180 protein-coding genes, 1 tRNA gene and 5 pseudogenes (2 of these 186 cut by a window edge) are annotated in these 230,686 nt (G+C 70.4%); 66 read left to right on the forward strand and 120 right to left on the reverse strand.

Going from position 1 to position 230,686, the window contains the following annotated elements; translation table 11 throughout:
• Window positions 1-387, forward strand: the 3' portion of a protein-coding gene (locus tag PCC79_RS08120; protein ID WP_342373515.1) for a metal-dependent transcriptional regulator. 276 nt of this gene lie to the left of the window's left edge; the window shows 387 of its 663 coding nt (coding positions 277-663); its start codon lies off the left edge, out of view; its stop codon occupies window positions 385-387.
• A 116-nt stretch (window positions 388-503) separates the two neighbouring features.
• On the opposite strand, the gene PCC79_RS08125 is transcribed toward PCC79_RS08120, so the two are convergent.
• On the reverse strand, window positions 504-1,736 hold the full coding sequence (locus PCC79_RS08125; protein ID WP_342373516.1) for a hypothetical protein: 1,233 nt from the start codon (window positions 1,734-1,736) through the stop codon (window positions 504-506).
• A 261-nt stretch (window positions 1,737-1,997) separates the two neighbouring features.
• Here PCC79_RS08125 and PCC79_RS08130 point away from each other — a divergent pair, with 261 nt between their 5' ends.
• From PCC79_RS08130 to metK (PCC79_RS08140), 3 genes are all read left to right on the forward strand, one after another.
• Window positions 1,998-2,345, forward strand: a complete 348-nt coding sequence (locus PCC79_RS08130) for a hypothetical protein (protein ID WP_342373517.1) — start codon at window positions 1,998-2,000, stop codon at window positions 2,343-2,345.
• 110 nt (window positions 2,346-2,455) lie between these two features.
• On the forward strand, window positions 2,456-3,100 hold the full coding sequence (locus PCC79_RS08135) for a dihydrofolate reductase family protein (RefSeq protein WP_342373518.1): 645 nt from the start codon (window positions 2,456-2,458) through the stop codon (window positions 3,098-3,100).
• A gap of 206 nt (window positions 3,101-3,306) precedes the next feature.
• Window positions 3,307-4,497: a methionine adenosyltransferase gene (metK, locus tag PCC79_RS08140; RefSeq protein WP_342373519.1), complete on the forward strand. Its 1,191-nt coding sequence runs from the start codon at window positions 3,307-3,309 to the stop codon at window positions 4,495-4,497.
• Window positions 4,498-4,509: 12 nt separating this feature from the next.
• Here metK (PCC79_RS08140) and PCC79_RS08145 read toward each other — a convergent pair whose 3' ends face one another.
• Together PCC79_RS08145 and PCC79_RS08150 are read right to left on the reverse strand one after the other, a co-directional pair.
• Window positions 4,510-7,083 carry a hypothetical protein gene (locus tag PCC79_RS08145; protein ID WP_342373520.1) on the reverse strand — a complete coding sequence of 858 codons (2,574 nt, stop codon included), beginning with the start codon at window positions 7,081-7,083 and terminating at the stop codon, window positions 4,510-4,512.
• Window positions 7,084-7,097: 14 nt separating this feature from the next.
• On the reverse strand, window positions 7,098-9,785 hold the full coding sequence (locus PCC79_RS08150; RefSeq protein WP_342373521.1) for an MMPL family transporter: 2,688 nt from the start codon (window positions 9,783-9,785) through the stop codon (window positions 7,098-7,100).
• 174 nt (window positions 9,786-9,959) lie between these two features.
• Between PCC79_RS08150 and ahcY the strand changes: the two genes are divergently transcribed.
• The 11 genes from ahcY to PCC79_RS08205 all read left to right on the forward strand — a co-directional run bounded on the left by ahcY (window position 9,960) and on the right by PCC79_RS08205 (window position 47,070).
• A complete protein-coding gene (ahcY, locus tag PCC79_RS08155; protein ID WP_342373608.1) occupies window positions 9,960-11,378 on the forward strand; it encodes an adenosylhomocysteinase in 1,419 nt (472 codons plus the stop codon).
• Window positions 11,379-11,509: 131 nt separating this feature from the next.
• Window positions 11,510-20,380 (forward strand): amino acid adenylation domain-containing protein, encoded by an 8,871-nt coding sequence (locus tag PCC79_RS08160; RefSeq protein ID WP_342373522.1) that lies wholly within the window; start codon window positions 11,510-11,512, stop codon window positions 20,378-20,380.
• On the forward strand, window positions 20,377-22,161 hold the full coding sequence (locus PCC79_RS08165) for a fatty acyl-AMP ligase (protein ID WP_342373523.1): 1,785 nt from the start codon (window positions 20,377-20,379) through the stop codon (window positions 22,159-22,161). Before PCC79_RS08160 ends, PCC79_RS08165 begins: the two co-directional genes overlap by 4 nt.
• Window positions 22,158-28,805 (forward strand): SDR family NAD(P)-dependent oxidoreductase, encoded by a 6,648-nt coding sequence (locus PCC79_RS08170; RefSeq protein ID WP_342373524.1) that lies wholly within the window; start codon window positions 22,158-22,160, stop codon window positions 28,803-28,805. Before PCC79_RS08165 ends, PCC79_RS08170 begins: the two co-directional genes overlap by 4 nt.
• Window positions 28,802-33,391, forward strand: a complete 4,590-nt coding sequence (locus PCC79_RS08175) for a type I polyketide synthase (protein ID WP_342373525.1) — start codon at window positions 28,802-28,804, stop codon at window positions 33,389-33,391. The genes PCC79_RS08170 and PCC79_RS08175 overlap by 4 nt, the downstream gene beginning before the upstream one ends.
• On the forward strand, window positions 33,388-36,741 hold the full coding sequence (locus PCC79_RS08180) for an amino acid adenylation domain-containing protein (RefSeq protein ID WP_342373526.1): 3,354 nt from the start codon (window positions 33,388-33,390) through the stop codon (window positions 36,739-36,741). Before PCC79_RS08175 ends, PCC79_RS08180 begins: the two co-directional genes overlap by 4 nt.
• 8 nt (window positions 36,742-36,749) lie before the next feature.
• A complete protein-coding gene (locus PCC79_RS08185; RefSeq protein ID WP_342373527.1) occupies window positions 36,750-42,125 on the forward strand; it encodes an SDR family NAD(P)-dependent oxidoreductase in 5,376 nt (1,791 codons plus the stop codon).
• Entirely contained in the window at window positions 42,118-43,746 is a 1,629-nt protein-coding gene (locus PCC79_RS08190; RefSeq protein WP_342373528.1) for a cyclic peptide export ABC transporter, read from the forward strand. The genes PCC79_RS08185 and PCC79_RS08190 overlap by 8 nt, the downstream gene beginning before the upstream one ends.
• Window positions 43,730-44,491, forward strand: a complete 762-nt coding sequence (locus tag PCC79_RS08195) for a thioesterase II family protein (protein WP_342373529.1) — start codon at window positions 43,730-43,732, stop codon at window positions 44,489-44,491. Before PCC79_RS08190 ends, PCC79_RS08195 begins: the two co-directional genes overlap by 17 nt.
• Window positions 44,491-45,108, forward strand: coding sequence for a 4'-phosphopantetheinyl transferase family protein (locus PCC79_RS08200; RefSeq protein WP_342373530.1), 618 nt, complete (start codon window positions 44,491-44,493; stop codon window positions 45,106-45,108). The genes PCC79_RS08195 and PCC79_RS08200 overlap by 1 nt, the downstream gene beginning before the upstream one ends.
• A gap of 153 nt (window positions 45,109-45,261) precedes the next feature.
• Window positions 45,262-47,070, forward strand: a complete 1,809-nt coding sequence (locus tag PCC79_RS08205) for an AfsR/SARP family transcriptional regulator (RefSeq protein ID WP_342373531.1) — start codon at window positions 45,262-45,264, stop codon at window positions 47,068-47,070.
• A gap of 99 nt (window positions 47,071-47,169) precedes the next feature.
• On the opposite strand, the gene PCC79_RS08210 is transcribed toward PCC79_RS08205, so the two are convergent.
• From PCC79_RS08210 to PCC79_RS08220, 3 genes are all read right to left on the reverse strand, one after another.
• Window positions 47,170-47,826 carry a YceI family protein gene (locus PCC79_RS08210; RefSeq protein ID WP_342373532.1) on the reverse strand — a complete coding sequence of 219 codons (657 nt, stop codon included), beginning with the start codon at window positions 47,824-47,826 and terminating at the stop codon, window positions 47,170-47,172.
• Window positions 47,827-48,088: 262 nt separating this feature from the next.
• On the reverse strand, window positions 48,089-48,394 hold the full coding sequence (locus PCC79_RS08215; protein WP_342373533.1) for a hypothetical protein: 306 nt from the start codon (window positions 48,392-48,394) through the stop codon (window positions 48,089-48,091).
• Between the two features lie 15 nt (window positions 48,395-48,409).
• The gene (locus tag PCC79_RS08220) at window positions 48,410-48,979 is read right to left on the reverse strand and encodes an NAD(P)H-dependent oxidoreductase (RefSeq protein WP_342373534.1); all 570 of its coding nucleotides are present in this window, start codon (window positions 48,977-48,979) and stop codon (window positions 48,410-48,412) included.
• A 210-nt stretch (window positions 48,980-49,189) separates the two neighbouring features.
• Here PCC79_RS08220 and PCC79_RS08225 point away from each other — a divergent pair, with 210 nt between their 5' ends.
• Window positions 49,190-49,651, forward strand: a complete 462-nt coding sequence (locus PCC79_RS08225) for a MarR family winged helix-turn-helix transcriptional regulator (RefSeq protein WP_342373535.1) — start codon at window positions 49,190-49,192, stop codon at window positions 49,649-49,651.
• A 181-nt stretch (window positions 49,652-49,832) separates the two neighbouring features.
• On the opposite strand, the gene PCC79_RS08230 is transcribed toward PCC79_RS08225, so the two are convergent.
• Window positions 49,833-51,356 carry a carboxyl transferase domain-containing protein gene (locus PCC79_RS08230; RefSeq protein ID WP_342373536.1) on the reverse strand — a complete coding sequence of 508 codons (1,524 nt, stop codon included), beginning with the start codon at window positions 51,354-51,356 and terminating at the stop codon, window positions 49,833-49,835.
• 27 nt (window positions 51,357-51,383) lie between these two features.
• On the opposite strand from PCC79_RS08230, the gene PCC79_RS08235 reads away from it, so the two are divergent.
• The 5 genes from PCC79_RS08235 to PCC79_RS08255 are packed head-to-tail and all read left to right on the forward strand — an operon-like array spanning window position 51,384 to window position 55,872.
• Entirely contained in the window at window positions 51,384-53,792 is a 2,409-nt protein-coding gene (locus tag PCC79_RS08235; protein ID WP_342373537.1) for a hypothetical protein, read from the forward strand.
• Window positions 53,793-53,794: 2 nt separating this feature from the next.
• Entirely contained in the window at window positions 53,795-54,526 is a 732-nt protein-coding gene (locus tag PCC79_RS08240; protein WP_342373538.1) for a hypothetical protein, read from the forward strand.
• Window positions 54,527-54,571: 45 nt separating this feature from the next.
• Window positions 54,572-54,991 (forward strand): hypothetical protein, encoded by a 420-nt coding sequence (locus tag PCC79_RS08245; RefSeq protein ID WP_342373539.1) that lies wholly within the window; start codon window positions 54,572-54,574, stop codon window positions 54,989-54,991.
• Window positions 54,978-55,658 (forward strand): hypothetical protein, encoded by a 681-nt coding sequence (locus tag PCC79_RS08250; protein WP_342373540.1) that lies wholly within the window; start codon window positions 54,978-54,980, stop codon window positions 55,656-55,658. The genes PCC79_RS08245 and PCC79_RS08250 overlap by 14 nt, the downstream gene beginning before the upstream one ends.
• Before the next feature lie 28 nt (window positions 55,659-55,686).
• Complete coding sequence (locus tag PCC79_RS08255) at window positions 55,687-55,872, forward strand: hypothetical protein (protein WP_342373541.1); 186 nt, start codon at window positions 55,687-55,689, stop codon at window positions 55,870-55,872.
• Here PCC79_RS08255 and PCC79_RS08260 read toward each other — a convergent pair.
• From PCC79_RS08260 to PCC79_RS08280, 5 genes are all read right to left on the reverse strand, one after another.
• Window positions 55,869-57,017: an AAA family ATPase gene (locus PCC79_RS08260; RefSeq protein ID WP_342373542.1), complete on the reverse strand. Its 1,149-nt coding sequence runs from the start codon at window positions 57,015-57,017 to the stop codon at window positions 55,869-55,871. The two genes, PCC79_RS08255 and PCC79_RS08260, sit on opposite strands and share 4 nt — an antisense overlap.
• A 3-nt stretch (window positions 57,018-57,020) precedes the next feature.
• The gene (locus PCC79_RS08265; protein ID WP_342373543.1) at window positions 57,021-59,078 is read right to left on the reverse strand and encodes a Mu transposase C-terminal domain-containing protein; all 2,058 of its coding nucleotides are present in this window, start codon (window positions 59,076-59,078) and stop codon (window positions 57,021-57,023) included.
• Window positions 59,075-59,857, reverse strand: a complete 783-nt coding sequence (locus PCC79_RS08270; protein ID WP_342373544.1) for a TnsA-like heteromeric transposase endonuclease subunit — start codon at window positions 59,855-59,857, stop codon at window positions 59,075-59,077. Before PCC79_RS08270 ends, PCC79_RS08265 begins: the two co-directional genes overlap by 4 nt.
• 252 nt (window positions 59,858-60,109) lie before the next feature.
• Entirely contained in the window at window positions 60,110-61,858 is a 1,749-nt protein-coding gene (locus PCC79_RS08275) for an oleate hydratase (RefSeq protein ID WP_342373545.1), read from the reverse strand.
• Between the two features lie 24 nt (window positions 61,859-61,882).
• Window positions 61,883-62,512, reverse strand: coding sequence for a TetR/AcrR family transcriptional regulator (locus PCC79_RS08280; protein WP_342373546.1), 630 nt, complete (start codon window positions 62,510-62,512; stop codon window positions 61,883-61,885).
• Between the two features lie 77 nt (window positions 62,513-62,589).
• Here PCC79_RS08280 and PCC79_RS08285 point away from each other — a divergent pair, with 77 nt between their 5' ends.
• The 4 genes from PCC79_RS08285 to PCC79_RS08300 are packed head-to-tail and all read left to right on the forward strand — an operon-like array spanning window position 62,590 to window position 66,205.
• A complete protein-coding gene (locus PCC79_RS08285; RefSeq protein ID WP_342373547.1) occupies window positions 62,590-62,742 on the forward strand; it encodes a hypothetical protein in 153 nt (50 codons plus the stop codon).
• A 50-nt stretch (window positions 62,743-62,792) separates the two neighbouring features.
• The gene (locus PCC79_RS08290) at window positions 62,793-63,506 is read left to right on the forward strand and encodes a hypothetical protein (protein WP_342373548.1); all 714 of its coding nucleotides are present in this window, start codon (window positions 62,793-62,795) and stop codon (window positions 63,504-63,506) included.
• Window positions 63,507-65,720 carry a YhgE/Pip domain-containing protein gene (locus tag PCC79_RS08295; RefSeq protein WP_342373549.1) on the forward strand — a complete coding sequence of 738 codons (2,214 nt, stop codon included), beginning with the start codon at window positions 63,507-63,509 and terminating at the stop codon, window positions 65,718-65,720.
• 35 nt (window positions 65,721-65,755) lie between these two features.
• The gene (locus PCC79_RS08300) at window positions 65,756-66,205 is read left to right on the forward strand and encodes a deaminase (protein WP_342373550.1); all 450 of its coding nucleotides are present in this window, start codon (window positions 65,756-65,758) and stop codon (window positions 66,203-66,205) included.
• Window positions 66,206-66,215: 10 nt separating this feature from the next.
• On the opposite strand, the gene PCC79_RS08305 is transcribed toward PCC79_RS08300, so the two are convergent.
• The 3 genes from PCC79_RS08305 to PCC79_RS08315 form a co-directional block, all read right to left on the reverse strand.
• A complete protein-coding gene (locus PCC79_RS08305; RefSeq protein ID WP_342373551.1) occupies window positions 66,216-67,136 on the reverse strand; it encodes a hypothetical protein in 921 nt (306 codons plus the stop codon).
• 92 nt (window positions 67,137-67,228) lie between these two features.
• Window positions 67,229-69,232, reverse strand: coding sequence for a VWA domain-containing protein (locus PCC79_RS08310; protein ID WP_342373552.1), 2,004 nt, complete (start codon window positions 69,230-69,232; stop codon window positions 67,229-67,231).
• Between the two features lie 90 nt (window positions 69,233-69,322).
• Window positions 69,323-70,708, reverse strand: a complete 1,386-nt coding sequence (locus tag PCC79_RS08315; RefSeq protein ID WP_342373553.1) for a magnesium chelatase — start codon at window positions 70,706-70,708, stop codon at window positions 69,323-69,325.
• A gap of 137 nt (window positions 70,709-70,845) precedes the next feature.
• Between PCC79_RS08315 and PCC79_RS08320 the strand changes: the two genes are divergently transcribed.
• The 5 genes from PCC79_RS08320 to PCC79_RS08340 all read left to right on the forward strand — a co-directional run bounded on the left by PCC79_RS08320 (window position 70,846) and on the right by PCC79_RS08340 (window position 74,245).
• Window positions 70,846-71,622: an SDR family oxidoreductase gene (locus PCC79_RS08320; RefSeq protein WP_342373554.1), complete on the forward strand. Its 777-nt coding sequence runs from the start codon at window positions 70,846-70,848 to the stop codon at window positions 71,620-71,622.
• A 20-nt stretch (window positions 71,623-71,642) separates the two neighbouring features.
• Window positions 71,643-72,299, forward strand: a complete 657-nt coding sequence (locus PCC79_RS08325) for a histidine phosphatase family protein (RefSeq protein WP_342373555.1) — start codon at window positions 71,643-71,645, stop codon at window positions 72,297-72,299.
• A 4-nt stretch (window positions 72,300-72,303) separates the two neighbouring features.
• Complete coding sequence (locus PCC79_RS08330; protein WP_232547953.1) at window positions 72,304-73,020, forward strand: SCO1664 family protein; 717 nt, start codon at window positions 72,304-72,306, stop codon at window positions 73,018-73,020.
• Window positions 73,021-73,526: 506 nt separating this feature from the next.
• Window positions 73,527-74,006: a DUF2975 domain-containing protein gene (locus tag PCC79_RS08335; protein WP_342373556.1), complete on the forward strand. Its 480-nt coding sequence runs from the start codon at window positions 73,527-73,529 to the stop codon at window positions 74,004-74,006.
• Complete coding sequence (locus PCC79_RS08340) at window positions 74,006-74,245, forward strand: helix-turn-helix domain-containing protein (RefSeq protein ID WP_232547951.1); 240 nt, start codon at window positions 74,006-74,008, stop codon at window positions 74,243-74,245. The genes PCC79_RS08335 and PCC79_RS08340 overlap by 1 nt, the downstream gene beginning before the upstream one ends.
• Window positions 74,246-74,396: 151 nt before the next feature.
• On the opposite strand, the gene lpdA is transcribed toward PCC79_RS08340, so the two are convergent.
• Window positions 74,397-75,797: a dihydrolipoyl dehydrogenase gene (gene lpdA / locus PCC79_RS08345; protein ID WP_342373557.1), complete on the reverse strand. Its 1,401-nt coding sequence runs from the start codon at window positions 75,795-75,797 to the stop codon at window positions 74,397-74,399.
• A 55-nt stretch (window positions 75,798-75,852) separates the two neighbouring features.
• Here lpdA and PCC79_RS08350 point away from each other — a divergent pair, with 55 nt between their 5' ends.
• Window positions 75,853-77,376 (forward strand): UDP-N-acetylglucosamine 1-carboxyvinyltransferase, encoded by a 1,524-nt coding sequence (locus PCC79_RS08350; RefSeq protein WP_342373558.1) that lies wholly within the window; start codon window positions 75,853-75,855, stop codon window positions 77,374-77,376.
• A 37-nt stretch (window positions 77,377-77,413) separates the two neighbouring features.
• Here the strand turns inward: PCC79_RS08350 and pdxY are convergent, their stop codons facing one another.
• Window positions 77,414-78,268 (reverse strand): pyridoxal kinase PdxY, encoded by an 855-nt coding sequence (gene pdxY / locus PCC79_RS08355; protein ID WP_342373559.1) that lies wholly within the window; start codon window positions 78,266-78,268, stop codon window positions 77,414-77,416.
• Window positions 78,269-78,361: 93 nt separating this feature from the next.
• Here pdxY and PCC79_RS08360 point away from each other — a divergent pair, with 93 nt between their 5' ends.
• The 3 genes from PCC79_RS08360 to PCC79_RS08370 are packed head-to-tail and all read left to right on the forward strand — an operon-like array spanning window position 78,362 to window position 80,886.
• Window positions 78,362-79,156, forward strand: coding sequence for a glycerophosphodiester phosphodiesterase family protein (locus tag PCC79_RS08360; protein ID WP_342373560.1), 795 nt, complete (start codon window positions 78,362-78,364; stop codon window positions 79,154-79,156).
• Window positions 79,153-80,493, forward strand: coding sequence for an MFS transporter (locus PCC79_RS08365; RefSeq protein ID WP_342373561.1), 1,341 nt, complete (start codon window positions 79,153-79,155; stop codon window positions 80,491-80,493). Before PCC79_RS08360 ends, PCC79_RS08365 begins: the two co-directional genes overlap by 4 nt.
• A gap of 60 nt (window positions 80,494-80,553) precedes the next feature.
• On the forward strand, window positions 80,554-80,886 hold the full coding sequence (locus PCC79_RS08370) for an RNA polymerase-binding protein RbpA (protein WP_232547946.1): 333 nt from the start codon (window positions 80,554-80,556) through the stop codon (window positions 80,884-80,886).
• 37 nt (window positions 80,887-80,923) lie between these two features.
• Here PCC79_RS08370 and PCC79_RS08375 read toward each other — a convergent pair whose 3' ends face one another.
• The 3 genes and pseudogenes from PCC79_RS08375 to lnt all read right to left on the reverse strand — a co-directional run bounded on the left by PCC79_RS08375 (window position 80,924) and on the right by lnt (window position 84,028).
• Complete coding sequence (locus PCC79_RS08375) at window positions 80,924-81,472, reverse strand: FxsA family protein (RefSeq protein WP_232547945.1); 549 nt, start codon at window positions 81,470-81,472, stop codon at window positions 80,924-80,926.
• 107 nt (window positions 81,473-81,579) lie between these two features.
• Window positions 81,580-82,374, reverse strand: a pseudogene (locus tag PCC79_RS08380) (polyprenol monophosphomannose synthase); the annotation flags it as partial.
• A 13-nt stretch (window positions 82,375-82,387) separates the two neighbouring features.
• Window positions 82,388-84,028: an apolipoprotein N-acyltransferase gene (lnt, locus tag PCC79_RS08385; RefSeq protein WP_232547944.1), complete on the reverse strand. Its 1,641-nt coding sequence runs from the start codon at window positions 84,026-84,028 to the stop codon at window positions 82,388-82,390.
• 68 nt (window positions 84,029-84,096) lie between these two features.
• On the opposite strand from lnt, the gene PCC79_RS08390 reads away from it, so the two are divergent.
• Window positions 84,097-85,440, forward strand: coding sequence for a dipeptidase (locus PCC79_RS08390; protein ID WP_342373562.1), 1,344 nt, complete (start codon window positions 84,097-84,099; stop codon window positions 85,438-85,440).
• Window positions 85,441-85,448: 8 nt separating this feature from the next.
• Here PCC79_RS08390 and PCC79_RS08395 read toward each other — a convergent pair whose 3' ends face one another.
• On the reverse strand, window positions 85,449-85,886 hold the full coding sequence (locus PCC79_RS08395) for an Lrp/AsnC family transcriptional regulator (RefSeq protein ID WP_342373563.1): 438 nt from the start codon (window positions 85,884-85,886) through the stop codon (window positions 85,449-85,451).
• A gap of 60 nt (window positions 85,887-85,946) precedes the next feature.
• Here PCC79_RS08395 and PCC79_RS08400 point away from each other — a divergent pair, with 60 nt between their 5' ends.
• Entirely contained in the window at window positions 85,947-86,843 is an 897-nt protein-coding gene (locus PCC79_RS08400; protein WP_232547941.1) for a 5'-3' exonuclease, read from the forward strand.
• A gap of 5 nt (window positions 86,844-86,848) precedes the next feature.
• Here PCC79_RS08400 and metW read toward each other — a convergent pair whose 3' ends face one another.
• From metW to thpR, 4 genes are read right to left on the reverse strand one after another with little or no spacing between them, the layout of a single operon-like run.
• Window positions 86,849-87,505: a methionine biosynthesis protein MetW gene (gene metW, locus PCC79_RS08405; protein WP_232547940.1), complete on the reverse strand. Its 657-nt coding sequence runs from the start codon at window positions 87,503-87,505 to the stop codon at window positions 86,849-86,851.
• Complete coding sequence (gene metX, locus PCC79_RS08410; RefSeq protein ID WP_232548282.1) at window positions 87,502-88,632, reverse strand: homoserine O-acetyltransferase MetX; 1,131 nt, start codon at window positions 88,630-88,632, stop codon at window positions 87,502-87,504. The genes metW and metX overlap by 4 nt, the downstream gene beginning before the upstream one ends.
• Before the next feature lie 29 nt (window positions 88,633-88,661).
• Entirely contained in the window at window positions 88,662-89,945 is a 1,284-nt protein-coding gene (locus tag PCC79_RS08415; protein WP_232547939.1) for an O-acetylhomoserine aminocarboxypropyltransferase/cysteine synthase family protein, read from the reverse strand.
• Window positions 89,942-90,550: an RNA 2',3'-cyclic phosphodiesterase gene (thpR, locus tag PCC79_RS08420; protein ID WP_232547938.1), complete on the reverse strand. Its 609-nt coding sequence runs from the start codon at window positions 90,548-90,550 to the stop codon at window positions 89,942-89,944. Before thpR ends, PCC79_RS08415 begins: the two co-directional genes overlap by 4 nt.
• Before the next feature lie 59 nt (window positions 90,551-90,609).
• Here thpR and PCC79_RS08425 point away from each other — a divergent pair, with 59 nt between their 5' ends.
• Window positions 90,610-91,077 carry a GatB/YqeY domain-containing protein gene (locus PCC79_RS08425; RefSeq protein WP_232547937.1) on the forward strand — a complete coding sequence of 156 codons (468 nt, stop codon included), beginning with the start codon at window positions 90,610-90,612 and terminating at the stop codon, window positions 91,075-91,077.
• Window positions 91,078-91,199: 122 nt separating this feature from the next.
• Here the strand turns inward: PCC79_RS08425 and PCC79_RS08430 are convergent, their stop codons facing one another.
• The 7 genes and pseudogenes from PCC79_RS08430 to PCC79_RS08460 all read right to left on the reverse strand — a co-directional run bounded on the left by PCC79_RS08430 (window position 91,200) and on the right by PCC79_RS08460 (window position 95,670).
• Window positions 91,200-91,343, reverse strand: a complete 144-nt coding sequence (locus PCC79_RS08430; protein ID WP_232547936.1) for a hypothetical protein — start codon at window positions 91,341-91,343, stop codon at window positions 91,200-91,202.
• Between the two features lie 253 nt (window positions 91,344-91,596).
• Complete coding sequence (locus tag PCC79_RS08435) at window positions 91,597-92,745, reverse strand: cytochrome P450 (protein ID WP_342373564.1); 1,149 nt, start codon at window positions 92,743-92,745, stop codon at window positions 91,597-91,599.
• Window positions 92,742-93,026 (reverse strand): DUF2249 domain-containing protein, encoded by a 285-nt coding sequence (locus PCC79_RS08440; RefSeq protein WP_232547934.1) that lies wholly within the window; start codon window positions 93,024-93,026, stop codon window positions 92,742-92,744. The genes PCC79_RS08435 and PCC79_RS08440 overlap by 4 nt, the downstream gene beginning before the upstream one ends.
• Before the next feature lie 319 nt (window positions 93,027-93,345).
• Entirely contained in the window at window positions 93,346-94,119 is a 774-nt protein-coding gene (locus PCC79_RS08445; protein ID WP_232547933.1) for a hypothetical protein, read from the reverse strand.
• Between the two features lie 421 nt (window positions 94,120-94,540).
• A pseudogene (locus tag PCC79_RS08450) lies at window positions 94,541-95,226 on the reverse strand (ISL3 family transposase).
• The gene (locus PCC79_RS08455) at window positions 95,187-95,435 is read right to left on the reverse strand and encodes a hypothetical protein (protein ID WP_232547931.1); all 249 of its coding nucleotides are present in this window, start codon (window positions 95,433-95,435) and stop codon (window positions 95,187-95,189) included. Before PCC79_RS08455 ends, PCC79_RS08450 begins: the two are co-directional and overlap by 40 nt.
• Window positions 95,436-95,478: 43 nt before the next feature.
• Complete coding sequence (locus PCC79_RS08460) at window positions 95,479-95,670, reverse strand: hypothetical protein (protein ID WP_232547930.1); 192 nt, start codon at window positions 95,668-95,670, stop codon at window positions 95,479-95,481.
• 526 nt (window positions 95,671-96,196) lie between these two features.
• On the opposite strand from PCC79_RS08460, the gene PCC79_RS08465 reads away from it, so the two are divergent.
• Window positions 96,197-97,504, forward strand: coding sequence for an ISL3 family transposase (locus PCC79_RS08465; RefSeq protein WP_342371612.1), 1,308 nt, complete (start codon window positions 96,197-96,199; stop codon window positions 97,502-97,504).
• 182 nt (window positions 97,505-97,686) lie between these two features.
• On the opposite strand, the gene PCC79_RS08470 is transcribed toward PCC79_RS08465, so the two are convergent.
• The gene (locus tag PCC79_RS08470; protein WP_342373061.1) at window positions 97,687-98,952 is read right to left on the reverse strand and encodes an ISL3 family transposase; all 1,266 of its coding nucleotides are present in this window, start codon (window positions 98,950-98,952) and stop codon (window positions 97,687-97,689) included.
• Window positions 98,953-99,155: 203 nt separating this feature from the next.
• Between PCC79_RS08470 and PCC79_RS08475 the strand changes: the two are divergent.
• A pseudogene (locus PCC79_RS08475) lies at window positions 99,156-100,427 on the forward strand (ISL3 family transposase); the annotation flags it as partial.
• A 321-nt stretch (window positions 100,428-100,748) separates the two neighbouring features.
• Here the strand turns inward: PCC79_RS08475 and PCC79_RS08480 are convergent.
• The 8 genes from PCC79_RS08480 to PCC79_RS08515 all read right to left on the reverse strand — a co-directional run bounded on the left by PCC79_RS08480 (window position 100,749) and on the right by PCC79_RS08515 (window position 108,067).
• On the reverse strand, window positions 100,749-101,747 hold the full coding sequence (locus PCC79_RS08480) for an HNH endonuclease (protein ID WP_232550191.1): 999 nt from the start codon (window positions 101,745-101,747) through the stop codon (window positions 100,749-100,751).
• Window positions 101,748-101,788: 41 nt separating this feature from the next.
• Window positions 101,789-102,502 (reverse strand): hypothetical protein, encoded by a 714-nt coding sequence (locus tag PCC79_RS08485; RefSeq protein ID WP_232550190.1) that lies wholly within the window; start codon window positions 102,500-102,502, stop codon window positions 101,789-101,791.
• A 61-nt stretch (window positions 102,503-102,563) separates the two neighbouring features.
• Complete coding sequence (locus PCC79_RS08490) at window positions 102,564-103,628, reverse strand: hypothetical protein (RefSeq protein WP_232550189.1); 1,065 nt, start codon at window positions 103,626-103,628, stop codon at window positions 102,564-102,566.
• A complete protein-coding gene (locus tag PCC79_RS08495) occupies window positions 103,618-104,685 on the reverse strand; it encodes a hypothetical protein (protein WP_232550188.1) in 1,068 nt (355 codons plus the stop codon). The genes PCC79_RS08490 and PCC79_RS08495 overlap by 11 nt, the downstream gene beginning before the upstream one ends.
• Complete coding sequence (locus PCC79_RS08500; protein ID WP_342373565.1) at window positions 104,685-105,650, reverse strand: DNA adenine methylase; 966 nt, start codon at window positions 105,648-105,650, stop codon at window positions 104,685-104,687. The genes PCC79_RS08495 and PCC79_RS08500 overlap by 1 nt, the downstream gene beginning before the upstream one ends.
• Window positions 105,602-107,104, reverse strand: coding sequence for a hypothetical protein (locus tag PCC79_RS08505; RefSeq protein WP_342373566.1), 1,503 nt, complete (start codon window positions 107,102-107,104; stop codon window positions 105,602-105,604). Before PCC79_RS08505 ends, PCC79_RS08500 begins: the two co-directional genes overlap by 49 nt.
• 68 nt (window positions 107,105-107,172) lie before the next feature.
• A complete protein-coding gene (locus tag PCC79_RS08510) occupies window positions 107,173-107,685 on the reverse strand; it encodes a helix-turn-helix domain-containing protein (RefSeq protein WP_342373567.1) in 513 nt (170 codons plus the stop codon).
• Window positions 107,686-107,713: 28 nt separating this feature from the next.
• Window positions 107,714-108,067, reverse strand: coding sequence for a sulfate permease (locus tag PCC79_RS08515; protein WP_232550184.1), 354 nt, complete (start codon window positions 108,065-108,067; stop codon window positions 107,714-107,716).
• A gap of 233 nt (window positions 108,068-108,300) precedes the next feature.
• On the opposite strand from PCC79_RS08515, the gene PCC79_RS08520 reads away from it, so the two are divergent.
• A complete protein-coding gene (locus PCC79_RS08520) occupies window positions 108,301-108,978 on the forward strand; it encodes a DUF4062 domain-containing protein (RefSeq protein ID WP_342373568.1) in 678 nt (225 codons plus the stop codon).
• Here PCC79_RS08520 and PCC79_RS08525 read toward each other — a convergent pair.
• A protein-coding gene (locus tag PCC79_RS08525; RefSeq protein WP_342372059.1) for an IS3 family transposase occupies window positions 108,936-110,086 on the reverse strand; the annotation gives its coding sequence in 2 pieces (ribosomal slippage) (window positions 108,936-109,816 and window positions 109,816-110,086; 1,152 coding nt in all). The two genes, PCC79_RS08520 and PCC79_RS08525, sit on opposite strands and share 43 nt — an antisense overlap.
• Before the next feature lie 95 nt (window positions 110,087-110,181).
• Between PCC79_RS08525 and PCC79_RS08530 the strand changes: the two genes are divergently transcribed.
• Window positions 110,182-110,697: a hypothetical protein gene (locus PCC79_RS08530; RefSeq protein ID WP_342373569.1), complete on the forward strand. Its 516-nt coding sequence runs from the start codon at window positions 110,182-110,184 to the stop codon at window positions 110,695-110,697.
• 78 nt (window positions 110,698-110,775) lie between these two features.
• Here PCC79_RS08530 and PCC79_RS08535 read toward each other — a convergent pair whose 3' ends face one another.
• The gene (locus PCC79_RS08535; protein ID WP_232550182.1) at window positions 110,776-111,792 is read right to left on the reverse strand and encodes a C-terminal helicase domain-containing protein; all 1,017 of its coding nucleotides are present in this window, start codon (window positions 111,790-111,792) and stop codon (window positions 110,776-110,778) included.
• A gap of 165 nt (window positions 111,793-111,957) precedes the next feature.
• Here PCC79_RS08535 and PCC79_RS08540 point away from each other — a divergent pair, with 165 nt between their 5' ends.
• Both PCC79_RS08540 and PCC79_RS08545 read left to right on the forward strand, forming a co-directional pair.
• Window positions 111,958-112,563, forward strand: coding sequence for a TetR/AcrR family transcriptional regulator (locus tag PCC79_RS08540; protein WP_342373570.1), 606 nt, complete (start codon window positions 111,958-111,960; stop codon window positions 112,561-112,563).
• Entirely contained in the window at window positions 112,560-113,813 is a 1,254-nt protein-coding gene (locus PCC79_RS08545; protein WP_342373571.1) for an alpha/beta hydrolase, read from the forward strand. Before PCC79_RS08540 ends, PCC79_RS08545 begins: the two co-directional genes overlap by 4 nt.
• An 18-nt stretch (window positions 113,814-113,831) precedes the next feature.
• On the opposite strand, the gene PCC79_RS08550 is transcribed toward PCC79_RS08545, so the two are convergent.
• From PCC79_RS08550 to PCC79_RS08565, 4 genes are all read right to left on the reverse strand, one after another.
• On the reverse strand, window positions 113,832-114,704 hold the full coding sequence (locus tag PCC79_RS08550; RefSeq protein ID WP_232550179.1) for a serine hydrolase domain-containing protein: 873 nt from the start codon (window positions 114,702-114,704) through the stop codon (window positions 113,832-113,834).
• 10 nt (window positions 114,705-114,714) lie between these two features.
• Window positions 114,715-118,176, reverse strand: coding sequence for a MobF family relaxase (mobF, locus tag PCC79_RS08555; RefSeq protein ID WP_342373572.1), 3,462 nt, complete (start codon window positions 118,174-118,176; stop codon window positions 114,715-114,717).
• A gap of 136 nt (window positions 118,177-118,312) precedes the next feature.
• Complete coding sequence (locus PCC79_RS08560; protein ID WP_232550177.1) at window positions 118,313-119,017, reverse strand: response regulator; 705 nt, start codon at window positions 119,015-119,017, stop codon at window positions 118,313-118,315.
• A complete protein-coding gene (locus PCC79_RS08565; RefSeq protein ID WP_232550176.1) occupies window positions 119,014-119,874 on the reverse strand; it encodes a sensor histidine kinase in 861 nt (286 codons plus the stop codon). The genes PCC79_RS08560 and PCC79_RS08565 overlap by 4 nt, the downstream gene beginning before the upstream one ends.
• Window positions 119,875-119,993: 119 nt before the next feature.
• On the opposite strand from PCC79_RS08565, the gene PCC79_RS08570 reads away from it, so the two are divergent.
• From PCC79_RS08570 to PCC79_RS08585, 4 genes are all read left to right on the forward strand, one after another.
• Window positions 119,994-120,701 (forward strand): ATP-binding cassette domain-containing protein, encoded by a 708-nt coding sequence (locus PCC79_RS08570; RefSeq protein ID WP_342373573.1) that lies wholly within the window; start codon window positions 119,994-119,996, stop codon window positions 120,699-120,701.
• Window positions 120,698-121,426, forward strand: a complete 729-nt coding sequence (locus PCC79_RS08575; protein WP_232550174.1) for an ABC transporter permease — start codon at window positions 120,698-120,700, stop codon at window positions 121,424-121,426. Before PCC79_RS08570 ends, PCC79_RS08575 begins: the two co-directional genes overlap by 4 nt.
• A complete protein-coding gene (locus tag PCC79_RS08580; protein ID WP_232550173.1) occupies window positions 121,423-122,181 on the forward strand; it encodes a hypothetical protein in 759 nt (252 codons plus the stop codon). Before PCC79_RS08575 ends, PCC79_RS08580 begins: the two co-directional genes overlap by 4 nt.
• A gap of 194 nt (window positions 122,182-122,375) precedes the next feature.
• On the forward strand, window positions 122,376-123,239 hold the full coding sequence (locus tag PCC79_RS08585; RefSeq protein ID WP_232550172.1) for a hypothetical protein: 864 nt from the start codon (window positions 122,376-122,378) through the stop codon (window positions 123,237-123,239).
• Between the two features lie 329 nt (window positions 123,240-123,568).
• On the opposite strand, the gene PCC79_RS08590 is transcribed toward PCC79_RS08585, so the two are convergent.
• On the reverse strand, window positions 123,569-125,137 hold the full coding sequence (locus PCC79_RS08590; RefSeq protein ID WP_232550171.1) for a recombinase family protein: 1,569 nt from the start codon (window positions 125,135-125,137) through the stop codon (window positions 123,569-123,571).
• Between the two features lie 36 nt (window positions 125,138-125,173).
• Here PCC79_RS08590 and PCC79_RS08595 point away from each other — a divergent pair, with 36 nt between their 5' ends.
• The 3 genes from PCC79_RS08595 to PCC79_RS08605 are packed head-to-tail and all read left to right on the forward strand — an operon-like array spanning window position 125,174 to window position 129,277.
• A complete protein-coding gene (locus PCC79_RS08595) occupies window positions 125,174-128,353 on the forward strand; it encodes a toprim domain-containing protein (protein ID WP_342373574.1) in 3,180 nt (1,059 codons plus the stop codon).
• Entirely contained in the window at window positions 128,302-128,655 is a 354-nt protein-coding gene (locus PCC79_RS08600; RefSeq protein ID WP_342373575.1) for a hypothetical protein, read from the forward strand. Before PCC79_RS08595 ends, PCC79_RS08600 begins: the two co-directional genes overlap by 52 nt.
• A gap of 25 nt (window positions 128,656-128,680) precedes the next feature.
• Window positions 128,681-129,277, forward strand: a complete 597-nt coding sequence (locus PCC79_RS08605) for a hypothetical protein (protein ID WP_342373576.1) — start codon at window positions 128,681-128,683, stop codon at window positions 129,275-129,277.
• A gap of 50 nt (window positions 129,278-129,327) precedes the next feature.
• Here PCC79_RS08605 and PCC79_RS17400 read toward each other — a convergent pair.
• The 4 genes and pseudogenes from PCC79_RS17400 to PCC79_RS08635 form a co-directional block, all read right to left on the reverse strand.
• Window positions 129,328-130,546: pseudogene (locus PCC79_RS17400) on the reverse strand (IS3 family transposase).
• A 71-nt stretch (window positions 130,547-130,617) separates the two neighbouring features.
• Window positions 130,618-131,283: a GAP family protein gene (locus PCC79_RS08625; RefSeq protein ID WP_232550278.1), complete on the reverse strand. Its 666-nt coding sequence runs from the start codon at window positions 131,281-131,283 to the stop codon at window positions 130,618-130,620.
• On the reverse strand, window positions 131,280-131,873 hold the full coding sequence (locus tag PCC79_RS08630; RefSeq protein ID WP_232550279.1) for a TetR/AcrR family transcriptional regulator: 594 nt from the start codon (window positions 131,871-131,873) through the stop codon (window positions 131,280-131,282). The genes PCC79_RS08625 and PCC79_RS08630 overlap by 4 nt, the downstream gene beginning before the upstream one ends.
• A 25-nt stretch (window positions 131,874-131,898) precedes the next feature.
• Entirely contained in the window at window positions 131,899-133,401 is a 1,503-nt protein-coding gene (locus PCC79_RS08635; protein WP_232550280.1) for an MFS transporter, read from the reverse strand.
• 232 nt (window positions 133,402-133,633) lie between these two features.
• Between PCC79_RS08635 and PCC79_RS08640 the strand changes: the two genes are divergently transcribed.
• The 3 genes from PCC79_RS08640 (at window position 133,634) to PCC79_RS08650 (ending at window position 136,779) form a co-directional block, all read left to right on the forward strand.
• Window positions 133,634-134,569, forward strand: coding sequence for a hypothetical protein (locus tag PCC79_RS08640; RefSeq protein ID WP_342373577.1), 936 nt, complete (start codon window positions 133,634-133,636; stop codon window positions 134,567-134,569).
• A gap of 406 nt (window positions 134,570-134,975) precedes the next feature.
• Window positions 134,976-135,674 carry a hypothetical protein gene (locus PCC79_RS08645; RefSeq protein WP_232550204.1) on the forward strand — a complete coding sequence of 233 codons (699 nt, stop codon included), beginning with the start codon at window positions 134,976-134,978 and terminating at the stop codon, window positions 135,672-135,674.
• Entirely contained in the window at window positions 135,667-136,779 is a 1,113-nt protein-coding gene (locus PCC79_RS08650) for an XRE family transcriptional regulator (RefSeq protein ID WP_232550203.1), read from the forward strand. The genes PCC79_RS08645 and PCC79_RS08650 overlap by 8 nt, the downstream gene beginning before the upstream one ends.
• A 94-nt stretch (window positions 136,780-136,873) precedes the next feature.
• On the opposite strand, the gene PCC79_RS08655 is transcribed toward PCC79_RS08650, so the two are convergent.
• The 7 genes from PCC79_RS08655 to cmtR all read right to left on the reverse strand — a co-directional run bounded on the left by PCC79_RS08655 (window position 136,874) and on the right by cmtR (window position 145,475).
• Complete coding sequence (locus tag PCC79_RS08655; RefSeq protein ID WP_232550202.1) at window positions 136,874-137,704, reverse strand: hypothetical protein; 831 nt, start codon at window positions 137,702-137,704, stop codon at window positions 136,874-136,876.
• A 71-nt stretch (window positions 137,705-137,775) separates the two neighbouring features.
• Entirely contained in the window at window positions 137,776-139,017 is a 1,242-nt protein-coding gene (locus tag PCC79_RS08660) for a Shedu immune nuclease family protein (RefSeq protein ID WP_232550201.1), read from the reverse strand.
• Between the two features lie 84 nt (window positions 139,018-139,101).
• Window positions 139,102-141,615 (reverse strand): DEAD/DEAH box helicase, encoded by a 2,514-nt coding sequence (locus tag PCC79_RS08665; protein ID WP_232550200.1) that lies wholly within the window; start codon window positions 141,613-141,615, stop codon window positions 139,102-139,104.
• Window positions 141,615-143,621 (reverse strand): site-specific DNA-methyltransferase, encoded by a 2,007-nt coding sequence (locus tag PCC79_RS08670; protein WP_232550199.1) that lies wholly within the window; start codon window positions 143,619-143,621, stop codon window positions 141,615-141,617. Before PCC79_RS08670 ends, PCC79_RS08665 begins: the two co-directional genes overlap by 1 nt.
• A 53-nt stretch (window positions 143,622-143,674) precedes the next feature.
• Window positions 143,675-144,283, reverse strand: coding sequence for a recombinase family protein (locus tag PCC79_RS08675; protein WP_232550198.1), 609 nt, complete (start codon window positions 144,281-144,283; stop codon window positions 143,675-143,677).
• A 233-nt stretch (window positions 144,284-144,516) separates the two neighbouring features.
• Window positions 144,517-145,119: a cadmium resistance transporter gene (locus PCC79_RS08680; protein WP_232550197.1), complete on the reverse strand. Its 603-nt coding sequence runs from the start codon at window positions 145,117-145,119 to the stop codon at window positions 144,517-144,519.
• On the reverse strand, window positions 145,116-145,475 hold the full coding sequence (gene cmtR, locus PCC79_RS08685; RefSeq protein WP_038992393.1) for a Cd(II)/Pb(II)-sensing metalloregulatory transcriptional regulator CmtR: 360 nt from the start codon (window positions 145,473-145,475) through the stop codon (window positions 145,116-145,118). The genes PCC79_RS08680 and cmtR overlap by 4 nt, the downstream gene beginning before the upstream one ends.
• Before the next feature lie 192 nt (window positions 145,476-145,667).
• Between cmtR and PCC79_RS08690 the strand changes: the two genes are divergently transcribed.
• The 3 genes from PCC79_RS08690 (at window position 145,668) to PCC79_RS08700 (ending at window position 149,200) form a co-directional block, all read left to right on the forward strand.
• Window positions 145,668-146,240 (forward strand): recombinase family protein, encoded by a 573-nt coding sequence (locus PCC79_RS08690; RefSeq protein WP_232550196.1) that lies wholly within the window; start codon window positions 145,668-145,670, stop codon window positions 146,238-146,240.
• Between the two features lie 375 nt (window positions 146,241-146,615).
• The gene (locus tag PCC79_RS08695) at window positions 146,616-147,248 is read left to right on the forward strand and encodes a hypothetical protein (protein WP_232550195.1); all 633 of its coding nucleotides are present in this window, start codon (window positions 146,616-146,618) and stop codon (window positions 147,246-147,248) included.
• Window positions 147,249-147,382: 134 nt separating this feature from the next.
• Window positions 147,383-149,200: a hypothetical protein gene (locus PCC79_RS08700; protein ID WP_232550194.1), complete on the forward strand. Its 1,818-nt coding sequence runs from the start codon at window positions 147,383-147,385 to the stop codon at window positions 149,198-149,200.
• Window positions 149,201-149,397: 197 nt separating this feature from the next.
• On the opposite strand, the gene PCC79_RS08705 is transcribed toward PCC79_RS08700, so the two are convergent.
• Both PCC79_RS08705 and PCC79_RS08710 read right to left on the reverse strand, forming a co-directional pair.
• The gene (locus tag PCC79_RS08705; RefSeq protein WP_342371600.1) at window positions 149,398-150,930 is read right to left on the reverse strand and encodes a type IV secretory system conjugative DNA transfer family protein; all 1,533 of its coding nucleotides are present in this window, start codon (window positions 150,928-150,930) and stop codon (window positions 149,398-149,400) included.
• Window positions 150,931-151,507: 577 nt separating this feature from the next.
• A tRNA-Pro gene (locus PCC79_RS08710) sits at window positions 151,508-151,581 on the reverse strand.
• A 202-nt stretch (window positions 151,582-151,783) separates the two neighbouring features.
• On the opposite strand from PCC79_RS08710, the gene PCC79_RS08715 reads away from it, so the two are divergent.
• Window positions 151,784-152,302 carry a hypothetical protein gene (locus PCC79_RS08715; RefSeq protein ID WP_232547900.1) on the forward strand — a complete coding sequence of 173 codons (519 nt, stop codon included), beginning with the start codon at window positions 151,784-151,786 and terminating at the stop codon, window positions 152,300-152,302.
• A 68-nt stretch (window positions 152,303-152,370) separates the two neighbouring features.
• Here the strand turns inward: PCC79_RS08715 and PCC79_RS08720 are convergent, their stop codons facing one another.
• The 6 genes from PCC79_RS08720 to PCC79_RS08745 form a co-directional block, all read right to left on the reverse strand.
• Entirely contained in the window at window positions 152,371-153,423 is a 1,053-nt protein-coding gene (locus PCC79_RS08720; protein WP_232547899.1) for an alanine racemase, read from the reverse strand.
• On the reverse strand, window positions 153,420-154,739 hold the full coding sequence (gene der / locus PCC79_RS08725; protein WP_232547898.1) for a ribosome biogenesis GTPase Der: 1,320 nt from the start codon (window positions 154,737-154,739) through the stop codon (window positions 153,420-153,422). Before der ends, PCC79_RS08720 begins: the two co-directional genes overlap by 4 nt.
• Window positions 154,736-155,407 (reverse strand): (d)CMP kinase, encoded by a 672-nt coding sequence (gene cmk, locus PCC79_RS08730; protein ID WP_342371601.1) that lies wholly within the window; start codon window positions 155,405-155,407, stop codon window positions 154,736-154,738. The genes der and cmk overlap by 4 nt, the downstream gene beginning before the upstream one ends.
• Before the next feature lie 70 nt (window positions 155,408-155,477).
• Window positions 155,478-156,542 (reverse strand): prephenate dehydrogenase, encoded by a 1,065-nt coding sequence (locus tag PCC79_RS08735; RefSeq protein ID WP_232547896.1) that lies wholly within the window; start codon window positions 156,540-156,542, stop codon window positions 155,478-155,480.
• Window positions 156,539-156,724 carry a ubiquitin-like protein Pup gene (locus PCC79_RS08740; RefSeq protein ID WP_232547895.1) on the reverse strand — a complete coding sequence of 62 codons (186 nt, stop codon included), beginning with the start codon at window positions 156,722-156,724 and terminating at the stop codon, window positions 156,539-156,541. Before PCC79_RS08740 ends, PCC79_RS08735 begins: the two co-directional genes overlap by 4 nt.
• The gene (locus tag PCC79_RS08745) at window positions 156,721-158,139 is read right to left on the reverse strand and encodes a proteasome accessory factor PafA2 family protein (RefSeq protein ID WP_342371602.1); all 1,419 of its coding nucleotides are present in this window, start codon (window positions 158,137-158,139) and stop codon (window positions 156,721-156,723) included. Before PCC79_RS08745 ends, PCC79_RS08740 begins: the two co-directional genes overlap by 4 nt.
• 427 nt (window positions 158,140-158,566) lie before the next feature.
• Between PCC79_RS08745 and PCC79_RS08750 the strand changes: the two genes are divergently transcribed.
• Window positions 158,567-158,932, forward strand: coding sequence for a DUF3054 domain-containing protein (locus PCC79_RS08750; protein WP_342371603.1), 366 nt, complete (start codon window positions 158,567-158,569; stop codon window positions 158,930-158,932).
• Window positions 158,933-159,039: 107 nt separating this feature from the next.
• Here the strand turns inward: PCC79_RS08750 and PCC79_RS08755 are convergent, their stop codons facing one another.
• From PCC79_RS08755 to metH, 6 genes and pseudogenes are all read right to left on the reverse strand, one after another.
• Window positions 159,040-160,005 (reverse strand): L-lactate dehydrogenase, encoded by a 966-nt coding sequence (locus PCC79_RS08755; protein ID WP_342371604.1) that lies wholly within the window; start codon window positions 160,003-160,005, stop codon window positions 159,040-159,042.
• 39 nt (window positions 160,006-160,044) lie between these two features.
• Complete coding sequence (gene arc / locus PCC79_RS08760) at window positions 160,045-161,625, reverse strand: proteasome ATPase (protein WP_342371605.1); 1,581 nt, start codon at window positions 161,623-161,625, stop codon at window positions 160,045-160,047.
• Window positions 161,626-161,634: 9 nt separating this feature from the next.
• Window positions 161,635-162,546, reverse strand: a pseudogene (locus PCC79_RS08765) (tRNA (adenine-N1)-methyltransferase); the annotation flags it as partial.
• A 23-nt stretch (window positions 162,547-162,569) separates the two neighbouring features.
• Window positions 162,570-164,057 (reverse strand): ABC transporter substrate-binding protein, encoded by a 1,488-nt coding sequence (locus PCC79_RS08770; RefSeq protein ID WP_342371607.1) that lies wholly within the window; start codon window positions 164,055-164,057, stop codon window positions 162,570-162,572.
• Window positions 164,050-164,730: an HAD family phosphatase gene (locus PCC79_RS08775; protein ID WP_342371608.1), complete on the reverse strand. Its 681-nt coding sequence runs from the start codon at window positions 164,728-164,730 to the stop codon at window positions 164,050-164,052. The genes PCC79_RS08770 and PCC79_RS08775 overlap by 8 nt, the downstream gene beginning before the upstream one ends.
• A complete protein-coding gene (gene metH, locus PCC79_RS08780) occupies window positions 164,720-168,271 on the reverse strand; it encodes a methionine synthase (protein ID WP_342371609.1) in 3,552 nt (1,183 codons plus the stop codon). Before metH ends, PCC79_RS08775 begins: the two co-directional genes overlap by 11 nt.
• Before the next feature lie 56 nt (window positions 168,272-168,327).
• Here metH and PCC79_RS08785 point away from each other — a divergent pair, with 56 nt between their 5' ends.
• On the forward strand, window positions 168,328-169,113 hold the full coding sequence (locus tag PCC79_RS08785; RefSeq protein WP_342371610.1) for a PAC2 family protein: 786 nt from the start codon (window positions 168,328-168,330) through the stop codon (window positions 169,111-169,113).
• Between the two features lie 72 nt (window positions 169,114-169,185).
• On the opposite strand, the gene PCC79_RS08790 is transcribed toward PCC79_RS08785, so the two are convergent.
• From PCC79_RS08790 to PCC79_RS08800, 3 genes are all read right to left on the reverse strand, one after another.
• Window positions 169,186-169,719, reverse strand: a complete 534-nt coding sequence (locus PCC79_RS08790) for a DUF1707 domain-containing protein (protein WP_342371611.1) — start codon at window positions 169,717-169,719, stop codon at window positions 169,186-169,188.
• Between the two features lie 135 nt (window positions 169,720-169,854).
• Window positions 169,855-171,162, reverse strand: a complete 1,308-nt coding sequence (locus PCC79_RS08795) for an ISL3 family transposase (protein WP_342371612.1) — start codon at window positions 171,160-171,162, stop codon at window positions 169,855-169,857.
• Between the two features lie 336 nt (window positions 171,163-171,498).
• Window positions 171,499-175,656 (reverse strand): hypothetical protein, encoded by a 4,158-nt coding sequence (locus PCC79_RS08800; RefSeq protein WP_342371613.1) that lies wholly within the window; start codon window positions 175,654-175,656, stop codon window positions 171,499-171,501.
• A 109-nt stretch (window positions 175,657-175,765) separates the two neighbouring features.
• Between PCC79_RS08800 and PCC79_RS08805 the strand changes: the two genes are divergently transcribed.
• Entirely contained in the window at window positions 175,766-175,909 is a 144-nt protein-coding gene (locus tag PCC79_RS08805; protein ID WP_342371614.1) for a hypothetical protein, read from the forward strand.
• 52 nt (window positions 175,910-175,961) lie between these two features.
• On the opposite strand, the gene PCC79_RS08810 is transcribed toward PCC79_RS08805, so the two are convergent.
• The 6 genes from PCC79_RS08810 to PCC79_RS08835 all read right to left on the reverse strand — a co-directional run bounded on the left by PCC79_RS08810 (window position 175,962) and on the right by PCC79_RS08835 (window position 182,653).
• On the reverse strand, window positions 175,962-176,774 hold the full coding sequence (locus tag PCC79_RS08810; protein WP_342371615.1) for a lysophospholipid acyltransferase family protein: 813 nt from the start codon (window positions 176,772-176,774) through the stop codon (window positions 175,962-175,964).
• Window positions 176,759-177,430 (reverse strand): ribulose-phosphate 3-epimerase, encoded by a 672-nt coding sequence (rpe, locus tag PCC79_RS08815; RefSeq protein WP_342371616.1) that lies wholly within the window; start codon window positions 177,428-177,430, stop codon window positions 176,759-176,761. Before rpe ends, PCC79_RS08810 begins: the two co-directional genes overlap by 16 nt.
• 26 nt (window positions 177,431-177,456) lie before the next feature.
• Window positions 177,457-178,905, reverse strand: coding sequence for an alanine/glycine:cation symporter family protein (locus PCC79_RS08820; protein ID WP_232547882.1), 1,449 nt, complete (start codon window positions 178,903-178,905; stop codon window positions 177,457-177,459).
• A gap of 622 nt (window positions 178,906-179,527) precedes the next feature.
• Complete coding sequence (locus tag PCC79_RS08825) at window positions 179,528-180,868, reverse strand: RsmB/NOP family class I SAM-dependent RNA methyltransferase (protein WP_342371617.1); 1,341 nt, start codon at window positions 180,866-180,868, stop codon at window positions 179,528-179,530.
• Complete coding sequence (gene fmt / locus PCC79_RS08830; RefSeq protein ID WP_232547880.1) at window positions 180,868-181,821, reverse strand: methionyl-tRNA formyltransferase; 954 nt, start codon at window positions 181,819-181,821, stop codon at window positions 180,868-180,870. The genes PCC79_RS08825 and fmt overlap by 1 nt, the downstream gene beginning before the upstream one ends.
• A 10-nt stretch (window positions 181,822-181,831) precedes the next feature.
• On the reverse strand, window positions 181,832-182,653 hold the full coding sequence (locus tag PCC79_RS08835; protein WP_232547879.1) for an HAD-IIA family hydrolase: 822 nt from the start codon (window positions 182,651-182,653) through the stop codon (window positions 181,832-181,834).
• A 70-nt stretch (window positions 182,654-182,723) separates the two neighbouring features.
• Between PCC79_RS08835 and PCC79_RS08840 the strand changes: the two genes are divergently transcribed.
• Together PCC79_RS08840 and PCC79_RS08845 are read left to right on the forward strand one after the other, a co-directional pair.
• Window positions 182,724-183,104 carry a PTS glucitol/sorbitol transporter subunit IIA gene (locus PCC79_RS08840; RefSeq protein WP_232547878.1) on the forward strand — a complete coding sequence of 127 codons (381 nt, stop codon included), beginning with the start codon at window positions 182,724-182,726 and terminating at the stop codon, window positions 183,102-183,104.
• Window positions 183,097-184,422, forward strand: coding sequence for a sn-glycerol-1-phosphate dehydrogenase (locus tag PCC79_RS08845; RefSeq protein WP_232547877.1), 1,326 nt, complete (start codon window positions 183,097-183,099; stop codon window positions 184,420-184,422). Before PCC79_RS08840 ends, PCC79_RS08845 begins: the two co-directional genes overlap by 8 nt.
• A gap of 29 nt (window positions 184,423-184,451) precedes the next feature.
• On the opposite strand, the gene PCC79_RS08850 is transcribed toward PCC79_RS08845, so the two are convergent.
• The 15 genes from PCC79_RS08850 to PCC79_RS08920 form a co-directional block, all read right to left on the reverse strand.
• Window positions 184,452-186,419, reverse strand: a complete 1,968-nt coding sequence (locus PCC79_RS08850; protein ID WP_342371618.1) for a primosomal protein N' — start codon at window positions 186,417-186,419, stop codon at window positions 184,452-184,454.
• A 60-nt stretch (window positions 186,420-186,479) separates the two neighbouring features.
• Window positions 186,480-187,670, reverse strand: coding sequence for a methionine adenosyltransferase (gene metK / locus PCC79_RS08855; protein WP_232547875.1), 1,191 nt, complete (start codon window positions 187,668-187,670; stop codon window positions 186,480-186,482).
• Window positions 187,667-188,893, reverse strand: coding sequence for a bifunctional phosphopantothenoylcysteine decarboxylase/phosphopantothenate--cysteine ligase CoaBC (gene coaBC / locus PCC79_RS08860; protein ID WP_232547874.1), 1,227 nt, complete (start codon window positions 188,891-188,893; stop codon window positions 187,667-187,669). Before coaBC ends, metK (PCC79_RS08855) begins: the two co-directional genes overlap by 4 nt.
• Window positions 188,894-188,915: 22 nt before the next feature.
• Entirely contained in the window at window positions 188,916-189,254 is a 339-nt protein-coding gene (gene rpoZ / locus PCC79_RS08865; RefSeq protein ID WP_269779066.1) for a DNA-directed RNA polymerase subunit omega, read from the reverse strand.
• Window positions 189,255-189,291: 37 nt separating this feature from the next.
• Entirely contained in the window at window positions 189,292-189,849 is a 558-nt protein-coding gene (gene gmk, locus PCC79_RS08870) for a guanylate kinase (RefSeq protein WP_425325671.1), read from the reverse strand.
• The gene (mihF, locus tag PCC79_RS08875; RefSeq protein ID WP_342371620.1) at window positions 189,840-190,166 is read right to left on the reverse strand and encodes an integration host factor, actinobacterial type; all 327 of its coding nucleotides are present in this window, start codon (window positions 190,164-190,166) and stop codon (window positions 189,840-189,842) included. Before mihF ends, gmk begins: the two co-directional genes overlap by 10 nt.
• A 61-nt stretch (window positions 190,167-190,227) precedes the next feature.
• A complete protein-coding gene (gene pyrF / locus PCC79_RS08880) occupies window positions 190,228-191,034 on the reverse strand; it encodes an orotidine-5'-phosphate decarboxylase (protein ID WP_342371621.1) in 807 nt (268 codons plus the stop codon).
• 5 nt (window positions 191,035-191,039) lie between these two features.
• The gene (locus tag PCC79_RS08885) at window positions 191,040-192,698 is read right to left on the reverse strand and encodes a quinone-dependent dihydroorotate dehydrogenase (RefSeq protein WP_342371622.1); all 1,659 of its coding nucleotides are present in this window, start codon (window positions 192,696-192,698) and stop codon (window positions 191,040-191,042) included.
• A 76-nt stretch (window positions 192,699-192,774) separates the two neighbouring features.
• Window positions 192,775-193,560 carry a type I 3-dehydroquinate dehydratase gene (gene aroD / locus PCC79_RS08890; RefSeq protein WP_232547869.1) on the reverse strand — a complete coding sequence of 262 codons (786 nt, stop codon included), beginning with the start codon at window positions 193,558-193,560 and terminating at the stop codon, window positions 192,775-192,777.
• 2 nt (window positions 193,561-193,562) lie between these two features.
• Window positions 193,563-196,946 carry a carbamoyl-phosphate synthase large subunit gene (gene carB, locus PCC79_RS08895; protein ID WP_232547868.1) on the reverse strand — a complete coding sequence of 1,128 codons (3,384 nt, stop codon included), beginning with the start codon at window positions 196,944-196,946 and terminating at the stop codon, window positions 193,563-193,565.
• Between the two features lies 1 nt (window position 196,947).
• A complete protein-coding gene (gene carA, locus PCC79_RS08900) occupies window positions 196,948-198,102 on the reverse strand; it encodes a glutamine-hydrolyzing carbamoyl-phosphate synthase small subunit (RefSeq protein WP_342371623.1) in 1,155 nt (384 codons plus the stop codon).
• Between the two features lie 23 nt (window positions 198,103-198,125).
• A complete protein-coding gene (nusB, locus tag PCC79_RS08905; RefSeq protein WP_342371624.1) occupies window positions 198,126-198,659 on the reverse strand; it encodes a transcription antitermination factor NusB in 534 nt (177 codons plus the stop codon).
• The gene (efp, locus tag PCC79_RS08910) at window positions 198,656-199,225 is read right to left on the reverse strand and encodes an elongation factor P (RefSeq protein WP_232547865.1); all 570 of its coding nucleotides are present in this window, start codon (window positions 199,223-199,225) and stop codon (window positions 198,656-198,658) included. Before efp ends, nusB begins: the two co-directional genes overlap by 4 nt.
• 128 nt (window positions 199,226-199,353) lie before the next feature.
• Window positions 199,354-199,872 (reverse strand): phosphoribosyltransferase, encoded by a 519-nt coding sequence (locus PCC79_RS08915; protein ID WP_232547864.1) that lies wholly within the window; start codon window positions 199,870-199,872, stop codon window positions 199,354-199,356.
• Window positions 199,873-199,881: 9 nt separating this feature from the next.
• Window positions 199,882-200,955 carry a zinc-binding metallopeptidase family protein gene (locus tag PCC79_RS08920; protein WP_342371625.1) on the reverse strand — a complete coding sequence of 358 codons (1,074 nt, stop codon included), beginning with the start codon at window positions 200,953-200,955 and terminating at the stop codon, window positions 199,882-199,884.
• A gap of 595 nt (window positions 200,956-201,550) precedes the next feature.
• On the opposite strand from PCC79_RS08920, the gene PCC79_RS08930 reads away from it, so the two are divergent.
• Window positions 201,551-202,216: a hypothetical protein gene (locus PCC79_RS08930; RefSeq protein WP_342371626.1), complete on the forward strand. Its 666-nt coding sequence runs from the start codon at window positions 201,551-201,553 to the stop codon at window positions 202,214-202,216.
• Window positions 202,217-202,480: 264 nt separating this feature from the next.
• Here PCC79_RS08930 and PCC79_RS08935 read toward each other — a convergent pair whose 3' ends face one another.
• The 11 genes from PCC79_RS08935 to PCC79_RS08985 all read right to left on the reverse strand — a co-directional run bounded on the left by PCC79_RS08935 (window position 202,481) and on the right by PCC79_RS08985 (window position 212,734).
• Window positions 202,481-202,777 (reverse strand): addiction module antidote protein, encoded by a 297-nt coding sequence (locus PCC79_RS08935; protein WP_232547861.1) that lies wholly within the window; start codon window positions 202,775-202,777, stop codon window positions 202,481-202,483.
• Entirely contained in the window at window positions 202,774-203,085 is a 312-nt protein-coding gene (locus PCC79_RS08940) for a type II toxin-antitoxin system RelE/ParE family toxin (protein ID WP_342371627.1), read from the reverse strand. The genes PCC79_RS08935 and PCC79_RS08940 overlap by 4 nt, the downstream gene beginning before the upstream one ends.
• A gap of 242 nt (window positions 203,086-203,327) precedes the next feature.
• Complete coding sequence (locus PCC79_RS08945; RefSeq protein ID WP_342371628.1) at window positions 203,328-204,005, reverse strand: FMN-binding negative transcriptional regulator; 678 nt, start codon at window positions 204,003-204,005, stop codon at window positions 203,328-203,330.
• Window positions 204,005-205,081 carry a 3-dehydroquinate synthase gene (gene aroB / locus PCC79_RS08950; protein ID WP_232547858.1) on the reverse strand — a complete coding sequence of 359 codons (1,077 nt, stop codon included), beginning with the start codon at window positions 205,079-205,081 and terminating at the stop codon, window positions 204,005-204,007. Before aroB ends, PCC79_RS08945 begins: the two co-directional genes overlap by 1 nt.
• A complete protein-coding gene (locus PCC79_RS08955; RefSeq protein ID WP_232547857.1) occupies window positions 205,078-205,587 on the reverse strand; it encodes a shikimate kinase in 510 nt (169 codons plus the stop codon). The genes aroB and PCC79_RS08955 overlap by 4 nt, the downstream gene beginning before the upstream one ends.
• Window positions 205,584-206,771: a chorismate synthase gene (aroC, locus tag PCC79_RS08960; RefSeq protein ID WP_342371629.1), complete on the reverse strand. Its 1,188-nt coding sequence runs from the start codon at window positions 206,769-206,771 to the stop codon at window positions 205,584-205,586. Before aroC ends, PCC79_RS08955 begins: the two co-directional genes overlap by 4 nt.
• Before the next feature lie 22 nt (window positions 206,772-206,793).
• Window positions 206,794-207,954 carry an endolytic transglycosylase MltG gene (gene mltG, locus PCC79_RS08965; protein ID WP_342371630.1) on the reverse strand — a complete coding sequence of 387 codons (1,161 nt, stop codon included), beginning with the start codon at window positions 207,952-207,954 and terminating at the stop codon, window positions 206,794-206,796.
• Window positions 207,951-208,460: a Holliday junction resolvase RuvX gene (gene ruvX / locus PCC79_RS08970; RefSeq protein ID WP_232547854.1), complete on the reverse strand. Its 510-nt coding sequence runs from the start codon at window positions 208,458-208,460 to the stop codon at window positions 207,951-207,953. Before ruvX ends, mltG begins: the two co-directional genes overlap by 4 nt.
• Window positions 208,457-211,132, reverse strand: a complete 2,676-nt coding sequence (gene alaS / locus PCC79_RS08975) for an alanine--tRNA ligase (RefSeq protein ID WP_342371631.1) — start codon at window positions 211,130-211,132, stop codon at window positions 208,457-208,459. Before alaS ends, ruvX begins: the two co-directional genes overlap by 4 nt.
• On the reverse strand, window positions 211,129-211,281 hold the full coding sequence (locus tag PCC79_RS08980) for a hypothetical protein (protein WP_232547852.1): 153 nt from the start codon (window positions 211,279-211,281) through the stop codon (window positions 211,129-211,131). The genes alaS and PCC79_RS08980 overlap by 4 nt, the downstream gene beginning before the upstream one ends.
• Before the next feature lie 25 nt (window positions 211,282-211,306).
• Entirely contained in the window at window positions 211,307-212,734 is a 1,428-nt protein-coding gene (locus PCC79_RS08985) for a replication-associated recombination protein A (protein WP_425325629.1), read from the reverse strand.
• On the opposite strand from PCC79_RS08985, the gene PCC79_RS08990 reads away from it, so the two are divergent.
• Window positions 212,733-213,311: a PepSY domain-containing protein gene (locus PCC79_RS08990; RefSeq protein WP_342371632.1), complete on the forward strand. Its 579-nt coding sequence runs from the start codon at window positions 212,733-212,735 to the stop codon at window positions 213,309-213,311. The genes PCC79_RS08985 and PCC79_RS08990 overlap by 2 nt on opposite strands.
• Before the next feature lie 43 nt (window positions 213,312-213,354).
• On the opposite strand, the gene PCC79_RS08995 is transcribed toward PCC79_RS08990, so the two are convergent.
• Entirely contained in the window at window positions 213,355-214,389 is a 1,035-nt protein-coding gene (locus tag PCC79_RS08995) for an alcohol dehydrogenase catalytic domain-containing protein (protein WP_342371633.1), read from the reverse strand.
• A gap of 123 nt (window positions 214,390-214,512) precedes the next feature.
• On the opposite strand from PCC79_RS08995, the gene PCC79_RS09000 reads away from it, so the two are divergent.
• Window positions 214,513-215,364, forward strand: a complete 852-nt coding sequence (locus PCC79_RS09000; protein ID WP_232547849.1) for a PadR family transcriptional regulator — start codon at window positions 214,513-214,515, stop codon at window positions 215,362-215,364.
• Window positions 215,365-215,569: 205 nt separating this feature from the next.
• On the opposite strand, the gene aspS is transcribed toward PCC79_RS09000, so the two are convergent.
• The 6 genes from aspS to PCC79_RS09030 all read right to left on the reverse strand — a co-directional run bounded on the left by aspS (window position 215,570) and on the right by PCC79_RS09030 (window position 222,171).
• On the reverse strand, window positions 215,570-217,372 hold the full coding sequence (gene aspS, locus PCC79_RS09005) for an aspartate--tRNA ligase (protein ID WP_342371634.1): 1,803 nt from the start codon (window positions 217,370-217,372) through the stop codon (window positions 215,570-215,572).
• A 229-nt stretch (window positions 217,373-217,601) separates the two neighbouring features.
• A complete protein-coding gene (locus tag PCC79_RS09010) occupies window positions 217,602-218,111 on the reverse strand; it encodes a universal stress protein (protein ID WP_342371635.1) in 510 nt (169 codons plus the stop codon).
• A 3-nt stretch (window positions 218,112-218,114) separates the two neighbouring features.
• Window positions 218,115-219,494, reverse strand: coding sequence for an MFS transporter (locus PCC79_RS09015; protein ID WP_232547846.1), 1,380 nt, complete (start codon window positions 219,492-219,494; stop codon window positions 218,115-218,117).
• Window positions 219,491-219,958, reverse strand: coding sequence for an SRPBCC domain-containing protein (locus PCC79_RS09020; protein ID WP_342371636.1), 468 nt, complete (start codon window positions 219,956-219,958; stop codon window positions 219,491-219,493). The genes PCC79_RS09015 and PCC79_RS09020 overlap by 4 nt, the downstream gene beginning before the upstream one ends.
• Before the next feature lie 207 nt (window positions 219,959-220,165).
• Window positions 220,166-221,485, reverse strand: coding sequence for a histidine--tRNA ligase (gene hisS / locus PCC79_RS09025; RefSeq protein ID WP_342373610.1), 1,320 nt, complete (start codon window positions 221,483-221,485; stop codon window positions 220,166-220,168).
• A gap of 8 nt (window positions 221,486-221,493) precedes the next feature.
• Window positions 221,494-222,171 (reverse strand): MBL fold metallo-hydrolase, encoded by a 678-nt coding sequence (locus PCC79_RS09030; protein WP_342371637.1) that lies wholly within the window; start codon window positions 222,169-222,171, stop codon window positions 221,494-221,496.
• A gap of 65 nt (window positions 222,172-222,236) precedes the next feature.
• Here PCC79_RS09030 and PCC79_RS09035 point away from each other — a divergent pair, with 65 nt between their 5' ends.
• Entirely contained in the window at window positions 222,237-223,481 is a 1,245-nt protein-coding gene (locus PCC79_RS09035) for a DUF349 domain-containing protein (RefSeq protein WP_342371638.1), read from the forward strand.
• A 976-nt stretch (window positions 223,482-224,457) separates the two neighbouring features.
• On the opposite strand, the gene PCC79_RS09040 is transcribed toward PCC79_RS09035, so the two are convergent.
• From PCC79_RS09040 to secD, 5 genes are all read right to left on the reverse strand, one after another.
• The gene (locus PCC79_RS09040; RefSeq protein ID WP_425325672.1) at window positions 224,458-226,740 is read right to left on the reverse strand and encodes a RelA/SpoT family protein; all 2,283 of its coding nucleotides are present in this window, start codon (window positions 226,738-226,740) and stop codon (window positions 224,458-224,460) included.
• A gap of 87 nt (window positions 226,741-226,827) precedes the next feature.
• Entirely contained in the window at window positions 226,828-227,904 is a 1,077-nt protein-coding gene (locus tag PCC79_RS09045) for a potassium channel family protein (protein ID WP_232547841.1), read from the reverse strand.
• A gap of 3 nt (window positions 227,905-227,907) precedes the next feature.
• Entirely contained in the window at window positions 227,908-228,462 is a 555-nt protein-coding gene (locus tag PCC79_RS09050; RefSeq protein WP_232547840.1) for an adenine phosphoribosyltransferase, read from the reverse strand.
• The gene (gene secF / locus PCC79_RS09055; protein WP_232547839.1) at window positions 228,459-229,655 is read right to left on the reverse strand and encodes a protein translocase subunit SecF; all 1,197 of its coding nucleotides are present in this window, start codon (window positions 229,653-229,655) and stop codon (window positions 228,459-228,461) included. Before secF ends, PCC79_RS09050 begins: the two co-directional genes overlap by 4 nt.
• On the reverse strand, window positions 229,655-230,686 hold the 3' portion of the coding sequence (gene secD / locus PCC79_RS09060; RefSeq protein WP_232547838.1) for a protein translocase subunit SecD. The gene runs 654 nt beyond the window's last position; 1,032 of the gene's 1,686 nt are visible here — the last part of the coding sequence; its start codon lies beyond the right edge, outside the window; its stop codon occupies window positions 229,655-229,657. The genes secF and secD overlap by 1 nt, the downstream gene beginning before the upstream one ends.

Genomic DNA, 230,686 nt, shown 5'->3' on the forward strand with positions numbered 1-230,686 from the left:
CTGGGCTACACCTGGGATGAGGTCCACGACGACGCCGAACGCCTCGAACACGCGGCGTCCGAGCGGTTCCTGGGCCGCATCGACGTCCTGCTCGGGCACCCGGACGCCGACCCGCACGGCGACCCGATCCCGACCGCCGAGGGCCACTGGCAGCCGCCCGCCGGCGTCGTGCCGCTGGCCGACGCCGAGCCGGGCGCCCATCTCGTCGCGCGCGTGTCGGACGCCGACCCCGCGGCTCTGGCGCGCCTGGAGGCGCTCGGCCTGCGTCCCGGGGCGCCGGTGACGGTGCGCGACGGGGCGCCGCGCTACACGAACGCCGTTGGCGTCCCGCTCGAGCTGGGCGAAGCCGAGGAGCGCGGCGTTCGCGTCCGGCCGGCCCGCGACTGAGGGGGCTCACCGGGCGTCGAGCAGAAACTGCACAGTCGATGCGTTGCCGGCCCCCCGCGACTAGGGGGAATGCCGCGGGCGACGCAATCGAGAGTGCGGAAAACGCCGAACAGCCGTCATGACGCCTGCAGATCCTTCAGCACCGCCGGATCCTGGGCGTCCAGCCAGTCGCAGAGCCACCGATGGCTGACCAGCTGCACGTCCGGTGTCCGGCCGAACTCGGTGATCAGCGCCAGCAGGTTCTGCTGGTAGGCGCCCCCGATCCACGGGCTCATGTGGTTGCCCAGGATCAGCGGCGCCCGGTTGCCCTCCCGGCACAGGCGCAGCGCGTTGCGCAGGGCGGCGAGGTGCTCGTCCTTCCACGCCTGCCGCTGGGACGCCGACCCGCCGTTGGTCTTCCCGCCGGCCTGGGCGGCGAGGAAGTTGTAGTCCATCGGGATGATGCGGCTCTTGCGGAACGGGATCTGGAACATCGACATGTCGTACAGCCCGTAGCTGTCCTTGGCCGGCCAGGCCTGGCTGGAGCGCACTCCGGAGGAGTCGTAGCGCCAGCCCCGTTCGGCGATCGCGGGCAGGAGGGTCTTGCGGCCGGCGAGCAGCGGCGTCCGGCCGCCGACGCATTCCCGGGCGTGGTCGAAGGGCAGCGGGTCGATGTCGGTCCAGCCGGTGATGGTGCGCCAGGTGGTGACGAGTTTGTCGACCTGGCTGAGTTCCTGCTCCCAGTCGGCGGTGCTCCACGACGGCACCCCGTTCGGGTCGGGGAAGTGCCCGAAGAAATGCGTGCCGACCTCGTTTCCGTAGGCCCACGCCGTGGCGATGTCGATGATGGTGCGGCGCACTGTGGGGTCGGACATGTACGGGATGTAGGAGTCGCCCGCCGGACGCCGCGGCGGCTTGTACTGCGTCCGTTTCGACTTGGGCAGGAAATAGAGCGCCGAGAGGAACATCGTCTGCGTGCCGCCGACGTCGTGCGCCGCCTGCACGTAGTCGAGGATCGCGTCCTCGTTGCCGGAGGCGCCGTCCCAGCTGAACACCACGAACTGGGGCGGCGGCTCGCCGGGTTCGAGCACCGTGATCGGGCGCTGGAACGGCTGCGGGTCGGGCGAGGGGGCCTGGGAGCCGTCCCCGATCGGGGCGCCGAGCCGCACCTGCGGCGTCCCGGTGGGGGAGGGGGACGCCGTCGGCGTCGGCTCGGGGGTGGCCGAGCCCGGCGCGGGGGCGGGGCTGCCCGGCAGCGGGCCCGCGGTCGGCGGGGCGGGGCGGGCGACGGCGCAGCTGCTGAGGCCGAGCCCCGCCGCGAGGGCGAGGAAGGCGCGTCGGTCGAAGGGGTTGGGGTGGTCCGCGGTCATGGCGGGTTCCGTTCGACGGGGGTGTCGGTCCGTTCAGGGTAGTCCGGGCGCGGGTCGCGGGGGCGAGGCGCGCGGTGGCCGTACCGATCCCCGGCCGATGGCGCCGGCGTCCGGGGCGGGATCGGCGATGGGATGACGCGGCGCGGCCGGGCGGCCGGCAGGAAAACCCGGGGCAATTCCTGAATGCCGCCACGCGGAGAGAAGCGTCCCGACATACTTTTCTCATAAGCAACGGTGCTGATTATTCGAAGGTTTCTACACATGACCAACCCCGCTGACCTGGCGACCATCGTCGGGCGCGTCGATCTCCTCCTCGGGCGCGCTGTCGCCCTCACCGCGAGCCGCTGGGACATCCCCGCCGAGCTGATCGGGCGCGCCATGCAGTTGTCGCTGGCCGCCTCCGACGATCTGCCTCCGGCCGAGCGCGTCCACCTGAGCGCCGACGAGCTGCGCATGGGCAGCGCCGCCGACTACCTCGAGGCGGCCTTGGAGGCCCTCGACGAGATCCCCGCCGACGAGCGCGCCCACCACTTTGACCTGGGCGAGCTGCGCACCGCCGTGCTGGACGCGCGCTGCGCCCTGGAAGTGATCGAGCGCCAGACCGTCTAGGGACGCTGCGGGCTCCGGCCCGACACGCACGCAGCCGTGCCCGCCGACCCCTTGACGGTGGGGCAGCACGGTGCTGGGATGTGCGGATCACAAGGCTGGATGGAGGCATCATGGCCGTCCGCGTCGATCTGAACATCTCCCTGGACGGGTTCGCCACCACGACCGACCAGACCCCCGAGAACCCGTTCGGGGAGGACTGGGGGCGCCTCACCGGCGCGTACGCGGCGACGCGCACGTTCCGCGAGCGCGTCCTGCAGGACACCAGCGGCGGCGGCACCACCGGCGTCGACGACGACTACGCGCGCGCCTACTTCGCCGAGTTGGGCGCCGAGATCATGGGTGCGGGCATGTTCGGGCTGCACGATCACCCCGATGACCCGGACTGGCGGGGCTGGTGGGGCGACGAGCCGCCGTTCCACGTCCCGGTGTTCGTGCTCACCCGCACCGCGCCGCGCCCCTCGATCGCGATGGCCGGCGGGACGACGTTCCACTTCCTGGCGGCGTCGCCGGCCGAGGCGCTGGAGCGGGCGACGGACGCCGCCGGCGGCAAGGACGTCCGCATCGGCGGCGGCCCGACCGTGGTCCGCGACTTCCTCAAGGCCGGCCTGGTGGATCAGCTGCACGTGGCGATCGCGCCGATCCTGCTGGGCCGCGGCATCCGGCTGTGGGACGACCTGCGGGGTTGGGAGTCCGGCTACGACGTGGAGGTCGCCGGCGCGGAGAGCGGGACGACGCACGTCACCTTCCGCCGCTGACCAGGTGGGCTGACCGCGGGCGGCGCTGCCGTGGCGTCCCACCGGACCCGCCTGACCGGCTGCGGGCCGGCCTTCTCTTCCGGGTCTCGATCCCTCGGTGCCGGGGTCCTCGCCCGGAGGGACGCTATACGTCCGTCGCAGCCCGGTGATAGGGCGAGGGGCAACGCTCGGGGAGTACACCCACCACTGTGAGGAAGGGATCCCCCATGAGTCGATTGTTCACGTCCGAATCGGTGACCGAAGGCCACCCCGACAAGGTCGCCGACGCCGTCAGCGATGCGGTGCTCGACGCCCTGCTCGCCCAGGACGTCAACAGCCGCGTCGCGGTGGAGACACTGGTCACGACCGGATCGGTGACGGTTGCCGGTGAGGTCACGACATCGGCGTACGCCGATATCTCCGGTATCGCGCGGGAGCGGATCACCTCGATCGGTTACGACCATGCGGGGGCCTCGTTCGACGGCAAGTCCTGTGGTGTGTTGGTGAGTCTGGGCAATCAGAGTCCCGACATCGCTCAGGGCGTGGATCTGGCCGAGGAGGTCCGTGATGGTATGGCCTCGGACGTGTTGGATCGGCAGGGCGCCGGCGATCAGGGGTTGATGTTCGGCTATGCCTGCACCGACACTGCGACGCTGATGCCGCTGCCGATCGATATCGCGCACCGGCTGTCGGAGCGCCTGGCGGAGGTGCGCAGGAACGGGGAGCTGGGGTGGGTGCTGCCCGATGGGAAGACCCAGGTGACCGTGGAGTACGACGGCGATGTGCCGGTGCGGGTCGACACGGTGGTGGTCTCCACCCAGCACACCGAGCAGGCGTGGGCCGACGGGGTGGTGAAGGATGCCATCGCGAGGCTGGTGATCGATCCGGTGCTGGCGCGGTACGACATCGCCTCGGCCGGGCACAAGACGTTCGTCAACCCGACGGGGAAGTTCGTGATCGGGGGGCCGATGGGGGACGCGGGGGTGACGGGCCGCAAGATCATCGTGGACACCTACGGCGGGATGGCGCGCCACGGCGGTGGGGCGTTCTCGGGCAAGGATCCGTCGAAGGTGGATCGGTCGGCGGCGTACGCGATGCGGTGGGTGGCCAAGAACGTGGTGGCGGCCGGGCTGGCGGATCGGTGCGAGGTGCAGGTGGCATATGCGATCGGGCGGGCGCATCCGGTGGGGTTCTACACCGAGTGCTTCGGCACCGAGAAGGTGCCGCTGGGTCAGATCAACGATGCGGTGTTGGCGGTGTTCGATCTGCGGCCGGCCGCGATCATCCGCGATCTGGACCTGCTGCGTCCGATCTACTCCCAGATCACCAACTACGGCCACTTCGGCCGCGAGCTGCCCGTGATGACGTGGGAGCGGACGGACCGGGCGCAGGCCCTGGCCCGGGCCGTCCGCGGCTGACGCGACTCTCGCTCACATGGCCCGCGCCATCAGGGCGCGGGCCGTTGTCGCGCGGCGGCGATGCAGCCAGGCGGCCACCAGCAGCAGACCGACCAGTGCCCAGGTCGCCAGCGCGATCACCGATCCGGTCACAGACTGCCCGGTCGCCCACGCCGAGGCCGCGTCCAGGGCGGGCGACGCCGGGGAGGCCGGGAGCAAGGGCTCGACGAGCCCAGCCACGGTCCGGGTCAGCAGGGGCAGCGTGGGAATCAGCCACATCGCCCCCGACAGCACGCGACCCCACGGTCCCAGCCACATGACCAGCGCGAGGTTGACGACCGCGAAGGTGAACCCGGCGGCCGCCATCAGGCCCATCAACCCGACGACGCGCACTGCGTGAAGCCCGAGCACGGCGCCTCCGACGCCCCCGAGCAGGACGCCCAGGGTCACCCCCACCGCCGCAACGGGCGCGAGCGTCGCACCCAGGATCCGGGCCGAACCGACATTGGAGCGCACCAGCGCGGAGCCCTGGGGGGCGCGGGCCGCTGCCAGAGTGCCGACCCACAGCGCGGCGATCATCACCAGCGCGGCCAGGCCCGTCCCCTCGGAGCCGCCGGCGTTCTCGATCTCGATGGGTGAAGCGGCGACCTCGCTGAGGGTGCTGCGTTCCTGCTCGGAGTAGTTCGGAACGCCGGCGACCGCCTCGTCGAGCCCGCCCGCGAGATCCCGGGTGCCCTCACCGAGCTCGGCCGACCCGCTGCCGGCCTGCTCGAGCCCCTCGGTCAACTGCTTGGCGCCGTCGCCCGCCTGGCGGACCCCGTCGGTGTACTGCGTGATCCCCACCGTGTACTGCTGGACGCCCCGGGCCATGTCGGCTCCGCCGCGGGCCGCGTCCGCGACTCCCTCGGCCAGAGTCGGTGCGGCGCTCGACAGTGCGCCGGTCCCCTCGGCGACCGCGTGGGTGCCGGACGCGAGTCGGCCGAGCCCGTCGGCGAGCTGGTGCGAGCCGTCGGCGAGGGAGCCCGCTCCGTCTCGCAATTGCTCGCCGCCCCGCTTCAGCGAAGCCGAGCCCGAGACGAGCATCGGCCCGGAGTCCAGGAGCTGCTCCCCTCCCGCGATCAGCTGGTCGAGCTGGTCGCCCTGGGACGTGTCGGCGCCGGGGATCTGGCCGCGCATGTCCTGCCACGTCTTCTTGGCCGACGCGGTCGCCTCGGCGAGTTTCCGGACGCCGTCGCTCACGCCGGTCAGGCCAGGCCGGACGGCCGCGTTGGTCTTCGTCACGGTGGCCGCTGCCTCGGCGACGGCGGCGGTCGGAGCCTTGGACAGCGCCTCGCCGCTCGCCTGTCCGCCGGCGCGGACGCCTTGGGCATAGGCCTCGCAGGCGCCCGCTGTGTCGCGCAGCGAGGCGGGACAGGACAGGGTCTTGTCGCCCTTGGCGAGTTGCGTGGCCGTGGCCTGGGCGGTCTTGACCTGCTGCACCGTCGCCGCCGCGGCACTGGCGAGCGCATCGCCGCCGTCCAGCGCCGACGAAGCGCCCTTGAGCGCCGGCCCCGCCTTGTCAGCGAGACTTCCCGCCCCGTCGGCCGTCTCGCCGACCAACGTGTCCACGCCGCCCACGAGAGGCGCCAGCGACTCCTGCCCGGCCGACGCGACCCGGAGGGCCGCATTCGCGTTGGTCACGTACGACTTCGTGCCCTGCACATACTGCTGGACGCCGGCGTCCAGCTTGGTGGTTCCGTCGGCCAGATCCCCCGCGCCCTGGCTGAGGCCGTTCGTTCCCTGGGCGAGCGCCCCACCGGCGCCCGCTGCGGCCTGTGCCGCCGCGGCGAGCTCGCCCGCGCCCGATGCCAGGGCCTGGGTGCTCCCGGGCAGGTCGCGCACCGCCGCGTCGAGCTCACCCAGCCCGGTCGCGAGCTGCTCGCTGCCGGTGCGGAGCTGGTCGCCCCCGCCGTTGAGCTGGTCGTTGTTGCCGACCAGTTGACCGAGCCCCTCATCGAGCTGCGACGCGCCCGAGCCCGCCTCGTCGAGCCCGGAGGTGAGTTCCTGCTGCCCGTCGGCGATCTGCCGGGCGCCGTCCGCGGCCTTGCCGAGTTCTCCGTGCATGGTGCTGAAGCCGAGGTAGATGTTGTCCAGGTAGACGGTCGCCAGCTCCTGGTTGAGCGCGGTGACCGAGGCGTCGGCCAGGGACTGCCCCAGGCTCGACTCCGATAGGGCGCTTCGAGGCGACGTCGTGACCGACACGGTGGCCCGCCGCGCCTCTCCCGGCTCTCCCGTGGTGGAAGTGGCCGCGGCGGAGAAGTTGGTCGGGACGGTCACCACCGCGGCGAAGCGGCCCGAATCGAGTCCGGTCGCGGCGGTCTTCTCGTCGGCGAGGACCCAAGCGAAGTTCTCCTGCCGGTCGTTCGAGGTCAGTTCCGCGGCCAGTTGCCGGCCCAACGGCACCGGTCTCCCATCGATGGTCACCATCTCGTCGAGGTTGACGATCGCCGCCTCGACGCGTTGGGCACGGGAGGAGAACCCGCCCTGCACGGCGAGGATGGCCCCGGCCACCAGGAGAGGGGTCAGGATGAATGCCGCCAGCCGCTGCCAGCGGGGCCGTGTCTTCATGTCGCGTCTCTTTCTCAGGTGGGGGTGGCAGCCAGAGACCGCGGGCGATCGGCGTCCTCGGGGCGTGCCTCGGTCAGGTTGACGGTCAGTGGGGTGCGGGCCGGTGCCAGCAGGTCGGCGGAATCGTGGTCGCCGGACAGGACGACGGTCCGGTCGCCGCCGGCCATGACGGCCTCCAGTCGGTCGCGGGCGGGTCCGTGCAGGGCGTCCGCGTCCAGCACGAACACGATCTCCCCCAGGGAGTCCTCGAGCGCGGCCCAGGTGTCCGGGGAGCCGCCGTCGACGAACGTCGAGCGTGCCCGCAGCGTCCTGGTCTCAGGGGGGAGGACCAGGCCCAGAACCCTGACGCGGCCGGCGTCGGCGCGCAGGCGTCCGGACAGTGCCAGCAGCAGGGCGGTGCGCCGCAGTTCAGGACCGGTGAGCAGGACGGTGGCGCCCCAGGGTGCATGGAGTTCGGCCACGTCGAGCAGCGTGGTCCGACCCCGTCTGAGCTTCAGCCCCTGGACATGGACGGCGCCCGGAGCCTCCGACGCCGGCCAGTCGCGCGTGGCCAACTGGTGCGCCAGCGCCTCGCCCTCGATGTCGAGGGACGGCAGCACCCGGTCCAGCCACGACGGCAGCCACCACGCGCGCCGCCCGAGCAACTTCATCACCGCCGGGCCGAGCACCATGCGGACCACGAAGGCGTCGACGGCGACGCCGACCGCCAGGCTGAACGCGATGGGCTTGATCATCCCCGAGCCGACCGGCACGAAGGAGGCGAAGACCGCGAACATGATGACCGCCGCCGCCACGACGACACCCGACGTGGCGCTGAACCCGTCCTCGAGCCAGTGCTCGGAGTTGCCTCGGCTGTACTCCTCGCGCATCCGGGAGGTGAGGAAGACCTCGTAGTCCATCGCCAACCCGAACAGGATCCCCATCAGCAAGATCGGAAGGAAGCTGATGACGGGCAGCGGCTCGGCGAGGTTGATGATCTCCTTGCCGTGCCCCTGGTTGAAGACCAGCGTGGTCGCACCGAAGGCCGCCCCGACGCTGAGGAGGTAGCCGAGCACCGCCTTCACCGGCACCCAGATCGACCGGAACACCAAGGTGAGCAGGACGAGCGAGAGCCCGACGACGAAGAGGCCGAACGGTAGAAGGGCGGCCGCCAGTCGCTCGGACACGTCGATCGAGACGGCCGTGAAGCCTGTCACGGCCGTGTCCACTCCCAGGTCCCGCTTCCACTCCGGGGCGCGATCACGCAGGCGGTGGACGAGATCGGCCGTGCCGGGGTCGTCCGGCCCGGTGGTGGGCACCAGTTGGATGACGGCCGTGTCGGCGTTCTTGTTGGGGGTGGCCAGCACGATGCTGCGGACGCCCGGCATGGCCTCGATGTCGGCTTCGAGTTCGTCGATGATGGCCATCGGGTCGTCGGTCTCCAGCACGGGGGCCGTCACGATCAGGGGCCCGTTGGCTCCCGGGCCGTAGTACTCGGTGATCAGGTCGTACGTGACGCGGTCGGGAGCCCCCGGCACGGACCGGCCGGCGTTCGGGAGCGCGAGTTCCAAGTCCTTCGCGGGGAGCGTCAGCGCCCCGAGCAGGCCGACCACGATCAGGACGACCAGCAGCGGATACCGCGTGACGCCACGAATCCAGCCGCGCGCCACCCGGTGCGGCGGGCGGGCCCGTCTGCTGCCGGCCCGCGGACGCAGCCGCTCGCCCAGGAAGCCCAGCATGGCGGGCAGGAACGTCAGCGCGAGCGCGATCTCCAGGCCGACGGCGGCCGCGGCGAAGGCACCCATTGAGGTCAGGAACGGGATGCCGGCGATGCTCAGCCCGAGCAGCGCCACGATCACCGTCAGACCCGCGAAGACGACCGCGGATCCTGCGGTGGCCGTCGCGACGGCGGCGGACTCCTCCACGTCCATCCCGTCGCGCAGTTGAGCGCGGTGGCGCGACACGCTGAAGAGGGTGTAGTCGATGCCCACGGCCAGCGCCAGCATCAGGGCGAGGATCAAGGTGGTGGAGTTGATCGGCATGATGGCGGTCGAGGCCAGGATGAGCAGTGCCGCCATGGCGGCGCCGCACACACCGGACATGACGGGGATCGCGGCCGCCCGCACTGAGCCCAGCGCCAGGAACAGCACGATCGCCGCGACGATCACGCCGATGCCCTCGACGATGGAGACCTCCGGAAGGTCCTCGGAGTAGACCTCGCCACCCATCCGGACGACGCTGCCCGGCAGTTCGGCCTCGAGGTCCTCACCGGCGGCGTCCAACTGCGCGGCGGCGGCGTCGGTGAAGCTGTATACGCCGCCGGCGATCCGCACCTGGGCGTAGGCGGCGCGGCCGTCGTCGGCGATCATGCCGGTGACGTACTCACCGAAGGGGGAGTCGGTGCCGGTGACCCAGTCGAACGTGGCGATGTCGGCCAACGAATCCTCGAGGGCCCCCTTGACACGCGGGTCGTCCACCCGCGTTCCGGGCGGGGCCACGACGACCATCAGGGCGGCGGTGTCGGCCGTGGCGGGGAAGGTCATCCTGAGTTGGTCCAGGGCCTCCTGCGAACTCGCGCCTGGGACCCGGAACTCGTTGTCGAAGGACCTTCCGCCACCGAGCCCCAGCACCGCAAGGGCGGCGAAGATCACGAGCCACAGTCCGACGATCCGCTTTCGAGCGCGGTAACACGCCCGAGCCATCAGGTAGATGGTGGTCGACACCGGGCCTCCTCGTGCTGGGGGGACGCTCGCGCGGGTGCGTCGGGCGCTGCTCCCATGGATGGGTTCCACCACGAAAACACGGCCGACTTCGGTGAGGCTTTCGCCCGTCTATACCCCGGCTTTATCGGGTCCCGGAGGCGTTCCCGCGCCGTTAGCGTCGCCTTCGTGAAGACAATTGATTACCGGGTGGCAGACCTGAACCTCGCCGATTTTGGGCGCAAGGAGATCACGCTGGCCGAGCATGAGATGCCGGGGTTGATGGCGATGCGGGAGCGGTACCGCGACTCTCAGCCGTTGGCCGGTGCGCGGATCGCGGGTTCGTTGCACATGACGGTGCAGACGGCGGTGTTGATCGAGACGTTGGTCGAACTCGGGGCCCAGGTGCGGTGGGCGTCGTGCAACATCTTCTCCACCCAGGATCACGCGGCTGCGGCGATGGTGGTGGGCCGCGACGGAACACCTGAGGAGCCGCGGGGTGTGCCGGTGTTCGCGTGGAAGGGTGAGACGTTGCCGGAGTACTGGTGGTGCACCGAGCAGATCTTGTCGTGGCCCGATGGGGGGCAGCCGAACATGATCCTCGACGATGGCGGGGATGCCACCTTGTACGTCCACAAGGGGGTGGAGTTCACCAAGGCCGGCGAGGTGCCGCAGCCCTCGGCGTCGGATTCGGGGGAGTACAAGGTGATCCTCGAAACGCTACGTGTCTCGGGTCTGGACTTCGTGGCGTTGGCCAACAGCGTGCGCGGCGTCACCGAGGAGACCACCACCGGGGTCCACCGGTTGTATGAGATGGCGCGGGAGCAGGCGTTGTTGTTCCCGGCGATCAACGTCAACGACTCGGTGACCAAGAGCAAGTTCGACAACAAGTACGGGGTGCGGCATTCCCTGATCGATGGCATCAACCGGGGCACCGACGTGCTGATCGGCGGCAAGGTGGCCGTGGTGTGCGGGTACGGCGATGTGGGGAAGGGCAGCGCGGAGTCGCTGGCCGGGCAGGGCGCGCGTGTCATCGTGACCGAGATCGATCCGATCTGCGCGCTGCAGGCCGCCATGGACGGCTACCAGGTCGCCCGCCTGGACGACGTGATCGGGATCGCCGACATCGTGATCACCGCGACGGGCTGTCGGGACGTGGTGAGCGCGGCGCAGATGGCGGCGATGAAGCACAACGCGATCGTGGGCAACATCGGCCACTTCGACAACGAGATCGACATGGCCGGGCTGGAGGCGTGGCCGGGTGTGGAGCGCCGGACGGTCAAGCCGCAGGTGGATCAGTGGGTGTTCACCGATGGGCATGCGGTGATCGTGTTGAGCGAGGGCCGGTTGTTGAACCTGGGCAACGCGACGGGTCATCCCAGCTTCGTGATGAGCAACAGCTTCACCAACCAGGTGCTGGCCCAGATCGAGTTGTACACCAAGCCGCAGGACTACCCCACCGGGGTGTACACGCTGCCCAAGCACCTGGATGAGGAGGTCGCCCGGCTCCACCTGGACGCGCTGGGCGCCCACCTCACCGAGCTGACCGACACCCAGGCCAGCTACCTCGGCGTCGGCGTCGAGGGCCCCTTCAAACCCGAGACCTATCGCTACTAGGCGAACGGCCTGACCAACCGGGCATTGCGTGCTGAGCGACCAAATATAGGCCGCCGATAGTCACCCCGACCAGGGTGAGTGATGCACACCCAGAAGCAGTGCGGACCGACCCACCCCGAAGGAAGAACGCGATGACGGATACGCTCCCCGCCGACCTGGCGGGACTGGACGCCGACGAGCGCCGCGCGCTCCTGGCCCGCACGTTGCGCGCGCGGCGAGGCTCCGTCCCCCGCACCGGCGAACTGTCGTCGTCGCAGGAACGGCTCTGGTTCCTCGACCAGCTGACGCCCGGGAACACGTCGTACAACATCCCCAGCGCCGCCCGCGTGCGCGGCCCGATCGACCTGACCGTCTGGCAGCGCGCCCTTGATCTGGTGGTCGGGCGCCACGATGCCCTGCGCACCGTGTTCGCCTCAGGAGCGCACGGTCCGCGGCAGAGCGTCGACCCCGCCGCACGGATGATGATCCAGGTCATCGACTGCAGCCACATCGACCCGGACGCCAACCCCGAAGCCGTCGGCGTGCTCGCGCAGGCCGAGTTCGCCCAGCCGTTCGATCTGGCGACGGGCCCGCTCATGCGCTTCGTTCTGCTGCGCTTCGCGCCCCAGGACCACCTCCTGCTGTTCACGGTCCACCACATCGTCGCGGACCTGTGGTCCAGCGCGCTGTTCCTCGGCGAGCTGTTCGAGGCCGCCAGGGCGTACACAGCCGGTGTCCGACCCGACCTCGCTCCCGTCCCGGTCCAGTTCATCGACTACGTGCGATGGCTGCGTGCGCGCGAGGCGAACGACGACGGATCGGGGTTGGATCACTGGGTCGCCACGATGGACGGGGCGCCACCGGTGCTCGACCTGCCCACCGACCACCCGCGTCCCCGCATGCTCGGGTTCGGCGGGGGATCGCATCCCATCGAACTGTCCCGGCCGGTCATGGACGCCGTGCGGGCCCTCTCCGGCCGCGTGGGGGTCACGCCGTTCCAGGCGTTGCTCGCCGCCTATGCCGTCTGGCTCGGGCGGGTGGGCCGGACCGACGACGTGGTGCTCGGCGTTCCGGTCGCCAACCGGCTCCATCCCGAGTCCGCGGGCCTGGTGGGCTACCTGGCCAACATGGTGCCGATCCGGGTCGGCATGGCGACCGGGGCGTCCTTCCGGGACGTCCTGGTCACCGCCCGCTCCGCGGTGCTGAACGCGCTCGCGCATCAGGAGGTGCCCTTCGAGCGACTCGTCGAGCGGCTCAGCCCCGAACGGGACGCCTCCCGCTCCCCGCTGGTCCAGGTGTCGTTCGTATTCGAGGACATCGCCATGCCCACGCTGGATCTCCCGGGCGTCGAGGTGACCCCGGTCAGGTTCCCGAGTTCGGCGGCCCGGTTCGACCTTGAACTGCAGCTGTACGACGGCCCCGAGGTCACGGGCACGTTCGAGTTCAACGCGGAGCTCTTCGAGTCGGCCACCATCGCGGGCTGGGCCGCGTCGTTCGAGACGCTCGTGGCCGAGCTGGCCGCCCACCCCGACCACCCCCTCGCCTCCGTGCAGTGGCTGGCGCCGGCCGAGGCGCAGCGTCAGCTCACGGCCTGGAACCCCACCCCCGTTCTCGACGGCCTCGAGGTGGGGCTGCCCACGCTCGTCCGCCGAACCGCGGCGGAGCATCCGGAACGCACGGCCGTGACCGACGCGACGACCCGCCTCACCTACGAGGAACTCGTCGACCGCACCGACCGCTACGTGCGCGGCCTGGCCGCCGCTGGCGTCGCGTCGGGGGACCTCGTCGGGGTGTGCCTCGACCGGACGGCCGCCCTGGTGCCGCTGCTGCTGGCGGTGCTCGAACTGGGGGCGGCCTACGTCCCGCTCGACCCGGAGTTCCCCCCGACGCGGCTGGCGTACATGGTCGAGGACTCTCACCTCCGCGTGGTGATCGTCGACGAGACCACGCGGCGCCTGGACTGGGCCGATGGCGTCCGGCTGGTCGGCATCGACGGGATCGATGTGCCCGGAGATCGGATGGGGACGGTCCCGGTCGATCCGGACAGCGCCGCCTACGTGATCTACACCTCCGGCTCGACGGGCAACCCCAAGGGCGTCGTGGTGCTGCACCGCGGCGTGACGAACTTCCTGCGCTCCATGGTTCAGCGCCCGGGATTGCAGGCCGACGACAACCTGCTCGCGGTGACCACCCTCTCGTTCGACATCTCGGTGCTGGAACTGTTCGCGCCACTGTTGTGCGGCGCCAACGTCGTCCTCGCGGGCGCCCATGACGCCGGGGATCCCCGCGTCCTCGCCGAGACCATGGAGCGCGAGCGCATCACCGTGATGCAGGCGACGCCGTCGACGTGGCGGCTGCTGCTCGAGTCGGGCTGGCGGCGTGAAGGCCTGAAGGCGCTCACCGGCGGCGAGGCGTTGCCGGCGGACCTCGCGGCGGACCTCCTGCGGGCCGGTGCCGAGCTGTGGAACATGTACGGGCCCACCGAGACCACGGTCTGGTCCTCGGTGTGGCGCGTCACACCCGGCCCCATCGCGCTCGGCGACCCGGTGGCGAACACCGATCTCTACGTGCTCGACGATGCTCTGCTGCCCGTGCCGCAGGGGGTGGCCGGCGAGCTGTGGATCGGTGGCCAGGGTCTGGCTGCCGGCTATCTCGATCGGCCCGAGTTGACCGCGGAACGGTTCCGTCCGTCGCCGCACCCGGGCAACGGCGAGCGGATCTACCGAACCGGCGACCTCGTCCGGCGCCGTCACGACGGAGCCCTGGAGTTCCTCGGGCGCATTGATCACCAGGTGAAGCTGCGCGGGCACCGGATCGAGCTGGGCGAGATCGAGGCCAGGCTCGCCGAGGTCGACGGCGTGGGAGCGGCCGTGTCCGTCGTCCGCGAGGACTCCCCGGGACAACAGCAGCTGGTCGCCTACGTCGTGCCCGAGCCGGACGCCCACGAGAGGGGCGTCGTCGAGGGGTGGGCGGAGATCTGGAGTGCGGCCTACACCGGCGACGACGTCACGTCCGAGGACGACTTCTCCGGCTGGACGAGCAGCTACACCGGTGAGCCGCTGCCCGCCGAACAGCTGGCGGCGTGGGCGGACGCCTCCGCCGCGCTCGTGCTGGACGGGCGTCCCGGCTCCGTCCTGGAGATCGGCGTCGGCACCGGCCTCATCCTGGGTCGCGTGGCGCCCCGGGTGGATCGGTACTGGGGGATCGACGTCTCCGCACGCGTGCTGGAGCAGCTCGGACGCCGCGTCACCGGCCTCGGGCTCGATGCGGACGTGCGCCTGTTCGAGTGCCCCGCCGACGGCCTCGCCGACCTCCCCGAGGGCACCTTCGACGCCGTGGTGATCAACTCGGTGGCGCAGTACTTCCCGTCCGGCGACTACCTGGCCCGCGTCGTGGCGGCCGCGTACGACCGCGTCGCCCCGGGAGGCTCCCTCGTGCTCGGCGACCTCCGAAGCCTGCCGCTTCAGCGCGCCTTCCGCCTCGACGTCGAACGCCTCCGCCTCGGCCACAACGCCACGCCGGCCGAGCTGCGGGCGGCACTGGAGAGCGGCGTGGAGAACGACCGGGAGCTGACGGTCGCGCCGTTGTTCATCCAGGAGATCGCCGACTCGCTTCCCGACGTGCGTGACCTGCGCATCACCCCGCGCCGCGGCCTGGACGAGCACGAGATGAACGCCTTCCGCTTCGACGCCGTCCTGCGCCGCGGCGACGGGCCCCCTGCCGCAGCGTCGACGGCCAGAGCGCTTCAGCTGACCTGGCACCGGGGCGCCGAGGCGGAGTTCGCCGCGATGATGCGCGACCCCGACGTGCCGGCCCTGGAGCTCCTGGATGTCCCGAACCGCCGCACCGCTGTGGCCGCGGCCGCCGTGGTGCTTCTCGACGGCGAGCAGCTGGTCTCGGCCGGTGACGGAGAGCACCCCGACGAACTGGTGGCCCGACTGTCGGCCCCCGGCTGGAATGTCTTCGCCGAGTGGTCGGCCCCGGGCCCGCTGGGCGAATTCTCCGTCGTCGCGCAGCGTCGCGGCGCGGAGGTCGACCGTGAGCCCCGGCGCCAACCTGCCGATGCGCCTCGGTTCCGCGACGGCCGCCGCTCCGATCAGGCGCTGGTGGCCACGGTGCGGGCGTCCCTGGCGGAGACACTGCCCGACTACATGGTCCCCAACGCCTTCATGGTCCTGTCGGAGCTGCCGCTGACCCCCAACGGCAAGGTCGACCGACGGGCGCTGCCCGCCGTCGTTCTTCGCGGCCGGGCGCAGGATCACGTGGCCCCGCGCTCGGAGGAGGAACGGCGCCTCGTCGCCCTCTTCTCCGAGGTGCTGAACGCCGAGAGCGTGGGCGTGCTGGACAGCTTCTTCGACCTCGGCGGACATTCGCTTCTCGCCACCCGCCTGGTCGCCAGGATCCGGGATGCGTTCGGCGTCGACCTGCCCGTGCGCGCCGTGTTCGAAGCGCCCACCCCCTCGGGGCTGGCGCGCCGGCTCGCCCGCTCGAGCGAGGGCGGCGGGGCGCGCCCCGTCCCGGTACCGCGGGACGGAGATCTGCCGCTCTCGTTCGCCCAGCAGCGGCTGTGGTTCCTGCACGAACTGGCCGGCCCGTCGGCGACGTACAACATGGTCGCCGCCCTGCGCTACCGCGGAGCCATCTCGGTCGACGCCCTGTTCGCGGCGCTCGGGGACGTCATCGCCCGCCACGAGGTGCTCCGGACCGTCTATCCCGTCCAGGACGGCACGCCCCGGCAGCGCATCCTGCCGGCGGCCGAGGCCGCCCCCGCCGTGCGGGTCGTGGACCAGCCCGAGGCCGACCTCGACGCCGCCGTCACGGCGCTGGCGCGCGAGACGATCGACGTGACCGGCGAGCCCCCGCTGCGGGCGACGGTCCTGCGGATCGGGGAGCGCGATCACGTGCTGGTCCTGGTCGTCCACCACATCGCCTGCGACGGCTGGTCCCTGGCCCCGCTGCAGCGCGACCTCGAGACGGCGTACGAGGCCCGGGTCACCGGGCTCGGCCCCTGGACCGGCGATCCGCTGCCGGTGCAGTACGCCGACTTCAGCGCCTGGCAGCGCGCCCAGGTGGGCGACCGCGATGACGCAGAGTCGCTCGCCGCCCGCGAGATCCGGCACTGGCGCGCCCGCCTGGCAGACCTCCCCGAACGGCTCGAGCTCCCCACCGACCGGCCGCACCCCACCCAGGCGTCCGGCGAGGGCGGCAAGCTCGGGTTCGCGTGGGGCGCGGCGGATCTGCCGGGATTCGACGAGGCGGTCCGTGCGCTGGAGACGACCCCGGCCATCGCCGGGATGACGGGGCTCGGCCTCGCGCTGGACGGCCTGGGAGCCGGCTCCGACATCCCCCTCGGCTTCGCCGTGGCGGGGCGCGACGACGAGCGGCTCGACACCCTGGTGGGCTGCTTCGTCAACACGCTGGTACTCCGACTCGACACCGACCAACCGACGCTGCGACGGGTGTTCGGGATGGCCCGCGCACGCATGGTCGAGGCGCTGGACCACCAGGACCTCCCGTTCGAGATGCTCGTGGACGCCGTCAGCCCGGAGCGGACGCTGAGCCACCACCCTGTCGTGCAGGTGCTGGTCGCCTGGCAGAACTACGAGGACGCCGCCTCACGCATCTCCGACGTCCAGCAGGAGGTGCTGGACGTCGACACCGGATCCTCGCGGATGGACCTGGTGTTCACCATCACCGAGCGGCGCGAAGGCGGTCGCCTGAGCGCCCTGGCCGGCGAGGTCGAGTACAACACCGATGTCTTCGACGCCGCGACGGTGCGGAAGATCGTGGAGACGTGGCGCCGTGTGCTGGTGGCCGCGCTGGCAGCGCCGGACGCCGCACCCTCCGAGCTGCCGCTGATCGACGAGGCGACGCGCGAACGCGTCCTGCACGGGTTCAACCGGGCCTCGGACGGCCGTCCTGGGCTGGTCACCGACCTGTGGGCCGCCACGGTCGCACGGCACGGCTCCCGACCCGCCTTGGAAGGGGCGGACGGGGTGCTCACCTACCGTGAGGCGGACCAGGCCGGCAACCGACTGGCGCGCGTGCTGGCCGCCCACGGCATCGGCTCGGGCGACGCCGTGGCGCTGCTGATGCACCGTTCGGTCGATCTCGTCGTGGCCGAGTTCGCCGTGCTCAAGCTGGGCGCCGCCTTCGTCCCGATGGACGCCGAGGTCCCGGCCGAGCGGCTCGCGGGGATGATCGAGGACGTCGAGGCGTCCCTGACGTTGGCGCACGCCGACCTGGTCGATCGGCTGCCGGCAGCGGGCCCCGTCCTGATCCTGGACGCGCCCCAGACCCGTGGTGAGCTCGAGGCCGCCTCGGACGAGGCGATCACCGACGCCGAGCGTCGGCGCCCCGCCACGGCCGAAGACGCCGCCTACGTGCTCTTCACGTCGGGATCGACGGGGCGGCCCAAGGGCGTCGAGGTCCCGCACCGGGGCCTGGTCAGCCTGGCTCACCACCAGGTGGAGCGGTTCGGCGTGCGGCCGGACTCGCGCGTCCTGCAACTCGCCTCACCGGCGTTCGACAACTCCTGGGCGGAGATCGGAGCGGCGATGGCGGCCGGCGCGACGCTGGTGGTGCCGCCGTCCGACCGGCCCCTCTACGACCTGGACATGGGGGCGTTCCTCGCCGACCGAACCATCACCGAGATCCACCTGTCGCCCAGCATGCTCCGTGCGCTCGGAACACCGCACCTGCCGGCCCTGGAGCGGATCATCGTCGGGGGCGAGGCACTCACCCCCGATGTCGTCGATCGCTGGGGCCGCCACGGACGTCTGTTCAACACCTACGGGCCCACGGAAGCGACGATCACGGCCACGGTGGCGGGCCCGATCGAGGCTCCCGAGGATCACAACAACATCGGTGTCCCTGTGCCGGGGAACACCGCCTATGTCCTCGATCGCCTCGGACGGCCGGTCCCGCCCGGCATCCGCGGGGAGCTGCACCTCGGCGGGGTGGGTCTCGCCCTGGGCTACGTCGGACGCCCCGACCTCACCGAGGCGGCGTTCGTCCCGAACCCCTTCGGCGCAGGGACGCTGTATCGGACCGGTGACCTGGTCTCCTGGACCGACGCGGGGGAGCTGCTCTTCCACGGGCGAGTCGACGACCAGGTGCAGATCAACGGTCAGCGCGTCGAACCGGCCGAGGTCCAGGCCGCGGTCGCCCGATGCCCGGGGATCTCCGGCGCCGCGGTGGCCGTCCTGGACGCGCCGTCCGGGGGTCAGGCTCTGGTCGCCTACGTCGTACCTGCCGGTGGCGACGTCGACGTCGACGACCTGCAGGCCAGGGTTCTTGACGATCTGGCCGTTCGCCTGCCCCGCTACATGCTGCCCGCTGCGGTCGTGGCGCTGCCCGCGATCCCGCTGACCGGCAGCGGCAAGCTCGACCGGCGCGCGCTGCCGAGCCCCGAGGCCTGGACGGGAGGGCGAGGACGCGCCGCCCGCGGAGAGCCGGAGGAGCGCGTCGCGGCCCTGTTCGCCGAAATCCTGGGGCGCGAGAGCGTCCCGGCGGACCGCTCGTTCTTCGAACTCGGCGGCGACAGTCTTGCGGTGGTACGGCTCGTGGCCGCGGCGCAGCGTGACGGCCTGGGCCTCTCCGCCCGGGACGTGCTGCTCGACCAGACCGTCGAGGCGCTCGCCGCGCGGGCGTCCGGGCACGCCGCTCTGGTCATCCCGCGGCGGCCCGCCGCCGCCGACGCGCCCCTGACCCTCGCCCAGGAGAACGGCCTCCACGAGCCCTACCCGCTGGAGGATCCGCAGCACAACATCGTGACGGGCACCCGGCTCACGGGACCGCTCGATCGTGAGCGGCTGCGGACCGCCTTCGATCGCGTGGTCGCGCGTCACGAGGCGCTGCGGACACGGTTCGTCCGGTCGCACGCCGGGGAACTGCGTCAGGTGATCGACCCGGCCGCGGGCTGGCCCTGGCACACGACCGACCTGAGGGCCGCGACCGCGTCGCAGCGGGACGCCGCCGCCGAGGAACTGCTGTGCGCGGAGCTCGCGCGCCCCTTCGACCTGGCGGGGGAGTGGCCGATCCGCGCTCATCTCCTGCGCTTCGGCGACGCCGAGCACGGCCTGGTGATGAACCTGCACCACAGCGTCGTCGATCCGTGGGCGATGGAGCGACTGCAGCGCGAGGTGGAAGAGGTGTACGCGGCGCTCGGGGGGGGCCGTGAGCCGCGCCTGGCCGAGCTGGGCATCCAGTACGCCGACCTGGCGGTCTGGCAGCGCTCCGAAGAACGCTCCCGGGCCGTCGCCGCGAACGAGGCGCACTGGCGCGCGGTCCTCGACGCCCACGACGCGTTGGAGTTCCCCGCACCGGGGGCCGGCGACGGCTCGCCTCGAAGGGTTCACCTCGACGACGGCCTCGTGTCGGCCGCGCGCGCCTTCGCCGCCCGCGAGGGTGGGACCCTCTTCACCACGCTGCTGACCGCCTACGGGATGGCGGTGGCCGGCGTGGCCGAGCGCGACGACCTGATCGTCACCCACCCGGTCGCGGGCCGCGAGCACGCGCAGACGCACCCGCTGGTCGGGTTCTTCGTGCACCTGGTCGGCGTGGGGATGCGGGCGCTGACGACGGCCAGGCCAGTCGCGCTGCACGCCCACGTGGCGGAGGGCGAGCGGCTGGCGCAGGTGCACCAGGAGGCGTCGCTGCGGGCCATCGCCGCCGAAGGTGGGCGGCTCGACTCCCTGCGCGTGGTCTTCAACCTGATCCGCTACGCCGAGCCCGGCCTCGCCCTGGCGGGCGTGGAGGCGACTCCGGTGGCCGCCCCGAACGCGGGGGACCTGCTCATCCCGCACCTGGTCGGGGAGATCACCCCCGAGCAGTTCGACCTCTACCTCATGCTGCACGAGGACGGAGAGGGCGGGGTCGCCGCGCTCTGGATGCGCGACCCCGCCAGCATCGACGACGCCACCCTCGACCGTCTCGTGGACGGCTTCGAGGGTGCCCTGACCCGACTCGTCGGCGCGCCCGCCGAGTCACCCACCCCCCTCGCCCAGGAGATCCGACCGTGAACCACCCTGAGTCGAACCCCGTCCACACGTTCCTCGACAGCGCGCGAGAGCAGTTCCTGACCGATCCGCGGCGGGCGACCTACCGTGCGCTGGGTCCCGACGACCCCGCCGCGCCGCTCGGGATCGGCGTCCAGCACCTTCCCGACGGCGACCTGGACACCCGCGCCAGGGCGCTGGCGGTCCGGCTGCGGACGCGGGCCCGGGTCGGCGATCGGGCCCTCATCCTGTGCGAGCCCGGGCTGGGCTACATCACCGCGTTCTTCGCGTGCCTCTACGCCGGGGTCGTCGCCGTTCCCGCCTACCCACCGGTCGGGGCGACCGCGCACCGCCTGGGGCGGATCGAGGCGGTCAGCCGCGACTGCGCCGCCTCCGTGATGATCGTCGACGACGCCACCGACGCGGAGATGGCCGCCCACGCCGACTCCGGTGCCGCGGCGCTGCCCCGATTCAGCGTCGCGGCGATCGACACCGCCGACGCATCGTCCTGGCGACGCCCCCCGATCGTCGGCGCCGACCTCGCCTTCCTGCAGTACTCCTCGGGGTCCACCGGAACCCCGAAGGGTGTCATGGTCACGCACCGGAACCTGCTGGCCCAGACCGCCGTGGTCAACGACCGCTTCCTCAACGGCGTCGACGAGGCGTGGGAGACCTTCACCTGGCTGCCGCCGTACCACGACATGGGCCTGATCGGCTCCCTGCTGACGTTCGCCGTCAGCCGCTCCTCGGCCACCCTGATGACGCCGATGGCCTTCCTGAAGCGTCCTCTGCGCTGGCTGGAAGCGGTGACCGCGATCCGGGCCCGACTCACCGGTGCGCCCAACTTCGCCCTCGACCTCTGCGTCCGGAAGGCGACTCCCGAGGCGATCGCCCGGCTGGACCTCAGCTCGCTCGACGTGTTGTTCTCCGGTGCCGAGCCAGTCCGGGCCGACACCCTGGAGCGCTTCGCCGAGACGTTCGGCCCCGCCGGCTTCGACCCCGCGGCGCTGCTGCCGTGCTACGGGCTGGCCGAGGGCACCCTGGCCGTGACGGCCAAGCCGCGCCCCGGCCCGTCCCGGACGCTGACGGCGTCCCGCGCCGGGCTGCTCGCGGGCGAATCGCGTGCCCCGGAGTGCGCAGAGGACGAGCGACGGCTCGTGTCGTGCGGGCGCGCGATGGAGGGGCATACGGTGCGCATCGTCGACCCCGCCGAGGGCGCGGAGCTGGCGCCCGGGCTGGTGGGGGAGATTCAGGTGGCCGGCCCGTCGGTCACCGACGGCTACTTCGGGCAGCCGGAACTGACGGCCGAGACCTTCCTCCCAGACGCCGACGGCACCGTGTGGCTGCGCACGGGCGACCTGGGCTACCTGGACGCCGGCGAGCTCGTCGTGGTGGGGCGGCGCAAGGATCTGCTGATCGTGAACGGCCGCAACCACCACCCCCACGACCTGGAGGACGCGATCGTCGCGTCGCACCCCGGGGTGCGCCCAGGGGGCGTCGCCGCCTTCGCGCTCGAGGAGAGCGAGGACGTGGGCCTGGTCGTGGAGGTCGAGGGCCGTATCACCGACGAGGACGCCTCCGCGATCGATCGCGGCATCCGCGAGGTGCTGGGTGGCGAACACGGCGTCGCCCCCGCCGAGCTCGTCCTGGTGCGGCCGGGCACGGTGCCCAAGACGTCCAGCGGCAAGGTTCAGCGGAGCGCCTGCCGTGCGGCGCTGTCGCAGGGTCTGCTCGACGGGCGGATCCGCTGGCGCTTCGGCGGACGCTCGCCCCGCCCCGAACTCGCCGGGGCGGTGCGGTCATGAAGCCCGTCACCTCCGTCGCGCTGACGACGCTGCTGCAGGAGATGGTCGCCGCCCGGACGCCGCTGCCGTGCGCCGAGGTCGCCACCGACGCGCCCCTGACGTCGTTCGGGCTCGGATCGGTCGACCTGGTCGGCATGGTTGGCGAGCTGGAGTCGACGCTCGGCCGCCCCGTCGACGCGAACGTCGTGTGGCGCCACCCGACGATCGCGGCCCTCGCGGAGCATCTGGCGGGCGACGTCGCGGCTCCGGAGGCGCCGAGGCGAGTCGCCGAGGCGACGGTCGACCCGGTCGGCCCGGCGACCCGCGTGCCCGTCGCTCTGGTCGGCATCGGCTGCCGCCTCCCGGGCGGGGTGAGCGATGCGGCCGGCCTGTGGCGCGCATTGACCGAGGGCACTGACGCCGTGGGCTCCGTGCCTCCCTCACGGTGGGACGGGGCGGCGCTGCGCGGGGATCCTCGGCTCTCCGGAGCCCTGCTGACCGACCAGGGGGGCTTCGTGGCGGACGCCGACCGGTTCGACCACGCGTTCTTCGGCATCTCGGGGCGGGAGGCCGCGCGCATGGACCCGCAGCAGCGGCTCCTGGTCGAAGTCGCCTGGCACGCCCTGCAGGACGCCGGCGTCCGGGTCGCCTCCCTGGCCGGCACGTCGAGCGCCGTCGTCATGGGCCTGTCCAACGCCGACTTCCCGCGCAGCGCGCCGCGGCAGGACGCGGACGCCCACACCGCCACCGGGTCGGCGGGCGCCGTGGCGGCCAATCGGCTGTCGTACCTGTGGGACCTGCACGGGCCCAGCCTCACACTCGACACCGCCTGTTCGTCGTCGCTCGTCGCGATCCATCAGGCCGCCGAGCTGGTTGCGAGCGGGGCTGTGCCGGTCGCGCTCGCAGGCGGGGTCAACCTCCTGCTGGAACCCGATGTCAACGCCGCCTTCACGAAGATGGACGTGCTCTCCCCGGGGGGTCGCTGCCGGCCCTTCGCCGCGGACGCCGACGGCATCGTCCGCTCCGAGGGCGCGGTGGTCGTCGTGCTCAAGCCGCTGCCGGCGGCGCTGGCCGAGGGCGATCGGATCTACTGCGTCGTACGGGGCGGGGCCGTCAACTCCGACGGCCGCACGAACGGCCTGACGGCCCCCAACCCCGACGCGCAGGAGGAGGTGCTGCGCGCCGCCTACCGCCATGCCGGCGTCGACCCGCGCACCGTCGGCTACGTGGAGGCACACGGCACCGGCACGCTGCTCGGCGACCCCATCGAGGCGTCCGCGCTCGGTGCCGTGCTCGGCTCCGCGCACCAGCCCGTCGCGATCGGATCCGCCAAGTCCAACTTCGGACACACCGAGGCCTGCGCCGGCGCCGTCGGGGTCGCCAAGGCGGCCCTCATGCTGCACCACCGCCGCTTCGTGCCGACCGTGCACCTGCGCCGGCCCAACCCGCGCATCGACTTCGCGGCGCTCGGGCTGCGCCTGGCCGATACGGCGGCCTGGGACGCCGCGTCGCCCCGCGTGGCCGGGGTCAGCGGGTTCGGCTTCGGCGGGACGAACGCGCACCTGGTGCTGGAGGAGGCTCCGACGCCCGAGCGCGCCGTGCCGACCGCGCCGGGGCCCGTCGCCCTGCTGGTCTCCGGCCGGGACGAAGCCGGCCTGTCCGCCGCCGCGTCCGGACTCGCCGAAGCGGTCGCCGCGGCCGGCCCGGACGACCTGGCGGCCTTCGCGGCCGCGACCGGCACCCGCCGGGACCGCCACGAGCACTGGGCCGCCGTGTGCGGGGACACCGCGGACGAACTCGCGGCCACCCTGCGTGCCGTCGCCGACGGCACCGCGACCCCTCGGGCGGCCCGCGGGGCCGAAGGGGCGGCGCGGCGCGGTGACCCGATCATGGTGTTCGCCGGCCAAGGCTCGGCGTACTGGCCCGTTCCCGGCGACGTCCTCGCCGCGGAGCCGATGGCTGCCCTGCTCGGGCGCGCACAATCCCACCTGGAGCAACTATGGGACGGTGACGGCGCTGCCCCCTCCCTCCCCGACCTCTTGAGCGCCCCCGCCGACGATCACCGGCTCAGCGATCCCGCGATCGGTCAGGTGGCCTTCGCCGCCTACCAGATGGGCCTGTTCGAACTGTGGCGCGCCTGGGGGCTCCGACCGGCGGCGGTCGTGGGCCACAGTCTGGGAGAGGTGGCGGCAGCGTACGCGGCCGGGGCGCTGGATCTCGGCCAGGCGGTCGAGGTGGCGCTGCGGCGCGGCCGCGCGATCGCTCCCGAGTTGGGCAGGGGCGCGATGTGCGTGGTCGGGCTGACGCCCGAGGCCACCGCCGCGGCGCTGAGCGTCACCGGCGAGGAGGAGCTGTGGTTCGCGGGGGCCAACGGCCCCACGACGTCCATCGTGAGCGGGACGCCGGCGGCGGTCGCGCGGCTGGTGACCCGGCTCGAGGACGAGGGGGAGTTCGTCCGTCGCATCATCGCGGACGCCTCCTACGGCTCCCACTGCCCGCTGATGGCCGCGGCCGCCGGACGGCTCGCCGCCTCCCTCGCCGGCCTGCGGCCGCACCCCACCACGCTGCCCCTCCGGTCGACCGTCACCGCGGAGACCGTCGAGGGCGAGGCGCTGGACGCCGCCTACTGGGCCCGCAATCTCGCCTCGCCCGTCGCTTTCGACCGCGCCGTGGAGGCGCTCCTCGACGACGGTGCGGACTGCTTCCTCGAGGTCGCGGCGCGCCCCGGCCTGGGCCTCGCGATCCGTGAACGGCTCGAGGCGTCCGGGCGGACCGGCACCAGCCACTCCACGCTGCCGAAGGAGCCCCCGGGCCTGGCCGGCGTGCTGCTCACCGCCGGCGAACTGCACGCGTCCGGCGTCCGGCTGGACTGGGCAGCGGTCCACGGCGGTTCCCGCCGCCACCGCGACCTGCCCCTGCAGCGGTTCGCCGACACCCGCCACCCCCTGCACGGGGCGGGGACGGGGGCCGCGCCGGTCACGGGCCATCCGCTCCTGCGCGGCGGCATCACCCCGGCCGACCGCCCGCACCAGCGGCTGTGGTCCGCCCGGCTGGACGCCGCGGCGTCGTCCTGGCTCCTGGACCACCGGGTCGGTGGCGCCGCCGTGGTGCCCGGGGCACTGTGGCTCGAGACTCTGGCCGGCGCCGCCCGACGGCTCCTCGGTGACATGGCCGTCCTCGAGCGGGTCCGACTGCTGCGGCCCGTGCCCGTGGAGGCCGGCGCCGACGACGGAGACACCGTCCAGGTGTGCGTGAGCCGCACCGGCGGCGAGCTGGAGCTGACGCTGCACGCCCGGATCGGTGAGGAGTGGGTGTGCGCCGTCAGCGCGTCGGCGCGCACCGCCGCCCTGGACGCCGACTCCGACGCCCTGCTGAGCGGCCGGTCACGGTGCCGCGAGGATGTCGCCGTCCCCGCCCTGTACACGAGGCTCGCGGACGCGGGCCTCGAGTACAGCGAGGCGTTCCGCGGGCTGAAGGAGGCCTGGAGCGGTGCCGGGGAGGCGGTCGTCCGGCTGCGGGCCGTGCCCGAGCTGGTCGCCGATCCCGCTTCCTACCTGCTCCACCCCGTCGTCCTGGACGCCGCCCTGCAATCCGTCGCCGTGGCCCTGTCGAGCGCCGATCGTGGGCCGCTGGTCCCGGCGGCGTTCGGCCACGTCCGCCTCACCGGCGGCCCGGCCGCGTGGGCTCGGGCGGTGATCGAGGACGACGCCTGCGACGGGGTCACCGCTCGCCTCGAACTGTTCGACGAGGACGGCCGGACCACGGGTATCCTCGCCGGAGCGAGGTTCGTGTCACCCTCGGGGGCTGCGGCCGGCCTGGAGGGCAGCGTGCTGCGGCTCGCGTGGGAGCCGCCCGCCGAGCTGCCGCACCGCACGGGACTGCACGGCGTCTGGCTGCACGTCCACGCGGGCGCCCCGGACGCCGAGGCTCTCGCGGAGGTGCTCGCCGCGGCCGGGGCGACCGTGAGATCGCACGACACGCGCTCCGGCACCGATCTGGCCGACTCGCTCTCCTGCCGCCCCGCCGGGATCCTGCACACCGTCGGCCTGGGAGCCGCTCCCGGTGTGGCACCGGCGACCGACGCGGTGGTCGCCAGCCTCCTCGGGCTGGCCCAGGGGGTCGCCCGCGCCGGGTGCGAGCCGCAGCGGACCGTGGTGTGCACCCGCGGCGTCCACGGCCCGGGGAGCGCCGAGACCTCCGTCGCGGGAGGAGCGGCCTGGGGGTTCACCCGCGTGGCCTCGCTCGAGGTGCCGGCCCTGCGCCCCGTGCTGCTGGACCTCGGGGACGCCGGGCCACGTGCGGGAGCCGACCTGCTCGTCCGCGTCGCGGGCGCCGACACGGGCCGGCACGCGGAGTGGCTCGCGACCGCCGATGGCCCGCGCGTGGCACGCCTGCTTCCCCTCGAGGTCGGCGACCCGCTGCCGTGGCCCGGCGGCGAGCACGCCTCGGCGATGGGGAACCGCACGATCCTGGCCGAGCATCCGGGCATCCTCGACTCGCTGTGCCAGGTCGCGGGCGCCCGGATGGCCCCCGCGCCCGATGAGGTCGAGATCGAGGTGGCCGCCGCCGGGCTCAACTTCAACGACGTCCTCAAGGCCCTCGACACCTGCCCCGGCGTCGCGCCAGGGGTGAGCCCCCTGGGTGCGGAGTGCTCCGGCACCGTGACGCGGGTGGGCGCCGCCGTCACCCACGTGCGCCCCGGGGACACCGTCATGGCCGTCGCCCGCAGCGCAATGAGCGCGTTCGTGACCGCGCCCGGCAGCCACGTCGCCCCGCTGCCCGGCGCCGTGGACGTCGTCGCGGCAGGCGGCGTCCCCATCGTCTTCCTCACCGCCGTCTACGGCCTGGAACACCTGGCGCGGATCCGGCCCGGCGAGACCGTGCTGATCCACTCCGCGACCGGAGGTGTGGGAGCCGCGGCGCTCCAGGTGGCGGCCAGGCGCGGTGCCCGCGTCCTCGTCACCGCCGGGTCGCCCGAGAAGCGAGCCGAGTTGGAGGCGCAGGGGCTGGGGCCGGTGATGGACAGCCGATCGCTGGACTTCGTCGATCAGGTCCGCGAGCACACGGGCGGCCGGGGCGTCGACGTCGTGGTGAACTTCCTCACCGGCCCCGCGCTGCTGGGCGGGCTCTCGCTCCTCGCACCGGGCGGCCGCTTCATCGAGATCGGCAAGCAGGACATCTACGCCGATACTTCGATCGGGCTGGGGCGGTTGCGCGGCAACCGGTCGTTCCTCGGCCTCGACCTGGAACAGGTCATCTCCGACGATCCCGAGCTCCTGAGCGAGCTCCTCACCGACGTGGTGGACGGCCTGGCCGCGGGGGACTTCACCCCGCCGAGGACGGAGGTGTACGGCTTCTCCGCCGCCCAGGAGGCGTTCGGGCGAATGGCCCGCGCCGAGCATCGCGGCAAGATCGTCCTCGTTCCCGACGCCGCCGCTGAGCCCGTGCTGCGACATGGCCCGAGCGGACGCCGCGGCGCGCGCCTGATCACCGGCGGCCTGGGCGCGCTGGGGCTGCGGACGGCGGCGATGCTCGTCCAGGCCGGCGCCCGCCACCTGGTGCTCGCCGGGCGCAGCGCCCCCGGGGGCGCCGCCGCGGCCGCCATCGACGGCTGGCGCGAGGACGGCGTCCGGGTCGACGTGGAGCGCCTCGACGTCTCCGATTCCGACGCGGTGAGCGCCTGGCTCGCGACCCTCGACGCGCCGCTCGTGGGCGTCTATCACGCCGCAGGCGTCCTCGACGACGGCGCGGTCGCCGGCCTGGACGCGGAGCGGTGCGATCGCGTTCTGGCGCCCAAGGTCGCGGGGGCCTGGCACCTGCACGAGGCGACCAGGGGGATGCCCGTGGGGGAGTTCGTCCTGTTCTCCTCGGCGGCGGGGCTGCTGGGCTCACCCGGTCAGGCCAACTACGCGGCCGCGAACACCGCGCTCGACGCGCTGGCCCACCACCGGGCCGCGCTCGGGCTGCCGTGCCTCAGCGTGCAGTGGGGGCCGTGGCTCGAGGCGGGCCTGGCCGCGGGCCCGGACGGGGGCGCGTCAGCGCTGTCGGCGATGGGCGTGCGGGGTATCCGCCCCGAGCAGGGCGTCGCCATGCTGGGAAGGCTGGGCGACTCCGGCCTGACCCAGGCCTGCGTCCTGCCGGTCGACCCGGCGGCGCTGGCCGCCGGCGCCGACACCGGGATGCTTCCGCCGCTGCTGGCCACCCTGGCCGGCCCGGCCGCGCGTCCCGTCGCCGCAACGGGGTTGCGTGAGGAATGGGAGGCGCTTCCGATCGGCCGGCCGCGCCGACGCGCCGTCCAGCGCCACCTGTGCGAGCAGATCGGCCTGGTGCTCCGCCGGGATCCGGACAGCGTCGTCACGTCGCGGCCGCTGTCGGGGATGGGCTTCGACTCGCTGATGTCGCTGGAGCTGCGGCGACGTCTGGAACGGACCTCCGGCGTCGAGCTTCCCGCCACCCTGGTGTGGCGACACCCCACGGTGGACGCCCTCACCCCGGTCTTCGCCGAGCTGGTCGGCGTTCCCCTGACCGTCCCCGACGCCGACGCGCACGCGCAGCCGGCGCCTCCCACCGCCGACGTGGTCGTCGAGGACGACCTGGACCTCATGACGAACGAGGAGCTCGAGGCGCTCCTTCGCAGCACGATTGAAGAGGAGTCATCCCGATGACCGCAGATCAGCAGACCCGGACGCCGGCGCCCAGCGACACCCTCAAGCAGGCCTACCGCACGATCCGGTCTCTCCAAGCGCAGGTGGCCGAACTGCGGCGCCCCGCCGCGGCCGAGCCGATCGCGGTGGTCGGCATGGGATGCCGGTTCCCGGGCGCGGAAGGCACCGACGCCTACTGGCAGCGGCTCCGCGACGGTGTCGATGCCGTCTCCGAAATCCCCAGGCGGCGCTTCGACGTCGCGCCGTACTACGACCCCGAGCGCGGAGCGCCGGGCAAGACCCGCACCCGTTGGGGCGGGTTCCTGGATGATCTCGACTCCTTCGACCACGCCTTCTTCGGGATCTCCCGCCGCGAGGCGGAGGCGATGGATCCCCAGCAGCGGATCGCCCTGGAAACCGCCTGGCTGGCGTTGGAGGACGCCCAACTCCCCGCTGACGTGCTGGCCGGTTCCCGTGCCGGCGTCTACGTGGGCGTGTCGAGTTCCGACTTCGCCACCGAGGGCTCCCGCAACCCCGCCGACATCACGGCCTACTCCAGCAGCGGGACCGCACACAGCGTCGTGGCGGGCCGGATCAGCTACGTGCTGAATCTGCAGGGTCCGGCGCTGGCCATCGACACCGCCTGCTCGTCGTCGCTGGTCGCCATCCATCAGGCCTGCCAGGCGCTGCGCGCCGGCGAGTGCGACGTCGCTCTGGGCGGGGGCGTCAACGTCGTCATGTCGCCGCTGCCGTCCATCGCCTTCTCCGCCTTCGGGATGATGTCGGGCGACGGGCGGGCCCGCGCGTTCGACGAGCTCGGCGACGGATGCGTGCGCGGTGAGGGGGCGGGCATCGTGGTGCTCAAGCGACTGTCCGACGCACGCCGCGACGGCGATGCCGTGCTCGCCCTGGTGGTGGGCAACGCGGTGAACCAGGACGGCCGCTCCGCCGGCTTCACCGCCCCGAGCGCCGCCTCGCAGGCGGCGTGCATCCGCGAGGCGCTCCAGCGTGGCGGCGTCCGGCCCGGCGATGTCCAGTTCGTCGAGTGCCACGGCACCGGTACGCCCCTGGGCGACCCCATCGAGGTGGAGGCGCTGGCCTCGGTCTACGGGGACCGGGCCGAACGCTGCTTCCTCGGCTCGGCCAAGACGACCATCAGCCACCTCGAGGCGGCCGCCGGTGTGGCGGGCTTCATCAAGGCCGTCCTCGCGCTGCAGCACCGCGTCGTGCCGCCGAACCTGCACTTCGATCGCCTCAACCCGCACATCTCCTTCGAGGGGACCTCCTTCGCCGTGCCCACCTCGCCGCAGCCGTGGCCCGAGGTCGACGGTCCCCGGCACGCCGCGGTCAGCGCGTTCGGCTTCAGCGGCACCAACGCCCACGTCGTTCTGGCGGAGGCGCCCCCCGTCGACGCTCCCGTGCAGGACGGGGCGGGCGACTCGGACGGCGCGGGCGTGCTGGTCATCTCCGCCCGCAGCCGCTCGGCTCTGGAGGGGCTCGCCGGCCGCTACCGCGACATCCTCGACGATCCGGAGACCCGCTTCCGGCCGCTCGCCCGCGCTTCGGCGACGGGACGCAGCCATCTGAGCCACCGGCTGGCCGTCCTGGCCGACGATCGAGCCTCCGCGCTCGATCACCTGGAGCGACACCTGGAGGGCTGGCCCACCGAGCAGGTCTTCGCCGGCGTCGCCAAGGAGCGGCCGGTGGCCTTCGTGTACTCCGGCCAGGGCGCCGAGTTCGCCGGGATGGCGCGCGACCTGCACCGCGACGAGCCGGCGTTCGCCTCGGCGCTCGACGAGTGCGCCGGCCTGCTGGAGCCGCACCTGCGGCGTCCGCTCTACGAGGTGCTGTGGCCGGACGACCCCGCCGACGCGCCGCTGGTGCACTCGATGACGTACGCGCAGCCGGGCCTCTTCGCGGTGGAGTACGCGCTGACGAGGCTGCTGGAGAGCTGGGGGATCCGGCCCGACCTGGTGCTGGGGCACAGCATCGGCGAACTGTGCGCCGCCACGGTGGCGGGGGTGTTCCCGCTGGAGCGCGCGCTGCCGTTCGTGGCCCTGCGCGGGCGCCTGCTCGACCGCGTCATCGGCGGCGGGATGGGTGCCATCGGTGCGCCCCTGGACGAGGTCCTGGCCGTCCTGGAAGGCTTCGGGAGCGTCTCGGTCGCCGCGCGCAACAGCCCGGGCTCGGTCACCGTCTCGGGCGCCGCCGACGGGGTGGCCGCCGTGTGCGCCCTGTTCGCCGAGCGCGGCGTCCGCACCAAGGTGCTCCCGGTCACCACCGCTTCCCACTCCGCGCTGGTCGCCCCGCTGATGGGCGAACTCGTCGCGGCGGCTCGCTCCCTGGAGCCTCGGACGCCCACCCTGCCGCTGGTGTCCAACGTCACCGGCGCGCCGTTCTCGTGGCTCACTCCGATCGCACCGGAGTACTGGGGTGAGCACCTGCGGCGGCCCGTCCAGTTCGAGGCGGGCATCCGGACGGCCCGCGACCTCGGATTCTCGACCTTCGTGGAGATCGGGCCTGCCCCGCGACTCTCCGCCGCGATCGTGGAGACCTTCGAGGACGAAGAACTCACGGTGATCCCGACGCTGCGGAAGGGGCAGCCCGACCGGGAGGCCGTCCTCGCGAGCGCCGCCCGGCTCCACGTGGCCGGGACTCCGGTGAACTGGGCCGCCGTTCAGGGACCCCGCCGCGCCGACGCGCCCCGGCTCCCGGCCTACCCGTTCGACACGACCCCGTGCCCGGTCGTCGTTCAGCGCGGCGAGCGCAGCTTCGGGCCGGCGGGCGCCCCCACGGCGCCCCAGGTCGTGCACACCGTGGCGTGGGAGCCGCTCGGCGGACGCCTTGACCCCGCGTCCGCGGGGCCGTTCCTCGTGGCGGGCACCGACGCCGACGCCATCGTCGCCGCTCTGGGCGCCGGCGCCGAGCCGGTCGAACCGGCGCGGCTCCCCGCAGCGCTGGCCGCCGCCGAGGACGGCACCGTGCTGCTGTGGCTCCTCGACGCCGTCGAGCCGGAGCCGTCCGGCGAGGCCATCTTGGAGGAGACCGTCGCCGCCACCGGACAGGCTGCCGCCCTGCTTCGCGCCGTCGCGGCGGCCGACGGCCGCGTGACGACCTGGTTCGTGACGCGCGGGGCTGTCCAGCCGGGGACGGGCGACATGCCTGGACTGGCCGGGGTGGCGCAGGCCGGTGTCTGGGGCATGGCACGCGCGATGGAGCAGGAGTTGGCCACGGGCTGGGGAGGCATCCTCGATCTCGACCCGGACGCCGACCCGGCGCCGCAGCTCACCCGAGCCCGCGACACCGGCCTGTTCCAGGCGGGCGAGACCCAGCTGGCGCTTCGCGACCAGCCGCTCGTGCCGAGGCTCGTCGCCGACCCCGTGGCCGACGGTGCACTGCCGCTGCGGCCAGACGCCGCCTACCTCGTGACCGGCGCCTTCGGCGGGCTCGGCGCCCACACCTGCGATTGGCTGGTCGGGCAGGGGGCACGGCACCTGATCCTGGCGGCCCGTTCCCCGCTGCCTCCCCGCGCACGCTGGACGGAGCACCACGACGTCGGGACTGCCGCGCGGATCGCGCAGGTGCGCCGCCTGGAGGCCGCCGGGGCGTCGGTGCACGTCGCCACGCTCGATGTCGCGGACGCCGCCTCCCTGGCGGGGTGGCTCAGCACCTACGACAGCGAGCAGCGCCCGCCCGTGCGGGGTGTCGTCCACGCGGCCGGCGCGGGTGGCATGGTTCCGCTGGCCGAGGTGTCGCTGGAGGTTCTGGACGCCCACGCCCGCGCCAAGGTGGCCGGCGCCTTCAACGTCGCGACGGCCGTCCCCACCGAACAGCTCGACTTCGTCGTCCTCTACTCGTCCCTGGCCTCGGTGCTGAGTGCGCCCTTCACGTCGCCCTACGCGGCCGCCAACGCCGCGTTGGACGGACTGGCGGCCGCGCTACGGGGACGCGGCGTCCCGGCGCACGCCGTCAACTGGGGCCTGTGGGACGATGTCGGCCTTGCCGGCGAGCGCGACACCGCCAGCCGGGGCCGCGGCGTCCGGCCCCTGCAGCCCGACCGGGCCCTCGCCGCGCTCCCTGCGGTGCTCGGGGCCGGGTTGGGTCAGGCCACCGTCGTCGACATCGCCTGGGACGAGTGGGCGCCCGCCTACCGCTCGGCGACCGGCTCGCGGATCCTCGATCTGCTCGCCGACGGTCGGGAGCGGACCGGTGGCCGCGACGTGCTGCCGACGCCCGAGGAGGTACTGGCGCTGCCGGAGACCGAACGCGAGGCGCTCGTGTGCGACCGCATGCTGCGCGCCATCGCCCAGACCCTCGGCGCCAACGCGGCCATGACCGCCGACAGTTCGCTGTTCGACCTCGGCATGGACTCACTCATGGCGGTCGAACTCCGCAACCGCCTCGAGCGTCGGCTCGGCGTCCGCGTCCCCGTGTCGACCTTCCTGAGCGGCGACTCGGTCGCCGCACTGGCCGCTGAGGTGGTCGCGTCGCTGACGGCACCATCCGAGCAGCACGAGATCATCGTCGCCGACGACGTCGAGGGGGACGACGCCATCGCACGGATCCTGGCGCAGGCGGCCGGAACGACGGTGGGGGTGACGGCATGACCGCGCTGCAGGGCCTGGAGGGCGCCTGGCTCCAGCTGGGCGAGGCGCAGCGCGAGGCCGTGCTGGCCCAGCTGGCCGACCAGGGCCTGGGCCGGTCGGAGGCGATGGTCTCGCCGGGGCAGGCCTCCATGCTGTTCCTGGAGCAGCTGCGACCCGGCAACCCGGGGTACCGGGTCGCCGCGGTGATGCGCGTTCACGGGCCGCTGGACCCCGACGTGCTGCGGGCCGCCCTCGACCGCGTGGTCGCCCGCCACGACGTGTTGCGCAGCAGCTTCCGGCACGCAGGCGGCACGCTCACCCAGGTGGTGGAGCGCTTCGCCAGCGCCCGGCTGCGGGAGCACGACCTGAGCGGTGCGACGGCGTCGGAGGTGGAGGAGTACGTGGCGGAGCTGACCGCGCTGCCGCTGCCGGTCGACGAGCCGCCGCTGTGGCGCATGCACCTCGTGCGCACCGCGCCCGCCGAGGCGCTGCTGGTTCTGCATCTCCACCACCTGATCTGCGATGGCTGGTCGATCGGGCTGCTGGTGAGTGAGATCGGTCGGGCCTACCGCGCGCTGCTGAGCGGCACGGAGCCGGAGCTGCCCGAACTGAGCATCCAATACGGCGATTACGCCGCCTGGCAGCGCCGCCGCCTGGACGCCTCCGTGCCGGCCGACCCGGCGCGCGCCTGGTGGCAGGACCACCTCGCCGGCATGCCGGCCGCGCTCGCGCTGCCCACCGATCGCCCCCGACCGGCGGTGCAGAGCTTCATCGGCGGCGCCGAAGGCTTCTCGCTCGACGCCGCCACGATGGTGAGCGTGACGCGCTGCGCCCGCGCGCACGGCGTCACGGCGTTCATGGTGTTGCTGACCGCGTTCCAGGTGCTGCTCTCCCGGTTCAGCGGCCAGACGAAGGTGGTCGTCGGCGTCCCGGACGCCGGTCGTCGCCGCGCCGAGGTCGAGCCGCTGATCGGCTTCTTCGTCAACATGCTCCCGATCGCCGCGGATCTGGGCGACGCCCCCAGCTTCGTCACCGCGTTGGCGCGCACGGCTGCCGCCTGCAAGGGGGCGTACGCCAACGCCGAGGTGCCGTTCGAGACGATCGTCGAGGACGCCCACGTGGACCGCGACCTCAGCCGGCCACCGTTGTTCCAGGCCGCCTTCTCCTACCAGTCCGAGCCGTCCGCAGGCATCGACCTGGGCCCCGGCGTCGCGGCCGAGCGGGTGGCGCGCCCGGCGAACGGGGCCCGCTTCGACCTCGAGATCCAGTCCTTCGCCACGGAGGCCGGCCTGTCGGGCTGGTTCGAATACGACGCGGCCCTGTTCGACGGGCCGTCGGTCGCCCGCCTGGCCCGCGCGTTCGAGTCACTGGTCTGGGGGCTCGTGGCCGACCCGAGCCGTCCGATCGACCGGCAGCCGCTCATGTCCGCGTCCGAGCGGGACCGCGTCATCGCCCTGGCGGGCGGCCCGCGCGTCGCGTGGCCGGCGGCCGGGCTGATCCCCGAACTGCTGGACGCCGCCGCCGCGGCGCGGCCCGACGAACCGGCACTCCGCGACGGGGAGCGTCTCCTGGACCACGCGGGTCTGGCCGCGCTGCGTCACCGCCTGGCGCGGCTGTTGGGGGAACGCGGTCTCGGCCGCGGCTCCGTGGTGGCCGTCGCGCTGGAGCGCTCGCTCGAACTCGTCGTCAGCCTGCAGGCGGTGATGGCCGCCGGAGCCGCCTACCTGCCCGTCGACCTCGACGCCCCGGCTGAACGGCTCAGGGACGTGCTCGCCGATGCCGACCTCCTGATCTCGACGGCGGACGTCGCCCATCGCCTGGGCGACGGCGAGAGCCTCGCCGCGTGCCCGGAGTGGCTGTGGGATCGGGACGGCGCCGAGATCGACGGCTTCGACAGCGCGGCGCCCGACGTGGAGATCCTCCCCGACGACCTCGCCTACGTGATCTACACCAGCGGCTCCACCGGGCGTCCCAAGGGAGTGGCCAACACCCATCGCGGGCTCCGGAACCGACTGCTGTGGATGCAGGACGCCTACCCCATCGGCCCCGGCGATCGGATCGCCCAGAAGACCCCGTACACCTTCGACGTGTCGGTGTGGGAGTTCTTCTGGCCCACCCTGGCCGGAGCCGCCCTCGTCATGCTTCCGCCCGGGGACCACCGCGACCCGGCGGCGGTGGCACGGCTCGTCCGCGACGCCGCCATCACCACGATGCACTTCGTTCCGTCGATGCTCCGGCTCCACCTCGCCCAGGGCGAGGCGGCGCAGGCCACCGCGCTGCGGCGGGTGATCTGCAGCGGAGAGGCGCTGCCCCGCGAGCTGGTGCAACAGTTCCACGCAGTCTTCCCCGGGGAGCGCGTGGCCCTTGAGAACCTGTACGGCCCCACCGAGGCGGCCATCGACGTCACGGCCTGGCCGTGCCGCGCCGGCGAGGACGGGCCGGTCCCCATCGGACGTCCGATCGCCAACACGAGCGTGCACGTCCTGGACGCGCACCGCGAGCCGGTTCCACTCGGGGTCGTGGGGGAGCTCTACCTGGGGGGTGACAACGTGGCGGCCGGCTACGTGGGGCGTCCGGACCTCACCGCGGAGCGATTCGTGCCCGACCCCTTCGAGCCGGGCGGACGCCTCTACCGCACCGGGGACCTGGGCCGGCTCGTCGACGACGGCGGTCCGGTCGCAGTCGTGGAGTACCTGGGCCGTGCCGACCGGCAGGTCAAGCTGCGCGGCCTGCGCGTCGAGCTGGGTGAGATCGAGGCGGTGCTCGTGACGCATCCCACGGTGGCGGGCGCGGTGGTCTCCGCGCGGACGTTCGGCACCGGCGACGTGCGCCTGGTGGGCTACGTCCAGCCCGCGCCGGGCGCCGAGGTGGATGGCGCCGAACTGGGGTCGCACCTGAGGCGCTACGTGCCCGACTACATGGTGCCGGGGATCTGGCTGTCCGTCGCAGGCTTCCCGCTGTCGGCCAACGGCAAGTGCGACGAATCGAAGCTGCCGCAGCCGGACGTGACGCCCACGCAGCGGACCGTCGTGGCGCCGCGGGACGACCTCGAGCGCCTCATCACCGGCGTGTGGGCCGAGACACTCGGCATCGAGCAGGTGGGCGTCGACGACGCTTTCTTCGACCTCGGCGGCCACTCGCTGCTGCTCATCCAGGTGCGCGAGCGCCTCGGCGAACTGCTGGGACGCGAGCTCAGCATGGTGGAGCTTTTCCAGCATCCGACCCCCGCCGCTCTCGCGGCCCATCTGCGGGGGACCAGCACGAACTCGGCGGCGACGGCCGGTCGTGGCCGGGCGGATCAGCGCCTGCGCGCGCGGTCCGGGCAGCGCCGGGCCGACCTACGGCGCACACAGCATCGACAGGAAGGGTGACAGCCATCATGAGCAGCGAGATCAACCCCAACGCCATCGCGGTGATCGGCATGGCCGGTCGGTTCCCCGGGGCGGACAGCGTCCCAGCGCTGTGGCGGCGACTGCTGGCCGTCGAGGAGGGGATCCGGCGGCTGGGCGATGAACCGGTCCCGCAGGGGCCAGGGGCCGAGGGCCACATCGTTCCGGCGAAGGGCGTCCTGGAGGACGCCGACCGCTTCGACGCGGCGTTCTTCGGGTTCTCGGCGCGCGAGGCCGACGTCCTTGACCCCCAGCACCGCGTGTTCCTGCAGGAGGCGTGGCACGCCCTGGAGGATGCGGGCATCGACCCGGCCGCCGGCGGGGGTCGGATCGGTTGCTTCGCCGGCGCGAGCATGAACTCCTACCTGCTCACCAACCTCACGACTCGACCCGACGTGGTCGACCTGGTCGGGCCCTACCAGGTGCTGCTCTCCAGCGACAAGGACTTCCTCGCCACCCGCACCTCGCACCGGTTGGGCCTGACGGGCCCCAGTCTCACCGTGCAGACGGCGTGCTCCACCTCCCTGACCGCGGTGCACCTGGCGACGCAGAGCCTTCTGGCGGGCGAGTGCGACATCGCGCTCGCCGGCGGCGTCTCGATCTCCAGCCCGCTGGAGGAGGGCTACCGCTTCGTACCGGGTGGCATCCTGTCCGCCGACGGCCACTGTCGCCCTTTCGACGCGGCGGCAGGCGGCACGGTCCCCGGCAACGGGGTGGGTGTCGTGGTCCTCAAGCGTCTCGCCGACGCGCTCGACGACGGGGATCGCGTGGACGCCGTGGTGCTGGGAACGGCGGTGAACAACGACGGGAACGACAAGGTCGGTTACACGGCACCCAGCGTCAACGGGCAGGCCGAGGTGATCGCCGAAGCGATCGCTGTCGCCCAGGTGGACCCGGCCAGCATCGGGTACGTCGAGACGCACGGCACCGGGACCGCGCTGGGGGACCCCATCGAGGTCACCGCGCTCAACCAGGCGCTGGGTGGCGGACGCGATGCGTCGTCGGCCACCTGCGCGTTGGGAGCGCTGAAGTCCAACATCGGCCACCTGGACGCCGCCGCGGGCATCGCGTCCTTCATCAAGGCCGTCCTGGTGGTGCGTGAGGGGCGGGTGCCCGGCATCGCCCACTTCACCGAGCCCCACCCCGCTCTCGAACTCGAGCGCACACCGTTTACCGTGAGCGGCGAAACCCGCCCGTGGGTGGGTCCCCGGGGTCCGCGGCGCGCCGGCGTCAGCGCCTTCGGCATCGGCGGCACCAACGTCCACGTCGTGCTCGAGGAGCCGCCCGCCGCGCCGACCGTCGCGGCCCCGGAAGCCCCCAGCCTCCTGCTGCTGAGCGGCGACGCCCCGGACGCCGTCACGCGGTACGGCGAGCGGCTGGCCGGCGCCCTGACGGGGGAGGCGCCCCTGGAGCGGGTCTCGGCCACGCTGGCCGGCCGCCGCGCACGGCCGCACCGCGCGGCCGTGGTCGCCACCGATGCCGACTCGGCGGTGCGCCGGCTGGCGTCCGTGCCGCCGGCACCGGCGAAGGCCCGTACGGACGCCGGCGCCGTGTTCCTGTTCCCCGGGCAGGGGGCCCAGTACCCGGGGATGGGGCGAGATCTGCATCGCACCGACCGCGTCTTCGCCGAGACGGTCGACCGGTGCGCCGACCTCCTCACCGGGGTCCTCGGCCTCGACCTGCGCGACCTGCTCCTGGCCGGCCGTTCGGACGAGGAGGCGGCGGCGATGCTGGCCCAGACCCGCATCACCCAGCCCGCGTTGTTCACCGTCGAGTACGCGCTCGCCAAGGCGTGGCTGGCCCGTGGCGTCCGACCGATCGGCATGATCGGCCACAGCGTCGGCGAGCTGGTCGCAGCGACGCTGTCAGGCGTGTTCGACCCCGATGCCGCCGTGGCGCTCGTCGCCGAGCGCGGCCGGCTGGTGCAGGCGATGCCGACTGGCTCCATGCTGGCGGTCCGTGCGGCCGCCGCCGTCGTCGGCCAGGAGCTTCCCCCCGCGCTGTGCGTGGCGGCCATCAACGCGCCCGACCTGTGCGTGGTGTCCGGGCCCGCCGACGAGATCGACGCCTACGCCCGGCGGGCGGAGCGGCGCGGTTGGACGACATCGGCGCTGCGCACCTCGCACGCCTTCCACTCCGCCAGCATGGACGCCGCGGCCGCGGCGTTCGCCCGGCGCGTCGCGCAGGAGGCGCTCGCCGCCCCCGAACTGCCCTACTGCTCCAACCTCACCGGCGACTGGGCCACACCCGAGCAGGCGATGGACCCCGAGTACTGGGGACGGCATCTGCGGGGCACCGTCCGCTTCGAGGACTGCCTCACGCGGGTGCTCGCCGATGAGCGCGCCGTCCTGGTCGAACTCGGGCCGGGCGACACGCTGCGTTCGTTCGCGTCCGGGCACGCCGCGCTGGGGGCCGGCCGCGTGCTGTGCGGCACCCTGCCGCACCCGAAGAATCCGGTCCGCGACGACGTGACGTTCCTCGAGGGCGTCGGCCGAGCCTGGGCGGCGGGCGTCCCCGTCGAGGTCGCCGCCCCGGTCGGCCCGCCGCTCAGCCTGCCCGGCTACCCGTTCGAGGCCGGGCGGCACTGGATCGAGCCGGGTGCAGCGACCCCGTCCCACGAGGAGCCCGCGGCCGAGCGTCCGGTCGAGGATCGCGTCGCGGCGCCGACGTGGCAGCGAGTCGTGCTGGGCGGCGCGGCGGCGCCCGCCACGTTCGACGTCGAGGGCGACTCGCCCCTTGCCCGGCGGCTGCGCGGTGCGCTCCCGACCGACACCGACGCTGCGGCCCCGAGCACCGTGGTCATGATCGCATCCCGCGGAGAGGGGCCCCAGGACGCCGCGTCGGCCGTGGAGGCGCTGGTCACGTGCGTCAGGCAGTTGGCCGGACGTGCCGCCGAGACGTCCCCGATCCGGATCGAGCTGATCACCGCCGGCGCGCACGACGTCGTGGGTGACGAAGTGATCGACCCGGTCGCGACGGCGCTGGCCTGCGCCGCGGCCGTCGTCGGTCAGGAGTTCGACCACCTGACCTGCCGCGCGCTCGACCTGGCCGACGACGATCCGGCGTCCGGGACGCTGGCCGCGCTCGCCGGGGTGCTCGCGCATCCACAGGTCCCCGGCCCGCTGGCGATCCGCGGAACGCATGCGTGGCGCCAGGACTTCGAGACCGTGCCGGCGGGCCCGGCGCGGCCGCTGGTGCGTCCCGACGGCGCCTACCTCGTCACCGGTGGCTTCGGCGGAGTCGGGCTGTCGGCCGCCCGGGAGCTCGTGGACGCCGGCGCCCCGGTCGTCGGGCTGCTGGGACGCCGGGTCCCGCCCGCGGGTAGCGCGTGGTCCGAACTCCGCGGCGACCCGCACTGGGGAAGGACGGCGGAGGAACTGGTGTTGCTGTCCGAACGGGCGACCATCGTGCCGCTGGCCGCCGACGTGACGGACGCCGAGGCGGTGCGGCGCGCCGTGGAGGTGCTGTCGGCCCATGCCCCGCTGCGCGGCGTCATCCACGCCGCCGGCGTGCCCTCCGCGGGTGTGATGCTCACCAGGACGGACGAGGCTGCCGCCTCGGTGCTCGCCCCCAAGACGCTCGGCACGCACGCGGTGGCCGACGCCGTCGGCACCGACCTCGACTTCTTCTGGGTCACCTCGTCGGTGACGGCGCTGGTCGGGGGCCCGGGTCAGGCGGATTACGCCGCGGCGAACGGCTATCAGCTGGGGTGGGCCGCCGCCGCGCGACGCGCGGGGCTGCCGGCGACGGCCATCGCCTGGGACACCTGGCGCGGGCTCGGCATGGCGCGTGGGCTGGCGTCCGCGCTGACCGGCGGTGAACCGGTCGCGCATCCGCTGCTGCAGAGCCGAACCACCGACGGTGACGGCGCCTCGATCTTCGAGGCCGAACTGACCACCGATGACCACTGGATGCTGGCCGAGCACCGGCTGCAGGGTCACGGCCTGATGCCGGGAACGGCGTACCTCGAGATGGTTCGGGCGGCACTGCACCTCGACCGGCCCGGCGAGCCCTTCGAACTGGGCGACGTGCTGTTCCTGCAGCCCGTCATCGTGCCGGACGGCTGCAGCGTCACCCTGCAACTCAGGCTGGTCGAGGACGCCGGCGGTGGCACCTTCGTGGTGCGCAGCCGCCACGAAGGCCGGTGGGCCGAGCACGCCACCGGGCGGTTCTCGCCGGCCCCCACGCCTGTGGACGCCCTCAGGCGTCCGGCGGGCTGGTCGGCGGAGTGGCCCGAGGAACTGGTCGACCAGGACGAGATCGCCCGCCGGCTCCGACTGGACGCCGTCGAGGCGGGCACGTTGCTGACGTTCGCGTTCGGGGAGCGCTGGCGCTGCCTGGAACGGATCCGCCTCGACGGCGACTGGCTCGAGATCGACCTTGCGTTGCCGGAGCCGTACGCCACCGAGACGGGCACCTTCGCGCTGCATCCGGCGCTGCTCGACGTGGCCGGTGCCGCGGCGCGCGTGCGGGCCACCGATGTCTACTACCTGCCGCTGACCTACCGGTCGCTGCGCTACCTGGCGCCGCTCACCGGAGCGCTGCGCTGCCGCGTGCGGATCGCCGAGGGAGAGGATCGCGGGGAGACCATGAGCTGTGACATGGACATCCTGTCCAGCCAGAATGAGCTTCTGGTGCAGTTCCGCGGCTTCTCGATCAAGCGCATCAACGACGTGACCGCCCTGGTGGGACAGGTCGACGGTCTGGTCGCCGCGGCGCGTTCCCGGGACGACGGCCTGCGCTCGGATGCGGGCGCCTCCCCGCTCGGGCGGCTCGCCCACGGCATGCCGGCAGCTGAGGCGTCCAGCGTGCTGCGGCGACTCCTCCACGAGGGGCGGCTCCCCGACGTGGTGGCCGCGACCAGCCTGGAGGTCGGCACGCTGCGCGACCTGGGCCGGTCGATCACCCCGGCGGCGGTCCGCGCCCAGGTGGAGTCGCTCGCGACGGAGCCCTCCGGCGAGCGTCATCCGCGGCCCGACCTCGACACCGGGTTCGTGGCGCCGCGCGACGAGGAGGAGCGCGTGATCGCCGAGATCTGGCAGGCCGCTCTGGGGGTCGAACCCGTGGGGGTGCATGACGACTTCTTCGCCCTCGGCGGCCACTCGCTGGCCGCGGTGCAGATCGGTGCCCGGATGCGGGCGGAACTGACGGTGGACCTGGACCTGAAGGACTTCTTCGAGGACCCGACGGTCGCGGGCGTCGCGGACGCGGTCCGGGAACGCCGTGACAGCCCGGTCGCCGGCGCGGCCGCGTTCAGCGTCCAGCGCTGGGCCGAGTCCGCCGACGATGTCGAGGACCTGACCGACGACGAGGTCGAGGCCCAGCTGAGGGCCCTTCTCGAGGAGGGTGCGCGGGCCGATGGTTGAGTTGCTGAGGTTCCTGGCGCGCTCGGCCCCCCGGAACTTCGCCTTCGCCACAGTGTTCGGCGTCCTCGGGGGCGCCCTGGGGGCGGGGCTGATCGTCGTGGTGAACGAGGGGCTGCGCTCCAACGGCGTCATCCCGGCTTCCCTGCCGTGGTTGTTCGCGGTGGTCGTGGTCGCGAGCGTGACCACCCGGACCGTGGCGCAGGCGATCGTCCATCGGGTCAGCCACCGCTCGATCGTGCGGCTCCGGCGCGACCTGATCGACGCCATGCTGGGGGCCCGGCTGCGGCGCGTCGAGGAGGTCGGCCAGGCGTCCGTCTATTCGGCGCTCGCCGACGATGTGGTGCTGGTCGCCAACGCGCTGCCGGGCATCCCTCTCGTGATCGCCGGGGCCGCGTTCGTCACGGTGACGCTGGTCTACCTCCTGGTCGTCTCGCCCCTGGTCGGACTCGCCACGGCGATCGCGATCGCGCTGGGCGTGGCGCTGTATCTGGCCTGGTCGGTGCGCGGCACCCGGCACCTCACGGCCGCCCGTATCGAGCAGGACGCGCTGTTCACGGCGTTCAAGGAGGTCACCGAGGGGGTCAAGGAGTTGAAGCTGAACGCCGAGCGGCGCCGGCTGATCGCGGGCCGCATGCTCGACCGCACCGCCGAGGTGCACCGCCGCGAGAGCGTGACGGGGCTCACCTTGTTCCTCGGGGCCGGCGCGAGCGGCCAGCTCGTCTTCTACGCGCTGTTGGGCGTCCTCATGTTCGGGCCGCTGGGGCTGCCGTGGGAGGTCGTCTCCGGCACGGTGCTCGTGCTGCTGTTCGCCGTGTCGAGCCTGGACGCGGTGCTGACCTGGGTGCCGACGCTGGCCAAGGGGGCCGTCGCCCTGGAGGGCATGCGGGGGCGCGCCGCGGCTCTGAGCGAGGGCGTCGACGAGGGCGCGGCGCCGGTCACGGGCGCGTTCGCGGCCTGGGATCGCATCTCCTACGAGGGCATCCACCACACCTACCCGGGGCCACGCAACGAGCGCTTCGTGCTCGGCCCGCTCGACTTCACCCTCGAGCGGGGAGAGGTGGTCCTGATCAGCGGGCCCAACGGCAGTGGCAAGACCACGCTCGCCAAGCTGGTGACGGGCCTCTACCTACCCGAGGAGGGTCGCATCGCGGTGGACGGGACGCCGGTCGACGAGGTGCACCTGGCCGAGTTCCGGTCGCTGTTCTCGGCCATCTACGCCGATTTCCAGGTGTTCGAGACGCTCGTGGGGCTGCCCGGAGCCGGGGACGCCGACCGCGTCCAGCACTACCTCGAACGTCTCCAGCTCGCCGACCGGGTCCGGTTGCGGCCGGACGGCACGTGGTCGACGACCAAGCTGTCGACGGGGCAGCGCAAGCGGCTGGCGCTCGTCTGCGTCCTCCTGGAGGACCGCGACATCTGCCTGTTCGACGAGTGGGCCGCCGACCAGGACCCGGTCTTCAAGGAGGTGTTCTACCGCGAACTGCTTCCCGAACTGAAACAACGCGGCAAGACCGTGGTGGCCATCACCCACGATGACCGCTACTTCGGAGCGGGAGATCGGCTCCTGCGCATCGAGAACGGAAGGATCGAAGGAGCGCGTACCTATGAACCGAGCTGCTGACTGGATCCTGGACGACCGGGCTCCCGGGGCTCAGTGCGAGCTGTTGTGCCTCCCGCATGCGGGCGGCAGTTCGCTGAGCTACCGGGAGTGGCAGGGCTGGGCGCCGGACTGGATGACCGTCCGGGCGGTCGAGCTACCGGGGCGCGGACGCCGGTTCGGCGAGCCACCGTTGCGCCGCATGCACCTCGTGGCGGGCCGGGTCGCCGCCGCGATCGCGGCCCAGGTCGACCGCCCCTTCGCGCTGTTCGGGCACAGCATGGGAGCACTGATCGCCTTCGAGACGGCGCGGGTGCTCGCGGACCGCGGCGGCCCCCTCCCGTGCCGGCTCTTCCTGTCGGCCATGGCGGCTCCCGTTCGGAACGCCGGCCGGGGCGAGGCCCTGCATGCGGCGTCCGACGGGGTGCTGATCGAGCGGCTGCGCTCCTACGACGGGACGCCGCCGGAGGTGCTCGCCAATCCGGACCTGCTGGGACTCGTCCTGCCGATCATCCGCGCGGACTTCGAGATGCTCGAGACGTACCGGATCGGCGCCGGCGAGCCGCTCGACGTGCCGGTGACGGTGCTGGGCGGGCGCGAGGACGCGCTGGTCGGGCCGGCGGACCTGCTGCGGTGGCGGGAGTACGCGCCGCTGGCGGGGGTTCGAACCTTCGACGGCGGGCACTTCTATCTGACCGAGCACGGGCCCGGCGTCGTGGACCACATCGCCGCCGAACTGGCGGGCTCGCTCGTCGGGACTCCCGCGTGATGCTCGACGACCTCCTCCCGGCGGGGTTCCACGCGTCGCAGACGCGCGGCGACGTGGCCGGGGTGGTGCTGTTCGACGAGGAACGGGCCGCGGTGGAGGGCGCGGTCGCCGGGCGGCGCGCCGAGTTCGCGACCGGCCGTCACTGCGCGCGGCAGGCGCTGCGCCGCCTGGGGGCGTCCCCCGTGCCGCTCCCGGTGGGGGAGGACCGGGCGCCCGTGTGGCCCGACCGAGTGCTGGGCAGCCTCACGCACTGCACGGGGTTCCGCGCCGCGGCCGTCGGCTGGGCCGGCGGGGAGGTGCTCGGGATCGGCATCGACGCCGAACCGGACCGTCCGCTGCCTGCCGAGGTGATCGAGCACGTGTTGCGGACCGATGAGCGGCTCGGGACCGGCGCCCATGACCGGCTGGTGTTCAGTGCCAAGGAGGCGGTGTTCAAGGCCTGGTGGCCGCTGGAGAGGCGCTGGCTGGACTTTCACGAGGCGCGCGTCACGGTGGAGCAGGGCGGTGTGTTCGCGGTGGACGTGCTGGCCGACCGGACGGTCGCGTGTCGCTACGAGGGCCGCTGGGGGGCCGCAGGCGGCGTTCTGTTCACGTTGGTGACGGCGGTGAGAGCCTGAGCGAGAGCACGACGAAGCCCTGCGACCAGCTTCGATACATAGTGTACTGAATTTTCGCGGCTTCCCAGCGCGGGCGATTCTTCGCTGTTAGCGTGGCAGACACCACCCACCGGACCCGCAGCGAGACATCAGCCCAAGAGACGCGGAGGAAGCATGCGCGTTGCTCTACTCGGACCCATCTCCATCACCAACTCCGCCGGCCTCCCCGTCGAGATCCGCGGAGCGAAGGTCCTAAGCGTTCTCACGGCGCTGCTCTTCCAGCAGCGCGTCTCCGACGAGGCGATGACCGCCTACCTCTGGGGCGAGCGGCCGCCCGCGACGGCGAAGGCGCAGGTGTACACGTACGTGTCGCGGCTGCGCGCCGTGCTCGGCGAGGCCCCCGCCATCGATCGGCAGGGCGACAGCTACCACCTGGATCGGTCGGATGCCTGGTTCGACGCCGCCGAGTTCACCGCGCTCGCCCGGCAGGGCCATCGCGAGCTCGCCGCAGGCGAGCTCGACCGGGCCGAGCAGACACTGACGGGCGCGCTGGGCCTGTGGCGTGGGTGCATCCTGACGGAGGTCACCCCCGAACTGCGGGACATCCTGCTGCCCTCGCTCGACCACACCCGCCTGTCCGTCGCAGAGGACCTGGGGGCGGCCATCCTGGGGCTGGGGAAGCACCAGTCGTACCTGCCCTCGCTGGAGCGGCTGGTGCGGGAGAATCCCACCCACGAACCGCTGAGCGCCCAGCTGATGCTCGCGCTGCACCGCTCGGGACGCCGGGCCGAGGCGCTGGACGCCTTCCACCGGCTGGAGGCCGGCCTGCGCGACGAACTCGGCCTGGATCCCTCCCGCGAGGTCATGGATCTCCATGTGACACTGCTCCGGGGCGAGGAGCCGGGGTGGCGGCCCGCGCGGCCGTCCCCGGTGTCGCACGACGCGTCCGTTCCCGGACCTCCTCCGGCGCCGGCCGCCGCGACGGTCGTCCTCGACCCGCCCCCGGTGGTGGCGTCGCCGCTGCCGCCGCCGGTGGCCGGGGCGGAGCTGGACGGGCCGGACCTTCGGGCACTCGCGGCCCGGGTCGATCACCTCCGCTCCGCCCATCCACGGCAGGTCCCGACCGTGTCGGTCACCGGGATGCCGGGGCTCGGCAAGTCGACGCTCGCGGTGGCCGTGGCCCGAGCCTGGCCGCTGGACGGCCCGCGCGTGCTGGCCTCGCTCGCCGACGAGGAACACAGGCCGATCCCGCCGCATCGCGTCATGACCGACATCCTGTCGGTGCTGCGCCAGCCGACCGACGTCTGCGGCAGCATCGAGCGGTGCTATCAGGAGGCGCTCGCCGATCGTCCGGTGGTCCTCGTCCTGGAGGATGCGGTGGACGCCGAGCAGGTGGATCCGCTGCTGGCCATCAACCCCCGCTCCCTGGTGGTCGTGACCGGCCACCGGATGGTGACGCCGCCGGAGAGCTCGGTGCGGATCCACCGAAAGCCACTGAACCGGCAGCAGAGCAAGGCCTTCCTGCTCCGCCTGCTGGGGCCGAAGTACCGCGACATGATCGACGGGCCGGCCTTCGCCCGCATCATCGGTGTCTGCGCCGGCATCCCGGCACTGCTGCGCGCGGTGGCGACGCGGATCCCCGATCCGTCCATGTCGCCGGGCCGCCTGTGGGCGCATCTCGTCGACGATCAGCTCCGTGGCCTCGAGTTCGACAAGGTCGGCGGGCTGCCGGTGCAGTTGGCCCGGGAGCAGGTGGCGACGCTGACCCCTCTGGAACGCACCCTGCTGGGCGTGGCGCTGCAGCTGCCGTGCCCGTTCTCGGTCCGCGCGCTGAAGGACGTGCTCGGCTGGCGCGCAGGGTCGACCCGGGTCGCGCTGGAGGGGCTCGAGGAGCTCGGCCTGGTCGGGCGCGCACACTGCGCCGACGGCGGGCCGGGCTGGTCGGTCAGCTGGCTGCTTCGCGCCGTCCAGCCGCTGGCCTGAGGCATCCTTTCCGATCCCGACGCCCGATCGGCCCCGCGCGGGCCCGACCGGGCACGGCGAAGGGCCGGCACCCGCCCGGTGCCGGCCCTTCGCCGTGGATCAGCGCTTCCAGGAGGTCACGAACTCCAAGGTGACCTGCTTCTCGATGGAGAACATGCCGCCCTCGGACGGCGGCGTGACACCCCACTGGGTGACGTCGATGGAGGTCGTGCCGAGCAGGGCGAGCTCGTCTGCGGCCGTCGCCTTGGGGGTCACGGTCCATGTGACGGGGTGGGACTGACCGTTGAACGCCAGGGTGCCGGTCACCTCCAGGGGCTTGCTGTCCTCCAGGCTTCCGATGCCCTCGGCGGTGAACGTCGCGTTCGGTACCCGCTCGGCGTCCACGACCGTGCTGGTCGCGGGATGAGGCTTGCCGTTGACGATGAAAGCGGTGAGCGGCACGGTCACGGTCGCCTTGGTGAGGGCGCCTCCCTCGGCAGTGGCGGTGCCCGTCACCTGGTCGGTGCGTCCGACGACTTCGTGGCTGACGCCGAACGCTTCCTCCTTCGCACGGTAGCCCACCTCGCCACCCGTCGTCTGCCACTGCCCGTCGACGGAGGACAGGGTCGCCGCCGGGGTGTCGGGGAGCGAGAAGGGGGCGGGTCCGTTGTCGCTGGTGAACGACACCGCGGTCCAGCCGCCCGCCAGGGCGATGGCTCCGACGACGATGCCGGTGATGATGAGGCCGATGCGCCCCTTCCTGGGCTTCACGTTCATGTCTTCGTTCCTTCGGGGTGTGGGGGTTTGTTGGCCACGGGGTCGACGGCTGCGTCATCGCTTCCCGTCCTGCCTCGAGCCTGACACGAACGCGGGGTCATTCCCGGCCGTCATAGGGCAATCAGGGATACCTCAGGGAGAGCCCCCGGCGGGGACGGCAGTCCGTGCTAGATGGGTGATAGACCCAGCATCGACCGGCGAGAGATCGAGGCGTCGCCGCCCGCACCGGGCGGCGGTGCTGCCGCTCCGAGGCCGTCCGCGCTCACGACCGGGCCCTGATGGCGAGGCCGGTCCGCACCGGGCCGACGGCGACCAGCTCGGGAGGTTCGGTGGCGTGGGGCACGACGTGGGCGGCGGCGAGCGGGGCGACGGTGCGGCGTCCGGCCTCGGCGGCCTCGCGCGACTCCCACAGGTTGACCAGCAGCCGGCGGCCGCCGTCCTCCTCGATCTCGAGGGCGCCGATGAAGCCGGGGCGGCTCTCGTGCACCCGGCGGAAGTGGTCGAGGTCGCGGGCGTCGTTCTCGGACAGGTCGGGCGGCAGGGTGATGCGGCGGACGATGGCGTACATGCGGCTCTCCCTCGGCTAGGCGGCGACCAGGTCGTCGCGCGTGGGGCTCGGGCGGTGGGCGGCGGCCAGGAGGGCGTCCAGCACGGGCCGTAGGCCGGCGCGCACCGCGGCGTCGTAGCCGTCGGCGTCCAGGTGGAGATGAGCCTCCGCGACGCCGAACGTCGCCTCGACCGGTGCCGCGTGGGCGATGGCCAGGCCCCGGATCAGCGCCTCCCGGGCCGCGGCCGTCGCGCCGGGGGTGGGGGTGGCGCCGATCACCGCGGCGGGCATGCCGGCGATGGGGGCGTCGCGGCGCGGCCGGGACGCGTGGTCGAGCGCGTTCTTGATGAGGCTCGGCGGGCCGCCGTTGTACTCCGGCGTGACGAACAGGATCGCGTCGCTGCGTCGCACCGCGTCACGGAAGCGGTCGAGCGTGGCGTCCTGGCCGGGCTCGTCCAGGTCCTCGCGGAGGTGAGGGAGCAGGGCCAGGGCGTCGAAGGTCTCGGCGCGCCAGCCCGGGGCGAGGAGCGCCTCGGCCGCGCGGGCCAGGGCGTGGTTGAAGCCGTCGGGACGTTGCGATCCGACCAGTATCAGCAGGGTGTTCATGGTGCGCCTCCTTGATGGTCAAGCGGCTAGACGACTTCAGTCTGAGCTGGTGTTACCCGGAAGTCAAGGGGCTAGACTAAATTCGTCCGGGCTGGGGGAGGGGAGCCGATGATGAAGGGGTCCGCGAGGCGTGGAGGGCGTGCGAACGGCCGTGGCCAGAGGGGCGACGGGGCCGACGGCCGGCGCGCGCCGGCGCCTGCCGCTCCACCTGTGGTCGCCGGTTCGGAGCTCGGCCCGCTGCCGGGCCCGCCGCTGCCCGCGCTGCTGGACGCCGCCCTGACGCGGTTCGTCGACCGCTTCCAGGCGCTCATCGAACAGACGCCGCACGCGGAGCTGCGCCTGGCCCACTCGTCCAACGTGCTGCGTTGGCTGCAGGGCGGGCCGCAGCGTCCGGCGGACCTGGTGGGGCTCAGCGGCGTGAGCAAGCAGGCGATCAGCCAGCAGGTGGCCCGGATGATCGAGTTGGGCTACGTCGAGGCCGCCGCCCACCCCACTGACGGCCGCGCTCACCTCGTCCAGCTGACGCCGCGCGGCGAGGACGCCCAGCGCGTCGTCCACGAGTTGTTCGAGCGGATCGAGGCCGAGTGGCGCGCCCAGCTGCCCGGCCCCGCCTGGGACGCCTTCCGCACGGGCCTGGTCGAGGTCTCCGGCACAACCGCCCCGACGACATGAGTCCTGGACGCCGTAACCCGAAGTCCTCGGCGCAGACACGCGCCGAGGACTTCGGCTTAGCCCGCCGAGGACTTCGAGTCTCACCGCCGAGGACTTCGAGTTACCCCGCCGAGGACTTCGGCCGGACGCCTCCAGGACTCGGCTCGGCGTCCAGGATCTGGCCCCGCCGGCCGGGGAACGCTCAGCGGAGGTAGCGCTCGGTGCGGCGGGGGAGGCGCTCCTGCCAGGGGGTCGCCGACGCCGCGGCCATCTGGACGCCGAGGCCGTGGGCGATCGTCGCGGCGAACCGGTCGCGGTCGGCGACCTCGGGGATGATCGCGTCCACGATGCCGTCGCGGGCCAGGTCGCGTGCCGAGATGCGCTGCCGGCGGGCCAGGTCGGCGGCGAAGGAGGTGTCGCCGTGGTGGGTGATCGCGCTGGCGCCCTCGGGCGGCAGCGGCGCGAGCCACGCGTGCTCGGTGGCCAGGACGCGGTCCGCGGGCAGCAGCGCCAGCGCCCCGCCGCCGGTGCCCTCGCCCAGCAGCAGCGACACGATAGGGGAGCGCAGCGCCAGCAGGTCGGCCAGGCAGCGCGCGATCTCGCCGCCCAGCCCGCCCTCCTCGGCGGCCGCCGACAGGATCGCGCCCGGGGTGTCGATGACCGTCACCAGGGGTAGGTCCAACTCGCCGGCCAGCCGGAACCCGCGCCGCGCCGCGCGGAGCTCATCTGGCCCCAGCGGGGTGTGTTCGCGCTGGGAGTCGCGCTCCTGGCCGACGATCACGCACGACGTGCCGGCGAGCCGGGCCAGCCCCACCACGATGCCGGAGTGGCGGGCGTCCAGCACCGTCCCCATCAGCGGCACGAATCCCTCGGCGGTGTGCCGGAGCAGGTACTCCAGCCCGATACGTCCGGGCTGACGGGTGCGCAGCACCGAGTCCCAGGTCGGGTCGCCCGAGGCGGCCTCGGGTTCGGGGTGCGCACCGGCCGTGGCAAGGGTGGACGCCGGCGGCGGCGTCGAGGTGCCCGGGGAAACCGCGACCGGACGCTGCGGCACGTCGAGGATGTTCAGCACCCGCGCGAGGTGTCCCGGCAGCGCCGCGAGCCCGACCACGTCGTCGACCAGGCCGCGGCGCGCGAGATTCTCCGCCTGCTGGACGCCGCGCGGGAATGGGACGCCGTGCAGCGCCTCGAACACCTTCGGCCCGAGGAATCCCAGCAGCGCTCCCGGCTCGGCGAGCGTGACCTGGCCCAGCGACGCCCAGGACGCGAACACGCCGCCGGTGGTGGGGTGGCGGGCGTAGACGAGGTAGGGGTGGCCCGCGTTCTTGTGGTCGACGACCGCCGCCGTGATCCGCACCATCTGCACGAACGCCAGGGTGCCCTCCTGCATGCGGGTGCCCCCGGACGCCGGCGCCGCGAGCAGAGGGAGTCCCTCCGCGGTGGCGCGGCGGACCGCCGCCTCGACGCGATTGGCGGCGTCCACGCCGATGGAGCCGCCCAGGAAGCCGAATTCGCTCACGATCACCGCGACCGCGTGGCCGCCGATGCGGCCGGTGCCGGAGATGACCGCTTCGTCCTCGCCGGTGGCGTTGCGTGCCGCGGACAGCGCCGCGCGGTAGTCCTGGCTGATGCCGTCGCGAAGCGGGATGGGGGCGTCCCACCCTTGGAAGCTGCCGTGGTCGAGCACGGCCGCCAGGAACGCGCGTGCGCTGAGTCGTCCCGCCATGGTGGGCCCCTCGCCGGTCGTGCCGCGGTGCGAGCCGCAGCGGGAGGCGCGTGGCCCCGGATCGACGACTACCTGGAGAACGCCGAGGCGCGCACGGTGGGCGACTCCCACGCCGAGCCCATGCCGCGGCACGGCATCCTGGCCACCATCTTGGGCATCATCGACCGCGACGGCTCGGTGTGCGTCCTCCCGGCCACCTGGTCGCGGATGGGCGAGGAGGCCGACATCAACCTGTCCTTGGCGGCCAAGCAGCTGGAGGCCGACCAAGTCCTCGTCCGCTCCACGAGCGCCGCCAAAAAGGGCCGCGGCACCACCTTCCAGTCCCTCCTGCAGCTCGGCCGGGGCGCTACAAGCCGCAAGCTGATCCGCTGCTACCGGCTCTTCATCCCCGACGAACTGCTCGAAGACCCCACCGACGACACCCCCGAAGGGCCTGTAACAGGCCCCCAGCAGGCCCTGCAACAGGAACCCCCCCAAACTGCAACAGGTACCAATGAGCCGGTGACTACGCCTGTAACAGGTGTAACAGGTGTAACAGGTGATCTCACGCATGGCGCGCGTAAGGAGACCAACCAAGCCATGTCCGCGACCCGACTCTTCGACCGCGGCGGCCACGAGGGCTGGGCAGCCCTGGCCCCGAGCCAGCCCTGCGTGCTGTGCGGCCAACCCGCTGCGCTGACGGTGGACGGGCTGTCGATCCACTCGGCCTGCTGGCAAGGATCCACCCGCGCCGAACGAGCCGAACGCCAGGTCAGCGCCACCACCGAGACGTGGGTCACGCTGCCCGAGCACCAGCCCTGCGTGGTGTGCGGCGAGCCGGCCGGTCGCGCCCTGGCGGACCTCCCGCTGCACATGGGCGAGTGCGCCGGCAAGGTCGGCGACCGTGCGCAGCCGGTCACCCTGCCCAGCGCAAAGCCATCCCCCAGCACGCCGCCGGCACCCCACGGCGAACGCTTCGTCAGCGACAGCGTGGTACTCGACGTCGACGCCGCATGGCTGACCAACGGCACCCGCATCGAGCTCCCCGACCAGGTCAGCCACGCCGGTGACCTGGTCGAGTGGGCCACCACCAACCGCATCGGCTGGGGCGGAAACCGCAACCACCGCCCCGAAGCTGGCCGCATCTGGCTGGCGCCCGCCGTGTGCGACCGGCTGGGACTCCCCGCTGTCGCGATCGAGTCGATCGACGAGGCCGAGGCCACACTGCGCGCCATGCGGCAGCTGCCGTTCTTCACCGCGGCAACTGCGGCCGGCTGGCACGTCACCGGCGCCGACGAGAAGCCGTGGATCAAGCTGTACCGCGGCAACCAGAGCGCGGTCATCACCGGCATGACGTGGGGCAATGGGCGCTACGACTCCCTGCTGATGGGCGATCCCGACGCCGGCGAACTGGCCCAGCGACTGGGCTTGTGGTGCCGGACGGTCAAGTTCCCCTACTCGGTCACCCCCAGCCAGACGGGCCTGCAGTCGATCGCCTACGCCACCAGCGATGGCATGCCCCCTGTCGCCATCCCCGACATCCAGCTCAACGACGCCGGCGCGAACCCCCAGTGGTTCGACCAGGACGCCGTCGAAGCATTCCTCGCCGAACACGGCACCGGCTTCGCGCACGTGTTCGACCGGCGGCGCTCCTACCTCGCCTCGGCCGGCAACGCCGTCTTGGGCAGCGGTGACCCGACCCACCACCCGCAGGGCACCGACTTCGACCGCAAGGTCGCCGGCCTCTACCGACTCGGCCCCCTCCCCGCACAACCCCTGCCCTGGTTGCGCGGCTTCGACGCTCTCAACCCGGCAGGAAACCCCGCCGGCGTCTCCGGGTGGACTTGCAACGCACGACTGGCGTGGCTGCTCGAGAACGGCATCCACGTCGACATCCTCGAGGCCTACACCTGGCCAGCTGCCGCTAGCCGCCCCCAGCTCAAGCAGTGGCAAGCAACCATGCGCGAAGCCGGCGACGCGCTCGACCGCCTCGCCCACGAGGGCGACCCCCACGCCCAAGCACTGGTGGCTACTCGTGCCTTCAAAGGCATGTACGCCGGCGGGATCGGCGCCCTCGCCCAGACCAACGGCAGGGACCCGCTGCAGCCCGCCCAGCGGTACTACCCGCACTGGCGCGCCGAGATCGTCGGCTACCACACCACCAACACGCTGCGAGCCGTCCAACGGCTCCACGACAAGAACCCCGCCCACCCCATCCCCGTCGCGATCGGCGACACCGACGCCGTGGTGTACCTGGGCGCCTCCACCGACCCCGCCGACGTGTGGCCCGGCACCGACACCGACTCCCTCACCAGCCAGTCGCTGGGCAAGTTCAAGCCCAAGGGCTACATCGCAGTCGACCGCTGGCTCGACGCACTGGCCGCCAACCAGAACGCACCCCGCCCGGTGTCTGTGATGCGCCTCATCACCGATCACGGCACCACGTGGACTGACTAGCCATGGCCGACACGCCCTCGATCAGCGACCGGATCAACGCGCTGTTCAAGACCACCGAGGACGGCTCCGCGAGCATCCACGGGGCGTCCCGCGGCCTGGGTGTCTCCCGCGACACCGTGCGCCGCATGCTGGCCGGCCAGCACAGCCCCAAGGGCCTCCAGGCGCTCCAGGCCGCCGAGCGCACCGAGAGCCGACGCCCCGCCTGGGTGGGCGGCCACGACAGCGGAACCTCGATCGGAGCCCTGTTCGCCCACGACCAGCGGCCCACCGACCTCCCCGGCTCCCGCGACATCCGCGGCCAGCTGGAGTTCATCGCCGCCCGCAACGCCAAGGGCGGCATCGACCGCGAAGCCACCGGCCGAGCACTCGGGGTGTCGGGACGGACCATCGGCCGCTGGCTGACCGGCCAATCACGACCCAAGCAGGCGCACCAAGAAGAGATCAGACGCGAGGTGCGCGCCACCAGCCTCGCCGGCAACGATGCCGCCATGGACCGTGCATACACGACCACGTCGTTGAAGATCCGCTTCAACTCCCGGATCAGCAACGACGTCCGCAATCGCGTGGTCAGCCGACGATTCGACCCTCAGGCAATGCGTGAGGCCCAGCTGGCATGGATCAACTCCGGCGACGAAGGCCTCAGCGAGTTCCTCGCCCGCGACCTCGAGCTCAACTACTTCGGCCCAAGCGCACCCGACGCCGAGGTGACCGACATCCTCGACACCTCCAGCTGACCGGCGACCCAGGGATTGTCTGTCAGGGATGCCACGATGGATCTCATGACTGACCAGACCCCCCTGGCGGCCGGCTTCCACGCCTCCGTCCGCGTCCAGCTGTTCTACGCACCCGATCCGCGTTTCAAGGTCGACGCCGAACTCGAGGCTGCTCTCATCGCCGAACGTGTCGCCTTCGCCCTCCCCCCGGCCAAGGGAGACCGCTTCATCCCCGGCCAACTCAGCCAGGCACTCTTGGGCGCCCAGCTGACCCCTGTCGTCGAGTACGTCGAACACGCGCCGGCGCTGCCCTTCCACAACGACTATGCCGAGGGCGGCTACGCGGTCGTCGTCATCAACTGCACCTCCCCGCGCGTGCCCTCCGACGAGCTGCTCGCGGAGCTGCGCGAGGAAGGTTGGACGGTTCGTGACTTCCGCGACTTGGCCGGCCACCGCAGGGAGGAGGCCGACGATGGGATGGTTTGATCGACTCCGCGGCCGCGCAACCGACCCCCTGGACATCCGTCGTCGCGGCGACAGCGCTGCCGAGCACCTGCGTGCTGGCGCCCCCTACACCCACAGCCACGACCAACCATTGCCGTTCGGCGGATACCACGGGACGGCCACGGTGGCACTTGATCGGGTGTACGCGTCGATCCGTGACCACTCCACCGTCCATGTGATCACCCCCACCGAGCATTACGGCCGCAACATGGTGAATCAGGTCGAACAGGTCGCCGAGCTCGTGAAGCGGTCCGACCACCGCTTGGCCGGGCTGGTCCTGTTCTGGCCCAGGGATGACCACCAGCGCGAAGAGTTCCTGGTTCCGCTGTTCAAGATCTCCAACACCGACATCACCATCGGCCAAGGCCGGCTCACGGTCATGACCGATCACGGCACAGCCATCGACCACACGCGCACCAGCCCCCTGATGACCCGCTACACAGACCCGGACTTCGGGCACTGCGCACCCCAAGAGTTGGCGAAAGCACTCCAGATCCCGATCACCGAGCTGGCCCTCCTGCTGCCCGAGATCCACCAGCGGGCCGGCGCAACCCCAGGCTGGTGGGAAGCGTGCGCGGCCGCCGATGAACGCTCCGACGCCGCCTATGAGGACTTCATGTCAGTGCTGCGGGAATGGGACGCCGGCTGACGGTCACAGCGCTGCACCTTGTCTCGGTGTGAACACGTCACCTGCCCCCCAACCCATCCGAGTCCTGGAGACCATCGAAGACCACGGCGTCGGCGTCTGCATCACCTGCGGCGACGCCCTGGAGCGCGGCCAGAGCGTCGTCCACAGCGCCGCCGGCATCGAGCACGCAGACCACGTCGACGAGCCTCTGCAGCCGGCTCTGCCGGCCTGCTAGCGGCGCTTCCACCGCCGGACCGTGCTGACGGAGACCCCGAGCTTCGCGGCAATCTGCTGATCCGACGCCGTCACGTCCTTGGCGTGCACCACCCGGGTCCGCAACCCCTGCGGGACCTCGATCTCCAAGATCCCCGTCGACGTGAACTGCAGACCGATTGGGGGGATGCCGGGCCACTCCACCGTCAGGTGCGCAGGGTGATCCACCGACTCCACCGGGATCGGGTCACGATCGATCAGTCCCTGGTGACGCAGTGCCAGCTCGCCAGTCAGCCGCTTCCACGCCGCGGTGTCCCGCCCCGTCGTCGTCGGCCGCTCGTAGCGCTCACGGTAGCTCTCGCTGTCGACGTACCTCGAGCCGCGGGCCTCGCCCTGCTTCCACGGGCCACCCGGCTGCCCGGTCCCCAGCATCGCCGACCACTCAGTCGCCGGCTTCACCTCAAACCGGATGGTCTGATCGGGCTGCTGCTCCCACCCGACGATGTGGTAGATCGACACGACCTGGGCACCAAAGCACCCCACGAGCACGTCACCATGCTGTCGTGCGCGTAGATCCGTGATCCGGAACCAGTCGCCGGCAGTGATCCTTGCCAACGGCCGCAGATCACGCATCAGGACCTCGTTGGGCTCCTTCCTTCCGCTCTGGGCCAATCCGGTCTGGCTCTGGGTCATGCGATTGGTCACCGCGAGGTCATACTGAGGGAGGTTGAAGAACGCTGCCAAGGACTGCATGAGGCTCTTGGGAGTGGTCGCGGGCTCGACACCGACGTAGACGATGGGCACGAACTCCACATCGTCCTGGCGTCCCTGCTGCCTGCGCCAACGTCGGTCGTAGGAACGCCCCAGGGCTTGGACCGCTGTGCTCTTTCCCATGCCTGAGCGGCCAGAGACGGAGAGCATGTGCTTGGCGACGGAGGTGTCCTCCATCTGGTCGGCCAGCAGGTCCGCGAGCATGACCTCCAGTCGGTGCAAGTCAGGGGTCTTCAGCACCCGGTCCTGAGCGATCACGCGCAGGCGCAGGTCGTTGTAGTCCTCACGCTCCTCCACGCTCATCCGCATCAGGTCGCGAGGGCTCACCACCTCACAGGTGAGTCGCTCACGTTGGCGGAACTTCTCCCAGCGCGCCAGTGTGTTCGGGACGGCCATGGATCACTCCTCGTCAAAGTGGCCCATGAGGTGGGCCGTGCTGGGGGCGGGCTTGCTCGGTCGGGGAGGCGAGGGTGACTGCACGGGCTCGCCCGCATCCACCATGGGGGCATCGGGATCAGGGTCGGCTGGCGGGACCAGGGGAGTGGCTTGCCGCCTCTTGGCTCGCTTCTCCGCAGCGGTGAGCGGCTCGGTCATGATCCGATTGGCCTCCCGCAGGATGGACTGACCGGAGACGGGCTCGCCTCTGCCCCGGATGATTCGCCGCGCCAGCGCCAGCGTCTCGCGCGAGAACGGCATGACTGCCTGCTTGGCCATGGTCCAGTCGGCCTGGATGTACTCGCGCTTCTCATGGTCATAGAGCCAGATGCAGTTCATCCGGTAGGGGTCCGCGTGCACCTGCCAGAGGTCCGGGTGCGGCTCTCCTCGACCCGAGGGGCGGCGACGGTAGGGATGCAGTGCTGGGGAGTCAAAGCGCATCTGGTCCATGGTGATTCCGTCCGCGTTCACGGCACGGAACTCGCGGGGGAGAAGCCCGATGAACTGCTCTCGGGCCAGCGGCATCGGCACCGAGGGAGTGACCCCGGAGAGGATGGAGTACATCTCACCAGGGGTGAGGGTCCGCTTGGGAAGGGCAGGATGGCGCAGTCTGTCGTGGGGACGGTGCATCCACTCCTGCGCGATCCACAGGTCGAGCAGGACGGAGACCTGGGCCGCGTTGAAGACGGCCTCCCCATCGGGGTCATGTCCACGCAGGAGGACGTTGGACCCCTTGTAGCCACCGAGGAACTGGGTGAACAGCGTGTTCAGCGAGCGGAACCACCGCTCGATGTGGGGCTTGTCCGTGGGGCTTCGAGGCGCGGCCATGGTCACCGAGATGCCCAGCATCTCGCAGCCGTTGAGGAAGGTGGAGGAGGCGTAAGCCTTGCCTCTGTCGATGGTGATGGACTCGGGGACGATAGTGGGCCTGGACGCCATGATTCTGAGCACCTCGTCCTGGTCGGGGATCACCCCGGCGCGGATCGTGTCCCGTGCATAGTCGACCGTGCCGAGCCATCCCGGCTGCTCGGGAACCGGGGTGAGCATCCTCGCCAGCAGGATGGCAGCATCAGCGGCTTTCGTGGAGGGCCGCAGCACTGCGGCCAGAGGCACGCGGGTCGCCACGTCGATGGCGACGGTCAGTTCCATGCTGGAGGCAACCACGTTGCCCTTCTTGTCGTACTCGACCGTGGAGACCGTGCCGTCATCGAGGAGCAGGCGCACGTCCAGGGGAGTGGAGTCGATCTCCACGAGTTCCCCGGGACGCTGAGGCGTCTGGCCTCCGAACGTCCGGTCCGGGCGGTTGGCCGTGGAGCGGCGGGTGGTTGCGTTGCCAAAGGTGTGGCGTCCTCGTTCGAGGCGCTTCAGCAGCCGGTACATGGTGGCCTCGTGGGGCACCGTGATGTTCTGCTCCTCGGCCTTCCAGCGAACCTCTTGGATCAGCCGGGAGCGCGTGCCGGTGGACTTCAACTCCTGACCCGTCATGGCTTCCTCCAGCAGAGCCACGATCTGCTCGGACTGGAACCCTGTGCCAGCCTGCTGGCGCAGGACCCGACCGTCGACCAGGCCCTTGATCCCGTCCTTGCGATAGGCGGCGATGTGGCGCTTCAACGAACGCACCGAGATCGGGGTCCCTGCCTCTCGCAGGCGGGCGCTCTTGACCTCCAGCCGTTCACCCAGCGTCGTCGTGGCGAGGTCGTAGGCCGGGTCCGGCTCGAAGTCCTGGGGCAGCGCGCCCGGGGGTCTGCCGGTGAGCACCTCGAAGACAGCCCGGTGGAGGAACTCGGTGCGGGCACGGTCCTCGGGGTCGAGGTCCTCCAGTATCGAGGCGTCGCTGAGATTGGGCAGGGTTGTGGGCTTGGGCTGGGGAATGGCAGGAGTTACGTCCTGGAGCAGGTCGACCCCGGCCACGGTGCGGAACTGGGCGTCCGCGAGGTTGCGCAGCACCACCATCGCGTCCTCGTCCACCGAGACGACCTGCCAGCCTTGCCCGTCGTACTCGATCAGGTCCAAGGGCCTCACGAAGCGCATGAGACCTCCGCGAGGGTGATGTGGGAGTCCATGGACAAGGGTTGGCCCAGATCGACGCTCAGCGTGCCGAAGAACATCAGGTGGAGGATCGCCGCGTGCACGCGGTCCTTGTCCTCACCGCTGGACTTGACCGCCCGGCGTAGGCCGGGGGCCAGTTCGGTGCCAGGGGAGAAGGAGTTGAGGATGATCCGGCGCAGCGCGTCGTCAGGGGCGAAGCGGTCGAGACGGTAGCCGTGAAGCCAGCGCAGGTTGGCCATGTTCACGGGCGGTAGTCCGGTCCACACCTCGTACTGCCATCCCTGCCCCTCGCACACCTCGCGAGTCAATGCGAACTGCTTCTCTGCGGCTTCAACGCGGTCGGGGTGGCGCACGTCCACGACCCGGGCACTCCCGTCGCGCAGGCGGAGGAAGAAGTCTGGGTAGTGGAACTTGCCACCTGCTTGGCCCCGTGGCCAGATGAGCAGGAAGGGCTGCGCCGCGACGGCGAGTACGGCAGGGTCGGCGTCCACGCTAATGAGGTAGTCGTGCTCCAGGTGGCTCTCGAAGACGACGTGCCCACCTGTGGTGGCGCTGAAGTAGCGGCCCTCGTAGTTCCGCTTTCCCTTCCAAGCAAAGAAGGACCGGACCGGCGTGGCCGTCTCCACGACAAGATGGTCCAGCCCGTCGCTGACGAAGCGAGAGACACGCTGGCCTCCGATCACGGCCTCGAACAGCGTCTCGGTCGCAGAGAGGTTCGCGGGGACCTGCTGCGCTGACGCGGTTCGCGACATTGACGGTCCCTCCTGAGCGATGCCACGCGGTGCCAGGTATGTGCGAGGCGGTGCGACTTACTATAGCAGGTGCCAAGTGAGTGCGAATAGTGCCAGGTCGGGGACGAGGGGACACAGACTGATCGACACCCCCGTGGCAGTCCTGGTGGAATCTGACATAATGTGCATTATCGGACAACCGCCGGTGGGCGTCGGCGGCCGCGGGCACGGCCACCGAAGCCCACCGTGGACGTCTTGGCGGTCGGCTGATTCCTACATCGCCCCGTACTGACGCAGGAGCGGCCCGATGACGGTCCGGTCCAGCCGCCGCTGAACCGGCCGCGGCACCGGGAACTTGGCACCGTCACGCGCTCGCACGGCGGCGTCGACCAAGGAACGCACGTCGTAGGTCGATGCGAACACCTCCGGCACGCCCCGCTCGATGTCGAGCAGGGTGTAGACCGCCTCCATGGCGGTGCGCACCGAGTACTCCGTCGTGAAGATGCAGTCGCGCTCCGTCTCGGCGAACTGGCCGACGAACGCGGCGTTGGTCACGGCGTCCGGAACGACGTTCGGACGATCTCCCGCCCGGCGGGGCTCGAAGAAGGAGGTGACGAACGGCATCATGCACGGGAGGCAGACCACGGCGGAGGCAGCAAGTTCGGCGATCTGGTCCACCGGCACCCCCAGGTGGAACAGCCACTCGGCCGCGATTTCCTCACCCGTGCAGTCGCGCATGGGTTTCTTCACGAAGTCGCCCACGGCATCACAGAACAGGCCGTAAATCCACACCACAGCGGTGCCCTCGGGCTGGCTCGCGAAGTGCGGCTGCCGGTTGATGGTCCAACTCATCAGCCAACTCGAATCCTGCACGGTCACGATTCCGCCGGTCACGACACGCCCCGACAACGGGTCGCGTTGACAGATCGCCTGGATGTACGGCAGCACCCGCGCGTCGAGGGTGGTCAGCGTCGCCGACTCCCACGTGGTTTCCTCGGGGTGGGTGCAGAACACGTCCGGACGCCCGAAGCTCGGATCCTGCCGTGCCACGGCCCGCCACAGCGCCCAGAGCCCACCCTCGTGAATCTCGGGATCGTACTCCGGGGGTGTGTGATGGTCGCCCCACCGCGAGTTCTCGACGAGGCTCCCGTTGGTGATGAAGACGAGGTCGTCCGGTCCCAGATCGGTGCCGCCGGTCTCCCCCGCCCGTAGCCAGTCGATGCGCCTGGCGGTCTTGCGTTGAGCCGTGATGTCGAAGGCCACGTTCGTCACGCGAGTGTCGTAGGCGAACTGGACGCCGGCGTCCTTCAGCCATTCGACCAGGGGCAGGACCAGCGATTCATACTGGTTGTACTTGGTGAACTTGAGCGCTGAGAAGTCCGGCAGCCCACCGATGTGGTGCACGAATCGCTGCAGGTACAGCTTCATCTCCAGGGCCGAGTGCCACTCCTCGAACGCGAACATGGTGCGCCAGTACATCCAGAAGGTGCTGGCGAGGAAGTCCCTGCCGAGCACCTCATTGATCCGCTTGTCGTGCAGATCCTCGTTCCGGGTCAAGAAGAGCTTAGTGAGGTCCTTCTGCGCCCGCTTGGTGAGACGGAACTTCCTGTCGGCATGGGCGTCCTTGCCCTGGTTCTCGGTCGCTCGGAGCAGCGAGTAGTTCGGATCATCCTTGTTGAGCCAGTAGAACTCGTCCAAGACGCTCGCGTCGGGCTTCTCAAGGCTCGGCACCGAGCGGAACAGATCCCAGAGGCACTCGAAATGGTCCTCCATCTCCCGCCCGCCGCGAGCCTTGAAGCCTCGGTGTGGATCCTGGATCCCGTCCAGGGCGCCGCCGGGGATGGGCGCAGCCTCCAGGATGGTGATCTGAGCTCCCGGCACCTGGCCGTCGCGGATGAGGAACCCGGCTGCCGCGAGTCCGGCCAGCCCGGACCCCACGATGTAGACGGTTCCGATGCGCTCCGCGCGCTCCGGCTTGCGCGGGCGGGCGAAGGCTTCGTAGTTGCCGCTGCTGTAGTACATGACTCCTTCTTTCGGTGACGTTTCTCAGGGGAGGACGACGTCGAAGAACGCCGCCACGATGTGGGTGACCGTCGACGCATCGACGGTCTCGGGGGCCGCTGCGTGCTCCAGGGCGAGCGCGTTCACCAAGGTGAGCAGCACGAGCACCGAACGCTGCAGAGCGGCCGGCGCCAAGCGGGCCAGGTAGGCGTTGGAGCTCAGCAGCTCGACGAGGACAGCGACGCGACGCGCGGACAGCTTCTGATAGGCCGCGTCGACGGCCGGGTCGCGCAGCGCCACGCTCCGGAACTCGTTGAGCAGCAGCTGCCACCGCAACGGGGTGTCCAGGGTGGCGGCCACGACCGCCTCGGCCAGGGGCCGCACGAGCTCGTCTCGCTCGCCCCCCGCATCGAGCACCGGCGCCACCCGTTCGAGCAGGTCGGCGCTGATGGCGGCGAGTCTCTCGGCGCAGGCCTCGGCGAACAGCTCGGGTTTGCTGCCGAAGTTCGAGTAGACAGCACCCTTCGTGTACCCCGCGGCCGCCGCGACGGCGTCCACGGAGGTGTCGGCATAGCCTGCGGATTCAAAGGCTGACGTGGCGGCCGACACGATGTCGGCGCGTACTTGGGCTCGCTTCGGCCGGCTGGGCCGCCCTGCCCCTGTGCCCTCTGTCATCCGAACTCCTCGATACCACTGGGATTCGATACTGATGGTATCGTAGCTGACAGACGCCGCAACTCCCGGAGATGACGATGAACGACAGTGAGCCTGCTGACGACGGGCCCGAGACCTCACCCGATGCCCTGCCCGAGCCGGCCTCGGACGACACTCCCCGCGAGGTGCCCGCGCCCGAGGCCACTCCTGAGGCCAGCAGTGAGCCTGCTGCCGATCACGCCAACCGATGACGACCGCATCTCCAGCGCCGAGGACGGCGCCCCGGCATGCTGCACGGGGCGTGACCCCTGAGGGTCAGGCGCTCGTGGCGCAGGGCCTTGAACTCACCACGCCGCACGGCCGCGTCTTCGGCCCTGTCGATTGGGTACTGCCGCCGCGCACCCACGGGGCCGTGCTCGGGGTGCAGGGGTCGGGGAGGTCGGCGTTCCTGCTCGCGATCACCGGGCGCATGCGTGGCCTGACGGGCACCCTGCGCGTGGGCGACCTCGATGGCCTGCGCCAACCCCGGCTGCTGCGCCACCGCTCCGCGGTCGCCAGGATCACCGACCTCGTGGAGCTCGAACCGGATCTCACCGTCGCCGAGGCCGCCGACGAACACGCGCTGGCCGACGGCATCGGGGTGCGCCGTGGGCGGGAGTCGTTCATGGCGCTGCAGGAGGCGATCGACCACCACTTCGCTCCGTCGGCCCGGGTCGACACCCTGAGCGCCTACGAGCGGACCCTGTTGGCTGCACTCCTGGCCTGCCAGCGGCCGGCCCACCACATCGTCCTCGACGACGTCGACGACGCACTCACCGTGCCGCAACTCCAGGAGCTGTATCGGGCCATGGATCTCCTGGGCACGCTCGGGCACTCCTTCGTGGTGAGCGCCTTGGAGTCCTCCCCGCTCCCCCGCGGCGCAGCCGTCCTGCACCTGCCACCCCCGCAGACGCGGGAAGCCCTCTCCCTCTCGTTCGGGCACCTGCGCCCCCGCGTCATCACCCAGGAGTCGTGAATGCTTTCGCGCTATGAACTTCGCCGCTTCCGCGGCGTCCTGCCTGTCCTGGCGCTGCTGTTCGCCCTCCTGGTGCCCGTGATCTACGGCGCGGTCTACCTCTACGCCAACTGGGATCCGTACGGGAACCTGACGAAGCTGCCCGTGGCGCTGGTGAACGAGGACTCCCCCGTCACCCTGAACGACGAGACGATCGCCGCCGGCGACGACGTCCAGCGGGAGATTCTCGAGCAACACACGTTCGACTGGCGGGTGACCTCGCGCGCCGACGCCGAGGCCGGTCTGGTCGAGGGCCGCTACTACCTCGTCATGGAGATTCCGGAGGACTTCAGCGAGGATCTCGTGAGCGGCCAGAGCGCCGACCCCCAGCGGGCCCAGATCACGCTTCGGCGCAATGACGCCAACGGCTTCGTCATCGGGTCGGTGACCGGATCGGCGCAGACCAAGATCGAGAATGCGGTCGACAAGGCGGCCGTGGACGCCTACTTCAAGGCGGTCTTCAAGAATCTCGCCACGATTCGACGAGGCATGGATTCCGCCGCCTCCGGGGCCGACCAGCTGGCGTCCGGGCTCGCCGACGCCCACACCGGCTCGGCTGACCTGACGACCGGATTGGAGACCGCCCAGTCCGGCTCGGGCGACCTCCTCGCCGGCCTGCGCCAGGCGGACGCCGGCGCCGGCCGGCTCGCGGCGGGCGCGTCCGAGCTGGATCGCAAGCTGCCCCAACTGAAGTCCGGCGCCGACCAGGTGCACACCGGGCTGGACCAGCTGACGGCCGGCTCCTCGACGCTGGCCGACGGTGCGCACCAGGTGGCCGACGGCACCCAGCGGCTCAATGACACCGTGCTCCCCGTGCTCGACACCGCGATCTCCGTGCAGCAGACGGTGGCGACGGACGTGCAGGCCATCGACGCCCGCGTCCAGCAGATCAACGACACCGTCCAGGGTGACTGCGCGGCCGCAGCGCTCTCGGCAGAACTCAGCGCGGCGTCCGCGCGGCTGGACGCGTTGGCCGAGGCCAACCCCGACATCGCCGACTCCCCCCAGTTCGCCGACGCCCGGGCCGCGCTCGAGCGGGCAGCTGACCGGGCGGGCACGATCGAGAGCACCGTGGCCACGGTGGCGGCCGACTCGGCCACCGTGAACCAGAAGGTGCAGTCGTTCGTCGCGGACGACAAGGCCCAGCAGGCCCGCGACGATCTCACGGCGCTGAACGACGGGGCCCACCGGGTCGCGTCCGGTGCCGACGACCTGACGGCGGGCGCCGGCCGGGCCGCCGACGGCGCCGGCTCGGTGGCCTCTGGCGTGGGCCAAGTTGCGGACGCTGTGGACCAGCTGGCGGACGGCTCGGGCAGCCTCGCGACGGGGTTGGACCGGCTCGTGGACGGCGGGCAGCAACTCGACGAGGGCCTCACCCGCCTCGTGACGGGGTCTGAGCAACTGGAAACAGGGCTCGGCCGCCTGCTTGAGGGGGCCCAGACGTTGCGGGACGGACTCGCGTCCGGCGTCCGACAGATTCCGCTGCTGACCGAGGACCAGCAGGACGCCGCCGCGCTCGTCCTGTCCTCCCCCGTCCAGGTCGGCATGGACGTGCTGAACCCGGCCACCTACTACGGCCGCGGCCTGGCGCCCCTGTTCTTCTCGATCGCCATGTGGGTCTTCGGGATCTCGGGCTTCCTCGTCATGCGACCGATCTCCGGACGCCTGCTGGCCGGCCGGCTCCACCCCCTGCGCCTCGCGGTGAGCGCCTGGCTGCCGTTCGGAACCGTGGCGCTGGCGGGCGCCCTGCTCATGCTCGGCATCACCTGGTGGGGCATGGGGCTCGACCCCGTCCACCCCGTGGCGACCGTGCTCCTGACGGCCCTGGGAGCCCTCGTGTTCTCCGGCATCGCGCACCTCATGCGCATGGCGCTGGGGTTGCCCGGTTCCGCGCTCCTGCTCGTGTGGCTGGTGTTGCAGCTTTCGGCGACCGGGGGAACCTATCCGGTCGAGGTGCTGCCGCCCTTCTTCGCCTGGATCCACCCGTTCATGCCGATCAGCTACACCATCGACGCCTTCCGCGTCGTCATCTCCGGAGGGCAGTGGGCCCATCTGATGGGTGACGTCGCGGTGCTGGCGGGCATCGGGGCGGCCGCCCTCGTGCTGGACGTGCTGGCCGTCATGGCTCGCCAGCGGTTCCGGATGAGCGACCTGCACCCACCTCTGGAGCACTGACCCCGCCTGCGCCCACCTCCCGCTAGGTTGCCGCCATGACGACGAACCGCCCGAGCTTCGACGAACTGGGTATCGCGACGGCCCGGCTGTGGGCCTCCCGCAGCGCGGACGCCAAGGTGCGCGTCGGCGCCTGCCTGCTCGACCACTTCCACCGCGTGGTGGGCGTCGGCTACAACGGCCGGGCCGCCGGCGAGCCCAACGAGCGCGAGTCGCTCGACCAGGGGCTCAGCGGGTTCATCCACGCCGAGGTGAACGCCCTGCTCGCGGCCAACTGGAACGGTGAACAGCACACCCTCTACGTCACCCACGAGCCCTGCGCCACCTGCGCGCGGCTCATCGTCAACAGCCGCCGCGTCCGCCGGGTCGTCTTCGAGACCACCTACACCGAGGAGGTGCGCGCGACCTCCGGCCTGCCCTCGGGCGCGGCGATCCTCACCGCTGCGGGCGTCGGCGTCGAGCGCTGGGACGCCCCCGGCGCCGGCTGAGCTCCGAGCCTCATTCCCAGAGCACATACTCCGGCTGCGGGGTCAACGCCATGACCTCCTCGGCCGTCATCAGCGGGCCGTGGCGGGCGTCCTCCTCGAAGAACAGCTTGAACCCCAAGTGGACGTACTCGGGCGTCGTCGCGACGATGCGCTCGTAGGTGTTGGTCTTGGCCCGGGGCGTCCCGATGCCGTCGATGGACTTGATCAGCACCACACCCTCGTGCGGCACGAGCGCTGCCTCGTCCGACACGATGTTCTCGTGGAGCTGGTGGTACAGCAGCACCTTCTCCGGCAGGTCGTGCTCGGCGACCAACGCGGCGGTCCAGTCGGCGATCTCGTTCAGCTCCGCCCCCGTGGTGTGGCCGAACACCCGCCCGGGAATCTCGTCGCCACTCACCGCCCACTCCGGGTCCAGCGCCAGGCCCACGTCCGGCTCGACCAGCCACTTCTCCAGGTGCTTCACCTCGTCCAGCATCGACGCCCGGCCCGGCTGGATGTTCAGCAGCAACAGCGCCTCGTGGCGCCGCGCCGCGTCCAGCCAGCTCTGGATGATCTCATCGGACGTCCTCGTGCGGTACAGGCCGTCGGCCTGGGGCGTCCCGTGCACCGTGACGGCGATGAGCTCCATGACCGGCAGCAGCTCCCTGTCCCCCACATAGTCGGCGCCCGTCTGCTCGATCTCGGTCATCCGCTCGTCGAGGTCACCGGTGCCCAGCCGTCCGAGGGCCGACGAGCCCGGGTAGCCGGAATAGCCGTACAGGCGGTACTCAGGGAAGATCGTGCGGCCCCCGCGCGGCAACTCGGCCGGACGCGGCGCGGTCACCACCCCGACGAGGGCCGAGACGCCCCAGATGCCGAGGATGAGGGCCACCAGCACGCCCAGGATGACGAAGAACCGCGGTTGCAGCTGCCAGCGGTAGTGGGTGGTCACCTCGACAGGCTAGGGACAACTCCCCCGGCCGGCCCGGGCCGACACGCGGACGCCCCCAGCAGCTCAGCCCCAGCAGCCCAGCCCTCAGCCGATCAGGCCTCCCACTCCAGGTCGTCGTAGCCGGCGCGGCGGAACCGGAGGTACTCCCCCACCACCGCGGCGCCGAGGTCGTCCAGCTCCGGCGCGATGACGCGGCCGCCGACCCGGTCGGCCAGCTGGTCGAGGAAGTGCCGCAACCCTGGGTCGTCGCCCAGCCGGAAGAACGTCGTGCGGGTCCCCCGTCGGGTCACCCGGTCGAGCTGCGTCACCGTCCGGCGGATCGTCTCCGGCTCCGGGGGCCAGGAGAACCAGGCATCGCCGTAGCTCTCCAAATGCGCCGTCGGCTCGCCGTCGGTGACCACGAGCAGCACCGCATCCATGCTCGGGTGGGCGGCGAAGAAGCGCTCGGCGAGCAGCAGGGCGTGGTGCAGGTTGGTGCCCTGCTCGCGCACCGGCGGCAAGGCGGTCAATTCATCGATGCTGCGGCTCTGGGCGAGGCGTCCGAAACCGATCAGCTGGAGCTGGTCACCCCGGAAGCGGGTCGAGACGAGGTGGTGCAGCGCGAGCGCCGTCCGCTTCATTGGCACCCAGCGACCCTCGGCGGCCATCGAGTACGAGGTGTCGACGAGCAGCACGACCGCCGACTGCGTCCGCGCCTCGGTCTCGACCACTTCGACGTCGCGCACGTCCAGCCGGACGCCCGCGCCCGGGTCGCCGCCCTCCGACGCGGTGCGCAGGATCGCGTTGGTGAGGCTCCGCGTCACGTCCCAGGGCTGGGCGTCGCCGAACTCCCACGGCCGTGTCGCACCGGTGGCTTCGCCCGCCGCGCCCGCCGTCCGCGCATCACGGGCGCCCGTGCGCGCCGACAGCTGCTTCGCGGCGTCCGCCAGCAGCGCCTTGCCGAGCCGGCGCATCGCCTGCGGTGACAGCCGGAGCGAGCCGTCGGCCGAGCGGCGCAACAGCCCGCCCTCCCGCAGCGCCCGTTCGAGCTGCGCCAACGTGCGCGCCGAGACGGCGGCGTCCTCGCCCAGCTGGCGCATCACGGCGTCCACGTCGATGTCGGAGGCACGCGCGCCGCTGTAGTCCTGCTGGAGCTGCTCGGCCAGGGCATCCAGCTCGGCGAGGTCCTGGACGACGCCGGTGCCGTCGCCGAGCCCCATGCCCTCGTTGCCGCGGAAATTCTCCGAACCGGTCCAGTCCAACCCGGGGCGCAGCGCCTGCAGGTTGCCGTCGAGGGCGTCCAGTTGTGCCATGAGGGACGCCGAACCGAACGCCTGCGCCGAGAGCTCCATGAGCTCGCGCCGCTGCTCGGGCGTCATCGAGTTCAGCAGGCGCTGCGCCGCGGCCGCCCGCTGGGCGAGGGCGTCGATCAGCTCGTCCACGGTGCGGGGGTTCTCGGGGAAGTGCTCGCCGTGCTTGGCCATGAAGGCGTCGAAGTCCTCGGGCGTGTCCTCACCGCGGCGGTGCTTGTCGAGCAGCTCGTTCAGGTCACCGAGCATCTCGGCGACGGCCTGGCGGTCCTCGTCCGTGGCGCTCTGCAGGGCCTGCTTCATCCCGGCGAACCGCTGGTCGAGCAGCTCGCGTCCCAGCAGGTCCTTGATCTGCTCGTAGGACTCCCGGGCGTCGCTGGACTGCCAGTCGTAGGACGCGAGCTCGTTCACCGCGGCGGCGGTGGACGCAGGCAAGTTGTCGAGCCGCATCTCGCGGAAGGCCCGGTCGTCGTCGTCCATCATCGCGTCGCGGGCGAGCTGCTTGCGCTCAGCCAGGACGGCCTTGTCGAGCAGCTCCTTCACCTGCTGGAACGTGCCGTCGAGGTTGTGCCGATTCAGCAGGTCGCGTCGGCGCTGCTGGACGCGGCGCGCCAGGTCGTCGAAGCCCTGCTGCCGCTCCCCGCCACGGCGCAGGAACTCGCGCAGCGCCCGCTCCGGGGAGTAGCCGGCCATGACGTCGTCGGCGATGGCGTCCAGCGCCTCCGCGAGATCGACCGGCGGGGCCAGCGGATCGGGACCGCCGGCGTAACGCCCGTACCGGGCCCGGTGGTGCTGGGGACCTGCCATCGGTTCACCTCCTGTGCGTGGGTGGCCTCTGCGTGAGTGGCCCGTGCGTGGGTGGCGTGCGGTGCGCGACGCGCTGACCAGCGGCGGGGGTCACCCGTAGATGGTCTCCCCGTCGTCGGACTCCTTGCTGATGCGGCGGGCCAGGTACAGCCCCTCCAGCGCCAGCTCGATCGCGCTGGCGCGTTCGCCGTCGTTGCCCGCGTCGAAGCGCTCGGCGACGGCGTCGTACAGTCCGCCGGGCACCTCGGGCAGGGCGTCCAGCAGTTCGCGGGCGGTGACCTGCTCCCCCGTCACCACGGTGCGGGAGCCGTCGAGCGCCGCGACGAGGGGCCCAAGGTCGAGCCCGCGCAGGTGGGCGCGCACGGCGTCCGCGGTGGCGGTGCGCAGCAGGTGGGCGAGCACATCCCACTCGCGGCCCTCCTCGCCGGACTCGAACTCGATCTTGCCGCCGAGCACGTCGACGGCCGCCTCGAGGTCGACCAGGCGGGCGACGGCGTCCGGCTCACCCCGCACGGTCGCGCGGTGGCGGGCGGCGGCCGCGACGGTCTCGGCGCCGGCGATCGAGAACCGCGCCGACACACCGGAGCGCTGGTTCACCGACGGCGACTCCCGCAGCGCGCGCGTGAACCGGCCCAGGATCTCGAGGATCACCGGCGGCACGGTTGCCACCAGTTCGGCCTCCTGCTCGATCACGGCGACCTCGTCGGCGAGTTCGATCGGGTAGTGCGTGCGGATCTCGGCGCCGAAACGGTCCTTCAGCGGCGTGATGATGCGGCCGCGGTTGGTGTAGTCCTCCGGGTTGGCGGACGCGACGACGAGCACGTCGAGCGGCAGCCGCAGCACGTAGCCGCGGATCTGGATGTCGCGCTCCTCCATCACGTTCAGCATGGCGACCTGGATGCGCTCGGCGAGGTCGGGCAGCTCGTTGATGGCGACGATGCCGCGGTTCGAGCGCGGGATCAGGCCGAAGTGGATGGTCTCGGGGTCACCCAGGCGGCGGCCCTCGGCCACGCGCATGGGGTCGACGTCGCCGATGAGGTCGGCCACGGACGTGTCCGGCGTCGCCAGCTTTTCGGCGTACCGCTCGTCGCGGTGCACCCAGACGATCGGCAGGTCGTCGCCCTCGGCCTCGATGCGGGCGCGGGTGGCGTCCGTGATCGGGTTGAACGGGTGCTCGCGCAGCTCGGAGCCCTCGACGGCGGGCGTCCACTCGTCGAGCAGCCCGACGAGCGTCCGCAGCAGGCGCGTCTTGCCCTGCCCGCGCTCGCCCAGCAGCACGACGTCGTGCCCCGCGATGAGGGCTCGTTCGAGCTGCGGCAACACCGTGCGGCTGAGGCCGTGCAGCCCCGGCCAGGGGTTCTCCCCGGACGCCAGCCGCGCGAGCAGGTTGGCGCGCAGCTCCTCGCGCAGGGTCTTCACGGTGAGGCCGGAGGCTCGGAGGGCGCCGGCCGTGCTGATCTGGGGGCGTTCGCTCACACCGCCAACCTAACCCGGGGCGCAAGAGGCTGGGGGGTTCCAGCGGTACCCCGCTGGTCAGGGCCTTCCCCCTCGCGCGCCCGGGCGCGACGCTGGTGGAACTGGTGGATTCAGACCCTTCGGCGCGAGGAGCACGCATGACCATCTCGACAGTCCTGCTGGTGGGCGGCACGGGCAGCATCGGACGCCTCGTCGCCCAGCAGGCGGTGGACGCCGGCCTGCGGGTGCGCGCGGTGGTGCGGGACGCGGAGCGCGCCGCCCGCACCCTGCCCGACGCCGTCGAACTGCTGGTGGGCGACCCCGGTGATCCCGCCACCGCCGCCGCTGCGGTGGAGGGGATGGACGCCGTGGTGTTCACCCACGGCACCCACGCGAGCGCGGCCGAGGTCGAGCGTGTCGACTATGGCTTCGTGCGCTCGGTGCTGGACGCGGCGCGCGGCCGGGACATCCGCATCGCGCTGATGACCGCGATCGGTGTGACCGTGCACGACTCGCCCTACAACCGGCAGCTCGGTTCGCACGACCAGAAGCGGCGCGCGGAGCGGCTCGTCCGGCGCAGCGGTCACCCCTACACCGTCGTGCGGCCGGGGTGGTTCGACTACAACGACGCCGATGAGCGGCACCTCGTGTTCCTCCAGGGTGACGGTCGCAGGGCCGGGGACTCCAGCGACGGCGTCATCGCCCGCGACCAGATCGCCCGCGTCCTGCTGGCCGGCCTGACAGCGGACGCCGAACGGCTCACCCTCGAGCTGGTCGCCGAGCGCGGCCCCGAGCAGGACGACCTGGCACCACTCTTCTCGGCCCTGACCCCCGACGCCGCCGATGCGACCGACGGCGCGCTCTACCCCGACACGCTGCCGCTGGCCGACGAGCCGGCGTCCGTCCGGGAAGACCTGGCGGCGCTGAGCTCGTGAGGGGGTAATCTCCGGAGCCCATGAGCACCAACCTGCCGACCCTCCTGCTGCTCGTCCGGCACGGCGTCACCCCGACGACCGGGCAGGTGCTGCCCGGACGCGCCCCGGGCCTGCACTTGGCCGAGGCCGGGCTCGCCCAGGCCGAGAAGGTCGCCAAGCGGCTGGAGAAGCTGCCGGTGACGGCGATCTACACCTCCCCGTTGGAGCGCACCCGCGAGACCGCCGCGCCCACCGCGGCCCGCTTCGGGCTGGAGGCGTCCGGGCACGACGGCCTGCTGGAGTGCGACTTCGGTGACTGGACGGGCGCGCGTCTGGAGGAGCTGGCGAAGCTGCCCGAGTGGCAGACGGTGCAGCAGAAGCCCTCGGAGTTCCGTTTCCCCGGCGGGGAGAGCTTCACCGAGATGTCCGAGCGCATCGTCGGCGCGCTGGACGCCATCGCCGCTGCGCACCCCGGCGAGGTCGTGGCCTGCTTCAGCCATGCCGACCCGCTGAAGGCGGCCCTGGCCCACGCGCTCGGCACGCCGTTGGATTCCTTCCAGCGCATCTGGGTCAACCCGGCGTCGGTGTCGGTGATCGCGCGTCACGCGGACGGCAGCGTCGGCGTCCTGCACACGAACACGACCACCGGGTCGCTGCGCGAGCTCCGTCCCGCCGCTCCTCCCGCGGCGGACGCCTGAGCCCATGACCCGCCCTGAGCCGCCGTTCACCCGCGAGCTGGACCTGCTGGCCACCCAAGAGCTGACCATCATCGGGCGCGTCACGGAGAGTAGCAACCTGACCTTCGTCGTCGAGTTCGGCAGCGACGACGACTACGCCTGGGGCGTCTACAAGCCCGAGGTGGGTGAGCGCCCGCTGCACGACTTCCCGCCCGGCCTCCACGCCCGCGAACGGGCAGCGTTCCTGCTGAGCGAGTCCCTCGGCTGGCACCTCGTTCCCCCCACCGTGGTGCGTTCGGACGCCCCTGCCGGCGTCGGGTCGGTGCAGTGGTTCGTGGAGAACGACGGCGAGCACTACTTCACCTTGTGGGACGGCCACGCCGACACCCACGACGCCTTGCGCCGCTTGGCCGTGTTCGACGTCATCACCAACAACACCGACCGCAAGAGCGGCCACGTGTTGCTGGACGCCGACCGTCGCGTCTGGGGCATCGACCACGGGCTGTGCTTCGGCGCGTTCGCCCGGCTCCGCACCGTGATCTGGGACTTCGCGGGCGATCCGCTCCCCGACGACGTGCTGGTGGATCTCGCCCCCTTGGCCGACGGGCTGCCGCCCGAGGTCGCCGAGTTGCTGGACGACCACGAGGCCGAGCTCGTGCGCCGCCGCGTCCGACGCCTGCTGCGCGACCCCGTGCTGCCCTACCCCACCACCGACTACGCCTATCCCTGGCCCCTCGTCTGAGGCCCGCCGTTGCGGCTTCCCCGGTAACGTGCCGGCCATGGACCTCCACGATTTCCTTGCCCACATCAACAGCGGCGCGCCGGTGATCGGCGGCTCGGAGGAGCACGCGTTCATGCACGCCGCCGCCCAAGAAGCGTTGGCGGTCACGGCCAGGCTCAACTCCGGGTACGTCGCCCCCGATCAGGTGCGCGCCCTGCTCGCCGAACTGACGGGCAAGGAGATCCCGGACTCGGTGGGTCTGTTCCCGCCCTTCTACACCGAGTTCGGCAAGAACCTCACGCTGAGCCCGGGTGTCTTCATCAACATGGGGTGCCGGTTCCAGGACACCGGTGGCATCACCATCGGTGAGGACGCCCTCATCGGGCACGGCTGCACCCTGACCACGTTGAACCATCCCGTCGACCCGGCGCGGCGAGCCGACACCCTGCCCGCACCCATCCGCATCGGACGCATGATGCTGTCTTGGCAGCGAGCACTGATGAGGTTGGCATGCGCAAGATCGATCTATGAAACGCCTTCTTGTGACCGGTGTCCTCCGGGCTCTCCTCGCCGGAGCCTTCGGCGTCATCGCCTTGATCCAGGTCGTGGTCCTGCCCTTGCTCTCCGGGGAAGTGGCTCGCGACCTGCCCGCAGAGGCCTACATGCGCTGGCCCATCCTGACCTTCGCGATCCTCGGCCTGGGCTGCGTCCAGGTGGGGATCGTCTGCACCTTTCTCCTGCTGGGCCTGACCTCGCGCGACGAGGTCTTCACCCCGCAGGCGCTGCGCTGGGTCGACGGGCTGACGCTGGCCTTCCTTGGCGGCGGTACGGTCTGCCTGGCCACGATTGTCTACCAGTCGTTCACCGTCGGCGGCCCACCGCTGTGGATGTTCATGCTCCTGTGCGGCGTGGCGATGGGCGTCGGGTTGGCGCTGCTCATGCGCGTCATGCGCTCCCTGCTCGTGCAGGCCACCGGCCTACGCACGGAGATGGAGGCGGTCATCTGATGGCGATCGTCATCCGGATCGATGTGGAGCTCGCCCGGCGCAAGATTTCGGTCGGCGAGTTCGCCGAGCGGGTCGGCATCACCCCGGCCAACGTGGCCGTCCTCAAGAACGGGCGGGCCAAGGCGGTGCGCTTCAGCACCCTGGAGGCGATGTGCGAGGTGCTCGACTGCCAGCCGGGCGACCTCCTGGAGTGGGTGCCGGACGATCCTGCCAGAGCGATGCCGCACGACAAGCGCTGACCGGGCTCCAGTAAGAGAGATGTCACGACCGCATGGGCCGCAAGAAAGGCGACCACACGTGGTCTCCTGCCCGCCGGGCCGGGCCGCATCTGTCGACCGACCCTGCCAGCGCAGCTGCGCTGTGGTGCGCGAGTCGGTCGCGGCCCCATCCTCAGAAGTTGATCATGTGCCCGCCGACGCCCTCGGCGGCCTCCTTGATGGCCTCCGACAGCGTGGGGTGGGCGTGGATCGTCCGGCCGACCTCGTCGGCAGTCAGATCCCACATCTGGGCCAGGATCAGCTCGGGGAGCAGCTCGGTCACGTCCGGCCCGATCATGTGGGCGCCCAGGATCTCGTTGTGCTCGGCGTCCGCCACGATCTTGACGAAGCCGACGCCGTCGCCCAGGCCCCAGGCCTTGCCGTTCGCCGAGAACGGGAACTTGCCGACCTTGACGTTGAAGCCCTTCTCCTTTGCCTGGGCCTCGGTGTAGCCGAACGAGCCGATCTGGGGCTGGCAGTAGGTGGCGCGCGGGATCATGTCGTAGTTGATCGGCAGCGTCTCAGCGCCGGCGATCGTCTCGGCAGCGACGACGCCCTGCGCCTCGGCGGTGTGGGCCAGCATGAGCTTGCCGGTGCAGTCGCCGATGGCGTAGATGCCCTTGACGTTGGTGCGCATGAAGTCGTCGATCTCGATGAGGCCGCGCTCGGAGACCTTCACGCCCGTGTTCTCCAGGCCGTAGCCCTCCAGCCGCGGGCTGAAACCCATCGCCTGCATCATCTTGTCGGCCTCGAGGATCGTCGAGTCGCCGCCCTTGGCGGGCGTCACCGTGACGCGGACGCCCGAGCCGGTGTCGACCACCGAGGTGACGGCCGTGGAGGTCAGGACCTTGATGCCGAGCTTCTTGTAGGCCTTCGCGAGTTCTTTGCTGATCTCCGGATCCTCGTTCGGCACCAACCGGTCGAGGTACTCCACGATCGTCACGTCGACGCCGTAGCTGTTGAGGACGTAGGCGAACTCCGTGCCGATCGCGCCGGAACCGCCGATGATGATCGACTTCGGCAGGTTCTCGGTGAGGATCTGCTCCTTGTACGTGATGACGTTCTCGCTCAGCTCGGTGCCCCGCAACAGCTTCGTGGTGGCGCCCACGGCGAGGATGGCGTTGTCGAAGGTGACGGTCTGCGTCGAGCCGTCCTCGGCCGCGACCTCGATGGTGGTGGCGTCGGTGAACGTCCCCCAGCCGGAGAACTCGGTGATCTTGTTCTTCTTCATCAGGAAGTGGACGCCCTTCACCATGCGCGCCGACACGTCCCGGCTCCGGGAGAAGGCCTTGCCATAGTCGACGGTGATGTCACCGCCGATGCCGAACTGGTCGGCCTCCTGGGTCACGATGTGGGCGAGCTCAGCGTTGCGCAGCAGGGACTTCGCGGGGATGCACCCGACGTTGAGGCACACCCCGCCCCAGTACTCCTTCTCGATGATGGCGACCTTCTTGCCCAGCTGGGAGGCGCGGATCGCGGCCACGTAACCACCTGGGCCGGCACCGAGCACGACAACGTCGAAGTGAGAGCTCATGGCTCCAACTCTAGAGCACGGCCCGCGCGGCGGGCGTCGAGTAGCATGCGTCAACGTGACCCAGAACACACCCGCCAGCGTGGGCCGCCTGATCCGCGACGCCCGCCTCCAGCGCGGCCTCTCCCCCGAGCAGGTTGCCTCGGCCCTCGAGGTCGAGCCCACGGTCGTCCGCGACATCGAGCACGGCACCCAAGAGCTCGACGTCGGCGGCATCGCCCGCATCGCGGACGTTCTGCAGGATCCGGTGCTCGCCCCCGTGGGGCGCACCATGCACCTGCGCGTCAAGGGTCCGACCAAGCTGTCGGGCAGCATCGACGTGCGCAGCTCGAAGAACGCCGCCGTCGCGTTGCTGTGCGCCTCCCTGCTTAACAAGGGCCGGACGGTGCTCGAGGGCATCGCCCGCATCGAGGAGGTCAACCGTATTCTCGAGGTGCTGGAGAGCATCGGCGTCCGGGTGACGTGGTCCGACGACCGCAGCGAGCTCGAGCTGGTTCGCCCCGAGGTGCTCGACCTCGGCGGCATGGACGTCGACGCCGCCCGCCGCACCCGCAGCGTCATCATGTTCCTCGGCCCGCTGCTCCACATGCTGCCCGACTTCCAGCTGCCCTACGCCGGCGGCTGCAACCTGGGGGCACGGACCGTGACGCCCCACCTGCAGGCGCTGCAGTACTTCGGGCTCGACGTGAAGGCCACAGACGGCTGGTACCACGCCCACGTCCGCGAGCCCGCCGAGGGCGTCCGCCACATCACGCTCACCGAGCGGGGCGACACCGTCACCGAGAACGTGCTCATGGCCGCCGCGCTCTACCCGGGCGAGACCGTGATCCGCAACGCCTCGCCGAACTACATGGTGCAGGACGTCTGCTTCTTCCTGGAGAGCCTGGGCGTCGCGATCGAGGGCATCGGCTCGACGACCCTGCGCATCCGCGGCGTGGAGCGCATCGAGGCCGACGTCCGCGTCGCGCCGTCCGAGGATCCCATCGAGGCCATGAGCCTCATCACCGCCGCGGTGGTCACCAAGTCGATGGTGACCGTGCGACGGGCGCCGATCGAGTTCCTCGAGATCGAACTCGCGATCCTGGCCGACATGGGCCTGCGGTTTGACCTGAGCGAGGAATACCCGGCGGCCAACGGGCGCACGCGGCTGGTGGACATCACGGTGTACCCGAGCGACCTGGTCGCGGCGCAGGACAAGATCCACCCGATGCCGTTCCCGGGGTTGAACATCGACAACCTGCCCTTCTTCGCGGTGATCGCCGCGGAGGCGCAGGGGCGGACGCTGATCCACGACTGGGTCTACGAGAACCGCGCGATCCACCTGCTCGATCTGAACAAGCTCGGCGCCCAGACGCAGCTCCTCGACCCGCACCGCCTCGTCGTCGACGGGCCCACCCGCTGGCGCAGCCAGGAGCTGGTCTGCCCGCCCGCCCTGCGGCCGGCGGTGTGCCTGTTGCTGGCGAGCCTCGCGGCGCGCGGCGTCACCGTGCTGCGCGACGTCTACGTCATCAACCGTGGTTATGAGGACCTGGCCAACCGGCTCACCAAGCTGGGAGCCGACGTCCAGGTCTTCTTCGACTGAGCCCGGCCCGCCCCTCCGCCGCGCGCTCCCGGCGTGCTCAGCGCAGCCGGGAGACCTCGAAGCCGAAGCGCGGGGCGACCAGGTCCTCCTGCGCGGCCACGAGGGCCAGCTCCCGCTGGTCGAGGTCGGTGGTGCGCTCCAGCACCGAGTAGACGATGTCGGCGGTCCGGCCCACGGCCTGCTCGGGTGAGCCCGTCTCGAGCAGCGCGGCGAGAAACATCGCTGCGGTGAGGTCGCCCGAGCCGGTGAACGTGCGGCCCAGCAGCGGCGTGGTGACCGACCAGGCGCCGGCGTCCGTGACCGCCACCATCATCACCGTGTCGGGGTCGGCGCCGTCCACCACCACCGAGGTGACGAGCACGACGTCCGGCCCGGCCGCGCGCAGGGCGTCCGCCGCCTCGAGCACCTCGGGCAGGGTCGAGGCGTCGCGACCGGTGAGGAAGTTCAGTTCGAAGTGGTTCGGCGTCAGCACATCGGCCGCCGCGACGACGTGGTCGCGCACGAACTCCGGGATGCCGGGCAGCACGTACATGCCGCGCCCGACGTCACCCATCACGGGGTCGCAGCAGTAGATCGCCGCCGGGTTGGCCTGCTTCACCCGCTCCACGACGCGCAGGATCTCCGCCCCCATGGCCGGCGCGCCCTGGTAGCCCGTGAGCACGGCGTCCACCCGGCCGAGCACGCCCAGCTCGTCGATGCCCTCGACGACCTCGCGGACGTCTTCTGGCCGCAGCAGCGGGCCGCGCTTGGACGGGTAGGAGGTGTTGTTCGAGAAGTGCACCGTCAACACCGGCCACACCTCACACCCCACCCGCATCAGGGGGAACGTCGCGGCGCTGTTGCCGACGTGGCCATAGGCCACGCTGGACTGGATCGAGAGAATCGTGGTCACGGTGGGCCATTCTGCCCCGGCACGGGCCGCGACGCACGCGTGTCGAACCCGCCGTTCACCCCAGCGTCAGTCGCGCTCCCTATGCTGACCCCCATGGTTGCGCGCCGGGCGGACGACTTCGCCTACTTCGAGGGACGCTTTGTCGCCCTGGCCCACCGTGGCGGCGTCACCGACGACGAGCCCGCCGACGTCGAGAACAGCCTGCGCGGGTTCGCGGCGGCGTGGGCGGCGGGCTTCCGGTACCTCGAGACCGACGTGCACGTGACCGGCGACGGCGTGCTGGTCGCGTTCCACGACGAGGTGCTCGACCGGGTGACGGACGCCGCCGGCCGGCTCGCCGACCTGCCGTGGGCCGAGGTGGCGCGCGCCCGGATCGGTGGGCAGGAGCCGATCCCCCGGCTCGACGAACTCATGGACGCCCTCCCGGGCGCCCGCTTCAACATCGACCTCAAGGCCAGCGGGGCCGTCGACGCCCTCGTGGCGACGCTGGACCGGCTGGGCGCCCACGACCGGGTGTGCGTGGGCAGCTTCGGTCAGGCGCGCATCGAGCGCTTCCGGCGGCTCACGCAGGGCCGGGTCGCCACCGCGGCGTCCCCGGTCGAGTCGGCCGTCTTCGGGCTGGCGCCAGGGTTGCGCCGGGTCTGGCCGCTGCGCGGGCAGGTGTTCCAGATTCCCGAGCACCACCCGCAGACCGGCCTGCGGCTCCTCAGCCCGGGGATGATCGCGGACGCCCACCACCGCGGCGCCCAGGTGCACGTGTGGACCGTCAACGACAGGCCCACCATGGAACGGCTCATCGACGCCGGCGTCGACGGCCTGGTCAGCGACGACCTGGTGACGCTGCGCTCCGTCCTGATCGACCGCGACCTCTGGGAGGGCCAGCCGTGACCGAGATCGCACCCGAGGGCTCGGCGCTCGCGGTCACCAAGCAGGTCCCCCGGCGCTCGGTGGCGGCCTGGGCGATGTGGGACTGGGGCACCCAGCCCCTCAACACCGTCATCATCACCTTCGTCTTCAGCGTCTACATCACCAGCGCCGCCTTCGGCGACCGCAACGTCACCTCCCTCGCGCTGGCCGTGTCCACGGCCTTGGCCGGCCTCGTGGTCGCCGTCATCGCCCCGGTGCTGGGGCAGAACTCCGACCGCACGGGCCGCACCGTGCGCAACCTGCGCTGGCAGACGTGGGTCATCGCCGCCCTGGCGGCTGCCCTGTTCTTCGTGCGCCCCGATCCCACCTTCCTGTGGCTGGGGCTGGGCATCCTCGCGGTGGCGTCCATCGTCGGCGAGATCGCGAACGTGAACTACTACGCCCTCATCGACGAGGTCTCGACCAAGCAGAACGTGGGGCGGGTCTCCGGGTTCGGCTGGGGGCTGGGCTATCTCGGCGGCATCGTGGCCCTCCTCGCGCTCAACTTCGGGTTCATCGCCCCCGAGGTCGGCCTGTTCGGGGTGTCGAGCACCGACGGGCTCGACATCCGCGCGTCCATGGTGGTCTGCGGCCTGTGGATCGCGGTGTTCACGCTCCCCACCTTTCTCACCCTGCGCGACCGGCCGAAACCGGCGCCGCCGCGCGTCAGCGTCGCCCAGTCCTACGTACTGCTGTTCCGCTCCCTGGTGGACCTCTGGCGCCAGAGCCCGCACACGGTGTTCTTCCTCGCCGCCTCCGCACTGTTCCGCGACGGCCTGTCTGGGGTGTTCGCCTTCGGGGCCGTGATTGCGGCGGGCACGTTCGGGTTCGAGCCGGGCGACGTCATCATCTTCGGCGCGCTCGCCAACGTCATCGCCGGGGTCTCCACGATCGCGTTCGGGGTCGTGGACGACCGGATCGGCCCCAAGAAGGTCATCCTGTTCTCCCTGACGGCGCTGGTGGCCCTGGGGCTCGGGATCTTCTTCCTCCACGACCGCGGCCAGATCGTCTTCTGGACCCTGGGCATGGCGATGACGGCGTTCGTGGGGCCGGCGCAGGCGGCGTCTCGCTCCTACCTGGCGCGGCTGATCCCCGAGGGCAAGTCCGGCGAGATCTTCGGGCTCTACGCCACCACCGGCCGCGCCATCTCGTTCCTGGCGCCCACCTTCTTCGCCCTGGCGATCCTGCTCGGTGCCTGGGTCACGGGTGAGGAGAACACGCAGTACTGGGGCATCCTCGGCATCGTCGTGGTGCTGCTGGCCGGCCTGCTCGTGCTGATCCCCGTGCGGGAGCCCGCCGACATCGTTCCGGGCGGCTGACCCACCACCGGGAACATTGCGGCGGCCCGGTAGCGTTGAGGTGCGAACGAAGGAGGACGCATGCCAGACAAGACACTCCGGGGCCAGGGCCTCGGTGGCAAGAGCTTGGCCGACTCGGCCGGCGTCGAACTCGCCGCCCGGCAGGACGTCGCATTCATCTGCCCCAATGACCATGAGTTCAGCCTGACCTTCGCCGCCGAGGCAGAGCTCCCCACCCTGTGGGAGTGCCCCCGCTGCGGCACCGAGGCACGCCGGGCCGACGGGGTCGAGCCCGAGGTGAAGGAGGGCAAGGCCCCCCGCACCCACTGGGACATGCTGCGCGAGCGGCGCTCGATCGAGGAGCTGGAGGGCATCCTCGCCGAACGGCTCCAGGAGATCCGCACCCAGGACTGAACGATGCCGGCCCTCCTGGCTCCCGCTCAGTCCCGGGTCAGGGCTCGATCTCGCCGCGGATGACGGTGGGGTCGTCGGGGCGGGGCCGATGCGTCCGGTCGTCGGCCGCGGTCGCCCCGCCGCCGTTGCCCGTCGACTCGCCGCTGACCGTCTGGCCCGGCACCACGGTGTCGGGTCGCAGGTGGAGGTCGATGAGGTCGGCGCGGTCGCGGTAGGGGCGCGTCAGTTGCCCCACCAGCGCCTGGACGCCGCGCCGCGCGATCGCCCGGGTGAATGGCACGAGGCACATCAGGCCGAGCACGTCACTGATCAGGCCGGGCAGCAGCAGCAGCAAGCCGCCCAGCATCACCAAGAAGGTGTCGGTGACCCGCTGGCCGATCTGGTCGGGTTCCGGCGGAGCCTGGAGGAGCGACGCGAACGTCCGGACGCCCTCGCGGCGGAACAGCAGCACCCCGACGACGGCGCTGATGACGAGCACGAGCAGCGTCCACCCGGCCCCGATCGTGTCGGCCAGCCACCACAGCACCGCGATCTCGAGCACCGCCCCGCCCAGCAGGGCGGCCACGACCAGCCAGAACCGGCTCATGGCCGATCCTCCGGGCGCTGGGCCGGGACGGTCGGGTCCGGTCGGGCGTCGCGGTGACGTGCCGCACCGAGGGCGGCGCCGGCCGAGCGGGCGAGGGAGCCCGCGACCCGCCTCGCCGTCTCACCCGCACGTTGGGCGCGCCGACCCAGCTCGGTCGCCAGGGCACGGGCCTGCCGCCCGCGGTGTTCCACACCCAGCCGGGTGGTGGAGCGCATCGCCTCCTTCACCACCGCGCCGCTCATCTTGGACGCGCCGCGCTGGCGCTCGCGAAACTCGATGGGCACCTCGACGATGGTCTTGCCGAGCCGGTGGGCGTGCCACGTGAGGTCGCGCTGGATGCCGTAGCCGTGCTGGTCGATCCGTTCGCTGAGGACGGCGCGCAGGGTGTCGGCGTGGAAGGCGTTGAACCCGCCCGTGATGTCCTTCACCGGCACGCCGAGCATCAGGCGGGTGTAGATGCTGCCGCCGCGGGACAGCAGCTCCCGGTGCAATGCCCAGTCGACGACGCGGCCGCCGCGGACCCAGCGGCTGCCCTTCACCATGTCGGCGTGGTGGAGGGCCGCGAGCACACGCGGCAACTGCTCCGGTTGGTGGCTGCCGTCGGCGTCGAACTCGACCAGGACGTCGTAGCCCGCCTCCAGGCCCCAGGCGAACCCGGCGAGGTAGGCGGCGCCGAGGCCCTCCTTGCCCGCGCGGTGCAGCACGTGGATGTGGTCGTCGGACGCGGCCAGGGCGTCGGCGCGGCGACCCGTGCCGTCCGGGGAGTTGTCGTCCACGACCAGGATGTGCACCTCGGGGGTGGCCTGCCGCAGGCGCGTGGTGATCATGTCGAGGTTGTCGATCTCGTTGTACGTCGGGATGATCACCAGGATGCGGCCGAGTGACGCGTCGGCGTCCGGCATGGGGTTGTTCTCCTCACTCGCCTGCGTCGTGCGCCGGCGTGCGTTCCATTCTTCCACCGTGGTGCCCGGTTCCACCGCTCCGCGCCAACCCGCCGCGCCGTGGGGCCTTGGTCGCCACCAATCCGAGCGCCAGCGCCACCGCCGCGGTCAGCACGACGAGGGCCTCGGGCAGGCGACCCAGCACCATGGCCGGGGTCTGGGCCCGGGCCAGGGGCATGGTCTCGACGCCGAAGGCGCCGACGGACTCGGGCACCACGGTGAGGACCTCCCCGTGCGTGCCGATGCGGCCCGAGACGCCCGACGTCGTGACGACGAGGACGTCGCTGCGCATCTCGGCGGCGCGCACCCGGGTGGCGGCGAACTGCTGGTCGATCTGGGTGGTGCCCTGGTACATCGCGTTGCTGCTCTGGACGATGAAGACCTCAGCGCCCGCCCGGGCCGCCTCGTACAGCGTCTGGGGAAAGATCACCTCGTAACAGATGGCGACGCCGACGTCGACGCTCCGCCCGTCCGGCAGGCTCACCGGCAACACACCGGGCTCCGTGCCGGGCACCGACTGGTTTCCCACGTAGCGCAACTCGGGCACCAGGGGCAGCAGCAGCGAGCGGAACGGGATCCACTCCCCGAACGGCACCAGGTTGCGCTTGGCGTAGCTCGCCTCGACGCCGTCGGCGTCCCACCACAACGCGACGGTCTGGCGTTCCTCGCGCTCGGGGTCCTCGTAGATGGAGCCGACCAGGATCGGGACGCCGGCGTCCGCCACCGCCTGCTCCACGAGCCACCGGGTGGTGGCGTCCGCGCGCGGATCCATGTCCGTGGAGTTCTCGGGCCACACGACGAAGTCCGGGGCCGGGAACTGCCCGGCCGCGACGGCGTTCATGAGGCCCGCGGTCTGGGTGGCCTGGTTGGTCGTGATCGTGCGGGCGGGGCCCAGCCCGTAGACGCCCCCACCGGGCGCGCCGCCCTGCACCCAACCGACCTCGACCGTGCCGGCACCGGAGCGGGGCGCGTCCCAGCGCGTGCCAAGCCAGCCCACACCCAGCAGGACCACCACGACCACCGCGGTGACGCCGAGCGGCCGGCGGCGGCCGGCGCGGAGGCGTCCGGCCACCACCGACTCGGCCACCCACGCCAGCAGGTGCCCGATGAGGGCGACGAGGAAGGACACGAAGGCCGCCCCGACGAACGGGTAGAAACCCGCGAGCGGGCCGTCCACCTGGGAGTAGCCCAGCCGCATCCAGGCGAAGCCGTCGAACGGGAACACCGAGAGCACCCACTCGCCGAACCCCCAGCCCGCCGCGCCCCAGACGGGGGCCCCCGGGAGACGTCGGGTGACGCGGATGACGCCCGCGATCCCGGCGTAGACGGCGGCGGTGGCAAGGGTGAGCCCGGTGTAGGAGAGAAGGAGGATCGAGGTCTGCCACAGCAGCGACGTGCCCATGAAGGCCAGGCCAAAGGCGTAGCCGAGCGCGATGGCCGTTCCCAGGCGGCGGGCACGTCCGACGACCACGGCGAGCGCGGCGACCGCGACGAAGGCGAGTGGCCACCAGCCGAACGGGGCGAAGGCCAGGGTGGCCAGCAGTCCCCCGCCGATCGCGCCGGGGAGCAGCAACCAGGTGGGGAGCGGCTCCTTCACCGGGCGGGACACGATCACGCGCTCAGGTTACCCGCGGCTGCGGGCCGTCTGGGCACACGCGCCCGCCAGGGGGTAGCGTCGCCGGGGTGAATGACCTGCGCCGCACCGTGTCCGACCTGCTCCCCGGCGTCCTCGCCGACCTCACCGACCTCGTCGCCATCCGCTCGGTCAGTTCGCTGCCCGCGCACCACGGGGACGTGTCCGCCAGCGCGGACGCGGTCGCCGGCCTCCTGCGCGGGGCCGGCTGCCCCGACGTCCGGATCGTCGCCGAGGGCGGCCAGCCCGCGGTGATTGGCCGCTGGCCGGCTCCCGAGGGCGCGCCGACGGTGTGTCTGTACGCCCACCACGACGTCCAGCCCACCGGTGACCCGGACGCCTGGACGTCGCCCCCGTTCGAGGTCACCGAGCGCGGCGGACGCCTGCACGCCCGCGGCGTCGTGGACGACAAGGCGGGCGTGGCCGTGCACCTCGCGGCGCTGCGCGCGTTTGGCGGCACGCCGCCGGTCGGCGTCACCGTCTTCGTCGAGGGCGAGGAGGAGGTCGGCTCCCCCACGCTCGCGGCGATCCTCGAACGCCACCGCGACCTGCTCGCCGCCGACGTCTACGTCATCTGCGACTCGGCCAACTGGGCGGTCGGGACGCCCGCGTTCACCACCACGCTGCGCGGGCTGGCCGACCTTGTGGTCGAGGTGTCGACGCTCGACCACGCGCTGCACTCCGGCCAGTATGGGGGCGTCGCGCCGGACGCCCTCACCGCGCTGGTGCGCCTGCTCGCGACCCTGCACGACGACGCCGGGGACGTCGCGGTGGCCGGCCTGGTGCGCGACGACGGCTTCCCCCTGGAGCACGACGCCGACCGCCTGCGCGCGGAGGCCGGAGTGCTCGACGGGGTGGAGCTCCTCGGTACCGGCCCGCTCGCCGACCGTCTGTGGACCCGGCCGGCCATCACCGTGCTCGCCGTCGACGCGCCGAGCGTGGCGCAGGCGTCCAACACGCTCACCGCGACGGCGCGGGCCAAGATCAGCGTGCGGCTCGCGCCGGGCCAAAACGGGCCGGCCGCGCTCACCGCGCTCAAGGACCATCTCACCGCCCACGCCCCGTGGGGCGCCCGGCTGACCTTCGGTGCCGAGCAATACGGGCACGGGTCGCAGATCCCACTGGAGGGGCCGGTGGCGGACGCCGCGGTCGCCGCGTTCACCCAGGCGTGGGGCACCGACCCGGTGCAGATGGGGCAGGGCGGGTCGATCCCGATGGTGGCCGACTTCCAGCGGACGTTCCCGGACGCGACCGTGTTGGTGACCGGTGTGTGCGACCCCGACTCCCGGATGCACGGCATCGACGAGTCGCTCGACCTGGGCGACTTCAGCAAGGCCTGCCTGGCCGAGGCGCTGCTGTTGGCCGAGCTGGGCGCTGCGGTCGGGCGGGGGTGACGAGCGGGTCAGACCAACGGACGGTCGGCGTAGGGCACCGACAGCACCAGCGTCGTCTCGGTCGAGACGCTCGCGGCCTGGCCGACCTCCTGCAGGAGCCGCTCGAGATCCTTCGGCGACTCCACCTGCACCTTCAGCAGGTAGCTGTACCGCCCGGCCACCGAGTAGCAGGAGACGATGCCCTCGATCGGGGCGAGCTTGGCAGGGATGTCCTCGTCGTCACCGGGGTTCGGCACGTGTAGGGACACGAAGGCGGTGAGCATCCTGTCGAGCGCCTCGGCGTCCACCACCGCCCGGTAGCCGGTGATGACGCCGCGCTGCTCCAGCCGGCGGACCCGCTGCTGCGCGGCGGACGTGGACAGCCCCGTGGCCTTGCCGATGTCGGTGAACGACATCCGTCCGTCGCGGGCCAGCAACGAGAGAATCTGCTGATCCGTGCTCTCCATGGACGTCATCGTTTCACATCGTGCGCCGATCGGGGCAGGTGCTCTGCCACACTGGCCGGTGTGACCGCGCCCCGCACACTTCTGCTCGACACCGCGTCGTTGTATTTTCGGGCCTATCACGGCCTGCCGGACGCCCTGACCGCGGCCGACGGGCGACCCGTCAACGCGGTGCGGGGGCTGCTGGACTTCCTGGCCCGCTTCATCACCGAGTATGCCCCGCAGCGCCTCGCCTGCTGTTGGGACGACGACTGGCGGCCCGCCTGGCGGGTCGACCTCGTCCCGACCTACAAGGCGCACCGCGTGGCCCACGGCCACGTCGAGGAGGTGCCGGAGGCCCTCACCGGGCAGGTGCCGCTCATCCGCGCGGTGTTGGACGCCCTCGGCCTACCCGTGGTGGGCGCCCCCGACCACGAGGCCGACGACGTGATCGCGACGCTGGCCACGGGCGCCCCCGGCCCGGTCGACGTGGTGACCGGCGACCGTGACCTCTTCCAGCTCGTGTCGGACGGCGAGGGCGTCCGGGTGCTGTACGTGGCGCGCGGCGTGGCGAAGCACGAGCGCGTCGACGACGCGTGGCTGGCCGCGAAGTACGGCATCTCCGGCGCCGGCTACGTCGACTTCGCCGTGATGCGGGGGGATCCTTCGGACGGACTGCCGGGCGTCAAGGGCATCGGGGAGAAGACGGCCGCGCAGCTCATCGCCAAGTACGGCGACCTGGACGGGATCGTGGCCCACGCCGGGTCGCTCTCCCCCGCCGTGTCCCGGGCGCTGACGGCCGCGATCGACTACCTCGGCCCGGCACGCCAGGTCGTCGGCGCCGTCCGCGACCTCGACCTCGGGACGCCCGACCTCACCCTGCCCACCGCGCCGGCTCGGCCGAGTGAGTTCGCCGAGCTCAGCGAGCTGCTGAATCTGGGCGGCAGCGCACGACGCATCCTGGAGGCCATGGCCCGCTGAGGCCGTCAGGCGCGCGTCCGGCCGGCATCGATCGGGCACAACACGTACACGGCAGCGCCGGCGGCCCAGTTCGACAGACGGCCGTACATCCGCAGGCGGCGTCCGGTCTCGGTGTAGGTGAAGCGCCGCTCGATGCGCAGGCCGAGGCGGTCGAAGAGATCCTCCAGGTCGGCCAACGTGGTGAAGCGCAGGTTGGGCGTCTCGTACCAGGAGTACGGGATCTCCTTGCTCATGGGCATGCGGCCCAGCAGCAACCGGAAGCGGTTGCGGTAGTAGCCGAAGTTCGGCACCGACACCACGAGGCGCTCCCCCACCCGCGCCATGCCCGCGAGCACCGTGGCCGGCTGCAACATGGTCTGCAGGGTGCGGGAGAGAACGACGACGTCGTAGGACCGGTCGGCGAGGTCGTCCAGCACGCTCGTGATGTCGCGTTCGATCACCGGGACGCCGCGGCGGATGGCCCCGAGCACGGCGTCGGGATCGATCTCGACGCCCGTGCCCGTGCAGTCCTTGGCGTCCATCAGGCTGCGGAGCAGGTCGCCCTGCCCGCACCCCAGGTCGAGCACGCGCGAGCCCGCCGCGATCTGGTCGGAGACGAGCGCCAAGTCGGGGCGCAGGGACGCGGGGCGGGCCGCACCGCGCCGCGGAGAGGGTGCGCTCACGTGCCCACCTCCAGCGCCCGATCCAGGAACGCGCGCAACGTCGCGTGGTACACCGGGTCGGCCAACAGGAACGAGTCGTGGCCGAACGCCGAGCTGATCTCGCGGAACGTCACCGGCAGGCGCGCCTGCTCCAGGCGGCGGGTGATGCGCAGGGCGTGGTCGGTCGAGAACCGCCAGTCGGAGTCGAAGGACAGCACGAGGTGGTTCACCGGGCGCTGTTCGACGGCGGCGAGGGCGTCCGGGCGGGCGAAGGGGTCGAAGTAGTCCATGACGCGGGTGAGGTAGAGGTAGCTCAGCGCGTCGAACCGCTCCAGGAACGTGGTGCCCTGGTGGTCGAGGTAGCTCTCCACGGCGAAGTCGATCCCGAACCCCCGCCGCCGCGTCTCGAACTGCGACGTGCGGCCGAACTTGGCGGTGAAGGCGTCCTCGGAGAGGTAGGTGATGTGCGCCATCATGCGGGCGATCGCCAGGCCCACGGCCGGCATCGTGCCCTCCGCGGCGTACTGCCCGTCGCGGAATTGTCGGTCGGACATGATCGCCCGCCGGGCCACTGCGGAGAACGCGATGTTCTGCGCCGTCAACCGGCTGGACGCCGCGACGATGAGCGCGTTCGCCAGATCCTCGGGGTGGTCGAGGGACCACTGCAGCGCTTGCATGCCGCCCAGCGAACCGCCGAGCACGGCGAGCAGGCGCTCGATGCCCAGGTGGGCGAGCAGGGCGCGGTGCACGGTGACGAAGTCAGCGACCTCGAGCAGCGGGAAGTCCAGACCGTAGGCGCGGCCCGTCTCCGGATGGGGCGACGACGGGCCGGTGGTGCCCTGGCAGCCGCCCAGCAGGTTGGCGCACACGACGAAGAAGCGATCGGTGTCGAGCGGACGCCCCGGCCCGATCAGGTTGTCCCACCACCCCGGGTGCCGGTCGCCGGCGTGCCAGCCGGCGGCGTGGGCGTCCCCGGTCAGGGCGTGGCAGATGAACACCGCGTTGCTGCGGTCGGCGTTCAACCGGCCGTAGGTCTCGTAGGCGACGTCGACGGGGCCCAGGGTGGCGCCGCTGACCAGCACCAGGGGCTGCGCGGCGGTGAAGAGCCGCACCGTCTCCGTCTCCACGAGGCCGACGGAGCCGGCCATCACGTCGGCGGTGGGGGTCACGGGGCTCGTCACGCAGACAGCGCCTGATCCAGATCGGCGATCAGGTCGTCGGCGTTCTCGATGCCGATGCTCAGCCGGACGCCCTCGGGCGCCACCCCGGCGTCCACGAGCTCGGACTCGGTGAGCTGCGAGTGCGTCGTCGTCGCGTTGTGGATCGCCAGGCTCTTGGCGTCGCCGATGTTGGCGAGGTGGCTGAACAGCCCGAGGCTCTCGATGAACCGGGAGCCGCCCTCGCGGCCGGTCTTCAGCCCGAAGCTCACCAGCCCGCCGTAGCCGCGCCCCTCGAGCACCCGGTTCGCCACGTCGTGGTAGCGGTCCTCGGCCAGGCCGGGGTATTGCACCCACGCCACGCGCTCGTCGGCGGCGAGGTACTCGGCGATGGCCAGCGCGTTGCTGCTGTGCCGCTCCATGCGCAGGTGCAGGGTCTCGGTGCCGAGCAGGGTGAGGAAGGCGTTCATCGGCGCGATGGCGGCGCCGGTGTTGCGGAGCATCACGGTGCGGGCGCGGGTGATGTAGGCGGCCGGGCCGGCGGCGTCCGTCCACACGGTCTCGTGGTAGGCGTGGTCGGGCCCCGTCAGCTGGGGGAAGCGCTCGGCGTGCGCCGCCCAGTCGAACCTGCCGCTGTCGACGATGACCCCGCCCATCGACGTGCCGTTGCCCGACATGTACTTGGTGGTGGCGTGCACGGCGATGTCGGCCCCGTGGTCGAGCACCCGGCAGAGATACGGCGTGGGCACCGTGTTGTCCACCACCAGCGGCAGCCCGAGGGCGTGCGCGGCGTCCGCCCAGGCGGGCACGTCGAGTACGTTGAGCGCCGGGTTGCCGATCGACTCGACGAAGACGAGCCGCGTCCGGTCGTCGACGTGCTCGGCCAGCGCGTCGGGGTCGTCGGGATCCACGAACCGCGTCTGGACGCCGAACTGCGGCAGCGTGTGCGCGAAGAGGGCGTACGTGCCGCCATACAGCTTGGCCGAGGCGACGATGTTGTCGCCGGCCCCGGCCAGCGTCAGCACCGCGTAGGTGATCGCCGCGGCACCTGAGGCGGTGGCCAGCGACGTCAGGCCCCCCTCCAAGGCGGTCACGCGCGCCTCGAGCACGCCCTGGGTGGGGTTCATGATGCGGGTGTAGATGTTGCCCGGCGTGCGCAGGGCGAACAGGTCGGCGGCGTGCTGGGTGTCGTCGAAGACGTAGCTCGTCGTCTGGTAGATCGGCACCGCCCGCGCGTTCGTCGCGGGGTCGGCGTGCTCCTGGCCCGCGTGGACTGCCAGGGTCTCGAACCGGCGTTCGCTCATCGTGGCTCCTCGGTGCTGGTGGTGTCGGCCCTCAGGCTAGTGGTATCGGCTGGCGGCAGGGTGAAGCGTTCCACGACCTCGTAGCGGTTGGCCCGATCAGCGAGGTGGGATTCGATGAGCACCAGTTCGTCGGCCACCCAGCCGTCGGCGTCGAAGGTGTCGAACACCGCGCGGAGCCGCCGCAGGTCGGCGTGCCGGGTGCCCCGCGCCAGGGTCAGGTGCGGCACGAAGTTCGTGCCGTCGGTGCGGACACCGGCGTGTTCGGCCGCGTTGCGGCAGCGGACGGCCAGCGCGGCGAGGGCGTCCGCTCCCCGGGTCAGGCCCAGCCACAGGTGGCGTGCCGCCTCGGGCGGGCCGAAGGTGCCGCCCCCGCCGAGCCGGATCGCGAACGCCGGCGTGCGGGCAGCCGCGGCTGCCAGGCCCTCCACCAACCGGTCGTGGTGCCGGGCGTCGACGTCGGCCATGAAGGCGGTGGTCAGGTGCCAGGTGTCGGGCCGCGTCCAGCGCAACTGCGGGACGGCCTCGCGCCTCGGGCGGCAGAAGGCGTCGAGCTCCTCGACGAGCTCGGGCGGCGGAAGGACCGCGGTGAACAGGCGTGCTCCCATGCCCACGGACTCTACGGCGGGCCTGTGACAGAATCGAACGCGACGAAAGGACGAGACGCATGGGAACCCTCGAGGACACGTTGCACGGCGACATGGTCGCGGCCATGAAGGCCCGCGACGGGGAGCGCACGACCACGCTGCGGATGGCGATCGCGGCGATCAAGAACGAGAAGGTGGCGGGCAAGCAGGCGCGCGAGCTGAGCGAGCAGGAGGAGATCGCGGTGCTGCAGCGTGAGGTGCGGACGCGGCGCGACTCGGCGCAGGCCTACACCGACGGCGGCCGCCCGGAGCTCGCCGAGAAGGAACTCACCGAGGCCGAGTTGCTGGCCGTGTACCTGCCCGCCTCGCTGAGCGACGACGAGCTGGATGCGCTGGTGGCCGAGGAGGTCGCGGCCGCGGAGGCGACGCTGGGCGAGAAGCCCGGCATGCGCCAGATGGGTCAGGTGATCAAGGCCGTCAACGCGCGCGCCGCGGGCCGGGCGGAGGGCTCGGCGGTGGCCGCCAAGGTGAAGGCCGCGTTGCAGTGAGCGGCGGCTGACGCTCCGTGACCCGGCAGCGTCAGCGGTTGACCCCGGACACGAAAGAGCCGCGCCGGTCAGGCGGTGCACCAGGGCATCACCTGACCGGCGCGGCGGTCGTCGGGGTGGCGTCAGGCCGCAGCGTGCTGCAGCACGGGCCGGGTGGCCGCGCACCAGGAGCACCAGGCGAAGGTCTCGCCGGTGCGGACGGCCAGGGTGTGGCCGCAGGTGAGCGGGGTCTCGGTGAGGCGCCAGTGCGCCGTGTTCGTGATCATGCGTGCTTTCCTTCTTCTTTCCTCAGCCCGGGGTGAGCCGGACAGTGCAATGTGGCCCCCGGACGCCGGCATGCGGCGTGGCGCCACGAACGGCGCAGGTGACCATGTCTCTGGTTCGTGCGGACGGGGCCGTGCAGTGCACCCAGCTGTGGGCTGTGCTGCGGCCCCCGCGCCGACCGTGGTGGTCGGCGACAATGGTTCATGGTACACGGCCGCCCAAATCCTGGCGGGAGCGTGATGGGGCGGGTGCGGTTCAGCCGAGCAGCACGGGAACCCGGGCCCAGCCGCCGAGGGGTGCGACCTCGCGCTCGGGCTCCTCGCCGGGCGCCGCGGTGATCCACGTCGTGGCGGCGAGAGCTTCCTGCACGGCGATGCGGAGTTCCATGGTGGCCAGGGGACGCCCCGGGCACACGTGCGGGCCGGTGCCGTACACCAGGTTCGCCGCGGCATGGCCGTGGGGATCGCATCGATCAGCGTCGCCGAACACCTCAGCGTCGCGGTTGGCGGACGTCCAGTGCAGTTTGACGTGTGCGCCCTCGGGAATGTCGGCGCCGCCGATGTGGACCGGGCAGGTCGTGACCCGACGGTTCGACACGAACGGATCGTCGATGCGCAGCACCTCGTCGATGACGGCGTCCAGCTCGGCGTCCGACACGCCCGCACGCAGCCGGCGTTGCTCGTCCGGATGGGTCGTCAGGAACGCGAACAGGACGCCCACGCACAACGCGATCGAACCCAGGTCTCCCCCGGTCCAGTTGCGCAGCACGGAGACGATCTCGTCGTCGGTGAACGGGCGCCCGTCGACGGTGTCGCGCATCAGCCGCGCGGTGACGTCGTCGCCGAGCACGCCGTCGCCGGCACGCCGGGGCTGGAGCACCGAGCGGATGATCGCGTCGAAGTCGGACGCCACCACCGCCGTCCGCGACCGGTCACCCGACCGCGTCGCCGCATGGTTCTCCGCCATCCAAGTCAACAGGTGCGGCTCGATCTCGGCGGGCCACCCCAGCCAGGCGCTCTGGGCACGGACGGCGAACGTGGCGCCGATGTCGTTCACCGCGTCCACCGCCGTTCCACGCGCGAGGCGTGCGAACAGGGCCCGGGCGATGCCACGGAACGCGGGCTCGAAGGGCGCCAGCTCCTCTGCGTCGAAGTAGCGGTCGAGCGTTCGCCGGGCCGCACGGTGGGCGTCCCCGTCGAGACCGTTCGGCACGTGGACGTGCTGGGAGACGCCGCTGGCGAAGCGCTCGGGGTCCTGCGCCACGGCGACCACGTCCTCGTGGCGCAGCAGCACCCACTCGCCCCGCGCGTTGCGAACCATCCGGTGATCGGGGCGGAGTTCGTCGGTGTAGGCGCGCAGGTCACGCCCGGCAGGGTCGAGATCTTCCGGAATGTGGTCGTTCACTGGACGCGCGCGAGCTTGAGCGTCCAGGCCTCCGGGCCCTCGTCCAGGTAGGAGACCTCGATGGCTTCACCGTGGGCCTCCCTCACCTGCGCCAACAGGGGCAGGGGGTTGTGCGGGGCAACCAGAGCGAGAGCCTTCCCCGGCGCGAGGGACGCGACCGCCCCAAGAATGGCCGCATGCCGGAGAGCATGCGGAATCACCCGGGCATCGAGGACGGGCAACTCCTCGTCGTGGTCGCCGCATCCGCAGCTGACCTTCTCGATGATGGGCAGGTCGGTCATGGTGTCTCCTCGATCTGGGTTCGGCGGGCAGGCTGCGTCCGGCGCTGCAAACTGCCCACGCGCTATTTTCACACATCTACGTGTAACTAATCCACCTCAAGCCCGTCCCGGAAGCGACTCGCTACGCCGTGTCGCGATGGCCAGCAGGCAGACGCCTCACCGGCATCTCCTCACCCACCGTCCGAGAACTCGACTCTGCGGTCGCGGCGATCGAACAAGCGGTCACCCAAGCCGCCTACGGGCCTCGTCTCCTGGTGGGCCGACAGGCCGCCGCGTTTTACGCGGCGGCGTTGCCGTTGTGCCGCTGGGTTCAAGTGATTCAGCTGGGCCGGATCGGTACGGCTACTGCACCGGATGGCTGTGTCGCGCCCTCGGCGCGTACTCGCGCCATCTCGGAGCGAGCTTTGCGGCTGTGGTCGGACTCCAACGCACTCATCCAACCGATCATCGACAGCGGCAGGGAGATGGCCGCGAGGGCGATCGCCAGGATCGTCGCGCAGAGCCCGTAACCACCGCGATACGCCACGGCCGCCACGGGCCAGAACAGCATCTTGGTCAGCTCATCGAGTCCGTGACGGTTCGCGATGAGGTGCAGCACACCGAAGACAAGCAGCCCTGCGATCGTCCAGCCTGCCGCCGCCACAGCCGTGTCTGCCCAGCGCTGGAGCGTCGAGATGATGTCGCCTTGCTGCGCCGCGATGAGCAACAGAATCCAGATTGTGGATGCCGCCGGTGAGCCAATCAGGCGTAGGGGCTCATAGCTGAACGTCTGATTGTCGTCGTGACGACCCAGCCAGAGCGGGACGATCACCATGCCAGCCACGAGCAACAGGACAGCAGACAATGCGACCGACTGCACCGTCGGACTACTCCCGGCCAGCACCGGCGGTGCGTTCGTGCTCAACCAGTTCGCGACGGGGGTGATCCCAAGCCCGTGAGCGACCGCCGCGAGGGAGTCCGACGGTCGATTCCCGCCGGCAAGCGCGGTCACCACGAGTGCTGCTGAGATTCCCGTGACGAGTTGATACAGCATGACTCGGTTCTCTCGCCAGTTCTTGATCGTCTCCGGGATCGCTCTGATCGCTCCCAGCATGTCTTCCTCCGTCCGCTCCCGCATGCCTCCACGATCGCACCCGGCACTGACATTTCTCTGGCCGATCGCGCGCACCCTACCCACAGACCATCTCAGGAGGGAACCGCGATGCCCCCGCTTCGAGCCCTCTCGCCAATGCCTCTCGTCCGAATTCGGAGAAGACGACGTTCAGTGGAGGCTCGCAAGGTCAGCAGGAGCATCCCTCATCACCTTGTCACCGCTGACCCCCACGGGCTCCGCCACCGTGCGGCACCCAGATTGGGTCCGCGCATGAGATTCCGAGGCGGGCCGGGGTTGACCGGGTCAAGGGCGCTCAGCCGCACCTTCGAACCCACTTGCGGCGTGCTATGAACCGAATCCACCCGCCGCAGATGTCTGGGCGCCCTTGCGATTCCTCGATAGCACCACAATGCGGCTCTTCTTACTTGAGGTGGGGGCTGGATAGGCCGCCGGCGATCAGGAGCATGTGTAGCCGGTAGTTGTTGCGGTTGCGGAAGCCGCGGGTGATGCGGCGGTGGAGCTCGATGAGGCCGTTGACGACTCCGGTGCCGCCGTTGCTGGCGCGGTCAGTGTCGAGGTAGGCCAGGAACGCTTCACGCCACTGCTTCAGCGTCCGGCCGAGGCAGCCATCTCGGGCACGGGGCAGGTCGGGAAGGAGTCGATGACCTTCTCGGCGATCGTGCGGCCCTCGGCTGTGCGCTCGTGCCGGTAAGCCGACCGGAGCTGCTGCGCGCAGGACCAGGCCAGCCACACCGGAAGGTGTCGCTCGTCGGCGTCGAAGGCGGTCTGCAGCCGTGCCCACTGCCGGTCGGTGACATTCTCCGCGCCGGCTCGCAGCGTGGTGCGGATGCCGTAGAGCGGATCGTTGTTGCGGCCGCGGTGGCCGTGGATCTCCTGGACGCGGCGCCGGCAGCGGTCGACCGCGTCGGTGCCGAGCTTGACGACGTGGAAGGCGTCCAGCACAGCGGTGGCGTCCTCCAGCTGGTCGTCGAATGCGTTCTTGTAGCCGTTGAAGGGGTCGAGGGTGGCCACCTGCACTCGGGAGCGGAACGCGTCGCCGCGGGCGTTCAGCCAGTCGGCGTAGGCCTTCCCCGACCGTCCCGGCACCAGGTCCAGCAGCCGGGCCCTGACACGTCCGTCGGAGTCACGGTGAGGTCAACCATGCCGGTCAGCTCCTTGCGGCCCCGGCCGCCCTCGGTCTCGGGCTTGGTGGAGACGTAATGCCAGATGTGCTCGTCCACGCCGAGGGAGGTGACGCCGGCGAAGTGGGTCTCGTCGGCGGCCATCGCCTCCAGCAGGGGGCGGATCGACCGCACACCGTGCGCCAGCTCGTGCCCAGCTGGCGGCGATCCCGGCGACCTAGGCCTGCTCGCGGCGCAGCTGCCAGACCGCCCACCAGGCCGCCCGGGTGGTCAGCAGCGCGCGCGGCGGGGCCAGGTCGGCGTGCTGCTCGGTGAACGCTTTGCCGGTGCACGCGTCCTCCGCGCAGCGCCAGGTCCGCTTGCGCCACACCAGGCGGACCGGGCGGCCGAAGCAGTGCACGTCGATCAAGGCAACGTCGCGGCGACCGCGGCTGCCGACGAGAACCCCGCAGGCAGGTCAGGCGGCCCATCGGCACCGGCGTCGACTCGACCACCACCTTCATCCGGCCGGGCTGCTCGGCGACCTCCAGGACTTGGAACCCGTCCAGGCCGACGAGCAGATCGCAGCGGTCCCAGTACGAGGGATCAGCGGATGGATCGGGACGAGAGCGCGCGCGAGAACACGCCGTAAGCTCGGACGCCGTCGAGGCCTTCCGGAACGGGTGGCTTGGTCGCTCCCGATCTTGAAAGGCCTCGACCCCTTCCCGGCCTCAGCTCACACGAACGAGTCCCTCACACCCACCGCAGGTACGAAGAGCCCACAATGCCCGGACCTCATGTTGCGACCGAAGTCTCGATCAAGCCCTGCTTATGTGGCTCATCACAGTTGAGGGTGTAGCGGCGAGGTGAGGGCGGACGGCGCGTCGGTGCCGTGGTGAGGGTCGAGGTCTTCCGATGATGGAGGTTCCTACGCCTTCCATCCGAAAGACCTCGACGTGTTCAACGCTACCTTCGTTCGTCCCGACCTGACTACGTTCACCCGCCTCGACGAGCTCGGCCTGGAAGCCGTTGGTCAACACGTGGAACGTGAGCGGGCCGTGCTGGCGTGCCGGGTCGTTGATGATGACCGGTGGTGCCGCCGGTGCGGGTGCGAGGGGACCCCGCGCGACACGGTCACCCGCCGGTTGGCCCACGAGCCGTTCGGCTGGCGACCGACCGTCTTGGTGGTGACGCTGCGCCGTTACCGCTGTGGTGAGTGTGGACACGTGTGGCGCCAGGACATGGGCAAGGCTGCCGAACCACGCTCCAAGCTGTCCCGCCGCGCGTTGCGGTGGGCGCTGGAAGGCCTCGTGGTCGCACACTTGACCGTCGCCCGGATCGCCGAAGCCCTCGCGGTGTCGTGGAACACCGCCAACGACGCCGTCCTCGCCGAGGGCCAACGCGCCCTGATCGATGATCCCGAGCGGTTCAACGGCGTGAGCGTGGTCGGCGTCGACGAACACGTCTGGCGGCACACCCGCAAGGGCGACAAGTACGTGACGGTCATCATCGACCTCACTCCGGTCAGGGATGACACCGGACCGGCCCGCTTGTTGGACATGGTCGAGGGCCGCTCCAAACAAGCCTTCAAAACGTGGCTCGCCGCCCGCCCCCAGACGTGGCGGGCCGGGGTGGAGGTCGTAGCGATGGATGGGTTCACTGGCTTCAAGACCGCCACCACCGAAGAACTCCCCGACGCCACGCCGGTGTTGGATCCGTTCCACGTCGTCCGTCTGGCCGGCGACGCCCTCGACCGCTGCCGCAGGCGGGTCCAACAAAACCTTCATGGCCACCGGGGTCGTGCTGGTGATCCGCTCTACCGCGCCCGTCGGATGCTGCACACCGGCCTGGACCTCCTCACCCCCAGGCAGAAGACCCGCCTGGAGGCCTTGTTCGCCGGCGATGAACACGTCGAGGTCGAAGCCACCTGGGCCATCTACCAGAAGATGATCACCGCCTACCGAGAACCCGACCGCGCGAAGGGGCGCACGCTCATGCAGGCCCTCATCGACGCCATCAGCAGCGGAGTCCCCCGCGCCTTGACAGAGATCATCACCCTCGGCCGCACCCTGAAGAACCGGGCCGCCGACGTCCTCGCCTACTTCGACCGGCCCGGCACGTCGAACGGGCCCACCGAGGCCCTCAACGGCCGACTCGAACACCTCCGCGGCAGCGCCCTCGGCTTCCGCAACCTCACCCACTACATCGCCAGATCGCTACTCGAAACAGGCGGATTCAGACCCCAGCTACACCGTGGATTGTGATGAGCCGGTTTGGCTCATCACAGTTGAGGGTGTAGCGGCGAGGTGAGGGCGGACGGCGCGTCGGTGCCGTGGTGAGGGTCGAGGTCTTCCGATGATGGAGGTTCCTACGCCTTCCATCCGAAAGACCTCGACGTGTTCAACGCTACCTTCGTTCGTCCCGACCTGACTACGTTCACGGCTCTTCACAGTTGCGGTGGGGGTGAGGGGTCGAGTCCGCCGGCGATCAGGAGCATGCGGAGGCGGTAATTCTCGCGGTTGCGGAAGCCGCGGGCGATGCGGCGGTGGAGTTCGATGAGCCCGTTGACTGCTTCGCATCCGCCGTTGCTGGCGCCGTCGGTGTCGAAGTAGGCCAAAAACGCGTCCTTCCATTGTTTGAGGGTACGGCCGAGGCGGGCGACCTCGGGGATCGGGCAGCTCGCGAAGCCGTCGACAACCTTGATGGCGAGGGCCCGTCCGGCTTGGGGGGTCTCTTGGTGGTAGACGGCTCTGAGTCGTTGGGCACACTGCCATGCCACCTCGACTGCCAGGTGACGTTCATCGGCGTCGAACGCTGCTGCCAGGCGGGCATGTTGGCGTTCGGTGAGGTGTTCCACCCCGGCACGCAGCACGTTGCGGATCCCGTAGAGGGGGTCGCCGGATCGTCCGCGATGGCCTTGGGTGTCTTGCTGGACGCGCCGTCGCACGTCATCAACCATGCTGGTGCCGAGCTTCACGATGTGGAAGGCGTCCAGGACGGCGGTGGCGTCGTCGAGTTGGTCATCGATGGCGTTCTTGTACCCGCGGAAGGGGTCCAGGGTCGCCACCTCCACCCCGGCGCGGAACTTCTTCCCCCGGGCCTTCAGCCAGGTCTTGTAGACGGTCCCGGACCGGCCGGGTACCAGGTCGAGCAGACGTGCGTGAATGTTTCCGTCCTTGTCAGGAGTGAGATCGACCATGCCGGTCAACTCCTTGGGGCCACGCTTGCGTGGGCTGACGTGGTGCCACAGGTGCTCGTCCACCCCCAAGGTGGTGACCCCGTGGAAGCGGGACTCGTCGGCCGCCTTCGCAGCGAGCAGCGGGCCGATCGCAGTCCAGACGGTGTTCCACGCGACTCCCAGCTGGCGGGCCAACCCGGCCACCGACGCGTGCTCGCGGCGCATCTGTCCGATCGCCCACACGCACGCCCTGGTGGTCAGCACCGATCGTTCGCCCGCGACCGCGGGATCCTGCTCGGTGAACACCCCCATCGGACACGAGGACTCGATGCACTCCCATGTCCGCTTGCGCCACAACAACTTGGTCGGTGCACCGAACGCGGGGGTATCAACCAGCGCCACGGTACGGCGGCCGTGACTGTGTGCCACCACGCCGCAGGCGGGACAGCCCATCACCGGCACCGCTGATTCCACGGTGACCCTCAACACGCCGCCGTCGTCCCGGTCCACCCCGACCACGTGCAGACCGGGCAAGCCGACCAACAAGTCACAGTTGGCGCAGTAACAGGAATCGTCAGTATTGGCGTGCCAGGCACACGCCATAGGATCAGGCACAGTCGAGGTCCTCGTGGAATGGGTTCTTGGTCGTTCCTGATCCTGAGGGCCTCGACCCCCACCCCGAGGTCACCCCCGCTCACGGCGTGTCGCCCTCACCCCCACCGCAACTGTGAAGAGCCACGTTCACCCGCCTCGACGAGCTCGGCCTGGAAGCCGTTGGTCAACACGTGGAACGTGAGCGGGCCGTGCTGGCGTGCCGGGTCGTTGATGATGACCGGTGGTGCCGCCGGTGCGGGTGCGAGGGGACCCCGCGCGACACGGTCACCCGCCGGTTGGCCCACGAGCCGTTCGGCTGGCGACCGACCGTCTTGGTGGTGACGCTGCGCCGTTACCGCTGTGGTGAGTGTGGACACGTGTGGCGCCAGGACATGGGCAAGGCTGCCGAACCACGCTCCAAGCTGTCCCGCCGCGCGTTGCGGTGGGCGCTGGAAGGCCTCGTGGTCGCACACTTGACCGTCGCCCGGATCGCCGAAGCCCTCGCGGTGTCGTGGAACACCGCCAACGACGCCGTCCTCGCCGAGGGCCAACGCGCCCTGATCGATGATCCCGAGCGGTTCAACGGCGTGAGCGTGGTCGGCGTCGACGAACACGTCTGGCGGCACACCCGCAAGGGCGACAAGTACGTGACGGTCATCATCGACCTCACTCCGGTCAGGGATGACACCGGACCGGCCCGCTTGTTGGACATGGTCGAGGGCCGCTCCAAACAAGCCTTCAAAACGTGGCTCGCCGCCCGCCCCCAGACGTGGCGGGCCGGGGTGGAGGTCGTAGCGATGGATGGGTTCACTGGCTTCAAGACCGCCACCACCGAAGAACTCCCCGACGCCACGCCGGTGTTGGATCCGTTCCACGTCGTCCGTCTGGCCGGCGACGCCCTCGACCGCTGCCGCAGGCGGGTCCAACAAAACCTTCATGGCCACCGGGGTCGTGCTGGTGATCCGCTCTACCGCGCCCGTCGGATGCTGCACACCGGCCTGGACCTCCTCACCCCCAGGCAGAAGACCCGCCTGGAGGCCTTGTTCGCCGGCGATGAACACGTCGAGGTCGAAGCCACCTGGGCCATCTACCAGAAGATGATCACCGCCTACCGAGAACCCGACCGCGCGAAGGGGCGCACGCTCATGCAGGCCCTCATCGACGCCATCAGCAGCGGAGTCCCCCGCGCCTTGACAGAGATCATCACCCTCGGCCGCACCCTGAAGAACCGGGCCGCCGACGTCCTCGCCTACTTCGACCGGCCCGGCACGTCGAACGGGCCCACCGAGGCCCTCAACGGCCGACTCGAACACCTCCGCGGCAGCGCCCTCGGCTTCCGCAACCTCACCCACTACATCGCCAGATCGCTACTCGAAACAGGCGGATTCAGACCCCAGCTACACCGTGGATTGTGATGAGCCGGTTTAACTGTCCACAGGCGAGCGCTCGACGTCACCCCAGGGGGACCAGAGGGGGACCACGGAAGTCCATCCTTGGACAGGACAAAGCCCCGGTGAGAGCCCCACTCTCACCAGGGCTTATTGTCGGGCTGACAGGATTTGAACCTGCGACCCCTTGACCCCCAGGTGCCGGAATCGACGGCTCTACCGCCCCTGACCTGGTGTTTTCCGTATCAGCCGCTTGCTCTGGGCATTTCGTTTTGCAGCGTTTGCAGGCTGTTGGTCACTTGATTGGTCCACTTCGGTTGTCCGCGTCACGCCGAGGTCGGCGCACTCTCAACTCGCTGCCTTTCGGATGTTGCAGATCAGGTGGGCGAGGACCGAGTTGCCGCGAGTGTGGTCCCCACCCTTCGACAGGGGAACGACGTGGTCCAAGCTCGCGCTCATGGCATCGGGGTGTAGCACTTGTGGATCGACCCTCCCTCCACAGATGCCGCAAGTCCAAGCGTCTCGTTCATACACCTCCACTGGATCAAACCGCTCGATGGTGGCTTCTGAACGGGCCCGGCGCTCGTGCTTTGCCGCATTGCTGCTGACTCGGCGACGACGATCCATCTCCGCTCGGTAGCGCGACGAGTGCATCGGCTCGGGGTAGGCCGGCGCGTCAACAGGGACGGCGGCGTAGCACTCCCAGAAGAAGTAGTCCACGCCGTCGGGCTGTAGATCCGTGATCCGCTCGCGGCGCCATTGACACAGGACGCCGTTTATGCCGAAGGTGTGGCTGAATAGCCGACCCTCAAGGCGTTCGCCTCCTGGACCGTGCGGTCCGATCACCAGGGACGAGTAGTAGCCATCATCAGTCGCCCCTGCTACGAACATGTCACCGCTCTCGGCAACGGCTACGACGATGCGCGAGGTGAAGTAGCCATCGGGCATGTCCTGGACGAGGTACTGGGTCAAGATGCCGTGGCGCTCGACCACATCACCTGGATGCGGCCCGTACCCCTCCCACTCGATAGGCAGTTCGGGCGGGCGCGCATCCGGCAGGGTGCGGAAGACACGAGGGCCGCTGGTTCGTGGGTTCGGTCGCGGCCCGGTGGCTTCGACTGCCGCCGCCACTCGTTCGGCGTTGATGCTCGCGCTTCCGCGACCGTAGCGGCGACGCAGGAGGTTGTTGCACCGTCCGGAGCACACATGTCGGTCTCGTTGCACCCAGTGGGCGCTCGCCGGCACCGACTTGCCACAAATCACGCAGGGCTCTCCGCCCTTGGCTCGGCCATCTGGATGTTTCAGTGCCTCATCCATCACGCGGAAGTGAGCGTCTTGATCTGCCATGAGAGTCTGTCTTTGCGTCGGTGATGACGGTCGAGTCGCGTCTACTGCGCGAATCTGAAGTCGCGATAGGTGCTTCTCACGTTGAAGCGGCGTCCTTGCTTCCTGCGTTCCAGGAAGCCCGTGATCGTCTCGATGTCGTTGGGCCGCATCTTCAGCTCACGGCACTTGGCTCGAACTTGCTCAACGGTGATGGGGGCCCATCGTTCCGGGCAGTTCATCATGTCCGCCTTGAGCTTGTCTTCTTCGTTCCACTTCAGACCCGAGTCGTATCCAGCTGCCCAAGCGGCGATGTGCTCCAGGATCTCCCCGACGCCGTTCGGCAACGGCTCGGCCGCTTCCACGGGTGCCGGCTGAGGTCTGGGCTGCACAGTCTGACCGGGCAGAAGTCGCACTGGGTTCGCGTCCTCGATCCACGTCGCAGTCTCGGCCCTCCCCCACTCGATGACGACAAGCGCATCTGCGTCTGCGCCCCAAAGATCGTTGAGGTGCTTCCGGTCCGGCCAGGCATAGAGCACACGGTGATTCGCGAGCGAGCCCGTGAACAAGCCGCGCCAGGTGATGTGTGTGACTCCTGGACGAGCAGCAACGCGCCGGAGGATGTCGCTGTCGAACTGCTTCTGCGGCGTTACGACAACGATGGAACCGCCACGCTGTTCCAGAAGCCACTGGACGGCGCGGGCGTTCTGAGACTCACGCGAGTCTTGCTCGCCCAGTTGCGACACTGCAACCGGAAAGGAGTACTCCGTCGATGACATGCCGCCACTCCTTGCTTGAGAGTCCTGTCACTAACCATGACGTGACACGAGGACCCGCCGGTCAGGCTGCCGCGTCCGTCCCCTCAGCGTAGTACAGTGCTCCTGCCGCCCAGGTGCGAACGTAGTCTTCGTGCAGCTCGTACTCCTGCTTGTCGTACCTTCCGCTGACCTTCGAGAGTGCCATCAGCTCGGTCAGCCGAAGTCGGTCGATCACGACGCCGTAGTCGTTCTCACGAAGTCGGGCTTTCTCCGAAGCGACGGTACGAAAGTCCAGCTTCTTCTCCTCGGACTGCTCATGGTGCTGTGGGAACGGTACGAAGAGCATCTCGATGTGCTTGTGCGACGGCGCCTTGTCGAACCAGGGAAGAAAATGGCCATCAATGAAGGACTTGATGGGCTTAGCGGTCCAGTTCCGGCCGGAAGCCACTTGCCCGTACGCGACGATCGAGGCTGCCTGTCCATCGAGGAATGCACGCCACGCGACGATGTCCACGGTGCCGTCGGCGGCATTGGCAGAGAGACCCAAGGGCCGCTCTTCCGGCGCCACTGCGGTGCCCATTGAGGACGCGAGGTCCTGGATCGCTTTGAGCATTCCCGAGCCATCGGGCCGTGGGGAACCGAACCAGTACGCGCGGCCGCCCAGCACCTCGGCTGCCGTCAGATATGACTCGACCTGTAGCGCTCTCGCGCTTGACTTGAACACCTCGTGGTCGCTCTTCGTCGGCAGAAGCTCGGAGTGGATCGCAGAGATCAGGAGGCAGCAGATGTAGCAGTCGTGTGCTGCGACCTCGGCGTCACTCTCCGCTGCGCGACGCCGGAGGGCCCACTTGCCGTACTCCGACACAAGCTCGAACGGATACCGAGCGCCGAGCACTCGCTCGCGGTAGGCAAGCTCCTCGTAGACACGCTCGGAAAGCTCGTCGTTCTCGGGCTCCAGAATCTCCTCGTCGACCAGCTCAGCGTCGATGTCAGTCAGGAGGCTGCCATGGTCGGGTTCCCGTTGAACGGTCTGGCTTCGGATCAGGCTCTGTTCATTCGCGACGGACGCATCCAGCAGGGCATGCAGTTCCACCCAGTCGGCCGCGACGCTCCTCGTCGAGCGGTCCAGAGGCGCATTAACTCTCATCGGAAGAGCGGCCTCCGAGGTGTGCCTCTTTCATCGCATTGACCACGATGGTCACCACGCGAAGGGTTGCTTCCGCGTCGTCGACCAGATCGGACTTCGGGTCGTAGCGAGCGATGATGCGGGAGACGTCTTCGGCGGAGCTGGCGAGCTGGTAGAACGCCTTCTCGAACGCCTTTGCCTTGTCTTCGACGACATCGAAGGCGCGGTCCAGGTCACGGTTGGATTCGAGCACTCGGATTGCCCGCTCGCTGCCCAACACGTTGATGAGTCGTCCGAGATCTGGGTTCTGGCTCCTGATCAGCGATGGCTCGTCTTCTTGACCATAGAGCCACGACAGGAGGTCACGTAGATGCGCTCGGTGCGATGCTGGCACTGGCTGGGACGGAAGCACCGAGTTGTCGCTCTCAGGTAGTCCTAGGAACTGGCGGACGTTGGCTGTCGAGAGCGCGGTGTAGAGGTGGGAGAAGTAGAACGATTTCTTAGAACGGAGTTCGCGGTCGAAGAGCTTGGTGTTCTCCGCTTGCTCTAGCACGACGACGCCGTTGACGAGTCTGCTGACGGTGTTGTGTCCGTCGCCCAGCCTGCGGCTGACTTCGTCGATGTCGTCTCCGTCTTGGAGCCATGAATGCGCGAATCGCGCCTTCGCGTAGGAGTCCCATTTGAAGGCGCCGTTGACGTGCTTGAAACCGATGAAGTCGCGTGCTTCTTTGCGGCTACCGACGTAGTTGACCTGGATCTCGGTCGGTATGGCGTTCGCGTGTAGTGGCTGCGGCAGCGTCACTTTGAACTGCTGCTGGAGGCGGGGGCTCGCGATGATGCGCAAGGCCGCGAGGCGCCGGTTGCCCTCGACGACGGTCCGTGTTGATTCCTCGACGATGAGAGGCTCGAAGTCGAGCCACCCTGAGTTGCCGATGGACTGGATCAGCTCGCCCAGGTCGGCCTGTGCGTAGAGGTAGGCGATTGCCTCTTCCTCGTCAGTGAACTTCGCGTCGGGGATGCGCGGGTTCGCGAGGTCGAGAGAGAGCGTGTCGGGTGATGCTTTGTCCAGCCGCGCCATCAGCGTGCTCCTTCTGTAGCGGCGTCTGCCAGCTGCACGAGGCCGGCATGGGCAGACTCGATCTCCTCGGGAATAGACAGTTCCGTCGAGAACACCATGATTTCGCTGGCTTTCATCACACGGTGAGCCGAATAGTTCAGTGCGAAGAGTCTCCTGCGCAGATCTGCGTAGAGTTCTGCGACCTGCGGCACGTTGTCGTAGGTGAGAATCCACTTTGCCCGCTGCACACCTTTGAGGCAGTCAGCGAGAGCGCGGTGGTCGGAGTCTTGGAAGGCGTTGAGATAGAGCGATCCTGCCTTCTCGAAGTAGGGCGGATCGGCGTAGATGAAGGCGTCGTCGCGGTCCGAGTACCGCTCGATGACACGCAGACCATCCTCGTTGGTCACGGCTATGCGGTCTGCGTGCAGCGCGATCAGACGAATGCGCTCGGCCAGACCCTCGCGGTTGAAGCGAGCGTCGATCTTGTAGTTGCCCGTCTGGTCCTTCCCGCCGATGGGTCCTCCGTTGAGGACGCCTGAGCGGTTGGTTCGATTGAGATAGAACGTTGCGAACCCGAGCGGGAGGTGGTTGTCGCGGGCGGAGGTCAGATAGATCTCGCGCTGTCGTTCCCACTCATCGACGGAGAGTTCGACGCTATTGACTAGCGCGGTGAACTCGTCGGGCTGAGTGACGACTGCGTTCCAGAACGCGAACACGGCAGGATCAAGGTCGTTGATCGCGATCCGCTCGACCTGACCGGAGACGAGCAGGGCAAGAGCCGCGCCCGCACCCCCTGCGTAGGGTTCGACGTACACGCTTGAGGTGAGGTTGTTCTCTCGGATGATGGTCCGCAGGCGTGAGTAGAGCAGGCCTTTGCCACCGGGGTAACGCAGCGGTGAGATTGTCACTCGTTTACGTGCAGATGTCGCTGTTTGGGTCATGGTTTGAGGACCGCCTTCATGACTCCTTCGATGGTCGCCCAGCATTCACGAACGTCGTCGGGTGTAGCAAAAATGTGATGGTTGTGGTTGGTGGCATCGAGGTGTGCTTTGGAGCCCACGAAGCCGTAGCGTCCACCTCGGATCTTCTGAACGGGCTGGATGAATGCGGTCTGTCCGGTGGACTTGAAGTGCTGTTCGAGCCAGACGAGGCAGTTCGAGAGGTACACGAAGCCTTGCTCGTTCGAGCTCTTCTTGATCTCCTCGCCGAGCACCTCGCCGTGGGCCTTGATCGTCTTTTCCAGGAAGGTCCGGAGCAAGTCAAGTGTCGCGTTTGGGAAGCGCTGGATGTTGAGCGCCGACAGCTCCTTCACGATCTCGTGTATCGAAGCGGGGAACGACGTCGGGACGGTCAGGTTGTCGGTGTTGAGGTAGTTCCTCTTACGCGGAAGCGGCTTCGGCTTGTCCCGTCCAGCGTCATTTGATTCGGGAGAGTCGCCATCTGCGCCGTCACGAGCCTGCGATCTCTGCTCCTGACCGTCGGAGCCCGAGGGCTGACTGCCGTTCGCCGCGGGGTTCGACGCGTCGGAGTGTGTGCTGTCCGGCTCGCCGTTGGCTGGCTCGTCGTCCTTATGCTCGTCGAGCAGGTCGCGAAGGTCGTCCATGTACTCGACGTATCGGTCGCTTGAGGTCTTGTTGAGGGTACGCGTGTTGATCACGCCGTCGCGGATGTCGCTCACGATCTTTGTCGCGACTCGCTTGAACAGGCCGGCGCTTGAGACGAGGGTGACCTCTCCTGTGCCGTTCTGGATGTGGATTCCGACGAGGTCGAGGAACCTCTCGTTCTCGTAGAGGCGCGCGAGGGTCGACACCGGGAAGCGGCGTTTGCGTGCGTAGTCGCCCAATGACGGGTCGTCGTAGGTGACGTTGCGGAAAAGTTCGAGAATCTTGCTCCGCGTGATGAACTTGCGGACGTCGATCGTTGGATACTGGGCGATCAGCTCCTCCGGCGATTTGCCGGCGTCGAGCTGCGCCTGGAAGAACGCGGCCTGCCTGGCGGGACCCCACGCCACGCGTTGATTGCCGGTGTGAAGTGCTGCGACGAGTTGGTCGGCATCGTCCTGCGAAGGCGCTTTCTTGACGGTGATACGGCGGATCGCGGCACGATCGGGCACGGACTGCGCGAGCTTTCCGATGCGCGCTTGGTGATCGGGCGCGAGGTACGGGTTCTGGATGGCCTTCAGCGCGGCGACACGTCGATTTCCCTCGACCACGATCAGTTGACCGTCACGCTCCAGGACGATGGGAACTTCGTGTGTCAGCAGGCCGACCTTGGCGATACCTTCGACGAGGCTCAGTGCCTTCTCGTTGGTGAACAAGTCCTGGACGATGTCGGATTCCGGAACGCCTTCGGGGATGTCGAGTCGGACGTTGCGCGGGTCGAGTCGGACGTCGTTGACAACGTCGACGACCAACTCCTCCCACGTAGACATGTCGATCATGACGTCCCCCGTTCAGCGAGAGCGTCTCGATTGGCAAGGGACGTGCGGACGGTATCGCGTGCTGTCACTCAGTCCCCCACACTCTTCGCGGTGTCCTTGCTGCCTCGGACCACTGCGAGAACGTCGCTGCGGAGGAAGCGCCAGGCCCGTCCGACTTTCTCGCCGGGCAGGGAGCCTTCGCGGGCGAGCGCGAGCACGGTCTTGGTGCTCACGCGCAGCAGCGCGGCAGCCTCCTCCGTCGTGAGAACTTCGTGTTCTTCCGCCATCTTCTCGCACGCTCCTCTTGCGGGGTCTAACGTCAGGCTATCAGCGACGGCCGTCAGTGACGTCGGTCCGCGCGGAGTGGCGGTGCCGCCCGTGCTGCCCGCGAGGGAAGGCCTGCTCCTCGCGTTAGGGAACGAGGAAGCCCGATCGGCATCGAGAGCCTCCTGGTCGCCGCGGTGTCCCCGTGACTGGCCGACCTCTTGCAGCGTGAGGCGGATCAGGGCTTCGCTGAGCTTGTGCAGGTCGGGCGGGGCACGGTGCACCGCGCGGACGGCGAACTGTCGTTCGTCGTAGCGGCGCCGGGCGGTCTTCTTCACGTACGCGCCCATCACGCACCTCCCCCTCCTACGCGGCGACCATGGGCCGGTGGTCGGCACATTGCTCGCGGCGGCGTGTGGCGTGCTCGCGGAGGCGGGCGCGGAGCAGGAGGACGAGGCTGACCGGTCCCATGATGGCGAACTTCATCGCGTTGTAGATGAACAGCAGCACGAGTAGGTGCAGCCAGCCGGGACCGCCGCCGGCGATGAGTTGCACGCAGAGGTTCGCGGCGTACAAGTACGGGATGGCCAGGAGCATCGCCGGCAGGCCCCAGCGCAGTCCGCGGCGGGTGCGGATGGTGTCGAGCAGGATGTTGGTGGGCATGTAGCGGCGCAGGAAGTAGCGGGTGTGGACGCTGAGAGCCCAGATGAGTCGGAGCATGGACAGACCTCTTCAAGGGTTCGGCAACAAGAACCTGAAAGGACCGTCCGTTCCCGGGAGGGTCATACCGTCGCAAGGAGCGACAGCGCCGCATAAGAGGCCGCCTCAGGAGTCAGTGTACGACGCCGCGCAGACATCGGGAAGAGGCGAAGGTGCCTGGCGCCCGCGCTCGCTGGGGTGTGCGGCTCGCGTGTGCGCTCCGCGTCTGGGCGTGTCCGTGGTGGACTTGAGGCATGGATGATGCGTCGTTGCTGATCGACCAGCGCTCGGCCTCCCTGGCTGGCGCCGGGGAGGATGTGCGGGCGTGGGCGCGCGGGCGGCGGGTGTTCGTGTCCAGCCTGATCACCGACATGCCCGACGAGCGGGCCGCGGTGCGGGCAGCGATCGAGTCGGTCGGGGCGACGGCGGTGATGTTCGAGGATCTCGGAGCGCAGGACATCTCGGCCGAGCAGGCCTACCTCTCCGGGGTGCGCAGCTCCGAGGTCTACGTGGGCATGTGGGGTTCGCGTTACGGCGTGCGGATGCCCGACGGGTACTCGGCCACGCATGCGGAGTTCTTGGAGGCCGAGCGCAACGGCCTGCGGCTGTGCCTGTTCGTGCACGGCGAGACCGGCGGGGAGATGGACGGTGCGCAGCGCGATCTGATCCAGGGTGCCCGCAACCTGTACACGACGAGCCCATGGAGTGACCCGGACGACCTCGGTCGGCGGGTGCGGCGACGTCTGGAGGAGCTGGCTGCGGAGGAGCTGGCCCCCTGGGTGCGGGTGGGCCGGACGCTGTTTCGTGCGCGCGAGATCACCAACGACGGGAAGACGATCTCGCTCACCGCGTCGGTGCGCGGCGACGCGGTCCATGTGGGCCGCCCCCGTCATTCGGTCCGGACGGTGTGTGAGTCGTCGGTTTCGATTTGATGGGTGCATTGCCGAGCGTACTCGGCTGGGGTTAGGTAGCCGAGCGAGGAGTGCCGGCGGTGGTGGTTGTACTCGTCCTTCCAGTCGCCGATCACGACCTGTGCGTGCAGTAGCGAGTAGAAGCTGTTGATGTTGAGACACTCGTCGCGGATCCGGCTGTTGAATGACTCGACGTACCCGTTGCGCCACGGCGAGCCCGGCGGGATGTAGGACAGGCCGGTGCGGGTGCCGGCCCAGTCGGCCATCGCCTCGCTGATGAACTCCGGCCCGTTGTCCGACCTGAGCACCGCCGGGGCGCCCCGGGCGGCGACGAGGTCCTCGAGGTGGGCGGTGAGTCGGTCGGCGGTAATCGAGCGCTCCACGAGGCCGCCGATGCACTCCCGGGTGTGTTCGTCGACGATCGAGCAGATCTTGATCGGTCGTCCGTGCTCGTCGGCGTCGAACTGGAAGTCCACCGCCCACACCACGTTCGGCGCGTCCGCCGTCGGCGCGTCGACGGTCGAAGATCCGACGCGCTTGCGTCGACGCCGCTGCGGGACCCGGAGCCCTTCGTCACGCCACAGGCGTTGGATCTTCTTGTGGTTCACCACCCACCCCTCGGCGCGGGCGTCGTGATACGCCCGCCGATACCCGTAGCGGGGATGGTCCTTCGCCCAGGCGCGCAGCCACTCCCGCAGCGCCCGATCCGGGTCCGCGACCGTGTCGCCCTTGAGCGGTCGCCGGTACGCGGAGCGGCTCAGCCCGACCAGACGGCACGCCATCCGCTCGCTCACCTGCAGTGTCCTGATCAGGTGCGCGACGGCGGCACGGCGCCTGCCCGGGCCTAGAAGTTTCCCTCAGCCAGCTCCTTGAGCGCGGCCTTCTCCAGCTCCGCTTCCGCGAGCAGACGCTTCAGGGTCGCGTTCTGCTTCTCCAGCTCCTTCAGGCGCTTTGCGTCGTCGGCCTTGAGGCCGCCGTACTGGTTCCGCCACCGGTAGTACGTCTGCTCGGACACCCCCAGCTCCCGGCACACCGCCGCGACATCCTGACCATCGGCGAGCATCCTGTCGGCCTGCCCGAGCTTACGGACGACCTGCTCCGGAGTGTGACGCTTCCTACTGTTCGTCATGATCTGACCAGTCTCCCTGCCCGCCACCGCGGGCAACAGGACGACTCTCATAACGACCGGACCTACGAAACGGGGTCAGCCCACATGCCGAGCTGGTGCGTCTGCGGGACAGCCGGGCCGGCGGTGTCCCGTTCGCCTCCCCTCATATCGCGCTGCCCGTGCAGATCGCGGAGCTGTCCACCAGGACCGTCTCGACGATCGGTCATGAGGAGCGGTTGACGTTGGTCATCCAGGAGCAGCGGGGCTCGACCATGCGCGCGTCCATCAACGGGATATCGGCCGACGAGGTGGTCCAGCAGGCGCTTTCCGATGGGCTGTTCGGCACCTCGCTGCTCGGCCAGCAGATGGGGTGGATGGTGCGGCCGATCGATCCCCTGGCACCACTGCGCGGGCTGGGCCTGGACGACAGCGTCCTGCGGTCGGTGGCGCGACTGCTGTTCACTGAACGGCTGGTCACCGACCAGGCCGCATCCAGAATCGACTCGTTCGCGCTCGGCCCCTCCCACCAGGGCACGCGACGCCTGCGGGCCACCTGGACCCCGCCGCAGCTCTATACGAATGGACCGGACCCAGCACCCGTCTCGATCGACGGCGCCGTGACGGGCCTGTGATGGAGACGGTCGCTCAGAGGATGGACCTGCGTGGCGCGGGTCTTGTGGATCGGCCAAGCCTGCTTCAGGTTCATGTGATTACAGACTGAGCGGGTCCCGCTCCTGCGTGCGACGCGTCGTGGGCTCATCCGCGCTGTTGATGATTCGGCCGGCGTGGTCGAGGGCGGTCTGCGCGCGGTCGGCGTCGATCTTCTGCGCGGTCGACGCGGCCGGGGCACCCAGGGGTGTGTCGTCGGTGATGCCGTATCGGTCGCGGTAGGCCGCGACCGTCCTGGCCTGCTGGCGCCATGCCCGCCGCTGGGCTGCCGTCCGCGGCGGTGTCCCAAGGAGTGTGGTCCAGGCGGCGCCCCGGTCGAGAGCGGTGTCGAGGACGGCATCGGCTCGCTGCTCGATCAGCTCACGTCGCTCATCGAGGGCGTGGCGCATGTCGTCGCTCATCTCGCCCCGGGCAGGCGGGATGAGCCCCGCGATCAGCCGGGGACTCTTGCGGGTGCGTCCGGACCCGGCCGGGCGAGCGGTGGCGCGGGCGAGCCGGTGGTGCAGGACCGAGGCGAGGTCGTCAGCGTCTGCGAGGTCGCGCGCGGCGACCAGGCGCGGGAACAAGCGGTCCAGGTCGCGGTGGTTGGCCTCCGCCCTGCGCAGCTCGGCGGTGAGTGCACCGAAGGTCTCCGACTCCACGACCGCCTCGGCCTGCTCCGACGTGAGGCCGGCGGCGCGAATGAGGGTCACCCAGCGGTCGTGTTGGGCTGCGCCGGCGATGGTCTCGTACTCCGCGGCAAGCTGGGCGATCGTGCCCCACTGCTCGTGTTCGGCGGTGACGGTCTCGTGCGCGGACAGCTCGGCACCCACATGGTGCAGGACGCCGTAGAGCACCGACCTGCCGGTGGCGTCGGGGTTGTCACCGGGATGCGGATGGGCGTGGTCGTCGGCGCGGTCGAGGATCACGTAGGCGCGGTTGGAGTGTTTGCCGCGAGTCATCGCGACGTAGAGGTTCTCCCGCGTGGTCGTCGGCTCGACCAGGACGTGCGCTGTGTCGACGGTGACGCCCTGTGCGCGGTGGGCGGTGATCGCGTAGCCGAGGTGCCCCAAACACATTCACCCGTGATCGTGCGCGTGTGCGCGGTTCCAGGATATCCATGCCGCCGTCAGTGTGGCTGAGGGAGCGCAGTGGGCACGCGAATTCTCGCGGGTGGCGCGCTGATCGGCCAGCGAAGGAGATGCGCGGAACCTGAAAGTAGCACGTCGTGCTAGTTTCAGTGTATGGCGTATTCGGGTCACGAGGAGCGGCGGGAGCGGATTCTGTCGGCTGCTGCGGGATTGCTGGCAGAGTCCGGGATGGAGCGATTGTCAGTGCGCGCGGTGGCCGATGCTGCGGGCATCGGGATGGGGACGCTTCGGCACTACTTCCCTAACCAGAAGTCGCTGCATCAGGCGCTGATCGCGAAGCTGGTGGATTACGAGACCGAGGACTTCGAGATTCATAACCACCGGCTCTCGGCGGCGGATGGGCTGGAGCGGTGCATGTTGCAGTTCGTGCCGACATCGGAGGAATCAGCGCATTTGCTCGACGTGTGGTTCGGGATGTACCGGGTCGGCCTCGATCCTGCGGGTGCGCCGTTCGCACACGAGTTCCTGGAGACGTCGACCGTCAGATCCCGCGAACGCATCCGTGAATGGTTGGAAGCCCTCGCGAAGGAAGGACACCTTGACCCCTCCGAGATTCGCACACGAGCACTCGAACTGAGCGCTCTCATCGCTGGAGTGTGCTTAGAGCTGGTCACACCCGGTTCAGAAATGACGTTGAACGATGCGAACAGCATCGTGCGCCGCGCCGCACGCGCGATACCGAAAGAAGACCACGAATGACGAACGCGCGAAACACTGAGACGACGAACGGCAGCATGCCTCACGACGCTTGGCAACGGCGGCGAAGTGCTCTCGCGAAGAGTCCTGGCGTCGCCACGGTCACTCGTGAACTGTCGGATGACCGGGCATTGTCGCTCGCGTATGTACGCAGCGGCCCCCGGGCCTCAGCTCCGGTGCTGGTAATCCCCGGCGGTCCTGGCCTGGGCTCAGTTTTGCCCTACCAACGGTTCCGCGCCGCCGCGACCAAGCACGGGATCGACGTGCTCATGGTCGAGCATCGCGGCGTCGGCATGTCGCGTAAAACCAAGGACGGCATCGACCTCCGCCCGGAAGACATCACCATCCGCGACGTGCTCGGCGATCTGACCGCTGTACTCGACGCCGAGGGCATCGAGCAGGTCACCGTGTACGGGTCGTCCTACGGCAGCTACCTGGCGGGCACGTTCGGCGCGCTGTATCCGAACCGGGTCAGTGGCATGATCCTGGACTCCCCGATGCTCGACGCCTTGAGTAAACACGAAACCGCGCGGGAACTGAACCGCCTCTACTGGCACGGAACCGAGACGACCACCGAACACGCATCGCGCGTTCGTGAACTTGTTGACCGCGGAACGATCCCGGTAGGAGATGCCGGATTGCCGATCCAGTTGCTGCACGAGTCCGGCGGACCAGAACTCGTCGCTACGATGCTCACCCTGCTGGAGCGAGGGAAAGGTGCCCGTGTGTGGTCATGGCTGAACCGACTCGGCGCTACGGACGTCATGGAGACCCGCCCGTTCCTCATGGAGTTTGATCTGGTCGCCCGCAGCGCATTCACCGAACTCGGCTACGGCCTCCCGCACGAACCCACTTTGGGGCCGTTGCGCAGCGATGAATCGTTCGTAGGACTCGCCGACAGGTTCCCTCCGTTCGCGGCCGACCCCGTTGACATCCGTGGAGCGCTTGCGGGCTTTGACTGGCCGATGCTCGTGCTATCCGGCGACCGGGACGTGCGCACGCCACGGACGGTCGCGGAACATGTCATAGCTCACGCCGCCAACGCGGTTCTCGTACCCATCGAGCAGCACGGGCACAGCGCACTTGACACCGCGCAACACCTTGCGATCAACGCGATACGGAATTTCGCGAACGTACAAAGAACGTCGCCAGCCCCTGGTGCTGCGAAGCAGACGGCGCAACGATCGATAATCGCTCGCCTGATCTCGTTCCGGCTTGCGCTCGCCAAGGTTCTCCCGAAAGCAGCAAGCTGACGGTTACCCGTTATACCGTCAGGGTGGAGGGTGGTCTCGTTCGACTCTGGTGGCGATTTTGTCGGCTCGACCAAAGTTGTAGCCGAGCGTGTGCACGGTCACGACCCGTGATCCATCATGCGAGACACCGATGAATGCTCCGTGATCGCGGTTGTGGCCGTTGTGCCACCACAGTGTGGGATCGTCCATCCACCCGAACGGCTTCACGCCGGGTGACTGTGCGGCTATAGCGATGGCGTACTGTTCGAGCGCGTCGAAGGTGCCATGCACTCCGCCCGCGCCGATGAACGGGCCGGTGTCCGCCCACTGCTGGCGGATGCCACCCGCCCAGGTGCGCAGCACCGGCACGCGCTCGGGGTCCGGGCGGATCGCCACGTCGGTGATACCGAGCGGCGTGAATACTTCCTTGGTGGCGAGTGTCCACCAATCACGTCCGGTGACGACTTCGAGCAGCCGGGTCAGCACGGCGTATCCCAGGTTGGAGTAGTCGGACGTGCCCACGGTGCCGCTGTGCTGTTCCGCGAGAGTCGGTAGCACCTTGGCGTCGAAATACGCGGTCGTGTACTTCGCGTACGGGTCGCGCGCTTCTGCCACGGTCGTGACCATGCCCTTCGGGACTCTCGGCAGACCGGAGGTGTGCATCACTAGGGATCGAACATCGACCGCCGTCGACAGCTTCGCCTCTGGCAAGTACTCGCTGACGGGCGCTGAGAGGTCGAGGGTGCCTGCGTGAGCGAGTTGCTCGGTGATCCGGGCGGTGACGGTCTTGCCGATCGATCCCCATTCGAGCATCGGGGAACCCTGGTGCAGCGGCCCGATCTGCTCGGCTGTGATGTCGCCGTCGTCGCGGAGCCGGTACGCCTGACTCTTCCGACGTACCAACCAACTCATGCCATCAAGCCTATAGACCTCGACTGACGCCGCCCTGTCCAGGGGTGCTCCGCTGCTGCCCGAACTCCTGGCTGGCGCGCTCCCGCTCGGCCCTCTCAGCAGCGAGCGCGGCTTGCGCGGCACGAGTCTGCTCGATCCGCACTGCGGCTTCAGTCGGGGTGAGCGAGCGCAGCATCTCAGCTTCTTCCTTCGCCCGCCTCGCGGCCTCTGCTGATCTCACGGCCTGCTGCGCGGGGTTCGCGCTCAGGTACGCCTGCCGATTGCGGGTCACAGCCTCCGCGCCGAACACTCGCGCGTAGGCCGCGACCCGTGCTTCCTGTGCGCGTTGAGGTCTGGACAATAGCGCGTCACGAGCTTCCTGCTGTTGCTGCTCAGCATCGGACACGCGCGGGTCGTCATCGACCCGCGAACGGGTGACTCGCTGGACCCAGCTGTCGGCTGCTTCGTTCAGCGTTGGAATCTCACCCCACTCGTTGGCCAGGCTTTGACGCGCTGTGGATGCTCGTGCTCTGGCGTGTTCGTGTTCATCGCGGGCACGCCGTTTCGCGAACCACGATGCCGTCCGCGCCTGCTCTCCTGCCACACGCTCGGCGCTGACAGCCTCCTGCCATTTGGCGAGAGCATCTCTCGCTGCGGCGGAAACAGGCGCGGAGACCTCGTCGCGTACCTGCTCGGCCCGCTCTCGCGCATCCTGCTCGGCTATACGCGCTGTCTCGCGCCTGGTGCTCTCCGCGGCACGGAGGTCTGCAAGAACCGTAGCGACCTCTTGCCAGCGTTCAGCCTGCGCCTGAGCAAGCTCCGCGCGCTGCACAAGAGACACAATTTCCTGGTTCACGAACGACACGGGGCCGCTCTTGACGATGCCGCGCACCGCTTCGGCGGCTCGTGCGGTGGCGCGGTCGAGGCCTCGGTCTGCGTGGTCGCGTTCCATCGCTGCGACGAACTGCACCCGCGCATCAGCCATGCTCTCAGCGACGACGTGCAGCCGGTTGTGCTCGCGGCCTCGAGTCATGCCGACGTAGACGCCAGCCGCGCTAGTCGCGTCGGTGAGCATCGTGTGCGAGGTATCGACGGTTGCGCCTTGGACGCCGTAGGCGGTGGCCGCGTAGGACAGGTGCGCGTGCTCGCTCACGTACTCAGGCGGAAGGGCGACCGTGCGCGGGTTTCTGCATCTGCTGGCGGCTTCTCGCGCGTAGAGGGTGCCATCGTTCTCGACGTGTTGGACGATCCACTGTTGCCGGTTCGCCACGCCGAGCGCGGTGTCGTTCTTCCGCGTCTGGATCAGATCACCCCGACCGATAGGCAGATCGTCGCTGCCTGTCGCCGTGATCGTGTCATCGACCTCGCCTCGTTCGACTCGCCCCGCGCGGATGCGGTCGTTCAACGCGGCGGCCTCGTCGTTCGAGGCAACCGTGATCGCCTCCCTCTCGCGGGCGTGGGTGGTGATGTGGTCGCGGGACTGCTCCTCGTCGGTGTGCAGGGTGATGAGGCCCATTGCGGCGAGTCGGTCGAACACGTCGCCGGGGTTCTCCCGGTCGCGCATGGTCAGCGTGAGCGCCGCGTACTCGGCGTCTGCGAACCGGTGCAGTTCGGTCATGTCGTAGGTACGGCCACGAATCTGCGCTGCCATGTCGAGTACCCCGCCCCGTCCGACGGCGGGGAGTTGGGCGCGGTCGCCGACGAGCGCAACCGTCGCGCCCGCCTCGGCGGTCACAACGAGGAGTGCGCGGGCGGTGTCTTGGTCGAGCATCCCGGCCTCGTCCACGATCACCCGCTCACCCCGACGCAGCACTGCATCGTGCGGCGGGCCGGCGTAGGTGCGTCCTGTGTCGGGGTCTGTGTCGCCAGTGGCCAGGCGGGTCCATACGCCGTCACGGTTCCACCGCCACCCGTGCGAATGCACCAGTGCAGCAACGGAGGTAGCGGGGATGCCGAGTTCTTCGTGCGCGGCCTGCGCCGCACGCAGCGTCGGCGCAACCACCCGCGACCCCCGCCCATGCTCGGTGGCGACGTCGATGGCGGTGCGCAGCATCGTCGTCTTCCCGCTGCCCGCAGCGCCCTCCACGATCACCAACGGATCAGACGACGCAACCGCAGCAGCAGCCACCGTCTGCCCTTCGTCCAGCCCCGCCGCGCGTGCGGCCTCGCTCACGTCCGGATGCTCCGGCCCTTGCTCCCGCACAGCAGCGGTGAGCCGGTCACGCAGCGCGGTTTCGGCGGCGACCACGGTGAGGCTGGTCAGGTGCGCGACATGCTCCGGCGTCGCCGCATCCGGCGGCAGCACGGAGAAGCAATCCGATATTGCAAGCTCGGTCGCTATCGTGATGAACTCCCGCAACTCAGCCGGTGCTGCGTGCACGCCGTGCTCGGTGATGATGCGGGTGACATGCTCCTGCACCGTGTGCCGTGTCCATGCTGATGACGCGGCGGCGCAACGATCCAGTGCCCTTGATGCAACCTCCTGCACAGCAAGATCATCCAACAGCACCAGGCGCTGCACGGTGCTGCGTTGCCGCTCAGCGGGGTCGTATCCGGCGTCGGCGAGTTCCTGCATCCACCACTGCTCATCTTTCAGATCGGCGGGCTTCTTCCCAGGCCGCTGGTGCGTCCAAGCGATGCCCTGCAACCTCGCGGTCATGACCGGGCCGAGCGCTTCGCCGGGGTGCTCGGTTTCCCATTCGGCTTCGAGCCGGTCGAGGTTGCGTCTGATCTGCGCTGACCGCTTCGACATGACCGCGTTGAACGGCTCCAACTCCATCACCTCGCCACTTACCGGGTCGAGAGTCAGCCCGCGCTCTGCGAGGGTCTGAGCGAGGTGCGGGTGCGCGGCGATGACCGCGGTGCCGAGGGCGCGGATCGCGCCTTGCTGCTTGAACAACGCGGCTGTATCGAGTGCTCGCCACTTCCCAGCCGCCCACACCCGAGTGCCGATCTGCATATGGATATGCCGGTGGGGATCACCGGCCCGCGAGGTCTTGTGCCGGATGCCGACGACTTGCATGTGCTCAATGGGCGCGACCTCCCGAGCATCACGCGGGCCGACCCTGGTGACGGAGTGCTGACCAAGCCACCGGCGAATTTCCCCGAGCGCATCGTGCTGGGCGGCGTCGAGGGCTTCGGAGACCTCGGGATGGAGGGCAGCGGCTACCGACAAGGATTTGGGCGCGTTGATCGTCATCTCCGCGAACAACGGCGAACCCTTCGTCCCCTCAGCGGCCGCACGCGGGGTGCCCATCGACTCGCCTGTGATCGGCTCTGTCCAGTCCACCCACGCCTCATACTCCTCGGCGGCCAGGGAACGGGTGGCCATGACCTCACCACTGCCGTCAAGCACGCTGTACTCGGCTACGGCGTCGTCCGCGCCGAGGTAGTAATCGTCCGCGCGGGAGCGGTCGGCCTCGACATACCGGCGTGCGGCAGCTCCGCTGCCCCGGAACAGGATCACCCCACCCTTCATCTGGGCCTCCCTCATGAGTCGTCTCATGAGGGAGGTGCGCACGCCCCACCCACGGTGGCATACGTGCATACTCATTTCACTTTGTCGGTTAGGAAGACAGAAGCGTGTAAGCGAGTGACTGAGCGGGTTGGCGCTGATCTGGTCGGAGGATTCAGGCGCGGTTACTGTGCGTGCTGGGGATGATGAGTCGGTGTTCGTAGGCGGCGATGACGAGTTGGGCGCGGTCGCGTGCGGCGAGTTTGGATAGCAGGCTGCTGATGTGGGTCTTGACGGTGTTGTGGGAGACGGTCAGTTCGGCCGCGATGTCATCGTTGGAGAGTCCGCGTCCGATAAGGGTGAGCACTTCGGTCTCGCGCGCGGTGAGTTGTTCGGGACCGCGTGATCTACCTGACGTGCGGTGGTCGAGGTAGTGCTCGATGAGGCTGGTGAGGATCGTCGGCGCGAAGAGAGATTCGCCGTGGTGGACGCGGCGGATGGCGTCGATGAGCTGGTCGGGTCGGGCGTCTTTGAGAACGAACCCGCTGGCACCTGCCCGCAGTGCACCGTAGACGTAGTCGTCGAGTTCGAACATGCTCAAGACCAGTACGCGTGTGTGTGCGAGTTCGGGGGTGTTCGTGATCTGCCTGGTGGCCTCGATCCCATCCACCTCGGGCATGCGGATGTCCATGAGCACGAGGTCCGGCCGCAGTTCGCGGGCAGCAGCGATGGCCTCAGCACCGGTTCCTGCTTCACCGACGACCGAGAGGTCGGGTTCCCGGTCGATGGCGATGCGCAGGGCGTGCCGGAGCAGGGCTTGGTCATCGACCAGGAGCAGGCGCACACCGGGTCCCGGTGACGAGGGCGCGAGGGGAGTCATGCGGCTTCCTCGGGGATGTGTGCCATGAGCCGGAAGCCCGCTCCCGTCGATCCCGTGGTCAGGGTGCCGCGGTGCACGGCGAGCCGTTCGCGCAGTCCGCGGAGCCCGTTCCCGGTGCCGCTATGGGGGCTCCAACCGGGGATGGGGCCGTCGTCGCGGGCATCGACGGCGATGCCGGTCGCGTCACGCTCGATCGAGAGGCGAACGGTCGTGGTCCCGGCGTGCTGGAGGGCGTTAGCTAGGGCTTCGCGGACGGTGGAGCAGACGGCGAGCTGCACGCCGGCTGGAACAGTGCCGAGGTCGCCTTGCTGGAATTCGACCGTGAGCCCGGCACGCTGCGCACTCTCGATGATGCCCGGAAGATCGGTGAGCGCGTCGACCGGCCGCAAGGGAGCAGTGCCGTCGTCGCCTGTCCGCAAGAGCGCGAGCATGCCGCGCAGTTCGGTGGTGGTTTCGCGTCCCACGCGCTCGATGTCGCTGAGTGCCTGGCGTCGCTCGCCGTCCTCCTTGTCGTCGGTGAGGTTCGCGGTGGCGGCACGCACGGTCATCAGTCCCAGCCCGTGGGAGGCGAGGTCGTGCAGGTCGCGGGCGATCCGCAGCCGCTCAGCCTGCACGGCCTTCTCGGCAGCCCACTCGGTCAGACGTTCCTCGTAGGACCGACGCGCAGCGCGGGTGCGCAGCAACGCCCATGTCGTCACCCCAACCGCCGCCGCGAGGATGAGAGAAAGCGCAGCGATCAGATAGGGGGCACTCGGCTCCAGCGCGAGCAACACGAGCAGGAGCACGACGAACACGCCCGCAGCGATCAGCCATGCGCGCGACCCCCAGGAAGAGGACGGCTTTTCAACGTGCTCCATGCTCCTCAATCTTAGGAAGCGGGCTCGGAGCTGTCCTCACCCCGTGGTGTGAGAACAAGCGGACAAGACCACCCCTGACTGTGGTGTGCCTGCTCGCGTGCCCTGCTGGCATGGAGTGCATGCTTACCTTCGAACATGTGAACAAGCGCCGCGGTGCCCGCGACATCCTCACCGACATCACCTTCCATGCCCGTCCCGGCCGGGTCACCGGATTCCTCGGCCCGAACGGCGCAGGAAAGTCCTCGACACTGCGCATTCTGCTGGGTCTGGACCGTCCCACCTCCGGGCAGGCGCTCGTGGACGGGCAACGATTCGCGTCGCTGCGTGACCCGCTGCGCAGTATCGGGGCGGTCCTTGACGGGTCCGGCGCGCATCGCTCGCGCACGGGCCGGGCCCACCTGCGCTGGGTCGCTCGCTCGGCAGGTATCGGCAACGCCCGTGTCGAAGAGTTTCTGGAGCTGGTCGGGATCGCCGATGCCGGGAACAAGCGGGTGTCTACCTACTCGCTGGGCATGGGCCGACGTCTGGGACTCGCCGCCGCGCTGCTTGCCGACCCTGGGGCTCTGGTGTTGGACGAGCCGGTAAACGGCCTGGACCCCGAGGGCATCCGCTGGATACGGCTGTTCCTGCGAGAGCAGGCCCAAGCTGGACGGACAGTGTTGCTGTCCTCGCATCTGATGGGCGAGCTGGCCGAGACCGTCGATGACGTCGTGGTCATCGTGGGTGGGCGCATCGTCGCAGACGGCACGCTGGCCGAGGTCACCGGGAACCACAAGAATCTCGAAGACGCGTTCTTCGCGCTCACCGGCGACCGGGGTGCACGATGAGGGCGCTGCGCGCGGAGCTGTCCAAGCTCGCCACGCTGCCTTTTGTGTGGCTCGCCGTCGCCGCAGGCCTCATCGTTCCCACCGGGATCGCCGTCATCACCAGCCTCACGACCACACCAGGATCGGACACAGGTTTCTCCGAACTCGCCATCGGCGTGCTCGGCGCGATCATCCTCGGCGTCGCCGCGATCGGCAGCGAGTACACCGCCGAGGGCGAGGAGTCCGCGGGCAGCCGACAGATCACCACCACCCTCACCGCCGTTCCCTCCCGAGTCCGCTTGCTGCTCGCCAAGGTCATCGCGGTCGCCATCGCCACCGCGGTCCTCGCCGTCGTCGCCATCGCTCTGGTGTTCGCAACTGTCCACCTCCTGCTCGGCCCGGATGCTCCCGCGCTCGACGGTGACACCTTCGCCCGAGCAACTGGGGCGGTCGTCTACTGGGTGCTGATGGCGCTGCTCGGGTTCGGCCTGACCGTGCTCACCCGCAACGGCATCATCCCGATGGCCGTCCTGGTCGCGAACTCCTCCGCAGTCACCGTCACCTACCTACTCGCGCAGAGCATCCCCGCTGCCAACTATCTGCCGGACCTGGCCGGGATGCGCATGTTCACCACCGTGAGCACCAGTGTCGAGATCGCCCCGCTCACCGGCGGGCTCGTGATGGCCGCCTGGGTCATCGCGCTTCTCATCGCCGCTGGAGCCGTGTTCACCCGGAGAGACGCATGACCACGACCACCGACTTCCGCACCCCCGCGACAGCATTCACCGACGCCGTGCGCGCCGAGGCATCCAAGCTCTGGTCGTTGCCTGCAACCTGGCTCGTGCTCGGCGGGACGCTCGCGCTCACCATCGTGCTGTCCATCGCGTTCGGTACGAGCGCGAACATCGGCCCCGACCAAACGGTGAACATCCTGGACTACGGCGTCACCGCCGTCACCTGGACACAGTGCGGCTTCTTCCTCCTCGGCGTCATCGCCAGCACCTCCGAATACATCGGAGGGCAGATCCGCACCACCCTCATCGCCATACCCGACCGAATCACTTGGCGACTGGCCGCGACCGTCGCACTCGTGCCCATCACGTTCGCCGCCGCTCTGCTCATCGTCGCGACAAGCATCACCACCATCCTTCTCACCACAGGCGTCCCCATCGCCGAGGCCGACCTCGACGTGGCCGCGCGAATCATCCCCAGCGCCGCTGGCTACCTCACCCTGATGGCAGTCCTCAGCTCAGCTCTCGGGCTGCTCATCCGCAAAGCCATCCCGGCCGCAGCGATTCTGCTGGTGTACCTGCTCATCCTCAGCCCACTCCTGCAAGGCCAGAACTGGTACTTCCTCCCCGACATCGCCTCCTACACCCTCTGGTTCGCCAGTGTCCCCGACACCGCACCTCCCGCGATCGCCTCCTGGGCCGTCGTCCTCGCCTGGACACTCGGGTTGCTGATCCCGTCAATCATCATCGCCAACCGACGCGACACATGAGACACGGGACGGGGTAAACCTCCGCAGCAAGGCGTTGGCAGGGCCGTCGGACGGACTTTCCGGCAAGCCGTCTCGCACCGACAGGACGGCCGAGCATGTCGCGCTTCCACTGATGGACGGCGGGTGTAGGGGCGCTGTGGCGCGCGTCCTGGTTTGGGTGCTGGTGGCGCACCTCCTTCACGGGAGGCGTCACCGTGACCGAACACACCCCACCCGACCCGAGCGACGATGCTGCGGCCCCGACCGACTCAGCCAGTAGGAAGTTCGAGAGCCCCGAACGGCTGCGTGCCCTGCTGATCCGGCTGCACCAGACCGGGCCTGGGGCCTGGCAGGGCGATCGTGAAGCAGCGGAGCTGATGCGATACACGGCAGCCAGGTATCAGCGGCTGGCCCGTAAGCACGGGCTGGATGCCTGGGAGGTTGCCTCGGCGGCGTTCGAGGTCATGCTCGCCCCCTCAACGCGGAAAGCCTGTAATCCCTGGGCGGTGGTCACTCGCGCCGTGCAGATCACCTGCGGCGTCGAGGTTCGGGCTGCTGGGATGCTGGTCTCCACTGGCAAGGTCCGGCACACCTCCCGGATCGCTGGATTCCACGACGCCATCCGGTTCACTGAACGAGAGCACCTGGCCGACTACCACCCTGCCTTCGCCGTCACTGCCGAGACCGACGACGAAGACGAGTCACAGGACGGCGACCGCGTCCGGGTCGCTACAGCCCTGTCGGACACAGTGGAGTTGTTCGCCTCGACGGGGTGGGATGCCGGGATCGTGGCCGACTGCGTAGAGCATGTCGCCTACCGGCTTGGCGATCTGACCTCACGGGCGAACGCGGTGGAGGTGCTACGCCGCGACCACACGGTTCCTGCGCTGCTGGGTGTGCCGCCGAGGTCATGGTCCGCGTTGTTGCGGATCGTGCTGGGGCACCCCGACCCAAAGCACGCCGGTACTGCGACCGGCGACGGCGTTCTGCTTCGTCTACTCAGTGGCGAACCCCTGGACTCGCTGCGCTGTGACACCGGCCTGTTGGCCGCGATCTGGGCCGCGAAGCCACACGAGTAAGCCGGCCCCTGCGCCTTGACGGTGCGCGGGCGGGCGGGGCGTCGCACCTGTCAGTATGAGAACCCCGACCGCCACCCCCGCGACCTTCTCCCCGCCACCGACAGGACCGACCGGCTCGACGCCGGGCGCCCGCCTGGCAGCCGCCTCCCGCCACGCGCAAGGCTTGCCCTCAAAAGTGAACGATCCGGCTGTGCTGGCCGAGCTACGGGGGCTGTGCGCGGCACCTCGGTCCACGGCAGGAGCCGTGACCGGGGCACAGGAGAGCTCCGTACCCTGAACCGCTTATCGGTCAGGACGCGGGGCCGACAGCGCCCTGCGAGATCCAGTGGCTAGGCGCGCCAGACGAACTCGACCCTGTGCGCGAGAACGTCGGCACGGTACGCGGCACGACGAACATGGAACGCCTCGACACTCTCGTTGCGGCGACGAGCTGGGGTCGCACCATTCGTACCCTCTGGTAGCGCATGAACGAGCACGGCCTCCAAGATCAGGCTCGCCGCCTGGTACTGCCACAGCGGGGTGCGACCAGTCCACTCTTTGGCGACGGTGGTCCTGTCGATGCCTGGTCCGGTCTGTTCAGGTAGGGCGGCGGCGTACTCGCGCCGGGTGTGTTCGATCCGCTCGGCGATCCGCGCGCGCTGACGCACCCACATGGCCTTGTCGATCAACCCGTCGTAATGGTCATCGTCTAGTCGGGCCAAGCGTTCCCGGTCGGCGTCGAGCCTCGCGGCAAGTCCGACTCGCGCCCCCATGTCAGCAGCGGGCGTCGCTCGCTTCGACGGGCTGAGGGTAATCTGCTCGAACGTCGCCAACACCGCCTCCTCCACGAGCTTGGAAATCTCGGCCGAGCGGATCGAACGATTGCAGCCGCCACGCGTGGGCTGGATGCACTGATACACCACGCCTCGGTGGAGCATCGCCCGCCCGCAGGCCGAGCAGCGGATCAGACCTGAGAACGGGTACATGCGCTTCGCCGCCCCAGTACCGGGCTGATGGAAGTTCCGGGCCTGTTTCCTCGCGTCGAGCACGTCGGAGACTTGCTGCCAGGTGTCCTCGTCCACAATCGCAAGCCACGCCGCCTTCACCTGCATCTTCGATGTCTTCGCACGGCTTCCGTCCGGCATCACGGGTCGGTACTCGCGCACGCCCTTGTTGGAAGGGTTGCGGAGCATCAGTTTCAACGTCCGATCCGACCATGCACACTCTTGCGTCGTTCGGATGCCGCGCTCGTTCCAGTCCTTCCGAATCCTGTATAGCGAGTCACCGGCCAGCACCCGCTGGAACGCTTCAACCACCAGCGGTCCCGTCACCGGATCGATGACGAGGACACCGTTCTCGGCGCGATATCCGAACGGCACCCGGCCGCCGTGCCAGGCACCCTCGATGGCCTGCTGCTTCGCCGCCCTCGCCACACGGCGAGCGGTGTCTGCTGAGGACTTGTTCGCCATCGCCACCAGCACCCGCGCCATCGCTACATCCGAGTCCGTGTCCAACCGCAGCGAGCCGGTCACGGAGCGGACGGAGAATCCGCTGAGCACCTTCGCATCAATGAGGTCTTCCAAGTCCCTGGGGTCGCGCACCGCCCGATCCAAGTCATACGCGATCATCACCTGCGCCTCACCAGCGTCAAGGTGTTTGAGCATGGCGCGGAACTGCGGGCGGATCACTCGTCGCACCCGCTCACCTGAGGCCAGCGTGATCGTGCGCTGCTTGAACGCCGACGTGTCATTCTCACGGAACACTCCCGCGACTTCCCACCCGTGAGCTGCGGCGTAGGCCCGGCAGTCCGCCTCCTGCCGATCCACGCCGCGCTCGGTGCCCTCCGGGTCGTCGCTGATCCTGACGTACACCACCGCCCGCAACTGTTCCGTGGCCTGTGCTTGCTCGTTGTGGCCCATGCTTCGGCCCCACCTTCCTACTTGTGTGAGAGGTAGGTGCGTTTACAGAACCTCGGCTACGCCTCCACCATCCACACCGCCCAGGGCATCTCGGTCGACACCACCCACGGCGTCCTGTCCGGCGGCGAATCCCGCCAGCTGCTGTACACGATGATGACCCGCGGCCGCGAAGCCAACCACGCCTACTTGGCCGTGGTCTCCGATGGCAACGAACACACCACCTTCGCCCCAGAAACGGTCAGCCCGCTCACCCCCACCGACATGCTGGAGAAGATCCTCGGCCGCGACGACACCCCCGTCTCAGCGACCACGCAGACCCGGATCGCCGCCAACCCGGCCACCCAGCTGGCCGATGCCACCCGCCGCTACGCCGACGCGATCGGCGTAGCGGCCGCGCAAATCACCGACCCCGACCTCCTCCGCCACCTCACCCGCCGCATCAACACGATGGTGCCCGGCATCACCGACTGCGACGCGTGGCCCACCCTGGTCAACCGGCTCCTCCTCATCGCCGCCGACGGCCGCGACCCCTTCGCAGAAACCCAACACGCCCTCACCAGCAGCCCGCTCGGCGACGCCCGCGACGAAGCGTCCGTCCTCGTCGCCCGCCTCCAGACCCGCACCCGCGACCGGGGACCGTTGCCGTGGCTGCCCGGCATCCCGACCCGACTGGCCGACCACCCCACCTGGGGTCCCTACCTGAGTGCTCGCAGCACCCTCGTCGGCGCGCTCGCCGACCACGTCCGGCAGGCGACCCTCAACGGTGCGAGCCAGCCCGCGTGGGTGCGGTCCTCCAGCTGGACGCCGCCAATCGCTCTGGTGGCCGATGTCGAGGTGTTCCGCGCCGCCACCGGTGTCGACGCCGCCGACCTGCGGCCCACTGGGGACCCGCAGTTCCAGAGCACCATCCGCCGCTACCAGACCGGCTTGGACCGCCGCCTGCGTGAGGACCACTCCCCCGCCCTGGCCGAATGGGGACCGCTGCTGGCCGACCTGTCCGCGACCATCACCGCCGACCCGTACCTGCCCCAACTGGCCCGCCAGCTCGGCTACCTGTCCAGCCACGGCACCCAGGTGCGGCCCCTGCTGGAAGCCGCCAGCGTGCAGCCGCTGCCCGATGACCACCCCGCTGCCGCCCTGTGGTGGCGGATCGCCGGCCAACTCGACCACGCCCAACGCACCGGCGAACGGCGCACCCCCGACCAGTGGCTGCCCGAACTCACCACACGACTCGGCGCCCACGCCGCAGCGATGCAGGCCAGCCCGTGGTGGGTCACGCTCGTGGACGCCGTGGACCGCGGCCTGCAGCGCGGCTGGCCCCTGGACGCCCTCATCAGCCCACACCAGGTGGGCGACATCCAGACCCTCATCGAGGACGTCACCCGCCTCGCCGACAGCCACGACACCCCCGCCGACGCCCTCGAGACCGACGCGCCACCCGCCGACCTGTGGGACGACTGGACCCCCGCCAACCCGATCCTCGTCGCCAACCCCCACGAACAGCACGCCCCGGGCGAACTGGCCGCCAGCGAGCCCGCCCACGTGCCCGAGCCCCCGCTGGAATGGGACGGCGACGACCTCACCGTGGAGGCGCTCATCCGCACCGGCCTACGCCTCGACGCCGACCCCGCGGACACGATCCGTCTGCTCGACCAGGCCGACCAGTGGCACGACAGCCCCGCCAGCCAGGAACGGCTCGAACTGGTCAACGAGCTCACCGCCCGCTTCTACCAGCACACGTTCACAAGCAGTTGGGCGCGCGCGTACCTCACCGACCGGTTCGGCGTCGACGTCCACGACCACCCCGACCTGCGGCCCGGACTCGCACCAGCCGGCTGGACCAACCTGGTCGACCACCTGCGTGGCCACGGCATCACCAACCAGGAGATGCTCACCGCCGGCGTCGCCACCACCGCCCGCAACGGGAACCTGATCGACCGGTTCCGTGACCGGGTCATGCTGCCCATCCAAGACGACCAACACCGCGTGCTCGGGTTCGTCGGACGCCGCAACCCCAACAGCACCGACGAGCAGGCACCCAAGTACCTCAACACCCCCGACACGCCCCTGTTCCACAAGGGCAACCAGCTCTACGGCGCCACCCACCTCCTCACCGCAGACCCCACCCGCATCCCCGTGCTCGCCGAAGGCCCCATGGACGCCCACGCCATCACCCTCGCCAGCCACGGCCGCTACATCGGCCTGGCCCCCCTCGGCACCAGCCTGACCAACCTGCAAGCCACCCAACTCGCCAACCTCGACCGCACCCCGATCATCGCCACCGACGCCGACCTCGCCGGACGCCTCGCCGCCGAACGCGACTACTGGATGCTCACCCCCCACGGCCTCGACCCCCGCTACGCCATCCTGAACCCCGGCACAGATCCCGCCGAACTGCTGGCCACCGGCCAAGCCGCCGCCCTCAACCACGCGCTCACCCAGGCCGGACCGTTGGCCGACGTGCTCATCAACGAGCGGATCAGCAACCTGCCCACCCCCGACGCCGCCCTCGGAGCCGTGGCCGTGCTCGCCGCCCAGCCCCCGACCGGTGGGAGGACGGCGTCCAAGCCCTCGGCGACCGGCTCGGCCTGCCCGCCGGTTTCCTGCGCGGCACCCTCAAGGACCACGTGCGCGCGTGGAACACCAACGCCCGCCGTGCCGCCGACAGCCAGCTCGCCCGCCTGCACGACGTCAAGCAGCGGCTCACCCCCGCAGAAGAGACCCACGAAACCCCCGCCGACCGGCCCCAAGCCGCCACACCGACCATCGAACGCATCCCGACCCGCCCCGGACACGACCCGCGCGGACGCGGTCGCTGACCTACCCTCAGACCAACCCCCACAGGAGCACACCCCATGGACGCCCCCACCCTCACCGCCACGGCGGCCGCCACCATCAGTGGCGTCCTGCTGGGTGAGTACCAGCGCCGACGGCTCACCACGCTCACCTACCGCTACCCCGAAGAGACCACCCAGGCCTGGCCCGAGCCCAGCCCCCGCCGATGGGTACCCCTCGCCCTGGCCGGCGTCCTCGGGGCGCTCACCTTGGGCTACACCGCCACGGGGGAAGCCGTCCACCTGCTCCACCTGTACCCGCTCGCGATCGCCGCACCGTGGCTGGTTGCCGTCGACGCCGACGTGCACCGCCTGCCCTACCGCACCACCATGCTCACCCTCATCGCCAGCGTCCTCGGCGTCGTGGCCACCGCAGCACTGACCCGAACATGGCTGCTCGCAGCCGTCGCAGCGCTCGGCTGGGCGATCAGCTACGGCCTGTTCTGGGTCCTGCACAAGGCCGGTCGGGGTGGTCTCGGCTACGGCGACGTCCGCCTCGCCGGCCTCATCGGACTCACCACCGCCCCCCTCAGCGCCTCAGCCACCTGGCTGGCGTTCCTCCTCGGCACCCTCACCGCCGCCGGGTGGGCGTTCACCCGACCCCGCCAGCCCGGCAGCCGCCACGCCTACGGCCCCTGGCTCCTCCTCGGCTGGCTCGCCGCCACCCTCATCCCCCTCCCCTAAGACAGAACAGAAAGGGGTCACGCGCATGACCACCGACTGGCTCGACAGCCACGACATCTACACCACCGTCCGCACCAGCTGGGCCACCCGGCTCACCCAACCCACCGAGTACGGCATCGCCGACGCGCTCGGCCAGGACACCACCCGCCAGGTCCTCACCCGGCCCGCCTTCGCCGCGGTCTACCTCCAAGCCGCCACCGTCGGCGTGTGCGACGCCATCCTGTCCCGTGGCCACGACCACGCCCGCACCGTCATCCAGCAGCCGCGCCTCCCCCAGCCCACCGTGGACGACTTCGACCTCACCACCGAGATCCCCACCGTCCACCAATGGATCCTCGGCAGCCTCACCGGGAACAACCAACAGACCGAAGCCGCGATCAGCCACACCCTCACCACCGCCCCCAACCCCACCGATGCTGCCGTCCGGCACGCGATCGCGCTCCTCCACGTCGGCAGCCTCGCCGCCACACCCGCCACCCGACGCGCGGATCAGCCCCACACCCCCGGCACCGCCGACGGAGCCGCCCAAGCCATGGCCCCGCTCAACGCCAACATCGCCGAGCTGCGCCGCCTCGGCGGACTCCCCCCAGCACCCGAAGAATCCAGCCCGCACGGCCACTGAACCCCGCCGCCATGAGGTTGACCCCGAATCCCGGACAGGTGGTTGTTTGGTCAGGCGGCTTGGAGGGCCGTCTGGTCGGCCTGTCGGGCCAGGTGGTGTTCGTACTGTAGTGGGCTGAGGTAGCCGATGCTGGAGTGGCGTCGGCGGGCGTTGTACCAGGCGTCGATCCAGGTGTAGGCGCCGCGGCGGGCGGCGCCGATCGTGGCGAACACGTGCCGGTGGTAGTACTCGTTCTTGAACGTTGACCAGAACGATTCGGCGGCCGCGTTATCCCAGCACACCCCGGTGCGTCCCATGGAGCGGAGCAGGTCCAGCTCGCCGCACAGGTCGGCCAGCTGCTGGCTGGTGTACTGGCAGCCCCTATCGGCGTGGAAGATGACTTTGCCGGGCAACTCGCCGCGTAGGGCGACGGCCTGGCGGAGCGCATCCTCGACCAGGTCGGCCCTGAGGTGGTCGCGACGGTGCGGCCCAGGACCCGGCGGGTGTGGCCGTCACGGACGGTGCACAGGTAGGCCCAGCCCTCACCGGTGGCCAGGTAGGTGATGTCGGAGAACCAGGCGGCATCGCGGCGGCCTTGGTCGAACCGGCGCTTGACCAGGTCGGGTGCCGGGTCGGGGTTCGGGCCGGGCACCGTGGTCGGGGGATGCCAGGTACGCGGGCTGATCCCGGCTATCTCGGCTTGCCGCATGCATTTCGCGACCGTCTTGACCGACACCGTCTCCCCGGCGTCGCGCAGGTCGTGCAGGATCCTCGGCGCCCCGTAGGTGCCATCAGAGGCCTTGTGGAACTCCACGATCTTGCTGGTCAGCTCAGCCCGCCGTTGCTCGGCCCGGGTACGCCCGGCCGCTTGGCGCCGACACCATTCGAAGTAGCGGCGCCGATCAACCTTGAGCAGCCGGCACATCCGGCTGATCGTGTAGTTCGCCTTCTCCGCGTCGATCACCTCGAAGCACTCCTGCCGGGAGTGTTCTTCGCTGCGAAGAAGGCTGCGGCTTTTCCCAGGAACTCGTTGTCCAACCGCAGCTCGGTGTTCTCCCGCCGCAGCCGCTCCAACTCGGCCCGCTCCGAGGCGTCCAGCGGCGCCTCCGGTGGGGCACCGATCCGGTCGCGCTCCTGCTGGACCCAGCGGCCCAACAGCTGCGCACCCACGTTGATCTCGCCGGCGACCGTTGCGATCGTCCGGTCGGTGTCGATCACCAGATGCGCGGCCTCCCGCCGATACTCCGGCGTGTACGTCCTTCTCTTCCTCGTCGATCCCATCGAGGACATCCTCTCCGGCGGTCCCCGACAAGGGAACCCGCCAAGACGGTGTCCGGGTTACGGGGTCAACCTCACGTGGGTCATCGGATGAGAAAGATGAGGATGGCCAGGCTCGCGGCGGCTGCGGTGAAGTACAGCGCGGCGATCTTGCCGCTGGGCTTGGTGTGACCGGTGGCGTAGCGGTTGTAGAGGGTTTGCAGCCGGGCTCGGAGGCGGTCTTGGTAGAGCAGGCCGATGATCAGGACCGCGAGGGTCGGCAGGGCGTAGATCGCGGTGTAGCCGATCAGCACGGGCACCGCGGTCTCGGGGCCGATGCCGGTGTCGATGAGGCGTTCGACGGCCAGGAACATCGGGAACGCGTTAGGGATGTCGCTGATCGTGGCGACCAGACCGAGCGGAAGCGCGGTCCAGGCGTTCACCCAGGACGGCAGCCCGTACCCGCGCCGGGGGCGCGCGGTGAACCGGCGGACGCCGAGAACGATGAAGACCACCGTGATGATCGTGAACAGGATGCGACGCAGCCACAGCGTCAACCCGTCCAGCCAGGTCTCGGCGGCGTTGAGCCCGAAGTAGAGCAGCAGCGTGAAGGTCCCGAACGTCACGAACGCCCCGACCGCGTACGCCCACCCGGTGGCCGCGGGCCGCTTGGCGGCCAGCAGGATCACCACGACGATCCAGATCGTGGAGACGTTGACCGAGTCCAGCAACGCCAAGCCCACCAGGGTGAGCAGCAGCCCCACAGTCACCGCGGATCACGTGCGCCGCCCCCGCCGGATGTGCCGGGTGCACTGGGGGTCTCGGTCGTGTAGGCGAGGGTGGTGAGGTGGTTCGCGATCCTGGCCCGCATAGAGGGGTGCAGGGGTGTGGTGAGGGACTCGATGAGCCAGAGCCCGTCGGCGGCCAGGCGGGCGATGAGCTGGCTCAACTCACCCGGGGAGATGTCTGCATGCTCGGGCAGTGGCGGGGTCCACCGGGCCAGGACCCCGTTCCAGGGGGCGTGCATGGCGGGGTCGTTGACGGTTTCGAGCATCAGCAACAACTCGGCCCGGGTCGCGCTGTGGGTCGCGACCTGGGCGTAGGCGGCCAGACGCTCAGCATCACTGGCCCGTTCGGCGGGTTTGCCCGCGGCCTCGGTGAGAGCGGTCTCCCACTGTTCGGCGAGGTGCTCGTGCAGCGCCTGCAGCATGACCTCGCGGGTGCCGAAGTGATACAGCAGCCCGCCTTTGGTCATGCCCGCGGCCTCGGCCACGGCCTCGAAGGTCACCGCGGTGACCCCGCCGGCCTCGATCACCCCCAGGGCCGCATCGAGGATCTCGGTCCGCTTGCTGGGACGCATAGCCTCTGCCTCCACTCCCGCCCGGTCAGTGGTTGCCCGAGAAGGCCTGCGACTGAGTCCCCGGCCCGTGGTGGCGCAGCAACCGTCCGGTGACCGCGGCCCCGACCGCCAGGACCACGGCGAGGATGATCATCGTGACCAAGAACCCGGTGTCGAAGGCACTGCTCGCCGCCTCGATGATCGCCCGGTCCCCGCCCGCTGTCGCCAGCGCATCCGACAGGCTCTCGTGCGCACCCTCCGGCGCGCCGGCCGGGAGCCGCACGGTGGTGGTGTAAACGAAGGTGAGCAGGCTGCCCAACAACGCGACAGCGGTCAGGGACCCGAACTCATACGACACCTCCTCGACCGAGGACGCCATCCCGGCACGGCGGGCGGGCACATTGCCCACAATCGCGGTCGAGGCCACCGACATCGCCCCACCCAGCCCGGCGCCGGTAACCAGCAGCCCGGCAACCAACACACCGAACACGTCGGCCTGCACACCGATGAGCACCACGACCACCCCGAGCGAGGCGACCGCAAGGCCCCCGGCGATCAACGGCAGCAGGCCGATCCTGTGCAGGAACGCCCCGCCCAACAGCGCGGTGGGCAGCGACCCGATCGCGACCGCCGCGACCAGCAGCCCGGCCTCCAGGGGGGTGAAACCCTCCACAAGCTGATACCGCTGGGTCGTGACCAGCTGGGACCCGCCGATCGCGAACATCGAGAACGCCGCCGCCAGCACCCCGGCGCTGAACGCGGGATTGCGGAAGATCGAGAACTCCAGCAGCGGCTGCTCCAAGCCCCGCTGACGGCGGACGAACAGCACCGACCCGACCACCGCGGCCACCAAGCCCGCACCAACGATCACCCAGTTCTGCGGGGAATGCGCGAGCTCCTTGATGAAGAACACCGCACCCACCAGCGCGACCATCGCCTGCAACGACGACACCAGGTCCCACCTCTTGGACGGGTCGGGGTCGTTGGGCGGTGCGATCAGCACCGCCGCGATCAACGCGGCGATCACCACGGGCACGTTGATCAGGAACACCGAGCCCCACCAGAAGTGCTCCAGCAGCACCCCGCCCACGATCGGGCCCAGCGCCGCACCCACCACCGCAAGGCTCCCCCACACCGCGATCGCGAAATTGCGCTCACGCTCAACCTCGAACGAGACCCGGATCAGCGCCAGCGTGGCCGGCATCATCGCCGCCGCGCCCACCGCCAGCACCGCACGCGCCGCGATCAGCAGACCCGCCGACGGCGCGAACGCCGCCCCCAACGACGCCACCCCGAACACCACCAGACCGATCAAAAACATCCGCCGGTGCCCGATCCGGTCCCCCAGCGTGCCCGAGCCCAGCAACAGGCCCGCCATCACCACCGGATAGGCGTTGATGATCCACAAGCTCTGCGACCCCGACGCCCCCAACTCCTCGGTCAACGTCGGCAACGCCGTGTACAGGATCGAGTTGTCCAGAGTGATCAACAGCAGCCCCGCCGCCACCGTCACCAGCAGACCCCACCGCTGCCGCTTGCTCAAACTCACGTCATCACACCTTTCCGGAACCGAACTATCACCACCCGTAACTATACCATACGTACGGTACAGTTACGACTGGTGATAGGTGGCCGGGCTCCACACCAGCCTTGAACGCACAACCCGGACCCTCAGAAAGACACCGAAGCGGACAGCGCGCACGCTCCCCGAAGACTGGCCTGAGCATCACCACGACCAGATCGACGCCTTCCGGAAGTCGCATGCGCAATCACACCCAGAGTTGATCGCTGCAACCACCCACTGGCCTACGGCCAATGCAACCATCCGCACCACGATCCTCACCACCCTGACCACCACCGCCCCGTGGCTGGTCCGCCACTTGGTTGAGGCCCTCCTCGCCCTCGACCCCACCGACGACGAGCGGGCCCAGGCCCGCACCGCCATCCTCACCACCCTGACCACCACCCCGGAGATGGTCCGCGACTTGGTTGCTGCCCTCCCCGCCCTCGACCCCACCGACGACGAGCGGGCCCAGGCCCGCACCGCCATCCTCACCACCCTGACCACCACCACCCGCCCGTGGCTGGTCCGACGCCTGGTTGAGGCCTTCACCGCCCTCGACCCCACCGACGACGAGCGGGCCCAGGCCCGCACCGCCATCCTCACCACCCTGACCACCACCACCCGCCCGTGGCTGGTCCGACGCCTGGTTGAGGCCTTCACCGCCCTCGACCCCACCGACGACGAGCGGGCCCAGGCCCGCACCGCCATCCTCACCACCCTGACCACCACCACCCGCCCGTGGCTGGTCCGACGCCTGGTTGAGGCCTTCACCGCCCTCGACCCCACCGACGACGAGCGGGCCCAGGCCCGCACCGCCATCCTCACCACCCTGACCACCACCACCGCCCCGTGGCTGGTCCGCCGCCTGGTTGAGGCCTTCACCGCCCTCGACCCCACCGACGACGAGCGGGCCCAGGCCCGCACCGCGATCCTCACCACCCTGACCACCACCACCCGCCCGTGGCTGGTCCGACGCCTGGTTGAGGCCCTCACCGCCCTCGACCCCACCGACGACGAGCGGGCCCAGGCCCGCACCACGATCCTCACCACCCTGACCACCACCAACCCGGAGATGGTCCGCCACTTGTTGGAGGACTTGCGACTGCTCACAGCGGCTTCAGAATTGCTCACGCTTCTGCCGCTAGAGAGTTGACCGATACGGCGTCGAGTCGTGCTGATCTGAGCGAGCAGTGGTGGGGGGACGGCGTCCAGAACCGACCGGTTGTCCGATCGTCGACAAGATGAGACGTACCTCCGCTCAGCGGTACGTACATGCGACGACCACCACGTGGGGAAAGTGAGACATCCACCGGCTTCTCGAACGAATCAGGTCTCGACCATCTTCGACCCTTCGGAAATGTCGGTCCCCTCCAAGATGATGGCCTTCATGACCTTGAAGGATTCGGGCTTGCCCGTCTAGGTCACCCTCGCTGGCAGTGGCGACCCGACGCATCTAGCGAGCGCTGCCCATCACTGAAGCAGCAGTGCGCGATTCATGTGGCATACTGAAGTCGGGCAGGCCGCCCGAGGCCTCAGCCAAGGCTCAAGGAGGCCAACTGATGGTTCCGAACTCTCCTACCCATGCACTCGGCGATCAATCCGACGGCGTCCGGGCCCTGATGATCGATGTCGTGCGCGACGCGCACGACCGCTTTGCCGCAGCGCACCAAGCTTCGGGAACAAAGTACGGGATGGCATTTGGTAGCCAATGGCGCGACCTCCTCGACGATGCTTGCGATGCACTAAGCGCGCGAGGGTTCAACTCCCACAAACTGCCTCCTGGCGGCCACAAGGTCGGCATCGTGAACGGCTGCCTGATCTACGTGTGGCGCGTCCCCGAGGACTCGAACGCGATCGCGAACTTCGCCTCCAGCCCCACGCGTCAGAACGGATTCTTTGCCCCCACGCCCCCGGCGATGCTGTGGGAGCCCACCTTCGACGAAACCATTCCCCTTGAATCGTCCGTCGACGCGGACGGCACGGAGTCCACTGCCACATTGATGGCTGCCGTCGACGACCCGATGCCAGTGGTGCTGATCTTGGTCCGCTCCGTTCCATGGCAGCTCCAGAAGATCGAGTGGGCAGTCGCGGGGCTCAACGCCGATGGAACGGTTGAGTTGCACGGCCTCGAGGCCATCTGGGAGCCGGAGCTCGACGCCGGCGATCCCACGTCCGACGTGGAGGCTTTCGACAGCGGTGCGCCGACCGAGCCTGTCGTGGAGCTCCAGAATCAGGATCGGCCGGGGCCCGATGCGTGAGGATCCGCCCAGCCTATTCGACCTGCCAGTTCCCACTGGCAGCAGGTTCGAGCCCGCCCGACTGACCCAAGCCCGGGTCCGGCTCGGCATCAGCAAGGCTGACCTCGCGGCCGAGGCGAGCGTCTCTCCGGCCGCTATTGGCCAGTACGAGGCCGGGATCAACTCCCCCCGGCCAGAGGTCATCGTGCGGCTCGCCAAGACCCTGCAGGTGCGCCCCGAGTTCTTCTCCGTCGGCCGCCCGTTGGCACGCATTGACAGCGTGAACCCGCATTTCCGTAGTCTTCGCGCGGCCCGGGTCAGCGACCGACAGAAGGCAATAGCCACAGCAACCCTGATCTGGGAACTCGCCTTTGCTTTGGAGCGCTACGTCAAGCTCCCTCAGGGCGACCTACCGAGCATCCCGACTGGCTCAACGCCTGCAGAGGCGGCGGCCATGCTACGTCACCACTGGAGCCTGCCGGATGGTCCCGTGAAGCACCTCGTTGCGACCGCTGAATCCCACGGCATCATCGTGGCGGTACGTCCCCACAGCGAGGTCGCCAACGTCGACGCCTTCTCGGTCATGATTCTCGAACGGGCGATCATCGTCACAACGCCTCGCCGGACCGAGAACGTCTTCAAGCATCGCTTCTCCGTAGCGCATGAGATCGGGCACCTCCTCCTACACGGCGATGTAACCGAGCCAACAGCCATGATCGAGAAGGAGGCCGACGCATTCGCCGCAGCGCTCCTGACCCCTGCGTCAGCGATGGACGCCACCCTGCCACAACGCCTCGATATTGCGGCACTGACCAAGCTCGGCCGAACCTGGGGTGTTGCACCAACATCGCTGGTCCGGCGCATGGTCGAGCGGGGCCGCACGACCGAGTCTTCGGCACGACGGGCGTACCAGCGCCTGTCCGCCGTTTACGACGGTCAGGCGGATCCAGCTGCTTCATACCCGGGGGAGGTGCCGACACTGCTGAAGAAGGCCGCCGAACTCGCCGGGGACCATGGCGCACCGTTGCCTGTACTCGCCGACGCGTTGAAGATCAGCCCGGTGCTGGTGCGCGACTTACTCGGGGAGCCGGATCAGCGGCCAGCCCTGCGGCTCATTGTGGGATAGCGACACGGCACCACGGTTCGAAGGCATGTGGCAGCGCCCGCCAGAGGGTCAGATCATGGGAGTGAGCCCTATTGAATCGCGGAGGAAGGCCACCCTATATGTCCCAGTCCGGTTGAGGCTCAATCCCGATCGCCGCGAGTTCCACCTCGTCCAGTTCCAAGCCACAGACACCACACAACAGCTCCATCGCAATTGCCCACTCCAGGCTGGTCTCGCCAGGCCCTTCGTACTCACCCCAGACGTCAAGTTGGCCCAAAAGCCACGCCTGACTGTCGCAGGCAGGGCAGCCAATCTGCTCCAAGTAATCGTGCCTCGGAGCCTTAGCTAGATCCTCCTTAGCCGCGCGAATAAGGGCCTGTTGCGTTGGATTCTTACCGTCGAACCAAGAGTGAAACCTATCGCCCGCCTCCTTGATCTTCTTCCTGGTGCGAACCTGCAGATCTCCGAATGCTTCTGCCATGACCTTCGCGACTTCCTCTCCCAAGAAGTCGTCCTCAGTGAGCCCGACGACTGGGAACACCATGCGAATCCATGCAGCAAGAAGATCCGGAATCTCGAGTTCGTCAGCTGGAGTGATGGCCATGTGAACGGCGCCGTTGCGGAGACTAAGGATCCTTCGCGCCGCCTCTGACTTAGGGCGACACGTGGCAGCCTCCGACATCTGAAGCGCTCGCATCGCAGCGATCGTTCGCATGTTCGCCATCGCGGTGGGATCGACAGACCCACCTAATCGAAGAACAGCGGCTTGGGACTCAAGATCGTTTGGTTCCACGAGTAGAGCAGGCGCAACTGCAGCAACTGTAGCCTTGCTGAGGAATTCGACGAACGCGCCGGCGTGGTACGCGCGCTCCAAGCCGACCGCCATGGCCTCGCCGTCGAATCCCATGAAGCAGCCACGTGCGTGGTGGACTGCGGCGTCGAGCAAGTGAGCCGCTAGGTGCGGTGCCGGACGCCCTGACAACCGAGAGGGGCCGAAGGGTTCCTGGCCCATGGACGTCATTGAATCCTCTCTTCATCGGGCTCGAGACTCACGATCCACTCGGCACGGGCTAGGAGTTCGTCGAAGGTAACCACCTCGGGCGAGTTGAGGCTTCGACGATATAGCTCAAAAGAACGAATTTTGTCCAACCGGTGACCTCCTTGATCACCAACGAACTCCGAGTGGGTACCGATCACGAGGAAGGACCTGGGCTGGTACAAGTACGTCCAGTCTCCTGGAACTTCCGCCCCGTCTGGGCCCAAACTCGCAATCCGATGTCCGATGTCGGAAATGGCCGCGTGTACTGTCGCTTGGACTTGGCTGACTCCCCCGGTCAGTTCTTTCGAAGGGGGCCAGCACCCTGGGCGATACTCTCGAGCTTCCAGCAGACCAGATCTCGCGGTCTTGAACTCCGCGAAGACCATTGAGCGAATGATGCCTGCCGTGCGGAGAAGGCCGTCGGTTCTCTTTCCTCGGCCCGAGATCGAGTAGCCACTGACCACTTGCTCAAGACGATCAGCGTTCCATGAAGTGAGAAACTGGGTGGAAAGACCCACTCCTAAGATCCATGGGTTGTCTTCGAAGAAGCGCTGCCAGACGGGCTCGTCTCCATGTGCGCCCAACCGTTCCCGTTCAGCTGCGAATGCGTCCTCATCCTGGAGGAGATTACGGAAGTGGGCCACTGCGGCCCGGCGACCAGCAGTGGCAACAATGTCCTTCGCATTCGCGTCCTGAGCGATCAGAGTCCTCAGGACCTCTGGATCCAGGTCGTAACCGGCGAGCGCAGTGGGATCGGCGAAGAGCCTGCGGACGACATCATCATCCAGTCTCGTTGTGAGCTCACCCTCGATCGGGAAGTAAGGAAGGTTGCGAAAGAGCTGCGCGAGCGCTTGGGCGTCTTCGCTTCTTAGGTGCAGCACGCTCCCAGCCTTGGTCGCGCCGTCCTTGGTGGTGGTCAACTTCTGAATCCATAGGTCCTTGATCCGGTCAGAAGACCCCGCCACCAGAAGCTTCACCTGCGAGCGACCAGCCGGGGACGACGCCACGGGCCAGACAGCGCCATCAACTTCGACGGTCCCAGATTCGCAGCCATCGCCATCAAAAACCTTGGTGATGAATCGAGCCGGCTTGCCGTCGTCGTCGGACCCTGACCGCTTCAATGGGAAGCCCCGGGAGACGTATGTGTGGCCGCTGAGTCGCCCCTGCATCCACGTCGTTTCATCGGCGTCATCGTCGAACGAGTCGAGGTCCCACGACACGGTGGCCATCCTTTCCCATCTGGATGGCCAGCGGGAGCACCTGACAGGCGTTACCGAGCCAGGGTCGGACCAGGTGCGTCAGTGTCATCGCCCGAATCCCTTCATCTGGTCCCACGATCCTTGCGCATCGCTAACGTCGCGCTCCGCCAGCAGCAGATAGTGCCACTCGACGTCCCGGACTTCAGGCGATGAGTTGACAACGTTTGTCCACCGGCGGGCGCCCCGACGTTTGCCAAGGACTTCTTCGGTTGTGATGTCTTTGTCAGCCTTGGTTTCGACGAGCCATCCGTGGGGGCGTCCGTCAATTTCCTCGATGACGACGAGGTCGGGGTTGTACTGACGTCCGTCTGCGGTCCAGGTGATCGGGATGTCGTTGCGGTGAAGCCGCGCCCAGACGATCACGCTCTTGGCCTCGTCGATCGCGTTCGCCGCTCGATACTCGGGCTTGGTGTCGAACCACGCGTTGGAGTACAGGTTGCGTTCCCAGCCGTTGAAGGCGACGTTGCGGTCAAAGCCGCCGTCCGGGTGTCCGTCGAGTTGGCGCTTGCGAGCGGCGCGGACCTTCTCGAGGGGGACGAGTTCCACCTTGTCCTCGTAGCTGACCTGGGCGTTGCTGGCATCGCGTAGCGCCAACGAGACTTCCGCTTGGAGGCGTTGCGCGCAGCGTTCCCCGAACGCGGAGAGGCTGGGCGCGGCGTCCTCGCCCATCGCGTCGATGACGCGCGCGACGATGCGTTGGGCTGCACCGATCTCCGCGGGGCGTTGCGCGACGCCCTTCACGGCCATGACGTGTTCCAGGAGCATCTGGCGGGATGCCTCCAGCGGGACGTCCATCACGAAGGTTGCGCTGATCTCGTCAGTCGCTGCCTCCACTCCGACCTTGACGGCACGATCGCTGACACGTTTGGCCACGATCTTGGTGCGTCGCAGGTCGGTGGACAGCTCGGTGGTGAGTGCTTTGCCGAGCCGGTCGAATCGTGTGTACTCGTCGGTGTCGATGTCGTTGAGGCTCACGTGGGCGGGCACCGGAACCGACTTCACCTTGGGGATCAGGATCGGTTCGCGGCCCACCAGAGGAAGGTACTCGCGAAGTTGAGCTTCGTCCTGCGCCTCATCGTCGGCTTGGGCTTGGCGGGTGTCGCTGTCGACGATGGACGTCGGCTGCGCCGCGCCGGGGGACGAAGGCGAAGCCGTAGTCCGACCGGACTGGGCTGCGAGGGGTGAATCGAAGCCGGGCAACACGTCAGCGGTGACTTCTTCGACCTTGGTGGTGACGGTCAATGTGCCGTCTGGTCGGGTGCGGGTTTCGGCGTAGGTGTAGTAGTCGACGAAGCTTTGATTCAGGACGTTCCGCTTCTCCAGCAGAGCCTCGTAGCGTTCGTGGGCGAGGACCTCGAGGGTGTCGAGGAACTCGATGCCTGTGTAGCTGCCGAACGGCAGCCGTAGGCCGCGCCCCAGGGTCTGCTCGGTGAGGACCTCGGACACCGAGGCTCGCATGGAGGCGACGACGTAGACGTTCTTGACGTCCCAGCCCTCCTTCAGCATTCCCACGTTGATGATGACTCGTACCGGCGAGTCGGGGTCTTCAACGGCGTCCAGGTCAGCAAGAGCCTGCTCCTTGGCGTCGCCGGTCAGTCTGGAGTGGACCAGAAGGGTGCGGTTCACCCAAGCGCCCCCGTCGAAATCGGCAGAGTCGAGTACGTCGCGGAATTCGTGAGCCTCTTCGATGTTGCGCGCTACTACGAGCATCACCGGGTTCACCGGATCGAGCCCGTTCTCCTCGCAGTATCGGCTCAGGACGCGTTCCTTCTTTCGCAGCAGGCTGACACCGTCAAGGAGCTTCGTCTCTGCGTCGTTGCGGTCGTCCCGCCGGCCGACCACGACGGGTGTCTTGACGAGTTGGTCAGCGATCGCCGCAGCCAGCGGGTATCGGTAGACGACCAACTTCTCGTCAGCCCTTTCCGGGGTCGCGGTCAGTCCTACGACGAGTTCGGGATTCAGCTCGCGAATGGTGCGAGAGAACGCTGGTCCGCGGTAGCAGTGGTGTTCGTCAGCGAAGATGACCAGGTCGTCCTGCCGTGCCAGCCACTCGTAGAATGACGTGCCCAAGCCCTCCTGGAACTCGTGGGTGGCTCGTCCCTCCCCCGTTGCAGACGTGAGCGCCTGCACCGTGAACACGTACACCTTGGTGCGCGTCGGATCCTCCATCACAGCACGAGTTGCGGGACTGTCGAAGTTGTCGGCGGTAACCAGGAAGGGCACCGATCGCATGCCCGGCGTAAGTGACTTCTTGTCGCCCGGAGTGAAGTTTCGGATCGTCTTGTTCCTGATCGTTCGGCCTGGCGCCATCACGAGAAAGTTGCGAGCCGGCGGGTCCGCCAACGCCAGGTACTCGATCAATCCGGCCAGAACGTATGTCTTCCCGACACCGGTCGCGGCGTCGACGATGCACTCGAACACACTGTCGTTCCCGTCGAGGTCGTAATGCAGCGACGTTCGAAGAAGGACGGTCTCGACAGCGCGCCGGTTCGTTTGACGAAGATCGAGCCGTTCCGCGACCTCGTCCAACAGTTCGCGGTCCACGTTCAGGTCGCCCATCAGCCCTCCTCCACTCGCTGCCCGCCGAACGGCGTCCTGTCGGCCTTGCTGCGCCGGTATGTGTCCAGCACGGCGCTCGGGATGCGGTAAACGCGCGAACCCGGACGCAATTCCTTCAACCGTGTTGCCGCACCGTCGTCGATCTGAGTGGCCCACACTTCGACGTTCTCACCGTCGGCCAACTGCTCGACGATGGCGTCGATGGTGCCCACGCCGACCATGCCGTCGATTACTGCGAGCCGTCGTCTGCCCTGCCGGCCTGCAAAGATGCCGTCGGGTTCGTAGCGCGCGCTGAGCTGGGCACACATTGCCTCGGACAGAGCGCCATGGGTCGCCCACTCGGCCAACATGACCATGCCACCGATCTCCTCGAACATCGAGGGTCCAACCTCGACGTGCGAGAATCCACCTCCGCCGTGCCAAACCACCGAGGTCACATCGTGTGTGCGGGTCGCGGCTCGGATGGACCGGAGGACGTCTGGCGTCATCTTCACAAACTCTGATTGAAGAACTCTGGTCAAGAGACGATTGAACTCGTGCGCCTGTGCGGCGCTCAGTCCGTCGGGCAACTCTACGTCCGAGTCAGCCTCCCGTCTGGTCACCCGGCTCACGCCCCCCGTATCTGTCCCCTCGATCACCATCCGTAAGCGAGGCTTGGTGAAGGCTTTCACCGTCGCTGCGTGGAGTTCGCTGGTGACCCAACGTCGTCCAAGCTTGTGCGCTACTGCGGCCGTAGTGCCAGATCCTGCGAAGCAGTCGAGCACGAGGTCCCCAGGACTTGAGGCGATGTGGATGATGCGCTCAAGCAGTTCCTCAGGCTTCGGGGTGGCAAAGACGCTTTGGTTTGGGAAAAGGCTGCGGACCTGGTTCTTTCCTCTCAGGGAGCCGCCAACCTCCGATGACTGCCAGAGGGTCTCCGGCACGCGGCCCTCGTCGACCAGGTGCTTCTTCCTCTGAATGCGCTCCTTCTCGATGTTCAGGAAGACCAGCTCAGGCCACATCCCCTCGGCGTGCCGCGCCCTCGCGCTGCGCGCCGAGTCCTCGACCGGGTCCAGGAGCATGATGGCTGGCACCCCGGCCTTCACCAGGTCCGGGGTCGTGCCGCAGATCATTGCCCTCTGGGTTTCGTCGCCGATGTCACGCAACTCGTAGTTCGCATACTCGTTCATCTGTTCGAGGAACCAGGACTGGGCTTTGCCCCAGCATCGGCCAGGTGTCGGGTACATGAGGCCGCCGGTGACTGGGTGTTGGATCGCATAGACCATAGGGTGGTTAGTCGCCGCCTTGCCCGCGGTGGCATCGCCATCGCGCCACGGCACCGGGTCACCGTCACGCGATCGGTAACGTGTCGTATTCGACGCAGCGAGACGAGCGACACGATTGGGCCGCCAAGCATCCGTGGCGCGGTAAACCAAGATGACGTCGTGGGATCCCGAGATCCCGGTGCTGTCGTTTCGGGGGGAGGTGACCTTCTGCCACACCACTTCAGCGACGAAGTTCTCGGATCCCAACTCCTCGTCCATCACGACGCGACAACGATGGACCTCGGTGTCATCTAGGTGGAGCCAAACCGACGAGTCCCGCGCCAACAGCGGCTTCAGCTGCTTCAGACGGTCTCGGAGCATGGTGAGCCAGATCGAGTGCTCGATGCCGTCCTCGTAGTTGGCGAAGGCTTGCCCGGTGTTGAAGGGCGGGTCGATGTAGACCAGCTTCACTTGGCCGAGGTACCGGTCGGCGTACTCCGGAATCTTTGCTAGTGCATCGAGGGCGTGCATCGCGTCACCCGTGATGAGCAGATTGTCGGAGGTGGGAGTCGGCAGCTCAGAGGGGCGTTCCGTCGGGGTAGGCGCTTCAACCCGGTCCACCTCATGCAATAGGCGGACCTCGGCTACGCGGCGGTCCGACGGGTCGACGAACGTGTAGTCGTAGCGGCCGTCGCCGGTGGACAGGAGCGTTTTGTCTTTGTTGGTCCACGTCAGTTCGAGACGCCCCTCATGCCTACCCATGGGAGCCACTCTGCCAGTCAGCACCGACAGCCTTTGGACGCCGTCTGGCCGTGCTACTGGTCATGTGGATCCTTCCGCGAGGCTGCTGGCACTTCCGCGGCCAAGCTCCGGTACAGCGTGGTTCGATCAACGCCGAGTTGCCGCGCGATGTGTGCCTTGGGGACGCCGAGCGCAATCTGCTCGCGAGCGTGCACCACTTGGTCTGGGGTCAGCGCGCGACGGCGGCCCGCGTACTTGCCGGCCTCTTTGGCGAGCTTGATGCCTTCAGCTTGGCGTTCGCGGATCAGGTTGCGTTCGAACTCGGCAAAGGAACCGAGGATCTGGAGCAGGAGTCGGCCCATGGGGTCTTGGTTGGCGCGGCGGTAGCTCTGCTTCTCCTTGAGGAAGGTGACGGCTGCGCCTTTGGTGAGGATCTCGTCGACGATCTGCTGCAGGTCGATGAGAGAGCGGGCGAGGCGGTCCATGGAGGCCACCAGGACGGTGTCTCCATCGCGGATGTAGGCCAGGCAGTCGCGTAGTCCGTTGCGGTCGGCGCGGGACTTACCGGTGATCTTGTCGTGGAACAGGCGGTCCACCTTGCCGATCGCTTCGAGCTGCCGAGCAAGATTCTGGTCAGTGCTGGAGACGCGGACGTATCCAACCGTCTCTCCGTGTGGCGGCATGTTTAGACCTTCGAGCAAGTGTGTGGCTTTGACCTTGCTGGGGACTCTAGCGCAACACTCAGCGGCAACGATGGAGGTGAGGCTGTGGCTTCGTTCGCTTGGTGGCGGGGTTTTTGCAGCGCTCCGTGGCGGTCTTGTTGCCGCGATCACGCAGGACTGGCTGCAGGTAGGTGTCGCGGTCTGAACCGAGAGGGGTGCGCCCGGTCGGGGCCGTTTGAATCGGTGCCGCTACGTCAGAGTCCGAAGGCTCCGCCGCTGACGAGGATCACGATGCCGAGGCCGATGAGAACGATGGGGAAGAGGATGTGCTCCCAGCGTTCGAGCACTTCGGCGATCGGGGGGCGGGTGGCGACGACCTTTGCCAGGGCCACCAGGACCGCGACGAGCGCGAGGAAGACGATGCAGTAGGCGACTACTGCGAGAGGTTCCACGCTGAGGAAGACAGGGGTGTAGACGCCGATGTTGTCGCCGCCGTTGGCAAGGGTGACGCCTGCGACTGTCCACACGCCGACCTTCTTGCCGGCAACCTTGGCCTCGTCGTCATCGTCGTCATCGTCTCCGCGCCAGGCCTGCCATGCGGCCCAGAGGCCGAGGCCCAGAGGGATGAGACCGAAGTACGGGATGGCTGCCGAGGGCAGGAATGCTCCGGCACCGATGGTCACTAGGACCGCGGCACCGAGGATGCCGGCGAATCCGAGGTACTGGCCGGCCAGAATGCGGGCGGTAGTGCCGCGCTGGCCTGCCCCTCGCGCGAAGAAGAGGGAGAGCACGATGATGTCGTCGATGTTGGTCGCTGCGAACAGGCCCATCGCCTGCAAGACCGAGGTGAGGATCATGCGCCCACCCCAGCTGCGTCGCATCCGGGAAGCGAGCAGGCGGGATCGATGCACGGGGCGTCTTCGTCCACTGCCAGGGTGGCATCGACCAGTGCCGTCAGCGCCTGCGCCAGGTGCGAATCGGCGATCTCATATCGTGTCCGACGACCCTCGGGCTCGGAGACGACGATCCCGCAATCGCGCAGGCATGCCAGGTGGTTGGACACGTTCGGGCGTGTCAGGTCCAGATCTCGGGCCAGTTCCGCCGGGTAAGCGGGATGGTCGAGCAGGGTCAAGATGATCCGGGATCGAGTGGGGTCGGCCAGTGCACGACCCAGGCGGTTCATCACGTCGAGACGCGAAGCAATAGTCAGCATGGACTGAACTATACAGCGCGCACTGAACACTCGGTCACAGGCGTCAGCCCAGATCGCATGCCCGTAAGGGGAACCTTCACCGTACGTCGAGAGAGCTTCCTCCTCGACGACTCCTTACGAGGGATCGCCATGTACGCAAGACCCGTACGGTGACATGGGCGGTGAAGGGAGGCTAACTGCAACAATGGGGACATGCATGTCGGCTACGCGCGCGTCTCGACTCTCGAGCAAGATCTCTCCGCCCAACGGGAAGCGCTTGAGCGCCTCGGAGTCGAGAGCAAGAACATCTACTTCGACCACGGCCTGACGGGAACGACCCGCGCCCGGCCCGGGCTGCGCGAAGCGCTGGCCGCGACCCGGGACGGCGACACCCTGGTGGTGACCAAGCTCGACCGGCTGGCCCGCTCGCTCCCGGACGCGAGGGACATCGCGGACGAGCTCACCATCAAGGGAGTGGCGCTCAGTCTCGGAGGCAGCGTCTACGACCCCAACGACGCCGTCGGCCGGTTGCTGTTCAACGTGCTCGGCATGGTGGCCGAGTTCGAGGCGGACCTCATCCGCCTGCGCACCCGCGAGGGCATGGCCATCGCCAGATCCAAGGGCAAGCTCAAGGGCAAGAAGCCCACGCTCTCGCCCTCTCAGCGCAAGCATCTGTTGACGTTGCACGCGGCTGGCGAGCACACCCAGGCCGAGCTCGCCGAGCTGTTCAACGTCTCCCGCACCACCATCTACCGCGAGCTGCACCGCACCACGGCGGACACCTGACCGCGCCTGCACCGCCACTGAGCGATCACAGAAGCCCGCCACCAAGCCATCACATCCACACACGGGAGGCTTGGGTTTACGTTCAAGCCAGCAGCCGTTTCGGGGCGTCCATGGAGTACACCCCGTTGGACACCCGATCAGCGGGCCGAGCGGCCCAACACAACATCAGGAACAGCGCGCTCATGCCGCGAGGTTCAAGCGCGTTTGGAGACCGATGGTGGCGGCGCGAGGTTGGGCACCGCTCGCCTCGCCGCCACGCTGCTCGGCGATTGCAGCCCCACCCGCCGTCGGAAGCGGCAGAATGTCGGGTATGCGACGGATGGACACCGTGTGACGCACGAGCTTGGCTTGCCTGTCACCCCCACAACGAGCCGAATGCAGGACGCAGTCCGGCTGCTGCTCCTCGTCGACGGCGCCGCTGAGCCACTCGGCGACCCGCCGCCACCTGCTGCGCCCGACGGGGCGGTCGGAGTGCTGCGTACGCAGGTTCTGCTGCAGAAGCTCGATTTCTGGCTCCGCAACCCGGACTACTTCGCGAACATGCTCCTTGACCGCTTCGAGGAGGGCGGTGACGTCGCGCTTCTGGATCATGCCGAGCGAATCCTGACGTCGGAGGAGCCGGAGGTCCGCCGATACCCGATGCTCCGTTACCGATTCGGCGCGTACGAGCCCCTCGACTCTGCACTGTCCGTGCTCGCCGGCGCGGGTCTGGTGTTCCGGCGTCGCGAGGGAACTCCTGGCAGGACCCGGCAGCATAACTACTACTTGACGGGGCTAGGCCGGCAGGTCGCCCGCGACATCGTCGCCCAGGAGCCTGTGCTGCAGTACTACGTCGACCGCGTGGCGCTGCTCGTTGAGGTGACCGCCGGGCGGGGCGGCACCGAGCTCAAGGATGAGCAGTATCTGCAGCAGGAATACGCCGACACGACGTACAACACCCGGATCGGGGCGATCTCGAGCCGGGTCCGCGGGCGCCTCATCGCGATCCGCCATGCGGGTGCCGCGTGACGGGGCCGCAGCACCCGCCGCTAGCCGGTCGGGTCGCGGCGCGCAGCGGGGCCGATCCGGCCCTCGTCGAGGCGGTTCTCGCTGCGCACGCGGTCCCCAACTCGCACGTGCCCGCGACCGTCCGGTCCCTGAGAGTGGCCCGCCTCCGGCTGCGCGGTTCGAAGGCCGGTCCGCAGGGCACCGGCCCGTTTGACGCGACGTTCGCCTTTCCCTCGGGGGTTGTTATGGCCGTCGGCGCGAACCTGCGGGGCAAGACGACGCTGCTTGAGGCGATTGCGCTGTGCCTGCGCGGCGAACCCCGCGAGCTCCAGCGAGACGTCGCCGCGTGGCTCAGCGACGTCGAGTGCGACGTCGAGATCAACGGAAGACCGACCGGATTCCGTGTCGCGATGCGCGATGGCGCGGTCGCCGGTGGTGCCATCCTGGAAGCTGACGACCTCGCCAGTCTGATACCCGGGTCGTCAGGATCCCGGAGCGTGCTGACGGCCGGCTCGGCCGAGGAGTACGCCCGCGCGGTGGATGCGTTCATGCTGGATCGCCTGTCGCTGGAGCCGCTACTCGCGGCGATCAAGACAGGCGGCGTGCAGACCCACCGGTGGGCGTCGTACTTCGGCGCGCTGTACCTGCCCGCAGGGCGCGACTCCGCCCTCATCGGCGAGACCGTCATGGCGGGACTGGCCGGACGGCTACTGACGGTGTTTCTGGACTTGCCCGGCGCTGCGCTACTCACCCGGGTGAAGGCCGCTCGCGACGCGGCGCGCAACCGCACGAAGGAGGACGCGGCTGCACAGGCGGCGGCGGCCGTAGCGCGTAACGCCCGCCGCGAGCAGCTCGAAGCGCTCGACCGTGCGCGCGCAGGGCTGGACCATCTCTCGCGGCGGTTGCCCGCGCGGTCGGCGTCCGCGGCCGCCGCCGACGTGACCGCGCTGGCCGGGCGGCTGGCTGACGCGGAGGCAGACTGGGCCGGCGCCAGCGCGCTGTGCCGGCAGGCCCGCGCGGCCCGACAACACGACGAACGAGCGCTCAACGACTACCGTGAGTCAGCGGTCGCGTGGGCGCTGTTTCATGGCCTCGACCCGGCGGCTTGCCCCAGGTGCGAAGCGCCGGTCGCCGCCGAGCGCAAGGCTAGGGAGGCGGAGAGCCACGCCTGCGCCGTATGTGCGCAACCGATCGCCGCCGACGATAACGTCGAGGCCGCGCGCGAAGCCGAAGACGAGCTGGCTGCCGCGGTCGAGGCGTCATCGAGGGCCGAGGCTGCCGCACTTGAGGCGCTTGAGCGCGCCCAGGCGGAGGCTGCCGAACTCTCGGAGCGACTTGCGGAGGCAGAGGCAGAACTCCGCCAGGCAAGGGAAGCCGCCGAGGTCGACGAGCGCACTTCGCTAGAACTCGCTGTCGCTCGTGCGGAAGGAGCGCTCGCCGTCTTGCCCAAGGACGACCTCGCGCCGGTCGACCCGGCTGATGCGGTCCTCGCCGCGCTCGTCAAAGAGCTCGAAGACGACCTCGTCGAGGCGTCCCGCGAGTTGTTCGACGAGCTAGGCGAGGAGATCGCCGTCTTGGCGCGCAGCTTCGGCATGGAATCGGTGACCGAGATCCGGATCAACCGCTCGGCGGCGCTCAAGGTTGCCAAGGGCGGCACCGAGGCGGGCGGGTTCTCCGCGCAGTCGCCCGGCGAGCGGCTGCGGCTGCGGATCGCCACGGTCCTCGCGCTACTGCGCGTCGGTCACCGGCGGGGCATCGCGACGCATCCCGGGCTGTTGATGTTGGACAGCCTCAAGGCTGAGGAGGTTCAGGACTCGGATGCCGCCGCGCTGTTGGACGCGCTCGTGGGGGCCGCCGCGGACACGCCCGGGCTGCAGGTTCTGACGACGTCCGCGGACCAGTCACTTCCGCTGGGAAGGTTGCCGCAGGACGCGGTCATCGCCCCGACCGGTCACGACGAACCGCTCTGGTGATTGATCCGACCGGCGGGCGTAACAGGAGGTGGCGCGGCGTGGACCACCCATTAGTGATCGCGCTCCTCGACGCCGAGCATGCTGGCCGGACAGCACACCCATCCGCACTGGGCAGCGCCGACGACGCCGGTCCGGTCCTCGCCGCGCTCGCCAGCGACCCACTCGCGCCGTTGGCCGCCCGCGCGCTCGTCTCGGCGTCAGACGCCGACCCAAACGACTGGCGCGATTTCGTGCGGGAGTTCGCGGCCGGCCTCGATCTGCAGACGAGCGTGCTCGCGCTTCAGGAGTCCGTTGGCCAGGGCGGCGAGTTGGCGGGCCTCGATGGAGACCTCGTCAGCACGCGCACGCTCGACGATGGTGCGGGTGGCGTCGAGTTCGGCCAACAGTTGGCGTCCGGTCTTGCCCTCGATGCAGCGCGACAGTTTGGCGATGATCGGGGGTGCGTTCTCGGGGACGACGAGGGCCTGCTTGGTGGGGATCTGCCGGACTTCCTCGGGTTTGAGGATGGCCATGTCCTCCCCGCTGACGCTGCGGCCACCCTTGCCGCCGGTCTGCCAGGTGGTGCGGGCGACGCGGACGCTGCCGACGAGTTCGGAGATCTCTCGGTTGAACCCGCCGTCCTTGCTGCCGCCGAACATGACCAGCACGTTGGTCAGGCCGAGCAGGGCGCGGGCTTCCTGCTCGCCGTACAGGGCGGCGAGCTGCCGCCACGTCTGTGCAGCCCAGATGAACGAGATGCCCAACGCTCGTTCGTTGGCCATCCGGATGCGGAGGGTGGGCAGGGGTGCGGTCGAGGGCAACTCATCGAGGCAGGCCAGCATCGGCGGGCACAGCTTGTTGTGCTCGCTGGCCGTGGCGAGGGCGAGGGCGGTGTCGAGGACGTGTTCGGCCAGGGCGGTCATCAGCGGGCTGGCGCTGGCGTAGGGGTCCTCGCGTCCCAGCAGGTAGATGGTGCCCCCGCGCCGGATGATGTCGGCGATGTCGGTGGCCGGATGCCCCGGACGCAGCATGCAGCGACGGCGGATGTCTGGCTGGAAGAACAAGGTCAACGCTTGCTGGACGGTGGTGATCGTGTTCCCGGCGGTGCGGTCGTCGCCGGTGAGCGCGCCGGTGAGCAGGCCGTGCCAGAACGGGGCGGCGTCGGGGTGCTCGCGCAGGATCTCGGCGGGTTCCTGAGTGGCGAGCGGGTTCGCGACCCAGCGCAGGACGACGTCGAGGGTCTGCCCGGTGAGCGCGGCCGCGTGGAAGTAGCCCTGCAGCACCTTGGCGGCCTCGGCGGCGTAGAACCGGGCTGCGGCATCACCGCTGCCGGAGGCGCCGGCCTTGACGGTGCCGGCGGTGAACGCCTTCGCCCGGCGTTCCGCCACGAGCGGGTCGACGCACCCGTCGATCGGGTTCCACACCAGTTCGGGCAGGCCAGGGACGGCGCCGAACGGGTCCAGGACGTGGCAGGGCCGGCCGTCGCGGGTGCGGGCCTGCCACGACAGCAGCAGGTCGGCCGGTTTGGTGAGGGTCACCAACGCTGCACCGGGGGCGGTGAGCAGGGCGGGGACGAGGATGTCGAGGGTCTTGCCCGAGCCCTGGGGGCCGATCACCCCGCAGGTGCGGTCCCACGGGCACCACAGGTCCCCGGCACGCGGGTGGTGGGCGCGGCCGATCCGCCACCCCACGTGGTGGGGGTCGAACCGGGGCCGACGGGGGCGGGGGGCGTGGTGCTGGATGAGGCTCATCGGAGTGCTCGCTTCTTGGGGTACAGGTCGGGGCGGATGACGTGGCGGACCTTGCGCAGGCGGCTCACGCCGAGGACGTGTGGTCCGCGACGCCACCAACTGGGACAGCATCGTCGTGAAGCTCGGACTGCCCGACCTCACCCGCCACGGCCTACGCCATACCGCAGCAACCTGGTGGCCGGCGCCGGCATCCCGCTGCACGTCCTCCAAGACATCCTCGGCCACGCCTCGATGGAGACCACCCGCGGCTATCTCCGTCCGGGCGACCGGCATCTTGCGTCGGCAGCCGAGCAGGCCAACGCCGTCCTGTCCGCCGCCGGGACAGCGCAAACAGGCCCGGAGCAGCGGCCCCTCAGCCAAAGGCCTGTGATGTGCGCCGGCGACAGCGCGGGTGGCTGCGCGGGCGTTCTGGTCCCCTTTTGGTCCGCCTATCCAGAGGACAGCGAGTCGAGGCGGTTTAACTGTCCACAGGCGAGCGCTCGACGTCACCCCAGGGGGACCAGAGGGGGACCACGGAAGTCCATCCTTGGACAGGACAAAGCCCCGGTGAGAGCCCCACTCTCACCAGGGCTTATTGTCGGGCTGACAGGATTTGAACCTGCGACCCCTTGACCCCCAGTCAAGTGCGCTACCAAGCTGCGCTACAGCCCGCCTGGCGAAACCCGGAGGTCTCACCGGCGTCCTACCTTAGCGGCTGGTGCGTCGGTTGTCGCATCGAGATGGCGTCCGCCCCGGGCACGGTCACCGCGACCGCGACGGACGGCGTCCGATGCCGGCCAGGTTCCACCCTTGACAAGGGCCGACGACTTGGAAAGGCTGGCCATCCAGTGCACACGATGCCAAGGGAGGCACCATGACCGGAAACCATCCTGAGAGCGACGCCCTGGCCGCCGGGGTTGCGGCCAACCGCCGCGACACCCGTGATGACGGCCTCATCGACGACGGTCGCCGTGATGACGCCGTCCGCGACGACCGCGGGGTGATCGACGGGGACACAGGCTTCCTCAACACCGACGACACCGTGGCGGACGACCGCGTCGACCGCGACGTGGAACCCGGCGAGGACGCCGACCTGGTGGCGCGCGACCGTCCCGATCCCTCCGAGGGTGCCGTGGTGGACGGCGTCGCCAGCGATCCGCTGCTCAACGTGGTGGACGGCCGCCCGGAGACGGTCGGCGTCGACCCGATCGACGACCACAGGGGCACGACCACCACGACGCGGACCACCGACCGTGACGTCACGACGAACCCCGACCTCGTCGCCGCCGATCCCGACCTCGCCGCGAACGGACGCGACCTGCGCGCCACCGATCGAGGCAACGACGGAGGCGCCACGGCCGCCGGGTACAACCAGGAGCAGCCGCGCCGCTGAGCGACAGCCCTGACCCGCAGCGCCCCCGCAATGCCGCCCCCACGGCCTTGCGGGGGCGTTGTGCGTGCTCAGGAGTTCATGCCCCGGGCGGAGACCGCCCAGGTGTCGACGGGTTCTCCGCCGTGCACGATCACGAACTCCTCGGCCAGATTCGCCGCGTTGCAGGCGTGGTTGGGCACCAGGCGCACCGTCGACCCCAGCGCCGGCAACGCCGCCCCACCGAGGTCAGCCACCGCGTGGTGCTCCGAGAGCAACACGATTCGGGCGTCCGGGAAGTCCAGCAAGCGCCCGAACCCGGACGCCCACGCCGCCCGATCCGCGCCCAGCGCCTTCGAGCCGGCGTCCAGCACGAGGCGTCCGCCGGCATGGCTCACCACCGTGGCGTGACAGGTCAGCGCGATCTGTTCGGGCGCGCAGGCACCCAACTCCCACTGCTGGGCGTCGTTGAACACGTACACCCCGGGCCGCAGCTCGGTCGCCCCCTCCCCCGCTGCCGCCAGGCTGGGCGTTGAGCCGCCGCTGATCACGTCCGGCTCCACCCCCGCAGCCCGCAACGACGCGGCGGCGGACGCCAGCGCCTCGGCCTCCTGCGCCGCAGCGGCCTCCCGGGCCCCCAAGCCATAGGAGTGTCCCGGAAACGTGAACACCCCGGCCACGGTCAAGCCCGCGTCCTGCGCCCGCGCCGCCAGCTCGCCCGCGGCGTCCGGCGCCACACCGGTGCGGTGATGACCGGAGTCGATCTCGACGACGCCGATCGCCCCCGTCCCGGCGAGGCGGCGTGCGGCGTCCAGCGAATCGAAACCGACGCGCACGGCCGCGCGCTCGCACAGCCGCACCAACCGCCGACGCCGATCGTCGTCCACCCACAGCGGGTAGGCGACGAAGAGGTCGTCGAAGCCGTCCTGGACGAACACCTCGGCCTCCCCCAGCGTCGCCACCGTGATGCCGTGCGCACCGGCCTCCACCTGGCGGTGGGCGATCTCGGGCGACTTGTGCGTCTTCACGTGCGGGCGCAGCGCGACCGCTCGGGCGTCCGCCCAGGCCGCCACGCGCTCGACGTTGGCGTCCAACACGTCGACGTCCACCGCGAGGAACGGCGTCGCCGGCCAGCGGCCACTCACCGCTTGCGCTTCTCCCGCGCGCGGAGCTGCACCACCACGGGGCTGCCGACGAAGCCGAATTCCTCACGCAGCCGGCGCTCGACGAACCGCAGGTACTGCGGGTCCATCTGGCCGGAGGTGAACAGCACGAAGGTGGGCGGGCAGTTCTGCGCCTGCGTGCCGAACAGGATGCGCGGCTGCTTGCCGCTGCGCACCGGGTGCGGGTGCGCCGCGGCGATGCGGCCGAGGAAGGCGTTGAGCTGGCCGGTGGTGACGCGCGTCTCCCACCCGGCGAGCGAGGCGTCGATCGCCTTCTTGAGCTTGTCGACGTTGCGTCCCGTCAGTGCTGAAATGTTCACCGTCGGTGCCCAGGCGAACGCTTGCACGTCCCGCTCGATCTCGCGGGTGAGGTAGCGGCGGCGCTCGTCGTCGGTCAGATCCCACTTGTTGTAGGCCACGACCATCGCCTTGCCGGCCTCCTCGGCCATGGTCAAGATCTTGAGGTCCTGGTCGGAGATCGACTCGGCGGCGTCGATGACGACGACGCACACCTCGGCCCGCTCGATCGCCTGCTGGGTGCGCAACGACGCGTAGTACTCGTGGCCGGACGCCTCCTTGACGCGGCGGCGCAGCCCGGCCGTGTCGATGAAGCGGTAGACCTCGCCGCCCAGCTCGACCAGCTCGTCCACCGGGTCGACCGTCGTGCCCGCGACGTTGTCGACCACCGAGCGCTGCTGCCCGGTGAGCTTGTTCAGCAGCGAGCTCTTGCCCACGTTTGGCTTGCCGACGATGGCGATGCGGCGCGGCCCGCCGGTCTCCTCGAACGTCTCCGCCGGTGCCTCGGGCAGGGCGGCGATGACGGCGTCCAGCAGGTCACCCGACCCGCGGCCGTGCAGCGCCGAGACGGCGAACGGCTCCCCCAGCCCCAGGTTCCACAGCCCGGACGCCTCGGCCTCGAGCCGCTGGTCGTCCACCTTGTTGGCGGCGAGCACCACCGGCTTCTTCGAGCGGCGCAGCACGCGGACGACGGCTTCGTCCTCGTCGGTGGTGCCCACGGTGGCGTCCACCACGAAGAGCACGGCGTCGGCGGCACCGATGGCCAGCTCGGCCTGCTCGGCGATCTGCGCGGCCATGCCCTCCGCGTCGGACGCCCAGCCTCCGGTGTCCACGATGACGAATTCGCGACCGTTCCAGTTGGCGTCGTAGGAGACCCGGTCGCGCGTGACGCCGGGCAGGTCCTGCACCACCGCCTCGCGGCGGCCGAGGATGCGGTTGACCAGTTGCGACTTGCCCACGTTGGGGCGGCCGACGACGGCCAGGACGGGTTTGAGGCTCACGAGGTGGACTCCTTGACGAGAGTGAGGATGGCCTCCACGACCTGGTCGAACGTCAGGTCGGAGGTGTCGAGCAGCAGGACGCCGTCGGCGGCGGTCTGGAATTCCACGAGGGCCGAGTCGTCGCGGTCGCGGCGCAGCACCTGGTCGCGCAGCTCGCTGGCGCTGAGGCGTCCGCCGAGCTCGGTGCCGCGGCGGGCCAGGCGGGCCTCCTCGGACGCGGTGAGCAACAGGCGCACGTCGGCGTCCGGGTAGACGACGGTGGTGATGTCGCGGCCCTCGGCGACGACACCGCTGGGGGCGGCGTCCATCAGGGCGCGCTGGCGGGCGACGAGATCGGCGCGGCACTGCGGGATGCGGGCGACGGTGGAGACGACGGCCGAGGTGCGGGGTTCGCGGATCTCGGCGGTGACGTCGCGGCCGTTGACGCGGACCCAACTCTCGTCGGGGTCGAGGGACAGCTCGATGTCGGCGCCCGTGGTGGCCGCGATGACGGCGTCGGTGTCGGCAGGGTCGACGCCGGCGTCCAGAAACGCCACGGCCACCGCGCGGTACATGGCGCCGGTGTCGAGGTAGGCCAGGCCGAGCCGGCGCGCCATCTCCCGGGAGGTCGACGACTTGCCGGACCCACTGGGCCCGTCGATGGCGATGACGAGTCGATCGGACGGCACCGGAGCAGTCTACTGGGGCGGCGCACCGGGGCGGCACGCCGCCCTGGGCGGCGACGTGCGTCGGCCGGTGTCAGGGGCGCACGGACCAGCCCGCGTCGGTGAGCGCGCGGCTGAGGCGGGTGGCGGCCGTCGGCTCGACGTGGACGGCCAACCAGCCGACGCGGCGGTCGACGTCGTGGTCGATCGTCACGTCCTCGACGTTGACGCCGGTCTCCTCGATGTCGGTGAACAGCTTGGCGAGCGCACCGGGGGCGTCCGGAATCTCGACGACCACCTGCACCCAGGCCGTCGCCGCACCCTGCTTGCCGGGCAGCGCGCGCACGCCGCGGCGTCCGCGATCGAGAAAGGCGTGGACGGCGTCCGGGTCGTCCAGCACCTCGATGAGCTCGCCCAGCGAGGCGTGGATCTCTTGCAGCTCGATGCGGACGGCGCCGGCGTTGGCGGCGATGATCTGCTGCCACAGATGGGGGTCGGAGCCGGCGATGCGGGTGACGTCGCGCAGGCCCTGACCTGCGAGGCGGAGGTGCTCGGGGGGCAGGTCGAGCAACCCGCCGCCGACCAGCGCGCTCACCAGCTGCGGCACGTGGGACACCTGCCCGACCGCCTCGTCGTGGTGCTGGGCGCCCATCGTCACCATGCGGGCGCCGCACAGCTCGGCGATGCGCTCCACCGTCAGCACGGACTGGGCGGCCGAGGTGTCGTGCGGGGTGATCACCCAGGTGCGGTCGACGAACAGATCGGCCCGCGCCGTGAGGGGGCCAGCCTTGTGGGAGCCCGCCATGGGGTGCGAGCCGCAGTAGCGGGCGAGGTCGAGACCGGTGGCGCGCAGGGCAGCCAGCACCACGCCTTTCACCGAGCCGACGTCGGTGACGGTGGCGTGCGGGTAGCGCTCGAGGGCATCGGCGATGACGGACGCGAGCGATCCGGGGGGCACGGCGACGACGACGAGCCGGCAGGCCTCGGGGTCGATGGGCTCGATCGTGCCGGCGCCGCGGGAGGCGGCGACGAGCGCGTGGCTGGCCCGGGCGTCCGTGAGGTGGACCTCGACCCCGGCGTCGGTGAGCGCGTGGGCGACGGACGCGCCCACCAGGCCGGTCCCGATGACCAGGGCGGGCGAAAGGGTGACCTCGATCACTGGCCGCCCTTCTGCACGAATGAACGGACGTATTCCTCCGCGTCGCTCTCGAGCACGGTGTCGATCTCGGCGAGCAGGGCGTCGAGACCGGCGGCGTCGCCGGTGGACGTCAGCGGTTGGGGGATCTCCTGCTCGGACGCCCGCGCCGTCGCCCGACGCTCGCGCTGGATGCGTTCGCTCACCTGGATCCTCCCTGTGCGAGGGCCTGCTGTTCGGCCCGGATCAGTGTAGCGATGGACGCCGACGCCGCCCGATCGGTGGGTGCCGGTGAGCTGACCCCGGCGGCGAACGGGTCGGGCAGGCCGAGGGTGTGCAGCGCGCCGCGGTCGTCGCGCAGGAGCAGCGAATCCCAGGTGGCGGCGAGGACGGCTTCGGGGTGCTGGCCGATCCACCGGCCGCGGACCGCGGCGCGGGTGTCGTGGGGTGGGTGGGCGGTGGCGTGGCGGACGGCGTCGGCGTCCGGCGGAGGCACGAGGCGTCCGGCCGTGCGGACCGTGTCGACGATGCCACCAGGGGTGAGGGACGCCCAGGCGAGGTCGAGGGCGGTGAGTTTGGGATCGCTCCAGTCGAGCTGGTCGCGGGCGCGAAGGGCGTCCAGCAGGGTGCGCTTGGCGATCCAGTCGATGCGGTCGGCGAGCGTGGCGGGATCGCGCCGGAGGGCGTCCAGGACGTCGATCCAGGCGTGGAGCAGGGCCTCGCCCTCAATGAATTCCCGGCGGTAGAGTAGGCGTCCTGCCGCGTCGGCCAGGCGCTCCTGGATGTCGATCGCGGTCGCCGAACCGTCGGTGAGCGGGAGCGGGGCGGTGCAGGTGGGGTCGCGGGAGACCGTCCGGAACGCTGCTGTGGGGTTGGCCAGGGTGAGGGTGGGCAGCAGGCCCTCCTCGAGCGCGGCGACGCACAGGCCGAGGGTGCCGACCGACAGCCACGTCGCGAAGGTGCTGCGGCGCGCGTCGCCGGTGATGACGTGCAGGCGGCGCCAGCGGCTCGGGCGGGCGTGGGGTTCGTCGCGGGTGTTGACCAGGCCGCGGTCGCGCGTGGTGTCGAGGCTGGTGGTGAGGACGAAGAAGTCGGCGCGCTGGCTGAGCTGGAAGCCGGCGTCCTCGCTGCGCTGGCCGAGCCCGACGCGTCCGGCACCGGCGAACAGGGTGCGCGTGACGAGCACCGCTGGCAGGGCAGCCTCGAGGGCGGACCATGCCACGGCGCGGCTGACCAGCAGGTTCTCGTGGTAGCCGTAGCTGTGGCCCTTGCCATCGGTGTTGTTGCGGTAGAGCGTGACGGGGGCGCCCAAGGCGGCGGACGCCGACGCCGCGGCCTCGGCGAGCAGGGCGTCCCCGGCCGCCTCGTAGAGAACGATGTCGGACGCGGAGCGCACCTCGGGCGTCGCATACTCGGGGTGGCCGTGGTCGACGTAGAGGCGTCCGCCGTTGCCAAGCGTGCGGTTGTGGGTGTCGCTGACGGGCGTCGTGGCGGGGACGGCGGCGTGGTCGACGACGAGGGCGGCCAGCGCGTCGGCGTCGAGGTCGGGGCGTCCGGGGGCGGCGATGCCGTACTCGAGCTCGGTGCCGAGCAGCGGACGCGGCTCGCTCGGCTGGGGCATGGGTCCAGTGTGCCGCAGGGGTGCGCGCGCTGGAGCGGGCGCGGGGTCTCGCGGGTGGCACATCGCTCCCCGGCCATAGCGGTGCTCTCCGGACTGAACCACATCGCTCCCCGGCCATCGCGGCGCTCTGCCTGCACGAAGGGCGGCGCTACGCACGGGGAGCGAGGCGACCCACGCCGGCCCCCGCCAAGCTGGTCACTGCAGCAAACTGATCGCCGCCACCTGCCAAGTCAGCACACGGGATCCGGCCACGATCGTCACCGAGCCTTGGCGCCCTGCGGGGCAGCCCTTCCCGCGCCGCCAGCTCGAACTCCACTTTGGGCATCAAACGCCGTCACCGGAACCGGAGTTTGAGACCGGAGCGTGCGTGTCGCGGCCCTGCCGGGGGCGACTAGCATGGCCGGGCCCCCGAGGAGAGGAGTCCCGCATGGGACGCGTGACCGCCGCCGCCCTGGACGCCGTGTGCGTCGTTGCCTTCGCCGCGCTCGGACGAGCGTCCCACAGCGAGGCGCTCGACCTGGTGGGGGTGACGACCACGGCGTTCCCGTTCCTCATCGCGGCCGCGGTGGGCTGGGCGCTGGTGCTCCTCCGCAAGCGCGACGGGGTGGCCCCCACCGACGGGGTCTGGATCTGGCTGGTCACCCTGGCCGGCGGCATGGTGCTGCGCCGCCTGCTCGGCGACGGGACGGCCTTGGCCTTCGTGCTCGTCGCCGCCATCGCCCTCGCGCTGCTGCTCATCGGGTGGCGCGGCGTCGCGCGCCTAGTGCGGCGGACGCCGGCCCCCCGGGCCTGAAGCCCGGCAGCGCCGGCGCCCAAACACTCAGCACGCAAGCCAAGCACTCACGAGCCCAGCACTCACGAGCCCAGCACTCACGAGCCAAGCCCCCACGTGCCCAGCGCTCAGAAGCCCAGTTCCTTCAGCGACGCCCGCAGGGTCGTGGCGGAGTGGCGGAACCGCTCCAGCTCTCCGTCGGTCATCGGCACGTCCAGCACGCGCTCGACGCCCTTGTTCGACACGATCGAGGTCACCGACAGCGCCACGTCCGAGACGCCCTTGTAGTCGGTGAGCACGCTGGAGACCGGCAGCAGCCGCCGCGTCGGGCTGTGCAGCGCCTCGGTGAGGCGGGCACCGGTGAGGCCGATCGCGTAGTTGGTCGCGCCCTTGCCCTCGATGACCTTGTAGGCCGCGTGCATGGCCTCGTCGGCCAGCTCGTCCAGCAGCGCGTCGTTGAACACCTGCTTGCCGTGGTCGTCGGTCCACTCACGGATCGGGATCTGCCCGATCCGGGCCGTCGACCAGACGGGGAACTCGCTGTCTCCGTGCTCGCCCAGGATGTTGGCGTGCACGTTGGACTGGTGGATGCCACAGGTGCGCGCGATGCCCCACCGCAGCCGGGACGTGTCGAGCATCGTCCCGGTCGAGAAGCAGCGCCCGGCCGGGAGGCCGGAGATCTTCTGGGCCACGACGGTCAACACATCGCACGGGTTGGTCACGAGCACGTAGATCGCGTCGGGCGCCTGCTCGAGCAGCTGGGGCATCAGCGAGGAGAGGATCTTGACGTTCGTGGCCGCCAGCTCCAGCCGCGTCTGGCCGGGCTTCTGCGCGGCGCCGGCGGTGATGATGACGACCGAGCTGTTCTTGACGACGGAGATGTCCGCGCCGCCCATCATGGCGTTCGTGGGGGTGAACTGGGTGCCGTGCTGCAGGTCGGCGACCTCGGCGTTCACCTTGGCCTCGTTGATGTCGTAGAGGGCGATCTCACGGGCCGAGCCGCGGGTCAGTGCCGCGTAGGCGAGGGAGGAGCCGACCGCCCCCGCGCCGATCACGGAGAGCTTGGAGGGCTTCGACGAAAGTTCAGGACTCATGGCTTTAGGCTAACGACGATTCCGCGCCCGCGCGGCCCCTCAGGTCACCTGTGGCGAACTCTGCGGGTCGCCCAGCGTCCGCAGGTGGACGACGCGCTCGCCGCGCCGCCCCGACAGCCGCGCCCACGCGTCCGGGTGGGACGTGTTCGGCAGGTCCTCCCCCGCGGCCACCTCGGCCCGCACCCCCGCGAGCACGTGGGTCACCCGGAGGCCGTGGCCACCGGAGGTCAACTCCTCCTTGATCGCCGCCAGACGCGCCCGCCGGGCCACGTTGGCGAGCAGCGCCCCGGAGACGAAGTCGCCGGCGTACAGGGTCTCGGTCGCGCCCGAGGCGTAGGTCACCTCCACGAAGGCGTTGCGCGCGTCGCGGGCGAACAGCTCGGCCACCGCCTCGCTCACCGCCCGGTTCCGCAGCGCCTCCGCACCGCCGGCGTCCGCCGCCTCGCCCGCGTGCCACGGCCCGTCAGCGCCAAGGTGGCGCGCCAGGATCGCCGCCGCACCCGCCGGGGACGGCCGGTCGAGGCGGATCTTCACGTCGAGGCGTCCGGGGCGCAGGATGGCGGGGTCGATGAGGTCCTCGCGGTTCGTGGCGCCGATCACCATGACGTTCGGCAGCGCTTCGACGCCGTCGATCTCGGCGAGGAACTGCGGCACCACGGTCGACTCCACGTCCGAACTCACCCCCGAGCCGCGGGTGCGGAACAGCGCGTCCATCTCGTCGAAGAACACGATGACGCCGCGGCCGGCGTCCGCCAGCTCCCGCGCCCGGGCGAACGTGAGCCGTATCAGCCGCTCGGTCTCCCCCACGTACTTCGTGAGCAGCTCGGGGCCCTTCACGTTCAGGAACGCCGAGCCCACCGCGCGGGCCACCGCCTTGGCCACCATGGTCTTGCCGCACCCGGGCGGCCCGTAGAGCAGGACGCCCCGCGGCGCTCCCAGCCCGTAGGCGTCGAACAGGTCGCGGTGGGTGAACGGCAGCTCGACGGCGTCGCGCACCTGGGCGATCTGCGCATCGAGCCCGCCGATGTCATCCCACGTGACGTCGGGCACCTCCTCCAGCGTGAGCTCGGCCACCGGCGTCCGCTCGACCCGCCCGTGCGCCACCAGGGCGCGGGCGTCGACGAGCAGCGAATCCCCGGCCTCCACCGGGACCAGGCCGTCGGCCAGCACGACCACCAGCTCCTGGTCGGACGCCCCCAGCACCAGCGCGCGCCCGGCGTCCAGCACCTCGCGCACAACGGCGACCTCGCCGCCCGCCGGGGTGTCTGGCACTCCCACGACCGTCAGCGCCTCGTTGACCAGCACCGTCGCGCCCCGGACGAGCCCCGAGACACCCGGCCCACCGGCCGCCTCCACCAGATCCGCGGCCACTGGCACCCGCACCAGCCGGCCGCCGACGAACACGTCCATCAGGCCATCGCCCGGCACACCCACCACGCGCCCGAATTGCTGCGGCGGGCTCGCCAGCGCGTCCAGTTGCTCGCGCAGCGCCACGATCGTCGAGCGCGCCTCGCGCAGCGTCACCCCCAGCCGGTCGTTCGCGGATGCCAGCGCCCGGGCGTCCGACCGCGCCTCGGCGAGCCGGCGCTCGACCTGTTCGATGGCGGCGTCGGGGGTCATGGCGTCATGCTAACCCGCGTCCGGCTCCACCTCGGGAGCGGCCACGGGCTCCGGCAGGGGGTCCACCCACGGCGGACGCGGGCCGTGATAGTCCGGCCCGTAGGCCCCGGGTGCCGGACGCCGCCGCTTGCGCGGAGCCGTGACGCCGGGCGCCAGCCGCCGCGCGAAGATGAGGAAGCCGGTGTGGCCGCTGGTGGAGTGCCCGGGGCGGATCGCCAGCCCCTCGGCGTGCCAGTCGCGCGCCGAGTACTCCCGGCTCTCGGGCTCGGTGAAGCCGCCGTGGGTGCGCAACGTCTCGACCGTGCGCCCCAGCTGGGTCGCCGTGGCGACGTAGCAGGTCAGGACGCCGCCGGGCACCAGCCGCTCGGCGACCGCGGTCACGCACTCCCATGGCGCCAGCATGTCGAGGATCGCCCGGTCGATCTCCTCGGGCCCAATCGTCTCGACCAGGTCACCCAGGCGCACCTCCCAGGCCGGGTGGGGCGCGCCGTAGAAGTTCTCCACGTTGGTGCGCGCCACGGCGGCGAACTCCTCGCGCCGCTCATAGGAATACAGGTGTCCTCCCGCGCCGATCATGCGGAGCAGCGCGATCGAGAGCGCCCCCGACCCGACGCCGGCCTCGAGCACCCGCGCGCCGAGGAAGATGTCGGCCTGCATGAGGATGTGCGCGGCGTCCTTGGGGTAGATGACGGCGGCCTCGCGGGGCATCGACACCATGAAGTCGTGCATCAGCGGCCGGAACGCGAGGAACTCCGCGCCCCCCACCGAGGTCACCACGGTGCCCTCCGGCTGCCCGAGCAGGTCGGCGTGCGGAATGCCGCCCTTGGTGGTGTGGAACACCCCCTCCTCGCGCAGCCGCACCGAGTGGCGACGCCCCTTGGCGTCGGACAACGTGATGCGCTCGTCGGCCACGAACGGGCCGGTGCGCACTCCTGAGAACTCATTCATCGGCGAAAACTCCACAATCCCAACTGCCACCCGGGGCCGAACGGGCTGCCCTCCACGGACACGCCCTCGGCCATGAACACCACCTCGTCGCCCACCGCGATCGGCACCACCGTGAGGTCGACCGCGGCCTGCGCCTGCACCTCACCGAGCAGCGCCTCGCGCTCCAGCGGATCGGTGGTCGCGCGCGCCGCCTGCAGCAGCGTCGCGACCTTCTCCGCGCTGCCGGGCAGTGGGGCGTCCACGTAGGGCTGCAGCCAGCCGAAGGCGGTGTTCACCCAAGCCGAACCGTCCGCCAGCACCAGATCGGCGGACGCCGCGTCGGTCACCAGCTGCACCGACATGCCGCCCCGGGCCTCCAGGCGATCCCGGACCAGCCCCGCGAGATCACGCTGGTCCGGCGCCGCCGGATCGTACGCCAGCGTCAGCACGAGCCGCTGCCCCGGGATCTGCGGCACCTCGGGCGTCCCGCCCACCGCGAACGTGGCCGCCGAACCGGCGACGGCCGGGGGCACGAGCGAGCCGACCGTCCGGTCGGGCTGCAGCGCCGTGGCGACGGCGGCGCGCAGCGTCGGGTCGTCGCGCCGGGCGCCGGCGGGGTTGAACGCCAGGGTCTGCAACCGCGCCTGCTCCAGCGTCAGCCGGGTGACCCCCGGTTCGGACGCCGACGCGGCGGCCAGCCGGTCCCGCGCCGCCGCGTTCAGGCTCCGCCAGGCGACGTCCACCGCGTCGTCGACCAGCAGCGCCTCGGCCGCCGCGGAATCGGCGACCATGCGCAGCTCGACCGTGTCGATCACCCCGGTGGTCGCCCCCCGGTACTCCTCGTAGCGCTGGAAGACGAGGCGGTCGGCCGCCGTCGTCACCAACTGGTAGGGCCCCGAGCCAACGGCCTGGCCCTCGTTGGGCCGCACGGCGTCGGGGTCGTAGAGCTCCTCGTCGACGATGCTCGCCGCCGGGGTCGCCAGCGCGTAGCCGAACTGGGTGTCGGCCCACTTGAGCACGAAGTCGATTGTCTCGTCGTCCACGGCCTCCACGCGCTCCAGCGCGTCGAGCAGCCGCACCGACGACGCCGGCGCACCGAGGCGGTAGGCGCGCTCGATGCTGAACTTCACATCCGAGCTCGTCAGGGCGTGCCCGTTGTGGAACGTCAGGTCTTCGGGGAGCTGGCAGCGGTAGGTGGTGGGCGAGGTGTAGAGGCAGTCGGTGGCCAGGTCGGGCTTCAGGTCGGACGCCTCGGGGTGCACCACCATGAGCCGGCTGAAGACGTTGAGTGCCACGATCGCGTCCGCCGCCGTGGTGGCCGCGGCGGGGTCGAACGTCGCCGGGGCCTGGGTCGTGACCACGGTGAACGGTCGTTCTGCGGACGCCGTGGGGCTCGGCTCGGGGGACGGTTCGGGCGCGGGCGCCGGCTGCGTGCACGCGCCCAGCGCCACGGACGCCAGGGCCGCCAGCGCCACGGCCCGGCCGGTCGCGCGCGCCTCACGCATCGGTCAGCTCCCGCCACAGGGCGGACGCCTCGGCGAACCCCACGCCGTCGAGGGTGCGCACGATCCGTTGCCGCTCCCCCGGCGCCAGTTCCTGGGCGAACGGGATGCCGAGGCTCGGCACGCCCGCCGCCTCGGCGGACGCCAGGCCCGGTCGGGAATCCTCCAGCGCCAGGCAGGCACCCGGCTCCACCCCGAGCGCGGCGGCACCACGCAGGTAGGGCTCGGGGTGCGGCTTGCCATGGGTCACCGTGTCGCCGCCGATCACGGCGTCGAAGCTGCCCTCCGGCAGCTCCCGGGTGGCGCGCCGCAGGATGCGGGTGGACGAGGCGCTGACCAGCGCGCACGGCACGCCGGCCGCCCGCGCGTCTGCCAGCAGCTCTCGCGCGCCGGGCCGGAAGGGCACGGGTTCGGAGGAGATGACCTCGAACGCGTACCCCTCGACAAGCGCTCCCGCCGCGACCGGGTCGAAGTCGTCGCGTCCGGCCCAACCCAGCATGCGCGCCGCGCTCGCCTCGGTGCTCAGGCCGATCAGCTCGGTCTGTCGCGCGGGGTCGACCTCGACGCCCAGCTCGGCCAGGAATCGGCGCTCGGCGATGCGCCAGCTCGGCTCGGTGTCGGCCAGGGTGCCGTCGAAGTCCCAGAGCAGGGCGGCGGGGGCGGCGTCAACGGGCATTGAAGTACTTCGCCTCAAGGTGGTGGACGACGAGCGCGTCCGTCGACTGCTCGGGGTGCAGCTGCAGCTCCTCGGAGAGCTCGACGCCGATGCGTCCCGGCTCGAGCAGCGCCACGAGCTTCGCCCGGTCCGCCAGGTCGGGGCAGGCGGGGTAGCCGAAGCTGTAGCGCGAGCCGCGGTAGGCCTGGTCGCGGATCATCGCCTCCACGTCGTCGTCGCCGGCCCCCAGCCCGAGGTCGGCCCGGACGCGGGCGTGCCAACGCTCGGCCAGCGCCTCGGTGAGCTGGACCGACAGCCCGTGCAGCTCCAGGTAGTCGCGGTACGCGTCGCCGGCGAACAGCCGTGCCGTCTCCTCGGCGACCCGGCTCCCCATCGTGACGAGCTGGAACGCGATGACGTCCGGGCCGTGGGCTGCGGCCTCGTCGGCGTCGCGGAAGAAGTCGGCCAAGCACAGGCGCCGCTCGCGGGACTGGCGCGGGAAGGTGAAGCGGGTGAGCTCGCGCCACGGCTGCCCGAGCGCCTCCCCGGGCATGGGCGCGTGGGTCGCCGGATCCTCCGCGAGCTCGTGCACCACCAGGTCGTTGCCCTCGCTGTGGCAGGGCCAGTAGCCGTACACCACGGCGAATTGGGCGATCTGGTCGGTCGCGATCCGGTTCAGCCACGAGCGCAGCCGCGGGACGCCCTCGGTCTCGACGAGCTCCTCATAGCTCGGCCCGCCGCGCGTGCCGCGCAGCCCCCACTGACCCATGAACGTCGCGCGGTGGTCCAGCCACCCCGCCACCTCCGCGAGCGGAATGCCCTTGACCACCCGGCTGCCCCAAAACGGCGGGGTCGGCACGTCGATGCCGCGCGCCACGTCCGAGCGGACGCCCTCGGCGTCGGCCCCGCTGTCGCCCCCCGCCGCGTCGGCGTCGGCTGCCCGGGCGGACGCCGCCCGCACCCGCCGCTCGCGCGGCGCCGGCAGGGCCTCGGCCTCGCCGCGCTTGACGGCCATGACGGCGTCCATGAGCGAGAGCCCCTCGAAGGCGTCGCGGGCGTAGCGGACCTCGCCGGCGAACAGGCCGTTGAGGTCCTGCTCCACGTAGGCGCGGGTCAACGCGGCGCCACCGAGCAGCACGGGCGTCTGCACGAGGCCGCGGGATTGCAACTCGAGAAGGTTGTCCTTCATCACGACGGTCGACTTCACGAGCAACCCGGACATGCCGATGGCGTCGGCGTTGTGGGCCACGGCGGCCTCGATGATCGTGCCCACCGGCTGCTTGATGCCGAGGTTGACCACCGTGTAGCCGTTGTTGGTGAGGATGATGTCGACGAGGTTCTTGCCGATGTCGTGCACGTCGCCCTTCACCGTGGCCAGCACGATGGTGCCCTTGCCGGACTCACCGGAGGACTCCATGTGCGGCTCCAGGTGCGCCACGGACTTCTTCATCACCTCGGCGGACGCCAGCACGAACGGCAACTGCATCTGGCCCGAGCCGAACAGTTCACCGACCGTCTTCATGCCGGCTAACAGGTCCTCATTCACGATCTCCAGCGCGGGCTTCTCGGCCAGGGCCGCGTCCAGGTCGTCGGTCAACCCCTTGTCGTCGGCGTCTACGATGCGCCGCTGCAGGCGCTCGGCCAGCGGCAGGGCGGCCAGCTCGGCGGCCCGCGCCTCCTTGGTCGCGGTGGTGGTGACGCCCTCGAACAGCTCCAGGAACCGGGCGAGCGGGTCGTAGCCCTCGCGGCGCCGGTCGTACACCATGTCGAGCGCGACCTCGCGCTGCTCGTCCGGGATCCGCGCCATGGGCAGAATGCGGCTGGGGTGGACGATCGCCGACGTCAGCCCGGCCTCGACGCACTCGTGCAGGAACACCGAGTTCAGCACCGCGCGCGCCGCCGGGTTGAGCCCGAAGCTCACGTTCGAGACGCCCAACGTCGTCTGGACGTCGGGGTACAGCCGGCGGATCTCCCGGATCGCCTCGATGGTCTCGATCGCGTCGCGCCGGGTCTCCTCCTGGCCCGTCGCGATCGGGAACGTCAGGCAGTCGACGATGATGTCGGGCACGGCGAGGCCGTAGTCGTCGACGAGGGTGTCGATCAGCCGTGTCGCGACCCGCACCTTCCACTCGGCGGTGCGCGCCTGCCCCTCCTCGTCGATGGTGAGCGCCACCACCGCGGCGCCGTGCTCGACCACGAGCGGCGTCACGGTGCGGAACCGCGAGCCCTCGCCGTCGCCGTCCTCGAAGTTGACCGAGTTGATGACGCAACGGCCGCCCAGCGACTCCAGGCCGGCCTCGATGACGGGCGGCTCCGTGGAATCCAGCACCACGGGCAGCGGCACGGCCGTGTTCACCCGGGACGCGAGCTCCCGCATGTCGGACACGCCGTCGCGTCCGACGTAGTCGACGCACAGGTCGAGCAGGTGGGCACCCTCGCGGGACTGGCCCTTGGCGATGTCGAGGCAGGCGTTCCAGTCCTCGGCGAGCATCGCCTCGCGGAACGCCTTCGACCCGTTCGCGTTGGTGCGCTCGCCGACGCTGAGGTAGCTCGTGTCCTGCCGCAGCGGCACGTCGGCGTACAGCGACGCGACGTTGCCCCCGGCCGGGCGCGCGGCGGCGTCCGCTTTCTGGGTGAGCGGGCGCCCGCCCACGGAGGCCACGAGCTGGCGGATGTGCTCCGGGGTCGTGCCGCAGCAGCCGCCGACCACGCTGAGGCCGAAGGCGTCCACGTAGCCGGTGAGGGCCGTGGTGAATCCCTCCGGGCCCAGCGGGTAGACCGCGCCGTCGGCGGTCAGCTCGGGCAGACCGGCATTCGGCATGCAGCCCACGCCGATGCGGGCGAAGCGGGCGAGGTGGCGCAGGTGTTCGCTCATCTCGGCTGGGCCGGTGGAGCAGTTGAGGCCGATCACGTCGATGCCGAGCGGCTCCAGCGCCGTGAGCGCCGCGCCGATCTCGGAGCCGAGCAGCATGGTGCCGTTGGTCTCGACGCTGACATTCACCATCACCGGAATCTCGCGCCCCACCGCGCGCTGGGCCCGGCGGGCGCCCTGGACGGCGGCCTTGGCCTGCAACAGGTCTTGGCACGTCTCGATCTGGACGCCGTCGATGCCGCCGGCCAGCATGGCCTCGACCTGGCGCTGGTAGGCGTCCCGGAGCGCCGCGAACCCGATGTGCCCCAAGCTGGGCAGCTTCGTGCCCGGCCCGACCGAGCCGACGGCCCAGCGCGTCCGCTCGGGGGTGGACGCCGCGTCCGCCGCCCGCTTCGCGATGGCCGCGCCGGCCTCGGCCAGCTCGGCCAGCCGGTCGACGATGTCGTACTCGCTCAACGCCGACAGGTTGGTGCCGAACGTGTTGGCGGTGACGAAATCGGCGCCGGCGTCGAAGTACGCGGTGTGGATCGCCTCGACGACGTCCGGCCGCGTCACGTTGAGGATCTCGTTGCAGCCCTCGAGCCCGGCGAAGTCGTCCAGGGTGAGGTCGTAGCCCTGCAGCATGGTGCCCATGCCCCCGTCGGCCACGACGACACGGCTCGAGAGGGCTTCACGCAGCGGCTGGGTCACCGGGCAAGGATAGGCGATCCGGCCGTGCGCTGGGCACCGGCGATAGAGTGGCGGGCATGGTTCCGGTTGACCTCCGACACCTCCGCCGCCCCGTGGTGCTCGCCGCCTTCAGCGGTTGGAACGACGCCGGCGACGCTGCCACCGGTGCCGTCGACCACCTGTCGGGCCTGGGCGACACCGAGCTGGCGTTCGCGCTCGACCCGGAGGACCACTACGACTTCACCGAGACCCGGCCCGTGCTCGTCCGCGACGAGAGCGGCGAGCGCACCCTGCAGTGGGCCACCACCGAGGTGCTCGTCGTGCACCTGGAGGAGCGCGACCTCGTGCTGATCAACGGGCCCGAGCCGAACTTCCGGTGGAAGGCGTTCTGCTCCTCGCTGGTGTCGCTGGTGCGCTCGGTCAACCCCGAGCGCGTGATCGCGATGGGGGCCATGCTGGCGGACGCCCCCCACTCGCGTCCCACGCCGGTCTCGGAGAACGGCACCGACTACGAGGGGCCCACCGGCATCGTCGGCATCTTCGCAGGCGCCTGCCGCGACGCCGGGTTCGACGTGACGTCGCTGTGGGCGTCCGTGCCGCACTACGTCTCCGACCCGCCGAACCCGAAGGCCACCGTCGCGCTGCTCAGCCGGGTCGAGGACCTCATCGACCAGACGATCGAGCTGGGCGACCTGCCCGAGCACGCGACGGTCTGGGAGGGCCGGGTCAACGAGCTCGTGGCCGAGGACCCGGACATCGCCGAGTACGTCACCGATCTCGAGGAGCGCTACGACACCGCCGAGGCCACCGGCGACGAGATCGCGCTGCAGTTCGAGCGCTACCTGCGGCGTCGGGAGCGCTGAGCCGTCAGGGGGACGCCCCCGGACGTTCGGCCACCGAGAGGCGCCACGGGCCACGGCCCAACCCGTACGGCTTCAGAGGATTGCTTGCCCCGGGTGATTGGAAGTCAGCCCTGGGAGCGGCTTGGGTGTGGGAAGGGACCGACCGGATTCGATCTGGCCACCTTGGGTGCCGATCCATGCTGCGGGAATTGCAGTGAGCAGCATGGCCCACAGTGGCCAGTACTCGACTGCGGTGGGTGTGCCTTGGCCGAACCAGCTTGCGGTCCACGCCACGTTGAAGACCACCGCCGCGGCGACCCAAGCTGCGATGGCACGCCCTGGGACAGTTGACGGCCGGAGCCCAAGGTTGCGGCGAGGAGAACGGTGAGGCGGGTGGCTGAGGACCGCGACGTCGTCAAGCATGGGCAAGAACTCACCCACCGTCTTGGCTGCCATCACGGCGGTGAGTCGCTGATCGTACTCGTCGTGATCGAGGCGACCCTCGGCGAAAGCGGCCGCCAAGATCTGCGCGGCGGCATCTCGATCAATGTCACCGGCCCTGACTGTCGGATGGACGTGAGGGTCAACGGTGAACGACGACCACGGGTACCCAGCTTCACTCGTCATGGACGTTCCTTCCTCAGGTGCGCAGCATAAAGCAACGGGGTATCGAACCCGAGTGGACCCAGGAAGTGCTGGACGATCCCGACATGGCGTCGCTGGAGCCACATCCCAAGTCGCGGCGCACTGTCATGCGGCTCATCACAATCCACGGTGTAGCTGGGGTCTGAATCCGCCTGTTTCGAGTAGCGATCTGGCGATGTAGTGGGTGAGGTTGCGGAAGCCGAGGGCGCTGCCGCGGAGGTGTTCGAGTCGGCCGTTGAGGGCCTCGGTGGGCCCGTTCGACGTGCCGGGCCGGTCGAAGTAGGCGAGGACGTCGGCGGCCCGGTTCTTCAGGGTGCGGCCGAGGGTGATGATCTCTGTCAAGGCGCGGGGGACTCCGCTGCTGATGGCGTCGATGAGGGCCTGCATGAGCGTGCGCCCCTTCGCGCGGTCGGGTTCTCGGTAGGCGGTGATCATCTTCTGGTAGATGGCCCAGGTGGCTTCGACCTCGACGTGTTCATCGCCGGCGAACAAGGCCTCCAGGCGGGTCTTCTGCCTGGGGGTGAGGAGGTCCAGGCCGGTGTGCAGCATCCGACGGGCGCGGTAGAGCGGATCACCAGCACGACCCCGGTGGCCATGAAGGTTTTGTTGGACCCGCCTGCGGCAGCGGTCGAGGGCGTCGCCGGCCAGACGGACGACGTGGAACGGATCCAACACCGGCGTGGCGTCGGGGAGTTCTTCGGTGGTGGCGGTCTTGAAGCCAGTGAACCCATCCATCGCTACGACCTCCACCCCGGCCCGCCACGTCTGGGGGCGGGCGGCGAGCCACGTTTTGAAGGCTTGTTTGGAGCGGCCCTCGACCATGTCCAACAAGCGGGCCGGTCCGGTGTCATCCCTGACCGGAGTGAGGTCGATGATGACCGTCACGTACTTGTCGCCCTTGCGGGTGTGCCGCCAGACGTGTTCGTCGACGCCGACCACGCTCACGCCGTTGAACCGCTCGGGATCATCGATCAGGGCGCGTTGGCCCTCGGCGAGGACGGCGTCGTTGGCGGTGTTCCACGACACCGCGAGGGCTTCGGCGATCCGGGCGACGGTCAAGTGTGCGACCACGAGGCCTTCCAGCGCCCACCGCAACGCGCGGCGGGACAGCTTGGAGCGTGGTTCGGCAGCCTTGCCCATGTCCTGGCGCCACACGTGTCCACACTCACCACAGCGGTAACGGCGCAGCGTCACCACCAAGACGGTCGGTCGCCAGCCGAACGGCTCGTGGGCCAACCGGCGGGTGACCGTGTCGCGCGGGGTCCCCTCGCACCCGCACCGGCGGCACCACCGGTCATCATCAACGACCCGGCACGCCAGCACGGCCCGCTCACGTTCCACGTGTTGACCAACGGCTTCCAGGCCGAGCTCGTCGAGGCGGGTGAACGTAGTCAGGTCGGGACGAACGAAGGTAGCGTTGAACACGTCGAGGTCTTTCGGATGGAAGGCGTAGGAACCTCCATCATCGGAAGACCTCGACCCTCACCACGGCACCGACGCGCCGTCCGCCCTCACCTCGCCGCTACACCCTCAACTGTGATGAGCCTGTCATGCCGATGAGCGAGTGGTCGCCCGTTCCCTCGATGACGGCTACGAGGGGTGCAGCTCCGCCCTATGAATGAATCGTGGCCAGCGACAGCCGACCTCCACCGCACGCGTACGTCCTCTGGAGGGGCAGGCGACCGGCTTTGGTGGTCCCCTGAGTATGCGATCGGCAAGGGTGCTCGCTTCGGGCGTCGTGACGGCGCCACATGGATCGCTTCAGCTGGGCCTGCCATAGGAGATGTCGAGGTGCACGACGCGTACCTGTGCTCCTTCTTGTTTCAGCGCCGACGCAAGTGCGGCGAGCTCGGCCTTGACAGCGTCACGATCGAGGGAGGCGAGCGCCGAACGCCGCGTGTCGTTGGTGTCTTTCCAGCTTTCCAAGTCCGGCCAGGCCACAACGTAGATCCCGATGTTGATTGCCAAGTCGCTCATGTAGCGCTCGACGAGCTGCTCGCGCATAGCCGTGCCGAGCTCCACGTTCCAAGCCCCCTTGACCTCAATTGGCAGCGACAGCCTGCCCGTGTCGGGTCCGACCAAAGGTGCGGCGTCGACGAGCAGATCGGTTCGCTCGCCGATGCCGCTGGGCCGGTTGCGCCGGACCTGCACCTCGCGATTGACGATCACACCTCCGGCGGACAGGGCGCGGGTGAGCTCGTTGGCTAGGTAATCCGAGATTTCGTCCTCGGATTTCGGCCTTCCTGCGTAGGTGTCCCACAGGTAATGCGACTCAGGCGTAGCACCAGTCAGTCGCGTCTGAGCCTCCTCGAGCGCGAATGCCACCGCATCGGTAAGGGCCCTCTGGTCATTGACCACGAACGTGCGGCGGTCCCTCGCGAGCTGAAGCAGTTGCGGCAACGGAGTTGGCTGCCATTGGTTGCGGCGCAGAGCGGCTTCCGCCGTCGCGAGCGTCCGAGGCAGCCATCGGTCGTCCGGCAGGGCCGTCACGATCGCGCGGACCGCGTCCACGGCATCAGGGGACCCTTCGTCCTGCAGCCGCCGCAGTAGGCTGTCGCGCCAGCGCCCGATCTCCTCGCGGGGCCCGACAAAGTGGGCGGCGTCATCATGGAACTGCGGGTCCGACTCGGGTGGGAAGTGCGAGCGTAGCCAGAGATAGATCTCGGCGAGGACGGCTGCGGGAACGTGATCGATCTGCTCGTAGCCGCGAACCGCCAGTGTCTTCCCGAGTACCTGTTCCGCGAACGCCAGACCGGCGTCGAATAGCGTTCGTATCGCGGGCCAGCTCCGCTCCAGGTCGTGCTCGATGAGCGTTCTTGCTGCCAACTCCTGCCTCTCCGCGTCCGACGGATCCTCGAGCCACTCCAGCAGCAACTCTCGCAGTCGCTTGAAGTCGTGGTTGGCGAGCGAGGTGACGATCTCTTCGCGCGGCTCTGCGTCAGCCGTCCGAGCCAGTGACAGGTACTCGGCCGCCACGGTGTCGTTCCACAAGTAGCTGGCTTCGTTGGATGCGATCGGCCGCGTGCCGGCTAAGACTGCGGCGTCCACACGCGTCAGCAGGGCGAAGCGGGTCGCCTCACGCGCTTCTGCGCCGGCGAGCTCGAGCAGCTGCAGCTTGTCGTCCCACTTGGCGCCGTTCGCGAATCCTGAGGACCATGCTGCCAAGACCGGCGCCCACTCGATCCACGCAGATAAAGGGAGCCGGTGAAGTTGTTCGGGTGCCACCCTAAGCAACAGCACCATCGCCCGGTATCCAGCCTCCGAGGGGTAGTGGCGGATCTCAGGCTTGCGGAGCCACTGCTCCGGCTGGCAAGGGTATGACCGCAGGTAGCGATCGGCCGCATCCACGAGGCGTCCGCGCGTACCCTCGCTCAGCGTTGGCCACCGCTCCATGCCGACGACGTCCGGATCGAACTCGGCGCCGAAATGCTTCGAGCCCGGCGCGACCGTCAGCAGCCTCGTGCAGTACCAGAAGCCCACGGACTCGCCCTCGTCGAACCGTGTCAGCAGTTCCTCGATCTGTTCGTTGACGTCGTCGTCCTTCTCGGTGTTCTCGCGCCTTGGCCGGTGGGCCATGTCCCACCAGCGGCGCATCTCGTCGGCCCTTGACGAGCCGAGCTCGATCGGCTCCACCCAAGAGTGGACCAAATCCACATACAGGCGGTGGTCACGTGGCATGGCTAACACCAGGTCGCGGTGGTCGGCGTTGTCATCATCGAATGTCAATTGGAACAGCGAGCGCACGACATCCTGCTTGCTGCTGTCCAAGTCTGTGTAGAGTTCGGCAAGCCACGCAAGGTCCTCGGCGCGTACGATTCCGAGGTAGTCCGCCGTGAATCCAACGACTTTCTGCATCAGCTTGCTCGCGTCCTCGGTGTCGAGTGCGGCGATGGCGACCGCCCGCCTCAGCGCCGGGTCGGCCAGAGGATCATGAGGCTTGTCGCGGCGGAAGTCCTCGAACAACAGACGTCCGTGGTGTTCAGCCCGTGTGAGAACGACACGTGTGAACGCCTGGACGACAACTCGGTCGGTCGGCCTACTCGCTGCCAACGCTAAGACACGGTTCGCCAGAGCACCCAGAACGTGGTCTTCGACCGGGGCGTCGAGGTCGTGGAGAAGCCAACGAAGGCCGTCGCTGATGTCGACCTCGGTGATGCCGTCACGGAAGCTGTCGAGGAACATCGCGTAGGAGCCATGGAGGTTGCGCCGCCGACGGGGCGTGAGCACGGAAAAGACCTCGGCATTGGACAGCGCCTGCGGCCAGGACGCCAACAGCACGACGCCCTTTAGGTCGTCCGCCAGGTCATCACCGCGCAGAGCTTCATTGAACGCTAGCGAACGCAGTGCCGCGGTGCGGTGCCGACCTTCGAGCCGTGATAGCGCCCAGCCGGCGGCGACCCGGTCCGACATCTCGGCGGTGGTGTCGAGAACGATCGTTACGAGATCGTCCCTCAGCTCAATCGAGGCACATTCGTCGGCCAGATCGAGGGCCAACCGGCGGCGGTCAGGGTCCGGGTCGTGCAGTCGAGGACGAATCTGCTCTGCGATTTCGGGGTATCCGAGCGCGTGGTAGGACCGTTCCCACCGCGAACCAGTGAGCTCGCTTGCGTTCGAGAAGAGCCCCTCGACCACGGCCGCCCGCAGCGCATCGCTCGGGAGCTCAACCTCGCCCTGGAATGCCCCCGGATCAGTGACGGCAAGGAATTTGAACCGCTCCGGAGCGATAGCAACCGCCCACGCGGCCGCAAGACGCGTCTGCGGCCAGCACCTGCCATCCGATCCCAAGAACAAAGTCCTTGCCTGCTTCTCGGACAGCTGGTTGGCGACTACCCAGTCGGCAGCAAGGTAGTCAGCAAACGTCGCGTGCGCCCATCCAAGACGCTGTTCACCGCGACCAGTGAAGAGGCCTGTCCGCGTTGCCTCGAGCACCGCCGAGACCGTGACGGCGATCGGCGCCCCAGGAGTCGGTTCCGACGAACCGGCGAGCCGCTCGACGCTGATGTCCTCGCTGTTGACGTCTACATCGGGGCCAGTCCAAACCGCCGATGCGCCACCGAACAACGTCGCGGCGGCGATGCGGCGGGCAACTGCGACCCGCTCATCCAGCGAGAGAGAGCCGCCCAGTCCCGCATCGCGGCGATTCCGGCCTTGCTCCTCGCACAAGGAGCGGATTCCCACGGCGTACAACGCGGCACCCCGCTCGGGAAGTGTTCCCACTTCCTCGAAGCTGCGAGCGAGCAGCCGCAACGTCAGTGGGCGGGCAGCCAGCGGGCCCGCACCAGCCCGAGCCACCTCGTCAAGAAGCCGAACCGGATCACACCATGAGGCTGTGATCGCCGATGCATCTTCCCGGCGAAGTGGCAGAATCTCGACAAAGACAACCTCGCTGAACAAATCCCTTAGCGCCTGCCCGAGTCCCGCGGGCCAGTCCCCCGTCCTGCAGGCGACGCGCAAGAACAAGCGGTCACACGGAAGCCTGCCGACCCGGCTGGCGATGACCCTCCCCAGGTGGGTGACACGCGCTTGCGCTTCGTCGAACGAATCCAGGACTAGACACAGCTCGCCCTCCCCGTCTATCCATTCGAGGATCGACGGGTGACCGAACAACTCACGCACCAAGGTGTCTTCCGACCCGTAGTCGGCGAGGTCGAACGACTGAATCGATACCCCAGCAGCAACGAGACTGGGCGTCGTCCTCACCACCGTCGACTTGCCCGCCCCAGGCTCTCCGAGGAGCACCAAGCAGCGATGCTCGCTCAAGGCATCGCTGCGTACCGCGCCCGGGTTTGCGGACTGGTTACCGAACCAGACAGCGTCGGGATCGCTCAGAAAACCGTCGCTGTCAAGCGTGTACGCGTCGTCGAGACGGCACCAGAACCGCTCCACATTCGCTGCCGACGCAGATTCCCCGGAACTCACGCCCACATCCTGCCAGTTCTCCCACGGGGCTCTTCGACTTCTCCTGATGAACCGGTCAGGACATCCTCGAATGCCGCACTGCGGTTGTAGCCGGCGAAGCGGCAGTCGGGTGTCCAGCAGGGTGTACTCGGTCCGCCTCAGTGCGGACGAGCAGGCCCGGGTCGAGGCGGTCGCCGAGGCGCGGCACCTGCCCGCCTCAACGCTCGTGCGCTCATGGATCGTGGACCGGCAGGATTCGGAGAAAATCGCCTGAGCGCCAAGTGACCTATCTGCGCGCCTCGAGGGCGGCATGCTCCACCCGAGTGTCAGGACGGCGAGTGGCGGCCGCCTTTGGTGCCATCCCAGACACCGGCGGGAGGCCGCCTCTCGCCGCGAAGATCCTCCACCTGGCGCGTGATCGCCTCCATGATGCGGTCGGTGGCCTCGCGCAGGGCGGCGGCGTCGTCCTGGCGTCCGATGAGGTCGTCGAGCGGAACGGGATCGCCCATCACGACGCGGATCGTCCGCTTCGGCCACACCCTCGGCACCGTGAGCCGCCGGCCGGGCATCACCTCGTGGGTGCCCCAGTGGCCCACCGGGATCACGGGGACGCCGGTCGCCAGCGCCAGGCGTGCCACGCCGGTGCGGCCCCGCTGGGGCCACAGCTCGGGATCGCGCGTGCGCCCGCCCTCGGGATAGATCGCGACGCACTCCCCCGCCTCCAGCGCGGCGCGCGCGTTCGCGAGACCGTCCTTGGCGCGCGAGGTGTAGCGGTCGATCGGGATCTGCCGGCAGCGGCGTCCGAGCCAGCCGATGGGCCAGACGTTCCACAGCTCGGCCTTGCCGAGGTAGCGCGGCCAGCGGCCCGACCAGATCAGGTAGCGGCCGACGGCCAGCACGTCGAGATAGCTGACGTGGTTCGCCACGACGAGGACGCCCTCGCCCTGGGGCGGCAGCGCGGCCGCGTCGTCCCACACCTCGCGCGTACCGAGGCGCATCACGAAGCCGACCAGTTGGCCGAGGTGGCGATAGGTGGGGCCCTCCCCCGGCGGGGTGGGCGTGCGGAGCGGCTCCCGGCTGCGGGCGGCGCCGGACGCGTCCGCTGCGGCGTCGCGCCGCCGGCTCAGTCGGCCGCGCACCGGGCGTCCGCGATCTCGGTGAGGTGACGCACCATGGCGTCCGGGTCGTCGGCGCGGAAGACGGCGGAGCCGGCGACGAACACCTCGGCGCCGGCGTCCACACACCGCTCGATGGTGGACTCGGACACGCCGCCGTCCACCTGGATCCAGATCTCCTGCCCGGACGCCCGCACCAGCTCGCGCGTGCGGCGGATCTTGCCGAGCTGGTTGTCGAGGAACGACTGGCCGCCGAAGCCGGGGTCGACGGTCATGACGAGCACCATGTCGAACTCGGTGAGCAGGTCGGCCAGCGGCTCGACCGGGGTCTGCGGACGCAGCGCGATGGCCGCGCGCGCCCCCAGCTGCCGGATCTGCCGGGCCGTCCGGATCGGCGCCGCCGACGCCTCGAGGTGGAACGTGACCGACTCACACCCCGCCTCGGCGTAACCCGGGGCCCACCGGTCGGCCTCTTCGATCATGAGGTGGATGTCGAGGAAGAGCTCCGGGTGGTTGGCCCGGATGCTCTCCACGACGGGTAGCCCGAGGGTGAGGTTGGGCACGAAGTGGTTGTCCATGACGTCCACGTGGATGCCGTGGGCGCTCGGGATGCGCGCCAGCTCGCCGTCGATGCCGGCGAGGTTGGCGTTGAGGATGCTCGGGTGGATGCGATTGGCCACCCGAGCAGCCTAGCGATCGCCGCGGGTCAGGAGGTCACCCTGGTGGGCGACGCCTCGCGCCACATGTCACCGGGGACCGCCTTGTCCAGCTTGCTGCCCGGTTCGATGACCAGCGTGCGCTCCATCGGGGGAAGACCCTTCTGGGCGTCGAAGTCCTTCAGCGCCTCGACGGCGCGCACGCCCAGGAAGGCGAGCGCGGTCAGGTTGATGACGGCCATGACGGACATGGCGACGTCGGCCAGCGACCACACGGTGCCGAGCTCCTGCAGCGCGCCCCAGAACACCGCGCCCACGGCCAGGGCCCGCGTCGCGTAGTTCGCCACGCGGCCGCCGCCGATGAAGTCCTGGTTGACCTCGGCGTAGGTGTAGTTGCCCAGCACCGAGCTGAAAGCGAACACAAAAATCAGCACGGCCATGACCGGCGCGACCCACGTGCCCAGCTCGGACGCCAGCGCCGTCTGCGTCAACGTGGCCGAAACGTCGCGCTGCGTGACACCGGGGGTGTAGACGTCCGGTGCCGACAGCAGGATCATCAGCGCGGTCGCAGTGCAGATGATGATCGTGTCGACGAACACGCCCGCGGATTGGATGAGGCCCTGCTGCACCGGGTGGGACGCGTTGGCGGTGGCCGCCGCGTTGGGTGCGGAGCCCATGCCGGCCTCGTTGGAGAACATGCCGCGGCGCACGCCGTTCAGCAGCGCGGCGAGGATGCCGCCGGCCGTGCCGGCGAGCGCCTGGTCCAGCCCGAACGCCCCGGCGAAGATCTGGCCCACGGCCTCGGGGATGTCACCGGCGCGGACGACGAGGACGGCCACGGCCAGCAGCACGTACACCAGCGCCATGCCCGGCGCGAGGAACTCAGCGACGCGGGCGACCGACTTGATGCCACCGAAAATGATGACGCCGGCCAGCAGGGTGAGCACGATGGCCGTCCAGAGGGGCTCGATGCCCCACGTGCCCTGCACCACGCCGGCGATCGTGTTGGCCTGCACCATGTTGAAGGCGAAGCCGAACGTGAAGATGAGCGCCACCGCGAAGACGATGCCGAGCCAACGAACGCCCATGCCCGCCTGGATGTAGTAGGCCGGGCCGCCGCGGAAGGTGTGGTCCTCCCCGTGGCGGATCTTGTAGAGCTGCGCCAGGGTCGCCTCGATGAACGCGGTCGCCATGCCGAACAGGGCCATGACCCACATCCAGAAGATGGCACCCGGGCCGCCGAGGGTCAGCGCGACGGCGACGCCGACGATGTTGCCGGTGCCGACGCGGGAGGCCAGCGAGATGGCGAAGGCCTGGAAGCTGGAAACTCCCTGGCCGGCATTGCCACGGGAGGAGAAGATCGTGCGCCACATCGTGCCGAAGTGGCGGAACTGCACGCCACGGGTGAGGACGGTGAAGAGCACACCGGCGGTCAGCAGGGTGACAATGAGCACCCAGCCAAGCGATTCGTTGAGCCAGGCGATGATCTCGTCGATCATGAGGGCACCCCCTTTCAGGAAATCGTGGGCCGGACGTCGGACCGTGGAGAAACGTTAGACAGACCGTGTTCCGCTCATGTTTCAGTCCGCAGGGTGAGCATCGACGCTTTCCGTGGCCTTTCTCCCGGGGTGCCGTCCCGTCATCGCTGGTCCGAGGCTGCCGTGCCGTGGCCACAGAGCCCTGTGGTGTGGTGGGGACACCCTCCCAGACTCACCCGGCGCACGCCACCCCCACGTGGCGCACCTGGGGATCATCTGGCGCAGTGGAGCTCACGTGGAGGGCCTTGGACGGGCCGCCACGTGAGCTCCACTGCGCCAGGTGGCTCCGAGGTGCGCCACGTGATCCCCAGGTGCGCCACGTGATGGGGTCGTGGGGCGCGTCCGGGACGCCTCCTTGCACGCTGGTGCCGGTCGAATCGCCCCAGATACAAGGCAACGGCGACGAAAAGGCTGCACTCGATCACACGAGCGGGCCACCAACATCAGTCCCACTGATGTGGTGCAAAATCGAGTGCCGCCTTTTCGTCGCGCGGCCGTGTCGCCGCACCCGACGGGGCGACAAGGTGAGCTGACGGCGGCGCTCCCGGGCGGGGTCGACGCCGACGGACGTGCGGCACCAGCGTCAGCGCGCGTCCTTGCGCAGCATCGCCAGGAACATCGCATCGGTGCCGTGCCGGTGGGGCCACAGTTGCACGAACGGCCCCGACGCGGTGTGGGCGACACCGGGCAGCAGGGCGGGGGCGTCAAGAATCGTCACGTCCTCCCGGGACGCCGTGACCGCCGCGACCACCTCGCTGGTCTCGGCTCGGTGCGGCGAGCAGGTCGCGTACGCCACCACACCGCCGGGGGCGGCGGCGTCCAGCGCCGAGCCGAGCAGGGCGCGTTGCAGCGGAACGAGATCAGCCAGGTCGGCGGGGCTGCGCCGCCACCGCGACTCCGGGCGCCGGCGCAGCGCTCCGAGCCCGGTGCAGGGGACGTCGGCGATCACCCGGGCGAAGGTGGCCGGACGCCACGCCGGCCGCGTGCCGTCGGCGGCGAGCACCACCGGCACGTTCGGCTCCGGGTAGGCGCGCAGCGCCTGGGCGACGAGCTGGGCGCGGTGCGGGAGCCGCTCGGCGGCCAGCAGCAGCTCGTCGCGCTCGCGGGCGAGGCCGGTGAGCAGCGCCGCCTTGCCGCCCGGCCCGGCGCACAGGTCGAGCCACGGGCCGGCGGGGGCGTCCGCCTGGGCCAGCGCCCACGCCACCAACTGGCTCCCCTCGTCCTGGACGCCGGCGCGGCCCTCGCGAACGGCGGGGACGTCCGCGGGGTTGCCGGCGCGGCGGGCGCCGAAGGGTGAGTACGTGGTGGGCTCGCCGTCGAGTTCGTCGACCCGGGCCAGACCGGGCCGCACCACGAGATGCGGCACGGGGGTGACGTTGTTGGCGGCCAACGCGGCCTCGGCCCCCTCCCCCAGGAGGTCGACGTGGGCGTCGACGATCCAGCGGGGGTGGTGGGTCCGCAGGGCGAGGGCGTCCAGGGGGTCGAGGCCAGCGGAGAGGTGGTCGATCCACCCCGGCAGGTCGCGGGCGGCGACCTTGCGGAGCACCGCGTTGGTGAGGCCCGCCACGCGCTCGCCGACCTCGGCCGCGGCCAGGTCGACCGTCGCGGCGAGAGCGGCGTGGCTCGGCACGCGCATGCCGAGCAGCTGGTGGGCGCCGAGGCGCAGGGCGTCGCGCAGCGGGGGGTCGAAGGTGTCGCGTCCCGAGGCGGCGGTGAGGATGCGGTCGTAGGTTCCCTGCAGCCGGCACGTGCCGAACACCAGCTCGGTGACGAAGGCTGCGTCGCGAACCGGCAGGCGCGCCTCCCCCAGCACCTTGGCGGTTTCGAGGTTGGCGTAGGCGCCCTCGCTCACTGCGCGGAGGGCGGTGAACGCGGCCCGGCGCGCGGCGTCCGGACGCCGGCGGCGCAACGTGCGGTTCGGCATCAGGCCCTCGCTTCTGCCGGGCCCGCTGAACCGGGTGCGATGTCGAAGCCGCGCCCGGATCCGTGCAGGCCGCGGCCCCAGTCGGCTCCGGCCATCTCCTTGCGGCCCTGGGGCTGGACGCGGAGCAGCTCCAGCGCGCCCGCGCCGGTGCCGGCGAGCACGCGGCGCTTCTCGGCGCGGATCTCCCCCGGCGCGAGATCACCGACGTCGACGGGCCGAGCCAGCGCCACGGTGAACCGCTGGCCGTCCAGGGTCGTCCAGGCCATCGGCTCGGGTGAGCAACCGCGGATCAGCCGGTCGAGATCGATGGCCGGACGCCGCCAGTCAAGCTCTGCCTCCTCGACGCTCAGCTTGGGGGCGACGGTGACGCCGGCGTCTTCCTGCGGACGCGGCTCGGCGTCCCCGAGGGCGTCGATGGTCTGCAGCAGCAGGCGGGCCCCGGAATCGGCCAGGGTGGCGAGCACGTCGCCGGCCGTCTCCGTGCCGGCCAGCGGAAGCTCGAGGGTGTGGTGGACGGGGCCGGCGTCCAGCTCGCGCACGAGTCGGAACGTCGTGGCACCGGTGACGGTGTCGCCGGCCATGATGGCCCGTTGCACGGGGGCCGCGCCCCGCCAGCGGGGCAGCAGGGAGAAGTGCAGGTTGATCCAGCCGTGGGCCGGGATGTCGAGGACGTGTTGCGGCACGAGCGCGCCGTAGGCGACGACGGGGCAGGCGTCCGGCGCGAGGTCGCGGAGCGTGGCGACGAAGTCGGCATCCTTGGGATGCACGGGCTTGAGCACGGGCAATCCCTGATCGGCGGCCCATTGCGCGACGTCGCTGGGCACGGGACGGCGGGACCGGCCGCGGGGGGCGTCCGGCCGGGTGACGACGGCGACCACCTCGTGTTCGGAGGCGAGGAGGGCCGCCAGCGACGGCACAGCGACGGCCGGGGTACCGGCGAAGACGAGACGCACGGCGTCCACCCTAGCTGCGCTGGTTCGTTCTCCCCTCCGGGAGCAGGTGGTCGATGCGTTCCACGACCCAGGTGGGGCGCTGGTCGGGCGGCCGGGCCGCGACGTCGTCGCGGGTGGACTCGCCGGTGAGCACGAGGGCGGAATCCATGCCGGCGTCCAGCGCCATCTGGATGTCGGTGTGCAGCCGATCGCCCACCATGAGGCAGCGCGACGGGTCGAGGTCGTGGCCCCGGAGCGCCTCGGCGAGCATGAGCGGCGACGGCTTGCCGAGGCTCACCGCGCAGGTGACGCCGGTGCAGGCCTCGATGGCGGCCGTGATGGCCGCGCAATCGGGCTCGCCGCGTCCGCCGGGAAAGGGGCAGAACCGGTCGGGGTTCGTCTGGATCAACACCGCCCGGCGATGGAACCACAGCGCGTCGAATGCGATCTGGAGCTTGCGGTAGTCGAACGTGCGGTCGTAGGACGCGACGACGACGTCGATCTCGGCCGGATCCTCCGACAGCCGGAAGCCCGCCTCGCGCAGCGCCCGGCACAGCGGCTCCTCGCCGAGGACGAACAGGACGGCGTCCGGGTGGTGCTCACCGAGCCACCGCGTGGTGGTGACGAGGGTGTTGGCGATGTCGGCCACCGGCGTGGGCAGGCCCAAGCGGGCCAGCTTGTCGGCGTACATCGCCGGATCGCGGGTCGGGTTGTTCGACAGGAAGCGGACCAGCTTGCCCCGCTCCCGGAGCGTCTGCACCAGATCGGACGCGCCGGGCAGCAGCTCGTCACCGAGGTAGATCGTGCCGTCCAGGTCGAAGACGTAGGCGTCGTAGAAGGTGGTGGGTCGCATGGGTCCTCCGTTCGGGCACCAGCCTGCCAGCCGCACCGCCGCGGGCCCACCACTGGCTAGGCTGACCCCGATGAGAAGGGAGCCGCCGATGGCCTACGTCACGACTGTCATCGAGGTCGGTCACGACGCCGATGCCACGCTCGACGAGGGCCTCGCGCTGACGTTCGGAGCAGATGTTCCCGACGCGTTGCGGCCGTTCTGCTTCATCGTCGAGAACGCCGCGATGGAGGGGGATCTCGTCGCCGGCCAGCAGGTGCTGATCGGCGACCAGGCCTGGACGCTGACCGCGGTCGGCTCCGTGGCCCGCAAGAACCTGGCCGACCTGGGGCACGTCACGATGGTGTTCGACGGCAAGGAGTCTCCTCGCCTGCCCGGCGCCCTGCACCTCGGGGGGGTGGACGAGACACCCGCGCTGGGTCTCGGCGTCACGGTGGTGTTCGGTCATGAGTGACGCCCTGGACGCTGCGTTGGCGCGGGCGACCGACACCCGGGACGTGGTGGTCGGCCGCGGCGTCCTGACGGAGGCGGGACGCCGGATCGCCGACGTCCTCGGGCAGGGGCCCTACGTGGTGGTCGCCGACGAGAACACCTGGGCCGTCGCCGGCGAGGCGCTCACCGCCTCGCTGCGCGCGGCAGGGTGCGCGCTGGCCGAGCCCCTGGTGTTCCCGGGCCGCCCGGCGCTGTACGCCTCCTACGACAACTGCCTCACCGTGGGCGAGCGGCTGGGGGACGCCACAGCGATCGCGCTCGGGGCGGGAACGCTCAACGACCTGAGCAAGCTGGCCTCGCACGAGCACGGCCGGCCCTACGCCGTGGTCGGCACGGCGGCGTCCATGGACGGGTACACCGGTTTCGGTGCGCCGATGGAGGCGGACGGCGTCAAGATCACCCGGCCCTGCCCCGCTCCGGCGGTGGCGGTGCTGGATCTGGACGTGGTGGCGGCCGCGCCGGGCTTCCTGACGGCGTCGGGGTATGGGGACCTGGCGGCGAAGATCCCCGGCGGCGCCGACTGGATCCTCGCCGACGTCACGGAGGTGGAGCCCATCGACACCGCCGTGTGGGGCATGGTGCAAGGTGGTGTCGCCATGGCGTTGGCCCGGCCGAGCGATCTGGCGGCCGGCGATCCGGACGCCTTCGCCGGCCTGGTCGAGGGGCTCGCGCTCTCGGGTCTGGCGATGCAGGCCTACGCCGGAACGCGACCGGCGTCCGGTGCGGAGCACTACTTCAGCCACCTGTGGGAGCTGGATCACCTGGGCGCCGACCTCGACCCGCCGCTGTCGCACGGGTTCAAGGTGGGTATCGGGTCGCTGGCGATGTGCGCGTTCCACGAGGTGCTGGTGGAGCGCGATTTCGCTGCCATCGATCTGGAGGCTGCCGCCGCAGCGCGGACGCCGTGGGACCGGATCGAGGCCGACATCCGCGACACGTTCACCGGGGCCCTGGCCGACAATGCGGTGAAGGAGACGCGGGCCAAGTACGTGACCGGCGATGATCTGGTGGCGCGGCTGCGCCCGCTGGTGGATGACTGGCCCTCGGTGCGCGAGCGGCTCCGGACCCAGCTCGTGACCAGCGCCGAACTCGCCGGCATGCTGGCCGCCGCCGGAGCCCCGTCGCGTCCGGAGGACATCGGCCTGACGGCGGCCGACGTCCGGGCGACGTTCCCACGCGCCATGTACTACCGCTCCCGGTACACCGCGCTCGACGTGGCCTGGGAGCTGGGGTTGTTCCAGGAGTTGGTGGACGACACCTTCACGCGCCTCTGGGTCTGAGCCCACCACCCTGCTGACCCGATCTCGGATCAGCCGATCGCCGCCGGATCGACGCGGAGCCGGACGGACCCCGGGGCCTTGCGCGACGAGCGCTCGGCCAGGTAGCCCTTCAGGGCGCCAACCAGCTCGGACGCCTCGGCCACCGGGGCCCGCAACGTCAGCCGCCAGGCGTCGTCCTCCGGCAAGGGCACGGGGCCGAAATGCTCCACCCCCGTCACCGGACGCCATGCCGCCTCCGCGTCGGTGAGCGCGGCCTGCGGACCGTCCAGCGTCACCAACCGCGCCGCGGGCGGAAAATGCGTCTCAAAGCGCTCGGCAAGCTCGCGCTCGGCGAACCCGGCCGGATCCAGGCGCACCAGCGCCTGCACGGCGCGGGCCTCCGGCTCCCCGACCACCGTCACGGTGCCGCCCTCGGCCGCCGGCCGCACCAGCGCGCACACCGCCAACCAGCGCCGCAACGCCTCCTCTGCGGCCCGCAGGTCGGGACGCCCCAGCATGAGCCCGGCGTCCATCAGCACCGCCGCCGCGTACCCCGCCGACGGGAACGGCTCGGCGCCCGGTGTCGCCAGCACCAGCGCCGGGGCGTCGTCCACCGCGTCCACCAGGTGCCCCGACCACGACGTCACCACCCGCACCTGCGGGAACGCCCGGCCCAGTTCTTCGGCCGTCCGCGTCACCCCGACCCGTGGCGCCCGCAGCCGCCCGTCACCGCACTCCGGGCACGCCCACACCCCCTCCAGTGGCCCGCACAGCGCGCACGCCACCGCGAATCCGTCCCGAGCCCGGTCACCCCGCAGCGGCTGGGAGCAGTTCGGGCACCGCGCCAGCGTCCGGCAGCGCTGGCACGCCAGCGCCGGGGCATACCCCGCCCGCGGCACCTGCAGCAGCACGGGTCCGGACGCCAACCCGGCACGGATCACGCCGAACACGTCCCTCGGCAATCGGGCGGCGTGGGCATCCGGATCGCGCTCCAGCGCACGGTCGGTGTCCGCGGCGACGCGCACCGCCGGGCCCAGCCGGCGCGCCTCCTGCGCCGGCACCCCCAGCGGCACCAGCCAGCCGCGCTCCACGAGGGCCTGCACCTCCGCCGTCCGCCCGAACCCCGCGAGCAACAGCGCGCACCGCTCCCGGGACGCCCGCAGCACGGCCACCTCTCGGGCGTGCGGGTAGGGCGCGCGCGGCTCGGCCAAGGAGTCGTTGCCCTCGTCCCACACCACCACCAGCCCCAGGTCGTGCACCGGCGCGAACACGGCCGCGCGCGTCCCGATCACCAGCCGGACATCCCCGCGCGCCACCGCCAGGAAGTTCCGGTACCGGGCCGCCGGGCCGGCGTCCGCAGCCAGCGTCGCGAAACTCCCCGCCCCCAACACGTCGGTCAACCGCGCCGACAGCCGGGCCAACGCGTCGGCGTCCGGCACCACGACGATCACGCCGCGCCCGGACGCCAGCGCCGCCCCCCCCGCGTCGGTCAGCCCCCCGGCCCAGTCCCCCGGCCCCCCGAAGACGCCGACCGGGTTCCACACCGCGCGCAGCGGCTCGCCGCGCCGCACCCCGGCGAGATACCGCTCCCCCGCGGCCGAGCCACCCAGCACCCCCGGCAGCACCTCCCACCGGGGTTGCGGACGCTCCGGCGGCTCAGCCTTCTCGGTGGCGGCGTGCCGGGGCGGCACGGCCAGCCGCACGACGTCGGAGAACGTGCCGCCCCAGTGGTCGGCGACGGCTCGCACCAACCCCGCCACCGCCGGGCTCAGCACCGGCTCCGGTGACGTCACCCGCTCCAACGGCGCCAGCTTCGCGTCCACCTCGGTGGTGTCGGCGACCTCCAGCACCCAGCCGTCGCGCAGGCGTCCGGCGAACTTCACGCGCACCCGCACGCCAGGCGTCACGTCGGCGGCCATCGCCTCCGGCACGAGATAGTCGAACGGACGGTCCAAGTGGGCCAACGGCACGTCCACGGCCACGCGCGCGATGCGCAGGTGGTCGGGTTCGGTGGGCATGCACGCGATCCTAGGCTCAGACTCCGACAATCGGACGCCGGCGCCGATCCGCCCGCGGGCTCAGCCCCGGACGGCCGCGGCGAGGGCGTCCGCGCGGTCGGTCCGCTCCCAGGTGAACTCGGGCAACTCGCGGCCGAAGTGGCCGTAGTTGGTCGTCTTCGAATAGATCGGCCGCAGCAGGTCGAGGTCCCGGATGATCGCGGCCGGGCGCAGGTCGAAGGTCGCCAGCACGGCGTCGTTGATCTGCTCCACCGGCACCTGCTCGGTGCCGAAGCACTGCGTGTAGAAACCCACCGGGTGGGCGCGGCCGATGGCATAGGCCACCTGCACCTCGCACCGCTCGGCGAGCCCCGCGGCCACCACGTTCTTCGCCACCCAGCGCATCGCATAGGACGCCGAGCGGTCCACCTTCGACGGGTCCTTGCCCGAGAACGCCCCGCCCCCGTGGCGGGCCATGCCGCCGTAGGTGTCGACGATGATCTTGCGGCCCGTGAGCCCCGCGTCGCCCATGGGGCCGCCGATGATGAACTTGCCCGTCGGGTTGACGAACGTCTTCTTGTCACCAGAGGCGATCGCGTAGTCGGCCAGCACCGGGTTCACGACATTCTCGACGAGGGCCGACTTGATGATGCCGTCACGCCACGCGTCCTCGGTGTGCTGGGTCGACACGACGACCGTGTCCACCCGCACCGCCTGGTCGCCGTCGTACTCGATCGTCACCTGCGTCTTGCCGTCGGGCAGCACCCAGGGCAGAATCCCCTCGCGACGCACGAGGGCGAGCCGCTCCGACAGCCGGTGGGCGATGTCGATCGGCAGCGGCATCAGCGACGGCGTGTCGGTGCACGCGTAGCCGAACATGAGGCCCTGGTCACCGGCACCCTGCAGGTCGAGATCCTCCACCCCGGTGCCGTCGCGCGACTCCTCCGCCCGGTCGACGCCCTGCGCGATGTCGGGGCTCTGGTTGCCCAGCGACACCAGCACGCCGCACGACTTGCCGTCGAATGACGCCCCGGCGTGGTCGTAACCCGTCGCCAGGATCCGCTGCCGCGCGATGCCCGCGATGTCGGCGTACGTCTCGGTCGACACCTCACCGGCGACCACCACGGTGCCCGTCGTCACCAGCGTCTCCACCGCGACCCGCGACCGCGGGTCGTCGGCGAGCAGCGCGTCGAGGACGGCATCGCTCACGGAGTCGGCCAGTTTGTCGGGGTGGCCTTCGGTCACCGATTCCGACGTGAACAGACGGCTCAACGGTCCTTCTCCTTCTCCGACGCCACGACGGCGTCCCAGATGCGGTGGGCGATCACGGACTTGTCGCCGGCGGCCTCGCCCACGACGCCCTCGGCGGACACGATGACCACGCTGTTCTCCGCCCGGCCGAACACCGCGCCCCCGCTCACGTCGTTGCAGACGAGCAGGTCGCAGCCCTTGCGCGCCAGCTTGGCGCGGCCGAGCGCGACCAACGCGTCGGCCGACGCCGCGGTCTCCGCCGCGAAGCCCACGATCGTCTGCGGACGCGGCCGGTGACGGCTCAGCGTGGCGAGCACGTCGGTGGTCTGCACCAGGTCGATGCTCAGCCCGGCGTCGCCGTCCTTCTTGATCTTCCCCTCGCTCGGCCGCGCGGGGGTGAAGTCGGCCGGCGCGGCAGCCATGACGAGGGCGTCCGCCTCGCCGGCCAGGCCGGTCATGGTGTCTGCCAGGTCGGCGGTCGACGACACCCGCTGCACCTGCACCCCCGCGGGCAGCGCGGCGGTGACGTGCGCGGCCACCAGCGTCACCGTCGCGCCGCGCAGCGCCGCGGCGCGCGCCAGGGCGACGCCCTGCAAGCCGCTCGCGGCGTTGCCGAGAAAGCGGACGGGGTCGAGAGCCTCGTGGGTGCCGCCGGCGCTGACCACCACATGGCGGCCGTCCAGGTCGCGGCGCCGCACGGCGTCCACCGTGGCCGGGTCGTCCAGCAGCGAGGTCGCCACCGCGACGATGTCCACCGGCTCGGGCAGCCGCCCCGGGCCGGAATCGGCGCCGGTCAGGCGTCCGTCGGCCGGATTCATGACGATGACACCCCGCTCCCGCAGCGTCGCCACGTTGGCCCGGGTCGCCGGGTGCAGCCACATCTCGGTGTGCATCGCCGGCACCATGAGCACCGGGCAGGACGCGGTGAGCAGGGTGTTCGTCAGCAGGTCGTCGGCCCGTCCGGACGCCGCCCGCGCGAGCAGGTCGGCGGTCGCCGGCGCCACGACCACCAGCTCGGCCTGCCGGCCCAGCCGCACGTGGGGCACCTCGTGGACGTGCTCGAAGACCCCGGTCGCCACCGGACGCCCCGACAGGGCCGCCCACGTGGCCTCGCCCACGAACATCAGCGCGTTCGGCGTCGGCACGACCGTGACCTCGTGGCCGCCCTCGGACAGCCGACGGAGCACCTCGCACGCCTTGTAGGCGGCGATTCCCCCGGAGACCCCGAGGACGATGCGGCTCACGCTGGCGTCAGACGGCCGGCGCTCAGGCCAGGTCGTCGGGGTCGAACGGGTCGAACGAGAACTCGGGGTCGCTCTCGGCCGCGGCGCGGGCCTGCGCCTCGGCCTCGGGGTCGATGTCGCCGCACTCCAGCAGGTCGGAGTTGATCTCGCGCAGCGCGATCGTCAGCGGCTTCTCCTGCACGGTGGTGTCGACCAGCGGGCCAACGTTCTCCAGCAGGCCCTCACCGAGCTGGCTGTAGTACGCGTTGATCTGCCGCGCGCGCTTGGCGGCGAACAGCACCAGGCGGTACTTGGAGTCGACCTTGGTCAGGAGCTCATCGATCGGGGGATTCGTGATCCCCTCGGGAACATGCGTGCTCATTCAACCTTCTCGCAAATGTGGGATGGGGGGCTTGTGACTACAAGCCCAGCAAGCTTACCAGCTGCCCGACGGTGCCCTCGACATCGTCGTTGACGACCACGTGGTCGAACTCCTGGGCCGCGTCCAACTCCACCTTGGCGGTCTGCAACCGGCGCTCCACCTGTTCGCTGGTCTCCGTGCCCCGGCCGGCGAGGCGCCCCACCAGGGTGTCCCAGTCCGGCGGAGCCAGGAACACCGAAAGCGCCTCCGGGAGCGCCTTGCGCACCTGGCGGGCCCCGGCCAGGTCGATCTCCAACACCACGACGCGGCCGGCGTCCGCCGCGCGACGCACCGGCTCCGCCGGCGTCCCGTAGCGGTGGCGGCCGTGCACGACGGCCCACTCGAGCAGGCCGTCGCCGGCGACGAGCGCATCGAAGTCGCTCTCGCTGACGAAGTGGTAGTGGCGGCCCTCGACCTCACCGGGGCGCGGCGGGCGCGTCGTCGCCGACACCGACACCCAGATCTCGGGGTGCGCGGCGACGAGGTGTGACACCACGGTTCCCTTGCCCACACCGGCGGGCCCGGAGATGACCGTGATGCCGGAACTCACTTGAATTCGGCCTTCAGGCCGGCCACCTGGTGGCGGCCGAGCCCGCGGACGCGACGGTTCGACGCGATGTCGAGCCGCTCCATGACCGCCGCGGCACGCTTCTCCCCCACGCGCGGCAGCGACTTCAGCAGGTCGACGACCTTGACGTGGGCGAGCACCTCGTCGCCGCCCGCGACGTCGAGCGCCTCGGACAGCGACAGGGCGCCGGTGCGCACCTTCGCCTTCAGGTCCGCTCGGACGCGGCGCGCCTGCGTCGCGGCCGCACGGGCAGCCTGGAGTTGTTCAGTGGTGAGCTGCGGAATGGACACGTCGGGCTCCGTCATGGTCGTTCTGGGGCTGTTCTGGCATCCCACCCGAAAGGGCGGGTACCCGAAAGGGTAGCAATCACTGTGCCCCGAAGGCGCGCGCCCGCGCCACGAGCGCCGACGTGTCGGGCCCGGCACCGAGGATGCCGCGCCCCACCATCGGCAAAACGTTTGCATACGCCGGCCCGAACAGGTCGGGCAGGTCCGCCACGGCACCGCCCTGCGCCCCGATGCCGGGCACCAGGATCGAGCCGTTGAAGTCGCCGACGTCGCACCCCAGCGAGTCGTGCGTCCCGCCCACCACCAGGCCGATCGCGCGCGTCCGAGCCGAGGTGTTGAGGGCCTTGGCGGCGTCGATGATCTCCTGGACCACCGACCCCTCCTGCCCCAGGGCGAGCTGGACGCCGGCCCCCTCCGGGTTCGACGTCCTGGCCAGCACGTACACACCCCGGTCGGACGCGATCGCCGCCTCGAACGCCGGCATGAGGGAGGCGAACCCCAGGTAGGGCGACAGGGTCACCGCGTCGCCGGCCAGCGGGGAGTCGTCGGTCAGGTAGGCCTGCGCGTAGGCGCGCATGGTGGAGCCGATGTCGCCGCGCTTGGCGTCCACGATCGAGAGCGCCCCGGCGGTGCGGATGTCGGCCAGCACACGCTCCAGCACGGCCACGCCTGCCGAACCGTACGCCTCGAAGAAAGCCGACTGCGGCTTGAACACGGCCACCGACCCCCCGAGCGCCGCGACCACGCCCCGGGCGCACTGCTCCAGGCCGGCCACCGACACGGGCAGCCCCCACGCCTGCAACACCCCGGGGTGGGGGTCGATGCCGACGCACAGGTTGCCCCGTTGGGCCGTGATCTCCTTCAACCGCTGCCGATACGTGGGCACGGGTGTCACCTCCTGGCGTTGATGCCGGCGATGAGCGCCGGCCCGGCGTAGACGAAGCCAGTGTAGAGCTGCACCAACGACGCGCCGGCGTCCAGCAGGGCGACGGCGTCGTCGGGCGTCATCACTCCGCCCGAGCCCATCACGGGCAGGTCGGTGTGCGCGGCCACGTGCCGCACCACGGCGCGGGCACGCTGCGTCAGGGGGGCACCCGAGAGCCCCCCGGCCTCGTGGGCGAGCGCCGCATCGGCCGGCGCCAGCCCGTCGCGCGACAGGGTCGTGTTGGTCGCGATGATGCCGGACGCCCCCGCGTCGGTGGCGGTGGCGAGCACCTCGTCGACCTGGCTCCAGCTCAGATCCGGGGCGATCTTCACGAACACCGGCACCGGCCGGGCGGCGTCGAGGGTGCGGGTCTCGGCGACCAGTGCCCCCAACAGCTCGGCGAGCGCGCCGCCGTCCTGCAGCGAGCGCAGCCCGGGCGTGTTGGGGCTGGACACGTTGATCGCCACGTAGTCGGCGTGCGGGGCGACCGCGCGCAGGGAGAACAGATAATCGCCGACCGCGTCGTCCAGCGCGGTGTCCTTCGACTTGCCGATGGAGATGCCGAGCGGGATGCCGGCCGGGCCGTTCTCCCGGCTGCTGTTCCGCACGATCCCGACCGACGCCAGTCGGGCGGCGAGGGCGGCGGCGCCGCCGTTGTTGAAGCCCATGCGGTTGACGAGGCCACCGGACGCCGGCGCCCGGAACATCCGCGGGCGTGGGTTGCCGGGCTGCGGCCGTGCCGTGACGGTGCCGAGCTCGGCGAACGCGAAGCCGAGGTGCTGCCAGGCGAGCGCGGCGCGGCCGTCCTTGTCCATGCCCGCGGCCAGGCCCACCCGACCGCCGAAGGTGATGCCGGCCACCTCGACCGGGTCGGACGCCGTGCGCGTCAGCGCGCCCACCGCGGCGCGGACGCCGGGGGTGTCCCCCAACCGGGCCAGGCCGGCAATCATGTCCTCGTGGATGCGCTCGGGATCCCCGCCGCGGGCGCGGAACAATACCGGCCGCAGCACCCGCCGGTACCCGTGGGCCACGACCGCGGCCCGGACGCCGGCGCTTCGGCCGGCGCGGCCGACGTCACCCGCTGAACCACCGACGTGCTCGGGGGAAGCCGGGGTCGCGGCTCGGAAGGACTCCGCGTGCGCGGCGATCGTCTCCACCAGCACGGCGGGATCGGCGTCGGCGGTGTCCACGGCGAGGGTGGCGAGGAGGGCGTAGGTGGCGCCGCGCTCGGCGAGCATGGCCTCGAGCCGCGCGACGGCGTCCGAACCGCTGAGCAACGGCCGGTTCGGGTCGTCGCCGACGCGGCGGGCGGCGGTGGCCGGGTCGGCCTGCAGCCACACCACCGGGTGGCCGGCGAGGGCGTCCGCGACGGCCGGCGTCATGGGGGCGCCCCCGCCCAGGCTCACCACGGCGTCGCCGGCGAGCGACTCCCGCGTGCGATCGCGCTCCAGCGCCCGGAAGTGGGCCTCGCCGTCGGTGTCGAAGATGGCGCGGATGCTGCGGGCCTCGCGGCGCTCGATCGCGGCGTCCACGTCGATGTGGGGCACCCCGAGGCGCTGCGCGAGCAGGGGGCCGAGCGTGGACTTGCCCGACCCGGAGAGCCCGATCAGCGCGACGGCGACCATGAGTGATGACTCCTTCTCACCGGGGGACGGGCGCACGCACCACACGTGCGCGAGCCTGGGGGAAACGCCGGAAAGCCTAGTCCATCGACAGGCGGGCCAGGATCGGCTTCAGCTCCGCGAGCGGCAGCTGCCCCGGCGCGGACGCCCGGCCGAGCATCGCGAACGTCGCGCACGAGCCGACCACCGGCGCCGCCATGCGCGAGAGGGCGCCGAGCTCCCCCATCGCCATCGTGATCACCGGGGTGGCGCGGTGCGCACTGGCCATCGTCCAGGTCGCGTCGAGCAGGGCCAGCACGTCGCCCGGGTCGTGCGGCATCACGGCCGCCTTGACCACGTCGAAACCCCGGTGCTGCATCGCCGTCAACAGCGCGACGAGCGCGTCGGCGTCCGGCGTGGCGGCGAAGTCGTGCGCGCTGCCGATCACCGCGACGCCGGCCGCGCGGGCGGCGGCCAGCACGGCGTCGCCGGCCGCGACGTCGAACCGGTGCTCGACGTCGACCGCTTCCACCAGGCCCGCGGCGATCACGGCGGCGTGCAGCGCCACGTAGGCCTCGGGCGCGATGACCCGCGCGCCCCCCTCGGCCGCGGTGCGGAACGTGAACAGCAGCGGACGCCCGCCGAGCACGTCCACCACCGCCGCCGCCGCGGCCAGCACGGCGTCCGGCTGCGCGGAGCCGAAGCCGTCGACCCGCCACTCCACGATGTCGGGCCCGGCCGCGGCGGCCGCAGCGGCGGCGTCCACCAACTCGGCGGTGGTCTCGCCCACGATCGGAACGATCACCTTCACCGGGCCGCGCCCCAGCGTGACATCGCGCAGCGTCACCGGGGCGTCGGTCTCCGGCGCCCAGGACGCCCCGGCCACGCTCACCCCTCGGTCGCGCCGGTGAGGGCGGCGTTCCAGGACTGCAGTGAGCGGACGCCGATGCCGCCGGACTGCGCGGCCTCGATGCCCTGCACCGTCGCCGCCAGCCCCTGCACGGTGGTGATGCACGGGATGTCGCGCAGCACGGCCGCCGAGCGGATCGCCCAGCCGTCGCGGCGCGGCTCACCGCCCGCCCCGGCGCCCTGCGGGGTGTTGAAGATCAGGTCGATCTCGCCGCCAAGGATCGCCTCGAGCACGCTCTTGCGACCGTCCTCGGCCTCGCCGGCGTTGGCCTTGCGCAGCTCGGTGACCTCGATGCCGTTGCGTCGCAGCACCTGCGCCGTGCCGGCGGTCGCGACGATGGTGAAGCCGAGGTCGGAGAGCCGCTTGACCGGGAAGATGGCGTGCCGCTTGTCGCGGTTCGCGACCGACACGAACGCGGTGCCGCTCATCGGCAGCCCGCCGTAGGAGCCGGTCTGGCTCTTCGCGAAGGCCACACCGAAGTTGCCGTCCAGCCCCATCACCTCGCCGGTCGACTTCATCTCGGGCCCCAGCAGCGACTCGACCGACGCGCCATCGGCCGTCCGGAAGCGGTTGAAGGGCATGACCGCCTCCTTCACCGCGATCGGCGCCCCCGCCAGCTCGGTCGCGCCGTCGCCGACGGCCCGCAGCACGCCGGCGGCGCGGAGGTCGTCGATCGACTCCCCCAGCATGAGCCGGGCGCAGGCCTTCGCCAGCGGCGTGGCCGTCGCCTTCGACACGAACGGCACGGTACGCGACGCCCGCGGGTTCGCCTCGAGCACGTAGAGCACGTCGGACTGCAGCGCGAACTGGATGTTGATGAGCCCCCGGACGCCCACGCCGCGCGCGATCGCCTCGGTGGACTGGCGGATCCGGTCGATCACGTCGGCGCCGAGCGTGATGGGCGGCAGCGAGCACGCGGAGTCGCCGGAGTGGATGCCGGCCTCCTCGATGTGCTCCATCACGCCGCCGAGGTACAGCTCGGTGCCGTCGTAGAGCGCGTCGACGTCGATCTCGATCGCATCGTCGAGGAACCGGTCGACCAGCACGGGCGCCTGCGGGGTGATGAACGTGGCCCGCTCGATGTACTCGGTCAGGCTCGCGTCGTCGTAGACGATCTCCATGCCGCGCCCACCGAGCACGTAGGAGGGGCGGACGAGCACCGGGTAGCCGACGCCGTTGGCGATCTCGATCGCCTCGGCGGCCGACTGCGCCATGCCGTACTTCGGCGCCGGCAGCCCGGCGGCGGTGAGCACGTCGCCGAACGCGCCGCGCTCCTCGGCCAGGTTGATCGCCTCCGGCGGGGTGCCGACGATCGTCACGCCGTTGTCCTTGAGCGCCTGGGCGAGCTTGAGCGGCGTCTGCCCGCCGAGCTGCACCAGGACGCCCGCGATCGGGCCCGCGGCCTGCTCGGCGTGGTACACCTCGAGCACGTCCTCCAGGGTGAGCGGCTCGAAGTACAGCCGGTCGGAGGTGTCGTAGTCGGTCGAGACCGTCTCGGGGTTGCAGTTCACCATCACCGTCTCGTAGCCGGCCTCACGCAGCGCGAGCGCCGCGTGCACGCACGAGTAGTCGAACTCGATGCCCTGGCCGATGCGGTTGGGCCCCGAACCGAGGATCAGCACGGCCGGCTTGGTGCGCGGCGCGACCTCGGTCTCCTCGTCGTAGGAGGAGTAGTGGTAGGGCGTCTTCGCCGCGAACTCGGCGGCGCAGGTGTCGACGGTCTTGAACACCGGCGTGATGCCGAGCGCCCAGCGGACGCCGCGGATCACGTCCTCGCTGCTGTGGCGCAGGGCGGCCAGTTGGGCGTCCGACAGGCCGGTCCGCTTGGCGCGGCGCAGCAGCTCCGGCGTCAGGGCGGGCGCCTCGGCGACGGCGTTGGCGACCTCGCCGATGAGCTGCAGCTGGTCGCAGAACCACGGGTCGATGCCGGTGGCCTCGTGGAGCTGTTCGGTCGTGGCGCCCAGGCGGATGGCCTGCATGAGCAGTGAGAGGCGGCCGTCCTGCGGGCGGGCCGCGGCGTCCAGCACGTGGTCCAGGCTGTCGGGCAGGTCACCGGTGAAGTCGAACGGCGCCTTCGGGTCCTCCAGCGAGCGCAGCGCCTTGTTGAGGGCCTCGGTGAAGTTGCGGCCGATCGCCATGGCCTCGCCGACCGACTTCATGTGCGTGGTGAGCGTGTCCTCCGCGCCGGGGAACTTCTCGAACGCGAACCGCGGCACCTTGACCACCACGTAGTCCAGCGTCGGCTCGAAGGAGGCGGGATAGAACAGGGGGGTGTCGGCGGGGGGTGTCCCCCCTCCGTGGGTGTCCGCGGGGGTCACCCCGCGTGACGTGATGTCATTGGGGATCTCGTCGAGGGTGTACCCGACGGCCACCTTCGCGGCGATCTTCGCGATCGGGAAGCCCGTGGCCTTGGACGCCAGCGCGGAGCTCCGGCTCACGCGCGGGTTCATCTCGATGACGACCATGCGGCCGTCGTCGGGATTGATGGCGAACTGGATGTTGCAGCCGCCGGTGTCGACGCCCACCTCGCGGATGACCGCGATCGCGACGTCGCGCATCGCCTGGTACTCGCGGTCGGTCAGCGTCATCGCCGGCGCGACGGTGATCGAGTCGCCGGTGTGGACGCCCATCGGGTCGAAGTTCTCGATCGAGCAGATGATGACGACGTTGTCGGACCGGTCGCGCATCACCTCCAGCTCGTACTCCTTCCAGCCCAGGATCGACTCCTCCGCCAACACCTCCGTCACCGGGGACGCCGCGAGGCCGGTCGTGGCCATGGCGCGCAGCTCGTCCTCGTCGTGGGCGAAGCCCGAGCCCACACCCCCCATCGTGAAGCTCGGCCGCAGCACCAGCGGGTAGCCCAGCTCGCCGGCGGCGGCCAGCACCTCGTCGAGGGTGTGGCAGATGAACGAGCGCGCCGACTCCGGGTGGGCGCCCGGCACGTCGAGGCCGTTGACGATCTCCTTGAACTTCTCCCGGTCCTCGCCCTTGTGGATCGCCTCGAAGTTTGCGCCGATCATCTCGACGCCGTACTTGGCGAGCGTCCCGTCCTCGTGGAGCGCGACCGCGGTGTTCAGCGCCGTCTGCCCGCCCAGGGTCGCGAGGATCGCGTCCGGCCGCTCGGCCTCGATGACCTTCGCGACCATCGCGGGGGTGATGGGCTCGATGTAGGTGGCGTCGGCGAACTCGGGGTCCGTCATGATCGTGGCCGGGTTGGAGTTCACCAGGATGACCCGGAACCCCTCCTCGCGCAGCACGCGGCACGCCTGGGTGCCCGAATAGTCGAACTCGCAGGCCTGGCCGATGACGATCGGACCGGAGCCGATGACGAGGATGGACTCGATGTCGGTGCGACGGGGCATGTCAGTTCGTCTCCTGGTCGTCTGCACGGTGGTCGGCCATCACGGCGAGGAAGCGGTCGAACAGGTAGGCCGAGTCGTGCGGGCCGGCGGCGGCCTCGGGGTGGTACTGCACGCTGAAGCCTCGGACGCGCCCGCTCGCGTCGCGCAGTTCGAGGCCCTCCACCACGTCGTCGTTGAGGCAGACGTGGCTGACCCACGCCTCGCCCCAGCGGGTCGGCGTCCCGACGCCGGCCGGGGCGTCCACCGCGAAGCCATGGTTCTGCGAGGTGATCTCGACGCGTCCGGTGCGCAGATCCATCACGGGCTGGTTGATGCCGCGGTGGCCGTACTTGAGCTTGTACGTGCCGAAACCCAGCGCGCGGCCGAAAATCTGGTTGCCGAAGCAGATGCCGAAATAGGGCAGGTCGGCGTCCAGCACGTCGGTCAGCAGGGCGACCGCCTCGTCGGCCGCCGCCGGGTCGCCCGGGCCGTTGCTGAAGAAGACCCCGTCGGCGCCCAGCGCCGTGATGTCGGCCAGGGTGCTGCTCGCCGGCAGCACGTGCACCTCGATGCCGCGCCGGCTCATCTGCTCGGGGGTCATGGACTTGATGCCCAGATCCACCGCCGCGACGGTGAAGCGCTTCTCCCCCTGCGCCTCCCACACCACCGGCTCGTCGACGGTGACGTCGGAGACGAGGTTGGCCCCGGCCATCGGCGGCTGCTCGCGCACGCGCCCGAGCAGGGCGTCGGCGTCCAGATCGGTCGTGGAGATGCCGACGCGCATGGCGCCGCGCTCGCGGAGATGGCGGGTGAGCGCGCGAGTGTCGATCTCGGCGATGCCGACGACGTCCTGGGCGCGCAACACCTCGTCCAGGCTGCGGTTGCTGCGCCAGTTCGACCGGACGCGGCTCACGTCGCGCACGACGTAGCCGGCGACCCAGATGCGGCTCGACTCGTCGTCCTCGTCATTCCAGCCGGTGTTGCCGATGTGGGGGGCGGTCGCGACGACCACCTGACGGCGGTAGCTCGGGTCGGTCAGCGTCTCCTGGTAGCCCGACATGCCGGTGGCGAACACCGCCTCGCCGAACGTCTCGCCGGTGGCCCCGAAGGAAACCCCTCGGAACGCCCGGCCGTCCTCCAACACGAGGAGGGCGGGGGTGTCACTGTGGCTCGCCATGAGGGTGATCCTTCCCTATCGGGTCACGGGGCGGGTGCGTCTCCCGCCCCTTGGGCCGCCACCGGGGGCGTCCCGGCCTCGGCCGCGGGTGCGTCGTCGTCGGCGGCGGGTGCGTCGGCCACCGCAGGGGTGGCCTCGGCACCCTCGCGGTCGCGCGCCACGCGGGCGAGGAGCGCGTTGAGGAATCCGGGCGAGGTGGGGGTCGAGTACTCAGCGGCCAGGTCGACGGCCTCGTTCACCACGATGGCGGCCGGGGTGTCGGTGTGGGCCAGCTCGAACAACCCGATGCGGGCGAGGCAGCGATCCACCGACGGCATGCGTTCCACCGACCAGCCCTCGGCGAGGGCGTCCCGCAGGGTGGCGTCCAGCGCCTCCCCGTGATCGGTGACGCCCTGGACGATCTCGATCGTGAACGGCCGGACGGTCCGCTCGCCGAGCGCGATGCGGTCGGCGAGCATCTCGCGGGGGTCGGCACCGCGCACGTCCGCCTCGTACAGGATGTCGAGGGCGTGCTTGCGGGCCTTCCCGCGCGTGGTGTTCTGGCGGTTCTTGGTCACCCGCTGATCCGGCCGAGGTAGCTGCCGTCGCGGGTGTCGACCTTCACGCGGGTGCCCTGCTCCATGAACAGCGGCACCTGGATCTGCTTGCCTGTCTCGAGGGTGGCGGGCTTGGTGCCGGCGGAGCTGCGGTCGCCCTGCAGGCCCGGCTCGGTGTAGGTGATCTCGAGCTCCACGGACGCCGGCAGCTCGATGTAGAGCGGGTCGCCGTCGTGGGTCGCGACCGTGGCCATCTGGTTCTCGAGCATGTAGTCGGACGCGTCGCCCACCACCTCGTCGGCGATGGGGAGCTGCTCGTAGGTGCTCGTGTCCATGAACACATAGGCGTGGCCGTCGTGGTAGAGGTACTGCATCTCACGCTTGTCGACGTTCGCGCTCTCGACCTTGGTGTCGGAGTTGAACGTGCGGTCGACGACCTTGCCGCTCAGCACGTGCTTCAGCTTGCTGCGGACCACGGTGTTGCCCTTGCCCGGCTTGTGGTGCTGGAACCAGATGACCTGCCAAAGCTGGCCGTCCAGGTCGAGAACGGTGCCGTTCTTGAGATCGTTGGTGGAGATCGTGGGCATGCGGCGTCCCTTTCGACGTGCGTGTGGGTTCGGCGGACCATGCTACCCGGGCCAGCCCCCGGGCACGAAACGCCCTGCGGTACCGCGCCGCGATGCCGGACGACCCGCCCCGGGCGGCCCAGCCCGGCTCAGGCCTCGCCGCGCGTGGCGGTGACCGGCGGCTCGGCGCTCCAGGGGAAGGCGATCCACCGGTCGGTGTGCGCCCAGACATAGTCGGGGTGGCAGATCGTGGTCGGCTTGGCGTACAGCACCGCGCTGCGGGCCTCGGCCCCGACCTCGCGCAGCAGGTCGAGCACCAGCTCGAGCGTGCGGCCGGAGTCGACCACGTCGTCCACCACGAGCAGCCGCTTGCCGCGGATGTTCTCGGTGTCCAGCATCGGAGCCAGCAGCACCGGGTCGGGCAACGTCTCGTGCACGTCGGTGTAGAACTCGACGTTGATGGCGTCGGACAGCTTGCAGCCCAGCGCGTAGGACAGGCCGCCACCCGGCAGCAGTCCGCCGCGCGCCACGGCGATGATGACCTCCGGCGCGAAGCCCGAGTCGGCCACCTGGTGGGCCAGCTCGCGGCAGGCGCTGCCGAAGCGCTCCCAGGTCAGGACCTCCTTCTCGGGCAGGTCGGTCGAGTCCGCGTGGAAGGCCGTGGTCATGGATGAACGTTACTCGGCCGCGCCGATCAGGATCGGCCGGTCCGTGACCCGTCCGGTCGCGCCCACCACCCGGTGCACGAAGTCGAGCTTGCGGACGACCGGCTCCGGCAGCGTGAACGGGTAGAGGTCACGGCGTCCCATGGCGCGGCTGGCCCGGTTCAGCAGCAAGGAGAGCCAGTGCCAGTCGTCCACCATCTCCTCGGTGGACGCCTCCGCGTAGCTCACGCGGGGCACGACGTCGCGCTCCAGGACGCCGTCGGAGCGCTCCCCCTGCAGCACCACGCCGCCCAGCGCCACCGTCGACAGCGTGTCGGTGATGTGGAGGTAGTGGGCGAACGTCTCCGCGAAGTCCTCCCAGGGGTGCATCGTGGCGTATTCGGAGATGAACGACTCGTGCCAGTCCTCCGGGGCGCCCTGCGCGTAGTGCCGGTCGAGCGCGTCGCTGTAGGAGGCGCGCTCGTCACCGAACAGCGCGCGGCTCTCGCCGATGAAGTCGGTCTGTTCCACCAGCTTCCACTGGTAGTAGTGCCCCACCTCATGGCGGAAGTGGCCGAGCATCGTGCGGTAGGGCTCACCCAGCTGGACACGCAGCTTCTCCCGGTGGTCGTCGAGGCTCTCGGCGAGGTCGATCGTGATGACGCCGTTGGAGTGCCCGATCGTCACGTTCTCGCCGCTGGACTTCGACGACAGCAGGTCGAACGCCAGCCCGCCCTTCTGGTCGCGGAACGTCTCGACGGGCAACCCCAGCACCGCCAGCTGGACCAGCAGCCGCCGCTTGGGGCTGGACGCCTGCGCGAGCTTCTCCCAGGCGGAGTCCTGGTCGGCCTCCGGACGCCGGCGCACGACATGGCAGGCGAAGCACTCCTCGGTGTCGAGCGCCAGGTCGCGCAGCCAGTTGCAGTTCAGCCGGTCGCGCTGCGAGCACCACACCCAGCGGCCGTCGTCGGTCGTGGTGCCGGTGGGGCCGCACGTCACCATCGTGAGGCTCGGCGGGTGGAACCCCAGCTCGGCGCCGCACTGGCAGCACATCAGATCGTCGAGTTCGGCCACCTGGTCGCACCGGGGGCAGCGAAGGAGGATCATGCGGGCAACCGTAGCGCCAGGGGGGCTGCGAACGCAGCCTGACTAGGGCGGTTTGACCAGGGCAACGCCATTTCGCCGATCTCTGGGGACGGTCTGAGGGACGACGTCGACCCGGTGGACTGACCGGGAACGTTGATCAATCGTGGCGAGGACGGCCACGTGCCACAAGTCGTGTGCGGACGATGCCGGTTGTACTGGTGAAGCCAGGCCTGCATGGCGTCGCGGCGATCCTGCTCACTGCGGTGGCAGCGGGCGTAGGCCCACCGGCCACATACCACCCCAACGACGTCACCCTCGCCAACGGCATGCTCGCAAGCTCAGCGCCCTACCACCGGCCATCCACGCCTCCTGACCCAGACACATGCGATCTCGTGCAGGGCTGGTCGAGGGGCCCGCGGCCTGGGCGTCGGCACGTGCCTCACCTATTTCCCCCGGGAGGTACTGCAAGAAGAGTTCCGGCCCGGGATTCTGAGGCGCCAACAACGTTCGACTCGGTGGCCTCAGTGCTTGTCCAGCGCGACGGCAGCGGTATCAGTGGACGCTTCCCGGGGGCAGGTAGAACGAAGGACGCGCAAACTCCGGTTACGCTGGTGGCGTGGATGACGCAGCCCAGCGACCAAGAGCGCCGTATGGGGGCCGAACACGAGAAGAGTACGCCGACTTACTTCGCGAGAAGCTGACCCCTCCGAGCTTGCGGTTCACCCTGGCTTTTGCGGGCTTGTTTCAGCTAACGCATGAGTTGCTGAAGTCAGCGATCTTGGACAAAGTTCGTGAGTACTATTGGAGGGGCTTCGACGGGTCCACGCAGCTCTACGATGAGGATGCATACACACGCGACGTGCTTGAGCCGTCGCTTCAGGGCGGACGACCGAACCGCTTCCGCGGATCGGTGGCGTGGCTCGTCAGAGCTGAGGCCATCACCTCAACTGAGGCAGACCGGCTGCAATCCATCTACTCGCATCGTCACGAGCTCACCCACGAGCTGGGCAAGTACCTCGTCGACATCGACAAGAATCCTGACCTTGACCTCTACGTTGAGGCCCTAGCCCTGCTTCGCAAGATCCAGAATTTCTGGGCCCAGATGGAGATCGACACGGGTGGGCTGATCACTTTGGAGGGGGAGGATATCGACGCAACTGCAGATGCAGCGGTACCCCTGAGTGCCTACCTCTTGGAGCTGTGTATCGAAGCAGTTGACGAGAGCCGTGTATCCGCGCCAAACGCGCCTGATCCCTCAGGCATGCAAGAGAGACGGTCCTGAAGCTCCACCGGCAGGCACGGTCCACCATCAATAGGACCGGGTCCATGCGCGGCAGTTTCGGTTGTGCGCCTCCTTGTCGTGCGAAGTCGGGTGTGCGTTCGTGGCCCGCGACCGTGCCGCTGGCGATCAGGTAGGCGACCCGGTGGTAGCCGTGCCGAGCGATCGAGACGACGGCGTGGCTGTCGACGAAGCAGGAGGCGACATTTCCGGCATCGTCACCAGGGGCCATGGGGACGCGCACCCTCACCGCGGCAGTTTGAGGCGTTACGCGACGGCGTGGAAGGTGAGCTTGAGTCCAAGAGCTTCGCAGACCTTGAGGACGGTGGACCAGGTGGGGTTGCCGTTGTCGGACAGTGCTTTGTAGAGACCGTCACGGCTCATTCCGACTGTGCGGGCCAGTTCGCTCATGTTGCCCGAGCGGGCGATGACACCCAGGGCGCGGGGCACTGCGCTGGGGTCGTCGGCCGAGTCCTCCAGGGCGATCTGCAGGTATGCGGCGACGTCCTCGATGTTCTCCAGGTAGTCGGCCGGGTCGAAGCGGCGGAACTGCTCGGTGGTCATGATCCCTCCTCCTTGGTGTGCCATTCGGTCGCGAGCCGCTGTGCTGTGGCGATGTCGTTCGGCTGCGTGGACTTGTCGCCTCCGCACAGCAGGAGCACGACGCGGTTGCCGCGTTGTGCGTAGTAGACCCGATAGCCCGGTCCATAGGTCAGGCGAAGCTCCCAGACCCCGCGACCCACGCCCTTGACGTCGCCAGGATTGCCGTGGGCCAGACGGTCGATCCTGGACAGGATCCGCAGCCGACCTTCGCGGTCTTTCAGCTTGCGCAGCCACCTGTCGAAGTCATCGGTGCTGTAGACCTCGACCATGTGTCGATTTTAGTCGACACATGGTCCAACTGCAAGACTCAGGGCACATCCGGCCACCGGCACGATCGACCCGCGGCAAATGTGCGTGCGGGTGGCCGCCCGTCCGCGTGTTCGCGTTGTCAGTGCGGCCCACAAGCGAGTGTCTATGCGTGCACATTGTGCTGGATGGTGGCGACGCCTCCCCGGTCAGGGAGACCTTCGGGACCTGTCGCCGGCGTCAACCGGTCTGCCGGTCAGCGGCACTAGCTCGGGCACCCGGGGTCTCCACGCCGTGCGCGGACGTCGGCCACGAGGGTCTCCCGCGCCCGCGCGTGCGGCAGGCTGATCTCCTCCATCTGTGCGGCCAGCTCGGCACCACCGACGGTCCGCAGCCCGGCCACCGCGCCCTCGATGTCGGCGGGCGTCCGGTTCTGGTTCAACTTCGCCTTGGCCTCGATCCGGCGCATCGGCAGCTCCAGCCCGACGATGGCCCGCAGCATGCGCTCGAACGCGCCCGCTTCGACACGGCCAGCGTCATAATCAAAGCGCTCCGACATCTCCTCCACCGCCGCGCGCACCCACGCGGGGTCGTCGTGCACCACCAACCGCCCGTAGGCGTGCACGGTCACGTAGTTCCAGGTCGGGACGCCCGGGCTGGCCGCGTTCGAGGCGTACCAGTCGGCGTCGATGTACCCGTGGGGTCCCGCCAGGATCGCGAGCGCATCCCCCAGGCCGACGTCGCGCCACACCGGGTTCACCCGGGTCACGTGGAAGATCAGCGAGCCGAACCCCACCCCGTCCGGATCCGGCCGGTGCGTGAGCGGTAGCAGGGTGGCCACCGGCCCCGTCGGGTGCGCCGTCACCAGCTCCGCGGTCTCGGCGGAGGCGAGCAGGGCGCGGGTGCCGGCGTCGTCGAGCGCGAAGTGCTTCGGCGTGTACATCAGGCGGTGAGGTCGGCGTAGGCCGCCTCGAGCACCCGCTCATCCGGCGCCTCGGCGATGAAGGGCGCGGCCACGGCGTCCAACAGCACGAAGCGCAGCGCGGCGCCGCGGGTCTTCTTGTCGAGGTTCATCGTGGCGCGCAGTTCGGCGAAGGCGTCCGGCGCGTAGGTCAGCGGCAGCCCCACCGAGGCGAGGATGTCGGTGTGCCGGGCGACGAAGCCGTCGTCGGCGTGGCCCAGCCGCGCCGAGAGCAACGCGGCGTAGCGGACGCCGACGCTCACGGCGTACCCGTGGCGCCAGCGGTAGTGCTCGCGCCGCTCGATGGCGTGGCCGAGGGTGTGACCGTAGTTGAGCAGCTCGCGGCCCACCCGGCCCCCGACCGACGTCGCCTCCCGCAGGTCGCCGCTGACCACGGCCGCCTTCACCGCGATCGAACGCGTCACGGCCTCGGCCAACGCGTCGGACGCCGGGTCGCGCATCGCCGCCGGGTCGGCCTCGAAGAGCTCCAGGGTGCGCTCGTCGGCGATGAAGCCGTGCTTGACCATCTCGGCCAGGCCGCCGCGCAGGTCATCGGCCGGCAGCGTGCCCAAGAAGTCGAGGTCGCAGAACACCGCTGCCGGCTCCCAGAACGCGCCCACGAGGTTCTTGCCGTGCGGCAGATTGATGCCGGTCTTGCCGCCGACCGCGGCGTCCACCATGGCCAGCAGGGTCGTGGGAACGCTCACGTAGCGGACGCCGCGCAGCCAGCTGGACGCGACGAACCCGGCGAGGTCGGTGGTCGCTCCCCCGCCGAAGCCGACGATCGCGTCGCCCCGGGTGAAGCCCGCCTCGGCGAGCCGGCCCCAGAGGTCGGCCAGCACGGCGGCGGTCTTGGCGTCCTCCCCCGCGGGCACCTCCAGCAGGCTGACCTGCGCCGGAACGTCGGCGGTCAGCCGGCGCGCGGCGTCGGCCAGCACGGGCGGGTGCACGACGGCGACGCGGGTCGCCCCACCGAGGGCAGCGGGCAGGCCGGCGACGATGCCCCGGCCCACGGTCACGTCGTAGGGACGCTCGGCGTTGACCTGGACGACCGTCACGCCGCCACCCCCAGCAGCGCCACGATGTCGTCCACCACGGCGTCGGGGGTGCGGGCCGAGGTGTCGACGGTGTGGGTCGCGAGCGACCGGTAGACCGGCGTCCGCTCGTTGAGCAGGGCAATCAGGCGGCCGCGCAGCCCCACGGGGGCGCGCAACTCACTGCCGCCGTCGTCGACGCCGATGCGCTGCAGGGCGTGGCGGGCGTCCACCTGCAACCACACCACGGTGTGGGACGCCAGCGCCTCGGCCACCGCCGGGGTCAGCGGCGCACCGCCGCCCAGGCTCACGACGCCGGGACGGGCGAGCAGCGTGAGGGTGGCGTCGCGCTCGATCGCGCGGAACGCCGCCTCGCCGTCGGCGGCGAACAGGTCGCGGACGCGGCGTCCCTGCGCCGCCTCGATCCACTGGTCGACGTCGACGAAGTCCAGTCCCAGCCGGGCCGCCAGCAGGGGCCCGACCGTGCTCTTGCCCGCGCCGGGCGCGCCGATGAGGGCGAGCGTGCTCACGCCAGGCCCCGCTCGGCGAGCCGGGCGAGGTAGGCGGCGTGGTTGCGGGCGGTCTCGGCCACCGAGTCGCCGCCGAACTTCTCCAGGCACAGCTCGGCCAGCACCAGGGCGACCATGGCCTCCGCCACCACCCCGGCGGCCGGCACCGCGCACACGTCGGAGCGCTGGTGGTGGGCCTGCGCGGCCTCGCCGGTGGCGACGTCGACGGTGCGCAGCGCGCGCGGCACAGTGGCGATCGGCTTCATCGCGGCCCGGACGCGCACCACCTCACCGGTGCTCATGCCGCCCTCGGTGCCGCCGGAACGGTGCGACAGTCGCCGGATGCGTCCGTCGTCGGTGGCCATCTCGTCGTGGGCCAGGCTGCCGCGGGTGCGGGCCAGCTCGAACCCGTCACCCACCTCGACACCCTTGATGGCCTGGATGCCCATGAGCGCGCCGGCCAGGCGGGCGTCCAACCGCCGATCCCCCGACGCGTGGGAGCCGATGCCCGCGGGTAGCCCGTGCACCACCACCTCGACGACGCCGCCGATCGTGTCCCCCTCGGCCTTGGCCGCGTCGATCTCGGCGAGCATGCGGGCCGAGCTGGCTGCGTCGAAGCAGCGCACCGGGTCGGCGTCGATGGCGTCACGGTCGGCCGCCGTCGGCAGGTGTTCCCCGTCGGACGCGACCGGCCCGATCTCGACGACGTGGCTCACCAAGGTCACCCCGAGCGCCTGCTCGAGGAAGTTCGAGGCGACCCGCCCGATCGCGACGCGGGCCGCCGTCTCCCGCGCCGAGGCACGCTCCAGGATCGGCCGAGCCTCGTCCCAGTCGTACTTCTGCATGCCGGCCAGGTCGGCGTGGCCGGGCCGCGGCCGAGTCAGCGCCGCGTTGCGGGCCTGGGCGGCGATCACGTCGGCGTCCACCGGATCGGACGCCATCACCGTCTCCCACTTGGGCCACTCGGTGTTGTCGACCATGATCGCGATCGGCGAGCCCAGCGTCTCCCCGTGCCGGACGCCGGCGAGCAGCGTCACGGCGTCCGCCTCGAACTTCATGCGCGCACCCCGGCCGACGCCGAGCCGGCGCCGCGCCAGGGCCTCGGCGACGTCGTCGGACCTCAGCCGGACGTGGGCGGGGATTCCCTCGATGGTCGCGACGAGCGCGCGGCCATGGGATTCCCCGGCCGTCAGGTATCGGAGCATGGGATTCAGCCTTTCCGGGGGCTCACTGGCAACGGCCGGGTGCCTGCGTCTGGCACCACTCCTGCAACTTGTTGACCGAGGCCTGGTGCGCCTCGTAGGTGTCGTTGAACTCGGTCTCCCCCGTGTCGAGGTTCACGACCACGAAGTACAACCAGTTGCCCTCGGCCGGGTGCAGCGCCGCGTCCAGGGCGTTGCGCGACGGGGACGTGACCGGCCCCGGCGGCAGGCCGGTGTTGAGGTAGGTGTTGTAGGGCGAGTCGATCGCTCGCTCCGCGTCGGTGGTGAACACGCGCCCGGTGATGTTGTTGGCGTAGGCGATGGTCGCGTCGGACTGCAACGGCATGCCTTCGGCCAGGCGGTTGTAGAACACGCGCGCGACGCGGTACCGATCCTCCTGCCGGTTGGCCTCCCGCTCCAAAACGCTGGCCATGATCAGCGCCGTGTAGGGATTCTCAGCGGGCGACGCCGCAGCCTGGTTGGCGAAGTCGAGCTCGTTCGCGACCGTGGAGAAGTGGGTGGTCGCCAGCCGCGTCACCGACAGGGCCGTCCGGTCCGTCGGCAGCTCGTAGGTGTCGGGGAACAGGAATCCCTCCGCATTGTCGGCCGGCGCCCACTCGGGCAGGCCGAGCTCGGCGATGCGGTTCGTGACCACCTCGGTGAACTCCTCGGCGGGGATGCCGGTGGCCTCCGCCATGAGCGCCACCTGCTCGGTGAGCCGCTGCCCCTCGCGGAACTGGATCATGTCGCGCACCTGGAAGGCCGGATCGAGCAAGCGCTCGAAGGCAGCCGCCGCAGGCATCCGGGTCAGCATGCTGTACGTGCCGGCCTGGACGCGGGCCGCGTCCTCCGAACGGGAGTTCGCGACGCGAACGAACGTGTCGGCCGAGCTGACGACGTCCGCCTCCGCGAGCAGATCGCCGATCTGACGCATGGTGGCGCCGGTGGGGATCTGGATCTGGACCTGCTCGGCGCCCTCGCCCTCGTAGTCCTCCGCGGTGCGGAACTCCTGCCAGGCGTCCCACGCCCGGGTTCCGACGAACCAGAGCCCGCCGAAGACCACCGCCAGCGCGACGGCCACGGCCACCCACCCCCGCAGGTAGTGCCAGATCTCCTTGCGGTTCCACTCGCCCGTCTCCGGGTCGCGCAGGCGACCCGGCTGGACCCGACGTTGGCGCTCGGTCATTCCGGCGTCCTTTCGTTGATGGGCTCCCCGGCGCGACGTCCGGTGGCGCGCTCAGTGTCCAGGGCTGCGTTCAAGATTGCCACGGCGGCCGCCTGATCGATGACACCGCGCTGCTGGCGCGCCGTCCGTCCCGCCGCGCGCAGCTGGGCGCTCGCGGTCACCGTGGTCAGGCGCTCGTCCACGAGCCGGACGTCCACCTCCGGGAACTGCGCGGCCAGCCACGCCGCGCTGTCGCGCACGAGCCTGGCGTTGACGCCCTCATGTCCGTTCAGATGTCGCGGCAGCCCGAGCACGAAGCCGGTGGGCTCGTACTCGGCCACCAAGGCCCGCAGCCGCGCCAGCACCTGGCCGCGGTCGCGCGCGTTGAGCGTCTCGACGGGGTGCGCCAGGGTGCCGCGCGCGTCGCACGCGGCCACGCCGATGCGCGCCTGCCCCCAGTCCAGCGCCAGGCGGACGCCCTGGATCGGGGGCGCGGCGTCGGGCCGGGCCGCGTCGGCGTCGCTCATGCGGTCAGAGCGGTGCGGACGGCCGCGAGCGCACGTTCGGCGCCGGAGGCGTCCGTGCCGCCACCCTGGGCTAGGTCATCCGAGCCGCCGCCGCGGCCCCCGAGCTCGGCCGCGGCCGTGCCCACGAGCCGGCCGGCCTTGGCGCCCCGCTCCCGCGCCGCCGCGGTGGTCGCCACCGTGACGACCGGCTTCGCGTCGCCGCCGACGAGCGCCACGACGCCCGCGGCGTCGCCCAGTCGGGCGCGCAGGTCGACCGCGAGGGTGCGCAGGTCGCCGCCGGCCGTGCCGGGCAGGTGCCGGGCGACGAGCCGGTACCCGCCGGCGTCCGTCGCGGCGGCCAGCATCGCGTCGGCGTTGCCGAGCAGTTCCTTGGCGCGCAGGTCGGCGATCGTCTTCTCCGCGGCCTTGAGCTGGGCCAGCAGCTTCTCGACGCGATCCTCCAGCTGGTCGGGCTGGGTCTTGAGGGTGTCGCTCAGGGTCGCGACGAGGGCGCGCTCGGCGGCGAAGGACGCGAAGGCGTCCGCGCTCACCAGCGCCTCGACGCGGCGGATGCCGGAGCCGACCGAGCCCTCGCCCACCAGGTTGACCAGCCCGATCTGCGCGGTGGAGGCCACGTGCGTGCCGCCACACAGCTCGCGCGACCACGGGCCCGCCAGCTCGACCATGCGGACGACGGCGCCGTACTTCTCGCCGAACATCGCCTGCGCGCCGAGCGCGCGCGCCTCGTCGAGGGCCATCTCCTGCGCGGTGACGGCGAAGTCGTCGCGGATCGCCGCGTTGACGATGCTCTCCAACTCGTTGCGCGCGCCGGCCGAGAGGCCCTGGGCGGCGTTGAAGTCGAACCGCAGGTAGCCCGGCTTGTTGTAGGAACCGGCCTGGTGCGTGCCCTGGCCCAGCATCTGGCGCAGCGCCGCGTTCACGACGTGCGTGGCGGTGTGGGCCTGGCAGGCGCCGAAGCGCGCGGCGGCGTCCACCTGCGCGAACACCTCCGCGCCCGCCTCGAGCTCGCCCTCGTTCACCCGCGCGGTGTGGACGATTAGCCCCGGCACGGGCCGCTGGACGTCGAGCACCTCCAGCTCGACGCCGTGGGCGGTGAGGAGGCCGCTGTCGGCGTCCTGGCCACCCGCCTCGGCGTAGAACGGCGTCTCGTCGAGGACGACCTCGACCAGCTCGCCGGGCCGCGCCGCGGCCACGAGCTGCCCCTCACGGACGATGCCGCGCACCGTCGAGGCCACCCCGAGCTCGGTGTAGCCCAGGAACGGCGTCTCGCCGGCCTCGCGCAGGCCCCGGTACGCCTCGGTGTTGACCGCGCCGCCCTTCTTCGCCTTGGCGTCCGCCTTCGCGCGCGCCTTCTGCTCACCCATGAGGCGGCGGAACTCCGCGGCGTCCACGGCCAGGCCCGCCTCGGACGCCATCTCCAGCGTCAGGTCGATGGGGAAGCCGTAGGTGTCGTGCAGCTGGAACGCCTTGGCGCCGGCCAGCGTCGTCTGGTGGGCTGCCTTCGCGTCCGCCACCGCGACATCGAAGATCTGGGTGCCGGAGGCGAGCGTCCGGCGGAAGCTCTCCTCCTCCGCGTAGGCGGACGCCGACACGCGCTCCCACTGCTCGCGCACCTCGGGGTAGCTGGTGGCCATCAGGTCACGGCTCACCGGCAGCAGGGTGGGCAGCACCGGATCGGCCACCCCCAACAGCCGCATCGAGCGCACCGAGCGGCGCAGGAGGCGTCGCAGCACGTACCCGCGCGCCTCGTTGCCGGGCGTGACACCGTCGGTCATCAGCATCAGGGCGCTGCGCACGTGGTCTCCCACGACGCGGAGCCGGACGTCGGCATCCGCGTCGTCGCCGTACCGGATGCCGGCCAGCTCGGCCGCCCGCTCGATGACGGGGAAGATCTCGTCGATCTCGTACATGTTCGCGCGGCCCTGCAGCAGGTAGGCGATGCGCTCCAGACCAGCGCCGGTGTCGATGTTGCGGCTCGGCAGCGGGCTGGCGATGTCGAAGTCGTCCTTGGCGCGCACCTCGGCCAGGTCCTCTGTCTGGAACACCAGGTTCCAGATCTCCAGGAACCGGTCCTCGTCCACCACCGGGCCGCCGTCGGGGCCGAACTCCGGGCCGCGATCGATGTAGATCTCCGAGCAGGGGCCGCCGGGGCCGGGGACGCCCATGTGCCAGTAGTTGTCCTTGAGGTTGCGCCCCTGGATGCGCTCGTCGGGGATGCCGACCGAGCGCCACAGCTCGCGCGCCTCGACGTCGCCGTCGGGGTAGTCCGGGTGGTGGCCGGGCCCGAGCACCGTCACCCAGACCTTCTCGGGGTCGAAGCCGAGCCCGCCCTCGTCCTGGGAACCCGTGACGAGCGACCACGCCATCTCGATGGCGCCGGCCTTGAAGTAGTCGCCGAAGGAGAAGTTGCCGAGCATCTGGAAGAACGTGCCGTGGCGGGTGGTCTTGCCGACGTCCTCGATGTCGAGGGTGCGGACGCACTTCTGGCACGACACGGCGCGCGGCGCGGGCGCGGGCTCGTCGCCGACGAAGTAGGGCTTGAACGGCACCATGCCGGCGTTGACGAACAGCAGCGTCGGGTCGGGGTAGACCAGGGACGCCGAGGGGATCAACAGGTGCTCCCGGGCGACGAAATGGTCGAGGAAGCGGCGCCGGATCTCCGCGGTCTTCATTCGAGGCGTCCTCTTTCGGTGGTGGTCAACAGACCCATCAGTTCGGTGTGCTTCGCGCGGCGGGCGCGGGCGTCGGTGGTGGCGAAGTCAGCCACCCAGGCGCGGGGGCGGACGGCTGCGACCAACCCGGCGATCTCCCCGACACTCATGGCACGCAAGCCTAGTGCACCGGCCTCAGCCGTCGTCCGCACGCCCGAGCAGGGCGCGGATCGCCCCCAGCCGCTCGGCGATCAGCGCCTCGTTGCCGTGATCGGTGGGCGTGTAGTAGCGGGCGGACGCGAGGTCGTCCGGCAGGTACTGCTGCGATGCCACGCCGTGGGGAAAGTCGTGGGCGTACCGGTAGCCCTGCCCGTGGCCGTGCTGCTTGGCGCCCGCGTAGTGGGCGTCGCGCAGGTGGGCCGGCACGGCCCCGCCGCGGCCGGCCTGGACGTCGGCGCTGGCCGCCCCGATCGCGGTGGTGACCGCGTTCGACTTGGGCGCGGTGGCGCATGCGACCACCGCGTGGGCGAGCGTGAGGCGTCCCTCGGGCATGCCGATGAGCTGGACGGCCTGCGCTGCGGCCACGCACGTGGTGAGCACCGAGGGGGCTGCCATGCCGATGTCCTCGCTGGCGAGGATGATGAGGCGGCGGGCGATGAAGCGGGGGTCCTCGCCGCCCTCGAGCATGCGGGCCAGGTAGTGCAGCCCGGCGTCCACGTCGGAGCCGCGGATGGACTTGATGAAGGCGCTGATGACGTCGTAGTGCTGGTCGCCGTCGCGGTCGTAGCGCAGGGCGGCGCGGTCGACGGCCAGCTCGACGGCCTCACCCGTGATCGTCGTGCTGCCCAGGGCGGACGCCGACGCCGCGGCCTCCTCGAGGTACGTCAGGGAGCGCCGGGCGTCGCCGCCGGCCAGGCGGACGAGGGTGGCGCGGGCGTCCGTTGCCAGCGTGTAGGGGTCGCCCTCGGGCGTGCGGAGGCCGCGCTCGTCGGTCAGGGCCCGCTCCAGCAGCCCGGTGATGTCGTCGTCGGTGAGCGGCTTGAGGGTGAGCAGCAGCGAGCGGGAGAGCAGCGGGGAGATGACGGAGAACGACGGGTTCTCCGTGGTGGCGGCGATGAGCGTGACGAGGCGATTCTCGACGGCGGGCAGCAGGACGTCCTGCTGGGCCTTGTTGAAGCGATGCACCTCGTCGACGAACAACACGGTGCCGCGGCCGCGGGCCAGCTCGCGCTTGGCGGCGTCCAACTCGGCCCGCACCTCCTTGACGCCTGCGGTGACACCCGAGAGCTCCACGAACCGTCGGTTGGTGGCGCGGGAGACCACCGAGGCGATCGTCGTCTTGCCCACCCCCGGGGGGCCCCAGAGAAAGACGCTCATCGGCTGGCCGTCCGCGAGGCGGCGCAGCGGCGAGCCGGGCCCGAGGAGGTGCTGCTGGCCGACGATCTCCTCCAGGGTGCGCGGGCGCAGGCGCACCGCCAGCGGGAGGTGCTCGTGGGCCGCGCCGGACAGTGATCCCCCCGTGCGCCCCGCGACGCCGGCGGGTTCCGGATCAGGGTTGCCGAAGAGGTCGCTCACCTCCCCGACGCTACCCTGCCTTGTCGGGGCACCTACGGTGGAAGGCATGAACAAGAAGTCACTCGCAGCAGCGACCATTGTCCTCGGCATGGCCGTCACCGGCTGCGCCTCCTCAACCTCCGACACCGCTCCCGCGGCCAGCACCCAGCCGGTCGTCACGGATGCCGCCACGACGCCGGCCGCTGATTCCACGGCCGGCGCCACCGACGCCGACGCACACAACGCGGCCGCCACGGCCGCCATCGAGACCGCTGAGGCCCAGCTCGACGGCCGCGTGGTCGACCTCGAGTGGGACGACGCGCTGGCGACGGACGACGCCCACTGGGAGCTGGACGTGCTCGTGGGTGACCAGCTCCACGAACTCCAGGTCTCCGGTGACGGCACCGCCGTCACGCGCACCGACGACGACCCCGACACCATCGACGCCGGCGACGTCGCGTCGTACGAGGCCGCCTCGGTGACCATCACGCAAGCCATCGAGACCGCCCTGGCCGAGCGCCCCGGCACCGTCACTGACGTCGAGTTCGACGAGTCCGACGTCGAGTGGGAGGTCGAGATCGACGGCGACGGCCTGACCGACGACGACATCGTCGTGGACGCCCGGACCGGCCAGATCGTGCCCTGACCCACGCGCGCTGACGGGCCGAGCCCATGGGGCGGCTCGGCCCTCAGCGGCGGGGATCGACCAGCACCACGCCGCGCGAGGCAGCGTTGCCCAGGCGCGGCAACGCCGCGGCGGCTTCGGCCAGCGTGAGCGGCTCCCCCGGTGCCACCAGGGCGCCGAGGTCGAGCCGGCCGTCCGCCACCCAGGCCAGCAACTCGGCGTACGCGGACGCCGCCATGCCGTGGCTGCCCAGCACATCCAGCTCCCGGGCGATGACCGGACCCATCGGCACCGGCGTCGTCGCGTCGGGCAGCAACCCGATCTGCACGTGACGCCCCCGCCGCCGCAGGGACGCCAGCGAGCCGGCCAGCGCCTCGGGCGAGCCGAGGGCGTCCACCCCCACGTGCGCACCACCGCCGGTGAGCTCGGGGGCACAGGCGAGTTCGGCCGGTGAGAGCGTGATCTCGGCGCCCAGCTCGCGGGCCCGCGTCCGTGAGGCGTCCGCGACGTCGACGGCCACGACCCGCGCGCCCGCGGCCACCCCGATCGCGACGGCCGCGAGCCCCACACCCCCGCAGCCGATCACCAGGAGCCACTCCCCGGGGCAGACCCTGCCGCGGTGCACCACCCCGCGGAACGCCGTCGCCACCCGGCAGCCCAACCCCGCGGCCTCCCGGACGCCCACCGCGTCCGGCAGGCGCACGAGGTTGGTCTCCGCGGCGTGGACGACCACGCGCTCGGCGAAGCAGCCCGGATCGCTGAAGCCCGGCTGACGCTGGTGCGGGCAGACCTGGCCGTCGCCGGCGGCGCACGTGGGGCAGTCCCCGCACGCCTGGACGAACGGCGCGGTCACCCGCTCGCCAAGCGCGAAGCCGGTGACGCCGTCGCCCAGCGCGGCGATCCGGCCGGCAAACTCGTGGCCGGGCACGTGGGGGAAGGCGGCGATGTCGGCGTCGTGGCCCTGCCAGCCGTGCCAGTCGCTGCGGCAGAGCCCGGCCGCCTCCACCGCCACGACGACCCCGCGTGGCGGCGGCGTCGGCTCGGCGATGTCGGAGACGATGATGCTGCCGCCGAAGCGGTCATAGGTGAGCGCGCGCACGCGTCCATCCTGCCGCGCGTCCACCGGTGGCGCGGTGGCGCGGTGGTGCTGAGGTGCATGGACTTGCTTTAGAGCTATCTTCGATATATCGTTAGTGACATCTCCTGACGAAAGGACATCCCCATGGAGTACGCAATGAACCAGCCCTGGTGGCTGGGCATGACCGATGATGACGGCCGCGAGCGCGGCCGCGACGGACGCCGCGGCAAGCGGCGTGGCCGGGGCGAGCGCCCCGACGACGAAGGACGCCCGCGCGGGCGCCGCTGGGGCTTCGGCCCCCAGGCGAACATGGGCCACGAAGGTCCCGAGGGTCACGGACGCCGCCCCGGCGGGTTCGGCCCCGGCGGGCCGGGCGGGCCCGGCGGACACGGGCCGATGGGGCCGGGTGGCCCTGGCGGGTTCGGCCCGGGAGGCCCCGGTGGGCCCGGTGGGTTCGGCCCGGGCGAGCACGGCCCGATGGGCCCCGGCGGGCCAGGACGCGGCGGCCGTGGCCGAGGACGGGGCCGGGGTGGCCGCGCCCGGCGCGGCGACGTCCGCCAGGCCATCTTGGCGCTGCTCACCGAGCAGCCCATGAACGGCTACCAGATCATCACCACCCTCGCTGAGCGGACCCAGGGGCTCTGGAAGCCCAGCCCGGGCGCGGTCTACCCCGCCCTGGCCCAGCTCGTCGACGAGGGCCTCATCACCGAGACCGAGGTGGACGGCCAGCGCGCCTTCACCCTCACCGAGGCCGGCCGCGAGCCAGCCGAGAACGCCGACAAGCCGTGGGAGGCGGTCAACGCCGAGGCGCAGGCTGCCGAGGCCGCGTTCGACCCGACCGCCTGGCAGGCCTACCAGACCCTCGCCACCGCGGTGCAAGCCGTCTCCCAGACCGGCACGCCCGAGCAGGTCGCGCGCGCCGCGTCCGCGCTGGGCGAGGCCGAGAAGGCGATCTACCGCCTGCTCGGTGAGCCCGAGGACGCACCCACCGAGTGACGCAACGCACCAAGGCCGCCCCGGGGCATTCCCGGGGCGGCCTTGCTGCTGGGTGCGGCCTTGCTGCTCTGTGCGGCCTTGCTGCTGGGTGCGGCCTTGCTGCTCTGTGCGGCCTTGCTGCTCTGTGCGGCCTTGCTGCTCTGTGCGGCCTTGCTGCTCTGTGCGGCCTTGATGCTGGGTGCGCCCTCGTCGAGCGCGGCCCAGCTCAGCTGGCGGGAGCCTCGGCGTCCGCCTGCTTCTTCTTGTCCGCGGGACGGGCGTCCACACCGGCCTCACGCCGCTGCTGCGGCGTGATCGGCGCGGGCGCCTGGGTGAGCGGGTCGTAGCCGTTGCCGGTCTTCGGGAACGCGATGACCTCGCGGATCGACTCCGCACCCGCGAGCAGGGCGACGATGCGGTCCCAGCCGAAGGCGATGCCGCCGTGGGGCGGCGCGCCGAACTTGAACGCGTCGAGGAGGAAGCCGAACTTCTCCTGCGCCTGTTCCTCGTCGATGCCCATGATCGCGAACACGCGCTCCTGGACGTCGCGGCGGTGGATACGGATCGACCCGCCGCCGATCTCGTTGCCGTTGCACACCATGTCGTAGGCCCACGCCAGCGCGTTGCCGGGGTCGGTGTCGAAGGTGTCGACCTCCTGCGGCGCGGTGAACGCGTGGTGGACGGCCGTCCAGGCGCCCTCGCCGACGGCGACGTCACCCTCCGCCGTCGCCTCGTTCGCGGGCTTGAACAAGGGGGCGTCCACCACCCACAGGAAGCTCCAGCTGCCGGGCTCGATGAGGCCGCACCGCTCGGCGATCTCGTTGCGGGCCGCGCCGAGCAGGTTCTGCGACGCGGTGCGCGCTCCGGCGGCGAAGAAGATGCAGTCGCCGGGCTGGGCGCCGGTGGCCGCCGCGAGGCCGGCGCGTTCGGCGTCCGTGATGTTCTTGGCGACCGGCCCGCCGACCTCGCCGTCGTCGCCGACCGTGACGTAGGCCAACCCGCGGGCGCCGCGCTGCTTGGCCCACTCCTGCCACGCGTCGAACGTGCGGCGCGGCTGGGACGCCCCACCCGGCATGACGACCGCGCCGACGTAGGGCGCCTGGAACACCCGGAACGGCGTGTCGGCGAAATACTCCGTGAGCTCGGTGAGCTCGAGGTCGAAGCGCAGATCGGGCTTGTCGGAGCCGTAGCGGTTCATCGCGTCGGCAAACGTCAGGCGCGGGAACGGCGTCGTCAGCTCGACGCCGATGAGCGCCCACACCTCGGCGGCGATGGCCTCGCCGAGCGCGATGACGTCGTCCTGGTCGACGAAGCTCATCTCGATGTCGAGCTGGGTGAACTCCGGCTGGCGATCGGCGCGGAAGTCTTCGTCGCGGTAGCAGCGCGCGATCTGGTAGTACCGCTCCATGCCGGCCACCATGAGCAGCTGCTTGAACAGCTGGGGGCTCTGCGGCAAGGCGTACCAGCTGCCCGGCGCGAGCCGCGCGGGCACGATGAAGTCGCGCGCACCCTCGGGCGTCGAGCGCGTCATGGTGGGCGTCTCGATCTCGACGAAGTCGCGCTCGCCCAGCACGCGGCGGGCGGCGGCGTTGACCTGGCTCCGCAGCCGGATCGCCGCGGCGGGGGCCGGACGCCGCAGGTCCAGATAGCGGTAGCGCAGCCGCGCCTCCTCGCCGACGTTGATGCGCTCGTCGATCTGGAACGGCAGCGGCGCGGACGGGTTGAGCACCTCGAGCTCGCTGATCGCCACCTCGATCTCGCCGGAGGGCAGATCGGGGTTCGCGTTGCCCTCGGGGCGGGCCTCGACGACGCCGGTGACCCGGATGCAGAACTCGTTGCGCAGGTCGTGCGCGCCCGAAGAATCGAGGATCTCGTCCCGCACCACCACCTGGGCGACGCCCGAGGCGTCCCGCAGATCGATGAAGGCGACCCCGCCATGGTCGCGGCGCCGGCCCACCCAGCCGGCGAGGGTGACGGTCTGTCCGACATCGGTGGCGCGCAGGGTGCCCGCCTCGTGGGTCCGCAGCATGACGCAGTCTTCCTTTCTCAGCCCCGCATAGACGGTGCGGGCGCAACGGCGACCATCCTAGCCCGGACGCCGGCGTCCACCCCGCACGGCCTGCCCCGCCGTGCGCCTGGCCCGTGTGCGGGGGCATTTGGACCCGAGCAAATGGTGCCATGGCGCCATTCCCTCGGGTCCAAATGCCGTGTGCGGAGGCGGCCGATGGGCGGCAGCCGCCGGGCGACGCGCCGAGGCGTCAGGCGTCGTCCTGGGGCACCGCGAACTCCTCCGGCGCCCCCAACTCGGCCGGGGGGCGTACCACGAGGACGTCGCACCCCGCCGTGCGGACGACGTCGGTCGCCACGTCGCCCAGCACGCGATTGGCGATACTGCGGTCGCGAATCGCCCCGATCACGAGCAGCGCGGCCCCGCGCGCCTCGGCCGTGCGCACGAGTCCCGCGGCCGGCTCACCCTCCACGAGCAGGGTGGACGCCACCCGCGCGCCGAGCCCCTGCGCGATGGCCGCCCCGGCGGCGAGGGCGTCCGTGGCGGCCTGCCGGCCGAGGACGGCTCCGCGGCGGGCGTCGCTCGGGCCCTGGACGCCGCGCGCCTCGTCCCGCTGCGACAGCTCCGAGAACGCGCAGACGATCAGCAGGTCGGCGTCCGAATCCGCGGCCAGCACGGCTGCGCGCGCGATGGTCGGGCCCGCCAGCGGCGAGCCGTCCGTGCCGACGACGATGCGGCCGTAGTGGGTCATGCTCGCCATGGCTCAGCCCTCCCGCGACAGCGAATCGGGAACGGTGACGGAGACCTCGTCCATGTCCTTGACGATGGGCGGCTCCTTGATCCACAACATCGCCACCGCGGCGAGCCCCAACAGGATCGCGGCGAAGGTGATCGCGTTGCCGGGGACGCCGCCGAGCAGGTTGTACACCCAGCCGAAGGTCAGCGTCTGGATCAGCATGGGGATCACGATCATCATGTTGATGACGCCCATGTACACGCCGTAGCGCGACGACGGCACCATGCGGACGGCCATGATGTAGGGCACCCCCATGATGGACGCCCACGCGATGCCGAGGCCGATGATCGGCACGAACAGCAGGAACCGGTCGGTGATGTGCGGGAAGACGAGCAGGCCCACCGTGGCGCACAGCAGCGCACCGATGTGCACCCACTTCGCGCCGTAGCGGCGCGCCATCGCGACCAGCGCGAACGCCACGCTGAAGGTGACGATGTTGTAGGCCCCGTTGACCAGACCCGTCCAGGCGACGGCGTCCTGGTACTCGGCCGAGTGCGTGTCCGTCGTCCCGAACACCGAGTCGGCGACGGTGAGCGCCACGTACTGCCAGTAGCAGTTCATGGCGTACCACTGGAAGAGGTAGACGAGCGCCAGCTTCCGCAGCTCGACGGGCATCTCGACGATGGCCTCCCCGATCTCGCGGAAGGTGCCGACCACCGGGTTGCCCGCCTCGCGCTTGCGCTTCAGCTCCGCCAGCTCCGACGGGCTGGGCGGCAGCTCCGGGGTGGAGATCACGGAGACCAGCACCGTCGAGATGGAGCAGACGGCACCGAGCATGAACGAGCCGAACACCCAGTACGGGATGCCCGCCGCGGTGCCGCCGGCGATGAGCGCCTGGAAGACCGCGAGCGACAGGTTGGCCAGCGTGATGCCGAGCCCGGTGAAGAACGACTGGGCGAGGAAGCCCTTGCCCACCTGGGAGGGCGGCAGCCGGTCGGCGATGAAGGCGCGGTAGGGCTCCATGGCGGTGTTGTTGCTGATGTCGAGCAGCCACAACAGCACCACGGCCATCCACACCGCGGCGACGAACGGGAAGAGGAACAGGCAGATCGAGCAGCCGATGGCGCCGATGATGAAGAAGGCCTTGCGGCGTCCCCACTTCTCGCTCCACACCCTGTCCGACCACGCGCCGATGATGGGCTGGATCAGCAGGCCGGTGATGGGGCCGGCCATGTTGAGCAGCGGCAGGTCGTGCGGGTTCGCGCCGAGGAAGCTGTAGATCGGCGTCACCGCCGTCTGCTGCATGCCGAAGCTGTACTGGATGCCGAAGAAGCCGAGGTTCATGAGCAGGATCTGCTTCATGTTCATCAACGGCTTGGTGCGCACCACGGTCGTCGCGGCGGTCATCGTGCCTCCTCCCGTGCCAGGTACGCGTCGAGGCGTCCGAGTTCGGCCTCCCAGCCGTCGGCGTGGTACTGCGCCACGGCCGGGGCGTAGGGGCCCTGGATGATGCGCACCAGGGTGGCCTGCTTGCCCTGGGCGGTGAACTCGACGCGGAGTTCCAGCGGGGTGTCGGGGTCGATGTCGGCGTCCCCAGTGATGCGCTGCTTGGCGACGAAGACGTCGGGGTCGAAGAACTCCGTGAAGACGGCGTCGGTGGTGACGCGGACGCTCGGGTCGTCGTCGCGCACCTTCACGTGATGGTGGCGCCCACCGAGCGTGAGGTCGGACGTCACCGTCTCGGCCTCGACGTGCCAGCCGGGGCTGCCGCGCCACTGCGCCATTTCTTCGGGGGCCGTCCACGCGCGGAACACGCGGGGTCGGGGATGATCCAGCCTTCGCTCGACCACCACGATCACGTTCGCGGTCATCGAGAGCCTCCTCTCTGGGGCGGGGTGCGTCGGAGGGCCGAAGCGGTCACGACGCGCGGGATTGCCGCAGGGGAAGCGTGCCACACCTGTCCATCGCTGGACAGGGTTTTCTGAAGATTTGGACCCGAGGAAATGGCGCCATGGCGCCATTTCCTCGGGTCCAAACGCCCAGCCCCGGTCGTCCGGAGCCGCGTGGCAGCGGGGGCGTCAGCCCGCGGCGACCGTGGGGCGCAGGTCGGACGCCGGCGGCGTCCACGTCTGCGGGTCGGCCGGGACCTGCTCACCGGAGCGGATGTCCTTCACCGAGCCGTCGCTGAACCACACGTACGGGATGCCGCGGCGGTCGGCGTAGCGAATCTGCTTGCCGAACTTGTCCGCCTTCGGCGCCACCTCGGTCGGGATGCCCCGCGCCCGCAACTGCGCCGCCACGGCGGACGCCTGCCCGCGCGTCTCCTCCGCGTCCACCGCCACCAGCACGCACGAGGGCACCGAGCGCGACGCCGTCAGCGCCCCGCGGGCCACGAGCGGCGCGACGATCCGGCTCACACCGAGCGAGATGCCCACCCCGGGCCACGTCCGCTTCCCGTCGGAGGCGAGCGCGTCGTAGCGTCCCCCCGAGCAGATCGAACCCAGCGACTCCAACCCGGTCATCTGCGTCTCGTAGACGGTGCCGGTGTAGTAGTCGAGGCCGCGGGCGATCCGCAGGTCGGCGACCAGCCGCCCGGGAACAGCCTCTGCCGCCGCGGTCACCACCTCCGCCAGGGACGCCAGCCCCTCGTCCAGCAACGGGTGCTGCACCCCGAGGGCGCGGACGCGCTCCACGAACGAGGTGTCGGCGGTGCGAATCTCGGCCAGGTCGAGGCACGTGGCCGCCACGCCGGCGTTCAACCCCAATTCATCGACGAGTAGCCTCTGGACGCCGTCGCGTCCGATCTTGTCGAACTTGTCGACGCGCTGCAGGACCGCAAGGTGGTCCTCGATGCCCAGCCCCGCGTAGAACCCCTCGGCGAGCTTGCGGTTGTTCACGGCCATCACGACGGGGGGCACGCCGAAGCGCTCGTGGAGCCGCTCCAAGGCCTCGAGCATCACGAGAACGACCTCGACGTCGTGGTGCTCGGCGAGGGTGTTCTCGCCCACGATGTCGATGTCGGCCTGGCAGAACTCGCGGTAGCGGCCCTCCTGGGGTCGCTCGCCGCGCCACGCCTTCTGGATCTGGTAGCGGCGGAACGGGAACGTCAGGTGACCCGAATTCTCCAGCACGTAGCGCGCGAACGGCACGGTGAGGTCGTAGTGCAGGCCCAGCTCGGCGACGTCGTCGGACGCCGCGTGCAACCGCCGGACGACATAGACCTCCTTGGTGATCTCACCCTTGCGCGTCAGGGAGTCCATCGTCTCGACCGCGCGGGTCTCGATGGACGCGAAGCTGTGCAGCTCGAAGGTCTCGCGCAGCGTGTCGAGCACGGCCTGCTCGACGATGCGTCCGGACGGCAGGAACTCGGGGAAGCCGGAGAGCGGCTTGGGTCGCATGGTCACCTTCAGTGGGATCGGAGGAACGGATTGGTGGCCCGCTCGTGGGCCAGCGTGGTCTCTGGGCCGTGGCCGGGCAGCAGGGCCGCGGTGTCCGGCAGGGCGAGCACCACGTCGGTGAGCGTGGCGAGCATGGTGGCGTGGTCGCCGCCGGGCAAGTCGGTGCGTCCGATGGCGCCGGCGAACACCACGTCGCCGGTGAAGACGAGCTCGGTCAGCTCGGGGGCCTGGGCGAACGGCTCGGGCAGCTCCACGCGCCACAGCAGCGATCCGGGGGTGTGCCCCGGCGCGGCGACCGTGGTGAAACGGGCGCCCGCGGCGTCCACCGTTTCACCGCCGGCGAGCAGGCGCAGGTCGGCCGGTGCGGTGTGGTTCACACCGAAACGCTCGACGATCTCGCGAGCCCAGTCCGGCAGCGTGGCCGGGTCGAGCATGGGGGCGTCCGCCGCGTGCAGATAGGCGGGGACGCCGTGGCGGTCGGCCACGTCCGCGGCGGCACCGACGTGGTCGGGGTGGCCGTGGGTGAGGAGGACGGCGTCCAGGGTGAGGCCCTGCTCGGTGAGGATGCTGTGGACGCCGTCCGCCGCGTTGACGCCCGGGTCGACGACGACCGCGTGGGCGTCGTCGGCGGACCAGACGTAGCAGTTGGCCTGCAACGGGCCCGCCGGGAAGGACGTCAGGAACATGGCTCCCACCCTAGCGATTGGGACTCGGCGCGACCGCGCGCGCGTTATGGGGCAAGATGGGGCGCATGACTGATGCACAGGGTCCGGCGAGCTTCGGTCGGGTCGATTCCGACGGCACCGTCCACGTGACGACGGCGGACGGCGAACGCGCCGTCGGCCAGGTGCCCGGCGTCTCGCCCGAGGAAGCGCTGGCCTTCTTCGTCCGCCGCTACGAGGCACTCGAGCTCGAGGTGACGCTGCTGGAGCAACGGCTGAACTCGGGGCTCGTCTCCCCCGACGACGCCCGCAAGGCGATCACGTCGGTCACCAAGTCGGTGACGGGGGCCAACGCGGTGGGCGACCTGGCGTCGCTGACGGCACGGCTGGACGCCCTGGCGCCGAAGCTGACCGAGGCGACGGAGGCCCGCAAGGCCGAACGGGCCAAGCAGAACGAGGCGACCCGCGCCGCCAAGGAGGGCATGGTCGCCGAGGCCGAGAAAATCGCCCAGGGCAACGACTGGCGCGGCGGCGTCAACCGATTCCGCGCCCTGCTGGACGAATGGAAGGCCCTCCCCCGCATCGACCGCGCCACCGATGACGCCCTGTGGCACCGCTTCAGCTCCGCGCGCACCACGTACACGCGCCGGCGCAAGGCGCAGTTCGCCGAGCAATCGGTCAAGTGGGACGCCGCGAAGGCCACGAAGCAGGAGATCATCGCCGAGGCCCGCAAGCTGGCCGACTCCACCGAGTGGGGGCCGACGGCCGGCGCATTCCGCGAACTGATGAACCGCTGGCGTGCCGCCGGCTCCGCCCAGCGCGACGCCGACGAGAAGCTGTGGGCCGAGTTCCGCGGGCTGCAGGACCAGTTCTTCAACGCCCGCACCTCGGCCCAGTCGGTGCAGGACGAGGAGTTCGCCGGCAACCAGACAGCCAAGGAGGAGCTGCTCACGAAGGCGGAGGCGGATCTGCTGCCCGTCACCGATCCCGTCGCGGCCCGCACGGCGTACCGCGCGTTCCTGGAGGAGTACAACGCGCTCGGCAAGGTGCCGCGCGACGCGATCCGCCCGCTCGACCAGCGGCTCCGCAAGCTGGAGAGTGCCGTCAAGGAGGCCGAGGACGCCGAGTGGAAGCGCACCGATCCCGAAGCGCGTCAGCGCGCCGAGGAGACGGTGAACATGCTCAGCGCCGAGATCGAGAAGCTGCAGGAGCGGATTGCCAAGGCCGAGGCCCGCGGGGACGCGTCCGCGATCAAGAAGGCCCAGGACTCCGTCGCGGCCTACACCACCTGGCTCGATCAGGCCAAGGCCACCCTGGCCGACTTCACCCGCTGAGCGGACGCCCGTCCGCGCGCTGCGCGCTGGGGCGTCCGGCGTTGCCGGGACGCAAGCAACGGGCGTCCGGCGTTGCCGGCATGCGTGCGGCTGACGTCAGGCATTGCCGGGACGCGTGCGGCCGGCGTCAGGCATTGCCGGTACGCGTGCGGTCGGCCGCTCGGTCTGGATGCCGCCGAGTCCCTCGTTGGGGGCGTTCCCTGGGGTTCTGGGCCACCGTTGGGGGCGCCACCCTGTCGAGAGGTCCCACCACCCTGTCGTTGCGACGGCGTCCTTGGCGGTAGGGCCCGCCACCCTGTCATTGCGACGGCCACCCTGTGGCTGGCCCCGCCACCCTGTCGTTGCGACGGCCACCCTGTCGCTGGGCCCGCCACCCTGTCCTTACGTCCGCCGCCCTGCCAGAATCCCACCACCCTGCCTTCGCAACAGGCTTCTGGTCGTCTTCGGGCAGGGCGGCGGCGTCAAGGACAGGGAGGTGTGTCCCCGGCCAGGCACGAGGACGCCGGGGGTCACCTCGTCGGAGCCCACGTGGCGCGCGTCCGGGGCACGTGGCGCAGTGCAGCTCACGTGGCGGCCCGTCCAAGGCCCTCCAGGTGAGTTGCACTGCGCCACGTGCATTCGAAGTGCGCCACCTGCCTCCGAGGTGCGCCAGGTACCTCCGCTTCGGGCCACGAGCAGGCCAGGCATCGAGCGTCCGCCACCCCGGGGCCGCTCCCCTGCCTGCGCGGCGCTCAAACGGGGGTGATCACGCGCCCTAGAGGAGGGTTTGAGACCGAAGTGTGCGTGTCGGCGCCGATCACGGCCGCGGGGGCGCAACCGCCACCACCGAGGATCCCGACCCGGATCAGCCCCAACCAGTCCGACCAGCCCCCACCAGCCCCGAGCAGTCCCGATCATCCCCGGATCAGCCCCGAGCAGCCCCAACCAGCCCCGGAGCAGCCCCGGATCAGCCCCGACCAACCCCGACCAGCCCCCATCAGCCTGGCTTCACCCGGTTGACCTCGTAGACACCCGGGAGGCGCCGCAGGCCGGTCATGACGGTCTCCAACAGGCTGGGGTCGGCCACCTGGAACGTGAGCTGCATGGTGAACACGTGGTCCGGGGTGGCGTTCGCGCTCACCGAGGCGATGGAGGTGTGCAGCTCCGAGAGCACCCGGGTGACGTCGGAGAGCATGCCCTGCCGGTCGATCCCCTCCAGTTGGACGGCCACGGTGAATGCCGCGTCCGTGGTGGGCGCCCAGGAGACGTCGACCATCCGGTCCGACATCCGCCGCAGGGCGGTGACGTTCGTGCAGTCCTCGCGGTGCACCGAGATGCCGTCCCCGCGGGTCACGAAACCCACGATCGGATCCCCCGGCACCGGCAGGCAACACTTCGCCAGCTTGGTCTGCAGGCCGCCGTCCCCCTGCACGACGACGCCGGTGTGCCCGCGCGGCAGCTTGCGTCCGGGCTGCAGGAGCAGCGCCTCGTCCACCAGGGACGCCTCCGCCGCGGCCACGCCCCCGCCCATCGACTCCACGAGCTGCGCGATCACCGCTTGCGCGCCGATGGTGCCCTCCCCGACGGCGGCGAGCAGCGACTGGCTGTCGGACACATGGAAGTGCTGCGCCAGCCCGACGAGCACCTCGCTCGTCAAGAGCCGGGACGCCAACTGCTGACGCCGCATCTGTCGCGCCAAGGCGTCCTTGCCCGTCTCGATCGCCTCGTCGCGCCGCTCCCGGCTGAAGTGCTGCCGAATCTTCGATCGCGCGCGAGGCGTCTTGACGAACCCCAGCCAGTCCCGGCTCGGCCCGGCCGTGGGCGCCTTCGACGTGATGATGTCGACGCTCATCCCCATGTCGAGCGTCGAGTCCAGCGGCACCAGGCGACCGTCCACGCGCGCGCCGATGCAACGGTGACCGACCTCGGTGTGGATCGCGTAGGCGAAGTCCACCGGCGTCGACCCCGCCGGCAGCGAGATGACGTCGCCCTTGGGCGAGAACACGAACACCTCGTTCTTGACGATCTCCTCGGTGAACGTGTCGAGGAATTCTCCGGAGTCCTCGGTCTCCTTCTGCCACTCCGAGATCGACTGCACCCACGTGATCTCGTTGCCGGCGCTCTTGCCCTCCTTGTAGCGCCAGTGCGCCGCGACGCCGTACTCGGCCTGCCGGTGCATGTCGTGGGTGCGGATCTGGAGCTCGACCGGCTTGCCGCCCGGGCCCAGCACGGTCGTGTGCAACGACTGGTACAGGTTGAACTTCGGCATCGCGATGTAGTCCTTGAACCGGCCCGGCACCGGCTTCCACCGGTTGTGCAGGATGCCGAGGACGTCGTAGCAGTCGCGCTTGTCGTCCACCAGGATGCGCAGGGCCACGAGGTCGTAGATGTCGTAGAAGTCCCGACCCCGCACCATCATCTTCTGGTAGATCGAGTAGTAGTGCTTCGGCCGGCCGTACACCACCGCCTTGATCCGGTTCGCCGCGAGATCGGCGTTCACCTGGTCGATGACCGTGCGCAGGTACTGCTCGCGCAGGGGCGCGCGCTCGGCGACGAGCTTCACGATCTCGGAGTACACCTTCGGCTCGATCACCGAGAACGCCAAGTCCTCCAGCTCCCACTTGATCGCGCTCATGCCGAGCCGGTGGGCCAGCGGCGCATAGATCTCGAGGGTGTCGTTGGCGATGCGGATCTGCTTGTCCTGCCGCAGCGAACCCAGCGTGCGCATGTTGTGCAGCCGGTCGGCCAGCTTGATCACGAGGACGCGGATGTCGCGGCTCATCGCCACAACCATCTTGCGGATCGTCTCCGCCTTGGCCGTCTCGCCGTACTTGACCTTGTCGAGCTTCGTGACGCCGTCGACCATGCGGGCGATCTCCGGGCCGAAGTCGGCGCCCAGCTGTTCCAGTGAGTAGTCCGTGTCCTCCACAGTGTCGTGCAGCAGGGCCGCGCACACGGTCGCCTCGTTCATCCCGAGCGTCGCCAGAATGGACGCCACCGCCAGCGGGTGGGTGATGTAGGGGTCGCCGCTCTTGCGGAGCTGGCCGTCGTGGTACTGCTCGGCCACCCGGTAGGCGCGCTCGATGAGGGCGGCGTCCGCCTTCGGGTGGTGCTGGCGCATGGCGGCGAGCAACGGCTCGAGCTGCACCGCGCCCACCGGCTTGGCCGAGCCGAGGCGCGCGAGCACCTTGCGCATGCTCAGGCGTTCGGGTGCCCGGTCCGGCGGCGGGGGCGCGGCGGCCGCGGACGTGGCCTCGCCGAGGGCCTGGTCACCCGGCATGGTCTCACTCATCGCCCCACCTCCCGCTCGTGGCCCGAGTCTAGGCCCTGCCCGGCCCCCACGAGCGCCCGGACGCCGCCGGTGCGCCTAGTCGCTGTCGGCACGCTCCGAACGCCCCGCCTGCGCCCGCGCGCGCGAGGGGCGGACCACGATGAGCTGGTCACCCGTCTTGAGGGTCGAACAGCTCGGGTCGTAGAAGCGCCGCAGCAGCCCACCGCGCACCACGCCGAGCACCTGCTCGCCGGTGATGGTTTCCGCGCCGGCGCCCACCTCGTCGGGAGCCACGTTGCGCTGGGAGATCTCCAGCCCCTCGCCGTGGGTCAGCAGGTCGTCCATGAGGTTGCCCATGTCGGGGCTCAGGGTGGCCAGCCCGACGAGGCGACCGACGGCGTCCGAGGACGTCACGACCCCGTCGGCGCCGGACTGCCGCAGCAGGGAGATGTTCTCGGCCTGGCGCACCGACGCCACGATGTGCGCGTGCGGGTTGAGTTGGCGGGCGGTCAGCGTGGCGAGGATCGCCGTGTCGTCCCGGTTGACCGTGATGATGATGTGCTTGGCCTTCGGCAGCTCGGCGCGCCGCAGCAGATCTCGTGACGTCGCGTCGCCGTGGAAGGCCGCGATGCCGTCGTGGTTCGCGGCGTCCACCGCGATGGGGTTGGCGTCCACCACGACCACGCGGTCGCGCTGCGCCCCGCTGCGCAGCAGCGTCTGCAGCGCGCTGCGCCCCATGGTCCCGTAACCCAGCAGCACGGTGTGATTGCGCATCTTCCTCCTCCAGCGGGCGTCCAGGATCGACTGCCGGCCCTGGTTGGCCAGCACCTCCAGCGTCGTGCCGACCAACAACACCAGGAACGCGATGCGCAGCGGCGTCACGACGATGGCGTTCAGCAGGCGGGCGTGGTCGGACACGGGCGTGATGTCACCGTAGCCCGTGGTGGTCACGGTGACGGTGGCGTAGTACACCGCATCGATCAGGCTGATGCCGTCCTGGTTGATGTTGTCGGCATAGCTGGCGCGGTCGAACCACACCACCGCGGTGTTGAGGGCCATGATCAACACCACCAGCCCGATGCGCCGGGCGATCTCGCGGAAGGGGTCCTCGCGCAGCCGCGGCAGCCGGACGAGGGCCTCCGCGGGCCCACGCGCAGGGGCGGGCGCGGCCACGCCTCAGACCGTCACAACCGCGGACACCGCATCGATGCCCGTCTGCGCGAGCGCCTCGCGACCGTTCAGGAAGCCCAGCTCCATCAACACCGCCACGTGCACCAGCTCGGCCCCCTGCCGCTTGATGAGGGACGCCGTGGCCCCGACGGTGCCGCCGGTGGCGAGGATGTCGTCGACGACGAGGACGCGCGCCCCCGGCCACAGGGCGTCGGTGTGCATGGCGAGGGTGGCGTGACCGTACTCGAGCGCGAAGCTCTCCTCGATGGACGCCGACGGCAGCTTGCCCGGCTTGCGCACCGGGACGAAACCGGCCCCCAAACTCAACGCCACCGGCGCGGCGAAGAGGAAGCCCCGCGCCTCCATCCCCACCACGATGTCGATCGGGGTGGGGGCCAGCGCGGTGATCTGGTCGACCGCGAGCCGGAACCCCTCGGCATCGGCCAGGAGCGGCGTGATGTCCTTGAAGACGACGCCGGGCTTGGGCCAGTCGGGGACGTCGCGGATCAGCGCCTCGATCCGAGCGACCGGGTCAGGACCCAGCGGCAGCGGCGCGCTCACGGCTGGTCCTGGCGTCGCTGGGATCGGGTGGTGCGCTTCGGCTGGGTCCGCGGGCCCATCTGCTCGGGTCGCAGCTCGTCGGGACGAACCGCCCCCAGCGTGCGCGGGTCGACGGCGGACGCCCCACTGAGCGCCGTGGCGTAGCCCACCGGCTGCTGCGTGGCCGGCTCGTCCGCGTCGGCGCCCACCCGGGACGCCCGCTCGGACTTCCGCGCCCGGCGGCGCTCGAGGCGGGCCTCGTGCTCCACCATGTCGGCGTCGCGCTGGCGCAACTCCACGAACAGCGGGGCGGCCAGGAAGATCGAGCTGTACGCGCCGGCGATCATGCCGACGAAGAGGGCGAGACCCAGATCCATGAGCGGGCCGGTCCCCAGGATGAACGTGCCGGTGAACAGCAGCGCGGCCACCGGGAGGACGCCGATGATCGTCGTGTTCAGCGAGCGGATCAACACCTGGTTGACGGCCAGGTTGACCCACTGGGCGAGCGTGCGGTCGGAGCCCTTCACCTCGCGGAGGTTGTCCCGCACCCGATCGAACACCACCACGGTGTCGTACAGGGAGTACCCGAGGATGGTCAGGGTGCCGATGAGGCTGGCCGGGCTGAACGTGAACTGCAGCAGGGCGTAGACACCGATCACCACGATCAGGTCGTGCGCCAGGGCGATGAGTGCTGCGACCGACATCTTCCAGTTGCGGAAGTAGGCCCAGATCATCAACGCCACGAGCACGAGGAACACCACCAGGGCGATCAGCCCCTGCTGGGTGATCTGCTGGCCCCAGGATGACCCGATGAGGTTGTTGGTCACCTCGGTGGTGTCCACGCCCGCGTGCTCGGCCAGCGCGGCCGTCATCTGGTTGATCTCCTCGGCGTTCAGGGCGCGCGTCTGGACGCGGACCTGGTCGTCGCCGATCGTGTTCACCCGCACCTCACCCAGGTCGGGCAGATCCGTGTCCTGCGCCACGGTGCGGTACTCGTCCACCGTCGTCGCCGTCACCGGGGTGGGCACGTTGAACTCCGAGCCGCCGGTGAAGTCGATGGACAGGTTCAGGCCGCGCAACCCGATGAAGGCCAGGCAGGCCACCAACAGGACCGCCGAGATCAGGTACCAGCGCTTGCGGTGACCCACGAAGTCGTAGCTGACCTCGCCGGAGTAGAGCCGGTGGGCCAGGCTCGAGCGGGCGTTCTTCGCCATCACGCCTCCTTCGGGGTGGCGAGCGCACGCCGGCGGGAGAGGCCGCGTCCGCGTTGGGTGGCACCGAGGTGCTCCGGCTCGAAGCCCGAGAAGCGGCGTCCCTCGCCGAAGTAGCGGGTGCGGCCGAGCAGCGTCATGAGCGGCTTGGTGAACCAGAAGACCACGGCGATGTCGATCAGGGTCGTGAGCCCGAGGGTGAAGGCGAAGCCGCGCACCGATCCGATGGCCAAGATGAACAGCACCACCGCCGACAGCAGCGACACGGCGTCCGCGATCAGGATCGTCTTGCGCGAGCCCACCCAGCCGGTCTCGATCGCGCTGCGCAGGCTGCGGCCCTCCCGCACCTCGTCGCGGATCCGTTCGAAGAAGATGATGAACGAGTCGGCCGTCATGCCGATGGCGACGATGACGCCGGCGATGCCGGGCAGGTTGAGCGCGAAGCCCATGCCCTCACCCAGCAGCACCATGAACTGGTAGGTCAGCACGGCCGCCACCGCCAGGGAGCCGATGACCACGGCGCTGAGAGCGCGGTAGTAGAAGACGGCGTACCCGATGACGAGGATCAGACCGATCGCGCCGGCGATGAGGCCGGCGCTCAGCTGCTCGCCGCCCAGGGTCGGCGACACGTTCGAGACCTCGGACAGGTCGAAGGCCAGCGGCAGCGCGCCGTAGCGCAGCACGTTCGCCAAGTCGTTCGCCGTCTGCTGGGTGAAGTCGCCCGAGATCTGCGCCTGCCCGTTCGGGATCGGCTCGTTCATCCGCGGCGCGGAGATGACCTGGGAGTCCAGCACGATCGCGAACTGGTTCTGCGGCTCGGTGCGAGCCGCCAGATCCGACGACACCGTGCTGAAGATGCCGGTGCCCACGTCGTTGAACTGCAGGTTGACGATCCAGCTGACCTGGCCCTGCGGGATGCCGGCCTGGGCGTTGGTGAGCATGTCACCGGTCAGCAGCGCCGGCCCGAGCAGGAACTTCGTGGTGCCCTCCCGGTCGCAGGTGATCAGCGGCTGGTCGGTCACGTCCGGGAAGTC

Source organism: Propioniciclava soli (genome assembly GCF_038502305.1).
Lineage (GTDB): Bacteria > Actinomycetota > Actinomycetes > Propionibacteriales > Propionibacteriaceae > Propioniciclava > Propioniciclava soli.

Excerpts from the sequence above, each read along its gene's own strand:
- PCC79_RS08125 (WP_342373516.1), bottom strand. The coding sequence starts at position 1,736 with ATGACCGCGGACCACCCCAACCCCTTCGACCGACGCGCCTTCCTCGCC.
- PCC79_RS08130 (WP_342373517.1), top strand. The coding sequence starts at position 1,998 with ATGACCAACCCCGCTGACCTGGCGACCATCGTCGGGCGCGTCGATCTC.
- PCC79_RS08135 (WP_342373518.1), top strand. The coding sequence starts at position 2,456 with ATGGCCGTCCGCGTCGATCTGAACATCTCCCTGGACGGGTTCGCCACC.
- metK (WP_342373519.1), top strand. The coding sequence starts at position 3,307 with ATGAGTCGATTGTTCACGTCCGAATCGGTGACCGAAGGCCACCCCGAC.
- PCC79_RS08145 (WP_342373520.1), bottom strand. The coding sequence starts at position 7,083 with ATGAAGACACGGCCCCGCTGGCAGCGGCTGGCGGCATTCATCCTGACC.
- PCC79_RS08160 (WP_342373522.1), top strand. The coding sequence starts at position 11,510 with ATGACGGATACGCTCCCCGCCGACCTGGCGGGACTGGACGCCGACGAG.
- PCC79_RS08170 (WP_342373524.1), top strand. The coding sequence starts at position 22,158 with ATGAAGCCCGTCACCTCCGTCGCGCTGACGACGCTGCTGCAGGAGATG.
- PCC79_RS08175 (WP_342373525.1), top strand. The coding sequence starts at position 28,802 with ATGACCGCAGATCAGCAGACCCGGACGCCGGCGCCCAGCGACACCCTC.
- PCC79_RS08180 (WP_342373526.1), top strand. The coding sequence starts at position 33,388 with ATGACCGCGCTGCAGGGCCTGGAGGGCGCCTGGCTCCAGCTGGGCGAG.
- PCC79_RS08185 (WP_342373527.1), top strand. The coding sequence starts at position 36,750 with ATGAGCAGCGAGATCAACCCCAACGCCATCGCGGTGATCGGCATGGCC.
- PCC79_RS08190 (WP_342373528.1), top strand. The coding sequence starts at position 42,118 with ATGGTTGAGTTGCTGAGGTTCCTGGCGCGCTCGGCCCCCCGGAACTTC.
- PCC79_RS08195 (WP_342373529.1), top strand. The coding sequence starts at position 43,730 with ATGAACCGAGCTGCTGACTGGATCCTGGACGACCGGGCTCCCGGGGCT.
- PCC79_RS08200 (WP_342373530.1), top strand. The coding sequence starts at position 44,491 with ATGCTCGACGACCTCCTCCCGGCGGGGTTCCACGCGTCGCAGACGCGC.
- PCC79_RS08205 (WP_342373531.1), top strand. The coding sequence starts at position 45,262 with ATGCGCGTTGCTCTACTCGGACCCATCTCCATCACCAACTCCGCCGGC.
- PCC79_RS08210 (WP_342373532.1), bottom strand. The coding sequence starts at position 47,826 with ATGAACGTGAAGCCCAGGAAGGGGCGCATCGGCCTCATCATCACCGGC.
- PCC79_RS08215 (WP_342373533.1), bottom strand. The coding sequence starts at position 48,394 with ATGTACGCCATCGTCCGCCGCATCACCCTGCCGCCCGACCTGTCCGAG.
- PCC79_RS08220 (WP_342373534.1), bottom strand. The coding sequence starts at position 48,979 with ATGAACACCCTGCTGATACTGGTCGGATCGCAACGTCCCGACGGCTTC.
- PCC79_RS08230 (WP_342373536.1), bottom strand. The coding sequence starts at position 51,356 with ATGGCGGGACGACTCAGCGCACGCGCGTTCCTGGCGGCCGTGCTCGAC.
- PCC79_RS08240 (WP_342373538.1), top strand. The coding sequence starts at position 53,795 with ATGGCCGACACGCCCTCGATCAGCGACCGGATCAACGCGCTGTTCAAG.
- PCC79_RS08245 (WP_342373539.1), top strand. The coding sequence starts at position 54,572 with ATGACTGACCAGACCCCCCTGGCGGCCGGCTTCCACGCCTCCGTCCGC.
- PCC79_RS08250 (WP_342373540.1), top strand. The coding sequence starts at position 54,978 with ATGGGATGGTTTGATCGACTCCGCGGCCGCGCAACCGACCCCCTGGAC.
- PCC79_RS08260 (WP_342373542.1), bottom strand. The coding sequence starts at position 57,017 with ATGGCCGTCCCGAACACACTGGCGCGCTGGGAGAAGTTCCGCCAACGT.
- PCC79_RS08270 (WP_342373544.1), bottom strand. The coding sequence starts at position 59,857 with ATGTCGCGAACCGCGTCAGCGCAGCAGGTCCCCGCGAACCTCTCTGCG.
- PCC79_RS08275 (WP_342373545.1), bottom strand. The coding sequence starts at position 61,858 with ATGTACTACAGCAGCGGCAACTACGAAGCCTTCGCCCGCCCGCGCAAG.
- PCC79_RS08280 (WP_342373546.1), bottom strand. The coding sequence starts at position 62,512 with ATGACAGAGGGCACAGGGGCAGGGCGGCCCAGCCGGCCGAAGCGAGCC.
- PCC79_RS08285 (WP_342373547.1), top strand. The coding sequence starts at position 62,590 with ATGAACGACAGTGAGCCTGCTGACGACGGGCCCGAGACCTCACCCGAT.
- PCC79_RS08295 (WP_342373549.1), top strand. The coding sequence starts at position 63,507 with ATGCTTTCGCGCTATGAACTTCGCCGCTTCCGCGGCGTCCTGCCTGTC.
- PCC79_RS08300 (WP_342373550.1), top strand. The coding sequence starts at position 65,756 with ATGACGACGAACCGCCCGAGCTTCGACGAACTGGGTATCGCGACGGCC.
- PCC79_RS08310 (WP_342373552.1), bottom strand. The coding sequence starts at position 69,232 with ATGGCAGGTCCCCAGCACCACCGGGCCCGGTACGGGCGTTACGCCGGC.
- PCC79_RS08320 (WP_342373554.1), top strand. The coding sequence starts at position 70,846 with ATGACCATCTCGACAGTCCTGCTGGTGGGCGGCACGGGCAGCATCGGA.
- PCC79_RS08325 (WP_342373555.1), top strand. The coding sequence starts at position 71,643 with ATGAGCACCAACCTGCCGACCCTCCTGCTGCTCGTCCGGCACGGCGTC.
- PCC79_RS08330 (WP_232547953.1), top strand. The coding sequence starts at position 72,304 with ATGACCCGCCCTGAGCCGCCGTTCACCCGCGAGCTGGACCTGCTGGCC.
- PCC79_RS08335 (WP_342373556.1), top strand. The coding sequence starts at position 73,527 with ATGAAACGCCTTCTTGTGACCGGTGTCCTCCGGGCTCTCCTCGCCGGA.
- PCC79_RS08340 (WP_232547951.1), top strand. The coding sequence starts at position 74,006 with ATGGCGATCGTCATCCGGATCGATGTGGAGCTCGCCCGGCGCAAGATT.
- lpdA (WP_342373557.1), bottom strand. The coding sequence starts at position 75,797 with ATGAGCTCTCACTTCGACGTTGTCGTGCTCGGTGCCGGCCCAGGTGGT.
- PCC79_RS08360 (WP_342373560.1), top strand. The coding sequence starts at position 78,362 with ATGGTTGCGCGCCGGGCGGACGACTTCGCCTACTTCGAGGGACGCTTT.
- PCC79_RS08370 (WP_232547946.1), top strand. The coding sequence starts at position 80,554 with ATGCCAGACAAGACACTCCGGGGCCAGGGCCTCGGTGGCAAGAGCTTG.
- PCC79_RS08375 (WP_232547945.1), bottom strand. The coding sequence starts at position 81,472 with ATGAGCCGGTTCTGGCTGGTCGTGGCCGCCCTGCTGGGCGGGGCGGTG.
- PCC79_RS08395 (WP_342373563.1), bottom strand. The coding sequence starts at position 85,886 with ATGGAGAGCACGGATCAGCAGATTCTCTCGTTGCTGGCCCGCGACGGA.
- metX (WP_232548282.1), bottom strand. The coding sequence starts at position 88,632 with ATGGCCGGCTCCGTCGGCCTCGTGGAGACGGAGACGGTGCGGCTCTTC.
- PCC79_RS08415 (WP_232547939.1), bottom strand. The coding sequence starts at position 89,945 with ATGAGCGAACGCCGGTTCGAGACCCTGGCAGTCCACGCGGGCCAGGAG.
- thpR (WP_232547938.1), bottom strand. The coding sequence starts at position 90,550 with ATGGGAGCACGCCTGTTCACCGCGGTCCTTCCGCCGCCCGAGCTCGTC.
- PCC79_RS08425 (WP_232547937.1), top strand. The coding sequence starts at position 90,610 with ATGGGAACCCTCGAGGACACGTTGCACGGCGACATGGTCGCGGCCATG.
- PCC79_RS08430 (WP_232547936.1), bottom strand. The coding sequence starts at position 91,343 with ATGATCACGAACACGGCGCACTGGCGCCTCACCGAGACCCCGCTCACC.
- PCC79_RS08440 (WP_232547934.1), bottom strand. The coding sequence starts at position 93,026 with ATGACCGACCTGCCCATCATCGAGAAGGTCAGCTGCGGATGCGGCGAC.
- PCC79_RS08445 (WP_232547933.1), bottom strand. The coding sequence starts at position 94,119 with ATGCTGGGAGCGATCAGAGCGATCCCGGAGACGATCAAGAACTGGCGA.
- PCC79_RS08480 (WP_232550191.1), bottom strand. The coding sequence starts at position 101,747 with ATGGCAGATCAAGACGCTCACTTCCGCGTGATGGATGAGGCACTGAAA.
- PCC79_RS08485 (WP_232550190.1), bottom strand. The coding sequence starts at position 102,502 with ATGTCATCGACGGAGTACTCCTTTCCGGTTGCAGTGTCGCAACTGGGC.
- PCC79_RS08490 (WP_232550189.1), bottom strand. The coding sequence starts at position 103,628 with ATGAGAGTTAATGCGCCTCTGGACCGCTCGACGAGGAGCGTCGCGGCC.
- PCC79_RS08495 (WP_232550188.1), bottom strand. The coding sequence starts at position 104,685 with ATGGCGCGGCTGGACAAAGCATCACCCGACACGCTCTCTCTCGACCTC.
- PCC79_RS08500 (WP_342373565.1), bottom strand. The coding sequence starts at position 105,650 with ATGCTGGGCGACCATCGAAGGAGTCATGAAGGCGGTCCTCAAACCATG.
- PCC79_RS08505 (WP_342373566.1), bottom strand. The coding sequence starts at position 107,104 with ATGATCGACATGTCTACGTGGGAGGAGTTGGTCGTCGACGTTGTCAAC.
- PCC79_RS08515 (WP_232550184.1), bottom strand. The coding sequence starts at position 108,067 with ATGCTCCGACTCATCTGGGCTCTCAGCGTCCACACCCGCTACTTCCTG.
- PCC79_RS08520 (WP_342373568.1), top strand. The coding sequence starts at position 108,301 with ATGGATGATGCGTCGTTGCTGATCGACCAGCGCTCGGCCTCCCTGGCT.
- PCC79_RS08535 (WP_232550182.1), bottom strand. The coding sequence starts at position 111,792 with ATGTGTTTGGGGCACCTCGGCTACGCGATCACCGCCCACCGCGCACAG.
- PCC79_RS08540 (WP_342373570.1), top strand. The coding sequence starts at position 111,958 with ATGGCGTATTCGGGTCACGAGGAGCGGCGGGAGCGGATTCTGTCGGCT.
- PCC79_RS08545 (WP_342373571.1), top strand. The coding sequence starts at position 112,560 with ATGACGAACGCGCGAAACACTGAGACGACGAACGGCAGCATGCCTCAC.
- PCC79_RS08550 (WP_232550179.1), bottom strand. The coding sequence starts at position 114,704 with ATGAGTTGGTTGGTACGTCGGAAGAGTCAGGCGTACCGGCTCCGCGAC.
- mobF (WP_342373572.1), bottom strand. The coding sequence starts at position 118,176 with ATGAGGGAGGCCCAGATGAAGGGTGGGGTGATCCTGTTCCGGGGCAGC.
- PCC79_RS08560 (WP_232550177.1), bottom strand. The coding sequence starts at position 119,017 with ATGACTCCCCTCGCGCCCTCGTCACCGGGACCCGGTGTGCGCCTGCTC.
- PCC79_RS08565 (WP_232550176.1), bottom strand. The coding sequence starts at position 119,874 with ATGGAGCACGTTGAAAAGCCGTCCTCTTCCTGGGGGTCGCGCGCATGG.
- PCC79_RS08570 (WP_342373573.1), top strand. The coding sequence starts at position 119,994 with ATGCTTACCTTCGAACATGTGAACAAGCGCCGCGGTGCCCGCGACATC.
- PCC79_RS08575 (WP_232550174.1), top strand. The coding sequence starts at position 120,698 with ATGAGGGCGCTGCGCGCGGAGCTGTCCAAGCTCGCCACGCTGCCTTTT.
- PCC79_RS08580 (WP_232550173.1), top strand. The coding sequence starts at position 121,423 with ATGACCACGACCACCGACTTCCGCACCCCCGCGACAGCATTCACCGAC.
- PCC79_RS08590 (WP_232550171.1), bottom strand. The coding sequence starts at position 125,137 with ATGGGCCACAACGAGCAAGCACAGGCCACGGAACAGTTGCGGGCGGTG.
- PCC79_RS08600 (WP_342373575.1), top strand. The coding sequence starts at position 128,302 with ATGCTCACCCTCATCGCCAGCGTCCTCGGCGTCGTGGCCACCGCAGCA.
- PCC79_RS08605 (WP_342373576.1), top strand. The coding sequence starts at position 128,681 with ATGACCACCGACTGGCTCGACAGCCACGACATCTACACCACCGTCCGC.
- PCC79_RS08630 (WP_232550279.1), bottom strand. The coding sequence starts at position 131,873 with ATGCGTCCCAGCAAGCGGACCGAGATCCTCGATGCGGCCCTGGGGGTG.
- PCC79_RS08645 (WP_232550204.1), top strand. The coding sequence starts at position 134,976 with ATGGTTCCGAACTCTCCTACCCATGCACTCGGCGATCAATCCGACGGC.
- PCC79_RS08650 (WP_232550203.1), top strand. The coding sequence starts at position 135,667 with ATGCGTGAGGATCCGCCCAGCCTATTCGACCTGCCAGTTCCCACTGGC.
- PCC79_RS08665 (WP_232550200.1), bottom strand. The coding sequence starts at position 141,615 with ATGGGCGACCTGAACGTGGACCGCGAACTGTTGGACGAGGTCGCGGAA.
- PCC79_RS08670 (WP_232550199.1), bottom strand. The coding sequence starts at position 143,621 with ATGGGTAGGCATGAGGGGCGTCTCGAACTGACGTGGACCAACAAAGAC.
- PCC79_RS08675 (WP_232550198.1), bottom strand. The coding sequence starts at position 144,283 with ATGCCGCCACACGGAGAGACGGTTGGATACGTCCGCGTCTCCAGCACT.
- PCC79_RS08680 (WP_232550197.1), bottom strand. The coding sequence starts at position 145,119 with ATGATCCTCACCTCGGTCTTGCAGGCGATGGGCCTGTTCGCAGCGACC.
- cmtR (WP_038992393.1), bottom strand. The coding sequence starts at position 145,475 with ATGCTGACTATTGCTTCGCGTCTCGACGTGATGAACCGCCTGGGTCGT.
- PCC79_RS08690 (WP_232550196.1), top strand. The coding sequence starts at position 145,668 with ATGCATGTCGGCTACGCGCGCGTCTCGACTCTCGAGCAAGATCTCTCC.
- PCC79_RS08695 (WP_232550195.1), top strand. The coding sequence starts at position 146,616 with ATGCAGGACGCAGTCCGGCTGCTGCTCCTCGTCGACGGCGCCGCTGAG.
- PCC79_RS08705 (WP_342371600.1), bottom strand. The coding sequence starts at position 150,930 with ATGAGCCTCATCCAGCACCACGCCCCCCGCCCCCGTCGGCCCCGGTTC.
- PCC79_RS08715 (WP_232547900.1), top strand. The coding sequence starts at position 151,784 with ATGACCGGAAACCATCCTGAGAGCGACGCCCTGGCCGCCGGGGTTGCG.
- PCC79_RS08745 (WP_342371602.1), bottom strand. The coding sequence starts at position 158,139 with ATGCCCCAGCCGAGCGAGCCGCGTCCGCTGCTCGGCACCGAGCTCGAG.
- PCC79_RS08750 (WP_342371603.1), top strand. The coding sequence starts at position 158,567 with ATGGGACGCGTGACCGCCGCCGCCCTGGACGCCGTGTGCGTCGTTGCC.
- PCC79_RS08755 (WP_342371604.1), bottom strand. The coding sequence starts at position 160,005 with ATGAGTCCTGAACTTTCGTCGAAGCCCTCCAAGCTCTCCGTGATCGGC.
- arc (WP_342371605.1), bottom strand. The coding sequence starts at position 161,625 with ATGACCCCCGACGCCGCCATCGAACAGGTCGAGCGCCGGCTCGCCGAG.
- PCC79_RS08770 (WP_342371607.1), bottom strand. The coding sequence starts at position 164,057 with ATGCGTGAGGCGCGCGCGACCGGCCGGGCCGTGGCGCTGGCGGCCCTG.
- PCC79_RS08775 (WP_342371608.1), bottom strand. The coding sequence starts at position 164,730 with ATGCCCGTTGACGCCGCCCCCGCCGCCCTGCTCTGGGACTTCGACGGC.
- PCC79_RS08785 (WP_342371610.1), top strand. The coding sequence starts at position 168,328 with ATGGTTCCGGTTGACCTCCGACACCTCCGCCGCCCCGTGGTGCTCGCC.
- PCC79_RS08790 (WP_342371611.1), bottom strand. The coding sequence starts at position 169,719 with ATGACGAGTGAAGCTGGGTACCCGTGGTCGTCGTTCACCGTTGACCCT.
- PCC79_RS08820 (WP_232547882.1), bottom strand. The coding sequence starts at position 178,905 with ATGATCGACGAGATCATCGCCTGGCTCAACGAATCGCTTGGCTGGGTG.
- PCC79_RS08825 (WP_342371617.1), bottom strand. The coding sequence starts at position 180,868 with ATGCCGAACCGCACGTTGCGCCGCCGGCGTCCGGACGCCGCGCGCCGG.
- PCC79_RS08835 (WP_232547879.1), bottom strand. The coding sequence starts at position 182,653 with ATGCGACCCACCACCTTCTACGACGCCTACGTCTTCGACCTGGACGGC.
- PCC79_RS08840 (WP_232547878.1), top strand. The coding sequence starts at position 182,724 with ATGAGAAGGGAGCCGCCGATGGCCTACGTCACGACTGTCATCGAGGTC.
- PCC79_RS08845 (WP_232547877.1), top strand. The coding sequence starts at position 183,097 with ATGAGTGACGCCCTGGACGCTGCGTTGGCGCGGGCGACCGACACCCGG.
- PCC79_RS08850 (WP_342371618.1), bottom strand. The coding sequence starts at position 186,419 with ATGCCCACCGAACCCGACCACCTGCGCATCGCGCGCGTGGCCGTGGAC.
- rpoZ (WP_269779066.1), bottom strand. The coding sequence starts at position 189,254 with ATGAGCACGCATGTTCCCGAGGGGATCACGAATCCCCCGATCGATGAG.
- mihF (WP_342371620.1), bottom strand. The coding sequence starts at position 190,166 with ATGACGGAGCCCGACGTGTCCATTCCGCAGCTCACCACTGAACAACTC.
- PCC79_RS08885 (WP_342371622.1), bottom strand. The coding sequence starts at position 192,698 with ATGGTCGCCGTCGCGCTGATCGGGCTCTCCGGGTCGGGCAAGTCCACG.
- carB (WP_232547868.1), bottom strand. The coding sequence starts at position 196,946 with ATGCCCCGTCGCACCGACATCGAGTCCATCCTCGTCATCGGCTCCGGT.
- carA (WP_342371623.1), bottom strand. The coding sequence starts at position 198,102 with ATGGCGAGCCACAGTGACACCCCCGCCCTCCTCGTGTTGGAGGACGGC.
- efp (WP_232547865.1), bottom strand. The coding sequence starts at position 199,225 with ATGCCCACGATCTCCACCAACGATCTCAAGAACGGCACCGTTCTCGAC.
- PCC79_RS08915 (WP_232547864.1), bottom strand. The coding sequence starts at position 199,872 with ATGACCACGGCCTTCCACGCGGACTCGACCGACCTGCCCGAGAAGGAG.
- PCC79_RS08920 (WP_342371625.1), bottom strand. The coding sequence starts at position 200,955 with ATGATCCTCCTTCGCTGCCCCCGGTGCGACCAGGTGGCCGAACTCGAC.
- PCC79_RS08935 (WP_232547861.1), bottom strand. The coding sequence starts at position 202,777 with ATGACCACCGAGCAGTTCCGCCGCTTCGACCCGGCCGACTACCTGGAG.
- PCC79_RS08940 (WP_342371627.1), bottom strand. The coding sequence starts at position 203,085 with ATGGTCGAGGTCTACAGCACCGATGACTTCGACAGGTGGCTGCGCAAG.
- PCC79_RS08945 (WP_342371628.1), bottom strand. The coding sequence starts at position 204,005 with ATGTACACGCCGAAGCACTTCGCGCTCGACGACGCCGGCACCCGCGCC.
- aroC (WP_342371629.1), bottom strand. The coding sequence starts at position 206,771 with ATGCTCCGATACCTGACGGCCGGGGAATCCCATGGCCGCGCGCTCGTC.
- mltG (WP_342371630.1), bottom strand. The coding sequence starts at position 207,954 with ATGACCGAGCGCCAACGTCGGGTCCAGCCGGGTCGCCTGCGCGACCCG.
- ruvX (WP_232547854.1), bottom strand. The coding sequence starts at position 208,460 with ATGAGCGACGCCGACGCGGCCCGGCCCGACGCCGCGCCCCCGATCCAG.
- alaS (WP_342371631.1), bottom strand. The coding sequence starts at position 211,132 with ATGAAGACCGCGGAGATCCGGCGCCGCTTCCTCGACCATTTCGTCGCC.
- PCC79_RS08980 (WP_232547852.1), bottom strand. The coding sequence starts at position 211,281 with ATGAGTGTCGGGGAGATCGCCGGGTTGGTCGCAGCCGTCCGCCCCCGC.
- PCC79_RS08990 (WP_342371632.1), top strand. The coding sequence starts at position 212,733 with ATGAACAAGAAGTCACTCGCAGCAGCGACCATTGTCCTCGGCATGGCC.
- PCC79_RS08985 (WP_425325629.1), bottom strand. The coding sequence starts at position 212,734 with ATGCCTTCCACCGTAGGTGCCCCGACAAGGCAGGGTAGCGTCGGGGAG.
- PCC79_RS09000 (WP_232547849.1), top strand. The coding sequence starts at position 214,513 with ATGGAGTACGCAATGAACCAGCCCTGGTGGCTGGGCATGACCGATGAT.
- aspS (WP_342371634.1), bottom strand. The coding sequence starts at position 217,372 with ATGCTGCGGACCCACGAGGCGGGCACCCTGCGCGCCACCGATGTCGGA.
- PCC79_RS09010 (WP_342371635.1), bottom strand. The coding sequence starts at position 218,111 with ATGGCGAGCATGACCCACTACGGCCGCATCGTCGTCGGCACGGACGGC.
- PCC79_RS09015 (WP_232547846.1), bottom strand. The coding sequence starts at position 219,494 with ATGACCGCCGCGACGACCGTGGTGCGCACCAAGCCGTTGATGAACATG.
- PCC79_RS09020 (WP_342371636.1), bottom strand. The coding sequence starts at position 219,958 with ATGACCGCGAACGTGATCGTGGTGGTCGAGCGAAGGCTGGATCATCCC.
- hisS (WP_342373610.1), bottom strand. The coding sequence starts at position 221,485 with ATGCGACCCAAGCCGCTCTCCGGCTTCCCCGAGTTCCTGCCGTCCGGA.
- PCC79_RS09030 (WP_342371637.1), bottom strand. The coding sequence starts at position 222,171 with ATGTTCCTGACGTCCTTCCCGGCGGGCCCGTTGCAGGCCAACTGCTAC.
- PCC79_RS09035 (WP_342371638.1), top strand. The coding sequence starts at position 222,237 with ATGACTGATGCACAGGGTCCGGCGAGCTTCGGTCGGGTCGATTCCGAC.
- PCC79_RS09040 (WP_425325672.1), bottom strand. The coding sequence starts at position 226,740 with ATGCCGGGTGACCAGGCCCTCGGCGAGGCCACGTCCGCGGCCGCCGCG.
- secF (WP_232547839.1), bottom strand. The coding sequence starts at position 229,655 with ATGGCGAAGAACGCCCGCTCGAGCCTGGCCCACCGGCTCTACTCCGGC.